The sequence below is a fragment of the [Lactobacillus] timonensis genome (genome assembly GCF_900240275.1).
Lineage (GTDB): Bacteria > Bacillota > Bacilli > Lactobacillales > Lactobacillaceae > Limosilactobacillus > Limosilactobacillus timonensis.
In genome coordinates this window covers 872,405-1,103,090 of sequence record NZ_LT964761.1, presented here as the reverse complement: position 1 = coordinate 1,103,090, position 230,686 = coordinate 872,405, and the positions used below count along the sequence as shown (strand labels likewise).

Genomic DNA, 230,686 nt, shown 5'->3' with positions numbered 1-230,686 from the left:
CGGATTTTGAGCCACCAACTACAACAATTTTCCCGGGAAATGGCACAGTCAGATGAAGATCGCCGTTAGCAGTGATAACCACCTCGACGTCAACCGGATTGACGTTGAAAAGGCGTTAAACTTCCAGTCGGACTGGCTTCTTGGCCACGATATCAGCTACTATTTCTTTGGTGGCGATCTCTTTAACGACTTCCAGCAGACCCGCAATTACTTTTCCCGCATGCGTCAGTTGCTCGGTCCCCGCGCCGCTGCTTATTTTATTGCGGGCAACCATGATATGCTGAAGAACGCTCCCCATCAGCTAGTGGAACATTGCCCAGACCCCGGTTACCTCCACCAGCAATTTGTTGACTTGCCCGGAACAAGGTGGCGGGTAATTGGCAACAACGGCTGGTATGATTATTCTTTCTCCGCTTATGCCAATCAACCACGGCGTGTCGCCCAGTGGAAGAATGCCTACTGGTTGGATAGTGCGATCGATCAGCCATTTGACGATCAACAACAAATGGCTAACGTCCTGCAGCAGGTGAAAAAGCAACTTGATGACGCGCGACAAGCTGGTAAGCAGGTTATCTTCCTGACCCATTTTGCCCCTCGCGCCGAACTGCTCTCTCCCCAACCATCCTTTGTCAGCTCGCCCCGGCAGCAGTATTTCTACCAGATGTTTCGCGCAATGATGGGCAGCAGCAAGCTTGGTGACTTACTAGAACAGTCAGGAATTGTTAAGCTAGTCTTTTCTGGTCACCTCCACGGTCAGCACCCCGTTATTACTCGTCATGGAGTAAGCTACTATAATCAGGCTGTTGGTGTCCGTAATAAGCGCTCCAATGAATGGCAAGCCAACAACTTTTTTGACCAGTGGCGGCAGACTTTAAAAATCATCGAACTTTAAAAGGGACAACCAATTGAGGTTGCCCCTTTGTTTTTATAACTCTAATCGCGGTATCGGCTGACGAAATCCTCTGGTCTTTACCAGTAGGATTAAGAACCCAACTAGTAACCACAAACCGCCCACAATTTTGGCTGAAGTGGCTAAACTCAGGAAGATCCACAAGCTAACCGCAAAACCAATTAGCGGTGATAACAGGTACTTCAACGTCGTCAACAAGTTCTTCTCTCCCCGCAGATAGAAACGGTAAATAACACTAAGGTTGAGGAGGAGGAAGCCAAAGAGTGCCCCAAAGCTTACCAGGTTAGAAACAGTATTTTGCGTCAGGGTTAGTGACAAGATTAATGACAAAGCACCAACCAGGATAATCGCTACCCAGGGAGTGCGGCGAGTTTTGTGAAGGTAAGCAAACTGCCGTGGCAAGATCCCATCACGACCCATGGCGAACAGAATGCGGGACACTGCCGTCTGTCCTTCCTGACCACCAGCTAGGCCAAATGACAAGACAACTACTATGTCTGTCAATCGCGTCAGTACCGGTCCCCCAACCCGGTTAATGATTTGTGAAAAAGCCGTCGCCGGATTTAATGAGAGGTAATTCGGTGCTACCCAGCCGGCCAGCCAGGTGGTGATCACAAATAGCGACCCAATGCCCACAATCGCACCGATGATTGCTCGACCGACTGAACGACGTGGCTCAGTTGCCTCTTCTGCCAACGTGCTGATGGCATCAAAGCCCAGGTAGGAAACAATCACAATGCCCGTCGCCTGCAACACCCCCGAAAAGTTAAAGTGGGTCGGGTTATAAAAGGCGATGCTCGTCGGATGGACCTGACCAAGGAGAGTCAAACGGAGTGTTAAGAAAATAAAGACTGCTAAGACCAGTGCTTGAAGGCCGAATAGCAACCAGCTCAACCGAGATACAAAGTCGACCCCCCAACAGGTTAATAATGGTGTTGAACACAGCAATAAAAGTAATCCACGCCCAAACCGGCACCGCCGGAAGCAGTTCATGCCCAAATGAAGCACTGATTAAGTAAGTAATGGTAGGAATCAGTAGGTAATCCAGGCAAATTCCCCAGCCACCAAGAAATCCCAGTGCCGGGGTGGTTCCCTGTTGAACATAGGTGTAAACCGAGCCGGAATACGGATAACGATGGCTCATCGTTGCGTAGCTGAAGCCGGTAAAAAGCATTGCAATCATCCCGACTAAGTAAGCCAGTGCGACCATCCCATTCGCCGGCTTCAAAAATGAACCGTAGAAGGCGACCGGCGCTACCGGAATCATAAAAATCACTCCGTAAATAATCAGATCGCGGGTAGAAAGGGACCGTTTGAGTGTTCCTGTTTCAACTTCTTCCATTTTATTCCTTCTCTCTAGCAGCTTGACGTATTTTCTTATTTCTTAATCAAAAATGGCGTATGCGCGGACCGGAAAACCGGGTGCCTTTTCCGGCTTGGCAACGGAAATGTTAATAACGGCCCCGGTTGCCGGCACCTGATCAAGATTATCCAACAATTCCACCTGGTAGTGCCCGTGTGACAAAACGTAGTATTCACCAACCAGCCCGTCACCTTGTTCCGTCGCGGTATCAGTATCGAATGTTTCATGCCCATTAGCGGTGGCATGGCGGGTTTCATAAATGTACTTCAGGGCGTCGAGTGACCAGCCAGGGTAATGGTTCTGACCGTTAGCATCCTTGTTTTCAAACTTTTCCTGGGACGGCCAGCGCTTGCTCCAATCGGTTCGCAAGGCGACAAACGATCCGGCTGGAATAGCCCCGTGTTTTTTCTCCCAGACTTTAATGTCCTTGACCGTCAGGCTTGCATCAGGATTAGCAGTTGCCGCTTCATGGTGGTCAATAACGACTAACGGGAGCACCAGGTCTTTAAGGGGTAAATCCTCCACGTAGCGGTCATCATCCTTGTAAAAGTGAACTGGTGGGTCGATGTGAGTTCCATATTGCCCGGGAAAAGTATATTCCTTAACAAAGAAACCATCGGCATGGGTAAAAATTGTGTCAAACTTTGCGGGTTTAAATGACGGAAAACGGGGGCTATCCGGACCAAAGGTATGGGTCAGGTCGACCCAGTGCTTATTCTTCAATGACGCTACTAGTTGTTGAGTTTGTGAGGTTGTCTTTTCTGTCATCTTAATCACCTTTTCCTTAATTAGCCCCAGACTTCATTAGCGATGTCTTTAATGAGGGCGATCTTCTTCCACTGCTGTTCTTCAGTCAGAACGTTTCCTTCCTCCGTTGACGCAAAACCACACTGGGGACTTAAGCAAAGCTTATCGAGCGGATGAAACTTGGCCGCTTCGTGGATCCGTTTAATGATTGCTTGCTGGTCTTCCAACTGGCCGCTCTTTGAAGTTACCAGGCCGAGGACCACGTACTTGTCATCTGGAACCGCCGCGAGGGGTTCAAAACCACCTGCCCGGTCCGAATCGTATTCCAAGTAGAAAGCAGTAACGTTTTCTTTTGTGAAAAGCGGATCGGCTACCGGACCATACCCACCGGTAGCGGCCCAGGTTGAATGGTAGTTTCCACGGCAATCGTGCGTGTTAATTACCAGGTCAGCCGGCTGGTCATCAATAACAGCGTTATTAAGATCGACGGATTGTTCTTCTAGCTTTTCTAGCTGCTGGACATCAAACCCGGCCGTCTGGATGTGTTCTGGGTGCTGGGCAAAGTCGGCATAAGTAGACCAGGTACAGTCATCCAGCTGGAGGGTCCGGCAACCAGCAGCGTACAAGTCAGCCACAACCTGCCGGTAAGCTGTTACCAGGTCAGAAGCAAAGGCGTCAAATGACGAATAGTGTTCCTTCACGGTCGGAATGTTTTCTGGACGAAGGAATTCGAAGTAAGCCTGAGCTGGTGATGGGATTGTCTGCTTTACCTCCGTTCCCGCCGAGACGTGGTCGCGGGTAAACTTGAAGTGATCAACGAAGGGGTGGTGCTCCCCGCTAACCTTCCCACTAACCTTGGCAGTTTCAGCGCGGGTCGTTTCGTCGTGAAAACCATAACCTTCCTGCGCAGTCGCTTTTTCGATCCCGTGAAGGCCCCAAATGAAGTCGAGGTGCCACCAGCTGCGACGGAATTCGCCGTCAGTCACGGCGTGAAGGCCGGCAGCTTCCTCTTTCTTGATTAAGTCGATAATTGCAGCGTCTTCCACGGCAGTAAGTTCTTGACGGCTTAACTGACCAGCCTGGTACTTAGCCCGCGCCTCCTTTAACTGCCGTGGACGTAGGAAGCTGCCAACAATGTCAAAGCGAAATGGTGATACGGTTCTCCTAGTAAATTCAGTCATAATAGTGACTCCTTTCATGAACAAAAAAAGTCCCTAGAGCCAACCTTCCGATTAGCTCTAGGGACGGATACTGACAGACGTCAATAGCGTGTTACCACCCTATTTTGGTTCAGCCTCACGACTAAACCCTCTACAGGTACTCCAGAGAATACCCAGGTACGATAACGTGCACCAACCCGGCAGCCGCTTGCCAACGCTCACGGCTTTCATCGCTCCAAGACCATCTTCGTCACCGGCGCCAACACTGCCTCTCACCTCTCGCAGTTCTCTGGAGAAGGCTCCTGATGATTACTCATCTCTTCATCGCGGTTATTAAATTGCTTGCCAGTATATTATAATCATTTTCTAATGTTGTCAACAGTAAATCCTAATTTTTTTCTACTGGTTCATTTCTTTGAGCGCCAGGGCAAAGTTGCCAATCGTTGCTGAGCCGTTGTTCTTAGCTAGTGGCATCGTCAGATAATCGTCAACCTCTCCCACGTCCACGTAGCCGTTCAGCAGCTTTTGAAATTCCCGGCGAACTTTCTTCAAGAAATTTTCACTAACAACGCCGCCACCAAAAACAAGTTTGTCTGGTCGAAACATCAGCGTCGAATCGAGCGCCGCCTGGGCAACGTAATAGGCCATAATGTCCCAAACGTGGTCAGTCAGTGGTATTTGCCGGCCACTAATTCCTAACCGCGCCGGAAAAGTCGGCCCACTGACCAGTCCTTCCAGGCAGTCACCGTGATAAGGGCAAATACCGGCAAAATCCAGGTCATCAGGGTGACGCTTGACGCGGATATGGCCAACTTCAGGGTGTCCCAGTTCACCGACAAAGTGGCCGTCGACCACTTCACCAGCCCCAACACCAGTGCCGATGGTGTAGTAAATCAGCGAGCTGACCTGCTGGTTAAATAAGGTAGCTAAAACGTATTCCCCATAAGCCGAGCCATTCACGTCGGTCGTCCAGGCAATGGGCAGATTAAAGTGCTTCTTCAGTGGCCCCACGAAGTCTGTGTTTGCCCAGTGCTTCTTGGGAGTGTTAGTGATAAAGCCGTATTGCGGTGAGTTTTGCCGGATCTCAATTGGCCCGAAAGACGCCACTCCCAGCGCCTTCAGCTGGTCACGATACTGGTCAAACCAGTTAATGCACTGACCGATAGTTTCTTCTGGTGTCGTCGTCTTGATAATCTTTGAATCCTTAATCCGGTAATCCTCATTACCAACGGCACAAACAAACTTGGTACCGCCTGCTTCAATACTTCCCAATAACATGACTGTATCCTCCCTCAATCACTTTCGTGCCGCAGCAACAATCGCCATCGCCAGCATACCCATTGCCATCAAATCCATTGACAACATCATCTTGTTCATCACGGTAAGTACCAGGACGACCGCCCAGTAGACCACCATCAGGTAATTCCACGCCTTTTTCCAGTTCAATATCCTATCCTCCCTGTCGCACGTAATTCTTTACCCCTATTTTACCCTTTTTGGGGTCGTCTTAAGCATTTTTTCAATTTGGCTAGCAGTCCCGTGATAAAATAACGCCAGAACTAGTTTGCAAGATATAATAAAGGAGTGGATGCTGATGGGTAAACACCAATTAGAAACCGCCATTTTTGCTGGCGGCTGTTTCTGGTGCATGGTCCAACCGTTTGATACCCTGCCAGGAATCAAGAAAGTCGTCAGTGGCTATACCGGTGGGCACGTCCCGCACCCGACTTATGAACAGGTTTGCACTGGGAAAACTGGTCATACGGAAGCCGTCGAGATCACTTTTGATCCGCAAGTCTTTCCCTACAAAAAGCTCGTGGAAACCTACTGGACAGTCGCCGACCCGACTGACGCGATGGGGCAATTCCAGGATCGTGGCGACCAGTACCGGCCGGTCATCTACTACAACTCACCAGAACAAAAGCGGGTGGCCGAACAGTCCCGCCACGAATTAGCCGCTTCCGGGCGATTTAGTGAACCAATTGTCACCCGGATCGAACCAGCCCAGCCATTTTATCCGGCCGAAGACTACCACCAGGACTTCTACAAAAAGAATCCCCAGCGTTGCCAGCTGGAAGAAGCGGGCGGACGGGCAAAGTACCAAGCCCAGTTCAAGAAGAAGTAGTTAATATTTTATTGCATTTGCAACAAAGCTGACGTAGAATACAAGGAGAACGATCATGGTTGATATCTTACGAGAAATTGGAATGATTGACCGGGCACTGGATTCCATCTCCAACATTGAATTTAAGGAGATCGAGCTCGCACGTGGTCAATACCTCTATGTAGTACGGATTTACGAACACCCCGGCATCATCTCCGAGCAGTTATCAAACATGATCAAGGTTGACCGCTCAACCATTGCGCGTGCCGTTAAAAAGCTGGAAAATCACGGCTTTATTGAGCGTAAGCGTGACCCGCACAACAAGAAGATCAAGCACTTGTACGTCACCGAAAAGGGAAAGGCCATCTACCCGTTTATCATCCGGGAAAATGAACACTCTAACTCGGTCGGCCTTCGCGGTTTTTCGGAAGAAGAAGCCCAGCAGTTACATGATTATCTGGTCCGGGTCCGTCACAACATCGACGGTGATTGGAACTTTGTCAAGCGCGGTGGCAAGCGGAAGTATTAATCATCTGGAGGATTGGATAATGAAGCAAGTAGTAATCGACGACAGTTTTTGGCAACTCTTTCCTGATGCCCAGGTTAATATCCTTTACGTCAACGGAATTGACAACCACAGTAGTGATGCCAACCTGCAAGAACGACAAGAATTGTTGCAGCAGGCAACAAAAGCCGCCGGTGAATTTCTCACTAACGACACTTTCCGTCTAAACCCGGTCGTTGACCAGTGGCGAAAGGCTTTCCAGCAATTCAAGAAGAAGAAGGGTGCCCGCTCATCCATTGAGGCACTGCTCAAACGTGTTAACCAGGGACGAGAGTTGGCTCCAATTGACCCGCTGGTCGACGTTTATAACAGTATCTCGCTGACCTACGGCGTACCAGTCGGAATCGAAGACCGGGAGAAGATCGCCGGCGACATGCACCTGGGGCAAGTTGAAGCTGGTCTGCCCTTCCAACCCGTGGGTGTGGACAAGGATGAACCAACGCTCGACGGCGAAGTCGCCTACTACGACGATCAGGGTGCTGTTTGCCGTTGCTTAAACTGGCGTGATGCTCAGCGGACAATGCTGACGGAAGATTCCAAAAACATTGTCGCCGTCATGGAAGCCATTGATCCAAAACAAATTGACCGGGCCAACAAAGCGATGGAAGAACTGAGTAAGTTAATCAACCACTACTTTGGTGTTCAACCAAGTCAGGTCTGCCACCTGACGAAGGATCATCCGGAAGCTGTTGCCCCAGACAATTTTTAATAATGAACTACTAAGACGGTCTCACGACGAGGCCGTGTTTTTGTTTACCTTGTTTTCACCGTGCGGTCATCCCCGCCGCCGAGAGTCTGTTATAATAGATAAACTTGGTTTGTACGAAGGAGGTTCAACAATGCAACCATTGGATGACGAGACGACTTGTCCAGATTTGGCACAATTGTTTGGTCACATTACCACGGCCACAATTTGGTTTGGTAACCCCTACATGCCCTGGCACGACCCACAAGTGCCCGGTGGCAAGTGGGGCCAACAATTAATCATTAACGAAAACGGGCACTGTCTCAGTCAGGCGTTCGTGTTTAACCAACACCTCCGCCGGCCGATTGCCGGGCAAGCCGCTGAACAACTGCAAATACCTGCTGAACAGGCAACGCAAATCCTGCACGACCTGGTAACGACACTCAATTACTGTGGCCGCCTGGCAGATGACGATGAAGACTCGCCCAATCGTTACGTTGCCGTTCAAAATGACGTGGGAAAACAGTTTGTTTTCGTCGACTTTTCCGATACCGAACCGCTGGCAATCGGTCGACTGTCGATGGAGATTCGCGACCAACTCAACCGCGCCGATTTACTGGTAATGGATGGTCGCGGCCGTGATGACTTCATTGAAAAGCTGACGATGACCTTCGTTGACGATGACGACTACGGAGAACAATTATGTATGTCGAGAGCTGACGAAACCATCACCTACAAACGATGGGAACCCACGGGAACCGACATTACCACCACCTACCACCTGCCGGATAACGTTTCTGCCATTCTTGATAACCTCAACCAAGCGGACTTTACGGAAACCATTCCGGGCTTGCCCGATGACGCCATGGATGACGACGGCCAGTTTGGCCACTTCACGTGTACGCTAACCCAGCGCAACCTGGACCCCATTCGTTTTGGCGGCGATTACGAAAAGTACAGTTTGCCGGACAACTGGCCGGGATTGATGGAAGTCTTGCACAACATGATGGACATCCCCGTCCTTGGCGTCCTTCTCTCAGCCGACTTCTTTGGCAAACGCCGCCGTCGCGCTTCGGACGTCATCTACCTGAGTGTTAACTTTGGCAACAGCAGCCGTGAGTACAATTACCTCACCGATGACGATTCTATCGAGGTTGGCGACGACGTGGTAGTCCCTGTTGGGGAAGACAATGTCCAACAAGTGGTCGAAGTCACCGCCAAGAATTACTACCAGCCGGATGAGGTGCCCTACCCGCTCGACCGGATCAAAAGAGTCATTGGAAAGGCCGACGATGATGATGAGAGCGATGAAGACCTGTAAATCAACTAACATCAAAGGGCGTCACAATCGGCAGCAATTGTCGATTATGACGCCCTTTTAATTTGTAAGGACCGCCCTGGTTACCAGTTGGCTCCCGGCTCCAGCTGCTCCACGATTTCCTCAATCACTGCTGCCCGCGAAACAGCCGCCAGCTGTTTTTCCCAGGCACGCAATTGCTGAACAATCCGCTGCTCAGCAGGGGTCCACTCGTCAGTTTTCGGAAGTAACTGCTGGTCCTCGACCGGGGTTAGCGGGTGGTCCTCATCGATCAGGTGCTGGTAAGCCGCCGGCAATTCTTCTTGTTGAAAGCCAAAGAAAGTCAATTCGTGCATGATATCGACTAGCAACTCAGTCAAGTAGTGCGTGGTCAGCTGATTTTCTGCGACGAAAAAGCCCATCACGTTACCCTGCAACGTGTAGGTAAAGCTAAACATCTGGGCTTCTGGGCCCTCTTCAACCAGGTCATTGACCGTTGAAAGGCCAAATGATGGTTCGGGAATGCCATCTTCAACGTGGTGGTAAGCGTAAAAAATCAGCCCGTCGGTGTTTTCCCGCGCTTCCATCGTTTTTAATTGTTTTAAGTAATTGAGAAGCTGTTGGCGGGTTTCTTCTTCAGCCTCGCCAACTGTCTTCGTGGGTTCAAAGTCTTCCAGCTCTAACGGATACTTTAGTAAGTAATTATCAATCAGCAACTGGGGATCTGTCTGTTGGAGAAAGGATTGTACTGTCTTCATCTCTTTACCTCATGTCAATGGATTTTCTCACTGCAATCAACAAGCATCTCCGGCTGGTTAATTAATAAGTAAGACGTTGATATTATACCGGTAGCGTTTTCAGATAGCAAGCTTTGACACATATTTGTAGTAAGGATTGCGAAAATCGCAACAAATATATAAAAAAGTAGTATTTTTGCCAACTTATTTACTACTTTTAGAGTAAAATTTGAATTACTTCGTTTCCCCACTGTCGGATCATTTCGAGGAGGTCGCTAATCTTAATAATCACCGTCTGGGTGTTAACGTTTGGGTGGCAGCCAATCAGTGGACTTTCGGCGAGCAAGCCCTTGTCGACGACAGCTTTCACCTGGTGCTGCTGGTCATTGAGCAAGTTAAAGGGCGAAACGGCTCCCGTTGTGACCCCCAGAATAGCGGTGAGTTGTTGTTCCTTGGCAAAGGACAACCGCCCGGATTCCAGTTGCTGACGCAGTTGTTTCATGTCAAGTCGTTGGTCATCTCTCATCATCACCAGATAGAGGTGTTGCTTGTCATGGAGGAAAAGGTTTTTGGCCCGCGCAAAGTCGTAGTCGGCGGTGTATTTATCAGCCTCTTCGGCCGTGTAGACCGCCGGGTGGTTAACGACTTGGTAGTCAATTTGCTGTTGGTCAAGCATTGATAAGATTTCTTCCGAATTCATTTCAGTACCCCCCTTTCATGTTTCTTTATACGGTCCGCAGTAAGAATAATTGTTCAATTAACTACACCTCAGGTGGTGTGACTAAAATACCCCCGAAAATTCTACTACGGGATTTTACTATGACTACACCCGACCTATTTGCTGTATAGGTCGGGTGTCATTTTTACTAAATTGGGATTTTATCTAAAGAGACAACTTAATCAAACTCAGTAGAATGCTGATCAGAAAAACAACAATAACTACCACCGAAAGCCAAAAACCGGCCTTGTTCTTTTGCCGGTCCCAATGAATATCCAGCTGAGATTCGATCATAGCAATGCTCCCGATAATGTTCAGCACTGAGGAAGCCACTTGGTTTTTAATCAAGCCGTCACTGGACAGCACGAGGGCGGCACCAATTAAGGCTAGCAGAATGGTTTTCACTTTTTGTTGGGTCATGTAAGGGCTCCTTTTGATGTGGTGATGTTATAACCGTATCAAACATTAAAAGATAGATCAAACTAGCAGACACAAGTAAATAAAACAACTAAACAAACTAAACCACTTTTGATTAATTACATCGTTATAATCTTTACAGGAAAGCTATTTATTTAAATGGGAGCAGCGTAAGTTNACCATTTCAGTGGACTTAAACAGTTACTACCAAGACATCGCTCGTCGCTTGTTTCCCCACGCCGAAATTATCATCGATCGTTTTCATATTATTGCCATGATGACTCGTGCTTTCAATCAGTATCGGGCCCAAGCCATGAAACAATTCCCGAAAACCAGTCGCCAGTACCGACTGTTAAAGTTTAGCTGGCAACTCTATCTCAAATCTGCGACGAATCTTTCTTACGAGCATGAATATTATGATCGTCACCTTCGTCAGAAGGTTACCAGTGGTGAACGCGTGGATTTAGGTTTGGCTATTAATGATCGCTTACGAGCCGACTATCAGTTTCTCCAAAATGTTATGCAAAACCTCAAGCAACGTAATCTCGATCAACTGACCGAAAGTCTCTATCCGGGCACCGAGCTTAGTCCGCAAATGACCGCTGTTTTACACACCCTCAGACATAATCTCATGTACGTCCTTAACGCCTCACGATTTGACTACAGTAACGGGACTATTGAGGGGATCAACCGGATGATTAAACAAATTCAACGCACCGCCTTTGGTTTCAGAAATTACAATCACTTGGTATATCGCATTCATTTCCGCCAAATGGCACAAAAAAAGAATCAAGCCGCTTAAGCTTGATTCTTACCTGTCAACAGGATTTGACAAAGAGCCGATTATTGTTGGTTGGTAATGGTTGGTTTGTTCTGACGCCGGTGCACGTCTTCGACAATCAGGCGGTAAATGGCGGCAAATAATGGTACTGTCATCATCATCCCCACCACGCCGGAGAAACCACCACCGATAATCACGGCGGCAAAGACCCACACACTTGGTAAGCCGATGCTGGAGCCAACCACCAGCGGGTAGGTAACCCGGTTATCAAACTGCTGGAGAACGACGATGAAAATTAAGAAGATCAGGGCCTTCATTGGCGACACAGCAAAGATTAGAACGACGCCAACGCTGGCTCCCAGGATCGCCCCGATAATCGGAATCAATGCCGTAAAGCAGGTCACCACCCCAATCATGGAAGCATACGGGAGACGCAGGATTTTCATTCCCACAAAACAAGCCGCACCCAGAATGGCCGCATCCTTACACTGACCAACGATATATGAGCTATAACTCTGGTCGAAGGTCTTAAGGATGTGCAGAAGAGGCCGTTCGATCCGCCCGCCATAAGTGCGCAGCAGCTGGCGGCACTGACGTCCTAGCTTTTCTTTAAAGATCAGCAAGTAAACGGAGAAGAAGATCGCCACGACCATCGTGGTCACACTGGAGACGATTGACGAGGCAGTCGACATCACCGTCTTGACTGTCCCACCAACACCGACAGTCAGGTATTTACCTGCCTTGTTCCAGTCAAAGTGCTTGAGGTCAATACTCTGCCAAAATTCTTTCAAACTGCCGTTTTCCTGGAAGTAAGTTAAAAAGCGGTTGACCGTTTTTCCGTGATTAGCCACCAGCATCTCAATACAGTTGACTAATTCTGGGATCACCATCCGCACCACGAAGGCCAGGATCAGAATAATCGTCAAGTAAGAGCAAACCAGGCCAAAAGCACGCTTAAAGCGCTGGGCTTTATCGCCCTTAAACAACCGTTGGTAAAGGCCCTCGTACTGGCGAAGCACAAGGTTGACGATGTAGGCCACAACGCAGCCAAGCAGCAAGGGAATAATTGCCGAATAAACCCGCCGCAGCAGCTTGTCTACCACTGGCCAGTAGCGAATGGCTAAGTACAGAATAAAGGCCACAATGGCCAACGAGATATGCCGACGATTAATTTTAATTTTCAACTTCCTCTTCCTAACTTCAGATGTCCAGGTAAGTAGTAACTCGCTGTAAATTATATCATAAGCAATCGTGAGGTCTTAGCAGGAATTAGCTAAGCTTCATTAGTACTCTCGTCAGTCTTCACCGTTAAATCCTGTAGCACTTCCGCCGCCTGCTTGTCCCGGTACTGATATTGGTTGGCCAGCGACTGATTACCATTTAGCTTCTTAATGATATTTTCTGCGTCCATATTATCAGCCACCGTGTCCACCAAAACAGCTAAATCCTTGACCTCTCGCCGAATTCGGCGCGTTTTTTGCAAGTATTGGACAAACTTTGCCGCATCAATAGAGGAAAAATCAACCAGTTCCACCAAATGCAACTGGTCTTGTAAAATCTTTCCATCGTACCAGCCCAACAGGCGGTTTAGCTCATCGCGATGGATGAGACACTCGAGCACGTATTTCAAACTAGCAAAGAAATCTTTCGCATTATAAGTCGCCAAATCAAAAGCTGGCTGCTCCTCTGTCTGGGCAGTCGCCGTTAACGATCCCCGATTCTCATCATCAAGATGGTCAGTCACCCGTTGGCTAAGTCGATCTAAGCGAACACTCAATGCTGATGCCTGGGCGGCCAGCTGGTCTAGTTGCAAATCATCAGTCGACCAGATGACCTTGCCATTTCGTAAGTCGAGAACCGTCAAATATTGGTTCTCAAAATCTGGGTACTTTGACCAGAAGTTTTGATTTGTCGTTAATGTCCGCGCCGTTGCAATCGCCTTGTCGTCCTCCTTCCAACGACGAACATCTGCATTTAGCGGATAACCAAAGCCACCATTCTTATACAAGGTGGTATCGAGAAAACGATAGGTATCTTGCTGCCTCGTGGCAACGGCATAGTATTTCTTATCCTTCTTAATTTTTCTAGTCATCTTATTGCTGACCCACGACGGCGATGGTTCGACTTCTTTAAGCGGAAGATTGTCAGTAGATGTAGCAATCATTGTCAGTTGCTCCAGCTTCTCCGTTCCCTGTTTGGCAACATAAAAACGCTCGTCATTTTTTGTGGCGAATATAGTCGGATAATCATCGCGAAGGCGGCCAAAGTCGTTAACCAAGTCATCGCGAGAATCCCAGGAACAATGATCGTCAGCCTTCTTGGAAAAATGATGCGACAGCGTCCAAAAAGAACGCTTTCCAGCCTGTGAAAGATATACCAACTCAAATGCCATTGTTTCCTAACCTCATTTCCAGTAGAGCCACTTATCTTGACGAATATTTGAGATAAACACAAACATATGTTCGATAAAATTATACCATACTGGAAAACTCTTTGTCGTCTTCCCAAACAAAAAAGCGTCAGCAATTGCCAACACTATCAATAATTAATTAGCGTTTAATTACCCTATCCGATGAAATGCATCCCGATCATCAAGCAGCCAAGCACGATAAAGACCAACGCGACGATACCATTGAGCTGCTTTTCGTTGACTGAATTTGCATACCGCGCACCGACAAGTCCTGAAATGACCGCCCCAACAGCGATAAGTGCTCCCATTTTCCAATCAACATTTCCCTGTCGGGCATAGCCAAGCATGGAGGAAATTGCGGTGATACACATAATCACCGTCGACGTCCCCACCGCCTGATGGATTGGGTAATGCAGAACGAAAACGATGGCTAACAGGATCATTACTCCACCGCCAGCACCAACAAGGCCACTAATGATGCCAATAGCAAAGCCGATTAGCGATAGTAAAAATGCTTGACCAACTGGGCTCATTAAATGCAACCCTTTTTGAGAGTCAAGTCGCTGAGACTTTTGCCCTTTTCTAAAGGTTGCTAGCCCGGAGATAATTAGCACAATCGCAAAGGTAAAACTAAGTGAGCCATCCGGAATCAAGCCTGCCCAATGACTCCCTAGTTGGGCACCAAGAATTGATCCAACGGTGATCCATAGACTAGCCCGCAAACGGACATTCTCATGCCTGAAATAACCAATAGCCACAACAATACTCGTGATCACATCCACCATCAGGCTAGTTCCAATCGCTAAGTGTGAGTTCATCCCCAGCCACATGGTCAAGACAGGCACCACCACACATACACCGCTGGCGCCAATCAAACTAGTGACCGTCCCGGTAACTAATCCCAAAACGATCACACCAATCATCGTTACCACACTCATTACACGATCCCCCATTTTCAGTCATATCAACTAGCAGTGGTGCTAAGGCAGCAGTTTCGCACTTTTTATCCAGAGTTGATGCAAAAGATAAACCGTTAAATAAGAGCACAGCCAGGTGAAAACCCAGGTGGCGAGGACACCAGGAAGCAACCAGCGACCGGCAATTTGACGAAACCACAGTGACCACAGAATACGTTCCCACAAAACGTTGGCCAGAAAGGCGCGATAAGCATAAAAGGCCAGGAAATGAATCACTTTGAGCGAGCGGTCCATTTGGTAAACCTTCTGAACAATGCAAATCAAGTAAATGAGGGCAATTACTGCTAAAGCATAAATGGCCATCGATGGTCGGTAGTATGTGTCATCAACTAACTTGGTTAAGTCATGAAACGCGAAAAATTGCTGACGGGTCCATAAGTAGGTTGCCACATATATGAAAAGAACATCCCACCAACCATAGTACAGCCACCGCTGAATCTGTGAATGGAAATTCCACGCAAGCCCACCATAAAAGCCGAAGATCAAGAAACTCAAAAAACAGCGGTTGAGCAAGTACCAGTGATTTGCTTCGGGTCCGTTGAAAACATACTGGTCATAAAAGATTAGCCATGCGGCATATATTCCAGTAACGATGATAAAGCTGATAAGCAATCGACCAATGTCATGGCCCACATAATTGGTGACCCATTTAATAACTGGCATAATCAACAGAAACTGAAGCATCATCACGCTGTACCACAGGTGCGGCGCGGCATTTCCGCTGACCACCTGCCAACAGAAGCTGGTCACGTTATGGTAGTGTTCACGTTGCTGCAAATTGGGCATAGCCAAAAGGTAGATTAAAGTCCACATCAGTGTCGGCCAGAAATTATCCGCCCACTGGTCGCGTGCATAATTCGGCATTGGCAGCCGACGATAATTTTCATTTTGTCGAATCACCGTAAAGACAATCCCGAAAATAAAGGTTGGCGACGTACACTTTACAAAATTATAAAGTGAAGCCAGGAGTCGTTGTTCGCCACCCGTTAATGGCAGTTTGATGGTCAGTGCGATAATTGGTTGGAGCATGACCATCCCGTTAGCGATCACTTTCAGGTAATCACCAATATCGGCAAGCCACCAGTTGTTCTGCTGATCATTTAACTGCCGCAACTTCGTTTCACCTCAGCTAACTCAACATCGACAAATTTATTACGCCAAGTCACGCCTGCCTCACTGGATGCCTAATGATTGTCTTCCGCTTTTCCGGAGCAACCCGTCGTAGATCTGACAGGTAAATCTCATGGTGATGGCGCTGATCATTAAGATCGTTGACATAGCCATTTTCTGCCAAGTATTGATCCATCAGCGCCACTGACTTCGGTTCGTCATCGTACGCGCCAATGTGCATTATCTGAGCACAAAGGCCCTCGTCAATCGTTAAAAAATCTGCGACAGAGCAATCTAGCTTTTTCTTCTTACTGGCCGTTTCAACAGCCCAATCAAAGTCTTTGCGGGTAATAAAGTCAGGCAGCCGAATGACAGAAAGCCAGTTAAAGGTCGCTTTGTTTGTATAATCCACGCCCTTAACACCATCCTGCCACCAAAAACCTTCTAATGGCGGGACAACATACTGAAAGAAACCATCAATCTGGTAGTCAGTTTTATAACTCATTTTGAGGGTATAGGCGAGAGCATACAAAATACCGAGCGCCTGCTTATAAGCACCACCTTCTTCATTTGGATCACCTTGACCCCTCACGGCAATGAAATTTACCTTGAGAACATTGACGATTGCTGGTTTCCTCTTGTGACGATACAGTTCTTTATATTCTCTCTTAAAGTCAAAAGTCATCTTTAATCTCTTTTCTTAAACCGCTGGTCAAGCCAGTTGACGATATCCTGTTTGACCTCGCTGGCATCCTTTTCAAAAAGGATTTCGTGGCGCATCTTTTGATAGATTTTGAGCGTGGCATCACGGTATCCGGCGTTCCTCAACATCTCAAAGGAACTTTTGACCTGCGATTTATTGCCGGCACAGGGGTCGTCAGCCCCGTTGAGAAATAAAATAGGAACTGGGTGTTTACTGGTAAAGTGACGCAGCTTTCCCAACTTACCCATCCCATCGTATAAGTCACTGTAACCCTGGTTGGTAAACGGGAAGCCACATGCCACGTCCCGAATGTAAGAACGCACGTCCACTTGGTTATGACACAACCAGTCAAACTTGGTTAGCGGGTGGCTGATCTTTTTGTTAAAGCCACCAGTTGTTAATTTTGTGAGTAAACGGCTAGTATTATGGCTTCCCTTAAAGGAAATGATCGCCTTGCTGAGCAACTTACCAACCCGCCACAAGGGATTGTAATAAGGCACACCAGATAAAATCATCCCGTCAAAGTCTTGGTAACATTGCAAGTAGCTGCGGATAATGATGGTCCCCATCGAGTGACCAAACAAAATTACTTTTTGGTTAGGAAAGCGTAAATGAGCCTGCTGGACTTGTTGATGAAGCTGTTGAATTAGTTGGTTCCAGCCATTTTTACCAAAGTAGCCCCGTTCTTTGGGTGGCAGCTTTTTTCCGTGGCCTAACAGATCATATCGAATGCAACTATAACCCTGAGACGTTAAATATTTGCAAAAGTTGGCATAGCGGTCGCTGTACTCTTGCATTCCATGTACTAAGACCACCACCACCTTTGAATGTGGTACTTTTGAAATCAATACGCTAACACCTTCCTGCCGCAAAGCATTGCCGGCTTGTTATTGTGATACTAGACTATTTTAATATTAGCTATTTATCATCAGAAAAGCAAAATCACCATCCAGCAACAAACAGAAATTGTCCGTTACAAGATGGTGAAACAGTTTTCCTATCCAGATAGTTTCATTAATCACTACCGTTTTTATCCACCCGGTTAACTGTTAGCGGGTATTTTGCATCTAGTTTCGGGTTGATCTTTTGAATAACAAGCCATTTTTTCAGTGGGCTCATGATAATCCAACCACCAACCCAGAGAAAAACAATCACCCACCGCAATGCACCGGCAACAGCAAAGTAAACTGCGCCTAACGCTAACATGCAGATAATATAAATGGCGTTAAAAAGTTTCTTAAACAGATGGTATTCATCGTGCCGTGCGTCTAACTGGTAGTGCAACTGGTCAGCAGCATTCTGAATCTTATCAGCTTGTTGCTCGGAATTACTAGTGGGAAAAAGATCGCCAACTTCCACACCGAGAGCACCCGCCACCAAGTTGAGAGTCGAGATACTAGCATCTTCACCCGCTTCAAGGCGTTGAATTGTCCGCACCGACACCTGTGCTTTTTCAGCCAACTGCTCCTGTGACATCCGCTTTGCCATCCGTAATTGCTTAATTTTGTTCTTTACCATTCGAATTACCTCCTTTGACTTCACTACCAAGGTAACCTTTTTAATTCACTGCTGCCACGACATCTAGCTGACAGTTACCCGTCAGTTGGCCGCCATAACCCGCCAGCGGTTATTTCCTGGGAAATTATCCTATATCAAATATACATCAAAAAATCACCATCTGCGAAGGGCATTCGCGAATGGTGAATAGTTAAACTGGTTGGTTGTTTGTCTTATTTAAACAGATCGTTGAATGATTCCGTCATCGTCGGGTGCGTGTAGATTTGTTCAGCTAACACCCTGGCAGGAATCTTGTTGTTCATTGCTAGTGAAATGGTATTGATCAGCTCGTAGCTTTCCGGTCCGTAGAGAGTGGCACCCAAAATCTGGTTAGTCTGCGAATCGATCAATGCCTTGAACAATCCTCGCGGGTCTTGCAATACACGGGCCTTTGGAATAGTAGCCACAGGCAATTTCTTGAGCTCATACTTGATCCCCTGACGCTGGGCTTCTTTTTCTGTCAGCCCGACCTGCGACAATGCTGGAGTGATAAAAACCGACGTTGGCACGTTGACCCGGTCACTAACCTTGCGCTGACCGTTACCGTAAAGCTGGTCGCGAATAATGCGAAAATCATCCAGCGAGATGTAAGTAAACTGCAGACCACCCTTCACGTCACCGATGGCCCAAACGTTATCAACGTTGGTCTTCAAATGGTCATCAACGATGATATTCCCGCGGGAGCCCAGTTGAACATCAGTGTTTTCCAGTCCCAGCCCGTCTGTATTGGCACGGCGACCAGTGGCAACGAGGATCCGATCAGCAGCGATTTGCTGGCTGGTGCCGTCCTTTTCGTAGGTTACCACTGTGTCATCAACCCTGGTGACTTGAACGCCAGTTTCAAAGGTTACCCCGCTGTCTTCCAGGTCTTTCTTCACAACCGCCCGAATATCATCATCTTCTCGTAAGAGGATATCCGAATGACTGTCAAGGACCGTCACCGCCGACCCGTATTCGGCAAACATCGACGCAAATTCCAGCCCGATGTAGCCGCCACCAATGATCGTCAATCGCTTTGGCAAGGCCATTTGGTCCATTGCCGCGGTGGAATCGAGTATTGCTGAGCTTTCCTTCAGTCCTGGAATATTAGGGATAATCGGCTGTGCACCAGTATTGATGAAGATGCGCTGTCCTTCAAAACGTTGCTCACCGTCCTTGGTAGTAACGGCAATCTGATGGTTGCCGGTAAACCTCGCCGTCCCATCAAGCACGGTAACGGTTGGCTCATCGGCGAGCATGTGGTAATTCTTATTGCGCAGCATCGCCGTCATCTCATTTTTACCGTTGACGGCGTCCACAAAGTCAACGCCGTTGGCCGCTTCGATAATTAACCGTTTGGATGGCAAGCAGGCAATATTGATGCACGTCCCCCCGTACATCTGGTTGGACTTTTCAATCACCAAAACCTCTTCACCCTTTTGCGCGAGGAACTTAGCGAGGGTCTTGCCACCCTTACCAAAACCGATAATAATATTCTGGACACGTTTCATAGTTATCCCCCTTTATCATTGCTAGGGATAACTTACCATGGATCAAGTCTTTCACCAAACTGATTGCTCAAGAACGATTCCTATCTGACATATGTGCAAGAACAATATTGTCAAAATGACAAGGTAACTATTATGGTCACTCAACCTTTTCTTGATCATGAATTATTATCATCTAGCCAATACCTAAAGCAGCTCTTCGTAGTTACATTATGATATTATGCACATACGAGGTGATGAGGATGTTAAAGCTAAAAGGAGAATCTAAATTCTTTAAAACCGGTAATTCATTTGGCTTACGGTTAACCAAAAATGATAAAGAAATTCTTCATGCTAAACCAGGCGATGAATTTGAAAAGACTATCTCCCCAGATGGTCAGACCATTACTTTTCGCAAAAAACAAGTTGTCAGCGATAAAACCAAGCAGATGATTCAGCAACTGTTTGATGAAAACAAGGAATTAATGGAGCGGCTGAAAAACAAATGATTTATTTAACCAAAGCTGACATCATTGCGGTCAACCATTATGTTCTTGAAGGCGTCGGTCAAACTTACCGAGGTATCCAGTATCCTGAAGGATTGTCCCTAGTAATTGAACAACCACAAATGGTCGTCTTCGGTCATCCTCTTTATCCAACAAATTGGTTAAAAGCAGCTTATATCATGCAAAAAATCACAAAAAACACATCTTCGCTGATGGCAATAAACGAACTTCTTTTTTAACAACTTTACTTTTTCTCAAGAAAAATAGCTACAATACGTCTTTGACGGTCGATGAAGGCGAAGCATTGATCATGCAAATAACCCTCGCGAACGATACGGAAGATGAGATGGTCAAAGTTTCAGAGATTCTTCAGCAGCACTGCACAAAAGATAATTGAGGGAGCGTGACAAACCGTGAAACAGAAATCAGAATGATTTCGTTTTTGAACGGCTCTAACGCGGAAGTCATAAATGACTTCGTAGTCACGACGCGCAGCTAGGCTATCTGCCGCCCCAGCGAGCAACAATAGGCCTCTAGCTTCGGCTTTACCAGAACGCTAGAGGCCATTGTTGTAGCGCCTGTTAACTTTTAGTGTGAATAAGAGGGATTATGTCACAGCCCTTTTTCTACTGGTTTATCTGATAATAGTATACACAGCGACCACACAAGCTTGTCTAATCATGAGGTTGGCTTTGCAATATTTCATTGATCTCCGTGCTCTTTGAGTTAACAACGATCTTCCGCTCATATTCTTCCATTTTGTGAAGATACTTTTCCTCTTGGGAGGTAAAGCGGTCAAGGTCTTCTAACCCTATTTCACGTTCGAAGTCTTCCATCGTCATTGTTTGGCCCTCTCCGTCATCAATTTCTTTAGTAGCCTGTTCCAACTTATCTAGTTCATCTTGGAGGTGTTCCTGCTTTAAGCCGAAAAAGCTTGCTTCATACATAATATATACTAGTAGATCTTCTAAATAATGCTTTGTAAGCTGGCTATCCGCAATGTAAATCCCATGACTTCAGCTTGTTCGGTGAACTCAAATCCGTAACTGGGAGTATCAATTCCTTTTTGCCTTAATTCGTTCAATGGCACTAAAGAAAAATACGGCTCAGTGATCCAATCTTTTGGGTAGTGGTAAGCATAAAATACCACGTTTGCCCATCGTGTGATGGTTTTGTTGCCAAATTTCTCAAACGATCAACGTATTCTGCAATTGTTTTTCTAGCAGTGGCCTTGGCCTCACCAATAGTTGTTTCATCATCAAAATCATTAATTTGAATCGGATAAGTAACCAAATATTGTTCCACCAAGTCGTCTTTTTTAGCTTTTCTAAATGCTTCTTGAACTGTCTGCATTACTGAACTCCCCCTTAACCATTAACCATCCAGTCATGAAAATCTGGGTGTTTTTTTGGATCATAATGACCATGCTCATCGAGCTCGATGGTTTCCACTGGGATTTTTTTGATTAGTTTTGCCCATTCTTCTTCGGTTGGCACCTTATCCATGGCGATTCTCCCCTAATACATTATTTATGCTTGTTACCACATAAGTATTGAACCAAAGTAGACCTGGAACTCAAGAAATAAAACATACTAACCTGTAGATGGATTGTAATTCGACGGAACTACAATTCATCTTTTTCATTTATTATGAGGAAGAGAACCAGATCAAAATGCCCTCGTGGCTTTTGGCGCTTTGACGTCGTAAATAAAACTGACGATCTAGTCACTAAACATAAGGCACTTCTAAGTATGTTGGCACATTGATGCAGAGTATAGAAAATTAGATTAGTTTGGTGATTTGGATCATGATCTCGTCCTCTAGGAGGTAGAAGGAATGGATAACGAAAATGTCATTGTTTTTGGGATTGATGTAAGCAGCCGTAAATCCAACGTTTGCGAAATGTCTGGGCAAGATCATGTCATTAAAAGCTACGAAATCAGTAATGACCAAGTGGGCTTTAACATCTTGCTCAATAACTTAAAAGTCTTTGCCAAGAAACCAGAAATCATTTTTGAAGCCACCGGCGTGTATTCGGAACGACTAGAGTCGTTCCTGGATGCATATCACTTTAGCTATTGTCGGCTTAATCCGCTCAAAGCTAAGCAACAGTTAATGAGATTTCGTGTGAATAAAACGGATAAACATGATGCTTATAGCCTGGCTAATTCGCAGTACATCTTTCATCGTTAGCCAGAATGGCGAACTACTCCGGTGTATAAGAAATTAAATTCTTTAAGCCATTACTATGATCACTTAACTCATGATTTGGTCATTTCGAAGAATCGACTTCATCGGGTTTTACAAGAAACTTTCCCAGAAATGGAACGGTTATTCGCAACTCCACAGAGCGAAAACTATTGGCGATGTGTCATCAAATTCACTCATCCTGAACTAGTCAAGACCGCCGGTCTTGATAACATTACCGAACAATTAATGGAACTAAAGGGAGTTGGCCATCACCGTGCAATTTATCTGACTCATCGATTATTGAATTTAGCTAATATCACTTACCCATCAGTACCAATGGACTTCCCTCAAGTTGTCCAAGCTCGTGATTATGCGCAACGACTCATTACTTTGACTAATAAACGTCAAGAAATCATTACTCAAATGGTTGATATGGCGGGTCAATTGAAACATGATGACTTATCAATCCTCACTAGTATTCCTGGAATATCAAATACAACCGCAGTACTGCTCTTAGGTACTTTAGGTGACATTCGTCGGTTTCGAAATCCGAATGCCTTAAATGCCTTTGTTGGGGTGGATTTACGCCATTATGAATCAGGACAATTTATTGCGGCCGACCATATTAGTAAACGCGGTAATGCAATGGCTCGTAAGATCTTGTATCGAACCATTGGGCAAATGGCTTCAGCTAGTCACTATCATCAGTGTCACATTGCGGACTACTACTTTCAAAAGAAAAAATCTTCTCAGAGCCGAAACTCTAAGAAGATTGCGATCGCAGCTGTTCATAAACAGAACCATCTACCACCTAATAATCTATGGCCAGAAATATGATTATCGACTTGCCAAGCATTGCTAATTGGCAAAGATAACCCTTTGATCAACCCCTATTATAGCCAGTTCAATAACAATTTTAAAATCAATTTTGGACTGGTTGTTTTAGTGTGCCCAAAATCAAAATCTGAAGCTGTAAATGGCATCAATCAACTAAAAAATCAAGCCAAAACAGTAAATAAATACTGATATGACTTGACTTTGAGTAGAAAAACCCATTGGTAAAATTGCTATCATTTCAGAATTATAGAAAATATCTCTGGAAACTCCTAGCCAAGCCCGCAGACGATAACCGCTTGGGTCGCCCCAAAATTTCATTTTTTTCTGAGCAATTCTTCCAGGTGCTTGACCAATTATGTTTATTCTGGCTGATGAAGAAGCATAATAAAGTGGTTCTATTCCTTGCTTTGTAAATGTTGCGTTATCAGGATCCGCCTGAATTTCTTGAAAGATTTTTCGAAATTCACTTCGCATATAATATAACCTACTTTCTTTTAAGCTAGTTTTGAAATAACTCAATTTGACGTACTTTACGCTTTAATTGACCTTGTTTTTCTAATAAAGCAAATTTACGAGATAAAGTTTCCGGTGTTGTTCCAAGATATAAGGCTAGGTCTTTCATTTTTAAAGGCAAGGCAAAACTATTTTTTTCAATTTCATCAGCGTATGCTTGTAAATATTCTAGTAGCCGGTCTTCAACTTTAGGTAAAGTCAATAAGTGAATCTGTGTTTGCATTTTCGAGACTTTATCCATATTTAGTTCCAGTAGCCTAATACTTAATTCTGGTTGTCTATGCATTAATTGCATCAAATCTCGCCGTTTTAATAAGCAGATTTCACTAAATTCCGTAGTCTCTACGTAATTATTAATATTCTCTTGGCCAAAAAGCCAATTCTCGCCAACATAATCGCCCGTATGTAGAATCTGTAAAATATTTTCATGGCCGTCTTCATCTAATGTATACTGTTTAGCACTCCCTTGAGCCACGATTACTAAATTTTTGCTCCCCATAGGCTCGATCGCCAACTCACCTTTTTGATAGTGTTTATGCTGAACTAATTTTTCGATTTGCATCTTCTCATCCTGAGGTAAAGCATTAAATAGTGGTACTACGTTAACACATAAATCAGCCATTAAACTCATCGTCCTTTAATTAAAAGTCATCATCGTCGTCTTCGACATACAATCCTTCCTTTAGTTCATGAACTAGGAAGTCTTGAGTTACCCGAATTTGCTCCTTAATCCAAGCCATTAAATTAGTTAAATTAGCAGATAATTCTGGCCAACTTTCATTGTTAGCTAAAGCAATTGCCTTAGTAATGAAGAGCGTTTGCGTATCAAAATCTTTTACCAAGGCAAATAATTGCTTATCACCTGCTAAATATTTACTACTGCCATCTTCTTCTAGCATAGTATATTCCTTAAATTGAGCTGTAATTGTTGGAATACTTTCACCATTATTAACCAATAAGCGATTCAATTGATCAAATTCCTGACGTTCATAAGCAATCCAACCAGTAGCTTTTTCGGCTAAAAAAAGACTAGCAGATCCTTTAGCAAATAAGTTAGCTTGGTTAATCTTTAAAGAATGGATTAACAAGTTAGAAATAATATGACCAGTCATGGCAGCTGCAGTTGGCTGGTGGTGATCAAGATTACTTTGCTTCAATTCCGCCTGATATTTTTCTTCTGCATTCATTGATTGAGCTCCTTTTCCTTAATTCCTTGTACTTCATAACCCATTTTTTCAATAGCCGTCTTGACATCAATAGTTTCAGTCTTATCAGGGTCCAACATGAATTTTAATTTTCCTGCATTGAATAAAACTTTGATTTGGTCAGTACCATCCAAATTATCAACCGCTTTTTCAATTTTACTTAAGCATGAAGGACAGGTCATGCCAGATAATTTCATCATTACTTTTTCCATGATTAAATTCCCCTTCCTTATTAATTTACATATCTAATGCTACTTTGTTTTGTTGATTATAAACTTGATGATCGTCAATTTTTTTGTTGAAATTTGATTAATCTCATCCCGTTCAAGATAACAATTAAGATACTAAATTCATGAATAAACATCCCACTTGCCATTTCAACATAACCCGCAAACAAACCGATGAACAACAGTAAGACTGTCAGTAAAGCCATCACGATATTTTCATTCATGTTTAAAATTGTCTTCTTGGATAAGCCAAGAGCATAAGCGATCTTCCGCAAGTCATTTTTAACTAAAACTATGTCTGAAACTTCAATGGCAACATCCGTTCCACTACCAACGGCAATTGCAACATTAGCATTAGCTAAGGCCGGACTATCATTGATCCCATCACCAATAAAAGCAATATGGTGTCCCTTAGCTCTTTCTTTTTTAACAAAAGTAGCCTTGTCTTGTGGCAACATTTGACCATGAACTTCATCGATTGGCAACTTCGCCGCAATTCGTTCAGCAGTTTCTTGATTGTCTCCAGAAAGCATCACTAGCTTCTTAACCCCTAATTCTTTTAAGTGGGTTAAAGCATCATTAGCTTCTGGGCGCAATTGATCTTTAATGCCAAAAACAGCTAATTGACTTTGGTCTTCATTAGCAAAAGCGACAATTGAATTACCTAATTGACTTAAATGATTAATTGTCTTATCCAATTTTGCATTGGTACGGGTATTTTCGATGATTAAGTCTTGGTTACCTAAATAATATTTTTGATTATTTAAAGTGGCGATGATTCCCTTACCCTTAACAGTTTCCACTTTAATTGAAGCTGGCTTTTGTTTATTTAATTTTGCAATTGCCTGAGCTAAGGGGTGGTTACTTTGACGCTCAATTTGAGCAGCTAATTTAATAATTTCATCTTTGGGCCCATTTAATACCTCAATTGCACTAACTTCTGGATGTCCAACAGTCAAAGTGCCGGTTTTATCAAAAGCAATTTCATCAATCCGATGAGTTTGGTCCATCACTTGCGACCCTTTAAACATAATGCCATTTTTAGCACCATTACCGATACCAGCAACTGTAGATACTGGCACACCAATAACTAAAGCACCTGGGCAACCCAGCACCATAACTGTAATAGCCAGCCTAAGGTCTTTAGTAATTAAACCTACAACAATTGCAATTATAAGTACGGCGGGAGTGTAATATTTGGAAAACCGGTTAATTAACTTTTCTGTATGTGACTTTGTATCTTGTGCTTCTTCAACCATTTCGATAATTTTACCGAAAGTCGTATCTTCACCGACTGCGGTAGTTTCGACAGTCAATGTACCGTTTTCAAGGATAGTTCCTGCATATACTTCATTACCGGCTTTTTTATTAACTAATTTAGATTCACCGTTAACACTGGCTTCATTAAGATAACCAGAACCTGAAATAACCTTGCCATCGACTGGAACCTGATCACCAGTTTTAACTAAAATCTTTTCACCAGGATCAATGAAATCGATGTCTTCTTTCTCAGTTGAGCCATCATCTTGAATAACTAACGCAGTTTGTGGTGCCATTTGAGTCAAATCAGCGACGGCTGACCGAGTTTTTCTTAAAGTTAATTCTTCCAACACATCTCCTAACATGAATAGCCAAGTAACAATGGCTGCTTCATTAAATTCACCAATAATGAAGGCACCGATCACCGCCAGCGATACTAAAACATCAATAGAAATTAATTTAACCTTTAAAGATGAAATAGCCGTCAAAGCAATTGGAAGCACTCCGACAATCCCCACGATAAGCATTAAGGCCTGGTATGGCAAATTCACGTGCAATAGCCATTTAGATCCTTCAGCAAGCAACAGCAGAATAGTAATAACAAGCAAAAGCTGCTTTTTGTACCTCATAAAAAATTGTTGTAACTTAATCATTTTTCACCTCTCCCTTTCTTGACACTACATATCATAGGTAAAAAACAATTTAGGTGACTTGACTGTTATCAAAATACTAGTGTCTTTTTATATTCATCTTTTAAGCAAAAAATCACAATTTTATCGTGTAAATTTCGTTTAATAAAAGAAAGAATATGGCAGATTGCAAGAAATAACTTGAACGAATTTAGTGACGTAGATTAAGCAAGAAGATCTCGATTGGTGTATGCCAATTAAGACATTTAAGTGGCCGTGAATTCAGATACCAATTGATTTGAACCAGTTGGTAATCACTTAGTTCTTCAATGGCTTGTCCCTTGGGAATAAACCGTCGCAAAACTCGGTTACGGTTCTCATTACTACCGCGTTCATGTGGTGAATAAGCATGGGCAAAATAAACCGGAGTACCAGTTTGCCGTTCAATTGCCTGGTAGTTAGCGAACTCTTTCCCATGATCTACGGTAAGCGTCTTGAGCTTGTCTTGAAGTTGACTAGCTAGTTCAAGTACGGCTTGAGTCATGGACTGACTGTCGCGACCATGGAGCCGTTTAACAATTGTCAGGCGACTCTTACGCTCCACAAAAGTAGCCACAGCTTGACCTTTACGCTTGCCAGAAAGTACGGTATCAGCTTCAAAGTGGCCGAATTCCTGGCGAGTTTCGACTTTATGAGAACGCTCCTCAATGGAGCGGCCGTGACTGAACGTACCACGCTTTTCTTTAGCACGATGACGACGAATTCCATGATCAGGCAAATCGGGTAACTGTACATCAAGCCATCCTTGATCAATCCAGTTATAGACCGTCTTGTAGGCAATCCCAACTACATGGGCAACTTGTTCAGGGGACCACTTCTGGACTTGAATCTTTTCCTCGATCAAGTGTTTAAGGCTTTTAGTAAGCGAAGACTTTCGCCCCCGTTGACTAACCTTTCGTTCAAAGTCAGTTTGCGCTAGTTCAGCTTGATACCCACTATTTAGCCGGTGAAGTTCGTTAAAGATGGTAGTCTTACTAAAGCCTAAGTAATTAGCGATGTATCGTAAGGAACGTCCTTCATTATGAAGCGTTTCAATGACAACGCGGTTCTGGAATGATAAAATAGTGGTGCCCATTAAGGCCCTTCTTTCTAATGGAATGTTGTGGTAACACCATTAAAGACCTTGATGGGTTTTTCTGTCCACTTAAATGTTCAACTTAAATTTTACAATCTGCCGTAGTTAAAACATTCTTAAATTTATTAAGTATCTTTGGTTTATCAATGGTACTGTACCCTGTCAAGTTGACACATTAAATAATAAAAACTAGTTGGCCTTGCCGAATCGATATTCTGCTGCGGTAAGGTCATTTCTTTTGCCTGAAATAAAGGAATGCGTAAAGTAATCGATACCTTCTGTCACCAGCTGTTCTAAGTCTTCAAACGTTTGTGGTTGTGGTGAGTGTGCTAACCAGATAGATTTAAAATCAGCCCACCAGTGCTCCATCACCGCATTATCAGCTGGTGTTCCTGGGGCTGAGTAACTATGTTGGCTGTTATTACTAGCCAAGTAGTGGTTGAATGCTTTGGAAGTATATGCTGCTCCGCGATCAGTGTGGATTAGCGGTGCCAGACCTCCGGCTTTCTGCTTGGCCATTTGAAATACTTTAATAGCCCCAGTACTCGTTTCTGTAGGCGTAATGATCCAGCTAAGTGGGTATTGACCGTATAGATCCAGGACAACGTGTAGACGGACTTTGTACTTACGAATGTTGTAGGCAATTTCCGTCGTGTCCGTCACCCACACCTGATTTGCGGCAGCTTGTTCAAACTGGCGGTTCAGGGTATTCTGTGCTTCATAATTTTCCTGCTCCTGCACACGTTTTCTCTTAGGCTGACGATAGTCCGCTTTAATACTGTGTTCCTTCATAATGCGCATGACGCGCTTCTTGTTAACTGTGTATGATAATCTTTCCCGCTTTATTAAACGGGTCATCTTGTCATAACCAACGCAGTGTTTATGTTGTGCTTCTAACTGTTTAACGAGCTTTAGAATTTCTTGATCTTGAATATCATGAACCGTCGGTTCATGGGTAAGCCACTTGTAGTAAGCCTGCCGACTTACCCCGGCTGCTTTAACTAGATCAGATACCTTATACCCACTTTGGCTCATTTCCTGAATCGCTTGATATCGTCCGGCCGTTCCACCTCCCGATTGTGTATTTCGACCAATTTTTTTGCGAAGGCAATCTGTACCTCCCGTTCCTTCGCTTTAGCTTTCAGCTGCCTTACTTCTTGTCGTAATCTTTCCACTTCATTGGTTGGTGTTTTGCCTTTATGGCGACCCCGGTTATCCTGAAGGGATTCCCAATCGTGAGTTCTTTGGTACTTTCGTACCCATGAATAGACCCGTTGATAGCTGACATTAAATTTTTCTGCCGCGGCTTGATAGTTATACTCGTGATCAATTGTCCATTGAGTAATTTGCCGTTTCTCCTCAAAAGTAACTTTTCGGCCCACTTTCCTAGCTCGCTTTCTTGTTGCGTAAGCAACACTTAATTGTCCACTATTGTACCGGACAATCCATTGATGTAGTTGGGAAAGACTACGAATTTGATATCTATTGAGAATTGCTTGGCCTGACAGGGTACCTGAAAGGTAAGCTTTAACGGCTAATCGCTTGGTTTGAAGTGTGTACCTGTGATTGTGTTCAGGGCGAATCAATCCAGCCAAACCAGCCGTTAAAAATTGTTTAATCCATCTGTTAAGGCTAGAGGTCCGCACCTGGTGATAATCCGCGTATACCCCGAGTGAGTAGTCTGAATCTTGGTAATTACTGAGTAACCTTAATTTTTCCGTCGTTGAATATGTTCCTATTCAAAACACCCCCTAGAGATGACACTTTTATTATTTAAAGTGTCAACCCTAAGGGGTATTGTACGAATGGTTATCCCTAATTTTTGTAAAATAAAGATTCTAACCATAAAGCCGAATATTTTTGTCATCTGCACTAACTTATAAGGATTAGATACCGCCATATTTTCTCTATCTCCGTGTGTTAGGAATACCCTTGTGCTTACAAGCTTTCCAATCCAATCATCTGTATTTCCAACGTGTTCAGATAATAGTTCTCTATAAGATTCAGGCAATTCCTCAATAAATTTGTTTATTTTATCCCTCAAAGTAAGACGTTCATTTCTAAAATACGATTCAATGCCTTGTGTATAATTGACAAGATCATTTTCAATTACCGACCTGTAGTTAACCGTTAACAAATAGTCATCCACCAGTAACTGTAACTCTTTTGAGGAACTTACCCAATTATTTATCACACTGAGCAACTTCGATTGGACATCATTATAGTCATATGAAAAACTGTGCGCTTGAATTATTTAGGGTTGCATACAGCGAATTAAAGTGTTAAAATTATCCAGATTAACACATCAGGAAGTTATAAGTATCATTCATTTTTGCTATCTATTATTTTCTTAGATGTTAATTCAATTTGGTTACTTTGGTTTGATTCCTAGGAGGATATATATATGCAAAATGGTACTGTAAAATGGTTTAATGCTGATAAGGGCTATGGGTTTATCTCTGGTTCAGATGGTAAAGATGTATTCGTACACTTTTCATCAATTAAAACTAACGGTTTTAAGAGTCTTGAGGAAGGGCAAAAAGTTAGTTACGATGTTGAACAAGCCGATCGAGGACCTCAAGCGACTAATGTTGTTCCACAATAATTTGTCTAATATTATGAAGAACTGCTTTTGATGGAGCAGTTCTTTTTTATGGCTCTTCGTCAAAAAGTACTGATAGAAAAATTTGGCTCTTTGTCAATCGGTACTGATAGCTAATTTTGACCAGTTCAAGCAACTAGTTTGCTTGGGCTGGTTTTTCTTGTGATTATGGGTGCCTGAACCATGATGTGCGAATTTTTTAATGCTATTAGTATGCGAATCCGGAACCGGAAAAAGTTGCGAAAACCATAAGCCGTCCGTTTGATTACTTTGATTTTGTTATTAGTACCCTCAATGGGACCATTAGTTAACTGGTATTGAAAGCTCCTGATGATTTCTTCCTGGTGTTGCCGTAAAGTCCGCTGGACTTTTTGTAATTGTTTAGGCAGATTAGTGAGTTTGCGTTGTAAGAGTGCCGTTAACTCTGCTGCTTGACCTTGATCCACTGCCTCTATCAAAGTTTGGTAGTAGTCATAAGCTATTTGCAATTCGGGTGACATGGACAAAAGCCGATCAATGACCTCACTATCAGACAACCAGGCGCCACGAAAGTTGCGCCGTGGATAGTGGTGAATATTATCTAAATGAGCGATTTTTTGTAAAAGTAACTTCCAGAAACGCTTTAAAACGCGATACTCGTGGGTGCCATGACCATAACGATTCATTACTTTAATCCGCACCGCTTGAAGTGCCCGATACGCCTGGGCAACGATATGAAAATGATCGGCAATAATTCGGGCATGAGGAAAGAGTTCCTTGATTAAGCTCCGGTAAGGTTGATAAAGGTCGACGACAATCAAACGGACAGCACATCGGGCCCGCCGGGTAAAGTGACGATAAAAGTATTGCTTTAAATAACGCGAGTTCCGGGATTTAATAATATCGATGGTGCGATGATTAGTCGGATTCATTAAGAGCATGCTCATCCCACTATCAGCGAATTGGCCTGACTTGAAGTCATCAAAAGCAATCGTTGCCGGCAGCCAATCTTTCTCAGGAACAAAGGTGTTTTCTAGCGTATCGATGGTTCTGGCAACGGTACTAGCAGACACGTAATAGTTATGGGCTAACTCTTTCTGTGAAATATTACGGTGAAGGTCTTTGATAATGAATTGCTTCACGTTATTAGCAATCCGACAGCCGCGGCTAATGCCTTTAATCGTGGCGATTTTCGTCACGGTTTGCGGACATTTAGTGGACGGCTTACAGATATACTGCTGTTTTTTAATCATGAGAATGGTCTTTACACCAGCGACCGACAGGGCGGTAATGACTACTGGGCGATGACGAAAACCATTCTTCAACATCGGGCGTCCACAAACAGGACAACGACATTCACCAGTCTTGACCAAATGAATGATTTTGGTTTGGTCATCAATAGTCTCAGCCCCTTCTTTATCCAGCTGAAGCCCTGGGTCTTGGATTCCGGTTAAAAAGTTGATATCATTAGTCATGAGGATTAATTTCCTTTCTGGAGGACAATCACCACGATTTAGGCTTTGGGGTGATTGTCCGTTTTTTTTATTGTCATCATAAACGAAAAACGGTACCGATGGAAAATTCCATCAGTACCGAATAGTGTAGAACCATAATTATACAGAACAGGACGTTGAACACTACCAAAAGCAGTTAAATCAACGTCCGCGCAAAGTGTTAAATTATGAAACCCCATATGAAGTATTTTTTGATAAACCGTTGCACTTAGTTTGACAATTCGCCACACAAAATCAGTGTCCAAAACTGTTATTGGTAATAATAAACTCAAAAAGTCAGGCCAAAACAGTAATTAAGCACTGATATAACTTGACTTTGAGTAGAAAAGATGTACTCAGCCATTTTAGCTGAGTGTCGCTTTCTAGTTATTCAGCCTATTGATGCTTACGCTTTAACCCGGCTAAGCCTAACATACCCAGCATCGTTGCTAAACCTAATGCCACAGCACCAGTTTCACTTTGGTTACCTGTCTTAGGCAATCGATTAGCCTGCTGTTTATTACTAGTTAGGCTATTCTTAGTCAAATTATCGGTCTCTTGGCTAGTAGTATTAGTTTTTGTATGCTGGTTTCCCTTAGTTCCCTGACTATCATCAGGAGTAGCAACTTGGTCCTTGATGTAAGTAACGGTCTGTTCGATGTCCGTACTATTACCATCAACGGTTTCAGCATCAATCTGGGCATAGTCTGGAGTGTAGCCAGCAATCGTTGGGCTAGTAACAGCATCAAAACTACCCGTCGACCAAGCACCCCAGGTAATTTCGCCTGTAACTGCATCCTTAGAACCCGTCCGGGTTAAGGTAATCGTTTGTACCTTATCTGGTTGGGCTTGACTACCATCACTGTACTTATAATGGATGGTTCTCGTAATGGTCTTTTGACCATTCTCAGTTGATTGTTGATGGCTGAGGACAATTGTAAAGGACTGTAACTGATTATCTTGCCACTGATTAGGATCGGAGCTGCTATAGTAATCGTTGTTAGTACTATCGTAATGGAAGCCATTTTGAAAATCAGACGAAGTAACTTCAAATCCTAAAGATTTCAATTTAGCTAATAAATCATCAACCTTAAATTGACTTTGGACCCCACTGTATCCCCACAAAACAACTTTTCCTAAGGAGCTATTAGTGGTTTGATCCAAAAAGTTAATCTCTACTCGTTGCCGATCAGGATGAAGCGTTATATAAGTATTTACAGCCGCTCCTGGTGCCATACTACTATAATGACTTTCACCCGGATAGGCACCAATTAAATGGCCATCTTTATCTAAGGCAATCCTTTCGCCACCTAAAATGTCGGCTTCAAAATCCGGAACTTGATAACCCTTGGAACGATCATTGGCATCCACCGGTGTCAAAGCATGGTAACCAGCCGTATGTTGTTTGTTTTGGTGATAGTAATAAACACCGGAAGACCAACCATTAGCACCCTTAATGAAGTCATAAACCCGATCGCCTGGCTTATGAACATTATCAAATATATGATCCTTCACATAGACTGATGGGTTCCCCTGAGCATCATTCGCAGGATAGATACTTACGGCATCATAGTTAACATACGTTATCGGCTTATAGTCTGGCAATGGATTAGCAGGCTTCTCATTTTCTACCACAGTAGTCTGATTATTAATCAGTTGTTTAGCCTGATCAATATTGCTTTTGCTTGTACTTTTATTTTGAGTATCAGCAGTCGTCGTAGCGATAACTGGGTTCTCTTGATTAGTATCAGCAGTCGTCGTAGCGATAACTGGGTTCTCTTGATTAGCATCAGTAACCGTGTCCGCCTGGACATTAGCTTCACCCATCAAGAAAATAGTTCCCAACAGGACAGAAGCTACCCCAATACTCAGCTTCCGTAAAGCAAATTTAGGCTTTTGGTGCGTACATTGACGATCAGTTAGCAAATGATTATTTTTTGAAAACATCGTTTCCTTCCCCCTCCAAAAATTAATTTCCCTTTTATTATAGCACTAATGTAAATATTATGACCCGAGATGTTTATAGGTCATTTATGATTGCCTTTTTTTTTGATTAGGGATATTCAAAAGTCTATCACAAATGGCTTTTTCATCTTTCTAACTTAATTTTACAAACGGCGTAACTTAATTTTACAAACGGCGTTTATTAGATGAGATGCAATACCACCACTAAAAAACATCTCTTTATTTTCAATCTCAATTTGACGATTGGCCATTTTATAATTTTCTACCCTTATAACTATCTTTTCTTAAATTACAGTTGAGTGTCCTACTCTGCTCGATAATGATAACTAAATTAAAGAAAGCCAACACTGTTACATTACCTTAATCAACTCAACTTAAAGACCCCAAAATCAGCCATTTTTACGCACGCTCTTATCCCCGTCATATTAACCATTACAGCTTTTCTCATCACCTTAACCAACTCAACTCTCCAAAATGGACACTGGTCTACACAACCCGAAAATCCAGCACACTATCCACTCGACCCTCTAGCTCAATAAGCAAAAAGTGTACTAATTCCAATTACCAATAGAGGAATTAGTACACTTTTTATCGATCAAGAATGCCGGCATACCGGCGTTTGCAGGCTATTTATCTGTACGTTCCAGGACCGTAACACTCTCAACATGCCACGAGCTGATGTTGTCAATTACACATTCTGGATTAACGGCTATGTTAACCAATTAGCTTTGATTAATCAAAAACATTGTGTTTGTTAACTCGCTTTCATAATACCAAATATTGCCATGCTTTTGAGATAAACATCAACGCTCAAATTATTACCGGTTTGCGGGAACACATAAATTCTAAAAAATAGTTTAAGGTGTTTGCGGAAAATTAAATGCCAAGTTTCATTTGAAGTATTAACCCCATAATTGTAATTGCAACATCTGCCCCTTTATCCAATACAAAAGAAATGATAGGTTTTACCTTTTCCCATTTTTTCTTTTTTGATATTTTCTCATTATTTATTTGTTCTAGCTCATTAATTTTTGTCTTCAGTTCTTCGGTCTCGGCCTCATTCAACCCTGGCATTTCCTCTATTTGCTTCCTAGCATCCTTAAATGAAAGATTTATATTAATGTCATTGGAATTTGAAACAGGTACACTCACACTAATATCCTGTGATATCTTTGAATTTTGAGGAGTTGGAAAACCGCAAAGGTACCCTTCTAGTCTTCCTTTCATGATACGTAAGTTGTGAAGATATGATTCCTTTCCCATATAGTTATAGGCGAAGCCGTCAGCACTACTGTACCCATACATACTTTTCCCAAATCCTGGTATATATGTTGAGTACTTGCCATCAATCTTTAAATGTATATTTTTCATTTTTTCTTCATCGCTAGACTTAATTGCTTCATCTATAGCTTTTATGTCGGGAGCAATTACTTCAACTAAATCTTCCCTATTCTTAATTGAAAGCACATCTTTCTTCACTACTGTTTCACTTCACTTTCACGCAATGATTTATAAATTTCCCCTGCAAAAGTTCCCAAAACCTCTTTCTTAATATCATCGTTGTTGAGTAGCAAAGTGAAAAAGTCTTTATTATGTTCAAGACCCTCAATCAACATATCGTCAATATGATCAAAGTATGATAGTTCAAAGTCATGCTCATTGTTATTTTTTGCACTGCTCCTTAAGTTATTTGACTTCATCATTAGGTCCCTAATTTGAAGCATCGATTTAACAGCTACATCCTTGTCAAAATTAGACCCAGTTGTTTGGTTAATTTCTTCGATAATTTTGGATAATTTTTCCTTCTTTGCTTCACTAAGTTCAACATCATCAGCCATTGGTAACTTTACTACTGGATTTGACCGTTTCGTACCTGATATATGTTGGCCCGTCTGTTTCTGGGTAAACTTGCTGGCTTTTATTTTTCCAGTCAGATCATAACCCTGTCCTGGACGGCTAATATTTACGTACTTCATCAAATAAGATACATAATTATATAGTTTCTGCAGTTCTTCGTCTTTAAGGCTAGATACTTGCAAAAGAAACTCATAGCAGCGCACAAAATGCTTTAACGTAGTCAAAACTTCTCGTTGGGTATTTTCGTCTAATTCTTTTATTTTCTTTTCTGTAGCGCCAAAGTAGAAATTAAGATTCTTCTTATCTCGACTTTGAATTTTTGCTTTATGAATAATGTTGTTTGCACCCTCCACATTTTGCGGATCAATTATATAGAACCCATCAATTTTTTCTACTAGGTTATAAACCAATTGTGGATTAACCGTATCTGCTAATAAAGTGGTCGTGTAATAAGGAGCAAAGGCGGCCTCAATATCCTTATAGTCATTAACAAAATCCAATACAAATGGAGTCTTTTCATATGGTGGGCAGATACGATTTAAGCGAGAAAGTGTTTGTACTGCATTGACTCCACGTAATTTTTTCATGACGTACATAGCAGATAACTTAGGTTGGTCAAATCCAACTTGATATTTATTAGCTACTAGTAAGAAACGATATCCAGGTTTATTAAACTCTTTAGCTGTACGGTCTTCTGGTAAACCATTCATTGAAGCCTCAGTATATTCCTTGTTATCATCATCTGAGTTAACGTTGCCAGAAAAGGCAACAAGCATCCCCATATCATCATAATGATGTTCGTTAATATAATTTTCAAATGCTTGTCGATACTTAACCGCTGCCTTACGAGATGACATAATAACCATTGCTTTTGCTTGATTACCTAATTCTGACATCACATGTTCTCTGAAATGGTCAATAATAATTTTTGTTCGTTGAGAAATATTCTGATCATCTAAATCTATTTGCTGAGCTATTTGTCGTTTTGCATCAGCCGTCTTTAATTCTGGATCATCAGCAATCTCTTTATTAAGTTCATAGTATGTTTGATAGGTCGTGTAATTAGCTAAAACATCAAGAATAAATCCTTCTTCAATAGCCTGTTTCATACTATACAAATGGAATGCTCGATAATTACCATGTTTATCTAAGCGTCCAAAGAGGCGTAAGGTAGTTGGCTTAGGTGTTGCTGTAAAAGCAAACATACTTACATTCTTTTGCTTTCCAGAGCTTTCAATTTCTTGTACTAATTGATCTTGAATGTCCTGTTCATAGAATTTATCCGATGATGATAAAGCTTCAGTCACAGCCATCATATCTTTACCAGCAGTTGACGAGTGTGCTTCATCAATAATCACGGCAAATTTCTTATTTTTAAGTGAAACATCAGACGAATTACTATCATCCTTAATCAAATCAACAACGTATGGAAATTTTTGGATCGTAGTAACCACAATTTTAGTGTTGCTTTCTAATGCCAGCTTAAGATCCTCAGACGTACATTTATCATCCATAACACGAATAAGGCCAGCTTTATGTTCAATACCCATTATTGCTTTTTGTAGCTGTCGATCCACGACCACCCTGTCCGTCATAATGATGACATTATTAAAAATAATTTGATTATCATCGTCATGAAGACTAGCTAGTCTATGTGCAAGCCATGCAATAGAGTTAGTTTTTCCTGATCCAGCAGAGTGCTGAATTAAATAATTTTGTGATGTCTTATTGATCTTCAAATCAGCTAAAGTTTTACGAATCACATCTAACTGATGATATCTTGGGAAAATTAATTGTTGCTTTACCCTTCTCTTCCCAGTCAGCGGATCTTTACTTTCCTTAGCCTCAATAAAGATAAATTTGGTAATCAATTCAACTAAAGTTTCTTTTCTTAGAATATCCTCCCACATATAAGAAACACTATATTTATCAGGAAAGTGTGGATTCCCTGCACCAGAATTTATACCTTCCCCTTTTCCCATGTTGAAAGGCATAAAGAACGTCTTCTCTTTTGCTAACTTGGTAGTCATATAAACTTCTTCAGTATCCATAGCAAAGTTTACTAAACATCCTGCTTTAAAAAGAAATAAACGATCTTTAGGATTACGCGATGTCCGATATTGTTTGATTGCATTCTCGTAATTTTGTCCTTGGCTATTGCTTTTAAGCTCGAAGCTAATTACAGCAAATCCATTTATAAAGATTACGAGATCAATTCGCTCTTTATTCTCTTTATCCGCATATACCTCTTGCATTACAGAAAAAATATTTTCTGAATACAACTTTGAGAGTTCAGGATTAAAGTCAGTAGCTGGTTTCCCATATAGCAAGGTTAAATGTTGATTGTTAACATCAACACCGTGTTTTAACGCAGAAAGTAGGCTTCCTTTCTTACTAATGATAAATTTATTAATGGTGTTAATGATTGTCTCTTCAGTATCTTCCTTAAATTGTTTAGTTAATTCTTCTAATTTTTTTGGTTGAGTATCCTTTAAAAACGGCAGATTGCAAGAAATAACTTGAACGAATTTAGTGACGTAGATTAAGCAAGAAGATCTCGATTGGTGTATGCCAATTAAGACATTTAAGTGGCCGTGAATTCAGATACCAATTGATTTGAACCAGTTGGTAATCACTTAGTTCTTCAATGGCTTGTCCCTTGGGAATAAACCGTCGCAAAACTCGGTTACGGTTCTCATTACTACCGCGTTCATGTGGTGAATAAGCATGGGCAAAATAAACCGGAGTACCAGTTTGCTGCTCAATTGTCTGATAGTTAGCGAACTCTTTCCCATGATCCACGGTCAGCGTCTTGAGCTTGTCTTGAAGTTGACTAGCTAGTTCAAGTACGGCTTGAGTCATGGACTGACTGTCGCGGCCATGGAGCCGTTTAACAATTGTCAGGCGACTCTTACGCTCCACAAAAGTAGCCACAGCTTGACCTTTACGTTTGCCATAAAGTACGGTATCAGCTTCAAAGTGGCCGAATTCCTGGCGAGTTTCGACTTTATGAGAACGCTCCTCAATGGAGCGGCCGTGACTGAACGTACCACGCTTTTCTTTAGCGCGATGGCGACGTATTCCATGATCAGGCAAATCAGATAACTGCACATCAAGCCATCCTTGATCAATCCAGTTATAGACCGTCTTGTAGGCAATCCCAACCACATGGGCAACTTGTTCAGGGGACCACTTCTGGACTTGAATCTTTTCCTCGACCAAGTGTTTAAGGTTTTTAGTGAGCGAAGACTTCCGCCCCCGTTGACTAACCTTTTGTTCAAAGTCAGTTTGCGCTAGTTCAGCCTGGTACTCACTATTTAGCCGGTGAAGTTCGTTAAAGATGGTGGTCTTACTAAAGCCTAAGTAGTTAGCGATGTATCGCAAGGAACGTCCTTCACTATGAAGCGTTTCAATGACAACACGGTTCTGGAATGATAAAATAGTGGTGCTCATCAAGGTCCTTCTTTCTAATGGATTGTGTGGTAACACCATTAAAGACCTTGATGGGTTTTTCTGTCCACTTAAATGTTCAACTTAAATTTTACAATTTGCCAAACTGAAAAAGTAATTCTGGATCCATAGCAAACTTTTTATCAAAGCTACTATGATCTCTTTCGACATATCCATCTTCTTCAACTAAGTGTTGAATTATTTCTTGTTGGTAATCATATCGTTCATTTATCTGTCCACGCATTTATATATTCATCCTACATCTTTGGTACTTGCTTCTTGCCCGTTACATATTCATAAATAAGTGAATTTTTGTATTCCTTTAAGAGATTTAGTTGCTGTTGTTTTTTTTCAACCAAGCTATCTAAAATTCTATTTTTTCGATTCAAATAATCAACAATATTACACATTTCTCTATCGCTAGGAACCAGAACTTTAAGTTTTGAAAACTCATTGTAATTAAGCCCCTGGCGTACTCCATTCCCCATATTATAAAACACTTTTTCAATATCATAAGAATGCAATAGGTAGTGATAATAAGCTGAATTCGTGTTTGGCAATGGAGCCAAATCAATATAAGCAGAAGTAATTATTCCATGCTCTTTAACAATCCCAGTTCTTAAGCTATGCTGATCGTTTTGTAAATCAGTCGGTCGAATGATAATATCACCATCTTCTACAATATTGTAAGTATTGAAGTTTGCTGGTAACAAACCTCCCTTAGCATTAATGTCCCTTCGTTTTATTTTCCCATAACTTAGAGATAACAGATTCTGTTCTCGTCCAGCAATATTTTTGCTTTTTCTTTCATTAAATAGTTTATATAGAGGTACAACTCCCCACGATTCAGGAATGCTTCCAACCCACTCTATACCGCTATCTTTCATGGAAATATTTAGATCTAATCCCTTAGTTACAGTCCTTATAATTAAGCTATTTTGATAAACTTTCAATCGTTCAATTTCATCATTGATTCGAACTAAGAGTTTGTCAATTTGACCACATTTCTTATCAAGGAAATCAGCAATTCTCTTTTGCTCCTTCATTGGTGGGAAAGGAATCTTTATCTTTGATAGTATATTAAAATTTAGTATTCTTCTTACCCCTCCTCCCATATTGTTGAACGCTTTTACTGAATCATAACTTTTTAGCAAATATAATAAATACTTCTCATTAATATTATTCTTCGCTCTAATAACAATATATGCTGAAGTAATAGCACCTGGGGAAGTTACAAAGCCTACTCGCTGAGTAACAAAGTCAAAATTTAAATTTAATCCATTGATAACTATATCTTTAGGTTTTACAACCTTATAATTTTCAATAGTTTTTCTTAAAGATGGATCTTCGTCAATACTAAAGTTTTTTTTCCTAACGATAGTCCCATACGTAAACTTCAGTGCTGCTTTTTGAAAAATATTGTTATTTTTCTTTCTTACTTCCTGGGATACATAATAAATAGGGACAGAATCCCAATTATCTGGGATTTCACCAACCCATTTTATCCCACTATCTTTATTTACTTGCATTTGCATCACCTGTTTTTATCAAACAAATTATTCATTTCCACAGAAATCGATTGTTCCAAACTATCAATCATATTTTGTAGTTTCTCTACCGACTGGGGCATCTGATACCTATAGAAGTATCTAGTAAATGGGATCGCTGCACCTGTTTTAATAACGGGTTTCTTTTTACCCAAATTTTCTTCAAAAAAAGCTTTGGCATCCGGTACAAAAGGCAATACTTCTTCCGCCATATATTGATTAATTGGTGTTTTTATATTAACTATTTCCGAATCGGCTGTATCTTTATCATAAATAATATTTCCCTTTTTATCGGTTTGAACTTCAGCTGATTTATCCATTTGTGATAATCCATCAACTATTTTTTTCATCAGTTTATCATCTGCAATATCTGAAAGTAGATCTTCAATAACTGGCTTAAATACTTCTGGTGATTTATAAACCTTTTCAGAAATGTTATCTCTGAGAGTGGAAAGCAGTTGATCATAGACCGGCTTATTTTTATTAAATTTAGTTAATTTCTTTACATCGCGAGCTGATAACTTTTCATTACTATTCTGAAGTTCATCAAATTTAACCGGATCAAAAAAGCTGCTCAAATTAGGGAGCATTTTTTCAATACGTTGTTCTGTAATAGCATAGCTACGTTGCAGTGGCTGCATAACTGTGTATTCACGATAAATGAATTCAGCATTGTCATGAATTTGTGAGATATTATTCTCTTCAAAGTCCGTATACAACTTAGTAATTTGTTCACGATTTTCTTTTGAAAACTCATTCTTTTTCTTTCCCAAAGGTTTCCTGAGTTTTTCATAGATATTCGTTGCATCAATAAATTGAACTTTACCTTTTCGCTTTTCATCTTTCTTTTTAGATAAAATCCAAATATACGTTACCAACTCCGTGTTGTAAAACAGATCAGTCGGCATTGCTACGATTGCATCCAGATAATCATTCTCTAACAACCAACGTCTAACCTGTGATTCTCCTGATGCTGTATTACCTGTAAAAAGTGGTGAACCATTTTCAATAATGGCGGCTCGCCCATTATCATCTAATTTATCCAAAGCAGATTGAACAAATAGTAATTGTGCATCATTTGTTTTAGGTAACCCCGCTGGCCATCGACTACTGTCGCCCTTTAAATAATCTTCTTTAACTGATTCTTCTTGACCTTGTTTTGCATCTTTACCACCCCATGGAGTACCAAATGGAGGATTTTCTAACACAAAACGCATCTTCTGATCGGGAAAGCAGTCTTCCTTTAGGGTATCTGCATGCTTAAAATTAGAAATATTTTGATTTTTGATTAACATTTCGGCTAATCCAACAGCATATGACTGGCCCATTAGTTCTTGACCAAAAAGGTGCACATCAGCTGTAGGATTCAAGTGCTTCAAATATGTATATGCTGTTGATAACATACCGCCAGTCCCACATGCTTGGTCCAAGACAGTGACAACCTTGTTATCTTCTAAAATATCTTCACTACCCTCTGCAAGTAATAAAGAGACACAAAGACGAATAATGTCACGACCGGTGTAAAATTGCCCAGCGTCAACGTTCTGGTAAAAACGGGCAATTAAATTTTCAAAGATGTATCCCATTTTGATGCTGTCAAATTTAGCAACACTTAAATCAAGCTCAGAGAATGCTTTAACAACGCTATATAAGCATCCGCCTTTATCCATTTTATTAATGTTGCTTTCAATATCTAAATTTCGGAGGATCTCTTGAACATCTGCCGAAAAACCAGCTAAATATGATTTGAAATTAGAATTAATATTATCAGGATCATTACATAATTCTTGCAGATCAAATTTACTAGTATTATAGAACTGAAATCCACTAATCTTATACATCGCTCTAGCTGGATATGTTGGCATTGCCTCATATTGCGTCAGCACCTTATCTTTTGTTGGCTCTAGGGCACATTCAAATCTCCTAATAATAGTCATCGGAATAATGACATCCCCATATTTATCAGGCATGTAGGTACCACGTAACTTATTGGCAATAGACCAGATAAAGTTAGCCTCACTAGTAATATCTACTGGCTGTTCATCCCAAGAAGTATCAATTTTTACCATTTGTTATTCTCCATCCTTTACTATGCTTCATCTACCATCATATTAAAATGTTGTTCTTGCCCCATACACTTGAAAATCAACTTAAAACTTTTTCTATACTGGTCTACATTTCCATCCAAATTATCGTCAATAAAAAGCAGGTCATCAGAAATTCCAAACCTAGCAGCCGACATATGAGCTAACATTGACGATACCAGTTGATATTGTCCTGTACTATCATCTTTGTCTGCAAATTCATCCCTATGGTCTATCAAAACTCTTCGTCGTATATCATCACCGGTATAGCCACATATTTGTAGAAAATAGTATTCTAAAATACGTCGAATAATATTCATTAATGAAAGACAACTTTTTGTTTCTTTATACTCCCGCCATAAAGCAGTATAGGAATTTGTGACAGGATTAAAATTTAATTTTTGAGTAGGACAATTTGGATTGATTTTTTCACATAACTTAATTTCCGAGCAATTATCATGCTTTGTAATCAAATAAAATGAAACATACTGATATTCCTTTGTTCGAAGAGAAGTTATATCTCTTTGAAAGAATGCATTATGTGTAAAAATAAAGATTTGTTTAATTAAATTGCCCGAAGCTAAGCTATCCCGATTATCAACATTATTTCGACAAATTTCGATTAATTTACGTATCTCGGCTCCGATAATGAACATAGTTCCACTATCCATACTGGTTACTGGATCATCAATGATTATTATCTTCTTTTTAACCTCTTCAGATGTACTATTATTACCATACACCTGCTGTAAAAAGTACAAAAAGGCTATAAAGTTTCGTTCACCCTCACTAAGATTTTCAGCAACATGCCCGGAGTCATTTCTTACAATTTCATAGTTGCGTATTAATGTCCCTGACATTTCCTGTTTAGGAATAAGATGGAATCCCTGTAATCCCGAACTTTTAAGCATTAAATTAATATTATTCATTGCTGTTTCAGTTTCAACTGTTTGCTTATTAAGTTGTCTGATTTTCTTTTTAAAGCCATTTATATTATCAGATGCTGCTTGCTTAACTTTATTTTTCCTTTGAATTTCTTCATTAATGTCTCTATTTGCTGAATCAAACTCTTCTATATCGATTTTTAACATGTTTGCCAAGTATTCGAAAATCTTTTGCTGGCATTCTTCACGCTTTTGATTGAGAGAAGTTACTATTTCATTATTCTCAATTATTGATTTATTGAATTTTGTTATTAAATGTGAAAGTTCATCCAGCAACGGCCCAATTTTTTCTAAAACGACAACTCTTGTGGGCTCATCGATTTTTGATTGTATTTTATCAATATTCGACGTAATTAATGACTTAATCAGTCGAAGCTTATCATCATATCCTTCCATATTAATATCTGGATATAGCGGATCAGGCTTTTGTGCCAAAGACAAAAATAGTTTATTTGCGGAATCCCGATATTTTTTCAAAAATTCATTTAGCTCATGTCTGTTACTTTCATACTGGTCGTCAAAACTTCTTACAAATTCTAATTCAAAATCTGGGTTTAGTAATTGAGAACAATATGGGCATCTACCATTTGTTCTTTCATGAAATTGATCATGCCCCTGTCGTGCCCATTCCGTAGCACCTATTTGCTTTAAAAAAACCGCCAAATCGGTGTCAGCAGAATTTACAATTTTCTTTGACAATATTCCGCTACCAGAAATATTATCTAAAACGGCAATTGACTGAATCTCGTTAAACAATGGATATTGCCTTGCAGATTTAGAATATGCGATCGAATACAAAGTATCCAATTGCTTAATATCATGTTCTTTGGCATCATGTCTTCTTACCTCATCAATAAATTTTTTCTTTGAACTGCGGTATCCGTTTTGTGTTTTAGCAAATTGCTTACGAATTGATTTTGTCTTTTCCCAGCATTTCGATTTAATTTGTTCTTCTAAAGTATTTTGACGATTTTCTAATGCTTCTATACTCGAAGTTGCTTCGTTAATTTTTTCCCAAGATTGTTCTTCGCTTTCTAATAATGAAGCAATTTCTTTTTCAATCTCTGCATTCTTTTTATTTACGGTGAAGACCCCTGGCAGCCCATCATGTTCTTTGATGTTTTCATCTATATAATTTTGGTCGTATAGTAAAATCTCATAATCATTTAGATTGTCGCCATTCTTAAACATTACCCCATCGCCAGACTTTATAGTTTTAGCAATAGTAGATTTCCCTGTACCATTGTTGCCAAAAAAATAATTAATAAACGTTGGGTGAATTATTGGTGAGTTTTTCTTAAAGGTAGCATCACTTATAACTACACTTGTGATTTCCGATTTTAGTTTTTCCATATTGCAGCTCCAAATAATTTAATTAGGGTTGTGGCATTCCAGATATGCCAGCTTTGTCGAAAGCGTTAAAAATATTTATCTTGTGCACATACCATCCAGGTAAATTTAAGTCTGTCAACATACAATCTATATTAATACCAAAGAAAGAAGCGTTTTGCTGGTAACCGAGTTTATTTTGTTCAAATGCCCCCAATGGATGAAAGAACACTCTTATTATACTTTTTTCTATCACTACGTCCGTTATACGGCAATACCATGCCGATTGCGATGGACTTGTTTTGCCATAAAATTCTGTATTCTTTTGACAAATAATTGCAGGAATAGTTTTTAGCTTTTCTATTCCACGGTCTGAAAGCTCCGAACATGAGCTAAATATTTCAATAGGGACCATATTAAGTAGTAGCGAACGATTAGCGGGAATTATTGCAGAGCCACCAACCAATACATTCGTCACTAATAATTGATAGTACACTTTACTAAACGTTTGGATAGCCATTAAATCTTCAGCTTCATGGCCTATAGAATGAGAATTATTAAAATTAAGGTTAACAGTTCCACCTTGATTATTTGTAATGTTGACGTTATGGTCACCATTTTGTTCTAACTGCTTTATCGATGGGCCGCTTATCTTGTTCGATGGCACATTTTCATTCCGATTTATATCATTATTCAATTTTTCCATTCCTTATAAATTGAGATTCATTGTTCCATTATTTGTTATGTTGACGTTATGGTCACCATTTTGGACTATGTTCGTTTGATGATTAATCATCGTCTGCTTCTTTTCGCCCTTAGAATTATCATTTTGTGAATCTTGAGCTTGCATTTTTATTACATTAGCTTCCATGGAATCCTCCGTGGAGGCTTTTTTATTTTGTCTAGTTTTTTCTTTAACTAAGTGTGCATCTCCATGCCATTCAGTAACAATAATGTTCTCAGCTCTAGATTGGCCAACCTTAGATTCAAAATTTCTCGGTTTTCTTGCTTTTTTCTCACCCAGCAGATTTAAAGTCGCCTTTCCATTCTGATTTTTTCCCCGCCTTTCCGTCAAAATAAAAAGAAGTATTCCAACTAAAAATGGTTCTAGCTCAAATTTGTTAGTTTCCAGCAGCTGACTCTTAGATAATTCGTTGCCGTCGCTTTTCACATAAAATGGGCAATTATTTGCAATAGTATCGTCACAGCTAATGATATCTAGTATTGCTCCCACGAGCCACTCACTAACATCACGATTTAAATGCTCGCTCACAAATTTTTTCATTCTAGACAAGGTCAATAAGTGGTTTTTACTAATAAGGGCTTTAAAAGCATTTATTATCGCCCCATCGTTGAAAGGAAGATTTACTGTCCCCTCAGTTTTTCCTTCCTTATATTGTGAAGTGTCCTTAACAGTTCCAAAGTCATTTCTACCTGTAAATGTGTAAATTAGGTCCTTCATAACGATAGAGTCCGAATGTTTATCATGACCTCCGGCCCTATGAGATCTAGCAGTTTCATTTGGTTTTACAGCTTGTAATAGCAAAAAGAAAAATACGCATCCGCACAAGTACATATGATCATAAGTCACTTTTTCCATTTATCTCTACCTTCGATTCCAAAAATAGTAACAAAAGTAAAGGAAGTAAAGCAATATTCCTGTTGACATCGACTAAAGAAACGACAGGTTAGAAGACGTAAAGAAATACAACTTCTTTACTACAGTTACATAGAGCAGTATCAAAAAATATTGAAACTCGTATATTACGCTTTTTTATTATATCAAGTTTTTAATTATTTATCCGTATGTACTCGTTACCCTATTGTAGCTGAACAGCATGTGTTGCTCGATCAACAACTTTTACTAGCATGCACCTAACTGAATAACATTCTGTAACAAGCCACTAGTAAGGCAAGTTGCAGTACCCAAGCGATTTATCGTTTAGGTCTGTTTCTTATTGCCTTGTTAGTGGCTTTTAGTATGCCTTCGATTCCTTCGCTTGGGAGATCCAAGAGGAGGAATTTTTTATGAAGAAATACTACGACGACCGTCACCAGCTCAACATGGAGATCTCAGATACTAAAGATGGCAGTATGCACATTAAGCTACATCAACCAACTGGGATCAAAGAAATCACGGTCACAGAAGCTAAAGGCAAAGAAATCATCGAACTTAATCGTATTGAATACAACGATAACCACCGTGAAACCCGTCGTCATGTTTCACTCGAAGCCTATGACCCATATGGCGCCCTGGTAAAAGATGATGCTGATCCGTTGCAAGAGGTAATTAATAAGGAAGAAATGGATCAACTCCAACAAAGTATCAGTCAACTTACACCAGGACAGCAAAAGTTGATCATGAAGAAGTTCTGGGATGGCATGAAACAGATCGACATTGCCAAAGACGACGGAGTGACCAAGATGGCGATCACTAAGCGTTTCCAAACTATCTATCGACGGCTCAAGAAAAATCTTCAAAAATAATCGTTTACTTTTTTCTTTCCCATGGCCTGTAAGTGTAAGGCAATTATTCCTTACTAAATTTAATAAGAAAGGATAACCATCATGGCTAATAAAATTGCAATTTCAGTAGCCAAGCATCCCCACCAAGATGGTGTCGTCAACATGCGTCAAATCACAGTCCGTGAAAAATTACTGCGTTTGTTGCTCGGCAACCCACACCACTTAATGGTGATTGCACCCGGCAAAGATGTTCAACAACTAGAAATTAACGAAGTAAAGGATGATTCCTATGAGCGTAATGAATGACCTTGATTTGAAACTCAAGGAGCTTGAAAAACAAATCGACCAAACCAAAGAAACCGTTCAGTCCATCCGTCAATTGTTATCAAGCAACGAAAATGAAGTTTCAAGTGATGATGAGCAACTAAAGTGTGACTCAATTGAAGACAAAGTAACGGTTCGCAAGATGCTGGCAAGGAAGAGTGCCGAAGGTTATACCGACCAAGTTAAAGAATTGCTCCATAAGTTTGGTGCCGAGAAGCTTTCTGACGTGGATCCCAAAGATTACGAAGATCTTTACTACAGTGCGGAGGGATTAGGACAATGAGTTCACCAACCCACCACGCATTATTATCAGCTTCCAGTGCTAATCGTTGGCTAAGTGCTCCACCACTCCCACGACTAGAGCAATACTTCCCCCACACTACTTCTAATGTAGCTGCTGAAGGAACGGCTGCCCACGCACTGGGAGAATATAAGATCCATCGATTACTCGGTGATGAGTTTAAACGCCCTACTTCTGATTACCAATCAGATGAGATGGAAGACCTAACCGATGATTACGCTAGCTATGTTCTGGAACAATATCACAAAGCTAAAGAATACGCACCCGACGCCACCATCCGTGTGGAACAGAAACTGGACTTTTCTAAATATGTGCCTGAAGGTTTTGGTACTGGCGACTGCGTAATTGTTTCTGATCACCTACTCCATATTATCGACTTTAAGTATGGCAAGGGTGTCCGGGTAGAAGCGCAGAACAATCCCCAGATGAAACTCTATGCCGTCGGTGCACTAGAAATGTTCGGCAGTCTGTACAACGTTGATGAAGTTGAAACGACAATCTTTCAACCTCGGATGGCCAATATTAGTACCTGGACCATTAATGCTAAAGAACTAATGCACTGGGCCAATTCCGAATTAAAAGAGAAAGCCGAACTCGCATTTGCTGGCAAAGGTACCGTCCATTATGGTCCTTGGTGCCAATTCTCCGCTTGTAATGCTGTACTGCGAGCTCGTTTTGACTATCATCACAAGCTCACCCGCTTTCAACTACGGTCACCGAACTTGCTAACAGATAGTGAGGTAACCGAGGTTCTCGAACACATCGATGATTTGAATCGTTGGGCTCACGAAATTAAAGACTATGCCGCTGACCTAGCCATTAACCATGGTAAGCAGTGGCCTGGTTACAAAATAGTCGAAGGTAGGTCTGTCCGCCATTACAAGGATGAAGCTGCCGTAGCAAAAATTGCTGAAGAACATGGCTACCATGATATTTACCAAAAGAAGCTATTATCGATTACAAAACTAGAAAAACAGGTCGGTAAGAAGAAATTCACCGAACTGTTTAGTCAAGAAATTGTTAAACCTGCGGGTAAGCCAACTCTGGTGCCAAATTCCGATCAACGTCAGAGTATTAGCAAATCTAACCCACAAGATGAATTTAAGGAGGAAAAATAATATGTCACAACAAACTAAGGTCGTTACCGGTATCAACACTCGTCTCTCTTATGCCAACATCTGGGAACCTAAGTCTATCAATGGTGGTAAGGAAAAGTATTCAGTTAGTCTAATCATCCCCAAGTCCGATCAAAAGACAGTCACTGCCATCGAAAAAGCTATCGATGCTGCCATCCAGGAAGGAATTGGAAAGTTTGGTGGTAAGAAGCCTAATAAGGCCACTCTCAAGCTACCTCTTCGAGATGGGGATGTGGAACGTGATGATGTTGCCTACCAAGATAGTTACTTTATCAATGCTAATTCGATCACGGCACCACAGATTGTGGACAAGCATGTCCAACCAATCCTTGATCGTGATGAAGTTTACAGTGGCTGCTATGCCCGAGTATCGATTAACTTCTATGCTTTTAACACCAACGGTAACCGTGGAATTGCCTGTGGCCTGGGTAACATCCAAAAGATCCGTGATGGAGAACCACTAGGTGGACATGCTAGTGCCAGCGATGACTTCACAGCGATTGATGATAGCAATGACGATGATTTCTTAGCTTAAACCAAAAGATGGGCAGTCGACTTTGACTACCCATTTTTTGTAGAAAGGATTCCTGATGAAGCAAATTTCAATTGATATTGAAACTTATTCCAGCACCAACCTAAATCAGACTGGCGTCTATCGATACGCTGATAGCGATGATTTTGAGCTTTTGCTCTTTGGTTATGCCACCAATTTTGGTCCCGTCAAGGTGGTGGACTTAACCCAGGGTGAAAAGATTCCGGTACAGATTATTAAAGCCCTAGATAATCCTAACATTATTAAGAGTGCTTTTAATGCTCAATTTGAACGAGTCTGTCTGTCTCGTTATGTCGGTCACCGTTTAAACCCGGCTGGTTGGCATTGTTCTCGCGTTTGGTCTGCCACTCTCGGCTTGCCATTATCACTACGAGATGTTGGAATCGTGCTAGGACTACCACGTCAAAAGATCACTGCTGGTAAAGAGCTTGTTCGCTACTTTTGCACCCCTTGCAAGCCCACGAAGGCCAATCAAAATCGCACTCGTAACTTTCCCTACCATGCTCCCAATAAATGGCAACAATTCAAACAGTACAACCAGCGCGATGTTGAAGTAGAAATGGAAATCACTCAAAAACTCAGTTGGTTCCCGGTCCCACAAAGCGAATGGCAGAATTACTGGATGGATCAAGACATCAATGACCGGGGCATCAAGATTGATCAACAGCTAGTTGATAATGCCATTAAATGCCAGTCCGAATTTCATGACCAATACTTGGAAAAAGCCAAAGAGTTAACGGGTCTCGCTAATCCAAATTCACCACTGCAATTAAAAGACTGGTTAACCCAACAAGGAGTTCAAGTCGATTCTTTGTCTAAGGCAGCTGTCGCCCAGCTTCTGCAAAATACAACTGGTAAAGTTCATCAAGTGTTGGCTTTAAGGAAACTTTTATCCAAATCCAGTGTCAAAAAATACCAGGCCATGCAAAAAGCTAAATGTAAAGATGACCGTGTGCATGGTTTATTGCAATTTTATGGTGCTAACCGTACCGGTCGTTGGGCAGGTCGTCTAGTGCAAGTACAAAATCTTCCCCGTAATTCAATGCCTGATCTGGAAGCAGCTCGCGCACTGGTTAAACAGGGTAACTTCTCCGCGTTGGCTATGCTCTACGATTCCGTTCCTGATGTCTTGTCACAACTGATTCGCACGGCCTTTATTCCTAAAGAAAACTGTCATTTCTATGTTGCTGACTTCTCTGCTGTGGAAGCACGAGTCATTGCTTGGCTTTCTGGTGAAGAATGGCGACAGGAAGCCTTTGCTCATAATAAGGATATTTACTGCGCGTCTGCCAGTCAGATGTTCGGCGTACCGGTAATTAAACACGGCATCAATGGCAACTTGCGACAAAAAGGCAAGATTGCTGAATTAGCGCTTGGCTATGGTGGTTCGATCGGCGCTCTAAAGGCCATGGGCGCTACCAAGTTAGGTTTGACAGAAGATGAACTGCCACCATTAGTTGAGATGTGGCGGCAGGCTAGCCCTCATATTGTCCACTTCTGGTGGGACATTGATAAAGCGGCTAAAGTATGTATTAAAACTCGCCTTCCTCAAGAATCTCACGATATGAAATTCACCTACCGTAGTGGTTGTATGTTTCTAAAATTACGTTCTGGTCGGTCTCTTTGTTATCCCCAACCTAAGATCGGCATTAACCGCTTTGGTAGTGAATCCATTACTTTCATGGGCATTAATACCATCAAGAAATGGTCACGAATTGAAACCTATGGCGCTAAGCTAGTCGAAAACATCGTCCAGGCCACTAGTCGTGATCTCTTAGCTGAAGCTATGCACCGTCTAGAAGCAGCCGGTAACCCAGTCGTAATGCACATTCATGACGAAGCCGTAATTGAAGCCCCAACTGGGCGTTCACTCGCTACCATGGTCAAGATTATGACTGAAGTGCCTGATTGGGCAAATGGTCTAATTTTGAATGCTGCTGGTTTTGTCGGTGATTTTTACAAAAAAGATTAATCTTCATGGTTTACTTTCAGTCCTCATCTGGCTTATCAGTGAGGACTTTTTTAGTTCTTAAATTTTATGAAAGGATCTGAATTAATGTCAGAAGTCATTCAAGCCCAAGCGGCAATCGACAAGCTGCGGATTGATAAGTCAAATTCTCACTACCGGCCCTTCATCTTTGTCATCGCTCCATTTACAGAGGTTGTGAAAGAACAAGATAAAGCAATTCAGACAGTCCAAAGCTACTGCCGCTTTGTCTACCAAGCCGGTGGTATTCCGGTATGTCCACAACTTTATCTACCGCAATTCATTAACATGCACCGTTCGCAAGAATTTCAAATCGCTGCCTTTATTAACATCGTGCTGCTTACCAAATGTACTGAAGCCTGGTCATTTGGCAAACCGACTCACGATATGCGGTATTTCCATCGCTTAGCTAAACGCAAAGGGAAGAATATTCGTCAATTTAATTTGAAAACGGAGGTCTACTAAAATGCACTTTACCTTATCTACTGCCACGGTGACTGGTCAGGCTAGCAACACCAGCTATCCTCAACAGATTAACATTACCAACCAAGATGAACTGGCCAAAGCAGTTAGTCACGACCACGTTTGTGGCATTTTCAAATCTAACCAAAGAAACATTGGGAACTTTATCAGCGCGGACTGTCTAGTCATGGATTGCGATAATGATCACTCCGAAGATCCGTCAGCCTGGATTCATCCGACTGATTTATCAAATTATTTCGATGATGTGTCATATGCGATCACTTTATCTCGCAACAATATGAAATCCAAGCATGGTAAAAAGCCACGACCGAAGTTTCATATCTACTTTCCCATTCAACCAATTAAGAAAGCAAAAATCTATGCTGAATTAAAGCACGAGATTCAAGCTTACTTTCCTTATTTTGATGACAATGCCTTGGATGCAGCCCGCTTCGTCTTTGGTGTTCCCACCACTAAAATTTTCTGGCATGAAGGAAGTCAAACAATCGACCAATTCATGATGGCCCAACGTTTCTTTGATCAGCAGAAAATTGGTGGCATCCCCGAAGGCAAACGCAATGCTACCCTTTCCCACTTTGCTGGCCGTTTAGTAATGCGCTTAGGTAATACCGCTGAAGCTCGACAAGTTTTTAAAGAAGAAGCAACAAAGTGTGATCCGCCGTTAGGAAATCAAGAACTAGCAAATATTTGGCACAGCGCCATGAAATTTGGTCAACGGATGGCCAGGCAAAAAGGTTATGTTCCACCCGAAGAGTACGACCAGCCAAATGATGATCTGCAACCTCAAGATTACTCCGACACTGGTGAAGCCTATGTTTTTGTCAAGAATTGCCATCAGCGAGTCTGTTACACCAACCAATCCGGCTTTATGTGGTTTGACGATAAAATCTGGCAAGAATCTGAGCCGCTCGCTTTAGGAGAAGTTCAGCGCTTTACTGACAAACAATTGGCTGATGCCCAATTGCGGGTAATGAACTGCCACAAAACCATCAAGCAAAATGGTGTCGCTCAAGCAATTCAAGCTATGGGAAAAACAAAAGCCCGGCGTACTTTTAGCGAAGTTCAGCAAGAATCATTTAAGGACTACGAAGCTGCCAAAAGCTATGAAGCCTTCATCCTCAAGGAACGCAGCACCCGTGGCATCAGTGGCATCTTAACAAACTCTCGACCCAAGCTGGTCAAAGAAATCAACCAATTTGATGCTGATCCATTTTTACTAAATACTCCTGCCGGCCCTTTTAACTTAAAAAAAGGAATGTATGGTCAACAGGAGATCAAAGCTAGTGAATTAATTACTAAGTCAACCTCCTGTATTCCAGGTAATAGAGGAACAGATCTTTGGCAAGAGGCGTTGAATACTTTCTTTTGTGACGACCAAGAATTAATCAACTATGTTCAAGAAATTGTGGGACTTGTCGCTATCGGTCAGGTTTATTTGGAAGCCTTAATTATCGCCTATGGGGATGGACGCAACGGAAAATCGACCTTCTGGAATACGATTGCCAATGTGCTCGGCACTTATACTGGCCACCTATCTGCTGATGCTTTGACTACTGGTGTGCGGCGCAATGTCAAACCGGAAATGGCCGAGGTTAAAGGCAAGCGACTGATCATCTCCGCGGAATTGGAAGAAGGTAAACGCCTGAACACTTCGATTATTAAGCAACTCTGTTCAACCGATGAAATCTATGCCGAAAAGAAATACATGAAGCCGTTCTCGTTTACCCCGAGCCACACGATGGTTCTTTATACCAACTATCTGCCCCATGTCGGTGGCAACGATGAAGGTATCTGGCGCCGCTTAATCGTAATTCCCTTTAAGGCCAAGATTAATAAACGACAAGACATTAAAAACTATACCCAGCACCTAACCGAAAATGCTGGTCCGGCTGTTTTGCAGTGGATTATCGAAGGTGCCCAGCGGATCATTCAGCAAAATTACCAGTTAAGCACTCCGCCTGCGGTAGCGAAAGCGGTAGAAGCCTACCACGCTGATAATGATTGGCTCGGTCACTTTCTCAATGAAAAGTGTGAACTGGATCCAAGCTATGAAGGGAAATCAGGAAGCCTTTATCAAAACTATCGCGAATATTGCCAAAGCATTGGCGAATACATCCGCAGCACGTCAGACTTTTACACTGCCCTTAAGAATGCTGGCTTTAAGCGAACTCGTAAAAGTTCAGGCAGCTTTGTTAGCGGTTTACGCATTAAAGCTGATGAATTTCTCGACTAGCACGCGACTTACACCAATTCATCATCAAGAATCCTTATTTGCCAGTATTTGAAGCTAGTTAGTGTAGGTCATGTAAGTCTATTTCATTACTTGTATATAGGAAATAAATAAGAAGAAAAAAGACATAGAGAAGAGTATGTAATCAAGTGTCACGACCTACACTTAATGATCGTTAAAGCTTGATGCATCAATGTTTAGAAAGGATAAAAGAATGTTAGAAAAACGAATCGAGTCAGCATTTGTTAAAGCAACTCAAAAACGGGGTGGATTATGCTTGAAGTTTGTTTCGCCATCGATGGCCGGAGTACCTGATCGCGTCGTACTTCTTCCTGATGGCCACATGGGCTTCGTTGAAATGAAAGCCCCCGGTAATCATCCCCGTCCCCTGCAAATCCAACGGATCAATCAAGTCAAAGAATTAGGCTTTCAGGTTTTTGTTTGCGACCAACTTAGTCAGATTGGAGGGATGCTCGATGCAATACAAGCCTCATAACTACCAACAGTACGCTACCCAGTTTATCCTCGATCATCCAGTGGCAGCGATTTTACTCGACATGGGACTCGGTAAAAGTGTCATTACCCTTACAGCTATTAAAAGACTCATCGATCGGGTTGAAATACAGCGAGTATTAGTAGTTGCACCACTACGGGTGGCTAAACAAACCTGGCCAGAAGAACTGAACAAATGGGATCACCTAAAGGGCTTGACTTACTCTGTGATCACAGGTAACAAGGATCAGCGTATCAGAGCTGCCCAGAAAGATGTGGATATCTACATCATTAATCGTGAGAACTTAAAATGGCTTATCGAATCAGCCATTCCATTTGATTACGACATGTTAGTCATTGATGAACTATCCAGCTTTAAGTCCTACCGCTCTCAACGCTTCCGAGCTTTGAAGAAAGTTCGACCTTTAATTAAGCGGGTGGTTGGTTTGACTGGTACTCCATCTTCGAATGGTTTGATGGATCTCTGGGCAGAGTTTCGCGTTCTTGATATGGGTAAACGACTCGGCCGCTTCATTTCTTACTACCGAGCTAATTACTTTGACCCTGACAGGCGAAACATGTACCGGGTCTTTACTTACAAGCCCAAGCCAGGTGCAGACCAAAGCATCTACCGCGCCATTGATGACATCACGATTTCCATGAAGTCAAAAGATTACCTGCAACTGCCACCACTTACGATGGACACAATGCCCGTTAAGATGAGTAATAGTGAACAAACAATCTATGACGAATTAAATGCCCAATTAGTAGTGTCGACCCAGGGCAAACAAATTGATGCTTTAAATGCTGCTAGTTTATCCAACAAGCTCTGCCAAATGGCCAACGGTTGTGTTTACGATGACCAACAGCAGGTAGTACAGATTCACCAACGTAAACTCGATGCTTTAGAAGATTTAGTTGAAGCAGCGAACGGTAAACCAGTCCTGGTTGCCTATTGGTTCAAACACGACTTGGCTCAGATTAAGCAGCGTTTTACCGCTCGTGAAATTAAAACCGTTAAAGATATTCAGGATTGGAATGCCAGTAAGATTCCCTTAGCACTAATCCATCCAGCTTCCGCTGGTCATGGGCTGAATTTACAAGCTGGTGGCTCTACCTTGATTTGGTACGGCTTGACCTGGAGCCTAGAACTTTACCAGCAAACCAACGCCCGACTCTGGCGACAAGGTCAACAACAGCCAGTAGTGATCTATCATTTAATCACCCAAGGAACAATCGATGAAAACATCCTAGCGGCCTTGAAACGAAAGGACAAAACTCAGTTAGCCTTGATCAACGCAGTCAAAGCTAACCTACGAGGAGGCGTAACAGTATGAGCATCATGTGGAACTACTTAGATAAACGGCGAGCAACCGTCGCGGCTTTGAAAGACTACGATGGAATGCGATTCATCATTGATTCCTACCAGGACGACTTGAAGTTAGCTAAGCAACAGATGATTGGAGTCAATTCACCGCGGTATGGTTTCTCCCCGAGTAGCAACAACAAGGATAATCCCACCGAACATCGTCTGATCCATGGAATCAATCAAGTTACTAAACTGAACGAGCGCTATCAGCAAGCCCGTCTTTACTTCAAATGGTTTGAACCTGCATGGCAAGAGCTGACTGAGGACGAGCGGTTTGTTCTTGATACTTGTTACCGAACTCCCGACCAGTCAATAAACCAAGGACTAGCGCTGTTGATGGATAAATACTTCATTGCTAAAACTACTGCCTACAATAAGAAAAACAAGGCACTTGACCATCTCACTCTCCTGCTTTACGGTGCCCATCATTAGAAAGGTAAAACGGAGAACAAATAAGAGGCTTATCCATGTTACGATGATAGTGTAGAAAATTAGGACAAAGGCATTTGCTTTATAACGATTGGAGCCTGGCGGCTTTAAACTGCTGGGCTTTTCTTATGCCTACAGGAAGGAGGAGTGTCATGCCCTACTCACCTAAGAAGCCATGTCGTTATCCTGGCTGCCCACGACTGACCCACAACACTTATTGTGACGCGCACGCCAAGCAAGTCAGCTCTCACTATAATCGTTACCAACGACCAAAGCGTAGTCGTCCGCGCTATCATCACGGCTGGCCAAAGATCCGTCAACGCTACTTGCTCCACCATCCCTTCTGTGAGATGTGCCTGAGCCAAGGAAGGTATACCCAAGCCACCGAGGTCCATCACGTTCTGCCTCTGGAACACGGCGGCACCAACGAGTTCAAGAACCTGATGGCATTATGTAAGCCATGCCACTCCCGCATCACCGCCCAGATGAATGATCGCTGGCATAAAAAGCCACGTCGATATCATTACTAAACCACGGAGGGGGCCATCAAATCCTTAAAAATTTTTCGCGCGGGAGCGGGCCTGGGCCTTCGTGTACAAAAAATCGAAATCAAACGGGGTATTAACCCTTGCCGGAAGGAGGGAGAGATTTGGCTAAAGATGGTACGAATCGTGGCGGATTCCGGGTCGGCGCTGGGCGAAGATCTAAATCACTGCACGATAAGCTCGAAGCTGGCCAAGAAGCAACCGTCATTGATTTGCCAGAGCCAGCTAATCTGGAAGGCCACGTGATGCCGCCAGTCAAAAAGTACCTCAAAGCCAAGCAGAAAAATGGCTTAGAGTTTGACGCTGCTGATATTTTTAAAGAAACCTGGGAATGGCTGGTCGAACGAGGCTGCGATAAATTAGTCAATACCCAGTTAATCGAACAATACGCCGTTAGCGTCAGCCGATGGATTCAGTGTGAAGAATGTATCTCTAAGTTTGGTTTTCTGGCTCGTCACCCAACCACTGGTAATGCGATTGCCTCACCATACGTTTCGATGAGTCGTGACTATATGAAACAGTCCAGTCAGTTGTGGTTTCAAATTTTTCAGGTGGTTAAGGAAAATAATGCTGCTACTTACCAAGGATCTACACCACAAGATGATGTGATGGAGCGGCTCTTAAGAAGCCGGAAAGGAATGAACTAATGAAATTTATCAAGAAAAAAATTGCGGATCTAATTCCTGCCGATTACAATCCGCGTAAAGATCTCAAGCCTGGCGATCCTGATTACGAAAAGTTAAAACGTTCAATGAAAGAATTCGGTTATGTCGATCCAATCATCTGGAACCAACAAACTGGTCGCATAGTTGGAGGACACCAGCGGTTAAAAATCCTCCAAGATGAAGGAACCCAGGAAGCCGAATGTGTTGTCGTTAGTCTGGATGATGAGAAAGAAAAGGCACTGAACATTGCACTTAACAAAATCAGCGGTGATTGGGATAAGGATAAGTTGGCTCTGCTCATGACCGACTTACAGGCCAGCGATTTGGATGTTTCATTAACTGGTTTTGACGAGAATGAGATCTCTGATCTTCTCGGTACCGAAGATGACACCCATGATGATAATTTTGACGTGGATGGTGAATTGGATAAACCGACTTTTTCGAAGTCTGGCGACTTATGGCACTTAGGTAAACATACTTTATTATGTGGTGACGCTACTAAAACAGAAAGCTACCAGAAATTACTGGGTGATCATAAGGTCAACCTAGTGTTAACTGATCCACCATACAATGTCGATTACTCCAGCAAGGCTGGCAAGATCAAGAATGATCATCAAGCCGATGACAAGTTCTACCAGTTTCTGCTCGCTGCTTTTCAAAATATGAATCAAGCGATGGCTAACGATGCCAGCATCTATGTTTTCCATGCCGATACGGAAGGCCTTAACTTCCGCCGTGCTTTCCAAGATGCTGGTTTTTATTTATCCGGTTGCTGTATCTGGAAGAAGCAATCATTAGTACTTGGTCGTTCACCCTACCAGTGGCAGCATGAACCCGTACTCTATGGATGGAAGAAAGATGGCAAACACGAATGGTACACCGGGCGAAAGGAATCCACTATCTGGGAATTTGACCGTCCTAAGCAAAGTAAGGAACACCCAACAATGAAACCTATCCCCTTACTTGCCTATCCAATCATGAATTCGACAATGTCTAACTGTACAGTTCTTGATCCCTTTGGCGGTTCTGGATCCACTCTCATTGCTTGTGAACAGACTAATCGGATTTGCTACATGATGGAGCTGGATCCTAAATATTGCGATGTCATCGTCAACCGCTATATTGAACAAGTCGATTCGGATCAGAAAGTCAGTGTGGAAAGGGATGGGAAATCGATTCCTTACAGTAAGGTTAAAAAGCCGGCCTAAAGTACTGAAAAGCCTTGCTATCTGTGCCTTTTAGAGTGATGTATACAGTAACCCAATAAGGAGATACAGAAGATGGAAATCAAATTTAATGTACACGGTCGGCAGCGAAAAGAACTGGTGACAAAGCTAGCTGTCTATACTCATCAAAAGGCAGAATATCAGTACACACCTACCTACGCTTATCAGATTGGCAAGTACACTGTTAACAAAGATGGAATCCTAACATCCTCGGATGAAATTCCAACCAATTTACTTGAATACCTTGAACAGCAAGGCTTCCACCCTACTGAAATAATTAAACTGAATCTGACCTACCGGCGAGATAAATTTACAGATCAAGCTCTCGATAACCTGTGTCACCTAATCTGGGCCAAGGGACAGCTAATTAAGGATGCTTGCCAGCTGGAAACGCTCCCCTTAGACGTTGACGACCAACAAGTAACATTTAATTGGTTTGATCAAGTTGATGCTAGTGATGCGCTGGCTTATCAACAATTTGTCGACAAGTTAGTGCAATACGCCATCAGCCACAAACGAATCATATCAGAACCACACGAAGAGATTAATGAGAAATATGTCTTCCGTTGCTTCTTGCTACGCCTAGGATTTATCGGTCCCGAATACAAAGCACAAAGAAAAGTACTGCTACGAAATCTAACCGGATCAGCTGCTTTTAAGAACCAGGAGGCTTAGTCATGAACAGAATCAAAGAAGAATTAGCCAAACGTGATCGTATTCGCCAACAGGTTTTACAAATTCGCAATACCGGTGAAATAAATATGTTTGATGTCGAAAACGTAAAGCGTCTGGCTTACTACTATAATTGTTACGATCTAATCGACTATTTGACCACTGACCGTGCCGGGTACGTAAATTTGATATTAACTGGCAAGTTTAATTAATCATCAGCCAAGCATTGAGTTAATTCTCAGTGCTTTTTTAGTACAACTGAAAGGATGTGATGCCCTCTTGCGAAAACTAAAAGATTATAAACCCACTCAGTTCATGGCTAAGAATTCGGCCTACAACAAAGACGCTGCCGATTTTGCAGTTTCATTTATCGAATGCCTATGCCATACCAAGGGAACCTGGGCCGGTAAACCTTTTGACCTCATCGACTGGCAAGAAAAAATTATTCGTGATGTCTTTGGAATCCTAAAACCAGATGGCTATCGTCAATTCAATACTGCCTATGTAGAAATCCCAAAGAAGCAAGGTAAATCAGAACTAGCTGCCGCCATCGCTTTGTTACTCTGCTGTGCCGATGGTGAAGAACGAGCAGAGGTTTATGGTTGTGCTGCTGACCGTCAACAGGCCGCGATTGTCTTTGACGTGGCTGCCGACATGGTGCGAATGAACCCAGCCTTAAAGAAACGTTGTAAAATTCTTGCTTCACAGAAGCGGTTGATCTACGAACCAACTAATAGCTTTTATCAAGTTCTATCTGCTGACGCCTATTCTAAACATGGGTTTAATGTGTCCGGAGTTATCTTTGACGAACTGCATACCCAACCGAACCGGAAACTCTATGACGTTATGACGAAGGGATCGGGGGATGCCAGAACTCAGCCCCTTTACTTCTTAATCACAACCGCTGGCAATGATGAGCATTCCATTTGTTATCAAGTCCATCAAAAAGCAATTGATATCATGAAAGGTCGAAAACATGACCCCCGCTTTTACCCGGTAATTTATGGTGCTGATCGGGATGAGGATTGGTCGAGCCCCGAAGTCTGGAAAAAAGCTAATCCTTCTTTAGGAATTACAGTCAAAATGGAGAAAGTCAAGGACGCCTACAACTCTGCCAAGGAAAATCCAGCAGAGGAAAATACCTTCCGACAGCTTCGTTTGAATCAATGGGTAAAACAGGACGTTCGTTGGATGCCCATGGATAAATGGGATGCTTGTGCTTTTCCAGTTGATCCTAATGAACTACGGGGACGAGATTGTTACGGTGGACTCGACCTGTCGTCGACTACCGATATAACTGCTTTTGTTCTAGTGTTTCCACCAAGGGATGATTCTGAAGGTTATACCCTTCTACCCTATTTCTGGATTCCTGAAGATAATGTTGACTTACGAGTTCGACGTGATCATGTTCCTTACGATATTTGGAAGCAGCAAGGTTATCTGCAAACAACAGAAGGAAATGTGGTTCACTACGGATTCATCGAACACTTTATTGATGATCTGGGAAAGAAATATCACATCCGTGAAATTGCTTTCGACCGGTGGGGAGCTGTCGAAATGGTTCAAAATCTTGAAGGTATGGGATTCACCGTGGTCCCATTTGGCCAGGGATTTAAGGACATGACGCCTCCAACTAAAGAACTAATGCGATTAACTCTGGAAAAGAAGATCGCTCATGGTGGTCATCCGGTCTTACGCTGGATGATGGATAACATCTACATCCGCACTGACCCAGCCGGAAATATCAAACCGGATAAGGCTAAGTCAACCGAAAAAATTGATGGCGTAGTGGCCACCATTATGGGACTGGATCGTGCTATCCGAAATGAGGATAATGGTGATTCTGTTTATGATGGTCGAGGCCTATTGATGTTGTAATTGCGTAGGACTGAAAGGAGTTGATGCCATGGGTTTATTTAATAAATTATTCCATACCAATAAAGCTTCACCTAAAAACACCTTGTCTAGCACCATGTCATTTTTCTTCGGCAGTTCGATGGCTGGCCAAAATGTGACCGAACGTACTGCAATGCAAAATACTGCAGTTTATGCTTGTGTTCGAGTCTTGGCTGAAGGATTAGCTGAACTACCACTTCATATTTATCAATACACCAGCGATGGTGGTAAACAGCGGGCAATTAACCACCCGCTTTATTTTTTGCTTCATGATGCGCCAAATCCAGAAATGACCAGTTTTATCTTTCGTGAAACCATGATGAACCATTTATTACTGTGGGGTAATGCCTATGCACAAATCATTCGAAACGGTCAAGGCAAGATCACCGGACTCTATCCTTTGATGCCTGATCGAATGGACGTTAACAGAGCTGCCAACGGTGAAATCTACTATACCTATACTCGCAACTACGATGATTACCAGGCAAAAAATAAATTGAAACAAGTAATTCTCTTGTCCGATGAAGTCCTTCATATCGCCGGATTGGGTTTTGATGGTTTGATTGGTTACAGTCCCATTGCTATGGCTAAGAATGCGATTGGATTATCCATGGCTGCCGAACAATACGGAGCCACTTTCTTCAAAAATGATGCCACTCCTGGTGGTGTTCTAGAGCACCCTAATGTAGTCAAAGACCCTGAACGGCTTCGGAAAAGTTGGCAGTCACAATTTTCGGGATCTAATAATCACAGCATTGCTGTCTTGGAAGAAGGAATGACTTTTCACCAGCTTTCCATTCCACCCGACCAAGCGCAATTTCTTGATACTCGAAAATTCCAACTCGACGAAATTGCCAGAATTTTTCGTGTACCACCGCATATGGTTGGTGACCTAGATCGTTCGACTTTCTCAAATATCGAGCAACAATCACTCGAATTTGTAAAGTACACCCTGAACCCTTGGTGTATTCGCTGGGAACAAGCTATGAATCAACAGCTACTTTCCGCTGATGATCAACGAAAGTTTTTCGTTAAATTCAATGTTGATGGACTACTACGTGGTGATTACGAAAGCCGGATGAATGGGTATGCCATTGGTCGACAAAATGGCTGGTTATCTGCTAATGACATTCGTGAGTTAGAGGATCTCAACCGTATCCCTGCTGATGAAGGTGGTGATCAGTACTTGGTTAACGGTAACATGCTGCCACTTAACCAAGCCGGTAATTTCTATAACACGCAAACAACCAAAGAAAGTGAGGAACCAAAAGAATGAAACGTTTCTGGAACTGGAAACAAAATGGTGATCAGCGGCAACTAGCTATCTCTGGGGTAATTGCTCCTGATAGCTGGGTGCATGACGATGTTTCACCACAGGTATTCCAAGACGAACTTAATGAAAGTCAGGATCCAATCGATCTCTGGCTGAACTCCCCTGGTGGTGATTGTACCGCTGCCAGTCAAATTTATACCATGCTGATGAATTACCCGAATGAAGTCAATGTCAAAATCTCAGGTATTGCGGCATCTGCTGCTTCGGTAATTGCGATGGCTGGAACTACTGTTTCAATGGCTCCTGCGGCTATGCTAATGATCCACAATCCACTGACTATTGTCGGCGGTCAAGAAAGAGATCTCGACCACGCTGCGCAAATGCTAGCTGAAACCAAGGAGTCGATCATCAATGCCTATGAGCTGAAAACCAACCTGCCCCGTGAAAAGATTTCAACAATGATGGATAACGAAACTTGGATGAACGTCAATAAAGCTATCGAATTAGGCTTTGCTGATGCCATGCTGGGTGACAATAAGAATGTCACAGATTGTTACTCGTATTCCGATAAGCAATCTGACCTGGTGTTATTGAATAAACTCAAGCCTAAAGCAAAATCTACTATTTCTGTAAAGTCGCTGCAAAAGCGGCTTTCTTTGTTATCACACTAATTTAGGAGGAACTTATCAATGAACAAGATTACTGAATTACAAGAAAAGCGTGCCCGTATTTGGAAGCAAGCAAAGGATTTCCTGGACACTAAACAAAAAGAAGCTGATGTACTTTCTGCTGAGGACAACGCTACCTACGAAAAGATGGAACAAGACGTCGTCAACTTGGGTAAGGAAATCGATCGGCTCCATAAACAAGATGAAATTGAAGCAGAACTCAATCAGCCCACAACTAAAGCCCTTACTAATACCCCGACTGCTGGAGAATTACCAAAGGGTCAGGATGCTTATGCGCAGAACTTTTGGCAAATGATGCGTGGTCATGCGGTCGTTGATGCACTAAAAGAAGGTACGGATCCAGATGGTGGCTTCCTAGTGCCAAATGAGTTTGAAAATCAACTGATTCAAAAGCTTCAAGAAGCCAACGTCCTGCGAACCATCAGCCATGTCATTCAAACCAATAGCGGTGAACATAAGATTCCGGTTGTCGCGAGCGAAGGAACAGCTGCTTGGCTCGAGGAAGAAGCAGCCTACACAGAATCTAATACTCAATTTAGTCAAGTATCCCTCAGTGCTCACAAATTGGGGACTCTGATCAAGGTATCGGAAGAACTACTGAATGACTCCGCCTTCGACTTGATGTCCTATTTATCTGATGAATTTGGTCGTCGACTTGGTAATGCTGAAGAACAAGCCTTCCTAACGGGTACCGGCACTGGCCAACCAACTGGTATCTTAACCGACACTAATGGTGCGTCTGCGGGATCCACAGCTGCTAAGGCCGATACATTGACTTTTGATGATTTGATCGAACTTTTCTATTCCTTAAGAGCACCATACCGTCAAAATGCTGTTTTCTTAATGAATGATGATACCGTGAAAGCCATTCGCAAAATGAAGGATAACAATGGTCAATATATCTGGCAGCCTTCTGTTCAAGCTGGCCAACCAGATCGAATCCTCAATTGCCCAGTTTATACTAGTCCGTTCATGCCATCCATGGCCGCATCTAATAAACCAGTGCTCTTTGGTGATTTCAATTACTATTGGATTGCTGATCGTCAAGGTCGAACCTTTAAACGACTTAATGAACTTTATGCTGTAACTGGTCAAGTCGGTTTCTTGGGCTCGCAACGAGTAGATGGCAAAGTCATCCTCCCAGAAGCCATTAAAACTCTTGCCATGGCTGCTAAGTAGAAAGGACTGATGAAATGTGGCTGCTATTACTTTGGCCGAAGCAAAAGCCTACCTAAGAGTTGATAACACTGTTGAAGATGACCTCATCACAAAGTTGATTGGATCGGCGACTGCTACCGTCGAAAATGTCCTTCGTCAGCCTCTATCAGCATTTGATCCTCTCCCTGATGATATTCATACCGCGATTCTCTATACCGTAGCTTACCTTTACGAATATCGGGAAACGGCTGATTTTGATGCCATGATCAAGTTTCTTCGGGCTATCTTGTCCCCTTACCGGAAGGAGGAATTTTAATGCAACAGCAAAATAAACGGGTCAGTAAGATTGCTGATATTGGTGAACTAGATCGCCGCATTACGCTGATGAAAAAGAAATATGTCGGCGAAAATCCTAATACCGGAATGTCGATGTACAAGGATGTTCGCTTAGGCGATGTGTGGGCAAAAGTTTCTGCCCTACACGGTCAGGAATACTACACAGCGGTCACGGTGAAATTGGAAAAACAACTGTCATTCATCATCCGATACCGTGATGATGTTGACGAAGAAACCAACATTTGGTTTGAAGGTCGTGGCTACAATATTGGCTTTATTGATGACGTTAAGTACAACCATGAGTATCTGGAAATTAAGGCTGAATATTCGAGAGGAGTTGATGATCCGAATGAAGACAACTAGTTTAACAGTAATTAATTCATGCTTTGGTGCAATTGGGGCTTTCCTCGGCTGGTTCTTAGGCGGACTGGATGGTTTTCTATATGTTCTACTCATTTTCATGGTAGTGGACTATATCACCGGAGTGCTTTGTGCCATTAACGAACATAAACTCTCCAGTGAAATTGGCTTTCGTGGGCTTACGCGCAAAGTGTTAATTCTATTATTGGTCGGTATTGCACATTGCCTTGATATTTACCTATTAAAGAATGGTTCAGCGATCCGTACTGCTACGATTTTCTTCTATATCTCTAATGAGGGCATTTCATTACTAGAAAATACCAGTCGCTTAGGTCTACCTGTGCCCGATAAGTTAAAGAGTGTCCTCCAACAATTACATGATAAGGATGGTGATCATCAATGATTTCTGGAATTGATGTTTCTGAATGGCAAGGCCATGTGGATTTCAATGCAGTCAAAGCAAGTGGTGTTAAATTCGTTCTAATCCGAGCTGGTTATGGTCGGTCAGCAAGCCAAGAAGACCGTTACTTTGCAGAACATTATACCCAAGCCAAAGCAGCTGGTTTACAAGTGGGTGCCTACTGGTATTCCTATGCCGTTTCTCCCGCTGATGCAGCCAATGAAGCCCGGGCCTGTTTAACCGTCCTTGGTAATCGTCATTTTGATTTTCCAATCTACTTTGACTTAGAAGAAAAGTGGCAGTTTGCCAATGGTCGTAACTTCTGTGATAGCTTAGTGAAAAGCTTTTGTAGTGTTTTGGAACAAAACGGTTGCTATGCCGGACTGTATATTTCGCGATCACCACTGCAAAATTACATTTCACCTTCCGTCGCTCAACGCTATGCTGTCTGGGTGGCTGAATATGGTCCGTGTTGTAACTACAGTGGTAATTACGGAATCTGGCAACATTCCTCTACTGGTTCTGTTCCAGGTGTCAATGGCAACTGTGATCTAGATTATGCCTACATTGACTACGCAGCTGTCATTAACAAAAAGCAGCCAGTTACCAGGAAGAACCCTGATGAGCTAGCTGTTGAAGTCTTAAATGGTCAATGGGGTAATGGTACCGATCGTCAACAGCTCTTAACCGCTGCTGGTTATGACTATGCGGTGGTCCAAGAAAAGGTTAACCGTCTCTTGAACCGTAAGTCAGTTGACCAAATTGCACGCGAAGTTATCCGAGGATCCTGGGGAAATGGTAATGAACGAATCAACCGCTTGAAGCAAGCCGGCTATGACCCCACCCAAATTCAAAAACGAGTTAATCAATTATTGTAACTTTTGCCTGTGGACTCCGGTCTGCAGGCTTTTTTCTTTTACCATAACAAAAAGCCAACCATATAAGATGGTTAGCTCTTCCTAAACTGTGGTTGGAGTCAAACAAGACTTCTTCTCAAATAAAACACGTATCTCAGATCACGCTTGAGGGTCAGAGTAGCGACCTCGCCCTCTTACTATATATTAAAGAATCTGTTTCAATTAGCAAGTTGATTTGAGGGTTTACTTTTCTACTTCCGCTGGCTTATTAGTGGAGGTAATTAAAAATGATAAAGAAAGTTCAAGCGGTAACTCATCAACCACTGCAATCAATAAAGAATAATATTAGTTCAGAACAATTATTGAATGATTTGCATTATCAACAATCAAAACAAATCATTCAAGTTCTACTCAACAAGGGTCTAATCTCAACCACTGAATTTAAGGAAATTGATGACTTAAATAAACAATCATTTCCGCCCTTATTAGGACCAGGAAGTGTTGATACATCAAGGTTCTAGAGCTAACATACCACACTGACGAAAGGAGGTTTGTCATGTCAACCATTACCAAAATTCAAGGTTACCAACATGATGTCAAGCAACTCCGTGTCGCAGCCTACTGTCGAGTTTCAACCGATAATTTTGAACAACTAGAAAGTCTTGAAAATCAACGTGCCCATTATCAAAAGTACATTAACAACCACCCTAATTGGGAGCTGGCTAAGATCTACTATGATGAAGGAATCTCAGGCACCAAGATGACCAAGCGGAACGCCTTAAAAGAATTACTAACTGATTGTCATAATCACCGGATTGACCTCGTGGTGACCAAATCAATTAGCCGTTTGTCACGAAATACAACTGATTGTTTGCAGATTGTCCGGGAATTACAGCAATTGAATATTCCAATTATCTTTGAGAAAGAGCATATCAATACTGGAGCAATGGCCAGTGAGTTATTTCTATCGATTCTTAGCAGTATTGCCCAGGATGAATCCCACTCAACTGCCGGAAATCTACGCTGGGCAATCAGGAAACGTTTTGCTAGTGGCAAATTCCATGTATCCTCAGCACCCTATGGATATTCAATTGAGGATGGCAACTTAGTTATCAACCATACTGAAGCAAAGACTGTACGACAAATCTTTCAACGATTTCTAAGTGGAACATCAGCCAGTCAAATTGCTAAAGAATTAAATCAAAAGCAGGTATCAACAAAACGTGGTGGCCAATGGCGTAGTAACACTGTAATTAATATCTTGCGAAACAGTAATTACACCGGTGATATGCTCTGCCAGAAAACCTACCGTGACGATCAATATCATCGTCATTTTAACCAAGGTGAACTCGCTCAATATCTAATTGAAGATCATCACCCTAGTTTGATTAACCATGAAAACTTTAACAGAGTGCAAGTTCTGCTTAAAGAAGCCGTCAAAAAACGCCATATCAAAACTGGCAGCCATAAGTATCAACAGCACTACCTATTTTCTGGCAAAATCATCTGTGGTCAATGTGGGACGATTTTCAAACGACAAACGCGGCCACATAAAATCTACTGGGCCTGCCAGCAACATTTAAGATCTGCTCAGCAATGTCCAACTAAGGCAGTGTCTGAAGCCAGTCTGAAAGCTGCCTTCTGCAATATGATAAATAAGCTAGTTTACAGTAAGAAGTTCTTACTTCAGCCATTGTTAGAAGGCCTGAAAGAAGAAGCTAATGTCAACAGCGATGGTCAACTGATTTCTTTAACTAAGCAAATCAAAGCAAATGACCACAAAGCTGAAACGCTCACCGAATTGATGCATGCCGGTTTATTAGATAAAGCGATCTACGTCAACCAAACCGCTAGACTCGAGCAAGACACTTACCAATGTCAGGAAAAGATTAAACAGCTTAATGGCCAAAATACTGATTCAGCAAATGACTTTGAGGATGTTCGTACCTTATTACGTTGGTGCCATCAAGGGAAACAGCTTACTGAGTTTGATGAAGGTGTATTTCAAGAATTTGTTCAACAGATTGTGGTTAACAGTTCAAACAAAGCAACGTTCATCTTGAAATGTGGATTAAAGCTACCTGAAAAGCTAAACAAAAATGCCACTATCGATGGACACTTTTATCGTGACATCATCAAACAACGTTACAACGATCCAATCAAACAAACAGAATATTTGTACAGTATTATCGAAAGTGAAGGTGATTTAATTGGGTAAAGTGAGAATCATTCCCGCTCATCAGCAAAAGGGCAATAGTGTTCAACCGCAACAAAGCAGGCAACCATTTGAACAACTCCGCGTGGCTGCCTACTGTCGAGTTTCAACGGATTACGATGAACAAGCCAGTTCTTATGAAACTCAAGTGGTCCATTACAAAGAATTAATTCAAAAAGAGCCAACCTGGGAGTTTGCAGGCATCTACGCCGATGATGGGATTTCAGGGACTAACACTAAGAAGCGGGAACAATTTAATCAGATGATTGCAGCCTGCAAAGCCGGTAAGATTGACTTGATTGTTACTAAATCAATTAGTCGGTTTGCCCGAAATACTATCGATTGCCTGAAGTATATCCGGGACTTAAAAGCTATCAACGTGGCAATCTTCTTTGAAAAGGAGAACATTAACACCATGGACGCTAAAGGTGAAGTGCTGATTACCATCATGGCTTCCCTCGCCCAGCAAGAAAGTGAGTCCCTATCGCAAAACGTTAAAATGGGAATTCAGTACCGCTACCAACAAGGTAAGGTCTTCGTCAATCACAACCACTTTCTCGGTTATACCAAGGATGCTCAGGGTAATCTGGTAATTGAACCGGCAGAAGCTAAAGTCATCAAACGGATCTTCTATAGCTATCTAAACGGGATGAGTATGAAACAAATCGCGGATTCACTCAAAGCTGATGGTATTTTAACCGGTGGTAAAACAAAGAACTGGCAATCCAGCGGTGTTTCAAGAATCCTAAAGAATGAGAAGTACATGGGTGATGCTCTATTACAAAAGACTTACACTGTTGATTTTCTAAGCAAGAAACGCGTAAAGAATAATGGGATTATGCCCCAATACTATGTGGAAAACGACCATCCAGCGATTATTCCCAAGCCGGTATTCATGCAAGTCCAGCAGCTCATCAAACAACGGCAAAACGGGATCACTACTAAGAATGGTAAGCACCGTCGACTTAACGGCAAATATTGTTTCTCTCAAAGAGTATTCTGTGGAAAATGCGGCGATATTTTTCAACGGAATATGTGGTATTGGCCAGAAAAGGTAGCAGTCTGGCGCTGTGCTAGCCGAATAAAGCGAAGTAAATCTGGACGGCGATGCATGATTAGAAATGTCAAAGAGCCTCTTCTCAAAGAAGCAACTGTACAAGCTTTTAATCAGCTCATTGAAGGACATAAGTTAGCTGACAAGCAGATCAAGGCTAACATCATGAAGGTCATCAAAAACTCTAAAGGTCCAACCCTTGATCAACTCGATAAGCAACTGGAAGAAGTGCAAATACAGCTCATCCAGGCTGCCAACCAACATCAAAATTGCGATGCCCTGACCCAACAAATTATGGACCTGCGGAAACAAAAAGAAAAAGTACAGAGTCGTGAAACTGACAAGCAAACAAAACTACACAGCATTGATGAAATCAATAAGCTGGTCGAATTTCACAAATATGGTTTAGTAGACTTTGATGAACAACTAGTTCGTCGCTTAGTAGAAAAAATCACCATTTTCAAACGCTACATGGAATTCACGTTCAAAGATGGTGAAGTTATTAAAGTTAATAAATGAATATTTGATCTATGCGGCACTCAGCTATTTTGGCTGGGTGTCGTTTTTGGTAGTATTTGTAAAATTATCCTTGCTATAAACTATATATCCACATGCCGGACACTCAAAAGCATATTCATTTATTCCGTCAAATTCTTTTATGCCGTGATTTGGCATTATAGATAGTTTTCTATCCTTATTCCAACACTTCGGACAGTATTTTTTATTATCTTTTTCTTTCCTAATAAAGCCGTTATCATCCATCTTAACTGTTTTATTACTACAAACTTCAGACTTCAGCGTAGTTAGTTCTTCTTTTAATTTAAGATTATCGTTACCAAGTGAAATTATTTTTTGCTGAAGTGCAATGATTTCATTATTTAACTCTTTATCCTTATACTTTTTAGCAATTTCTTGTACTTTTTCAGCAACGCTTATTGAATCCGATACTATAGACAATAGAATATCCCCCTACTTTTAATCCTTATCCAAATAAAAATCCTTCAAGCGATAAGTCGTCACTGGTTCAACATAGTAGTTATACTTAGCTACTAAATCACAGATCTGGTCGCCATTAATCAAAGTAATGATTCGAGTACCTTCACGAGCAGTCTTAACTGCTTCTCTAGTAAAATCTGAATTAGTGATAAAAATACCGAATTCAGCGTTAAATTTGTCCATTGCTCCACGGAACTTATCAATTTCGGGTGCTGACACCTTACCTTGCCAACGCTTAGCCTGAAGAGCTACCCGTGTAGTCCTGTAATCATCAGAACGAACATAGCCAAAGCCATCTACGCCACCGTCGGCAACATACTGAACACCAATTTCATCATCAACGTCAATACCCATTTTGGTGAGTAATCCACGACAAAAGAGCTCAAACTTCTTAGGGTTCATTTTGATCAACGCATCCAGCAACTGCTGACGCCATGGTTCATCTACCTCTTCCGAATCATCCTGATCGTCTGCAGAGACTTTCTCAGCTTTATTATGAGTCTTATGATGAGGCATCTTACCCTCTGAAATGGTTCTAACATCCCTATCAGCATCAAAGTTGTCAATATCTACATTGCGACCCTTTTTGGAAAGTTCTAAATCACGGCCATTTTCTGTATCAATAAATCTGGCAAGAATCAAATGCTTAACTGCAAAATTAAACTTCCATTGGAACGGGTGGTAGACTTTACCACTCTTTTTTGAGGTTCGGGTTTCATCGATCTCTTTTTCACTGAATACTTCTGAGTTATCATGAAGTTCTTGCAACACTTGTTTTCTGGTTACTTGCCCACCAAGATTATGCATTGCAATAAGAATCTCTTTCATCGCTTTATTTTCTATTTCAATTTGTCGATTTGCCATCTTGCTACCCGCCTTAAAAATTTTCTTTTATTAATATTATACGTCGAGTGCACTACCGTCCTGCAAATTTTCAACCTTTTCAGTAAAATCGCTAAAATTTAATATTGAACTCGTTAACTCAATCCTTAACCCCAAATTAGCACATTTTCGCACCAGCGACAAATACCGCCATACCAACTATTCCAGCACTTTCCACTATCCTAATTAACACGACCTGCCAAAATGGACATTCGTACACACCACTATCGAAATAGGACATTGAACACTCGACCCGCCAGCTTCAAATAGAAAAAATGTACTAATTCCAATCGTTAAAATCAGAATTAGTACACTTTCAATCATCCACAAACACTGTCACACCGGCGTTTATCGACTATTTTTCTGTACGTTCCAGGACAGTAACAGACTCAACATGCGTCGTCTGTGGGAACATATCCACCGGCTGGATCGGCTTGACCACGTGGTAACCTTGCTCGCCCCACCGTTGGATATCGCGAACCAGGGTGGCTGGGTTGCAGGAAACGTAAACAACCTTCTTCGGCCCCATCTGGCCGGTTGCTTCGATTAGCTGTTCGTCCAGACCCTTACGAGGCGGGTCTACGATCAGCACGTCTGGTTGCATCCCCTGCTCTTGCCACTTAGCCATCTGGTCTTCGGCCTTGGCCGCCACAAAGTGGACATTGCGAATCCCATTGGCCTTGGCGTTGTGCTTGGCGTCATTAACCGCTTCCGCAACCACTTCAACCCCGTAGACTTCCTTGGCATGCTGAGCCACCGCCAAACTAATCGTCCCGATACCGCAATAAGCATCGATTACCGTCTGACTGCCGTCTAGTTCAGCCGCCTTAATCGCCGTCGAATACAGCCGTTCGGTCTGTTGCGGGTTAACCTGGTAGAACGAACGTGGCGAGATCGTAAAGTCGATCCCCAGCAGCGTGTCGTGGATCGCTGATTCTCCCCACAGGACGTGGTCTTCGTTGCCCAGCAGGCGGTTCGTGCGTTGTGAATTGACGTTTTGCACCAAGCTCTTCAGCTCCGGAACCCCCGCGACGATGCCCTTAACCAACTCTTCTTTCATCGGTAACTTGCGTTTCTTCGTCACGAGAACGACCATCATTTCATGCGAGTAGTATCCCCGCCGCACCATGATCGTCCGAATAACACCTTCACCTGTTTGCTCATTATATGGTGCAATGTGGAACTTTCGCAGCAAGTCGCGGACGACCACGATTGCCTTATCTAGTTGTGGGTCTTGAATCACAAAGTCTTCCGTTGGTACCAACTTATGACTGCCACGACGGTAAAAACCAGTCTCGACTTGACCGCGGACTAGTTTTACCGGTACCTGGGCCTTGTTACGATAATGGTAAGGATCAGCCATCCCCATCGTCGGTAAGACCTCAATGTCATTAAGGTGGGCCTTGGCTAACAATTCCTGAATCTGGCGTTGCTTAAACTTGAGTTGAGCATCATACTTCAGGTTGGCTAGCGGCGCAATTCCTGATTGCAAAAGCTTCTGGTCGGCTGTTTCTACCCGGTCGGCACTCTTGATCTGCCATTCCATCACCCGACCCCAAGCAAAGTGACTAGTAACCTTGGTGACTTTGACGGTCACTTGTTCACCTGGCAGGGCATTGGGAACGAAAATCGGGAAGTCGTCAACTTTCACCACTCCGTTGCCCTGGTAAGTAAGATCAGCTACCGTCCCTTGGTAGTCGTTATTTTTATGAACTGGTACTTGAACCTTCATTTTTTCCTCCGTTCTAAACTATGCAAGTGCTTGTTTCATTGTATGGTTTTGCTCCGCCCTTTGCAAACCAATTCGTCCACAGAAAAAGGAGATCACCCGACGATGATCTCCTTTTACTCTACACTAACAGCTATTTAATCTTGTTCACTATCTTTAATCTTGCTGACCCCGTCAACAAAGTCCTTTTCCGCTCGCATAAAGTCAGCGGATTCCGTAATCGCATCGTCCGGAATTTCATCCAGGTTGGCGACCACTTCCAGGTGCTGCTTGAGGTCACGGAACTTCATTGGCGCGTCACCGCCGTATTCACCGTCGAGGTTAATCATCAAGCGGTCCTCGTTATCCAAGGGAGTGATTTGAACTTCAGCCGCCTTGGCGTAGAGAATGCGCGGGTCGTCGAGGTGCTTGCCCTGCAGGGCCTTGGCCATCAGTTGCATAATCCCCGCCAGCTTGCTTTCCTTAACGATGATCATCGTAAACTTACCATCGTCTAACGCCGCATCCGGTACTAACTGTTCAAAGCCACCAACCGAGTTGGTCAGCGCCAAGAGGATCGTCGATGCCGTTCCCTTAAAGACGTGGTCGTCGTACTTGATCTCCATCGGTACCGGTTTGATCCGCGGTAACAATTCTGCGCCACGAACCAGATAGGCCAGGTATCCAAAGAGCGACTTCATGTCTGATGGGACGTCATAGGTCAACTCAGTGAGCGTTCCGCCAGCCGCAATGTTCATAAAATATTTCTGGCCGGCTTGCCCAATATCGATCTTGAACTTCTTGTTCTTGCGCAAGATCAACCGTGCCGCTGCAATCGGATCATCACGCGGAATTTTCAGCGCCCGCGCGTAATCATTGGTCGTCCCAGCCGGGATAATTGCCATGGTTGGCCGGTGTTTCAGCGGTGCCAGGCCGTTCACCACTTCGTTGAGCGTCCCGTCACCACCGGCGGCAACTACCAAGTCAAAACCGTCCTTTGCTGCCCGTTCCGCCTCATTCTTGGCCGAATTAGGTGCCGGGGTTGTCGCAAAAGCACTTGTTTCATAACCAGCCTGCTCGTAGATATTTAAAATATCCACCAGGTGACTGCGTAACGCTTCCCGTCCCGCAGTCGGGTTATAAATAATTCGCGCTCGTTTCCGCATTGAAACTCCCTCCAATGACTAGCGTGCGTTCAGTGACTTCATCAGCAGCTTATTGGCAACACCCGGGTTAGCCTTACCGTGAGTGGCCTTCATCACTTGACCCATCAGGAAGCCGACAGCCCGCTTTTTTCCGTTCTTGAAGTCTTCGATGGACTGCTGGTTGTTGTCTAAGACGTCATCAACAATTGGCTGAATCTGGGCTGGGTCAGACAACTGGATCAGGCCCTTTTCCTTAGCATAAGCCGCTGGCTCCTGACCATCGAGGATTCCGACAAAGACCTTCTTAGCCATCTTGGTGGAAATCGTTCCGTCTTCGATCAGCTTCAGCATCCCCGCCAGGTTAGCTGGTGTCAGCTTAGTGTCCGGCAGGTCTACGTGGTTGTCATTCAGGTAGGAGTTAACATCGTTCATCAGGTAGTTAGCAACCCGCTTAGCGTCAGCCCCGTCCTTGACCGTTTCTTCGAAGAAGTCTGACATTTCCTTGGTCTGGGTCAGTACCTTGGCATCGTAGTCAGTTAAGCCGAGGTCATCAACGTAGTGCTTGCGGCGTTCACCAGGCATTTCTGGCATCTGGCCGTTAATTTCGTCAATCCAGTCCTGGCTGACGTCCATCGGTGGGATGTCCGGTTCTGGGAAGTAACGGTAATCGTCTGCCCCTTCCTTGGAACGCATTGAAGCCGTCTCCCCGGTAGCCTCGACGAACCGCCGCGTTTCCTGGGCAATCTGGCCACCACTCATCAATACCTGTTGGTGACGCTTGATTTCGTATTCCAGTGTCCGCTTAACGAAGTTGAAGGAGTTCAGGTTCTTGATTTCAGAACGAATTCCCAGCTGGTCAAAGCCGTACGGGCGAACGGAAATGTTGACGTCGCACCGCATTGACCCTTCTTCCATCTTTACGTCAGAAATCCCGGTAAACTGGATCCGCTGACGGAGTGCTTCCAGGTAGGCCACCGCTTCTTCGGGCGATGACATTTCGGGCTTGGAGACAATTTCGATCAACGGCGTCCCCTGACGGTTCAAGTCAACGTAGGAAAAACCGTTTGGACTGTGGGTGTTCTTCCCGGCATCTTCTTCGATATGGAGCTCTTCGATGCCGACCTTCTTCTTTTTGCCGTCAACTTCGATTTCAATCCAGCCATCGTGGCCGATTGGCGTGTCCTTCTGGGTAATTTGGTATGACTTCGGGTTGTCCGGGTAGAAGTAGTTCTTCCGGTCGAAGTGCATGTGCTTGCGAACCTGACCGTGCAGGGCCAGTGTGGCCATGATCCCGTCGCGGACGACACCCTTGTTCAGAATCGGCAGCGTCCCCGGGTAGGCCCAGTCAATGACGTTGGTATTGCTGTTTGGTTCGTCACCATATTCAACGGCCGACGGACTGTAGATTTTGGTGTTGGTCTTAAGTTCCACGTGGACTTCCAGACCAATGGTCGTTTCAAAATTCATTAGTTCTGGCCTCCTAACTGTGGGTGCTGCTTGTGGTAATCAGTGTTTTGTTCAAAGACGTAACCGGCGTTAAACATCGTCTGTTCGTCAAATGGCTTCCCGATCAGCTGCATCCCAAATGGCAGTCCCTTGCTGAAGCCTGCCGGAACGGACATTGATGGCAGCCCAGCCATGTTGGCCGGAACAGACAGGATGTCGTTCATGTACATCTGGGTTGGGTCCTGCGTTTCTGACCCCAGCTTGAAGGCCACGTCAGTTCCCATCGGTGCCATGATCAAGTCGTAATTCTGGAAGACGTCCACAAAGTCGTTGGCCATCATCCGCCGAACCTTGGCTGCCTGCATAAAGTAGGCATCGTAAGATCCGGCTGATAGAGCGAACGTCCCCAGCATAATCCGCCGCTTAACTTCTGGCCCGAAACCTTCAGAACGCGACTTGACGTAAACGTCGTCGATATTCTTAGCATCAGCTGCCCGGAAGCCGTAGCGAATCCCGTCATAACGGCCGAGGTTGGAAGATGCTTCGGCAGTAGCCAGGATGTAGTAAACCGGAATCCCGTCTTCAGTGTGTGGCAGGGAAACTTCGTCTACCGTTGCGCCCAGCGATTCGTAGAGCTTAGCAGCATCTTCGATCCCCTTACGGACTGCCGGTGAAATAGCATCGGTCATGTATTCCTTAGGTAGCCCGATCCGCAGACCCTTGACACTGGTGCTGTCGTTCAATCCAGCAGCAAAGTCGGGTACTTCCCGGTCTGAAGAGGTCATGTCATGTTCGTCGTGACCACTAATTACTGACGTCAGGTAGGCGTTGTCCTTGACGTTTTGGGTCAACCAGCCAACCTGGTCAAAACTTGAGCCAAAGGCCACAATCCCGTAACGGGAAACCCGGCCATAAGTTGGCTTGGAACCAACTACCCCGTTCAAGCTCCCCGGCATCCGGACGGAACCACCGGTATCAGTCCCCAGGGCACCGAGGACTTCCCCGGCACCAACAGCGGCACCAGAACCACCAGAAGAACCACCAGGAACGTAGTCGGTGTTCCACGGGTTGTGTGTTGGCCCAAAGGCAGAGTTTTCTGTTGACGAACCCATCGCAAATTCATCCAGGTTGGTCTTACCAACGTTGATGAAGCGCTGTTCTTTCAGCTTGCTAATAACGGTGGCGTCATAAACCGGCTTAAAGTGTTCCAGCATCTTGGAAGCAGCCGTCGTGGTGATGCCGTCGGTGAGGATGTTATCCTTCACTGCCAGTGGAATCCCGGCTAGCAACTGGTCGTCCTTAATTCCTTCTTCATCCACCTTTTCGGCAGCAGCAAGTGCTTCTGCTTCGTTAACCCGCAGAAAAGCGTGGAGCTGTTCTTCGTGGTTCTTAATGTTATCGATGACAGCCTGGGTTATTTCCTTGGCGCTCACCTTTTTGTTCACCAGGTCTTCGTGAACCTGCTGAAGGTCTTTATCAAAAAAGTTCATTATTCACCGTCCCCGCTTTCATCGATAATTGCTGGTACCTTAATGAGGCCGGCTGCGGCATCCGGTGCGTTATCCAGCATCCGGCGAATCTGCCGAGCTGATGCGTGTTCAGCCTTGTCCTCTCGCATTACGTTTACCAAGTCAGTTGGTGAAACCATCGGTTCAACACCAGTGGTATCGACATTCGCCAACTGGGCGAATAAGTCCATAACGTCATCGAGCTTCTTGGTAAACTCTGGTAATTCCTGATCGCTGAATTCAAGTTTAGCAAGTGCTGCAACGTGCTTAACCTCTTCTTCATTGATTTGGTCTGCCATTGATTCATCCCTCTTCCGTTAAAAATTCATACGCTTCATATTTTAGCACATAACACCGTATCGGTCTGGTTTACAAGCCTGCTTTCACGAAAAATGGCCCGGCATTTGGCCGAGCCATGATTTTTTGATGCTAGTAAGATGTCAAAACGTGGGTCTGGAACTTGTCGGAACCAGCGTTTCTAAACACAATTGCCTGCATTTCGGAGTCTGACTGGATCCGGATATCAATTGGAATCCCGTTTGGCAGGTACTTCTTTGCTGCTTGAGCAATGTAGTCGGTGAAACTTTGAATTTCCGTTTCACTGTAGAATTGCGTCGTCACGGTGATGTGCATCCCCGCAAGACTGTCATTCTTGTACTGTGCCTGGGCCGTTACCCCGCTGATGTTCGGGAAGAAACTCTGAATTTGGCTCTTGAAGTTAGAGAAGTTGTTATCATCACTCTCGTTATCCTTATTCGTCGAGTTAGCGCCGCTTGCTTTTGGCATGACGGTCGTCTTGTAATTCAATTCCTTCCAGTCCCCAAGTGAGGTCCCACTGCTCTTTTCGTAGGCAAAGAAGCTACCGCCAACTAGGCTGTCGTCGGGCGCCTGCTTATAAAGAGCAATCACAATCGGAATGTTCTGACAGCCTTTTTTCTGTCGAATCTGCTTCAGCACTTTGGCAGCGGCAATTTCACCCTGCCGTTTGACTTCCGCATCACTAATCTTCTTTGTGTACTGGGGACCATCGGTCTTCTTCTGGTAGTTGTATTCGGAGTTGATCCCGATCCCGATAGTCATCCCCTTTAATTTCAGGGAACCACCACTTTGCTGAACAAAGTCCTGTTCTTCCAGTTGCTGGATAAATTCCGGGTTCGGATCACTCGACTTCCCCTTTTTCGGGTTCAGTCCTTCCGGATTCTTCGCCGACTTCCGGCCCAGCAAGTGCTGTACTTCAGTGGTGTCTAAGTACTGACCTTCCTGGAAGATATAACTCTTCGGCGAAAATACCTTTTGGGATACTTCCGTCAGCCCGGTTTCAAAACTCTTCAAGTTGTACTGGTTAGAGTTTTGCGTCACATTCACTCCCCGAGACTTGCTGACCTTGTAGTGACCATGCTCGATCACGCCCTGATAATTTTTGCCAGCTGACCCGGTTGTCGTGTAGTTGCTATTGCTAGTACTCTTCTTGTGAAACCCACAAGCTGATAATGACAGCGCGCAGGCCATCGTAATGACTGCAACTGCTGCTTTCTTCCACTTCACGATTATTGTTCCTCCTTCATTGCCTGGGCGAAACGCGCTTCGTCCCACACGGTGATACCAAGGTCATTGGCCCGTGCCAACTTGCTCCCCGCCTTATCACCGGCAATGACTATATCTGTTTTCTTTGAAACGCTACTGGTAACGTTAGCCCCGTGAGCTTCCAACCACTGCTTAGCTTCGCCACGGGTCATTTCCACCAGTTTACCAGTCAGTACCACCCGACGCCCATTCCACGGGCTCTCAGCGGTCTCAGTGCCGGCTTCCGGTTGGTCGTAGGTCATGTTAACACCCACGTTTTTCAGCTCATCCACCAGGCGTCTAACTTGGTCATTAGCAAAGTAGGTGGCAACACTCTCACCGATTGTTGGTCCGATATTGGCAACGCTGGCAATTTCTTCCTGACTAGCGGCCATCAAGTTATCCATCGACTTAAAACGGGCTGCCAGTAATTGACCAGCCTTAGCACCAACATGACGGATTCCCAGACCGAATAATAAACGTTCCAATGAATTATGGCGACTATTATCAATCGCTGTCAACAGGTTGGCTGCCGATTTTTCACCAAATTTATCTAAAGTTAATAATTGGTCGTCAGTTAACTGGTACAAGTCAGCATAGTCATGGACGAGCTTCTTTTCCCACAGCTGGTTGATAATCTTCGGCCCCAGGCCATCAATATTCATCGCGTTTCGGGAGGCAAAGTGCGCCAAACCTTCCTTTAGTTGGGCTGGGCACATCGGGTTGATGCACCGTAAGGCCACTTCGTCGTCTAAGTGGACCAGGTCTGAACCACAGACTGGACACTGGGTCGGGATTTGGTAAGGCTGGCTATCTGCCGGACGCTTCTTCAGATCAACACGGGAAATTTCGGGAATGATGTCCCCCGCCTTGTGAAGATAGACGGTGTCACCCAGACGAATATCCTTTGCCTTCAGGTAGTCCGGATTATGCAACGAGGCCCGGCTGACCGTTGTCCCGGCTAGCTGAACGGGATCCATCACAGCCGTCGGGGTAACGTTGCCGGTTCGGCCGACCGTCCAAACGATATCGCGAACAATTGTTGCCTCTTCTTCTGGTGGAAACTTATAGGCAATTTCCCAACGCGGCACCTTGACCGTTGCCCCCAGTTCGTCCTGGGTAGCCAGGTCGTTGACCTTTTCGACGATTCCGTCGATACCGTATGCCAGCTGGTCACGCTGTGCCGTGTATTCGTCAATGTAATCACGGATTTCTGCGGCCGAGTGAACTACCCGGTTAGTCTGGTTGACGACAAACCCAAGCTCCCGCATCCGGTCCAGCGCCTCTGCCTGGGTAGTCACGCCCAACTTCCGCCATTCCGGGACATAGTACATGAAAGCTGCTAATTGCCGGTGCCCGGTCACTCGCGGGTCTAACTGGCGGAGGCTGCCGGCTGCCGCGTTCCGCGGGTTGGCAAAGATCGGTTGGCCAGCCTCTTCTCGTTGCTCATTAAGCTGGGCAAAGGCCTTCTTCGGCATGTAGCATTCTCCCCGGAACTCCAACGAAAGTGGTTCGTTCAGCTGCTGGGGAATTTCCTTGATTGTCTTTACGTTGGCAGTGACGTCTTCGCCGATGACCCCGTTTCCCCGGGTCGAAGCCTGCACAAGTTTACCATTTTCATACACCACGGAAAGTGATAACCCGTCAATCTTCAATTCGAGGTTGTATTCAAAGGGGTGGTCGCTTCCGCCATCAGCCTGCTGACGAGTATTGAAGTCCAGCAGTTCTTCGAGTGAGAAAACGTCACCCATCGATAGCATTGGAATCTCGTGCGGGACCTTCGGCAGGTCAGTCGTTACTCGTCCACCAACCCGTTGTGTCGGTGAATCAGCCGTCTTGAGCTGCGGAAAACGGGCTTCTAGTTCAACCAGACGCTCATACTCGCGATCATAGACGTAATCCGGGACCGTCGGCTTATCTTGCTCGTAGTATTCTTTTCCCCACTGGGTCAACTGGTCCCGCAGCGGTCCAATGGTTTCTTTGGCTTCTTCTAGCGTTAACTGGTCGACTGCTTTTTCTTCTACCATCTTCAGCCTCCTTATTTTTCAACCTTCTGAATCGGTGCAAAGGCAGCCAGCAACCGCTTCTTGCCACTAGTGCCGAGTCCTGGGAAGAAAATATCCAGTTCCATGTCCTTGCCAGTACCATGAACTGCCAGGACGCTCCCCGCGCCCCACTTACGGTGAGTTACCTTATCACCAACCTGCCAGCCCACCTTATCGGCGCCGCTGCCAGTGTTTTCGTGCTTAACAGAATGGTGAACACCGTGTTTCTGGTGTAATTCACGCCAAGTCTGCTTGGTAGCTAGCCGCTGGCTGAACGGGACGTTCTTCAGTGCTGCCGCCGGTGAATCGGAATGAATCAAACTGTCATTAATTTCATCAACGAACATCGACGGGGCGTTGTGTTGCGGCCGCCCGTACAACATCCGTGATAAGGCGTTAGTGAGGTAGAGTTTGCGCTTAGCCCGGGTAATACCAACGTAGGCCAGTCGCCGCTCTTCTTCCAACTGCTCTGGGTCATCCATTGACCGAGAAAGTGGGAAAAGACCGCTTTCCATCCCCACCATGAAGACTACTGGAAATTCCAGTCCCTTGGCGGCATGGATTGTCATCATGGTAACTGCCGGTTCACTTTCGTCAACGTCATCCTGATCGGATACGAGGGCCAGGTCAGCCAGGAAGTTGGTTAACAACTCGCTGTGGTCAGCATCATCATCCTCGTGATCCTGATCAAATTGCTTGGTAACCGTCAGGAATTCGTCCAAGTTATCAATCCGCGACTGAGCTTCTAGCGACTTACTCTTTTTGAGCGCCTGCAGGTAGCCGCTGTCTTCCAGGAGCTGGTTAGTCAATTCGGTGACACTCAGTTCATTCATTTGCCGGCGAGCATTACTAATCACTGCCGCAAACTCGCTCAAATGACGCTTTGCGCTGGTATTGATTTCGTTAGCCAGGTCCAGGTGGTCCAACGCCTTAAGCAGTGACCAGTGGTGGTCAGCCGCAAAGGTGCGCAGACGGTCAACTGTCTTTAAACCAATCCCCCGCTTGGGAGTGTTGACCACTCGCTGAAAACTGAGTGAGTCATCTGGGTTGGCAATCAAGGTCAGATAGGCCAGCACATCACGAATTTCCATCCGGTCGTAGAACTTGTGACCACCCACCATCAGGTAAGGGACGTTGCTCTTCACGAAGGTTTCTTCAATTGTCCGGGACTGCGCGTTGGTCCGGTACAAAACGGCAAAGTCGTTGTAGTGCAACCCGTGTTCTGCCATCTGCTTGCGAATTTGTTCCACCACGTATTGGGCTTCATCATTACCGCTTTGCGCCCGGTAATAGGAAATTAATTCACCCTTACCGTTGTCGGTCCACAAATTCTTTTTCTTGCGGTCAGTATTATTGACAATCACTTCATTGGCAGCATCGAGGATTGTTTGAGTCGACCGGTAATTTTGTTCCAGCAAGACGACATTCGCGTTTGGATAATCGCGCTCAAAGTTACGGATATTTTCGATATTGGCACCCCGCCAGCCATAAATTGATTGATCCGCATCCCCGACCACACACAGGTTATGTTCCGGGGTGTCCGCCAACATGTGAACTAACTGATATTGGGCATCGTTAGTGTCTTGGTATTCGTCAACGTGGATGTAACGAAACTTTCGCTGGTAAAATTCCAGGGTATCGGCATCCTTCTCAAATAATTCGATCGTCTTCATGATCAGATCATCGAAGTCGAGTGCTTGGTTAGCCGTCAGCTGTTGCTGATATTGGGTATACACCTTGGCCACGACCTTGTCGAAAAAGCCCTGGGCCTGTTTCGCGTACTCGCTTGGTGTCTGCATCGCATTCTTGGCATTGGAGATGGCAGAGAGAATGCTTCGTGGGTCGAACTGCTTGGTGTCCAAGTTCAAGTCACCACAAATCTGCTTGACCAGTGTCCGTTGTTCCCCGCTGTCAGCGATGGTAAAGGCCCGGTTGAAGCCCAGCTTGTCAATGTCGCGACGCAAAATACGAACACAAAGGGCATGGAAGGTGGATACCCAAATATCACGGGCACTTTCGCCCAGCAGCTTGCCGACCCGTTCACGCATTTCAGCGGCCGCCTTGTTAGTAAAAGTAATTGCCAAGATATTCCACGGGTTAACTCCTTTTTCTTCGATCAGGTAGGCCACCCGGTGAGTTAGTACCCGGGTCTTGCCAGAACCGGCCCCAGCCAAAACCAGAAGTGGCCCCTCGGTGGTTTGAACGGCCTCGGCCTGCTTATCATTAAGTCCCTTAATCAACGCATCGCTACTCACGTTCTTCAACCCCTCTTAAAATTCAGTCGATCTCAATTATAACAAATATTAACTCCATGAGTGCGGACGACGGACCTGCTTTTATCAATAAAAAAGGCCGTGACACGTGGCCACGGTGTTTGGTAGTTAATTATCTTGAGGTTCAGCTTGATCATCATCGTGATCAGTTGCCAAATCTAATAGTGGGTCCCCGGTAAGGGTGTCGCCGCCGGCTTCGCTTGGCAACTCGTTAGTCCATACTTCGGTGTCATCAACCTGGTTTTGGAGCTTATCTTGCGAGTCCAACCCCGTAACCCAGACAAATCCGGCTAAGGATAACGGATCATCGTCATGTTTGTCGTTCAAGAAGAACTGGAATTGCCAGTTATCCTTGAGCAGCCACTGGCGGTAAACTGCCTCCCGCTGTGCCTGACGAACCACCATCATCAGCCCCGGCTGAGTAATGACCGGCTGACGCAGTGGCCGCCCGGTAACTGATCTGAGGAATTGCTCCTCCTGACTGATCGTGGCGGTATTATCAAAGACGTTGCCAATAACCGACAGCGCTGGCTGAATTCCCTTGACATAGAGGTTTCCATTGCTTGTCACGTAGAAATTAACGGTGAAGACGCCATGATACTGTAGGTTTTTAGCCACGTTATTCGTAATGCGTTTCATTTCACCCAGCATATCGTCAGGAACAGCAGCCGGTGTTTTCACTTCCACCAGCTTCCGGTGGTCATCCAAGACCAATTCCGTCAGCGGAAACATTTTGGTGTCCTGGCCGTTAGTAACGGCCACCATCGTGTACTCGTTGGTGTGGTCAATCCACGATTCCAGCAGGTAAGTCCCGGTGTCAATAAAGTCAGCAGCACGTGAAATATCAGTCTGCCGTTCGATCCGCATCGATTTCTCACCTAAGCCCCGCTGAATTGGCTTTAGCAAGGCCGGGTAACCAATCGCATCAATTGACTGGTAAACGTCGTCTAGGCTAATAACCGTTACGTATGGTGCAACGTTGACATTCAACTGGTCAAGGAATGCCCGTTCCATCAAGCGGTCTTGGCAAATTTCCAGGGCGTTGGCACCCTGGGGAACGCTCGTAAACTTGACCAGGTACTCTAAAACAACCGCATCGACGGTCGCCGTTGGGTAGAGGATAGCGTCGCAAGACATTGCAAATTCTTTGAGGGTATCCTTAGCCCGGTAGTTGGCTACCATCGTCAGGTCCGCCGCACGGGTGGTTTCTGGCATGGAGTGGTCAACATAGACAGCCACCCGGTATCCGGCGCGTTTGACAGCAGCGATCAATGCCCCGCCATTGTGTCCCAAGCCAATCAGGCCAACTGTTTTTCCCGGATAAAGCGGTTCGTTTGCCATTGTTATCATTCCTCCACAAAACTAACTTTTCCGTCCGCCAGCGACTTGATTTTTGCCAGCGATTCCACACGCAGTCCTTGTTCCCGCAGTTTCTTGCCACCAGGCTGGAAACTCTTTTCGATCACGATACCAATCCCGACAACGTGAACTCCGGCCTGTTTGGCAATTTCCAACATCCCGTTAACCGCCTGGCCGTTAGCCATAAAGTCATCAATCAACAAAACATGTTCGCCAGGAGTGACGTATTTTTTGGAAATAGAAATGTTATTGGTCGTCTGCTTAGTGTATGAATAAGCCTTGGCAGTATACATATCGTGTTTAAGAGTCAGGCTCTGGTGCTTACGAGCAAAAATCATCGGAACATCAAGTGCCAAGGACGTCATTAGTGCCGGCGCGATCCCTGACGATTCGACCGTCCAAACGTGGTCAATCGAATTACCTGCAAACCGCTTTGCAAACTCTTCACCAACGTGTTTCATCAGTTGAGGATCCACCTGGTGATTCAAAAAGGCATCTACTTTTAAGACGTCATGCGGTAGTACCATTCCGTATTGCTTAATTTTGTCAATTAATTCTTGCATGGTTTGCTCCTTTACTTGTCATACTGGTCAAGGTGGTAGGTCTGAATAACACTAATTAACTTCTTCGCGTAGTCGGGATCCGTCGCGTAACCAGCCTGCTGGAGCCCCTTCGCGGCTTGCTTGTAATTGGTCGCCTGGGTCACCTGGGAATAGTTCTGCTTATTAGTATCTGTCCCGGTAATCATCAGGTGGGTGTGATCCTTAATTGACGCATCCCAGGAGTCATATACCTTGAAGCGGCCCTTAATCACGATCCACTTGCCATCGACGTACTCCTTAGTCGACATTTCCTTGGAGTTAGCGCCAGTACCCTTGATGCCGAAGAGGTTGTGATATTGTGAAGCTAGCTGACTACTGCCCCAGTCGGATTCCAAAATAGCCTGGGCAATGGTAATCGAAGCCAACACATGGTAACGGTTCTGCATTGCCTGCGCTTCCGGTGCTACCTGCTTGATAAACAGCTTGCGGGCGTTATTCCGCTTTTCAATAATCTGCTGCTGTTGGTAACGCTGGTAGAGATGATGCCCAACGTAGACACCCACAAAGACAAGCAAAACTACTACCACCACGGCTGCCAAGCGGCTACCCATATTTTTCTTTTTGCGACTGCTGCGTTTGCGTTTTCTTGCCACGCGCCAGTGCCTCCTTCAATTCATGCTTATTAAGAATATTCTACCGCAATTATTAAGGACGAAACAAGCGCCGCCACCCTGTTGACAATAAAAAGGCCGTGGCATAATCGCCCATATCTATACTAAAAGTTAACAAGCGGTACAACAAGGGCCTCTAACGTTCTGGTAAAACCGAACGCTAGAGGCCTATTGTTGCTCGCTGGGGCGGCAGACAGCCTAGCTGCGCGTCGTGACGACGAAGGCATAAATGACTTCCGCGTTAGCACCGTTCAAAAACGAAATCATTCTGATTTCTGTTTCACGGTTGGTCACGCTCAAATTATTCTGTCTACTTATTTTCCAGATCGCTGACCAGTTCGCCACCCTTTGCCAACCGGTTATGAGCTAATTCGGTCAAGACAATGTTGACCCGTTCTTCAGGAACGTTGGCGTCTTTCGCAACATCTCTAGTAACGTCTTCGACAATTTTCTTTAGTTGTTCTTCAGTCCGTCCTGCCAGCAGTTCAATGTGGATTAATGGCATCACAATCACTCCTTAAAAATCGTTAACAATGGTTGCAGTGATTATAGCATACTCACCGCGATGAACAAGGAACGCTTGATGATTTTGTCCTTCCCTAATTGGTAGCCTTTTCATTCTGTTGTACAATAAGAATAAGATAAGAAACTTGGAGGTAAAACCATGAAACTATCGACAGAAAATTTTGGGAAACTTGATGGTCGTAAAGTCACCAAGTACACCCTCACCAACAAACACGACGTCAGCATCAGCGTCCTTGACTATGGTGGTATTTGGCAGGCCTTCACGGTTCCCAGTACTCACGGTCCACTAAATCTTTTGTACGCTACCAACGATGTCCACACGTACGACAAAACGGCCTCGTTATGTGCTAGTCGAATTATTGGTCGGACGGCGGGACGTCTTGCCAATGGGCAATTTACAATTGATGGTCGGCAATACCAGGTTGATACCAACGAAAACGGCAATACTATTCACGGTGGTCCGAATGGCATTGGTGGTGTCATTTGGCACGTGGAACCACTCGTTGGCGAACACCGTAGCCAGTTAGTCCTTACCTACACGGCAAACCACGACCTTGATAGCTACCCTGGTGACCTGGCGATGACGACAATTTATACCCTCGATGATAACGATGCCGTCACCCTTGATTTCACCGCTCAAAGCAGCGCCCCAACCCTCTTTAACCCTACCTGCCATACCTACTGGAACCTCTCGGATCACGATAACACGATTGAAAACCACCTCTTGCAAATTAATGGTGACCACCACTTGGAATGTGATGACGCTAAGTTGCCAACGGGGCGTCTCTTGCCGGTTGATTCCACCAGTTTTGACTTCACTCGCTTAAGTTGTTTAGGCAACCACCTCCACACCATGGAAAAAACAACCGAGGGTGGCTTTGACGACATTTGGAAAGTGACCCCTAGCCGTGCCCGGATGGACTCACCAATTGCCACCCTGGAAGATGGAACGAGTCACCGCCGTGTTGACATTTATTCCGACCGTAACGGCCTGGTAATGTACACGGCCAACAACCTTCATATTCAAGGTTACAATCGTCCCGCAAACCAGTGGATGGCGATCGCCTTAGAACCGCAAACCCTACCGGACACCCCGAACCATCCGGAATTCGGTGATATCGTCGTCCGGCCAAACCAGCCACGCCACTACCAGATTCGTTACGAATACCACGCTTAAAACGGTTATAAGAACGCAAAAAACCACCCGGCATTTTGCCGAGTGGTTTTTGTATTTGATGGAATTGGCAAAGTTGTCAATGTCCGCCTTAATCTGGCAACCAGATTAACGCTTACTGAATTGACGAGCCTTCCGGGCCTTCCGCAGACCTGGCTTCTTCCGTTCCTTCATCCGAGGGTCACGGGTAAGCAGACCAGCCTTCTTCAGGGCATCACGGAAGTCAGGGTCAACCGCTAGCAGGGCACGGGCAATCCCGTGACGAGCTGCGCCGGCTTGGCCTGAGAAACCGCCGCCGTGAACGTTAACCAGAACGTCGTATTGACCATCAGTCTGAGTAACGTTGAATGGTTGGTTAACGATCGCACGCAGACTAGCAAATGGAATGTAGTCTTCGATGGCCTTGCCGTTCATCGTGATCTTACCAGAACCTGGTACCAGACGTACCCGGGCAGTAGAATCCTTCCGACGACCAGTGCCGGTGTATTGTACTTGTTGAGCCATATTTTCCCCTCCTCTTAGATTAAGTTAGTAATGTCAAGCTTTTCAGGCTTTTGAGCTGCGTGGCTGTGGTCCTCCCCAGCGTATACGTGCAGCTTCATGCCCATCTTGCGACCCAGCGGGGTGTGCGGCAGCATACCCTTAACTGAAGTTTCAATCAACTTAACAGGATCGTTAGCCTTCAGGTCACCAGCAGTCCGGGTGTGCATCCCACCTGGGTTGTTGCTGATGTGACGGTAGTACAGCTTTTGGCTTGACTTCTTACCAGTTAACTTAACTTCGGCAGCGTTGATAACAATAACAAAGTCACCAGTATCAACGTGAGGGGTGTAAGTTGGCTTGTTCTTGCCGCGTAAAATAGCAGCGACAGTGGAAGATAACCGACCCAGGGAAACATCCTTGGCGTCGACAACGTACCACTTGCGATCAACTTCACCTGGTTTTGCCATGTATGTCGTTCTCACGATTAGTTCCTCCAATTTTTGTGTTCTTTAACAACGTAATAAGATTCCGGGGCTTATCAGTGGTCAAAGAATACCGCCTATTAGTTTACCTGTTTTCAGCCTGGTCGTCAATACTTTACTCCCCATAATCAACACTAACCAAATATAGTCCGGACGCAGGCGCCGTCATCCGTGCTTGTTCCCGGTCTTTGGCCGCCAGAACACGCGGAACATCATCAACCGGGCGCTGATTACTGCCAATCTCAAGTAGAAAGGCAACCATAATCCTTACTTGGTTGTACAGGAAGCCGTTACCGGTGAATTCGAAGATCACTTCTTGGTCGTGCTGGTCATAAAAAACACGCGCCCGCTCCACTGTCCGAACGTTACTCTTCGCCTGGCTTCCCGAAGCAACAAAACTCGTAAAATCATGCTCACCTACGAAATCCTGTGCGGCCCGATTCATCTTCTCGACATCCAGCGGATACTTGTAATGAGCCGTGTAATTTCGTTTAAAAGGATCAACGAAGTCCCCCTGAACAACCCGGTAACGGTAAGTTTTGCGGTGTGCCGAAAAGCGAGCATGGAAGCTCGATGACACTTCCTCGGCACGCTTAACTAAAATATCCCGCGGCAAAAGGCTGTTGAGTGCCTTTCTCATTGCCTCACCACTAAGGTGAAACGGGCAGTCAAAGTGGGCCACCTGGTTTAAGGCATGGACGCCGGCGTCAGTCCGTCCCGACCCCACCACGTTCAACGGTGGTTGTGGATTTTTGGCAATCTTATTCACAACGTCTTTCAAGGTCTGCTCTACCGTTCTTTGGTGGGGTTGAATCTGAAACCCGGAAAAGTTAGTGCCATCATAAGCAAAGGTGATTTTATAACGATACATTTTTTCTCCCATGATAAAACGACGACCACCGCAGACCGTCGTTCCTACTTGTTAAATTATTGCTATATTGAACCAATGGCAGACCAAAAAGCCAACGGTCACGAATGCCATTAGACCAACTGCCACCCAATCACGTTTTTGCCAGCGTAACAACCGGTACTTGGTCCGCTTGCCGTTCGGATAATAATCTCGCGCGTCCATGGCAGTCGCTAGTTCTTCCGCCCGTTGAAACGAAGTCACAAAGAGCGGGATTAGGACGGAGACAAACCTTTTCGCCCGCTTAAATAGGCTCCCTTCATCAAATTTGGCACCACGAGCCCGTTGGGCGTTCATAATGGTCTCAACCTCGTCAAAGATCGTCGGAATAAAACGCATGGCGATAGACAACATCAGTGAAACCTGACCCACTGGAACGTGAATGACCTTCAGCGGTTTCATAATTGACTCCACGGCATCAGCGAGCTGCAGTGGCGGAGTAGCGACTGTTAACACCGTCGATGCTAAAATAACCAGGGTAAAGCGCGCAAAGACCAAGCCAGCATCACTAATACCGCCACTCGTTAAGTGAAACGGTCCCCAATACCAATACGTAATCCCGCCAGAACTGAAGAGCAACTGGACAACGACCGTAAAGGCGATTACCCAGGCCATTGGCTTTAAGCCGTGCCAGTACATGCGAAAAGGCACTTTCGTGATGACCATCATCATGCCAAGGATCAGCGCTAACCACAAGTTTTCCACCAGGCTTGTCGCCAGGAAAACCAGCACCACGTACCAGCAGACCACCAGCAACTTGGCCCGCGGGTCTAGACTATGAAACCGTGAATTGGTAGGGACGTACATCCCAAGCACTACCCGGTTATTCATCCTGATCGCGTCCTTTCAGCTGAGTTGCCAGTTTGTCAGCAAGTTCGTCCAAGCTTAATGATACTGGTCCAGGCAAATGAACTCCACCATCACGCAAGGCATGATCGAAAGAAACTGCTGCCGGCCAGCGAAGGGAGTTCTCGGCAAGAAGTTTCCTATCCGCAAACAGCTTCCGGGGCGTTCCCTGGAATGCCAACCGACCGTGGTTGATGACCACTACCTGGTCAGCATAAGTAGCAACTTGCTCCATGTGGTGGGTCACCAACAGGATTGTCGTCCCCTGCTGGTGCAGACGGTCGACCAGTTCAAGAATTTGACGTGCCCCCTGTGAATCAAGACCAGCTGTCGGTTCATCGAGAATCAGTAGAGTGGGCTTCATCGCTAACACCCCAGCGATGGCCACCCGCCTCATCTGACCGCCAGATAAGTCGAATGGAGACTGCTGTTCAAACTCTTTACCAAGACCGACTTGCTGCAATGCCTGACACGCATTTTCTCGCGCTGCTGATGCGGACTGCCCATTATTGAGCGGCCCGAACATGACGTCTTCAATTACCGTTTCAGCGAATAGCTGTTTTTCTGGCAATTGGAAAACAAAGCCGGTCGTTGCCCTCAACGCCGCCAGTTGGCGAAGACTACTCGATGGCGACACGGTTACACCGTTAACGGAAACCGTCCCTTTCGTCGGTCTCAGAAGGCCATCAATCAGTTGCATGATGGTCGACTTGCCACTCCCCGTAGGGCCAACAACAGCAGTGTATGAGCCGTGCTCGATCTTTAACGATAAGTCGAAAAGTGCCTGGTGGGCAAATGGGGTGCCAAACTGGTAAGTGAAATCCACTTGATTCAACTTAACTGTGCACAAAGCCATTCCACCATCCTTTGACCATCCGTCACCTTTGCAGGCACCTTAATTCCCCGTTTTTCTAATGCCAACCTTAATCGCCCAACAAATGGCGCAGCAAGTCCTAGTTGCAGCAAACCGACAGCATCACTGAGGACCTCATCTGCTGGTCCTTGTTTAACCAGGTGCCCATCATTGATGATTATTATCGAATCAGCTGCGAGGGTTTCCACTACATCGTGCGTGATCGAAATAATTGTCATTTGACGCTCCCGCTGTAACTTCAGCAACAAACGATCTATCTGTTCACGTCCCGCCGGATCCAGCATACTGGTTGCCTCATCCAGGATAAGGATATCTGGTTCCATGGCAAGCACCCCAGCCAGAGCCACCCGTTGTTTTTGGCCGCCTGACAAACTAGCTGGCTGTTCATCAATCATCTGTGACATCCCAACTAAGTCGAGACTTTGTTCAACAATCTCCTGCATCTTTTCTCGCGGGACCTGATGGTTTTCCAGCCCAAAGGCCACGTCTTCACCCACTGTGGTACCAATAAACTGGTTGTCCGGATTCTGAAAAACGTAACCAATTCGGTGACGGATAGCCACCACGTGTTCATCATCCATCGGCATTCCAGCTACAGTCAACGACCCGGTCGTCGGCGCCAACAGTCCGTCTATCAACCGGGCCAGTGTACTCTTGCCACTACCGTTATGACCAATAATAGCGGTCCACTGTCCGGCTGGGATCGTCAAACTCACCTTATCAAGTGCAGCCTTACCATCTGTAGTATAGCGGTAAGTCAAATCTTTTGTTGTGACAATCGCCGCCATACAATCCCGCCTTCCTCATTAATCACTGTTAACTATTATACCGAAAAAAAGGGTATAAAAAAACCACTTACAATCAGGGTGCGCGGAAAATCCGCCTTCGAGCTAGACTAAGGCGATGCCCATCATCGTAACGCTCTATACCACAGATTGCAGTGATTCTTTATTACGCGTTATTCAGTTGTAGAATAACTAGTCGACCAATGATACTAATGCCATCTGTGCGGCATCACCACGGCGTGGCATCATCTTAACCACGCGAGTGTAGCCACCCTGACGGTCCTTGTACTTCGGGCCAATTTCGTCAAACAGCTTTTGCAGTGCAGTTTGTACCTTGATGTCGTCGCCGTTTTCCTTAACGTCAGCAACAGCATCACGAACAAAGGCAGCAGCACGACGACGTGAACTCAAATCGCCCTTCTTAGCGAGCGTAACCATTTGGTCCATCGTACGACGAACTTCCTTAGCACGTGCAACAGTCGTCTTAATTTGGCCATTGATGATCAGTTCAGTAGTCAGACCACGTAATAAAGCTTTACGTTGTGAACTGGTCCGTCCTAATTTACGATAACTCATGAAGTGGTTCCCTCCTTTGATCGGTAATGATTAGTCTTCCTGGCGGAATGTTACGCCAAGGTCAGCTAACTTTTCTTTGATTTCTTCAAGAGACTTTTGACCTAAGTTCCGAACCTTCATCATATCGTTTTCGGTCCGTTCAGTTAGGTCCTTAACGGTTTCAATGCCGGCACGCTTGAGACAGTTGTAAGAACGAACAGAAAGGTCCAGTTCTTCAATCGTCTTGTCGAGCATCTTTTCCTTGTGCGTCTCTTCTTTTTCAACCATAACTTGAGTGTTTTGTGCTTCTTCAGTCAGGTTGACAAACATTGCCAAGTGTTCAGTCAAGATCTTTGCGGCTAAGCTAACAGCCTCGGATGACGTCAGTGAACCATCGGTCCAGACATCTAACGTCAGCTTGTCAAAGTCGCTCCGTTGACCAACACGAGCATTTTCGACAGTGTAGTTGACCCGTTCAATCGGGGTGTAGATGGAGTCAATTGGTAACACACCAATTGCCAGGCCATCCATGCGGGCCTTGTTGTCAGTTGCTGAGACGTAACCGCGACCCTTGTCAGCAGTCATTTGAATATGTAATTCAGCGCCATCAGCGACGGTTGCCAGATGAAGGTCTGGATTTAAGATGGTAACGTCACCGTCACCCTGGATGTCACCTGCAGTAACGTTTGCAGGACCCTTAACATCCAACTCCAGATTCTTTTCCTCATCAGAATCAATCTTCATTGCGACCTTCTTCAGGTTCAAGATGATCTGAGTCACGTCTTCAGTTACACCTTCAACAGTGCTGAATTCGTGAAGAACACCATCAATTTGAATACTTGTAATGGCGGCACCTGGCATTGAGGCGAGCATCACCCGACGCAGGGAATTCCCCAGGGTCGTCCCATAACCGCGTTCGAGTGGTTCAACAACAAACTTGCCGTAGTTGTCGTTCTCCTCAACTTTTTGAATGTTTGGTTTTTCAAATTCGATCATTCTACCGTTTTACCCCTTTCAAAACGTGGTCCGCATTTTAACAAAACAACAGTGGGCAGAAAACGTCCGTTGCCGTTGCAAATTAAACACGACGACGCTTTGGCGGGCGAGAACCGTTGTGCGGAACTGGGGTAACATCACGAATAGCAGTTACTTCCAGACCAGTTGCTTGAAGTGCACGGATTGCTGATTCACGACCAGAACCTGGGCCCTTAACTTCAACTTCAACAGTCTTCATACCGTGTTCCATTGCCGTCTTTGCAGCGGCTTCTGAAGTCATTTGAGCAGCAAATGGAGTAGACTTCCGGGAACCCTTGAAACCAAGGACACCAGCTGAAGACCAAGCAACAGCGTTACCCTGGACGTCGGTAATCATTACCATCGTGTTGTTAAATGTTGAGTGAATGTGTGCAACACCAGTTTCAACATTCTTCTTTGCACGACGCTTGCGCGTTCCTTTTTTGGTAGCCATAAAACTAACTGACCTCCTTTTTCTTTAGATTACTTCTTAGCGTTTGACGTCTTCTTACCAGCAATGGCAACTGCCTTACCCTTACGAGTACGAGCGTTGTTCTTCGTGTGTTGACCACGAACTGGCAGACCACGACGGTGACGCATGCCACGGTAAGAACCGATTTCTTGCAGACGCTTGATGTTCATCGTTACTTCACGACGAAGGTCCCCTTCAACCTGAAGTTGGTCCACTTGTGCACGGATCTTGTCTTCCTGGTCTGGTGTTAAGTCACGAACACGAATATCTTCTGAAACACCTGCAGCTGCCAGAATCTTCTGAGCAGTAGTGTTACCAATACCATAAATGTAAGTTAAGCCGATTACGATTCGCTTGTCACGAGGTAAGTCGACACCTGCGATACGAGCCATTATTACACCTCCGTTTCTAAATTAAATTACTTGCCCTGACGTTGCTTGTGCTTTGGGTTGGCTGGGCAAATTACCATAACAGTGCCGTGACGCTTAACGATCCGGCAGTGTTCGCACATACGCTTGACTGATGGTCTTACTTTCATGTCAATAATCCTCCACTATTAATACTTACGATTTACTTGAAGCGGAAAGTAATCCGACCCTTAGTCAGATCATACGGAGACATTTCCATCCGTACCCGGTCTCCGGGCAGGATTTTAATGTAGTGCATCCGAATCTTGCCAGAAACATGGGCAAGGACTTCTACACCATTTTCCAGTTCCACTTTAAACATTGCGTTTGGCAGGGTTTCTTTAACCGTACCTTCAATTTCGATTACGTCAGCTTTGGCCACGAAATGGTTCCTCCTTACCGTTCAAATTACGTAAAAGCGGTGGAAAGCCAGGGACTTTCCACTGCGAACTAGACAAAACCTCACAAATAATAGCACAAGACGGCTATTTACGCAAGTTTGGACTAGTTACAGGTTAACCAGAACTTCACGAACATCCTTGTAAACATCTTCGATCGATTGTTCACCATTGATGTTGTGCAAAATGCCCTGATTCTTGTAGAAGTCAACCAGCGGTGTATTCAGCTTGATGTTAACGTCTAGCCGGTTCTTAACAGTTGCCGGTTTGTCATCATCCCGCTGGAAGAATTCGTGACCACCGCAAACGTCACAAGTACCTTCAACCTTCGGCTTGTGGTAGAGCCGGTTGTATGAAGCACCACAATTCTTACACATAAAACGGGCACTTAACCGATCGACAAGCACGTCAGGTGCAACATGGATGTTAATGACGGCGTCAAGTTGACGACCATCATCTTCAAGCATCTTGTTCAGTGCTTTAGCTTGAACAAGGTTTCGTGGAAAGCCATCAAGCATAAAACCCTTTGTCGTATCATCTTGTGCTAGCCGTTCAGCAACGATTCCGTTAACAACTTCGTCAGGAACTAAGTTGCCAGCGTCGATGTAGGACTTGGCCTTCTTACCCATTTCAGTCTGATTCTTAATTGCGGCACGGAAAATGTCACCAGTTGAAATGTGTGGAATGTTGAAATCCTTGATGATTAGGTCCGCTTGGGTTCCCTTGCCGGCACCCGGCAGACCCATTAAAACGAGGTTCATTGTACTCATTTACCAATTCCTCCTTAAGCTTCTGCATCTGGCTTTTGTCCATCACGGATAAAGCCGATATACTCACGCTTCATCGTTAATCCATTAATCTGCCGGTTAAGGTCGAGAGCGATTTGAACGATGATCAACAAGCTCGTCCCACCAAGACCAATAGACTGGCTGAGGTTCCAAACGATGCTGGCAACCAGTGGAATAAGTGAGATCAACCCTAAGAAGAGCGAGCCGACAGTGCTCAGACGCATCAACAGTCCGGAAACGTACTGTTGTGTTCCCCGGCCTGGCCAAATACCAGTAATGTAACTACCCTGCTTTTGTAGATTTTCAGCTAGTTTTTCGGGGTTAACCTGAACAAACGCGTAGAAGAAGGTAAAGACAACAATCAAGAAAGTATATAACGCGATTCCTGGACCAGATTGCATATTGAAAATTGTCGTCATGATCTGGTACCAAGTGTCGCCACCGTGTGATTGTTGGAATGCCATCAAAATGGTTTGTGGCGTTGAGATAAACGAACCCGCAAAGATGACCGGAATAACTCCGGACACATTGATTTTCAGTGGTAAGTAGGAGCTTGATGGTGCCGTCGTTGTCCGACGGGTATATTGAATTGGCAGCCGCCGCTCCGCCTGCTGAACCCAAGTAACAAAAGCCACAATGATCAGCAGCGCAATTACAACACAGGCAATAAAGCCAATTCCCATCCAAAGCTGACTACCATTTTCACCGGTAATCTGGTCATTCCATAGTTGAGTAATACCGCTTGGCATCTGGGCAATAATCCCAGCAAAAATCAACATAGATACACCATTACCGACCCCGCGCTCAGTGATCATGTCACCAAGCCAGGTGGCAAACATGGTCCCCGCTGTCAAGATCAAACCAATGGTCAAATAAGTCGTAATCGTCGGATGTTCGACCAACTTGATCGAACTTAACGTATTAAATCCGGCCGTGATTCCGATGGACTGAACAAACCCAAGAACAATCGTTAACCACCTGGTGGCTTGATTTAACTTCTGACGCCCAACTTCACCCTGCTTGCTCCATTCGACAAACTTGGGAACAATGTCCATCTGCAACAGTTGGACAACAATTTGCGCAGTGATATAAGGGGAAACCCCCATTGCAAATAATGAATAGTTTGATAATCCCCCACCACTGAAAGTGTTCAAAATTGACGCCAGCCCAGTCGACGAAATCTGTGTCAAGGCTGCAGCGTTCACACCAGGAACGGTGATCCACGCACCGATCCGGTAGACAATCAACACAAACAGGGTAAAGAGGATCTTTTTACGGATTTCCTTCACCCTGAAAGCATTTGTGATGGCAGTGAACAATTAAATCACCTCAGTTTTACCACCGGCAGCTTCGATAGCAGAAACTGCTGCGGCAGAAAACTTGTTGGCCTTAACAGTCAGCTTCTTGTTCAGCTTCCCGTTGCCAAGGATCTTCACACCATTCTTCAGATTTTTAACGATTCCGTTGTCAACCAGCGCCTTTGGCGTTACTTCAGCGCCATCGTCAAAGCTACGGTCGAGTGTAGCCAGGTTAACAATTGCGTATTCTTTACGGCTAATGTTAACAAAGCCACGCTTTGGCATTTGCCGGTAAAGTGGCATCTGGCCACCTTCAAAGCCCAGACGTGTCTTACCATGAGCCTTTTGCCCCTTGGTACCACGGCCAGAAGTGAAACCGTGACCTGATGAAAGACCACGACCACGACGCAGATGCTTGAAACGTGAGCCGGCAGCTGGCTTTAATTCGTTTAACTTCATTGTGTTCGGCACCTCCTTAATTCAAAGTGATTACTTAACTTCTTCGATTGAAAGCAAGTGGGCAATCTTAAAAATAGCGCCCCGGATAGCTGCGTTATCTGGCTTGATAACTGAACTACCAACGCGGCCAAGCCCCAGTGCCTTAACAATGGCACGTTGACGTGGTTCACGGTGGGCAACACTATGAACTAAAGTAATTTTAACTTGAGCCATAATTTATGTCCTCCTTATTCAGCCAGGTGTTCAGCGGAAACGCCACGCAGCGAAGCAACTTCATCAGCGCTCTTCAGCTGGCGCAAACCGTCAAATGTTGCACGAACAACGTTAACAGGAGTGTTTGAGCCAAGACGCTTTGCAGTCATATCGTCAATACCAGCTAATTCCATGACGTTACGAACCGCACCACCGGCGGTAACCCCAGAACCTTCAACGGCTGGCTTCAGCAGAATCTTGCCACCGCCCCAGTGACCAATTACTTCGTGTGGAATAGTAGTTCCAACAGTTGGGACAGTAATCAGGTTCTTTTGTGCAACTGCAGAAGCCTTCCGAATAGCTTCAGGAACTTCCTGAGCCTTACCAGTACCAAAACCAACGTGACCGTTCTTGTCGCCGACAACAACTAGTGCGGCGAAACGAAGACGACGACCACCCTTAACAACCTTGGTGATCCGGTTGATGGAAACAACTTGGTCTTCCAAGTCCAGTTTGGACGGGTCAATGTATGATGATGCCATTACGGGTTATTCCTCCTTCTTTTAGAATTGCAGTCCGTTTTCACGAGCGGCAGTTGCCAGTGCAGCAACCCGACCATGGTACAGGTAACCACCACGGTCAAAGACCACGTTCTTGATGTTCTTAGCAGCACCACGCTTGGCGATCAGTTCACCAACGCTAGCTGCTTGATCAGTCTTGGTCTTGCCACTAACTTCACTGTCGAGAGTTGAGGCACTTGCGAGCGTCACACCCTTTACGTCATCAATTAATTGAGCGTAAATGTTATTGTTTGAACGGTAAACACTTAAGCGCGGGCGCTCCGCAGTACCAGAGATCTTCCCACGAACGCGCATGTGACGGCGTTGGCGGAGTTTGTTCTTGTCTGGTTTAATAATCACAACAGTCACCTCTTGTTTCGATTTTATTATTTAATGTGATTTTTAAAATGAGAACTGGTAGTCCGAACAGATTACTTACCAGTCTTACCTTCCTTACGGATAATGTGTTCGTTCTCGTAACGAATACCCTTACCCTTGTATGGTTCTGGCTTACGAACGGCACGAACGTCAGCAGCAAAGTCACCAACGTGTTGCTTGCTCATCCCACTGATGACGATCGTAGTGTTCTTTTCAACCTTAACTTCAAGGTCTTCCGGAATAGCCATTTCAACCGGGTTGGAGTAACCAACAGTCAGTACAAGGGTCTTGCCCTTAACTTGTGAACGGTACCCAACACCGACCAGCTTCAAAGTCTTGGAGAAGCCCTTGACAACACCTTCAACCATGTTGTTGACGTTGGCACGGGTAGTACCGTGAACCATCTTTAGCTTCTTGTCGTCACTTGCTTCACGGTCAAACTTAACTTCACCGTCAGCAACCGTCATTGAAATGAGCGGTGAAATTTCGCGACTCAATGAACCCTTAGGGCCCTTAACAGTCACAACGTTGCCCTTTTGGGAAACTTCAACGCCTTCTGGCAGCTGGATTGCTTTGTAACCAATACGACTCATCGTTGCACCTCCTATCTTCGTTTATTAATTACCAAACGTAGGCGAGAACTTCGCCACCAATGTGCTTTTCGCGGGCAACCTTGTCAGATACAACCCCTTCAGAAGTTGAAATGACAGCAATACCCAAACCATTAAGCACCTTTGGGACATCGCCAGCCTTTACGTATGAACGAAGACCTGGCTTGGAGATACGCTTCAAACCGGAGATGACACGTTCGCCGTTCTTACCGTACTTCAAGAATACGCGAATGATGCCTTGCTTGTTATCGTCAACGTATTCAACGTCGCTGATAAACCCTTCAGCCTTCAGGGTTTCGGCGATGTCGCGCTTCATCTTAGATGCAGGTGCTTCGACAGATACGTGACGAGCCATGTTGGCGTTACGAATCCGAGTCAGGAAATCTGCAATTGGATCACTCATTGACATCGATCTTTTTCCTCCTTTTGTCGGTGATTGATTTACCAGCTAGCCTTCTTCATGCCAGGGATTTCTCCCTTGTGGGCAAGCTCGCGTAAGCAAAGCCGGCATAAGTGGAACTTACGGTAAACAGAGTGCGGACGTCCACAACGTTCACAACGAGTGTATTCTTGAGTTGAGAACTTAGCAGGGCGCTTGCTCTTAGCAATCAATGATTTTTTAGCCACTTTTGTGGAACCTCCTTTATTACTTAGCGAAAGGCATACCTAACTGAGCCAGCATTTCATGTGACTCTTCGTCAGTGTTAGCCGTAGTGACGATGACAACATCAAGACCACGAACGCGCTTAACGTTGTCGAAGTTAATTTCTGGGAAGATCAATTGTTCCTTGATACCCAGTGTGTAGTTACCGCGGCCGTCAAAGGCTTTGTTGCTGACACCGTGGAAGTCACGAACACGTGGGAGAGAAACGTTGATCAGCTTGTCTAAGAATTCATACATCCGAGTGCCACGAAGAGTAACCTTGGCACCGATAGCCATTCCTTCACGAAGACGGAAACCGGCAATCGACTTGTGAGCCTTAGTAATCAGTGGCTTTTGCCCAGCAATCAATCCGAGTTCTTCAACGGCTTCGTCAAGGTTCTTGGAGTTCGTGGTTGCGTCACCGACACCCATGTTCAGCACGATCTTTTCGAGCTTTGGTGCCTGCATGATTGATGAACAGTTGAACTTTTCAATCAGAGCGGGACGAACTTCATTTTCGTATTTCGCTTTCAAACGGTTTTCCATGATAAATAATTTCCTCCTTCCCTGATTGATTAGTCAACCGTCTTGCCAGACTTCTTGGCAAAACGAACCTTTTTACCATCTTCAACCTTAACGCCCAAACGAGTTGGTTCGTTAGTAGATGGGTCAATAAACATTACGTTGGAAGCATCGATGGCACCTTCAGTGTCAACGATCCCACCATTTGGGTTAGCACTAGTAGCTTTCTGGTGCTTCTTAATCTTGTTAACATCCGAAACAACAACGCGGTTAGACTTGGCAATAATCTGCTTGATAGTGCCTTCCTTGCCCTTGTCCTTACCAGCGATGACGCGGACCTTGTCACCTGTCTTTAGCAACATGAACGTTGCACCTCCTTATTTTTGTTGATCGATTACAGAACTTCTGGAGCCAGTGAGATGATCTTCATGAAGTCATCGTCACGCAGCTCACGCGCAATTGGTCCAAAAATACGGGTGCCCTTTGGGCTCTTGTCGTTGTTGATGATAACCGCAGCGTTTTCGTCAAACTTGATGTATGAACCATCTTGACGGTGCAGACCTTGTACAGTCCGAACAACAACTGCCTTTACAACATCACCCTTTTTGACAACGCCACCTGGTGTTGCCTGTTTAACAGTTGCAACGATGATGTCACCAATGTTACCAGTCTTAACACGGGAGCCGCCGAGGATCTTGATAACCAAGAGTTCACGGGCACCCGAGTTGTCAGCGACCTTCAGCCGACTTTCTTGTTGAATCACGGAAATTGTCCTCCTTCCATGGGAAATAAACTAAGAATACGATATCAGGATTGCCCTCTTACAGGACAACGGCCTTCTTAACGATCTTTACGAGACGGAAACGCTTCTTAGCTGACAGCGGGCGAGTTTCCATGATTTGAACAGTGTCGCCAACCTTAGCTTCGTTCTTTTCGTCGTGTGCGTAGTACTTTTTAGTGTACTTGATCTGCTTGCCGTAAACAGGAGCACTCTTGCTAGTGTTGATGGCTACAGTGATCGTCTTGTCCATCTTGTCAGATACGACACGGCCTTGGTAAACCTTGCGTGAATTACGTTCTTCACTCATGCGCTAATCCTCCTTTTCGTATTCTTATTTGTTTAATTCTTGTTGACGAAGAACAGTCTTCACCCGAGCGATATTCTTACGTACCGTCTTCAAGTTGGCGGTGTTCTCCAACTGGCCAGTTGCTAATTGGAAACGCAGGTTAAACAGTTGTTCTTTTAAATCCTTTTCACGGTCCAGCAGTTGGTCAGTGGTTAACCCATTCAGTTCCTTAACGTAGTCTTTAGTCTTCATGAGAATCTCCACCTACTTCCTCGCGTTTTACGATCTTGCAGCGAACTGGCATCTTGCTGCCGGCGAGCCGGAGTGCTTCGCGGGCAGTTTCTTCTGAGACGCCACCTACTTCGTATAAAATCTTGCCGCGCTTAACTGGTGCAACCCATCCTTCGGGAGCACCCTTACCGTTACCCATACGGGTACCAACACCCTTGCTAGTCCATGAAAGGTGAGGGAAGATCTTAATCCAAACCTTACCGCCACGCTTCAGGTAACGAGTGATGGCCACACGACCAGCTTCAATTTGATGGTTGCTGATCCAGTGAGAATCTAAGGCTTGCAAACCGTATTCACCGAAGGCAACGGTCTTGCCACCCTTAGCTTCCCCACGCATCTTACCGCGGAAAACCTTACGGTGCTTTACACGCTTTGGAATTAACATGTGTTATTTCCCTCCCTTGGATTCAGTGTGATGTGCCTTTTCTGGCAGGATTTCACCACGGTAAATCCAGGTCTTAATACCCAGAGCACCGTAAGTGGTCCGTGCTTCGTCCCAGGAGTAGTCAATATCAGCACGAAGGGTGTGCAGCGGCACAGTACCATCGGCATAAGTTTCAACCCGTGACATGTCGGCACCATTCAGACGACCGGCAACTTGGATCTTAACACCCTTAGCACCTGCACGCATTGCACGTTGCATTGCACCACGCATTGCCCGACGGAAAGCAATCCGTGCTTCCAGTTGTTCGGCAACGCTTTGACCAACCAGGTGTGCATCCAAGTCTGGCTTCTTGATTTCAACGACGTTGATGTGAACGCGCTTGCCAGTCATTTGGTTCAATTCTTTACGCAGTGCTTCAACTTCTGCACCGCCCTTGCCAATTACCATCCCAGGCTTGGCAGTGTGAATTGAAACGTTGACGCGGTTAGCGGCCCGTTCAATTTCGATGGTCGATACAGAGGCATCAGCAAGTCGCTTTTCAATGTACTTACGGATCCGCAGGTCTTCGTTCAGGTATGCGGCGTAGTTCTTATCTGCGTACCACTTAGCAGTCCAGTCGCGAATGACCCCAACACGGAAACCATTAGGATTAATCTTTTGACCCACTATTCATTCCTCCTACTTTTCTGTAACAACCACTGTGATGTGACTAGTCCGCTTGTTGATCGGGGAAGAAGATCCCTTCGCACGTGGACGGAACCGCTTCAGGGTTGGGCCTTCGTCAGCGAATGCTTCGGAAACGACCAGTGATGCACGGTCCAAGTCAAAGTTGTTTTCAGCGTTTGCAACAGCAGATTTTAAAACTTTTTCTACATCTGAAGCAGCACCATTAGGAGTGAACTTCAGAATTGCGAATGCTTCAGCAACCGTCTTGTTACGAATCAGGTCCAGGACAAGGCGAACCTTGCGTGGAGAGACCCGCACCATTTTGGCAGTTGCCTTAGCTGAAGTAATTGTTTCAGCCATGGTTAATTCATCCTCCTAATTATTGTGCGCCAGCAGCAGTTTTCTTGTCGACAGATCCATGACCATGGAACGTCCGGGTTGGAACGAATTCACCCAGCTTGTGGCCAACCATGTCTTCTTGAACGTAAACCGGGACGTGCTTACGACCGTTGTAAACGGCGAAAGTGTAACCGATGAAGCTCGGGAAGATAGTTGAACGACGTGACCAGGTCTTGATTACCGTCTTCTTGTCGTTGTCCTTTTGTGCTTCAACCTTCTTCAGCAGTGAAGCGTCGGCAAAAGGACCCTTTTTTAAACTCCGACTCATTAATGTTCCTCCTCTCGGGTAAGTTTAATTAAGATAGTTAATTTAGATATTACCGTGTGAGCCACGCTTGCGACCACGAACAATGAACTTGTTGGAACGAGCCTTGTGTGAACGAGTCTTCTTACCAACAGTCTTCTTGCCCCATGGTGACAATGGTGATGGCAGACCAACTGGTTGCTTACCTTCACCACCACCATGTGGGTGGTCGTTAGGGTTCATAACAGAACCACGAACGTGTGGACGCTGACCCTTGTAACGAGTCCGGCCGGCCTTACCAACCTGGATCAGGGTGTGTTCTTCATTGCCGACAGAACCAATCGTTGCACGGCAAGTGGAGAGAATCATCCGAACTTCACTGGATGAAAGACGTACCAAGCAGTACTTGTCTTCCTTACCCAGCAGCTGTGCTGAGGTACCAGCTGAACGTGCCAGCTGGCCACCCTTTCCTGGCTTCAGTTCGATATTGTGAATAACAGTCCCTACTGGAATGTCCTTCAACGGAGCGGCGTTACCAACCTTGATGTCAACGCCTGAACCTGATTCAACAACCATTCCCGGCTTCAGACCCTTCGGTGCCAAGATGTATGACTTAGTACCATCAGCGTAAACCAGTAAAGCAATGTTAGCAGTCCGGTTTGGATCGTATTCGATGGCCTTAACAGTTGCTGGGATACCGTCCTTAACACGCTTGAAGTCAATAATCCGGTATTGACGCTTGTTGCCACCACCACGGTGACGAACAGTGATAGTACCGTTGCTCCGGCCACCAGTGCTCTTCAGCGGTGAAAGCAGTGACTTTTCAGGCGCTTTCTTGGAAACGCCGGCAAAGTCATAGCCGTTCATGTTACGGCGACCGTTAGTGGTACCTTTGTACTTGCGAATTCCCACTGTCTTTTCCTCCTATCGTTAGATTTGATTATTCGTTATCGTCGCTGTCAGCGAATAACTTGATTTCATCAGAATCGGCCGACAGGGTTACAATGGCCTTCCGACGGCGCTTGGTGTAACCAACGTAACGGCCTTGGCGCTTTTGCTTGCCCTTGATGTTCATGATGTTAACCTTGACTACCTTAACGCCAAAGATTTCTTCAATAGCGTTCTTAACCTGAGTCTTGGTTGCGCTCAATGCAACATCAAAAGTGTAGCGCTTGTTGTCCATCATCGCAGTTGATGCTTCAGTCACAACCGGACGCAGAATAATTTCACGTGCTTCCATTATGCGAGCACCTCCTCAACTTGAGAGAGAGCTGACTTAGTGATGACCAGCTTGTCACTGTTTACCAGGTTCAAGATGTTCATTTGAGCCGGAGTAACAACAGTTGCGCTTGCCAGGTTGCGGCCAGACAAAACAGCATTCTTGTCGTCGTCAGTAACAACAACCAGAACCTTGTTGCCCGCCTTCAGGCTGTCCATTGCAGCTGCAAATTCCTTAGTCTTTGGAGCGTCAAAGCTAAGTGAATCAACAGCAACCAGTGCCTTGTTGGCAACCTTTTCGGACAGAGCTGACTTAACAGCCAGTTGACGAACCTTACGTGGCAGTGCGTAGTTGTATGACCGTGGCTGAGGACCAAAGACGATCCCACCACCACGCCATTGTGGTTCACGGATCGAACCAGCACGGGCACGGCCAGTACCCTTCTGGCGCCATGGCTTCTTACCGCCACCGCTAACTGCTGAACGGTTCTTAACAGCGTGAGTACCCTGACGCATTGAAGCGCGTTGACGAATAATTGCTTCGTACATTGCGTTTTCGTTTGGTTCAATACCGAAGATTGCAGCGTTCAGTTCAACTTCACCGTTTTGGCTACCATCTTGCTTAAATAATGCAACGCTTGTCATTGCTTGCTCCTCCTTTCTTACTTATTGTGTTTCTTGCTAAGGCTCTTCTTGGTATTAGCCTTAACTGAATTCATTACAGTAACGTATGACTTGTTAGCACCAGGAACGTTCCCCTTGATCAGCAGGGCGTTGTTTTCAACATCCACGCGGATAACTTCCAAGTGTTGCATAGTAACAGTGTTGTTACCCATGCGGCTTGGCAACTTCATACCCTTGACAACGTGGTTGATGATTGGGCCCAGCGAACCTGGACGACGGTGGTAACGTGAACCGTGTGATTCAGGACCACGACGTTGGCCATCCTTGTGGATAACACCTTGGTAACCATGACCCTTAGTGACACCCGTTACATCGACGGTTTCACCTTCAGTAAAGATATCAGCCTTTACTTCGTCACCGACTTTGACGTCTCCCAGTTCAGCGTCACGGATTTCACCGATGAAGCGCTTAGGAGTCGTATTTGCTTTTGCTACATGACCTTGTTCAGGCTTGTTGCTCAGGTGTTCGCGCTTGTCATCAAAACCAAGCTGTACCGCGTTGTAACCATCGTTTTCAGTGGTCTTAACTTGCAGAACAACGTTTGGCGTTACTTCAATGACAGTAACTGGGACCAGCTCACCATTATCAGTGAAAACCTGAGTCATCCCGATCTTCTTTCCTAAGATTCCTTTGGCCATGAGTACACCTCCAATATATTGTTTTTATTCTTAATTACTTAAATTACAGTTTGATTTCGATGTCGACACCACTTGGCAGGTCAAGCTTCATCAATGCGTCAACCGTCTTTGGGGTTGGGTCAATGATGTCGATCAACCGCTTGTGAGTCCGCATTTCGAATTGTTCCCGTGACTTCTTGAACTTGTGTGGTGAACGAAGCACCGTGTAAATAGTCCGTTCAGTTGGTAACGGGATTGGGCCTGAAATCTGTGCACCAGTCCGCTTGGCGGTTTCAACAATCTTGTCTGCTGATTCGTCAAGGATCCGGTGTTCATAAGCCTTTAAACGAATACGAATCTTTTGATTTGCCATTGTATTCCCTCCTTCGTCAGATTTGGAATTTGACTAGCTCCGCGAAAATTACCGCCACACCCTGTGGCAAAGCGGCCGGGTGTGTCGCAACCTTCCGCATCATCGCGTAACAGCTTCAGCCAAACGAGGGCCGTACTCGCCCCTTATTTAACTCAAGCACCTAACTATCTTACTAAACAAACGCCGGTAATACAAGTTTTTTCTTGCCTTTTTTGATTTGTAAACAAAGTGTAACATTATTGAACTAAAAAACACCCCGCATGAAGTGCAACAAAAAAGTTAGACAAAGTTGAGAAAATTAGACTGATAAGGTATGCGTCCGGTATTCAACCGGGCTCATACCTTTTGTTTTTAAAGAGATTCGGTGGTAGTTGTAGAAGTGAAGGTAGTCTTGGGAGATGGCCTTCAGTTCTTCCAATGAATGGCATGGTGGATAACCATGCAATAATTCTGTCTTGTAAATATGAAAGAAGCTCTCGATTGGCGCATTATCCAAGCAGTTTCCCTTACGGGACATGCTTTGGATAAACTGGTGGCCCTTGAGCTTTTCAACGTAGTAAGGGAGCTGGTAATGCCAGCCTTGATCAGAGTGGATAACAGGCTTCGCATTGGCTGGTAGTTTAGTTAATAATTCGTTGAGCGTGGCGGTAATCAAGCCCCGGTCCGGATGATAACTCATTTGGAAGGCCAGGTTCTCTTTGGTAGCTTCATCGGTAATCGCGGAAATATAGGCCCAGTGTTGGTCTGCTAAGCGAACTTGCGTCACGTCAGTGTGGAGGACTTGGTAAGGTTTTTTCGCGTCAAAACTTTGGTTGAGATAATTTGGGGCAATCTTACCAACAGTACCAGCATACGAGGAATAACCGCCGTTGCGGTGTCGGTTATATAGTTTCACCTGGACTTTAAGCTCCTTCATCAGCTTAATGATGGTTGCATCAGCGAGGTGAATTCCTTCATCTTCCAGCAAGGCGCTTATGCGCCGATAGCCATAGGTAAACTGATCACGGACCTTTCCTTGATTGGCGAGCTTTTGGATTAATTGCTTAACGTATTCGTACTTATCCTGGTGATTAGCAATCCGTTTACGCTCGTCATAGTAAGTAGCACGCGGAAGATTCAATACTTGAAGGAGCTCACTGACAGCATAACGGTCCCATTTGGGAATTGCCTTTTGATCAGCCCTAATTTGATCGATTATTTCCGTTTTTTGACGGGCTTTAAGCGACCAAACAGGGCGATAGATTTTTTTGTGACGTCACGCTCCAGCTTGAGATCATGGTTCTCTTTCTTGAGTTGACTGACCTCCTCACGGAGCCGTTCAAGTTCACTTTGATCTTTAAGATGACGTAAATGTTTTTTAGATGATTTAATGCCCATTTTGGGTGGCCGTCCTTTCCGTCGTGGTTGGAGGCCAGCCAACCCCTCCTGGTCAAAAGCCTTGCCCCAGGCGGAGATCTGACACGCGTTAACGTCAAACTTAGCCGCAACCTCGATCATCGACATTTCATGAGTATGATAATAGTCTATCACGGTCAGTTTGAATTTAGCGGTAAAGGAACGTCTAGTCCGCCGCGGTTTAAGGGTATTAACTCCAGATAACTTAAATCTTTGAACCCACTTTCTAATCTCACTAGCAGAAAGACCATACTGGCGACTTAATTCCACGGAAGATTGGCCATCAAGATATTTTTGGACAATCTCAGCTTTCAGTGTTGGTGAATATTTAGTCAAAAAAAGTACCTCACAATCGTTAGATGATTTTGTCTAACAATTATGGGGCACTTCAGCAGGATGCGAGGTGTTTTCGTTTTGTTAGTAAAACTAGTTGTTACCGTTCTTCTTGATGATGTCTTCTTGCACTGACTTCGGCACAGCTGAGTAGTGGTCAAAGGTCATCGTGAAAGTCCCACGACCCTGGGTTGCAGAACGAAGAGCGGTTGCGTAACCAAACATTTCTGACAGCGGAACGAATGAGTGAAGCACTTGTGCATTCCCACGTTCTTCCATCCCGTCGATGTTACCACGACGAGCGGTTACTTGACCCATAACGTCACCCATGTTGTCAGAAGGAACAACGATGTCAACCTTCATGATTGGTTCCAGGATAACCGGGTCAGCCTTCTTAGCAGCATTCTTCAGCGCCAGTGATGCGGCAACCTTGAAGGCTGCTTCACTAGAGTCGACTTCGTGGTAGCTACCATCGTAAAGCTTAGCGTGCATGTCAACCAGCGGGTAGCCAGCCAGCACACCATTAGCCATGGCTTCCTTCAGCCCCTGTTCAACGGCTGGAATAAATTCACGTGGAACAACACCACCAACAATGGCGTCTTCGAATTCGAAGCCCTTGCCTTCTTCAAGTGGAGTGAATTCAATCCAAACATCACCGTATTGACCCTTACCACCAGACTGACGAACGAACTTACCTTGTGCAGAAACCTTCTTAGTAAATGCTTCACGGTAAGATACCTGTGGCTTACCAACAGTAACTTCGGCGTTAAATTCACGACGAAGACGTTCAACAATGATGTCAAGGTGAAGTTCACCCATCCCGGCGATCAGAGTTTCACCAGTTTCTGGGTTTGTTTCAGCCTTGAAGGTTGGATCTTCTTCAGCGAGCTTTTGCAGACCCTTGTCCATCTTATCCTGGTCAGCCTTTGACTTTGGTTCAACAGAAACCTGGATAACTGGGTCAGGGAAGTCCATTGATTCAAGCTGCAGTGGGTGGTCAGGATCAGTCAGCGAGTCACCAGTAGTCGTGTTCTTCAGACCGATACATGCAGCAATGTCACCAGAGAAGACTTCCGGAATTTCGTGTTGCTGGTTAGAGTGCATTTGCAGCAGACGACCAATCCGTTCACGCTTGTCCTTGGTTGCGTTCAGCACGTAAGTACCAGATTGCAGCGAACCAGTGTAAACCCGGATGAAAGTCAGCCGACCAACGAATGGGTCAGTAGCGATCTTGAAGGCCAAAGCAGCAAATGGCTTGTTATCACCGGCAGTCAGTTCTACTTCGTTGCCATCAGCGTCGTGAGCAACGAACGGCTTAACATCAAGTGGGGATGGCAGGTAGTCGATAACGGCGTCCAACAGCATCTGAATACCCTTATCCTTGTAAGCTGAACCAGCCATTACAGGGAAGATCTGTTCACTCAGCGTTCCCTTACGGATAGCAGCCTTGATGTCATCAACGGAGATTTCTTCTTCACCAAGGTACTTTTCCATAATGTTGTCATCGATGTCTGCCAGAGTTTCCAGCATTGCATCATGACGCTTTTCAGCTTCATCCTTCATGTCGGCCGGGATGTCAACAGTATCCCAGTTAGTACCCAGCTTGTCTTCGTCGTAAACGTAAGCACACATCTTAACCAGGTCAACAACCCCAACGAAGCTGTCTTCAGCACCAATCGTCATTTGGATTGGCAACGGTGTAACGTTCAGACGGTCCTTGATTGTTTGAACAGAGTAATCAAAGTTCGCACCAATCTTGTCCATCTTGTTAGCGAAGACGATCCGCGGAACGTTAAAGTCGTCAGCCTGACGCCAAACAGTTTCAGTCTGTGGTTCAACCCCAGCCTGGGCGTCCAGAACCGTTACGGCACCGTCAAGAACACGGAGAGCACGTTCAACTTCGACAGTAAAGTCCACGTGGCCAGGGGTGTCAATGATATTGATCCGGTTATCCTTCCAAACGGCAGTCGTTGCGGCAGACGTGATAGTAATACCACGTTCCTTTTCTTCATCCATCCAGTCCATTTGTGAAGCACCGTCGTGGGTTTCACCGATCTTGTGGATCTTACCAGTGTAGTAAAGAATCCGTTCAGTTGCGGTCGTTTTACCGGCGTCGATGTGGGCCATGATCCCGATGTTACGTGTTTTTTCCAGCGGGTATTCACGTTTGTTAGCCATCTTAAATGTTTCTCCTTCCAAAAAAGGTAATTTTACTTATATCTGCAAAAAGGGGTGACAGTTATCGCTGTACGCCCCCCCTTGAATACTGATCAGGCGCAGAGGCACCCGTCAATGTTAATTACCAACGGTAGTGTGCAAAAGCACGGTTAGCGTCGGCCATGCGGTGAGTGTCTTCCTTCTTCTTAACAGCTGCACCGGTGTTGTTTGATGCGTCAATAATTTCACCAGCCAGGCGTTGAACCATCGTGTGTTCACCGCGCAGGCGTGCGTATTGAACAATCCAACGCATCCCCAGAGTTACACGACGTTCTGGGCGAACTTCGATCGGCACTTGGTAGTTAGAACCACCAACACGGCGGGCCTTAACTTCCAGCACTGGTTCAACATTTTCCATTGCTTGTTCAAATACTTCTACCGGATCATTGCCAGTTTGTTCCTTAACCTGGTCAAAGGCAGCGTAGAGAATCTTAGAAGCAGTTCCGCGCTTACCGTCGATCATCAGGTGGTTGATCAGGCTAGTAACCAGCTTTGAGTTGTAAATTGGATCTGGTAGTACTTCTGGCTTTACAACATGTCCTTTACGTGGCATTACTTAACCCTCCTCTTACTTCTTGCTCTTCGGCTTCTTAGCACCGTACTTGGAACGGCTCTGCATCCGGCCTTCAACACCGGCAGTATCGAGCGTCCCACGAATGATGTGGTAACGAACCCCAGGAAGGTCCTTTACACGGCCACCACGGATCAGAACAACTGAGTGTTCCTGCAGGTTGTGACCAATACCTGGGATGTAAGCCGTAACTTCAATCAGGTTTGACAGACGTACACGGGCGTACTTCCGCAGAGCTGAGTTAGGCTTCTTTGGCGTCATCGTCGCAACACGGGTAGCAACGCCCCGCTTTTGCGGTGATGGGTTCTTAACTAATTCCTTCTTGTAACTGTTGTAGCCGAAGCCCAATGCCGGTGACTTTGACTTGCCACGGTGAGACTTACGACCCTTGCGAACCAATTGGTTAATTGTTGGCATGAGTTTTTCCCCTTCCATTTTTAAAGTCCACACATCCAGGTGGTTCTTTTTTTGCCAATAAAAAAGTGCCGGATGTTATGCAATTTCGTGCTTCGCCAGCAGTTAATCTGCCGAACGACAGACACGCTTCGCTTAAAAAAAGCACCTTTAATACATTATCACGCTGGCTAGACGATGTCAACGTTACTCCCCAAGAAGTTTTCCAAAACCACGAACAGTGTTCTTTAACGTACTTACTTGTTGAGGAGGATCCGGCGATTGCTATTACTTTACCACTCATTCTTATTTGCAGCTGGCAGCTGCTACGCTTCGTTTCTGATTACCATAGGCCAACGCTGGGCAGGACTGCCGTGTACTGGGCACCGTTCACAATGTCCGGTTTGTAAAAAAATTCTTCGGTGGTGGCAACTAATTCCGATATTGGGTTGGCTTTTCCAACTTGGGCGATGCCGCAACTGTAATTCGCCGATTGGTATCTTGTCAACGGCCAGTGAATTATTGTGCGGCACCTGTTTTGTGACTGCTGCCAGCCTTTCACTAACATCTTTGATTCTAATGCTAATTACGAGTTCCTGTCTGTTAATCATGACTGCAACGGACTGGCAAGCTAGGTGGATTCACCCCGCCTTAATTACTGGACTTTTTCCTCTTGCCTACTTCTTTTGCCCCACTGCTGACCAGCTATCACTGATAGTTACTGGCGGAATAGCTTTTCCCCTCGTATTAGCGGTGATTACCCGCTATCTAGGAGCTGGCGATGCTGAATTTATTATCGTCCTTTTTGCTGTAGCTGGGCCATTCAATGGATCTGCAGTGTTATTAGTCGCCTGCTTGGCACTCCTCTTGTCCACGCTGGTGTATCATCAACGAAAAGTTCCCTTCATCCCCTGGCTTTCCTTGGGAATTGCCGTGGTGTGGTTAGCGAACTGGGGCCTTTTCAACTAAAAAGCCACTATCCAAGAACGGATAGCAGCTTAATGATTAGTCATTGTTTTTCTGTTTTTCAGTCGTCTGGACTTCGATCTCAACTGGAAAGATCTGTTCACCCAGTTCCGTCAACGCTTCGATGTTTTGCAAAAGCAGGAGGATCCAGGAAAAGGCCAGGGCAAACGATGATAGTTCAAAAGCAGTCAATGACAAGTAGTTAGTAATCTTAAAGATCAGGTAATCTGCTGCCAAGATTGCTCCGATAATGTAGGATAAGTGACGAAATGACCGTGAGCATTCTGGCAATAGTCGGCCAATAAAAACAATCATGATTAGCATGAAATAAACCAACCACATTGCAATCCGGTCATGAAGAACGTGAAATTGGGGGTTGTTAGGGAAAAGCCCAATTCCGCCCAACGTTAGTGACAAGGCGTAAAGCAACAACTTTAAAAACAGCACACCGACCTGTTGATACTTTCGCTGTAGGTCAACAAACAAGTAATCAATCAACGCCATCATCAGCAACGCCGAGAAAATTAACGTGACGTTAAACTCCATATTGGCAGCGCTTTTTTGCGTTCCCAGAAAGCTAAAATTGTACTTCCACCAGTCCTTGTGGTCATTGGTCATCATAGACCCAACTACCCCACCGATGACCATAATCGTCATTAAATTGGTAACAATCACTGGCGAGATTGTCATTGCCAAGTTAATCATCAGGTAGTTAACCGCGGCGTTAATCAAGAACACAAAGACGGTGGACGTGTAGATATCAAAAGCCGCCCCGTTAAACATCCGGTCCAATAGCCAAAAACTCATCACAAACCAAATTGCCAGGATCATTCCGATGGCAATTACCAATGGAATTAACGCCCGCCAGCGAAAGTCCTTAGCGGCTCCGTGGTTATGAATTTTCTGCCTAATGAAATCCCACCCAAAGGTAAGGACTCCCGAGGTGATGCTGAGGACACTTGCGTAAGTGGCAATCGACCACTGCCCGTTGAGGGGGATCAGCAGCTGCCCACGGTCATAGCAGTAGGCAAAAAAGAGGAGAGCACACAATGCGGCCGGAATCAAAAACCAGTGTAGTTTAATTTCTGGCAAGACATCAATTAACCGGCTAGGGCGCACATCGATCACGTTGTGGCGAATAGTCATTGATAGCGGTGTTTGCTCATCAAAATCTAAGTGCTTGCGCGCTTCCAGGGGAATAACGATTTTTGTTTTTTTCATACTGATACTCCAAATTGCAAAAATAAAAAGCAGGTTGCCTGGTTAGACCAAGCACCTGCTTTTATTTTAGTTCCCAATCGATAACAAAACAAAACCTTATCGAAAATTAGTTGTTATCGGCGTTTTCCGCTTCTATCTTGGCTTCGATATCCTTCAGTGTTTCCGGAGCCTTGCCGTCAGTAACCGCAGCTGGCTGGCCAACGATCTTTGGCTTGATGTTGCGGTAAGTGCCCATTCCCGTTCCGGCAGGAATGATCTTCCCGATAATAACGTTTTCCTTCAAACCAACTAGTGGATCGTTCTTGCCGTGGATAGCGGCATCGGTGAGGACCCGCGTAGTTTCCTGGAAGGAAGCAGCGGATAAGAAACTGTTTGTTTCCAGAGCCGCCTTGGTAATCCCCAGGATAACCGGCCGAGCCGTTGCCGGGATCCCACCAGAAATAAGCGTCTTGTAGTTAGCTTCACGGAATTGATCGATATCCATCAGTTCCCCTGGCAGCACGTCAGTATCACCTGGTTCCATGATCCGGACCTTCCGCATCATTTGACGAATCATGATTTCGATGTGCTTGTCCAGCAGGTCAATCCCCTGCAGACGGTAAACCTTTTGCACTTCAGATAACATGTATGTTTCCGTTGACAATACATCGGTTACCTGCAGAAGTTCCTTCGGATCAGTCGACCCGACGTTGATTTCGGCACCACGGTGAATCTGGTCGCCTTCCGCCACGTTCAGCCGTGCAGTAATTGGCAACGTGTAAGTCCGCGTATCTGTGTCACCCTTAACCGTAACGTCCTTCGTCCGTTCTGCTGGGTTTTCTTCAATTGATTCAACAACCCCAGTAACTTCACTGATGATTGCACGCCCCTTCGGGTTCCGCGCTTCAACAATTTCTTGAACACGAGGAAGCCCCTGAGTAATATCTTCGTTTCCGGCAACCCCACCGGTGTGGAAGTTCCGCAACGTCAGCTGGGTACCAGGTTCACCAATTGACTGGGCAGCAACCGTCCCGACTGCTTCACCGGCTTCAACCCGGTCGCCAGTAGCGGCATTTCGTCCGTAACAACGTTCGCAGACACCGTGATCAGTGTTGCAAGTGAAGACAGAACGAATTTCGACAGTCTTGACACCAGCATCGACGATCTTCTTCGCCATTGCCTCGTCCACCAGAACGTTCTTGCCGACAATCTTTTCGCCAGTTTCAGGGTCAAAGACCGACTTCATCGTGTAACGGCCAAGAATCCGGTCATACAAGCTTTCAACAAGTTCACGACCGTTGTAGATAGCACTAACCTTCAGTCCACGGTCAGTCCCACAGTCCTTTTCACGAACAACCACGTCCTGGGCAACATCGACCAGCCGCCGCGTCAGGTAACCTGAGTTGGCAGTCTTCAGGGCCGTATCAGTCATCCCCTTACGAGCACCGTGAGATGACAAGAACATTTCCAAGACAGACAGACCTTCACGGAAGTTTGACAGAACAGGCAGTTCCATGATCTTGCCGTTAGGCGCAGCCATCAGACCACGCATCCCGGCCAGCTGGGTAAAGTTAGAGATGTTACCACGAGCACCGGAGTCCGACATCATGTTGATCGGGTTATGAATGTCCATGTGCTCTTCCAGCTTATCTTGAACTTCATCCTTAGCATCATTCCAGATCTGGATAACACGCGAGTAACGTTCGTCATCAGTAATCAAACCTCGACGGAACTGCTTAGTTACTACCGCAACCTTCTTCCGGGCATCAGCAATGATTTCCGGCTTTTCTTGCAGGTTGGTAATATCAGAAATAGCCACCGTCAGACCAGAAATCGTTGATTCATAGTAACCAAGGTCCTTCATCCGGTCAAGGAATTGGGAAGTCTTCGTTACCTTGTAAATCTTGTAGACTTCAGCAATGATGTCAGACAAGAAGCCCTTCTTGAATGGCGGAACCAGTGGAGCATTTTCCAGGTAGTCGTGAATATCTTCCCCCGGCTTGAGGAAGTACTTCCCCGGTACCCCATTATGCAGGTTGTCGTCAGTCGGTTCGTTAATGTAAGCATAGTCAGCCGGCATAATCCGGTTAAACAATAGCTTACCAACGCTCGTTACCATGATTTCGTTCCGCTGTTCATCAGTAAACGGCTTGTCAGGGAATGACGAAACTTGAACCCCCACACGTGTCTGCAGTGAAACGTAACCGTTCTTGTAAGCCATGAATGCTTCATTGGTATCCTTGAAGACCATGCCTTCGCCTTCACGGCCCTTGTCTTCAATGGTCATGTAATAGTTACCGATAACCATATCCTGTGATGGTGAAACGATTGGCTCACCGTCACGAGGACTCAGAATGTGGTGGGCAGCCAGCATCAGCAGACGTGCTTCTGCTTGCGCTTCATCTGACAGTGGAACGTGAATAGCCATCTGGTCACCGTCGAAGTCGGCGTTGTACGCCGTACATACCAACGGGTGTAGACGCATGGACTTACCAGAAACCAGCACCGGTTCAAAGGCCTGGATTCCCAAACGGTGAAGCGTAGGGGCCCGGTTCAACAGAACAGGGTGTTCCTTAATAACATCTTCCAGAACATCAAAGACTGCATCATCACGACGGTCGATCATCCGCCGAGCAGCCTTCACGTTATTAGCCAGTTCACGGTTAACGAGTTCACGCATAATAAACGGCTTGAACAGTTCCAGCGCCATCGGTACTGGCAGCCCCATTTGGTTCATCTTCAGTGATGGACCAACGTCGATAACTGAACGTCCAGAGTAGTCAACACGCTTTCCCAGCAAGTTTTGACGGAAACGACCCTGCTTACCCTTCAACAGGTGTGACAGGGACTTCAGTGGCCGGTTGCCCGGACCAGAAACCGGACGTCCGCGCCGACCGTTATCAATCAATGCATCGACGGCTTCCTGAAGCATCCGCTTTTCGTTTTGTACGATAATTCCCGGAGCGTTCAACTCTAACAGGCGCTTCAACCGGTTGTTTCGGTTAATACCCCGCCGGTAAAGGTCGTTCAGGTCGGAAGTGGCAAAGCGGCCACCTTCCAATTGAACCATTGGCCGTAAGTCAGGTGGCATAACCGGAATAACGTTCATAACCATCCATTCCGGTTTGTTGCCAGACTTGATAAATGCTTCCAGGATATCCAACCGCCGGATTGCCCGAGTCCGTTTTTGGCCCGTTGCATCCTTCAGTAGTTCCTTGAGTTCATTAGCTTCCTTTTGCAGGTCAACCTGCTTCAGCAGCTTTTGAACGGCTTCGGCACCCATTTCGGCAGTAAACTTGTTACCAAATTCAGCCTTCTTGTCACGATAATCTGCTTCAGTCAGTAACTGCTTGTATTCCAGTGGCGTGTCGCCAGGATCCAGAACAACGTAAGCTGCGAAGTAGATTACCTGCTCCAGCGAACGAGGACTCATATCCAGGACAAGTCCCATCCGACTAGGGATGCCCTTGAAGTACCAAATATGAGAAACCGGGGCAGCCAGTTCAATGTGACCCATACGTTCACGACGAACCTTAGAGCTGGTTACTTCCACACCACAACGTTCGCAGACTTTACCCTTGTAACGGGTCCGCTTGTACTTACCACACTGACATTCGTAGTCCTTGGTTGGTCCGAAAATCCGTTCATCAAACAAACCATCACGTTCCGGTTTCAGTGTCCGGTAGTTAATGGTTTCCGGCTTCTTGACCTCACCATACGACCACTGGCGGATCTTCTCTGGCGATGCCAGCCCGATCTGCATGCTTTCAAATTTATTGACGTCAATCAAAGGGTGATCCTCCTTCTTTGATAAATCTTCCCGTTACGCATTAGTCCTGCTTAGTTTCATCAGTGGTTGGCATCGAAGTAGCTTTTTCTGCCTTAGCAGCCGCAGCTTCTTCGCGTTTCTTTGCCTGTTCCTCTGAATCACGTTCAACCTTGTGGGCAATTGCGTGAACGTTCATTACGTCTTCGTCCATGTTCTTTAATTCGACTTCCTTGTGGTCGTCGTCAAGAACCTTCATATCGAGGCCAAGTGCCTGCAATTCCTTAACCAATACCCGGAATGATTCAGGAACACCAGGCTTTGGAATTGGTGAGCCGTTAATAATGGCTTCATAGGTGTTAACCCGTCCCTGAACGTCATCTGACTTGTAAGTCAAGATTTCTTGCAGGGTGTAAGCAGCACCGTAAGCTTCAAGGGCCCAAACTTCCATTTCACCGAAACGCTGGCCCCCGAATTGAGCCTTCCCACCAAGTGGTTGTTGAGTAACCAGTGAGTATGGTCCAATTGAACGAGCGTGGATCTTGTCATCAACCATGTGAGCCAGCTTCAGGTAGTGCATGACCCCGACAGCGATCCGCTGTTCGAATGGTTCACCAGTCCGACCATCATAAAGAACAGTCTTCCCATCTGCCGGCAGACCCGCTTCTTTAACAGCGCTCCAAACGTCGTCATCAGTTGCCCCATCAAAGACTGGCGTCGCAATATGGATACCAAGTTGTCGGGCAGCCATTCCCAGGTGAAGTTCAATAACCTGACCGATGTTCATCCGGCTTGGCACACCCATTGGACTCAGCATGATGTCGATCGGGGTCCCGTCTGGCATGTACGGCATATCTTCTTCAGGGAGGACGATTGAAACCGTCCCCTTGTTACCGTGACGACCAGACATCTTGTCACCAACCTGGATCTTACGCTTCTGGGCGATGTAAACCCGGACCATCTTGTTAACGCCCGGTGATAATTCATCACCATTTTCACGGGTGAAGACTTGAACATTCTGGACAATTCCGCCACCGCCGTGTGGTACACGGAGAGAAGTATCACGAACTTCACGTGACTTTTCACCAAAGATAGCGTGCAGTAGTCGTTCTTCGGCAGAAAGATCCGTCACACCCTTTGGCGTTACCTTACCGACCAGGATGTCACCATCGTGAACTTCGGCACCAACCCGAACAACCCCGTTTTCATCGAGGTCCTTCAGGGCATCTTCACCAGTGTTTGGCAGTTCACGAGTCATTTCTTCAGGCCCTAACTTAGTTTCACGGGCTTCTGATTCATATGACTCAATGTGGATGGACGTGTAAACATCATCCTTAACAAGGCGTTCGGAGATAGCGATGGCATCTTCGAAGTTGTACCCTTGCCAGGTCATGAAGGCGATCAGTGGGTTCTGGCCAAGGGCTAATTCCCCTTGTTCCATTGATGGACCATCAGCTAGTACATCGTCAGCATCGACGTGTTCACCGACCTTCACAATCGGCGTTTGGTTGTAGTTCTTGCCACCGTTAGAACGACGGAACTTCATCAGTTTGTAGGTATCCAAACTGCCGTCTTCTTGACGAACCCGAATTTCGCGGGCATCAACGTATTCTACGGTTCCGTCATGCTTAGCAATCAGCGCAACACCAGAGTCATGAGCCGCCTTGTATTCAATCCCTGTTCCGATCAGCGGAGCGTGTGGACGAATCAACGGAACAGCCTGACGCTGCATGTTGGCACCCATCAAAGCACGGTTGGAGTCGTCGTTTTCCAAGAAAGGAATACATGCGGAAGCGACAGAAACAACCTGCTTTGGTGAAACGTCCATGTAGTCGACGTTTTCCTTGCTAGTAGTAATGTAGTCATCCTTGTCACGACACATAATTTCGTCTTCAGCAAAGGAACCATCATCGTTAAGCTTCGTGTTGGCCTGGGCAATGATGTAGTTATCTTCTTCGTCGGCAGTCAGATAGTCGATCCGGTCAGTTACCTTGTGAGTCTTCCAAGAAACACGGCGGTACGGCGTTTCAATGAAACCGTACTTGTTAACCCGAGCATATGAAGACAGACTGTTGATCAACCCGATGTTAGGACCTTCAGGTGTTTCAATTGGACACATCCGGCCATAGTGCGTGTAGTGCACGTCCCGGACTTCATAACCGGCACGGTCACGAGTCAAACCACCTGGCCCAAGGGCCGACAGACGACGCTTGTGAGTCAATTCGCCAAGCGGGTTAGTCTGATCCATGAACTGGGATAGTTGGGATGAACCAAAGAATTCCTTAATAGAAGCCACAACGGGACGGATGTTGATCAGCTGTTGCGGTGTCACGGTGTTAATGTCCTGGATAGACATCCGTTCACGGACAACCCGTTCCATCCGGGCTAAACCAATCCGGAACTGGTTTTGCAACAGTTCACCGACGGAACGGATCCGACGGTTACCTAAGTGGTCAATATCGTCAGTTGCACCAATGCCTTCTTGCAGGTTAAAGAAGTAGTTAATGGATGCCAGGATATCAGCTGGCTGAATGTGCTTCAGTTCCAGCGGAATGTGACCATTACCCATGATTGGAACAACCCGGTCAGGGTTATTCTTTGAGTAAACGTTAATCCGTTGCATCTTTACTGGAGCAGTAACAACAGCCTCATCAGATGGGGTGTAGGTGATCATCTTGAAGTCGTCCCGGTCCAGGTATGGTTCGAGCTTCTTCAAAACTTCCTTTGTTACCACGTCACCATCAGCAGCCAACACTTCACCTGTATCAGGGTCGGCAAGTGTTTCAGCTAGTCGTTGACCAAGCAGCCGGTACTTCAGCATCAGCTTCTTATTGGTCTTGTAACGACCAACTGGTGCCATGTCGTAACGCTGTGGATCAAAGAAACGGGCCGTCAGCAAACTACGGGCGGAATCAGCCGTCTTTGGTTCACCTGGACGAAGACGTTCATAGATGTCCTTGAGAGCTTCTTCAACCCGTGAGTCTTCAGCATCCTTGTGGACGTCCTTGTCGATGGTCAGTGACAGACTATCACTGTTGCCACCCAGCATATCGATAATTTCATCATCTGAACCGAAGCCCAATGCCCGAACCAGTTCAGTAATTGGCAGTTTCCGGGTCCGGTCAATACGAACGTAGGACACGTTCTTGGCGTCGGTTTCGTATTCCAACCATGCACCACGGTTAGGAATAAAGGTTGCACCAAAGCTTGGCCGGCCATTCTTACCAGTTTCTTCGTTGTAGTAAACACCTGGTGAACGAACCAGTTGGGAAACGATGACCCGCTCTGCCCCGTTGATAATGAAAGTCCCTTGGTCAGTCATCAATGGGAAGTCCCCAAAGAAAACATCCTGCGACTTAATTTCACCAGTTTCATGGTTGGTTAACCGCAAAGTAACGTGCAGCGGTGCCGAGTAGTTGGCATCGTGAGCCCGCGCCTCGTCAACCGTGTACTTTGGTTCCAGCAGCTGATAGTCAACGAAATCCAGGGATAGTTTCCCCTGAAAATCGTTAATTGGCATAATGTCTTCAAACATTTCACGAAGACCGTGATCCATAAACCAGTTGTAAGAATTAGTCTGAATCTCGATCAAGTTCGGCAGATCAAGAACTTCCTTGATCCGTGAATAACTACGACGGGTACGGTGCTTACCGTACTTTACCAAATGTCCAGCCAAACTATTCACCTCTCTAATTTGTTGGGCCAGTCCAGTTCCAAAATAAATGTTACATTTTGTTTACAAATGGATAAAATGCATCATTTTGGGCAAAAAAAATCCAAAAACGGCAAATGCCATTCTTGGTTTCTTATATAGAAGCTACTGGACAATAGATCAGCAGCTTCACTGAACTCGCAATTTCATACCTAAATATGATACGACGTTCGTTTTCAATTGTCAATGGTTATGTTTAGTGTGCTGCCAGTCCCGAAACAATGCAGTCAACCAGTAATTTAACACGATCTTCACTGGTCAGGCTGTAACCGCCAATATGCTGAACCGTCCCAAAAATCGGTGCCAGTTCATCAATAAACAACTCAGCTGCTTCGTTAGGTAAAATATCAGCCCGTAAATTGATGCCGGGCAACTTGAAGAATTCCGCAACTGGTTCGATGTAATCCATCCGAAATAGGATTTCCAACTTCCGCTGGGAACTCTTGGACAAGAGTGCTGGAGCATCGTTGAACTGGTCATAAACACTGCGTGGGTGATATTTCAGTAACACCTTGGCAATCCTAATCAACCGGGCTTCCGGGTCAAGGTCCTTGACGCGAATAACACTGTTGATGTCCTGGCGAACGTTTCCCGCCAAGGACGTGATCGAGTCCATGTAAAGAACTTCTTTATCACTAAAGTGGTGATAAAGTGCAGGTTGCGTAATTTTGCAAACCTTAGCAATGTCACGCGTCGAAGTGTTCCCATACCCCCGTTCCAGGAACTGCTTAGTTGCGGCATTGATAATTCTTTGTCGTGTTTTGTCATGTCCGCCCGATCTTCTCATTTTAAAAACTCCCCCTTGTGAAATTTCAAACTTTCAAATGTTTATTATCGCACGATTATCCCCGTTCCGCAATAATTTGAGGCGCGGTTCAGGGTACTGTACCCTGTCAAGTTGACACATTAAATAATAAAAACTAGTTGGCCTTGCCGAAGCGATATTCTGCTGCGGTAAGGTCATTTCTTTTGCCTGAAATAAAGGAATGCGTAAAGTAATCGATACCTTCTGTCACCAGCTGTTCTAAGTCTTCAAACGTTTGTGGTTGTGGTGAGTGTGCTAACCAGATAGATTTAAAATCAGCCCACCAGTGCTCCATCACCGCATTATCAGCTGGTGTTCCTGGGGCTGAGTAACTATGTTGGCTGTTATTACTAGCCAAGTAGTGGTTGAATGCTTTGGAAGTATATGCTGCTCCGCGATCAGTGTGGATTAGCGGTGCCAGACCTCCGGCTTTCTGCTTGGCCATTTGAAATACTTTAATAGCCCCAGTACTCGTTTCTGTAGGCGTAATGATCCAGCTAAGTGGGTATTGACCGTATAGATCCAGGACAACGTGTAGACGGACTTTGTACTTACGAATGTTGTAGGCAATTTCCGTCGTGTCCGTCACCCACACCTGATTTGCGGCAGCTTGTTCAAACTGGCGGTTCAGGGTATTCTGTGCTTCATAAGTTTCCTGCTCCTGCACACGTTTTCTCTTAGGCTGACGATAGTCCGCTTTAATACTGTGTTCCTTCATAATGCGCATGACGCGCTTCTTGTTAACTGTGTATGATAATCTTTCCCGCTTTATTAAACGGGTCATCTTGTCATAACCAACGCAGTGTTTATGTTGTGCTTCTAACTGTTTAACGAGCTTTAGAATTTCTTGATCTTGAATATCATGAACCGTCGGTTCATGGGTAAGCCACTTGTAGTAAGCCTGCCGACTTACCCCGGCTGCTTTAACTAGATCAGATACCTTATACCCACTTTGCCTCATTTCCTGAATCGCTTGATATCGTCCGGCCGTTCCACCTCCCGATTGTGTATTTCGACCAATTTTTTTGCGAAGGCAATCTGTACCTCCCGTTCCTTCGCTTTAGCTTTCAGCTGCCTTACTTCTTGTCGTAATCTTTCCACTTCATTGGTTGGTGTTTTGCCTTTATGGCGACCCCGGTTATCCTGAAGGGATTCCCAATCGTGAGTTCTTTGGTACTTTCGTACCCATGAATAGACCCGTTGATAGCTGACATTAAATTTTTCTGCCGCGGCTTGATAGTTATACTCGTGATCAATTGTCCATTGAGTAATTTGCCGTTTCTCCTCAAAAGTAACTTTTCGGCCCACTTTCCTAGCTCGCTTTCTTGTTGCGTAAGCAACACTTAATTGTCCACTATTGTACCGGACAATCCATTGATGTAGTTGGGAAAGACTACGAATTTGATATCTATTGAGAATTGCTTGGCCTGACAGGGTACCTGAAAGGTAAGCTTTAACGGCTAATCGCTTGGTTTGAAGTGTGTACCTGTGATTGTGTTCAGGGCGAATCAATCCAGCCAAACCAGCCGTTAAAAATTGTTTAATCCATCTGTTAAGGCTAGAGGTCCGCACCTGGTGATAATCCGCGTATACCCCGAGTGAGTAGTCTGAATCTTGGTAATTACTGAGTAACCTTAATTTTTCCGTCGTTGAATATGTTCCTATTCAAAACACCCCCTAGAGATGACACTTTTATTATTTAAAGTGTCAACCCTAAGGGGTATTGTACGCAGGCCTTTATTCCGGGGCTTTTTTCAAAAAAAAAAAAAAAATAGGCCCTTTTATGTTTTTAAATTTCATGAGTTAAGGATTGAACATAATATTGACGATAAATGAATAAGCAAGATCATTAATTACTTTGATAATCACCTTTAACCTAACAACAAATAACCGCTACCACTCGTTTTTAGCGAACGGTAACGGTCATTAATCGGTTTTTAGTTAACAATCGAATTGCGCTTTAGCAATCCCTATTAATACTTCACAAACTTGCTACAATCACAATCAATTACACCTTTACTAAAGTTGCAGACTGACCATCGTGCGCAACTTTCAAGGTAATTTTCCCCCGACTGCTGCCAACAGTCGCAGTATCACCACTTGCCAGTTGCCCCGTTAGCAAGGCTTCGCTCAGTGGGTCTTCCACCAGGTCTTGGAGTGCCCGACGAAGCGGGCGTGCGCCGTATTCAGGATTGTAGCCCTTTGCGGCAACCAAGTTAATGGCCCCAGCAGTAAGCTTCAACTTAATCTTTTGAGCAGCGACCCGCTTTTGTACCCGCTTTGCCATCAGTCGAACAATCTGGTGTAATTGCTGCTTATTTAACGGGTGGAAGATAATGGTTTCATCAATCCGGTTAAGGAATTCAGGCCGGAAATGGAGGCGTAATTGCTGACGAATAGCGCCGGCCATCGCATTGTAGTCATCGCTCAGATCACGGGCCCCAAAGCCAACTTCCTTTGCGTCCCGCAGTTGGGTAGCGCCCAAGTTAGAGGTCATAATTAGGATAGTGTTGCGGAAGTCAACCTTCCGCCCCTTCGAATCCGTCAGGTAGCCATCATCGAGAACCTGCAACAGGAGGTTAAAAACATCCGGGTGGGCTTTTTCGGCTTCATCCAGCAAGACGACCGAGTACGGGTGTTGGCGAACCTTTTCGGTTAACTGGCCCCCCTCGTCGTAACCAACATAACCAGGCGCAGCCCCAATCAGCCGACTCGTACTGTAGGCTTCCCGGTATTCAGACATATCAACCCTGATAATATTATTTTCGTCACCAAACATGGCTGCCGCCAGTGCCTTGGCCAATTCTGTCTTCCCTACCCCGGTTGGGCCGAGAAACATAAAGGAGCCAATTGGTCGCTGAGGGTCCTTTAAACCGCTCCGCGCTCGGCGAATAGAGCGAGCAATCGCTGAAACAGCTTCGTCCTGGCCGATTACCCGTTCGTGCAATTCCTTTTCCAGGTTAACCAAGCGCTGACTTTCCGACTTCTTCAACTGGGTGAGCGGAACACCAGTCCATTCAGCCACGACTTTAGCCACGTCATCCGCTCCGACAGTCAGCGGATGTTTTTCCTGGCTTGTCGCGCGGCGTTTGCGGGCAGTCCGTAGCTGCTTAGCTAGTGCCAGCTCTTCTTGGCGAAGCTTGGCTGCCTGATCAAACTGCTGGTTCATAATGGCATCTTCTTTTTTCGAACGAAGCAGTGCCAACTTATCCTCGTTTTCCTGCTGGGACTTTGGTACTTGTTCACCCGCGATGCGGACCATGGCTGCCGACTCATCCATCAAGTCGATTGCCTTATCTGGTAAGAAACGGTTGGTAATGTAACGATTAGACAGTTTAACCGCCGTTTCTACAGACTCATCACTAATCTTCAGGTGGTGGTGGGCCTCATACTTTGGCCGCAGCCCCTTTAAAATTTGAACGCTTTCTTTTTGACTCGGTTCTTCCACCTGAACCCGGGCAAAGCGCCGCTCTAAGGCAGCATCTGCTTCAATATACTTCTGGTACTCATCAAGCGTCGTGGCCCCAATCAACTGAACATCGCCACGTGACAATGCCGGCTTCAAAATATTGGCAGCATCGATGGCCCCTTCTGCCCCACCAGCGCCAACCAGGGTATGCAGCTCATCGATAAACAACAGAACGTGGCCATCATCATAGATTTCGTCGAGGATCTTTTTAAGCCGATCTTCAAATTCACCACGGAACTTAGTGCCGGCGACAACTGAACCCATATCCAGCGCCATCACTCGCATCTTGGCCAATTCTGGCGTAACCGTGTGATTGGCAATCCGCTGGGCTAATCCTTCGACAATTGCGGTTTTGCCGACACCGGGCTCCCCAACCAAAACTGGATTATTTTTCGTTCTCCGACTCAAAACCTGGATCACACGCTGAATTTCGCGGTCACGACCAACGACCGGGTCAATCCCGCCTTCTCTAGCAACCTTCGTTAAGTCACGACCCAGTTTATCCAGCGTTGGCGTCAGACTATCCGCTTTCTGGTCAGACGACTTTTGGTTACTTTGCCCCCGCTGTGGACGCACGCCGGACTGCTTTGTTGAGCGTCGCTCGCTAACTCCCATATGGTGAAGCAGTGTTTGCTGAGCTCGCCGCGGGTTTATGTCGAAATTTTGCAAAATCCGTCCAGCCAAGATCGTCTGGTTGCTTAATAACGCCATCAGTAAGTGCTCTGTTCCTACCTTGGTGTTCCCTAGTTGCCGGGCTTGTGACCGAGCAGTCTGGAGAACATCCCGCATTTTCGGCGAATATGGCAAGTAGTCGCCATTAGCAATCGTCATTGTCCCATAACCCGTCAGCCGCTCGATTTCCTCTCTGACACTGTTGGCGGTCAGGCTAAACTGAGCAAGAACCTTACCAGCAATACTAGCGCTTTCCATTGTCAATGCTAGTAGCAGGTGCTCAGTTCCCACCGCTTGGTGTTTAAAGTAGCGCGCCTGTTCCTGGGCCATCAGTAAAACTTCTTTTGCACTTGGTGTTAAGTAGTTATTCATGAAGTGAACTTACCCCCTGGGTTAGTTTTCAAAACGCAGCCGGTTCAGCATCGCCGATAAAATATTAGCTCGCAGCGCTTCTTCTACTTGACGGTTGTCAACGGCCAGTGTTTGCCGAGAAATGGCCACCATCATAATATTGCCTTCACGGCGCGTAATTAAGTCAGCATTATACAACGTGGCAATAATATTGCTAGCTTCCCGCTCAGTTAACGAATCGCCAATTGATGAAAGCAGCATCTCAATTAAGTCAACGTTATCAAGCGCATTAATCTGCTCAATGCGAATGTAGCCACCGCCACCGCGTTTACTTCGCACTAGGTAGCCATTTTGGATTGTAAACCGGGTTTTAATGACATAGTTAATCTGTGACGGAACGACATCAAACTGATGGGCGATGTCGGACCGCTTAATTTCGATTTCTGGAGTTTGACCAAGGATTTCTTTCAGATAATCTTCGATCATATCTGATAAACTTTTCTCTTCAGCCACAATACCACCTCGTTCTCTGACTAACTTTGACCATTATTTTATCATAACTATCGCCTTTTCGCCCGTTTGCAACCTTAAAGCTCAGCGAAACAAAACTCGCCACCCTAACCAAGACAAAAAACGCCCCTGCCGTTTAGGCAGGAGCGCGATAGATTTTTGGTGAAAATTACTTGTTGTGAACAAAGTCAACAACGTTCCGGCCAACAACCTTGTTGTCCTTCAGTTCTTGAATCATGTCGTTGATTTCACTCAGCTTGCGAGTGTGAACGATTGGGTGAACCTTGCCTTCTGCACCAAACTGGAAGCATTCAGCGAGGTCTTGACGAGTACCAACCAGAGAACCGGCAACGATAATCCCATCAAGGACAGTCTTAGCAATGTTAAGCTTCATGTCACCTTGTGGCAGAGCAACAGCAACCAGGCGACCGTCTGGGCGAAGAGAGTTAACGGCTTGGTCAAAGGCAGCAGTAGTAACAGCAGTAACTACGGCAGCGTGAACCCCGCCAACCTTTTCCTGGATTTGTTCGTCAACGTTGTTATCGTGACGGTTGATCAGAATTTCAGCACCGTTTTCCTTAGCAGCCTGCAGCTTATCTTCGTTACCATCAACAGCGATAACGTGAGCACCAAAGACGTTGTGAGCAAACTGGATACCAAGGTTACCAAGACCACCAGCACCAACAATGGATACCCATTGGCCAGGCTTGATGTCAGCGACCTTCAGTGCCTTGTACATCGTTACCCCGGCACAAGTCAGTGAAGTTGCTTCAACTGGGTCCAAACCTTCTGGAACCTTAACAGCGTAGTCAGCTGGAACGATACATTGTTCAGCCATTGCACCGTCAGCCGTGTAACCGGCGTTCAGAACGTTGCGGCAAAGAGTTTCACGGCCAGTGAGGCAGTATTCACAGTGGCCACAACCCTTGAAGAACCAAGCAATTGATACCCGGTCGCCTACCTTAAGGCTAGTAACACCTGGGGCAACCTTGGATACACGGCCGACACCTTCGTGACCAATAATCCGGCCTGGCTTCTTGCCAAAGTCACCGGCAGCACAGTGCAAGTCAGTGTGGCAAAGCCCACAGTATTCCATGTCAACCAGGGCTTCACCTGGCTTCAGATCACGCAGCTTAACATCCTTAACAGTAACGTACCCATCAACTGGGTCATTGATAACAGCAGCCTTCATCAGTTAAAATCTCCTTTTCAAGTTAAGACTTTATCTCTACGCCCCATATATTAGCAGAGTGAAAACCCTTTTTAAAGTGAAATTTTGAACAAAGACAAAATATTTTTAAACCAGTCTCTTTGACAACTACTAAGTGCTGATTATGATGGCGTTTGAGCGCATAGACCACTTTGTTAACTTTTTCACTTACTTCTGATAAGTAGTTATTTCGTCAATGCTTAATGCAAAAGTGCACAAGATTGGTCAACCAATTATGTTAACCGGTTAACATACTGATATAACACAAAATATTGACTTTAAAAATAGTTAGTAGTATTTTTTAGGTGAAGCGTTTTCCAAAACTAAAGGAGGTTCATGATGGTGTTTAATTCTAATAGTTTTTCTTTGAAAGGAAAGGTCGCCCTGGTTACTGGTGGTGCTCGGGGGTTAGGAAAGTTTTACTCTTCTGCCTTATCATTGTATGGTGCCAACATTTTTGTTGTCAGCCGGACTGAAGCCGGTTGGGACGAGGTTAAGCGGGTGGTGGAAGAACACGGCCAACAGGTATTCTTTTTCAAGAAAGACCTGACCGAACCAGGGGCGGCTACCGACATTATCAAGGCAGTTGTCAATCATTACGGTCAACTCGATATTCTGGTTAATAACGCCGGCATGCAGATTCGCAACAAAGTCCTCGAATTCAAAGATGAAGACTGGCGGAAAGTCATCGACCTGAACCTCAACGCACTATATTACTTGTCGCATGAGGCTGCTAAACAAATGGTTAAACAGGGGCATGGTAAGATCATCAATATCGGTTCAATGCAGTCTTTCCGGGCAGGCAAGTATATCTTCCCGTATGCCGCTAGCAAGCATGCCGTTCTCGGACTAACCCGTGCCTATGCCGATGCATTGGCGCCTTATCATATCCAGGTAAACGGCCTGGCGCCAGGCTACATTCTGACCGACATGACCCGTAGTTTGCAGCAGGACCCCGTGCGGGGACCAGAAATTGCTGCTCACATTCCGTCAGGTGATTGGGGAATTCCAGAAAACCTGATGGGACCGCTGGTCTTCTTAGCCAGTGAGGCTTCCGATTACGTCACCGGAGTGATGTTGCCAGTTGATGGCGGCTACCTCCTCCGTTAAATTTAGTTATTCTAACCAAGTTAAAAGGGACGGCCCTTAAAAGGTCGTCCCTTTGTTTTACCACTTTGTCTTCAGTGAGTGGCGAACCTGAAATCTACAATCGACGTTAGTCAGTGGTGGTACCGGCTGATCAGACAATAGCGCCATAATTTTGTTGGCCGCCACCGTCCCCAATTGGCGAGGATCTTGCTGGATGGTGGTAATCTGCGGTTGGGTCAAGGTGGCCCAATCCCAGTCATCAAAAGCTGTCACACCGAGGTCCTCAGGAATATGGACATTATACTGGGCCAGTACTTTCATTACCCGCATCAGGTCGGTTCCCTTTAGCATGTAAAGGACCGTGCGTGGATTCAGCCATCCCGGGAGCTGGCTGAAATTAGCATACAACTGGCTGTTGTTCTCTCCCGGGTCAAAAGCCGGCAGTTCCACCTGGCAGCCGGTTCCCTTGACTGCATCCAGAGCCGCCTGATAACGCTGCCGACGAGCGTTATTCGCTTCCACATCCTGGTTAATAACAACAATCTTTTGGTAGCCCTGGTGGACTAGGTAATCGCACAACATCCTGGAATAACGGTAGTTGTCTGACCGCACCACCGGCCAGCCGGCAGGATTTTCATCAAGTTCCCGGTCCACCAGCACCACCGGAATGCCGCTTTCTTCCAGGTACTGATAATCAGCAGCGTGTCTGCTAATCGCCTGGAGAATAATCCCGTCAACCTGCAACTGGAGCAACCGCTGTAACTGCTCCCTTTCCCTGTCAGCCGAGTTGTCTGAATTCATCAGCACAATCTGGTACCCGGCCCGGCTAAAAATTTCATCGGCTCCGCGAAAGAGGATGGACGAGAAAATATTCTCGACATCGGCAACAACCATCCCCACCAGATGACTGCGCTGATTGGTAAGGCTGCGGGCTTGAAAACTGGCCTGGTAGTGTGCCTGCTTGATAACCCTAGCAATTCGCTGGCGGGTAGCTGACGACATCCGATCAAAGTGGCCATTCAAGTAACGAGAGACGGTGGTTTTTGATACATCCGCCTGCTGTGCAATATCGTTGATTGTTACCCGTTTTTTAGCCATCTTTGCCTCGCTCCTTCACGAATCTTCTTATCCTTACATTATTAAAAACCACCCGCCAAAAAGCAAGTCGGGTGGTTTAATTTGACGTTAGGTGATAGTTAATTCAGCTGGTTAACCGGCCATTGTGGTTTTTCACCATTCAGAACACGAACACATTCGCTGGCAGCATCCACTGCCATCCGCGCCATACATTCCCTGGTGTTCGAAGCAATGTGTGGTGTCAGAAGCACGTTCTTAGTCGTTCGCCACGGGTCATCAGCTGGCAATGGCTCCTGGTCATAAACGTCAACCGCTGCTCCGGCAATCTCGCCATGATTTAATGCTGACTGCTCAGCTTCTTGGTCAACCAGTGCAGCCCGTCCAAAGTTAATTAGGTAAGCACTCTTTTTCATTAAACTGAACTCGCGAGCACCAAAGCCGTGGGTCGTTTCTGGCGTAACCAGCATATGAAGAGTAATGAAGTCACTGGTCTTCAACAGTTCATCACGGTCCACCAGTTGAACATCGCCAGTATCCTTAGCGAACGGATCGTAGGCAATAATCTTCATATCAAGGGCACTGGCCTTCTGAGCAACCATCCGGCCAATTCGACCAAATCCCATGATACCGAGGGTCTTTCCCGCCAAGTCGACCCCCTTGTGGGCACCAGCGTAGTTCCAGTCGCCTGCCGCCATCTTGTTGACAACAGTCGTGTAGTTCTTTGAGAGGTCAAGCATCGCTGCCAAGGTGGTTTCTGCGACCGTCGAGGCATTGGCGTGCGGGGTAATAGTCACCCAGATTCCTTGCCGGCCGAAGTAATCTTGGTCAACATTATCGTAACCAACCCCATGGCGGGCGATGATTTTCAGATTCGGCATTTTATCAGCCATCGTATTAGGGAATGGGTCAACCATTTCAACAATCCCATCCACATCAGCTGCCTGACTGGCAATCGTTTCTGCCCTCATATCCGGAATTTCGACTAGCTCCATTCCGTGCGACGTAATGTAGTCCTTCCCCTCCTGTGACAAGAAGACTGGTACAGCGATTTTTTTACCCATAATCAAGACTCCTTTACTTTAGTGAAAACTTGCCCACTTGTTGGCAACCGGTTTCCATCATTTACTAGTTTTATCATAATCTTCTCCCCAGGAAAAAGCAAGCAGCAAATGAATTCGCTTTCTTGAGAAAGTTTTTGCTCATCTATGGCTGTTTATATTGATGTTTTTTCATTCAAAAGTGGTTGACAAGTCCTCGATAACCACCTTATACTGAAACCGATTTCTTAGGCAACCGGTTTCCAAAGCAGCCGGTTAGCTCGCACTTTTGAGTTTTCTTTTGGGGTGATGTTATGCTCAACGCACTTATTGGCATTCTTTTATTCGTCACCTTCATCGGCCTTGTCGTATACGTCATGAAGGGTGGCAACATCATGATCGGTTTTCTGGTCATGAGTATTCTCTGGACAGTGATTGGTGGAATCCCCATCAATACCGTCGTTAACGACATCTTTTCGAAAGCCGCTGAAGGTTATGGAGCGACAATTGTCGTCATCGTCTTTGGCTCCTGGTTTGGCCGGGTCCTCGTCGATACCGGCATCGCTAGCGATATTAGTCAGCAAACGTTAAAGGTCTCATATAAGCACCCGATTATCGCGCTGATATTGATTTGTCTGGTAACAGCTTTTATCTTTACTAGTTCCTACGGGGTTGGTGCCGTCATCGCCATCGCCGTGATCCTCCTGCCAATCATGGAGTCATTAGGGGTCAAAACGAACATTGCCGTCACCCTCTTTGTCATGTCAATCGGGGCACCAATGTACGTCAACATTGTTATTATTAAGCAGATTCAGCTCTTTTTCCCGAAAGTTGCTTATGGTCCCCACTATCTTACCTGGGCCTTTGCCGCAATGGCAGCACAGTTGTTTGTTGTCCTGTTGGTCATCTTGCTCAATGCCCGCAGTATTCACCGCAACGAAAATCAGGCATTAGCAGAGGGTAAGACGGAAGCTGGTAGCCAGCACCCACACATCAACACTACCTACCTCCTCCCGGTCCTGCCCGTTCTGATGAACATCATCTTTAAGTGGCAACCAATCCCCGGCTTAATGTTGTCGATTTTTCTGGCACTACTACTAACTGGTCACCTCAAGAGCTACAAGTCAGCATTAGCTTTTGTCAATGAGACAATCACAACGTCAGTGAAGGACATTGCTGGACTAATCATCATGCTGCTGTTCCTAGCAATGTTCTCGGCCACGGCCGTTAAAGTCACTGCCCGCTTCAGTAAAACTTTTGCGACAATTATTCCGCGAGACCCAATTATGATGGCCCTGGCCTTTGCTATCTTAGCACCACTAGCATTATTCCGCGGCCCGCTAATGGTTTGGGGGGGCTGGTTCAGCCACCGCCGCCGTTCTTGCCGGCACCGGCTTTTTCAACCAGTACTTCGCCTTCGCACTAATTATCGTCCCTGCCGTTTCGATGGCTGTTTCCTGCTGTATTACTCAGTCATGGAACTTATGGGTGGTTAACCATCTCCACCTTGACGTCAAGACCTTCCTGAAAACGGGGATTCCCTTCGGTTGGCTGGCCTGCGCCCTCAACCTGGCACTCGCCGTCGTCATGTTGTCATAAGCAGCATGGCGAACACCTTATTTCTCGGTTCTACACTATTTGGTACTGATGGAGTTTTCATCGGTACCGTTTTTGTTTATGATGACAATAAGAAACGGACAACTACCGCACCCTCTAAAACGTGGTAGTTGTCCTTCAGAAAGGAATTTAATCCTCATGGCTAATGATATCAGCTTTTTGACCGGAATCAATGATCCAAACTTAAAAATGGACAAAAGTGGCGTCGAAAACACCGGTAATTACAAAGTAATCCACCTGGTTAAGACCGGCACCTGTTATTGTCCTGTTTGTGGCCGTCCTATGCTTAAGAATGGCTATCGCCGTCAACCGGTAAAGATATTAGCTTTACCGATCGCTAACGTCCCAACTATCTTGTTAATTCGGAAACAGAAGTATATCTGTAAACCATCATCACAATGCCCGGAAACCGTCACGAAAATCGCAGAAATCAATGGGATTAACCATGGTTGCAGGATTGCCAATAACGTTAAACAGGCCATCACACTGGATCTACGGCGAAATGAATCACAAAAGGATATTGGTGAACAGTACTATGTTTCACCTAGTACGGTTGGCCGCATCATTGATAGCTTGGAAGATAACTTTACTCCGGAAAAAAGTTGGCTACCAAATACCATTGCTTTTGATGACTTTAAATCGGGACGCTTCGCGCCTAGTGGGATGAGTATGATCCTCATGAATCCTGTTAATCATCGCACCATTGATATTATTCCCTCGAGAACTTCACGTGCTTTTAGACAGTATTTCTATCGCCATTTCACACGCAGAGCGCGATTATCAGTTAGCTTGGTAGTAATTGACCTATACGGCCCATACCGGCGGCTCATCCGCGAACTATTCCCCAATGCACGAATCATCGCCGACCACTTCCATGTCGTTGTGCAAGCCTACCGGGCATTACAGTCTATCCGCATCAAAACCATGAATCATTATGGGCCGGGAACTCATGAATATCGGGCACTTAAACGTTTTTGGTAGTTATTACTGCAGAAGCTATCACTCCTAGATAATATTCATTACCAACCACGGCGCAACTTTCGTGGCGCCTGGTTAACGAACAGTGAAGTCATTGACCGACTACTTGCCATGTCAGAAGAACTAAGGATAGCTTATAACTACTATCAAACTCTCGTCGATGCGGTGGATCACGAAAATCAGGGAGAACTCCAATCCCTGTTACAACGTAAACTGACCAGCTTACCGTTTAAATTACAAAAGGTTCAGCGTACTCTCCGTCAGCACCAGAACGAGATTATCCGGAGCTTTAGGCATCACTTGAGTAATGGCCCGATTGAAGGCACCAATAACAAAATCAAAGTGATTAAACGCACTGCTTATGGTTTTAGAAACTTCTTTCATTTTCGGGTAAGAATTCTCATGGCTTTAAAGAATCCACACATCATGGTAGGAGATCCCCAGAAAACAAAAATCAGCTCAAGCAGTCTAGCTGCTTGAACTGATCAAATTTAACTATCAGTACCGATTGACAAAGAGCCTATTTCTCAAAAAAGCGACGGATCGCACGGTCCGCCGCTTTTCTGTTACGTTCTTACGCTTGTAAAACCTTATTGAGGAAGTTCTTCGTATCCTCGTGCTGGGGGTGGGCAAAGACGTCTTCCGGTTCGCCCTGTTCACGAATTACTCCTTCGTGGAAGAAAACCAGCCAATCTGCTACCTGTTTAGCAAAGCCCATCTCGTGGGTCACAACAATCATCGTCATCCCCTGCTGAGCCAAGTTGCGCATTACTTCCAGCACGTCACCAACCATTTCAGGGTCGAGTGCGCTAGTTGGCTCGTCAAAGAGCATCACGTCCGGATGCATCGCGAGGGCGCGGGCGATCGCTACCCGCTGTTGCTGGCCGCCAGACAATTGGGTCGGGTTGGCATGCGCTTTTTCCTTCAGCCCCACCTGGTCGAGCAACTTCAGTGCCGTTGCTTCCGCCTCTTCTTTACTTTCGCCCTTCACTTCCACTGGTGCGAGCATGACATTTTCAATAACGTTCATGTTAGGGAAGAGGTTGAAGTGTTGAAAGACCATTCCGATATTCTCTCGCACCTTATCGACATTAACTTTCGGGTCCAGGAGGTCATAACCGTCAACGTACACGTGGCCCGATTGCGGCTCTTCCAGCTTATTAATACAGCGCAAGAAGGTTGACTTACCCGATCCAGAAGGGCCAATCATGCAGACCACCTCTGACGGTTCGACATCGAGGTTAATTCCCTTCAACACTTCGTTACTGCCAAAACTCTTGTGCAGGTCTTTAACTTGAACCTTGTACCTTGAATCCATCTGACAACCTCCTTAGTTGCTCATCTTTTTCTGAACGTAGTTGGATAACCAGGTCAACAGGGTCACGATGATGATGTACATAACCCCAATAATCAGCCACATCTTAAACCCTTCCATGTTGCGGGCAATGATTACCGTCCCCGTTTCCGTCAATTCCATTACCCCAATAGCCGACAGGATCGAGGTGTCCTTTAAAGTAATAATGAATTGGTTAACCAACGACGGAACCATTAACTTGAACCCTTGGGGCGCAATTACCTTCCGCAAGGCCTTGTAGTACGGCATTCCGAGAGAACGGGCCGCTTCCCATTGCCCCTTGTCAACGGAGTTAAAACCTCCCTTAACGATGGCGCCGACGTAGGCCCCTTCATCTAACATCAGTGTCAAAATACCAGCAGTAAAGAGCGGAATCTTATGGCCAATTACCGATGGCATCCCGATGTAGATAAAGAATGCCAGAACCATCATTGGTAAACCACGGAAGATGTAAATAATGACTGTTGATAGTCCATTAAGGAACTTATTCTGGGCGATACCGAGAACACCAAGGATCGTTCCGAAGATCAAAGCGGCAAAGATCCCAACGACCGCCAGGATGATCGTCTCCTGCAGCCCCTTCAGCAAGGCATGGGAATTGCTCTTGATTAAGCCCCAAATTGTCCGCTTTGAAGCGTCATCGACATGGGTCGCGTTGGATTTGGTGTACTTGTCAATGATCTTTTGCATCCGTCCAGTCTTCTTCAACCAGGCAATCCCATTATTCATCTTCCGTTGTAATTCCTGGTTTTGCCCCTTTTTAAAGCCAATGGCAACCGGCGTCGTGTACTCCGCCTTCTTGCTGACCACCTTTAGCGGTACCCCGTTTTTAATTGAGTACCGTAACACCGGTTCATCATCGAAAACGGCGGCTGCCTGGCCAATTTTGACGTCGTTGTACATCGTGTTGCTTGATTCGAAGTACTTAATTTTGTAACCGTATTTTTTCTGGTATTTCTGAGCCATGATCGCGGCGGAGGTTCCTGACTTAGCGTCAACCTGTTTCCCCCGCAGCTGTTTCATCGAAGTGATATTGCTATCCTTGGCGACTGCCATTACCACCCCGTCGTTATAGTACGGCGTTGAAAAATCAAATTTCTGTTTTCGCTCATCAGTAACACTCATCCCGGCCATTACGGCATCAACCTGCCCGTTTGATAGTGCCTGCAGGTCGCCGTTGAAGCTCATAATTTTAAAACGGTACTTAAAATGCTCGTGCTTGGCAATTTCCCGGAGGATTTCAATTTCCATTCCCGGATTTTTTCCAGAGTAACCACCATTTTTGTCCTGAATCGAAAAAGGAGCAAAAGTGGTATTAGTACCAATTGTGTAGGTCGGTTCGGCATGGACCGTCCCCGTTTTGAACCACAGACCAGCAACTAACGCGAAAGCAAATGTCATCATAGCTGTTAACACACGGTGTTTTCCGCGAACTCCCATCTTCATGTCTCCTTTTCATTAGATTTTTCTAAGATAATAATGATAATTTATCATTATCGAAACATGAAAAACAATAGCTAACGGTTAATCGTTGGTATATCCAAGATGATAGCGCTTTCAAGCAGTGCTTTGACAATTAACCTACCACCATAAACTTAAGATAATTAAGCTGTCTTTTTTACTCAAATAAAAAAGCCACGGTCTAAAACCGCGGCTTTACCTAAATCGGGATTACACGATTCGAACGTGCGACCTCTTCGTCCCGAACGAAGCGCTCTACCAAGCTGAGCTAAATCCCGATGAATGCACCCAGAAGGAGTCGAACCTTCAACCTTCTGATTCGTAGTCAGACACTCTATCCAATTGCGCTATGGGTGCAAAATAAAAAGCGGAAGACGGGATTCGAACCCGCGACCCCCACCATGGCAAGGTGATGTTCTACCACTGAACTACTTCCGCAATTTGTTACTTTCAACAGTGTTAAATAATACACGACTGTTCACAAAAAGTCAACGCAAAATTAAGCTTTTTCAAAGCAAATACTTGCCATCCTCGACAAGTAATGCGGATAAGAGGATTCGAACCTCCACGCCATAAAGACACAAGAACCTAAATCTTGCGCGTCTGCCAGTTCCGCCATATCCGCGTAAGCGGGACAGTAAAACTGCCCCAGTAGTTAGTTAATTAAACAGTAATATAAAAATAGCATTGACTCGGCTAATTGTCAATTTCTTCCGGTTCAAAAGATTCTGACTTTGTTCGCCGCGACAAGTCAACTTTCTCCAACGGGATCATGTGGGTGTGGTAACGTACCTTGTAGTAGATAAACAGGATCAGGAACAGTGGTACCGCCATGTAGGTAATAGCGATGTTTGACCAGTCCATGTGAATAAAGGCATCAATATTTTGTCCACCCATTACAATCACACAGAGAATGAAAGAGAAAATCGGTCCAAACGGGAACATTAATGCCCGGTATTTCAGTTCCTTCACACTGTGTCCTTGAGCGATGAAAGCCCGCCGGAAACGCCAATGAGAGATCGCAATCCCCAGCCAGGCAATAAAACCACACAGTCCAGAAGCCCCAATTAAGTAGTTGTAAGCATCTTTACCAACAAACTGGGTTAAGAAAGCCAGCAGGGCAATGACGGTCGTTCCCAGCAAGGCGTTAATTGGAATTCCCCGCTTGTTAACATGGCTAAATAATTTCGGTGCATACCCTTCCTGAGCCTGAGAAAAGAGCATCCGGGTAGAGGCATACATTCCTGAATTAGCCGCGGATAAGACAGCGGTCAGAATAACCGCGTTCATAACACTTGCTGCTGCTGCTAAACCAGCACGGTGAAAGACAATAGTAAACGGACTCATGGTGACGTGACGAACGTCCTGACTCAGCAAGTTCTTGTCCGTGTATGGCAAGATGCAGGCAATGACAAAGATGGACAGTAAATAAAACAGCAAGATCCGCCAGAAGGTTGACTTAATGGCTTTCGGGACACTAACTTCTGGAGTTGCTGATTCACCGGCAGTGATCCCGATCAGCTCGGTTCCCTGGAAACTAAAACCCGCAACTAGGAAAACGCTAACGATCCCCTGAATACCGCCAACAAATGGTGCATCTTTGTAGTGGAAGTAACGGAAGCCGATTGGTCCTTGACCACCAATAATCCCGACGATCATCAGCAAACCAACGATGACAAAAACACCGACGGTAATGACCTTCACGAGGGCCAGCCAGTACTCTGTTTCCCCATAGGAGCGAACTGAGAGGTAGTTGATCAAAAAGATTAACACCATCACAATGGCACTAAAGATCCAACTTGGCACTTTCGGCAGCCAGAAGTTCATCACAATCCCGGCCGTCGTCGTATCCACCGTAATGGTAATCGCCCAGTTAAACCAGTAGTTCCAACCCATCGCAAAACCGAGCGCCGGGTCAACAAACTTCGTCGAGTAAGCGGCAAACGACCCAGTAACCGGAATGTAAGTCGCCATTTCCCCTAAACTAGTCATCAAGAAATAAACCATGATTCCCATGATAAAGTAGGCAACCAGCGAACCACCAGGCCCGGCAGTCGAAATTGCCGAACCACTTGCGATAAAGAGCCCGGTTCCGATTGACCCCCCCAGGGCAATCATCGTCAGGTGTCGAGTTTCGAGCGATCGCTTGATTTGTCCCTCACCTTGAGAAGCGGCCGCCGCTTGTTTGTGTTCAGTCATCTAAATCCCTCCGTTTCATCTCCGGCCAGGATCTGACCGGTCAGCTGATTAAGTAGACGCTTTATTATACTCAATTTTGACAATGAATAAAGAGTAATCTGTTTGACTGAATGGCTGACAGGAGCTCTCAGGACCGTTATAACGGTCTTTACTTTTTCTCAATTTTTTTGTGTCAACCATTGCCAGCAATGTTCTTGTTCGTTGTTTCTTACCGGCAGGCACTGGAACCCAGCTCGCTGAAGTACGCGTTGTGAAGCAAGATTATTGGGACTTGTCGATGCGGTAACCAAGACTGCTTCCGTCCGCTGGCCAAGGTGTTCTAGCAGGAGCTTAACTGCAGACGTCATCAACCCCCGGCCGCGAAACGCTGGTCCTAATAAGTATCCCAGCTCGAGTCCCTTGTCTGTTGGAACTAGTGACATAATTCCTGCTGGACACTTGCTCGACCGTTCTGTGATCAACCCGAGGCCGTTGCCCTTTTTCACTAGCGTATCCAGTGCCCATTGAAAGGCAGCTTTGTTATCTGGATCTGGCAGCTGTATCCCACTGTCTTTGATCGTTTGACGATCACTTAATAACTCTGCCAATATTGTCTGGTCGCCGCTTTTCACTGGGCGAATGATTACCAGTTGATTAGTTATCACCCTTATTCACCTCCAAAAAGGGGTTGTGACATAATCCCTCTTATTCATACTAAAAGGTAACAGGCGGTACAACAATGGCCTCTAACGTTCCGGTAAAACCGAACGCTAGAGGCCTATTGTTGCTCGCTGGGGCGGCGGATAGCCTAGCTGCGCGTCGTGACGACGAAGGCATAAATGACTTCCGCGTTAGCACCGTTCAAAAACGAAATCATTCTGATTTCTGTTTCACGGTTGGTCACGCTCCCTGATCGTTTAATATAACGAGTTATGAACAAGCCGGAAATTCTGCTTCAACCATGGTGCAATCACCACGTACAGCCATTCTGCCACCTGCAACCAGGTGTAGCCCAACAGCATAGCCCCAATCGTGTCGACCGGGTAGTGTGCCCATAGGTAAACACGGGAAATGGCTAGTAGTAGGACCGCAAACACCAGCAGGATCTGGCAAATTATCCGTGTTGATTGCCGGCGAATTAGCGGCACAACGATAAGCATTAAGACTCCCGCTACCAGGAAGAAGCCAAGAACGTGACCACTTGGAAAACTGTAACCATCGTCCTTTGCCATGTGCTGAACTGGCCGTGCACGCTTTACAATGTGTTTAACAATCCAGCCGAGGGCGTCACCACCGACTACCGTGCAAATGGTCCACAGTGCCGGAATTTTAAGCTTGAACCCCCAAAGTAAAAAGGCAATGATCAACATCCAGAGCAAGTCCATCTTTGGGCTGCCCAGGAATGAAATCAACGACATCAAGAAATGAACAAAATGGTTATTTCCGTTCGGGTTGGTAAATAACGATTGAAAAACAGAATCGACCAACTGCAGAATCATTGACTGCCCCTTAAGCATGGCAGCAAGCAAGACAAATAAAATGCCACTAATGGCAAAACGTTTCCAGCGGTCATTTTCTGGTTGAATGAGCATAATTAATTCTCCTATATTTCGTCAAAGTACCCAGTTAGTATACCACATTCAGTTATGACGATTCGGCAGTTTTTTAGGGCCGTACAAGAGGCGGTTAATCATCTCGCCAATCCCTAGCCCCAGCGTAATTGCTCCGGCAATCACCATTACCTGGTATAAAAAGATCAATGACTGTCCATTGTTACCAACAACAAAGTTACGCACCATTTTATACGCCTGCCCGCCGGGAACAAAGGTCACCAGTGACGGAACAGTATAGATAATTGTCGGACATTTCTGGTGACGCGCCGCCACCATGGCAAAAATCCCGATCAAAATAGCCGCAATCATGTTGCTTACCGCCAACCCCCAGTGAAGGTGGTAGTAAATCTCCCAGTAAACCAGCCAGGAGAATCCGCCGATCATCCCAGCTACGTGGTAAGCGCGCGGTGGGATGTTAAGTAAAACACCAAAACAAATTGTCGCCACATAGGCAAAAACCGCCTGCAGAATTGCTTTTGTAATCATCATCGGGCCCCCTAAACGTAACGCAGTACGATCACGATGGCACAGCCAATCGCTGCCGCAGTTAGCACTGCCTCGATGGCCCGTGTGGGTCCGCTAATCAGGTTGCCAGATACCAAGTCTCTCATCGCGTTTGTCAACGGCACTCCCGGCACCAGTGGCATCACGGCCCCCACAATCAAGGTGTCAATGTTAGTGGCCCAGTGAAGGCTCACTGCCAAGCAAGCGAGTAAGCCAATCACTAACGATGCAGCAAATTCCCCCAGGTACTTAATACGAAAAATTTGGTTCAGAAAGAGAAAAATCGCGTAACTAACCCCGCCAATCACAAAATCAACGGGTGCATCCAGATAGTCCCCAGTAAAGACAATCATCAGCACCGCACTCAAAACCGCTGCTGCCAACCATTGCCAAACCACCGGCGTCATGTCAGACTTCCGCTTAACCTCGCGCAACCGGTGATAAAACTGCTTGAGAGTTAGCCGGCCGGCACTAAATTTTCGTGACAAACCGTTGACCAGCGCCACCTTATTTAAATCGTTAGCCCGATTATGGATGGCAACTACCTGAGCGTTAGGCAATCCCTCAGCTGAGGCCACCACCCCGGTGAGGGTGGTAAAGCCCTGAAAGGATGTCAAACCCGCTGTGGCCGCAATCCTATCCATCGTGTCATTAACCCTTTCCATGTTTGAGCCATTTTCAATTAGGAGCTCGCCAGCCAGGAGAGCCGTTCTGATTGCCAGCTGCGTGTCCACCGACTTGACCATTTTTCCCTCCAAAAAAGAGCGTCCAGTTTCCCAGACGCTCCAGCATTTCAATTTTTAACGATTATTCAGCGTCGTCTTTAACAACGTTAGTAGCTTGTGGGCCACGGTCGCTGTCTTCAACGTCGAATGTAACGTGTTGCCCTTCCTTCAGGGTCTTGAAGCCTTCACCCTGGATAGCTGAGAAGTGAACAAACACATCTGAACCATTTTCACGAGTAATGAAGCCGTAACCCTTGTCATCGTTAAACCATTTAACAGTACCTTGTTCCATTTGTATATCCTCCTACTGCGCCTTGCGCATGATACTTTTGTAATTCTTATTGAGGTGCAGATTGGAGATATTCCAAGGGTTGAAACGATCGAACCAAAATTACCCTTTCAAAACTACAGCTTTCATTCTACCATAAGGGCGCAAACAAACCTAGCATTAATCCTCAGATTGACCAACTTCGTTAATAAAAACGTTATGAGCGGCCTTATAAGAAACGCTAATCGTATCATCCTGACCATCCGGCTTAATAACCACCGGACCATCAAACGGCTCGTGCTTGATCACCGTCACATTCTGGTGCGGTGTCAGCCCACACTCATTGAGATACGTGAGCAGGTCGTGGTTGTCCAAGAAACGTAGCAATTCTACGTGTTCGCCGTCTTTGCCATCCGCTAACACACGGTGACTGGCATCAGCAAACTCGCCACTTGCCGACGGGATGACCCCGCCGTGTGGACAGTAGCGTGGGTGACCAAGAAAGCTATCAAGGGCCGTTGCCAACCGGTCGCTAGTGTTATGCTCCAGCACTTCAGCTTCAGGATGAACATCTGCCAGGTTGTACTGTAATTTATCCACCAGGAACGTTTCCCACAAGCGGTGCTTTCTGACCAATTCGGCTGCATACTTGAGCCCCTTCGGCGTCAATGAAATTCCTGCATAGGGCTCATGATTAACTAACCCCTCGCTTGCCATCTTACTAATCATTTCAGTAACGGAGCCAGCGGCGATGCCTAACCCTAGTGAAATGTCCTTATTGGTAACCTTCTTACGGTTGCCACCGAGTTCAAAGATGATCTTTAAATAGTCTTCTTTCATCGGTGTCATTATATCGATCAGTCCCCCTTAAACACCAAAGGATTCTTTTATTAACTTATATATGATGATATTATATCATAAGAAAGAATATTAAGTTAGGATAACCTAAGAAAAAAGTTATCTTGTTGGGAGGAGAAAAGATGCACGAAAATAATGTTACCGGCAAGCGTTTTTTGGCGGTAACCCTACTAAACGCAGGAATTACAGTTGTCGAACTACTGGGTGGCCTAGCTGCTGGTAGTTTGGCCCTGTTATCAGATGCTTTTCACAACCTGGGGGACTCGGTTTCAATTGTCTTAAGCTACATTGCGCAGGTCATTTCAAAGAAACCAGAAACTCATCGGCAAACATATGGCTACCGACGAGCGGAGATCTTGTCAGCCCTGGTCAACGCCGCCTTCCTCTTAGTAATTGCCGTCTTCTTAACAATTGAGGCCATTCGCCGGCTCCAGCATCCCCAACCAGTCAATGGTAAATTAATGACCATTGTCGCGGTTGTTGGTCTGGCCGCCAACTTCTTATCAGCTTACCTGCTCCATGCTGGCAGTCACGAGAGTCTAAATATTAAGGCAACCTACCTTCACGTCCTCAGTGACGCACTGGCTTCAGTGGCTGTCATCATTGCCGGGGTCATTTTAATCTTTTACCCCGTTAACTGGCTAGACCCGGTTTTGACCGTTGCTGTTGCCATCTACATTGCCTACGAAGCCTGGCCAATAGTTAAACAGACCGTTAATATCCTAATGGAATCAGCACCTGCCCTTGATTATGATGCCATCAAGCAGGACTTGCTTAAGATTGACGGTATTAAGTCCATCCACCACGTTCATGCATGGTCTGTTGACGAACACCGAATCATGTTCTCCATGCATATCGTTTGCGCAGATGCCAAACTGAGTGAGATTGATAAGCTTTATGATAAAATTGACCAATTAATGCTGAATAAGTATGGCATTTGTCACGTCACCATTCAGGCAGAGTGTCACCGCGACGATGGCGAGAAAATGTTTGATACTCATGAAGACGAACAAAATGGTATGTAAAAAATGGCCCGCAACGCGGGTCATTTTTAATATCTAAAATATCCTTAGAATAATTTACCAACACCGTAGTGGATACAAATGGTAATCAGACCAATAACAATGTTTCTGATAACCGCTACTTTAACTAACCCGTTCCCGAGTTTAGAACTAATAAACCCGGTTAAGGCACTGGCTAAAACAACTGCCAGGATAGTTGCGTACCACTTAAAGTCAACCGGACTAAAAGTCATCGCAAAGAGTGGGAAAATCCCGCCCGCAGCTGCTGAAAAGAGCGAAGCAAAGGCGGCCTCCCAGGGGTTCATATAGTGTCCTAACTGGATACCATACTTAACACGGACAACCGTCTCGAGTGGCTTTTTATTCAATAGGTCGATCGCAATTTGACGAGCCGTTTGGTCAGTAATCCCTTTTTGGGCATAATAGTCGGCTACTGCAGATACCTCGGCCTCTCGATCGGTCTGCAATAGTTTTTCCTCGCGCTCGACCGCAGCTTTTTCGGTATCCTTCTGGGTACTGACCGATGCGTACTCTCCTGAAGCCATCGAAAAGGCACAGGCCAACAGGTCAGACAAACCAGCAATAAAAATTGTAAAGTTATCAGTTGTTGCGGCAGCCACAGACACAAGGACCCCGACAACCGTTAACACTCCGTCGTTAGAGCCGAGCACTCCCGCCCGCAGAGCGTTAAGCTTTTCATTCATCGTTTGCTTTTGGCGTTTCTTTTTTGCCATCATAACGCCTCCTACCTAGCAAATAACTGACCGATGAGGAAGGTGACCCCCATCGTCAGCATTCCGGAAACTACGTTACGAATTGCCGATTTAACCCTGTTAGAATCACCGAGCACCGCAGCCACGTAGCCGGTAATTGTCAGGGCAATCAGCACAGCAACAATTGTCGCCACAATTCGCATCTTGACTGGCGACAACGTCACTGCCAGCATTGGCAAAATCGAGCCAGTTGGAAAAGCAATAAAGGATGCAATCGCCGCTTCATACGGACTCGTAAATTTCTTCGGATTGAAACCGTACTTTTCCTGAACAACGTTGTCCAACGCGTCATCCCCAAGGAGTTCATCCGCCGCCTTATTAGCTAGCTGCGGGTCAATTTCCTGAGCTAAGTAGCGGTTCACCATATCCTGACGAACCCCATCCAGGTCATCCTCAAGGTGCTGTTTTTCGGCGATGATCGCCATTTTTTCAGAGTCCTTCTGGGTACTAACTGATACGTACTCACCCATACACATTGAAATCGTCCCGGCCAGTGATCCTGAAAGACCGGAAATTAAAATTGAAAAGCTGTTGCTGGTCGCAGCGGCCACCCCGACAACAATCCCGGCAACAGAAAGGATCCCATCATTGGCACCCATTACTCCTGCCCGCAGAACATTAATCTTCTGGGCCAAAGACATTTTACGCTTTGCCATTCGTTATTCCCTTTCTAAAATCAAATTAGATTCATTATAACATAGAATTTAAAAGCGGCACTGTCATTTTCGTAATTATAAATTTCTACCATATAATGATTAAAAACTCACTTAAATGCACGAAAAGCGGCTCCGCCTTTTTGGCGTGCCACTTTTCATTTTTTTAATTACTAATCGCTAGTCTTCTTGATCCTGGCCAACCATTTCATTGCTACGGATAACAAAGACTGACGTCCCGGCGTGCTTTGTCATGTAGCTAGCCTGGGAACCAACCGTCTTCCGGTTTCCCCACTTGCCAATGGAACCGATGATCAATAGGTCTGGCTGAAATTCAGGAATAACGTGGTTGCAAATCCGTTCTGCCGGCCGCTCACCCTGGTCGACCAATGCCGTTATCTTGCTGGCCTCAACACCATAATCAATCGCTGCCTGAACGTATTCGTTAATCCGCTTTTGCAGCTCATCGCGGGTACTGTGAACGTAATCCTTATCGAGGATCTGGTACACGTTAGTCTTGTTGGTTTCGTAAACAGAAACGATTCCTAGTTCGGAACCATCGCGCTTGGCCTTATCAACAGCATAACAAAACGCTGCCCGGGCATCCGGAGCGTCGTCAACCCCCACCAAAATCTTGTGGAAACGTTTCGGTTTAATTTCAAACATAGTGGAACCCCTCTCTGGTGACATCATAGATTGTGTTAAAACGTCACTTAATCTATGACCATCTTACTACATATTTCACCAATGTAAATGATTTTTTCAGGGTATCCTAAACTTATTTTCTACTGATGCAAACTCGTCATTAGTGAAATTCATACTTTGGCAAGACATAGTCAAAACGCTGCCGCCGGCCAGTAAAGCGATTAGCGTGACGTTCCATTGCATGGCGACGGTCGCCAAAGAGCATCCAAATAAAGATTGCCACGTCAATCACCAACTGGAAAGTCACTGCAGCCCAGTCTAAGCTAGTCGCATGGCCCACCATCAAGGGCACCCCCAGGGTCATAAAGGCGGTCCAGTCGACCAAAAAGTGCATCAGCATCGTCATCCATAGCTGACCGGTGTAAAGGTAAACACAACTGAAAAAGAGTCCCGTCCCAAAAGCACTTAGTACCTGAATGGTTGTGGTGTCCCATTGCTGAGCCGACACATTAGTGAAGTGAATTAATCCAAAAAGGGTGGCAGAGATAAGGATCGATGCCGGTACGCGGTGGTCACTATGACGCAAGCCAGCCAGCAGGACTCCTAAGATCCCAAACCGAAAAAGCGTCTCTTCAGCAATTCCGGCCGCTGCCGCCTGCATGGTTAATAACCGATCGACCCGGATGCCACTAAAGTTATACTGGGTCAGCAGTCCCCACCACTTGCTAGGATTATTGAAAGCATTCCAAAAAGTAAATACCAAGTCAAAGGCAACTAAAAAGATAATCACCCAGACACTGATATCAGAATGCCAGTGTGGCTTCAATCCCGGCCATGACAAGTGCCAGCCGCGCATCAAAGTAGTCACCAAGACAAAAAACGACACGCTACCAAAAAGTCCAGCATGCAATCCCTGCATCAGAAAGCGGGACCCCGTTAGGCTTTCCGGATAAACCAACGGGATTGTCTGAATAACGGCTACCGACCAGTACAACAGGCAAACCACCCGTGGTACTGTCCATTCAATAGCGGTCCCGATAACACTAGCAAAAGGGGCAAACATGACCATGTAGTATAGCAGGGTCAGTGTAAGAATCCCCCGTGCTGGCAAGTACAGTAGGACAATAATCTGGCGAGTAACTACTCCCCAGACAACCACTAATAACAACGGCTGGAAAATAGCCTGCAACCAACGGTTAGTGAGAGCTAACCATTCGGGTCGTCGTCTTTTCGGATAAAAATCGGTCACCACCCCAATGACGCTAATCACCAGCAGGAAGGCCATCAGCCACATAATAGGTCGCTGTAACATGGCCTCCCGCAAAAAAATCACGAACGCAAAAAGTGTTGCCACACATAGTTGCGCTTGGTACCAAATATGTAGGTAGTCTCTGCCTGACATTGTTTTCCCCCTCTAATTACCTCTTTGATCGTCAACGCTTACGGTCGCCGATCCACAAATTCTGTTCTGCCATCATTGTAGATAAACAAGGCCCCGTACAGGTCTGGGCGTCCAACACCCCATCCTGGAAGTGGTCGACCAGCAAAAAAGAGTCGCTTGGCTTCCACTTCCCCGGTGATTGAATGCTTACTAAAGATAGTGACTGAGGCCACGTTAGTCTTTCGTGGCATCCCTGTTTGCGAGTCAAGCAAGTGGTGGTAGTGATGACCGTTTCTTACCAACTGTCGTTCGTAGGTGCCGGACGTTACTGCCGAGCATTCAGGCATTAAAACCTGTTGGCAGTCAGCTCCCCGTTGTTTGCGCGGGTCTTGAACACCAATGACCCATTGCCCGTCATGCCGCCGTGGGGACGGACCGACAAACAATAAGTTGCCACCCAGGTTAATCATCCCGTTGGTAATGCCAAAAGACCGCCAGTAGTCACGCACCCGGTCGGCAATGTAACCCTTAGCAATTCCGCCAAGATCTATTTCCATCCCCGGCTGTTTCAAAAAAACCGTCTGCTGCTTAGCATCTAATTCAACTTGGAAGGGATCGATTAGCCGTAAACGCTGGTGGATTTCGTCAACTGTGGGAACCCTGGCGTCCTTAAACCCAATTTTCCATAATTTGACTAACGGTCCAATCAGCGCGTTGAAGCCAAATTGCTCCCGGCTCGCTGCCACCGCCGCTTTGACAAGTTCAAAAACCATCGGCGTTACCTGAACCGGTTGACGACCCGCCTGGTGATTTACCGTCATCAATAGCGATGGCTCGCGGTTAACGGTTAAGAGGTCCTCATAACTCTTGATGAGCTTTAAGGCCCCGTCGGTGAAGGTCCTATCCGTCGTCCCGAAAACGGTCAAAGTGATTTTTGTCCCGAGGGCATGGCCGGTTGTCGTCACCGTTCGTAAGGCAAGATTGTCAATTATGTGGTCCGCCATTACGACTCCTCCTTTGCTATCTCTTCTCAGTATAAACTTAAATTAATAAAAAAGGGAGAACGATTGGCACTTTCGGCCAGTTCGTCCTCCACTTTAACAGTTATTGCTTATTTCTCCGCCGCTGCAGCTGGTTGTTGATGCTTTTGTTCGTGATAACGGTTACGGCGGTGGTGCTGGTGGTTGTTTGTTGACCGGCGTTCACCATCTTGTCCCTGGTGGGCATTGTTGCGATTATGGTGGCGCTTGGCAACGTAACGGTCATTTGGCTGCCGGTTCTTGGCATCGCCATTGAGGATGGTAACCATTGGGATAATCACCGGCAGCCGTCCTGTCCGCTCAAAGAGCAACTTTTGCAAACGACTGACAATCGTGCGGTTAATTGTCCGCGCATCAACGTGCTTATGGTTCTTAAAGGTGTTCAAAATCGCCCAGAAGACCTCGTGGTTAGCAGCCTTAATTAATTCTTGCGATTCGTGCATGTAGACAAAGCCCCGCGAAACAATATCTGGGCCAGCCACGATTTGGTAATCCTTGAGGTCAACTACCGCCACAGCAGTAACGACCCCTTCCTCTGATAGGAGACGCCGTTCACGGATTTCAGGATTACCAACTGAATCGCCAACATCCCGGCCGTCAATATAGACGTCACCGGCAGTTTCGATGTGGTCAGCAATCCGGGCACTATCCTTTGTCAGTGCCAAGACATCACCATTAGCCAGAATGAAACAATGATCTTTTGGCACCCCTGTCATCTGGGCCAATTTCGTGTGAATCTTCTGCATCCGGAATTCACCGTGAACCGGTGCAAAGAACTTCGGCTTCATCAAGCGCAGCATTAGTTCTTCGTCAATCTGGCCACCGTGACCGGAAGTGTGGATGTTGTTGACATAACCGTGAATAACCGTTGCGCCGCTTTCCTCCAACTTATTGATCAGTGCATTTACACTCGTCGTGTTACCCGGAATCGGGTTGCTAGAGAAGACAACCGTATCACCAGGTTGAATAGTAATCTGGCGGTGAGTACCATTAGCAATCCGGCTAAGTGCGGCCATTGGTTCCCCTTGCGACCCGGTACACATGATCATCACTTTTTCTGGTGGATAAGAATTAATATCATTTTGGTCGATCAAGTAGTCCTCGGGGATATTTAGGTAGCCAAGGTCTTGACCCGCCGCAATGGCATTTTCCATACTACGACCAAAAACAGCAATCTTCCGCCCCTGCTTAATCGCAGCATCACAGGCCTCTCGCAACCGGTAAACGTTAGAAGCAAAGGAGGCAAAAATAATCCGCCCCTTAATTCGTTCAAAAATCCGCCGAATATGGATATCAACCCAGCGTTCCGACTTAGTGAATTGCGGACGTTCGGCGTTAGTACTGTCTGATGTCAGCAGGAGGACTCCCTCATCACCCAGCTTAGCCATCTGCTGGAAGTTAGGTGCTGGCAACTGCCCCACTGGTGTCAGGTCAAACTTAAAGTCACCGGTTTGGATAATTGTCCCCTGCGGCGTATGTACTGCCACTCCCAGTGTGTCGGGGATGGAGTGCGTGGTCCGGAAAAAGCTGACCCAGGTCTTCTTGAAGTGAACAGTATCAAATTCGTTGATTTCGTGCAATTCAGCCGTCTTAAGCAGGTGTTTTTCATCCAGCTTGCCCCGAATTAAAGACATCGCAAACGGGCCAGCGTAAATTGGGACGTTGACCTTTTGCAAGAAGAACGGCAACCCACCAATGTGGTCTTCGTGACCGTGGGTAATAAAGATCCCCTTGATCTTTTCCTTATTTTCTACTAAGTAGTCGTAGTTTTGAATGACGTAGTCGACCCCGAGTAATTCATCTTCTGGGAAGAGGACCCCACAGTCAATAATAATAATTTCGTCTTGGAATTGAACACAGTACATGTTCTTCCCAATTTCACCAAGGCCGCCCATTGCAAAAAAGGCCACCTCATCGTTATGAATCTTGAGTTTACGCATAGTTACCTTTCCTTTATTTAGTTTTCTTCTGGTACACGTTAAAAAACCGTCACGTGAGAATGATGGCCAACGCGCTTATTAAAATGTTGTTGACTGTCCCGGCGGGCAGCATTACACATTTAATTCTTCGACATAAAACTATGTTAAATTTTATCACAAGAAACGATTGCAAGCAAAAAGCCCACCTACTAGTCCACTTCACTGCGTAAATAATAAAGGTTCTACACTATTCGGTACTGATGGACTTTTCCATCGGTACCGTTTTTCGTTTATGATGACAATAAAAAAAACGGACAATCACCCCAAAGCCTAAATCGTGGTGATTGTCCTCCAGAAAGGAAATTAATCCTCATGACTAATGATATCAACTTTTTAACCGGAATCCAAGACCCAGGGCTTCAGCTGGATAANGATGACAATAAAAAAAACGGACAATCACCCCAAAGCCTAAATCGTGGTGATTGTCCTCCAGAAAGGAAATTAATCCTCATGACTAATGATATCAACTTTTTAACCGGAATCCAAGACCCAGGGCTTCAGCTGGATAAAGAAGGGGCTGAGACTATTGATGACCAAACCAAAATCATTCATTTGGTCAAGACTGGTGAATGTCGTTGTCCTGTTTGTGGACGCCCGATGTTGAAGAATGGTTTTCGTCATCGCCCAGTAGTCATTACCGCCCTGTCGGTCGCTGGTGTAAAGACCATTCTCATGATTAAAAAACAGCAGTATATCTGTAAGCCGTCCACTAAATGTCCGCAAACCGTGACGAAAATCGCCACGATTAAAGGCATTAGCCGCGGCTGTCGGATTGCTAATAACGTGAAGCAATTCATTATCAAAGACCTTCACCGTAATATTTCACAGAAAGAGTTAGCCCATAACTATTACGTGTCTGCTAGTACCGTTGCCAGAACCATCGATACGCTAGAAAACACCTTTGTTCCTGAGAAAGATTGGCTGCCGGCAACGATTGCTTTTGATGACTTCAAGTCAGGCCAATTCGCTGATAGTGGGATGAGCATGCTCTTAATGAATCCGACTAATCATCGCACCATCGATATTATTAAATCCCGGAACTCGCGTTATTTAAAGCAATACTTTTATCGTCACTTTACCCGGCGGGCCCGATGTGCTGTCCGTTTGATTGTCGTCGACCTTTATCAACCTTACCGGAGCTTAATCAAGGAACTCTTTCCTCATGCCCGAATTATTGCCGATCATTTTCATATCGTTGCCCAGGCGTATCGGGCACTTCAAGCGGTGCGGATTAAAGTAATGAATCGTTATGGTCATGGCACCCACGAGTATCGCGTTTTAAAGCGTTTCTGGAAGTTACTTTTACAAAAAATCGCTCATTTAGATAATATTCACCACTATCCACGGCGCAACTTTCGTGGCGCCTGGTTGTCTGATAGTGAGGTCATTGATCGGCTTTTGTCCATGTCACCCGAATTGCAAATAGCTTATGACTACTACCAAACTTTGATAGAGGCAGTGGATCAAGGTCAAGCAGCAGAGTTAACGGCACTCTTACAACGCAAACTCACTAATCTGCCTAAACAATTACAAAAAGTCCAGCGGACTTTACGGCAACACCAGGAAGAAATCATCAGGAGCTTTCAATACCAGTTAACTAATGGTCCCATTGAGGGTACTAATAACAAAATCAAAGTAATCAAACGGACGGCTTATGGTTTTCGCAACTTTTTCCGGTTCCGGATTCGCATACTAATAGCATTAAAAAATTCGCACATCATGGTTCAGGCACCCATAATCACAAGAAAAACCAGCCCAAGCAAACTAGTTGCTTGAACTGGTCAAAATTAGCTATCAGTACCGATTGACAAAGAGCCCCATAATAAAAGTCCTGCCAACAGACTACTTATTAAGCAATCCGTAAACAGGACTGAGGAACGATCTTTAATTCTTTAAATTGAATCTGCCAATGCCACCATGATCATTGCTGCCAGCTGTTCGTCAATCAATTGGTCATTAAAGACTGACACGAAATTATCACGATACTGATGGTCTTTTTTCATCGCAAAGACTTTTTGGTCTTGGTCATACAGAGAAAAATAATTTCCTCGCTGCACCCGATAAATGGAATAATCATGGTCATCGATTATGACCCGACTAGGCCTTTTTTTGCCGCCACGACTGAGGGAAGGGTTGTTGATAATTGCCGAAAAGTGGTGACGATCCGTCTTCCCACCAAAAATAATCTTCATCGAAGAGAAGCGGCGCTTCATCTCCAACCCATTATTAAAACAGTACGTATTCGGTAGCGAAACAATCCACCCCAAAAAAGTGTTCCAGAAATCGGGAAAGGACCTATCATTCCCCCGCCACAGTTCCTGGTGGTGCTGGTTGAGCAATAAGAACTTGACCTTTAATGACGGATTTAGTTTTAGAATTAATGATTTCATTATTTAACCGAAAATATGGAACATGTAGCCGACGATTCCTAGTGCGAAAAGGATAAAAATAATCCAAACTGCATTGACTTTCTTCCGAAGGAGCCAAATGCAGAAGAACGTCAGCAATAGTGGTGCCAAACCAGGCATTAACTGGTCAAAAATATCTTGTAAAGTGGTGACAGTTGTGTGCCCATTTGCCGTGACTTTAGAGATGACCAACGGCATGTTGACCTTTGTCCATCGTGGAACCAGCGCACCAAGGATGAACATTCCGAGAATTGACGCCCCCAGGGTGAATTTCTGAAGAAGGTTTCCACTAAGGTCATGCATCACGTTCAAACCTTGTTCATAGCCTAACTTTTGGAAATACCAACGAGAAGCTAACCGGATAGCATTCCAAACCACGAAGAAGACCAGTGGCCCAACGACACCCATTCCGGAAAGGGCCAGAGAAGCGGCAAAGGCTCCCAGTACTGGCCGAATCGTGGCCCAATAAATTGGGTCACCAACACCCGCCAGCGGCCCCATCATGGCCACCTTTAAGGACTGAATCATCGTGTCTTCAACGTCTTCCCCATTGGCCCGTTGCTGCTCCATCGCCATCATGACACCGCCGATTAGCGATGACATCACTGGCGTTGTTTGCATAAAGGTCAGGTGACGCTTCATTGCCTTAGCAGTTTCTTTTTTATCGCCACCATAGAGACGCTTAATAGTTGGTTCCATCTGAAAGCAGAACCCAATGTTTTGCACACGTTCATAGTTCCATGATCCTTGTAAGAAACCAGACCGCCAAAATGACGCAGTCAAGTCATGGCGGGTTAACTGGAGCTGCCCGTCATTTGGCTTATTTGTTTGTTCTTGTTCACTCATTGTTAAGCCTCCATTTTACAAGTCATCAAGCGCTGCATCGATGTCGTCTTCGGCCGATGGCGCACCCTTGCTGTCTGCTGGTGCCACAGTAGTATTAAATTGCGGTGATAATTGCAAGTAAATCAGTGCGAAGCAGACACCAAGAATCCCAAAGCCAATCAGGTTGAGTGACTTGATCCCAGCGAGGACGAACCCAATGAAGAAAAATGGCCAAACCGTATTATTAGCCATCATATTGATAACCATCGCAAAACCAACGGCCACAATGAAGCCCCCAGCAATTGATAACCCCTGGGTAATTACCTTTGGGATTGAATTAATAGCAGCCTGAATAGCGTGAGTCGAAATAATCGTTACCAGGTAGGCCGGAATGGCAATCCGCAGTCCTTGAACCACCATGTCAAGGTAGTGGATCGCATCCAGTTTTCTCAAATTGCCTTCAGCAGCCACGTTATCAGCGACGTGCGACATGAAGACAACGAACGTCCGCACAAAAATATTCAAGAGCTGGCCAGCAATGGCTAGTGGAATTGCTAAGGCAATCCCCTCCTTAACACTAACTTCGGCAGGACCACAAACTAGAATCGCAGAAACAATTGATGCCATCGCAGCGTCCGGTGGAATGGCCGAACCAATATTCATCCAGCCTAAGGCAATCAACTGTAATGAAGCACCCAAAGCCACTCCTTCACCGATATGGCCAAGCGCCATCCCGACTAAGGTACAAGCAACAATTGGCTGTGCCAATTCCCACTCGTCCAAAATAACGTCGACACCGGCGAGGAATGCAACAATGAGTAACACAATCAATGACAGCACACTCATACAAAGCGCTTCCTTTCTCGCTTATCTTTTTAAATCAAGTCTGCCTTCTTCAACAGACTCATAACATCAACGGCATTGTCAGCTGGGACCATCTGACGGCTCAAATGAACACCTTTTTTATTCAAAGCGACAAAAGCGTTCACATCAGTATCATTAACCGCCAAATTGGAAGCAATCGTTGTGTCGCCTTCGTCAAACGTCATATTCCCAACGTTGATTTCAGGAATTTCGACACCGCCCTCAACTAAGCGCAACATCGTTTCTGGATCTTCAGTCAATAGCAACAACTGTAACTTGTCAAAACGTGAGTCGCCCCACACCTTAATCATCTTGTCAACATCGATAATATTCACCTTGACGCCAGCCGGTGCCGCCTGCTTTAGCAGGTTCTTTCGCAAAGTATCCTTAGCAACGGCATCAGAGACAATAAAAATCCGGTTAGGGTGAACTAAGTTGGTCCATCCTGTCGTTACTTGCCCATGCAACAGCCGACTATCAATCCGTGCTAATTTAATTGTTAAACTCATAGTAAATCATCATCCTCATCATCACTTAATAATGCTTCAACATCTAATTGCTTGATTTGATCTTTTACCGTCGCTACGAGGTGCTGAGCCAGCTCCGCCAGTTCCATATTTGGCCGAGCCGTATAGCACTCAATCAGCATTGGCAAATTTAAGCCGGTTACTAAGGCCATCCGGTCAGGGTTAGCAGCCACCAGCTGACTAGCTTGGTTGAATGGTGTACCGCCCCAGATGTCACACATAAACAATACCTGGGCGTCATCCCCAAAACTGGCAATACTTTCTTCATAGTGGTTTCGCAGATCTTCTGGTCTTGTTCCATCAGGGAAAATATCAGCAACTACATTGTCTTGATGACCAAAGATCATGGTTGCCGATTGCAACACCCCTTTAGCCATGTCACCATGACTAGTCAAAATTACTGCAATCTTTTTACTCATACACCATCCACCTTCCATTTCAATTAACAGGAAAACGTTTTCCTAAATCGCTTTGATAATAGCACCTGCAAGCAAGAATGTAAACGGTTTTTTCTAAAAAATAAGAACGTTTTGTCTGAGATTATGAAAAGTAATTCAAGGCGGGCGCGCCGACAATTTGTTCGTGATCATGACTTGTTATCAAAAGAAAGGATAATAATTGAGATGGGTCGTGAACGACTGCACTTGGGACTGTTCGGTTAAACATTTGGTTTATAAAGATCCAGCAAAGCTGCCTTAAATCACTGAAATCGTTTCAAAAAAAAGCGAGATGAACCGTCATTTCTGACTTGTCATCTCGCTTGCATAGGTTATTTATTATTTAGTCTTCCACTGGTTCCTTCAACCGAAGTGCTTCAACCCAGTCATGCCACTTTTGGCTTGGCTCGCCATCCTGAGTATAGGTCATTTTTAACGCTGATAAAATGTGATCATAATTGGCCTGGTTATCCTTGAGACTTAACTCTTTTACCTGGTCATGAGTCATGTACTTATTTTCAATCAGCAACCGGTTAATGGTAATCATGTCAGTATCTTTTTGTGATTGCCCGCTAATAATTTCCAGATCGTCAGCCAAAAAGGCGCCAATATAGTAATCAGCAAAACTTTCCCGTGCCTTTTGACGGGCATCCGCATCCAATTTACTGTATTCAATTGTACTCAAGATAAGTCCCCCTTAGAAAATCCTCATTTCCAGACTATCACACAATTAGTCTTTCCGACCGTTTTTTCCTGATTTTCTTTCCTGGTGCTCTACCAGCCGTAATTCAACTTTTTCCTGGGGGGCCGCTACCACCACCTCGACATCATATTCCGGGTGGTCAGCCAACTGACCAATGTTGACACGTAACGCGTCTTCACTTTCCTGAACCTTCAGAATGTTATTCCGGATAAAGCGACGGACAGTCTGCCGTACCCGACGGTGCCGCTTTTCAATTTCGACAGCTTTGGCAAGGGTATAACCTTGGTCCAGGAAGTTCTTGATGGTAATTACCGCGTACATTGTCTGCAGAGTATACTTGTGCGCTTTACCTACCTCACTTTGCTCAGATTTAATGTAGCCCTTTTGCTCCCAATAACGCAGCTGGCGGCCGGAAACCCCCGAAGCAATCGACAATTCTTTTAAGCTGATTCGCAGGCGATTTTGCTCAATCATTTTCTTAAATAACGCGCCTTGTTGCTTAGCCATTAGTCTTCCTCGTTTCTCCACTTCTACTTTTAATTTACCATTTCAGTATACAGATCTATCGTTGATTGTCAAAAAACTTGACAATCATGTCTAAAATTTGTATATTGGTTGGCGTTAATTTTTTTGAAAGAAAAGAGGTTGTATCTTGGCAAAAGAACAAGTGGTCGACATCCATGGACGTCCTTATAAGCGCTCCATTGTTGTCGCGGTCCTATTGATTGGATCATTTTGTACTATCTTGAACCAGACGATTCTGGCAACCGCCTTCCCTGCACTGATGAAGGCCTTTGACGTCAGCACTTCCACTGTCCAATGGCTGACAACCGGTTTCTTGATGGTCAACGGGGTTATGATCCCGGTTAGTGCCTTCCTGAACCGTCGTTTCTCAACTAAATGGCTTTACTTTACCGCCATGTGTATCTTTGAAGTAGGAACAATTACTGCTTGGCTGGCTCCCAGCTTTGGCGTCCTACTGGCAGCACGGCTAATTCAGGCAACGGCGGTGGGGATTACCATGCCATTAATGCAAAACATCATGTTAACCATCTATCCACCTAACGAACGGGGAGCAGCCATGGGGATTAACGGTTTAGTTATCGGACTAGCTCCGGCGATTGGCCCGACACTCTCCGGGTGGGTCATCGATAACTTCAGTTGGCGAGACCTCTTTGGAATGATCGTTCCGATTGTGGCTGTCGTCATCATCTTGTCATTTTTCCTCTTACGGGACGTGCTGCCTAACTCCAAGCCAGAGATGGACTGGTGGTCACTAATCTTCTCCAGCATTGGCTTTGGTAGTATGCTGTATGGCTTCTCTGAAGTCGGTAACAGTGGTTGGGGTAGCCCGGTCGTAATCGGTGGCGTCATTATCGGTGCAATTTTCGTCGCCATCTTAGTAATGCGGCAAGGTCGCTTGAATAATCCGTTCCTGGATTTTCGGGTCTTTAAAACACCCGCTTTCCTCCTTTCAACTGTTCTTAGTTCCATCGTCATGATGGCAATGGTTTCTGTCGAAATGGTTGTGCCATTGTACCTTCAGATTGTTCACGGGATGTCTGCCTTTCATTCTGGACTGACCCTCCTTTGTGGGGCCGTAATGATGGGGATTATGAGTCCAATCACTGGTAGTCTTTTTGACCGCCACGGTGCCCGTCGTCTGGCAATGATGGGGATGTTTATCCTGACCTGTGGGACGGTTCCGTTTGCCTTCCTGAACCGGGAAACGCCAACTATCTACATCGTAGTTCTTTACGCCGTCCGGATGTTTGGGATTTCGATGGTGATGATGCCGGTGACAACCTCCGGAATGAATGCCCTGCCGTTGAAGATGATTCCTCACGGCACCGGGGTTAACAACACCATCCGTCAGGTGGCCACCTCCGTTGGGACCGCCATTATGGTCTCCGTACTGACCAACGTGACCAACGCGCACAAGCCAGCACATGCCTTACTAGGTCGTGACCCATTGTCCTACAAGACACAAATGATTAACGCCACCTTATCCGGATACCACGCCGCTTTCTGGTTTGCAGTTGGTTTTGCTGTCTTGGGATTAGTACTAACAGCGCTCCTTAGTACAACTAACAATGCTGAAAAGGGAGGTGCTAACTAATGGTTATTATTTTACTGATTATTGGTTGTCTATCTCTCTTTGTCTCAGCCATGTTCCTTAATTCCGCTAGTAAGCGAATTCCAGCCATCATCGTCAGTGCCGTGATCATGGTTGGTGCAACAACGATGATGGTCTTAAACTACCACTCTCATTTGGGGATGAAACAGGTTACCACCACAACAACTAGAACCGTCGAACCAGTCTCTGATAAGTTGCCAATCGCTCTTTATCAGCCACTGGGCACTGCCAGCAATGAGGAAGTCTTGATGTACCGGTCAAGCGCCAACGGAAAAGTCAAGCACACTCCTGCTGACGAAAACATTAGTAGCAAGATGAAGTTTGCTAATGTCCAATCATTGACGATGACCACCAAGAAGACCACTTGGCAGTTTAAAAATGGTTTCTATCATTCCCTTTTCTTGTGGTCAGGAATGAACGGCACGCTAGTGAAAAAACAAGTCACCATTACCTACCCACAGGAATTCGTGAAAGTTACTCCTGCGCAAATGAAGAAATTGCAGGCTGCTCTCAAGTCAGCTAACCCTGCTAGTCAGGCTGCGCAAAAGCAAGCCCTTGATATGGCTGTCCATGCCCAGCTAGCTCAGCACCCACAGGCAACGGCTCAACAAAAGCAGGCCATTGCTCTGCAAGTGCAACGCCAGGCAACAGCACAAATGATCAAACAAGCCCTAGCTAACTAAAATAACGGGACCCTACTTGACTGTAGGATCCCGTTATTAGTATATCTGCCTATTTTACCCGTACTGTTCCGGTGGCAAAAGTTCGCCGTCCACTAATCGTTTGAATACTCAGGCGGCCATCATCTTCTATCCGCTCAAAACGACCAGCCACCATTTCATTACCATATTGTACCGTTAGACTCTTGCCCGTCAGGTACTGGTGGTCACGGTAGACTGTCATCACCTCTGCCCAAGGGGCCTCCAACAAGTTTAAGAAGCGGTCCACAACAGCATCAACCAAGTGATAGCGTTCTTCAGGCATGAGTGGATGGTCAGCAATTGCTCCCGCTACTCCTTGCAGTTGTGGGGGCCAATTAGCTGGCAAACTGAGGTTAATTCCCCAACCAACGACTGCCCCTTGCAGCCGGTTATTATGATCAAGGGCTGTCTCCGCTAACATCCCCGCCACTTTCTTGTTACCACGGTACAGGTCGTTGACCCACTTAATCGTTAGCTCGTCATGAGTCAACGGACTAACGGCCTGAAAAGCCGCAACTGCCGCACAAATCGTCAACCGTTGTGGTTGCCAGGCGGCATCAAGAGCCGATAACGGTAGCCCTACCGTCAAATAAAGACCGCTCGTCGCCGGAGAGAAAAAGGGCCGCTGCAATTTGCCGTGACCCGCCGTTTGCTGGTTAGCCACTAGCACAATTGGCGTTGGTGACTGGTAATTAGCCATTTCCTGTTGAACGACCGTGTTCGTCGACGTCACCGTCTTTCGCAATTCAACAGGTATTCCGCGTTTGTTTAACCGGGCAAACCGAACCATCAAACATCCCTCCTCAAAATTCGAATGAAGAAGCGGGCCCTTGACTGGACCCGCTTCTTATTTCTATTTTGGCTCAATCGTCAATAAGAGATCATGGTCATCCAACTGGTCACCGACCTTGGCGGTAACCGACTTAATCGTTCCGCTAAATGGTGCTTTGACGTTGGTCTCCATCTTCATTGCTTCCGTAACCACCATGACCTCACCAGTCTTGATGGTATCACCAGGTTGGACGTTTATTTTGACGACGTTACCACTCAACGGCATCCCAATCTGGTTAGGATCATCCGGGTCCGCCTTTGGGACCACCTTAACCTTGTTCTTCAGACTGTTATCCATGATCTTCATCAGGAACTGCTTGCCATTGTAAGCAAAGTGAAGGGTTCGCACACCCTTTGCATCAGGAGCTGAGTCGAACAGGTAGGTCAAAATCATCTGCTTCCCTTTGCCCAGGGTGATGTGAATTGTCTCACCCGGCCGCATTCCCTGATAGAAGGTGGTCGTATCCAGCAAACCGACTCTCCCATAAACATCGCTGTTGTGGACATAGTCAGTAAAGACCTTTGGGTACATTACATAACCCAGGACGTCATCTTCTGTTGGCTGACGGTGGATTTTGTCCGCTAATTCCGCTTTCACCGCGTCAAAATCAATTGGCTTGGCCAGCGAACCGGGCCGAACCGTAATTGCTTGCCGGTCCTTTAAAACGACTTTTTGCAGTTCCCGTGGAAAACCACCATACGGCTGCCCTAAGTCACCAGCAAAGAAGTTGACGACTGAGTCAGGGAAGTCCATCGTCTTCCCCTTTTCGAGGACATTATCCTTATCGAGGTGGTTTTGGATCATGAAGATTGCCATGTCCCCAACTACCTTGGAACTAGGCGTAACCTTGATAATATTGCCCAGTAAGTCGTTGACTTCCTGATACTTTTCTTCTACTTCGGTAAAGTCGTCAATACCGATCGACTTCGCTTGCTGCTTGAGGTTAGAGTACTGACCACCTGGCATTTCGGTGGCATAAAGTTCTGGCTTTGGCGAGTCGACCCCATTACTAAAATCCTTGTAGAGGGGCCGAACTTCTGACCAGTACTTATCAAGGACCTGCGAGTTTGCCAGGTTCAATTCTGGCTGCCGCTTGTCGCCTTCCAATGCCTGGTAGAAAGTCTGCATTGAAGGCTGACTAGTGGTCCCGGCCATTGAACTCATTGCCACATCCACGACGTCAACACCCGCTTTCGTAGCGGCAACATAGGTCGCGATCCCGTTGCCAGTGGTATCGTGAGTGTGGAGGTGAATTGGTACATTCAGCTTGGCCTTTAACTCACCGACTAATTCAAAGGCCGCCTGTGGCTTCAGCAAGCCTGCCATATCCTTAATCGCAATAATTTGCGAGCCAGCATCCACTAGCTGACTAGCCAATTGAAGGTAGTAATCCAAGGTGTACTTAGTTTCGTGCAGATCAAGCAGGTCGCCGGTGTAGCACATCGTCCCTTCAGCAATCTTTCCCGTTTCGCGGGCGTAAGCAATTGGCCGTTGCATCTGTTCAATCCAGTTAAGTGAGTCGAAGATCCGAAAAACATCAATCCCCGACTGTGCACTGTGGTTAATGAACTGTTTGAGGGCGTTGTCCGGATAGTTTTGGTAACCAACCGCGTTGGAAGCCCGCAAAAGCATCTGCTGCATCGTGTGCGGCATGTAGTGAGTTAAGGCTGCCAAACGTTTCCACGGGTCTTCGCCTAAGAAACGGTAACAAACGTCGAAGGTCGCCCCGCCCCAAGTTTCGGTAGAAAAGAGGTGTGGCATTGCCTTATCGTATACCTTCATGGCTGGCAGCATATCAAAGGTCCGCATCCGTGTGGCAAACAGACTCTGGTGGGCGTCACGCATCGTCGTATCAGTCATCATGACCCGTGGTTTGTCCAACACGGCCTTCATGGCAGCGGCCGCTCCTTGTTGGTCAAGGACATCCTTAATCGTTGGCGCTGCCTGTTGGTCAGCCTTAATTGTGGACGCGTCTGGCACATCCATCCGCGGCACCTTCACCTTTTCATGGCGTGTCACGCCAGCAAAACCGTTGATGGTCACGTCACCAATGTAGCGAATCAACTGTGTTGGTACGTCCGGATTATGCTTGAAGTGGAACAACTCCGGCGTGGTATCAATAAAGGTTGTCTTAGCGTTACCGTCTTCAAAGGTCGGGTGCCGGAGAACGTTCAGCATGAACGGGATGTTTGTTTTCACCCCGCGAATATTAAATTCGTTGAGTGCCCGCTGCATCTTCTTATTAGCATCGGCAAAGTTGCGCGCCTTGACAATACACTTGACCAGTAACGAGTCAAAGTACGGTGTTACAACATAACCGGCATAAGCGTTCCCGTCTAGTCGGACACCGTTACCACCAGGAGAGTTGTAGTTGGTAATTTGGCCTGTATCCGGCATGAAGTTATTTTCAGGATCTTCCGTCGTCACCCGGCACTGGATCGCACAACCGTGGAACTCCAGCTCGTCCTGCTTTGGCAAGTGAATATCACGGTAGAGGTCTTCCCCAGCAGCTACCCGGATCTGCGTTTTCACGATGTCGACCCCGGTGATCATTTCGGTAATCGTGTGTTCCACTTGGACCCGCGGGTTCACTTCGATGAAGTAAAAGTCATCTGGCGTTTCCAAAAATTCAACCGTCGCCGCATTTTGATAGCCCACGCTCTTCATGAGTTGGACCGCCATATCGCACACCTGCTTACGACGTGCTGGTGACAAAACGACACTGGGAGCAAACTCAATGACCTTTTGGTTGCGCCGCTGGACAGAACAATCCCGTTCAAAGAGGTGCATGACGTGACCATGTTCGTCGGCGATTACCTGGACTTCAATGTGCTTAGGGTTGACGATGTCTTTTTCGACGTACATTTCGTCCGAACCAAAGGCCTTTTTAGCTTCGTCCTTTGCCTGTTCAAACTCATCGTCCAACTGCTGGTCATCCTTGATAATCCGCATGCCACGGCCGCCGCCGCCCATGGCCGCCTTAACCATAATTGGGTAGCCATACTGGTGAGCAAAATCACGTACTTGTTCGACGGTTTTGACATCACCATGCATCCCCGGAATGGTGTGCAGACCCGCTTTTTGGGCAATGTGCTTGGCTGTTAGCTTGTCGCCAAACATCTTCAGGTGTTCCACCTTCGGACCGATAAACTTAATCCCGTTATCAGCACAAGCCTGGGCAAGTCCGGCATTTTCCGACAAAAAGCCGTAACCGGGGTGAATGGCCTGGGCCCCGCTCTGCTTTGCGACCCGGATAATTTCATCAATGTCCAGATAGGCATCAATTGGTTGTTCGTCCTTACCAATCAGGTAGGCCTCATCAGCAGCAAACCGGTGAGTGCTGTACTCATCTTCCTGAGCGTAAACAGCAACCGCCTTAATTCCCAGTTCGTGGCAGGCACGGATAATCCGGTTGGCAATTTCCCCCCGGTTAGCAACTAAAATCTTTTGAAACACTTCTGTAGCACCGCCTTTGACAATAAACATGGTTACTTAGCAACTTTAATAGGGCGATTATACCATTTTTGCTGTTAAAAAATGACAGATTTCTCATTTTTCTCTTTTTTTGTCTTAAAAAGCGAACAATAAAGAAAAAAGGCCATCAACTGTTAGGAGTTCAACAGTGATGGTCTCTTTTTAGTCAATGATGTTCTTTATATCTGCTGGCAGTGGTGCCGTAAATGTTTTTCCTGCGCCGCTGAACGGGTCAACAAAGGATAAACTCGCGGCATGCAGTGCCTGACGGTCAATGAGTGTCTCGGCACCACCATAAAGTTTGTCTCCAAGCAGGGGATGGCCAATGGAGCTAAAGTGCACCCTGATCTGGTGTGTCCGCCCTGTCTTTAGTGTGGCCCGAACCAGCGTCCAGTCGTCACCGCGCTGCTCTACTTTGTATTCGGTAAGTGCTGGATCACCATCAGGATCAACCACCCGCCGTGCCTGTCCTGGAACCCGGGCAAGTGGCGAATTAATTGTCCCCTTATCGTTATTAATGATCCCCGACACTAAGGCCAGATACTGCTTATTCAATTCGTGGTTTTCCACCTGCCGGCTAATCATGCTCTGGGCAACGTGGTGCTTAGCGACTAGCAAGAGACCCGACGTTCCATAATCAAGCCTGGTAATGAGGTGGGGCCGCTGGTCCACTGCTCCTTGTTTCACCAGGTAACCTTTGACCCGGTTTAAGATGGTGTTCTGCGCCGTCGTCGGCCCGGGAATGGATGGTACTCCGGCGGGCTTATTGACTAACAGCCAGTTATCATCTTCGTAAATTACCACTAAGGGATCGTTGCTAATAGCGACTGTAGGGTCAGCTGGCTCTGGATCAACCTTAATGGTCAGTGGCTGGTTAGGCAAAATTTTCGTGGTGGGCCGTACTGGCCGGTGATCAACTTCAAAACTACCACCACCACGCTTAATTTCGTTGAACAACCGGTGCCCCATCCCCAGTGACTGGAGAAACTTTTTTATTTTAACCGGTTCGCTGCCCCGGTAAACCCAGGTATTTTCCATCTTATCTGTCCTCCCTCAAGAATATAATATACAGAAAAGGCGTTGCGGCAACACCGCAACGCCGGGAACGGTCCGTACGAGACTCGAACTCGTGATCTCATCCGTGACAGGGATGCGTCCTAAACCAACTAGACCAACGGACCATTTGACAACGCTTAGCATTATACGGGAGTTTTTAACCAACGTCAACCTCTTTAGCAATTTTGTTTCTGCCCCGAATCGCTTATACTAATAATAGTATGTTTTGTTCGAAATGGAGGATTCTCAATCATGCAAGCAGTTCTTCGCTGGTGGCAGCGTAATGGCCGAATCGTCAAAGTTATTTTTGTCCTTTCGGTCGTACTCTTCGTTGTTGTCGCTCTTACCAGTTTTTTGCGGCAGGTGGACTGGCACAAAGTTGGTACCGGCCTGGCCAGTCTCTCGCCGTTAAGTATTTTGATCATGTTAGTGTGTGGCTGTTTAGCAATCACCCCCATGCTTGGCTATGACTTTGCCGTTGTCAAGCTACTGAAGGTTGATTTTTCGCCACTATACATTATTCGCAGCGGCTGGGTTACCAACACGATTAATAATATTGCCGGCTTCGGCGGGCTCATCGGTGGTACCTTGCGGGCTTATTTTTATGGCCGAAAAAACGAGAAAAAGGGCGACGTCCTGATTGCTATCTCGAAAATCACTGTCTTCTTAATGTCGGGTTTGTCGGTCCTTTGTTGGCTAGCCCTCCTCCTAATTTTGACTTCCAAAACGGGTGTCCACTTACACCGCTACATTCTATGGTTGATCCTCGGTGGCTGCTACTCACCATTACTGATTATCATTACCCAGGCACGGGAAACGCAATTATTTGCTGACTTGACAGTTAAGCTGGAATCCTTTGTTATTATTTCATCAACCCTGGAATGGTTACTGGTAGCACTCTTTTTCATCCTGGTCGGCTTCATGATGGGAATCCACGTTCCGGTTGCCGCAGTCTTGCCACTGTACGTGATTGCTCAAATTGTCGGGATTCTCTCCATGATTCCCGGAGCACTGGGTTCCTTTGACATCATCATGATGATGGAGCTCTCCATGCTCGGCGTCCACAAGTCCACGGCCGTCATTTGGTTACTCTTGTTCCGGGTCTTCTACTACTTAGTCCCACTGGCCATCTCCCTCATCATGAGCCTGGCCCAGTTAAGTCAAAAGGTGAATAATTACTTTGACGACTTGCCACGTCAAGCTCTCCACCAGCTAGCCTATTACCTGCTGACAACTTTTATGTACCTTTCGGGAATTCTGATGCTGCTGGCCGCCTGCTTGCCAGACCTCACCACTGGTAACAAATTCTTAATGAAGTTTTACCCCTTCACGTTCTTCTTTCTCCACCAGTTGACGACGATGCTGTTTGCGATTGCGCTACTAGCCTGCGCCCGTGGCTTACAGGCCAAACTGACCAAGGCCTACTGGCCAACACTAGTCATTCTTGGCATCGGTATTGTCAACACGATTTGGAACCTGGGCACCATCAGTTTAACCGTCTTTTTGGTCTTCGTCTTCATTCTCGTGCTGATGTCACGACGGACGCTGTACCGGAAAAAATTTGTTTACTCCCTGGGCAAACTAATATTTGACATCACCATCTTCTTTGGTTCACTCGCGATTTACTTTGTTATCGGGGTCATTAACCGTCCACGCTACCTCGCTGCCCACCACATTCCTGACTTCCTTCTCTTCCCAGGAGAAAAAATCTGGCTGTCTGGCTTTGTGGGGTTGCTGTTGGGACTGGTCGTCATGTTTATCATGATGGGCTATTTTACGACCGCGAACGATCCATTTCTGGCAGTTGATTCCTTCAGGGCCGACCGAATCCGCAAAGTTATCGACCAATTTGGTGGTAATGAAACCAGTCACCTGGCTTTCCTTCGCGATAAGTTCTTATACTTCTATCAGCAGGATGGTCAAGACCAATTGTACCTAATGTACCAGCTTAAGTACGATAAAATCATCGTCATGGGCGAACCAGTCGGTAACCAGGCAGTTCTTCGCAACGCCTTTATCGACTTCATTAACAAGGCCGACTTATACGGTTACCAGCCGTTGTTTTACGAAGTCGGTGAAAAAACAACGATGATGCTGCACGAATTTGGGTTTGACTTCATCAAAACCGGTGAAGATGGCAGGGTTAACTTGGCCAACTTTACCCTCGCCGGCAAACGTCAACGCTCACAACGGGCCCTGATGCACAAGTTTGACCGAAAAGGCTACCAGTTTTCCATCGAACAACCACCGTTTTCTGACCCCCTGCTCAATGAAATGCGGACCGTTTCCAACGACTGGCTTGGCGATCAAGTAGAAAAAGGGTTCTCGCTCGGCTTCTTTGAAGACTACTATGTCAACCAGGCACCTGTCGGAATAGTCCGCAACAAAGATGGCCGGATGGTTGCCTTTGCTACCTTCATGCCAACTGGCTCCAAGAAGTTGCTGACGATCGATCTGATGCGCCATAGTAAGGACGCCCCATCCGGCATCATGGACAAAGTATTCATCTCGATGTTCCTCTATGGTCAAGAACACGGCTACCAAGAATTTGACCTGGGGATGGCACCACTGAGCAACGTTGGTCAGTCCCGTTTCAGTTTCCTGGAAGAAAAAATTGCCCACTTCATCTACGAATACGGTTACCGTTTTTACGGTTTCCAAGGACTGCGTCGCTACAAGGCCAAGTATGCGGACCGTTGGGAAGGCCGCTACACGGTCTACCGGAAAAAGAACTCAATTATTAGCAACATTCTTGCACTGGTAATCGTCATTAACCAGCCGGTTCACCGTTTGCAGCGGATTAACTAAAACAAAGGAAGTAGCAAAAATGAACTTGCGACTTCCTTGATCAATATTATTGATGTTTTCGTGGCTGATGAGTCAAATAACCATCACAGTTTTTTAACCCCGCTTGTTGGAGGGCCCTGATTAATTCAGGGTCCTTTTTGTTTACCAGGTCGTCAAGCTTTGTCTGGTTGAGCTGCTCAATCAGTTGCAACTGGTTCCAGGCACCCGCCAGGACCATGTCTGGACGTTCTGGGAAAAGATATTGCGGATATGCCTTTTCACACTGTTGAGCATGGGTCAGCGCTTCTGCTACCTGCTCCACTACTTCTGGGCGTAAGTTGCCCTCCGCCGCGCTCACGGCTTGGACTAACTCATCGAGACCCATAAAATAATATCCCGGTTGTTGCTTAGGTGCCGGGCGTTGTTTCGTTGACGGGTTCGCTGACACATAAAGCACGTGGATGTTCTTGGTTAAGTAACGGAGATGCTTGGCAGTCAACGCATCCTTTTCTAGCGCTAATTTAACAGCTGCCCGGTGATTTTCCCCCTGCGTCACAATATTCATCTTCTCGTAGCGTTTAAAGCTTTCGCCCCACTTACCATAAATGGTCCCGTCAGCATTGATTCCCAACTCGCTAGCGCTGAAGTTCTTGACCTCCAGAATAAAGATGCCGTGACGATTAACAACGATGCAATCAACCTGATTACTATTGGCATGCTTGCCATCATAGGAATACGGCAAATTAAGGGACGTTAAAAGTTGGTTATGGCGTTCGCCAACCACGTTGCGAATCCGCTGTTCTCCCACCATTCCGCGCAAAAAGCCCGTTAGCCGTCGCTGAAAATCATCCATCTCTTTTTGCCACTGATCGCGGTCCTTAATACCGCCATCAATCTCGCCCAGTCGAAGCCGACCACTATTGGAGAGGAAAGATGGCTTCAGGTTGCGAACCTGCATTGCCTGCTCCTTATCTTCTTTGATCGCAAACTTAAAGTTGTTGCGCATCTGCTGGTCTTTTTTGAGCAGGTCTTCCAACTGTTGACGATAATAGGCAACAAAACGCTGCCAGTACTTAATGCCCCGTTGTTCATCATCCCGTTGCCAGGTCTTACCGTTATTAACCAACCGCACTTGCTGGGGATGACTATCCACGTAATTAACCAGCTGTTCGTTACTCTTATTGATTTGTTGGCGGTATTCACCAGCCGTCTTGTTGGCTTTCACAATCTGTAGAAAGCCAGTGTGACCATCGTGGCTCAATGAATCATCAAGACGTTGCTGAAGTTGTTCAATCTCGGCCCGGTATTCATTCATTGAATTCATGACAAGCATGTAGTAGCGACCAATTAACTCCTTAGTCGACATCACTCCGCTAAGCTCGGGCCGGGTATAAATCGTCGTATCAACAACCGGGGTCACATCGGCAGCGGTCTTCTCACCAGCGCCCGCAAAGGGTTGATTAGCAACCACTTGCTGGTCCAACTGCTTACTCAGCTTCTCATTCTGGCGCTTTAATTCTTCATATTGGTCATGTAATTGGTTGTAGTCTTTCACAACTTCAAAATACTTTTCCGCCAGTTCGGTGATGGTGTATTCCTGGCCGCCAAAGTTAACAGTCGGTTCGTGTTTGCCAAACATTTCAATCCCTCCCATAACAAAAAGATTATAGCACACCAGACAAAAAATCCCGGCGTCAATGACGTCGGGAATAAATTCAGTAACATTGATGACTAGAGGTTTTCATCCATCTTAAAGGTTAACTTAGAAAGCCCCATTCCGTTCATCAGCAACTTGCTAAGCAGGTCCTTGGTTCGCTTACCCATCTCTCGGTTCATCTTAGCCATTTCATCACTCAGGAACAGGTCCGCTTGGTCACGATCCATCTTCTCGTCGGCAACCTTTTGTGCCGTGGTCTTAACCCAGCGGTACAGATATTCGCGAGCCGCCTTCAGGTAATCAAGGTCATCCTGCAAGAATTCAGAGTAGTAAGATTCGACTGTTTCGGACAGTACCCGGTACATCCAATAAGCACTGCGCAGGTTCATATTCAGTGATGTCGGTGTTACAGCGTAAGTTTGGGAAATCGAGGTAGCTTCACTGAAGAACGGGACATACGGAGTGAAGGTTGGAACACCCAAACAGAGCCACATAATGTGGTTAGCGTACGTTGGCATCTCCGGATTGACCTGCAGGACGTGTGAGTTCTGGGTCCGGTTCAAGCCAATCGGGCGGAAACGAACACGGTCTTCTTCACTGCCCTTGCCCAGTGGATCATACGGGGTGTTCTCATAGTGGCTGCCCAGGTAGGTCTGCATATCTTCAAGGGTAATCTTGTGGTTAGTTCGGGCAATAAATGGGAGGTCAAAGTCCGTTGGCTCCATCTTTTCCGCCGGATTCATCAGCAAATGGCCGAACCACTGCCGCGGCGTATTGTAGTGAGTATCAAAGGTAGTTGCTGTCCCAAAAATGTGACGGAAATTCCAGCCATGTTTGTCGGGGTTCAAGTTATTGTCACTGACAAACTCTTGAATTCCCTCTGACCACATAAAGTTCTTCGGGTCGTCGAAGTTAACCTGCTGGATCGCTATCCGGTTACCAGTAACCGCATAGGCGTCATCCGGGATCCGCTGAGCAACCCAGTGGTGGCCAGTGACGATTTCCATGTACCAAATATCATTTTCGTCAACGAAAGCAACGCCATTGCCTTCTGCAGAGCCGTACTTAGCAATCACTTGACCCAGACGAACAACAGCATCGCGTGCACTGTCCGAGTACGGCAGCGTCATTGCAACAATCACGTCTTCGTTAACCCCGCGATCGGTATCGAGGGGGTCAATTGCCAAGACCCGTTCGTTCGCATAAACACTTTCCGTTGCACTCATGCCGACGCCCTTTTCGTTAAAGCCGCTTTCGTCAAAGACCCCTTCCTTGCGGAAATTGCTGTCCAGGTTAGGAACACCCTGGTAGCGGTAACCGCTTGTTGGACACTCACCCTCAAACTTATTGAGGTACGACTTCACAATTCGTTGTTCATTACGGTATGCTGGATAAATTTTGACCTTCTGTGGATCAATTGGGCCAAAAGTGTCGACATTACGACCCACCATCAACGAACCGTCAATTGTGGCATCTTTGCCGGCTAAAAAAGAAGTACAAGTTGCGATATGCTTTGCCATTAACCAATTCTCCTTTGCGAATGTGTTACGTGAAAATATTTTACCGTGATTAGTGTTGCGATTCAATTAATATGCTAAATTAGCCCGTGAAAACGGCCCCAATAAGCAAAATGACGCGAATCAGGACCTGATCCCATCGCGTCATTTTACACTTGATTTAAATATTTTCCTTCAGGAAATCATAGAGCATTGCGTGTTGGAGATCATTGGTGTCAATCCCCAAGACAGCAGCTATCTGGAAGGCATAGGCCATTGCTGTGGCTGGTCCACGACTAGTAACCAGGTGGTGCTTCTCGTCGACAACCGTAATATCTTCATGGAAGCGGCTGTTCTTAGCTTCCTTTGCAACGTCCTCTTCCATCCCAGGATAAACGGTGTAATCAGCATCATTCAACAAGCCATAATGAGCAAAGGCAGTCGGTGCTGCACACATTGCACAGTTCCACTTACCATCCTGTTGACGCTTAACCATCAATTTTTCCAGCGGCTCGCAGTCACGGAGATGTTGTGCACCGCCCATTCCGCCTGGAAAGATTACGGCATCGTAACCCAGTAAGGAGTCATCCAGCACTTTATCGGCGGTCAGCTTAATGTCATGAGCCCCAGTTACAGTGGTCGAGCTCAATCCCACCATGTCTGCTTGAATTCCTAGTCGACGAAAAACGTCTACTGGTGTCAATGCCTCAACTTCTTCACATCCATCTGCACACATAATCGCAACTTTTGTCATTGAAGTCCTCCTATTCTACCGGCAATTCATCCTGCCGGATTGTCTGATCAATTGTTTTAAGCGCCTCAGACGCCTCAGGAATATCGTAAAGCGGGTAAATATGAAAAAGCCCCCGCCCGATATGGTAATCAACCTGAACACCCTGCTGACGTAGTTTACGAACAAAGTCATTGGTTTGCGGGTACATCACCTCGTGAGTTCCGGTAAAGACCATCACCCGGCGCAAGGAGTGAACATCACCGTATAAGGGACTTACTCGGTAATCGTGAGGATCAGCCTTCCCAGCCCACAGACGACCAATGTGGCGGAGGCCATCTGGGTCCAGTGTGACGTCCTTTTCCACGTAGCGGTCAATCAGCGGGCTGTTCAGCGTTGCATCGACCCATGGTGAAATCAGCACCAGGTTGCCAGGCTGGGGCAAACCACGTTGCCCAAGATACTCACAAAAGCCCGCCGCTAAGCCAGCACCAGCAGAGTCACCCATCAAGGTGATGTTGCTAACCGCGACCTGGTTATAAGTCTCAGTATACAGCTGCAACAGGAATTGGTACGCAACGGTAAAGTCATATTGTGGTAACAAGGGATACAGCGGCACGATAATCTGACAGCCAGTAGTAATAGCTAAGCGGTTCAAAAACTGCCAGTGCTGCTTGTCTGACCGGACGAGATAAGCCCCACCGATCAAATAGATAATCTGGGCCTGGTTGTCGCTACCGTTACGGTTTAGCACTACTACTTCACTACCACCAATGGTTTTCTTGTTAACAGCAACATCAAAACTAACGCCACGGGGAAAGTCATACGGCCGGGCGTTATCTTCCCGACCTTGGGCCATCAACGATGCCAATGACTCCGGGTTGCCAAGGGCCCGTTTAAAACCTGACAACTGAATTCCTAGTGATGCCACCGTCGCTCGCGGCGAAACGTGGTCACCACACCGGCGACGATCTTTAAGATTATCACTAAGACTGGCTGCTAACTCGGCAACAAGAGATTGAGATTTTTGGCCATTGTTAACCATCCTGTGTACTCCTTCTTGTTTGTTATGGATAAATCGTAACACGAAACAGCCATCACCAGTTAATTATTTTGCTGATAAAAAACGGGCTTGCCCGCAAGCAAACCCATCTATAATAATTTTACTCAGTCGTTTTTGGTAAACGTGACTGTTTAATAGCAACCGTTACCGCAATTAGGAGACATCCTGCTCCGAGGACAAAAGCCACAATCATGGTGTTACGGTAGCCATGAAAAAGGATGTTTCGCATCGTCGGGATAAGACCAACTGACAGGTTTTTCGCCGTTGCCGCATTGGTTAACTGGTTCATCATTTTCATCGTAATACCGTGATGCTTAGCCAGTTCACTCTCCAGAGTAACGTTGAGGACTACCCCGTAGAGTGCAGACATCATCGTCTGACTGAGGATCCGTAACAAGTAAGCCACGGACGTTGCCACTGGCAAGTCATCAACTGACACGTCTGTTTGGACACTCACCTGCAAAATGTTGAAGTTGAAACCAACGCCAAAACCCTCAAAAGCCCCAGCAAGCAATAACAACCAGAATGGTGTGTGCTGCCCACCGATTAAGACGATACCAAAAGCGATCATTAACGTTAACACACCGCCAGTGACTAACCAGTACTTTGGATGGCGTTCCTGAGCCGTCGCAGCGACTTCCGCGCCGGCAAAGTTAGTCAACGCCCCCGGAATTTGTGTCACACCACCAATAAGGGCACTCATCCCCAGCAGACCTTGCGCCCACATTGGGATATAAGTAATGAACGCGATGAAGGCTCCCCACATTACCACAAATAAGGAAAAATCTACAACCAGCTGCTTGTTGGTAAACAAACGACCGGGGATAATTGGATCCTGGACATGGCGCTCCGTATGAGCCATTAAGACCATCAACGCAACTCCTAATACTAGCATTGCCGCAACTAACCAACCAGCACTCGTCCCAAGCATTTCAATACCTGCCAAAATGGAAGTAAGTCCTAACACCATTAAGGTTGCTCCACGGTAGTCAATGTCCTTTCCGGCTGCTCCGTGGTGGGTCGGTTTAAAGTAAAGACCAACAATCGTAATCGATACCAGGGCAATCGGCACGTTAATGTAGAAAATCCACCGCCAGTTCCAGGTGTCGACAATCCAGCCGCCAAGGAGTGGACCGATAATGGAGGCAGTGTTAAAAAACGCACTGGAGAGGCCGACTACCTGAGCTCGTTGGTGCAGGTCATCATATAAGAAGCCATAGGCAATCATTGGGATCGTGTTCATCCCACCAGCACCAATCCCCATTATTGCCCGGGAAAGGATAAAGAACTGGATGTTTTGTGCTGATCCCTGAAAAATTGACCCGCCGATAAACAGCATTGTTGCAGCCAAAAAGGCTACCTTATTGCCGACGTGTTCACCAAACTTACTCCACAGCGGGGTGGAGACCGACATTCCTAACAGGAAAACAGCAACAATCCAGCCAATATACGACAAAGCATGAAGGTCGCTGGTGATTGCCGGCATGGCAGTGTTAACGATCGTTCCGTCTAATCCCGCCATAATATTGGACATCAACAGGGCGACCGTTACCAGCTTTAAGTGTGGTTGTCCCTCCTCAGTCTTGTGTTCCACAAATCATCCCTCTTTCTGAAAATCAGCCATTGTGTCGCCACTTCGGGTCCGTCAAGATCCGCGCGGTTGTCAAGCCTAGTGGCAAAGCAATTACGATTAGTGCCGCTTGCACTAGCCAAAAAGCACCAACACTAACCGACGTTAGCCCCATATTGTACATTGAACGATACATATACAAACCAGGAACCATGATCACAATCGACGGCACAGTAATTGCAATCCGTGGGTACCCGACCTGGTGGCGGACCACTGAGGCCAAAAGACCTGCAGTTAGAGCCCCCAGGAATGCTGCCGCACCACCAGGCATCTGTAACAGGTCAACTAATTCCAACCGCAGGGTATTTGCTACCGCCCCAATACAACCCGCCAAGGCGGCTAAACGAACTGTACTGTTAAACATGATAGAGAAACCAAACACTCCGCAAAAGCTCATCGCCATTCTTAAAAGAGCTAACGCCATTGGTGTCAACCCAAGGGGCAAGAAGTTTTGGGGATGCAGGTGCAAACACATAGCTACCAGCCAACCAGACATCGTCGCCACAATGATAATCATCAGAGCATAAGTCAGTCGTTCTAATCCTGAAGCCATGTCAAGCTTAGACATGTCCAGTCCACTAGTAATGAACGGGAATCCCGGAATAATAAACAGCATTGCCCCGATATAACCGGCCTCATGTCGTGCCCCAACATGCCAAGTGACTTCCAGTGCATTAAGAACAAAAAAGTAGGTAACACAAGCAAAGATCACTGCCACCGCGATGCAGGCCAGCAGTGTAATGTGATGATCAATCAACTTACGACGAACAAAGTTACCGACTGTTGCACCAAAGAAACAACAAAACATCTCAACCGGTCCACCACCCAGCAGGAAAATGAAGGCTGCACAAGCCAAACCAGCAGCTAAACCAACTTTCAGTGGCGTGTAATAGCCCTTCGTCTTGGCAATTTTGCTGAGGGTGTTGTGGATCTCGCCGATCGTCATTTCACCACCACGTTCTTCAAACATCTTCATAAATCTTTCCAGCTTTGCCAGTTTACTGGTATTAACCCCCATACTGGCCAGTGACAGCGATTGTGAATAAGACTGGTGTTCATCCATACAGGTATACTCAATACTGGTAAGGCCAATTTCGGCTGAACAAGTCATTTTCAATTGACGCGCCGCAATGTTCATTGAATCGCGAACCCGCCAGGCTCCTGTTCCACAACTCAGCAGCATCAAACCGATCCGCCCAACAATAAGTGACCGGTCAACCAGGGTGGACTTAGCCGCCGGGGTATAGTTATCACTAGTCATAATATCGTGCCAGGGAATTTGCATATGGTGATGCTCAAATTGTTTGATTTGCTGGTCGATTTGTGAATCAGTTGACTTGATAGTCATCGTTCTTCTTTCTCTCCTCTTTTTAAACAATCGCTAACTACTATACGCAGTTTTACCGTGGTTGTCCACCGCCCTTCCATTTTCCGTCGTAATTCACTCATAAACTATCTCTGATATTTGTCACATTTTCTTCACATTCTGGTGATAACATAATAAGTGTAGTAAGGAAGAACCTACTACAACTTCAAACCGATTATTTTTCATTACTCCTCCCAATAGTAACCGAAAAATAGCAATTACGAAATCTCCCCCAAGATTACCGTAATGAAAACGACCGCTACCCCAAAGCGGTCGTTTTTTTGTACAATTATTTGGTGGTGATTGCCTGCTCTAGCAAAAAATGAGGGGTTGTGACATAATCCCTCTTATTCACACTAAAAGTTAACCGGCGGTACAACAATGGCCTCTAACGTTCTGGTAAAACCGAACGCTAGAGGCCTGTTGTTGCTCGCTGGGACGGCGGATAGCCTAGCTGCGTGTCGTGACGACGAAGGCATAAATGACTTCCGCGTTAGCACCGTTCAAAAACGAAATCATTCTGATTTCTGTTTCACGGTTTGTCACGCTCCCATTACTGAATTAAACTAATTAATAAGTTGATGCCCTAATTACTTGATTTCAGCAATCATTTGGTCAAGGTGCTTCAAAGTTGTCTCTTGACCAAATAATTCGATACTTTCTGGCAATTCTGGGCCTTCCATTTCGTGAGTCACAGCAATTCGGATTGGCATCCATAATTTGCGGCCGCGGATTCCCGTATCCTTTTGAATGCCCTTAATGATGGCTAAAACATTAGTGGCATCCATGAAGTCTAAGGCAGCGATCCGCTTGCGGAATTCCTGCAGAACCGTCAGTGCATCGTCATCTTGCATTTCCTTCTTGGCGTCATCACTAATTTCGTCTGGACCATTCACAAATGGCTTGACATAGTCAATGATTTCGTGAGCGTAACTGATTTCACGCTTGAATAGTTCAACGCAACGACGCATCCATTCCATCTTCTGGGCATTAGCGTGTTTCTCCATTAAGCCGGCTTCGATCAGCTGCGGCATTGCAACGTCAAAGACACGGTCAGCAGAGACGGCCTTCATGTACTGGTTGTTAATCCAAATTAACTTCTTGCGGTCAAAGGCGGCTGGTGACTTGCTGAGCCGCTTTTCATCGTACATCTTAATGAATTGCTTCAGCGAGAAGATTTCGTCTTCACCAACTGGTGACCAGCCCAGTAAGACGATAAAGTTAACCATTGCTTCTGGCAGGTAGCCAAGGTCCCGGTACTGTTCGATAAATTGCAGAATTGATTCATCACGTTTACTGAGCTTCTTCCCAGTTTCGCTGTTGATAATCAATGCCATGTGACCAAACTTTGGTGCTTCCCAGCCGAGTGCTTCGTAGATCATCAGCTGCTTTGGCGTGTTGGAAACGTGGTCATCCCCACGGAAAACGTGACTAATCTTCATCAGGTGGTCGTCAATGACCACAGCGAAGTTATAAGTTGGCATCCCGTCACGCTTCTGGATAACAAAGTCGCCACCGACCGTCTTCGATTCAAATGAGAGGTGGCCCTTAACAATGTCATCCCATTCGTACGTCTTGCCTTCAGGAACGCGGAACCGAACAACGGGCTTCAGACCCTTTGCTTCGGCGTCTGCCTGTGACTGCTTGATTTCCTCATCAGTCATCCCAGCATATTCGTAAACGTAGTGTGGTGCCTGGTGGGCTGCCCGCTGTGCTTCACGGGTAGCCTGCAACTGTTCTTCAGTGACGTATGACTTGAAGGCCAGGCCCTTTTCCAGGAGCTCGTCGATGTACTTTTGGTAAATGTCTTTCCGTTCGGATTGACGGTACGGACCGTAGTCGCCGCCAACGTCTGGACCTTCATCCCAGTCCAGTCCCATCCACTTCAGGTTATCCAGCTGTGAGCGTTCACCATCAGCGATGTTCCGCTTGGTATCGGTATCCTCAATCCGGATAATAAATTTACCCTTGTAATGACGGGCAAACAGGTAGTTAAACAGTGCCGTCCGGGCGTTACCAATGTGCAGGTGCCCCGTTGGACTTGGAGCATAACGAACACGAATTTCGTTCTTTGACAATCTATTCAGCCTCTTTCATTTGTCGAGTTTCCTAAACCATTATATTGTACTATTTTCCAGACGCAACCGTTAACGAAACTTTTTATTTCTTCTGCTGGTTTCGTTTGTCTTGTTTTTTCATTTGTTGATGGTCTGACTGATTCTTTTCACCATGCTTTTCGCCTAACCCCTTGGCAGAGTGGAGCAAACGAGCAAAAATCATCCGTCCCGCGTCAGTTTGCAGGGCACTGGTGACTTCGACCATCACTTCCTTATTCATAAAGAAGCGACCATCTTCAATGACCACCATCGTGCCGTCATCCAGATAAGCCACACCTTGCTGACGTTCGGTCCCCTTCTTAACGACCTTGACCTCCATCCGTTCGCCAGGAATAACCCGCGGACGTAGTGACTTCGCCAGGCTGTTAATGTTAAGAACCTGCACGTTTTGGAACTGGATAACCTTATTAAGGTTGTAATCGTTAGTAACGATAACCCCGTCAACCTTCTTGGCCAACGCGATCAGCTTGCTATCGACTTCCTTAATGTCTGGGAAATCCTCGTTGGACATCTCAATTGGCACAATTTTTTCTGTTCGCAGCTTATTCAAGATGTCTAGTCCGCGGCGACCGCGCACCCGCTTAATACTTTCGCCGGCATCAGCAATGTACTGCAGTTCGTAAAGAACAAAATTGGGTACTAACAGCGTCCCCTCGAGAAAGCCAGTTTTAACCAGGTCATAAATTCGACCATCAATTAGGATATTAGTGTCAAGGATCTTGTAGTGGTGGTAGTTTTCATCCTGCTTGGACATCACCTTGCCGGTTGATGGCTTTTCAATTTCAGCCTTGCCGAAGAAGGTCTTCCAGTCATCAATCCTGGTTGTTCCCAACTGAAAACCAAAATAGGAAAATGCAATCATCAGTAGGATTGGTAAAATGTTGTCCACCACTGGAATATTAGTCCGCCACAGCGGAATCGAAATCAAAATTGCCAGGACCAAGCCAATAATCATTGCCAGCGAGCCAATAATGATATAGACCGGGCTTTTCGACGACAGTTGTTTTTCAACCCGCTTGATCAACCTGACAATCCAGTCTGTCATCGCAAAAGATAATAACCAAAAAATAAGTGCACCGATGATGACGTCAACAAATACCAAGAATACCTGTGGCATCTTGAAATGAATCGCTAGCCAGAACAGTGGCAGGTAGTAAAAGCCCATCGCTGCTCCCACTAGCAAAAAGAGCAGCCGAATTAGTCTTTTTCGCATCGTGTTCACCTCCCTTCAAAAATGATTATCAATATTCTTATTCGGGCAGCGCCAACCGTAAGGCCTCACCAATCGTTGACACCCCAATGACCTCGATTGGGCTCTGCGGCTGCCACCCCTTTAAGTTATTCTTCGGAATAAAGATCCGCCGAAATCCCAACTTGGCCGCCTCAGCGACCCGCTGTTCAATCCGGTTAACCCGTCTGATTTCGCCGGTCAACCCGACTTCACCCACAAAGGCATCCGTTGGCCGTGTGCCATGGTCGCGATAACTAGAAGCAATTGCCACGGCTAGTGCTAAGTCGATCGCTGGTTCGTCGAGCTTAACACCACCAGCCGCCTTCAGGTAAGCGTCCTGGTTTTGCAGCATCAGGTTAGCCCGTTTTTCAAGGACCGCCATAATCAGCGAAACCCGGTTGCGATTTAACCCGGTAGCCGTTCGCTGGGCGTTACCAAAAACAGTCGGCGTGACCAAGGCCTGGATTTCTACGAGGATCGGTCGAGTGCCCTCTAGTGAAACCACCACCGCGGAACCAGTAGCGTCTTTTAATCTTTCTTCCAGGAAAATCTCTGACGGGTTACGCACTTCCCGGAGACCATCCTGGCGCATTTCAAAAATCCCCAGTTCATTAGTCGAACCAAAACGGTTTTTGACTGCCCGCAAGATCCGGTAAGTATGGTGAAGGTCTCCTTCAAAGTAAAGGACCGTGTCCACCATGTGCTCCAAAATCTTCGGACCCGCAATCGCCCCGCCCTTGGTAACGTGACCAACAACGAAGACCGTGATGTTCATCCCTTTCGCAATCTGCATTAACTGGGCAGTTACTTCCCGGATTTGCGACACTGAACCGATTGCTGAAGTGACGTTCGTTGACTGCATCGTCTGGACTGAGTCAATGACGACGTACTGCGGTTTCATGGAATCAATAGTTGCCCGGATGGAGTCCATATTTGTCTCAGGATAGATGAAGAAACTGTCACCAGAAACATGGAGTCGTTCGGACCGCATCTTCACCTGACTGGCGCTTTCTTCACCGGACACATATAGAACGCTGTGCCCCTCGGCACTCAGTTGGCCTGACACCTGCAGGAGTAATGTGGACTTCCCAATGCCGGGGTCACCACCAATTAAGACCAGTGATCCTGGCACGATGCCACCACCGAGGACACGGTTTAGTTCGTTGAGCTTAGTCTTGACCCGTGGCGTCTTTTTGGCATCAATTTCGTTCAGTCGCTGCGGTTTGGTAACGATTCCCGTCAAAGTGGCCGCGTGAGCCGTTGCCTTCTTCGCTGAAGCCGTCTGAACAACTTCTTCCACCAGCGTATTCCACTGACCGCAATTAGGGCAGCGGCCCAGGTAACGCGGTGAATTATAACCACAGTTCTGGCAAACATACTGCGTACGTACTTTAGCCATCAGACTCTCCTACTTCTTCGTTGAACCGAAGCCACCGGTACGGTCGGCCCGCGGTGCTTCTTCGTTATCAGCGGTCAGGTACGGCAAAAAGATTGCCTGACCGATGCGTTCACCCTTTTTAATCGTGTAATCGCGCAAACCGTAGTTAATCAACTGGACAAAGAGTTCACCCTCATTAGATGGGTTGTTATAATAATCGGCGTCAACAATCCCTACCCCGTTAGGTAAGATCAATCGGCGCTTCAGGGGGGCGCTAGACCGGTTGGCTAATAAGACAAACTCGTTGGGCTGCATGTAACACTTAATCCCTGTTGGCACCAAAAATGGCTTCAGCAGGTGGTCACCAGCCAGTAAGTCCTCCTCAGTGACTTGGTCAGGCTGACGATGTAAAGCCCAGAGTGTTTTTAAAAAGTTGCCCCGCCAAATCGATGGCAAAACAAAGTCTTCACTCGCTGCCAAGTCGTAGCCCGCTGCACTCTTGGTCTGCCGCTGAGGGAGCTTGATTACCTGATTTTGTTTTGCCGACACAATTTCAAAACCGCGTAACATTTTTTCACCTCGTTAGTTCTTTCAAAACATACTATTACAATTATACGTGAAATCCGACTTAATGACACTTTTTTGTCTCTTGACTTTTCCCCTTAACCATCAGAAAATCGACATGTAAAGCGATTTATCAAGGGCGGTGAGTTTGTGAAATTTGTTACTGAAAATAACCGGCTGACTGTGACTAACAATGGTTCCTGGGTGGGCGAACTATCTTTTCCCGCGTTAAGCGACCAACGAGTGGTGTTAGAGCGAACCTTTGTTGCTCCCATATACCAGGGACAGGGCATCGGCAGTCAGTTAGTAGCAAAGTTTGTTGAATATGCTAAGCATCATCATTTAACAGTCAAGCTCATGTGTCCCTTTGCCAAGCAGGAGTTTAGTCGGCACCCCGCTTACCAGGAGGTCTTGCCTGTAAGCGACCGGTGGCAGTAATAGTTAGGAGAGAGATTATGGATCAAACTGAACAAAACAAACTGAAGGCCCTTGTGGGTCAAGAGGCTGTCAAGTACGTCCAAGACGGGATGATCGTCGGCCTCGGCACCGGTAGTACCGTTCGCTACATGGTTGACGCCCTCGGCAAACGTGTCAATGAAGAGCACTTGAACATCGTCGGGGTTACTACTTCAACACGCACCACTAAGCAAGCTGAATCACTTGGCATTACTATCAAGGACCTTGACGAAGTTGACCACATCGACCTGGTGATCGATGGTGCTGATGAAATCAGCGACGACTTTCAGGGGATCAAGGGCGGCGGCGGCGCCCTGCTCTGGGAAAAGATTGTTGCTGATGCTTCTGACAAGTGCATGTGGATCGTAGACCAGTCCAAGATGGTCCACCAACTGGGAGCCTTCCCACTACCAGTTGAAGTGATTCCGTTCGGCAGCTCTCACGTCTTTGCGAAGATGGAGAAGTTTGGCTTTAAGCCAAGCTGGCGGATGGATGGGGACGAACAGTACCTTACCGACCAGAAGAACTACATCATCGACCTTCACCTCGGTCAAATTAATGACCCGGCTAAGCTCTACGAAAAACTAATTCACATTGTGGGCGTGGTCGAAGTCGGTCTCTTCCTTAACCGGGTTAATGATGTGATCATTGGGACTAACAATGGCCCCGTTGTTAAGCACGCCCGTTAAAGTTAATTACTCAACCGGTGTCATGGGGCGCCGGTTTTTTTGGAGGCTTTTATGAATCAAAACACCAAAAATATGCTCGCGGGTAAGCCATATTGTCCTAATGACCCGGAATTGGAAGCTTGGCAGCAATCAGCACATCAATTAAACCGTCAATACAATCAAACAGCCGAAACAAACACTCAGACTCGCCAGCAAATCATCGACCAACTCGTCCCTCATCATGGCAAAAACGTGACTTTTGTTGGTCCAATCTTCTTTGACTACGGTCGATTCACTACTATTGGTGACGACACCTACGCTAACTTTAACCTGACTGTCCTTGACACCTGCCCGGTCCTTATTGGCAGCCACTGTATGTTCGGCCCTAACGTGACCCTGGTTACTGCTACCCATCCGTTATTGGCCGACCAGCGTAACCCGCACGTTGCTAGTGACGGTTCCGTTAAAGCGGCAGAGCTAGGTGCGCCAATCACCATCGGCGACAACGTCTGGTGTGGCGCCAACGTTACTGTTCTCCCCGGTGTCATCATTGGCAATAACGCCGTCATTGGTGCCGGATCGGTCGTTACCCACGATATTCCCGCTAACTCTGTGGTGGTTGGCGTTCCTGCACGGGTTCTCCGTCAGCTGAGTGAAGCAGACCGCCGGGATGATTGGCCTTACTAGTCAGTTCTTAACCGTTAGCTTATAATGTGGTTATTACCAATTAAGGAGGAATTCTTTTGTCTTTTGAAATTACACCTGCTAATTTGAAACAATTTATCAAAGATTACCAATCTCGGCAAGACAGTGCCGTTTTAGAAAGTGCAGTCACCAAAAATGGTGTTCGCGCGGCTAGCTTTAACTGGCATTCCATTGCCGACAACGACCCGCACTTCTCAATCGACCTGGATACCGGGAATGTTACCGATCAGAAGCGTTCTGGCCGTTGCTGGATGTTTGCAGCATTAAACACCATGCGTCACCAGATGCACGAAAAATTCAACTTGCCGGACAACTTTGAGTTATCCCAGTCCTACATGTTCTTCTGGGATAAGTTTGAAAAGGCTAACTGGTTCTACGAAAACGTCATCAAGACAGCTAACCTGGACCATGACGACCGTAAAGTTGCCTGGCTAATGGCCACCCCGCAACAAGACGGTGGCCAGTGGGATATGCTCTGCGCACTGGTTGCTAAGTACGGGGTTATGCCACAATCGGCAATGCCAGAGTCATTTAACTCTAATTCTTCAGATGGCATCAACAGTGTCTTAAACAGCCAGTTACGTCATGATGCCGTCGAACTGCGAAAGCTGGTTAATAATGGTGCCAGCGATGATGAATTAAACAGTACCCGGCAAAAAATGTTAAACAATGTTTACCGGATGTTGTGCTACGCCTTTGGTGAACCGGTCACTACCTTTGATTGGGAATACCGGACCAAGAAAGATAAGGAATTCCACCGCGACGCCAACCTCACCCCACAGGAATTCTTCAAGAAGTACGTCGGCTGGAACCTCGATGACTATATTTCAATCATCCAGGCCCCGACGGACGATAAGCAATACGGTAAGACCTACACAATCGACATGCTGGGTAATGTTGTCGGCGGTCGCCAGGTTAAGCACCTCAACCTGAACATGGCTGACGTTAAACAGTTAGCGATTAAGCAGCTGCAAGCTGGCGAAAGCGTTTGGTTCGGTTCCGACGTTATTAAGTATTCTGAAACCAAGCACGGGATTATGGCCCTCAACACTTACAACTATGAACAGCTCTTTGACACTGACCTATCAATGTCAAAGGCCGACGCCCTCGACTACGGTGAATCAATGATGGACCACGCAATGGTCCTCACCGGAGTTGACCTCGTTGACGGTCAGCCAACCAAGTGGAAGGTGGAAAACTCCTGGGGACCAAAGGTTGGGACCAAGGGTTACTTTGTAATGAGTGACGCCTGGATGGACAAGTATGTCTACCAGGTAGTCATCAACCGTCACTACCTCAGTGACCAGCTGCAAAAGCAGGCTGCCCAGCAACCAATCGTCCTCAAGCCATGGGACCCGATGGGAACACTGGCTTAGTTAATCCAACTATGGTCTGACACTCTCTAATTAATATTAATAGCTTGATTAAAAAGCAAACGGCTTGCACAGTTTATCTGCCTAAGTTAAGCCGTTTGCTTTTGTTTACAATTTAGTACTTATTTATCGTTAGATAATATTCCGCTGATACATATACAAGTCTATAAGTCAAACTAGCTATTCATACATATTATGAGGTTCAGCCTGATGGAAATTGCTCGTCATAATAGCTAAAAACGGCGACATGACGTAATTAAATCGTCACCCATATATTAACCTTTGATAACATGTATTCTATCATAATGATTATGGTATTATTATAAGGAAGGAAAGACAATAATGGTTTCTAAAAATAATCGGTTATTAAGAGAATTTAGTAAAACTAATTTCCATCAACACTTTGCTCTCCGTAAATTAAACATCGGAGTTGCTTCGGTCCTCATTGGTTTGGGGTTAACTTGCGGCATTGCCACAACAGACGTTCACGCTGCAGCTAACACTGAACCAGCCGACCAAACGGCGAATGTTCAGCAGCATGAGCAGGCAACACCAGCATCAACTCAAGACCCTGAGCTCACACCAGCCGTTAATCCAGAAAATGAGTCCTCCACAGCTGATAATCGGGAATCAGCTGACCATCAAGATACTGTTTACCATGCCCAACCAGTTACCCTCACGATAGGCCAAGATAATCTGACGACGCCATCCGTCGATAAAGTTTTCCAACCGAACGAGCTGCGCGATCTTGGTATCAATGACCCTAACAATGCATGGTTTTACTGGTCAGATAACAGCAACATTCCTTCAGCTCCGGGAACTTATCATAATGTCTCCGGTATACTGACCACTGATACCAAAGAATGGAATATTGTTTTCCCATTAGTCAGTGTCGAAATCAAAGCCCTGCCGATACAGACAACTGTTGGTGAAGTTCCCGAATTAACAATTAACTCTATCCTGCCGGCTTCGGTTTACCAAACAGCCATCTCGGAATTGTCTGATCCCAGCACGAAAGTTGAATGGGTAGATAAACCAGATGTCAGCCAAGCATCCGTTACACCAGTCAAGGGGCAAGTCAAGATTACTTACCCTAATCCTGATGGTCAGGAGCCAAATGTTCTCATCGTACCTGTCGAAATAACTGTTCGTGCGGGACAAAAGAAGGGTGTCAATCAGGTTCGTAACCGAATCAACTACATTGACGAAACAACTAACCAAATCGTTTACAGTTTTTCAATGCTCGGAGATAAAAACACTTCCGCATACGACCAGGGTGATCCAACCCGTCAACACCCAGAAAGCTATCAAATTCAAAACGCGCTCCAGTTGCTAGGTTACCAACTAGATAGTACTAACCCGAATAATAATGGCAGTGCTAACTTGAATTACTTTACTGACCATGACCAAACCTTCAATTTCTTTGTCAAAGGGGACTCCACAACAGCACAACTCCTTGGTCCTGAGTTTTCTATCCCAGAAATGACCCGTTCCTTTGACTTTGAAGATGGTGTTCCTTCTGCCCAAACATTCGTGGCTAACTTCCCTCTACTGCCAGCGGGGACAACGGCAAAGTGGCTGGTAAAGCCAGAATACGATTTTACCAAGCAAGACGGTTCCTATGTCAACACTGAGATCACCAACTCACCGGATAAATTACCAGAAATAGAAGTCGACATTCCTGGCCAGCAACCACAGATTTTAAAGTTTACGAGTGAAAATAGTTATGTCCTCTCTTTACCGGAAGAAAACGAGGGCGAACCAGTATTTAAACGAGTCGAGCTAACCGTCGGTGACCAGGCTCCAGCTTCCCCTCAAGCTTACTTAGCTAACTACAATGATATGCTAAGCCGCGCCCAAGCAACTGGTACGACCAAGGAAGACTTTGATAATAGTTTGTACTGGGTAATTGAACCAAACACCAACCAGTCCGGCTATACCATCGCTGCGGCGGCATATGATGGCGAAGTATTACCCCTAATAGTTAAAGTTAACTCTAAAGTAAAACAACAAGACATTACCGAAACTATTAAGTACGTCGATAACCACGGTAATACACTGAAACCTGATAAAGTTGTCACGACCAAACAAACAGGTGAAGAAACAATTGCTGGTGCTCCAATCGATTATGGCAATGGTTATTTTGCAGCGATTAAATCGCCAAACATCAATGGTTATCATCCTGATAAGGATTGGATTCCGGCTCAGGAAGCCAACCATAATCTTTACCTTACAGTTACTTACACGCCAACATCAGCTCCAACACCACAGCCGAAACCACAACAAAATCTGCAACCAGGCAACCATCCTCAATCGCAAACGTCCACGGTGTCAGCAACTAAACAAACCTCGACAATGATTCCACAGGTGAATGACCAACATAAAAACGTTGCTAAAATTACGCAAGCACAACAGTTGCCACAGACTGGTAACCATGACTCTCAAGCAGCATTGGCCCTCGGTTTCAGTGCACTACTTGGGATGATGGGACTGCTCGGCAGTCAGCACAAACGAGAAAAAGACTAAGATAAGAGTATAAAACTAGTTCCTGTATGCAGGAACTCATAAAAAATACCCTCTGGGAAAATGAATGAAACAACTAGTTCATCTCTCCCCGGAGGGTATTTTCGCTATCTTAATCTACTCGCTGAAACAACAAGTGGACACCACCATCTGACAGTTTCTCAACGTTTTGAATGCTAAACTGCTGGTCAACAAACTGGCCAAAGGTATTGAATGCCCGTTTCTTTTTTGGGTCACCACTGACGTACGGTGCCATTACCAGGGAAATCTGGTCAACTAGCCCCGCCTTGAGGAAGGCCCCGTTGATGATCCCGCCCCCCCACAGACAGCCAGGGTTGCAATCCCAAAGTAACGTTTGAGCTTGACTAACGCCTGCTCTAAATCAATGTCCTGGTCACCACAGACTATATACGGAATTTTCATCGACTGCAGAAAAGCCAGGTAAGCAAGTGGTGCTTGGCGTGTTACCACTTCAATTGCGTGGCTCTTGTGTCCGCCATAATCAAAGTAATTTCGTGTCCACCCACAACGACCATGACGGTCAAAACTGACATCCCAAGTATCTGACTTCAACCCATCTGGCACCCAATCCTGATAGTCCAGATCACTGCTATCGTACTGGCTCAGGTCCGGATGCCCAGTTGCCGCATACATGGCGACTGTGGTTGCTCCATTGGCATTAGCGTCACTCATCTAAAAAATTTGCCGATCATAAAAATCGCCCGATACTTTCGTTGTTTCCAGCCCATCATAAGGTCCGTCAATGGTTCCATCAATCGATACATACATATGAATAATGACCTTGGCACGTTCCATCATCAACACCCCTTTTATCATTATTCTAGGCGTTTCTCATCCGACTTGAAAATACTCATTGTTGATGGATAACAATAACAAAAAGGCATTACCCACCGGTGCAGGTAATACCTTGAAAACAATGATCATCGACTAGTGTTCCTCACTCCGCGCCTTTTCTGGCAGGATCAGGTTTAAAATCACTCCCAGAATGGCCGCCACCGCCAATCCAGAAAATTGGTACTTACCTAATTGCAGGTAGGCGTTCCCGATCCCGATAACCAGAATTACTGACGAAATCATCAGGTTACGCTTGACGTTGAAATCAATCTTGTGTTCAATTAGCACCCGTAACCCGCTTGAAGCAATCACCCCGAAGAGGAGGAAAGAAATCCCACCGATAACCGGGGAAGGAATCGTTTCGATTAAGGCACTCAGCTTCCCCACAAAACTGAAGAAGACCGCAAAGATGGCTGCCCCACCAACTACATAAACGGAGTGCACCTTTGTGATGGCTAATACCCCAATGTTTTCTCCATAGCTGGTCACTGGCGGCCCACCGACAAACCCGGCGATAATGGAGGCCGTCCCGTCACCGGCCAGTGTCCGGTTCAGTCCCGGATCCTTAAAGAAGTCTCGTTCCGTTAACTCGTTAAGCACCATGATGTGACCAAGGTGTTCAGTCATCGTCACAAAGGCAATCGGTGCCATGCTAAGAATCGCGCCCCAGTAAAGGTGCGGATGATAGTTCACAAACGGTACCTGAAAGTGTGGCAAACTAAACCAGTGGGCGTGCATTACCGGGGTGAAGTCCACAATCCCGAAAAGGCAAGCCACGATATAGCCGGCCACAATCCCCATAAGGATCGGAATCAAACCCAAGAAACCCTTGCAGTACATGTTAAAGATAATCGTAATCACCATCGTCAGCATGGCGACCGCAAAGAAACGGAGGTCATAGTGTCCCGTTGCCGCATTAATAGTGGCGTCTTTGGCAGCGGTGCTAGCTAGTGACAACCCGATAACAATAACAATCGGCCCCACAATGATTGGCGGTAAGACCTTATCAATCCACGCTGAGCCAATCTGGCTGACAATCAGCGAGACGATCAAGTACACGCACCCCACCGCAATTGTCCCCTGGGCAATTCCCGGGTAACCAGTACTCTTCATCAGGGCCATCATTGGAACAACGAACGAGAAACTGGATCCCATGTATGCTGGGATCTTATGACGGGTAATTAAGAGGTACATCAACGTTCCAACACCCGAACTAAAGAGGGCGATCCCGGGGTTTAACCCTACTAAGATCGGAACGAGGACTGTCGACCCAAACATGGAAAACATGTGTTGGAGCGACAGACCAAACCACTGGCCCGTATTTGGTCGCTCATCAACATCAAGTACAACATCACGACGGTGTGTCATATTACTCCTCCCAAAACAAAAACAGCTCTGCGGTCTCCTACTACCCCAAAGCTGCTTTTTGATCGGCCACACCGGTCGGTTAATTTCAACGCACCTTGGGAGCCTCGCGGGACCCCTTTAAAGGTTATAAGTTACCTAACAGCATAGGTGGATTTCCCTCTTCTGTCAAGTGGTTTCGTGAAAAGGAAAAGTGACAACCCGTTAGTCTGGTCACCACTTTCCCAGAAAATGGTTGAATACTTCACCACCAACACCGCCGTCTTTATTCAATTTTAGCATCAGCAGCTGGTGCCGCCGGCTTGTCATCCAGGCTCAGACTGGTTAATTTTTTTTCTAGCTGGCTAAACCGTTTATCGTCCAGCGAGTGGATCTTCAATAATTCCCGGTATACCTGGTCCAGAACTGCCTGCCGATCGGCCAGGTTACTCATAAAGTCATACTTTGCACCATCAATAATCAGCAACGGTGAGGCATCGTATTCGTGCTTCCACTTCGCATAATACTTCAGCAGACGCTTGTAGTATTCGACCAGTGACGGGTCGCTTTCTACCTGTTCATACTTACGGCCACGCTTCTTAATCCGCTTGATTACCGTCGGATAGTCAACGTCAATCATCACCATCAGGTCTGGCGCCTTCTTATGAGCAGCGTATGGAAGTTCTTCCATCATGTTCTTCAGCAGTGACTCATAAATATCCCATTCGACCTGCGTGGCGTTCCCCATGTCGGCATTCATCTTCATAAAGATAGCATCTTCATAAATTGAACGGTCGAGGACATTATTGTCATCGCGCATTGCCCGCTTGATCATCTTGAAACGCCGGTTCAAGAAAAACGTTTGTAATAAGTAAGCATAGGGATTTGTAGCTTCCTTATCGCCCGCTTTGCGTTTCGCGGCGGCAATTTCATTCCCCTTGTAAAAAAGAGGCAGTACCGGGTTGTCGTTAACTGGTTCGTAGTATGCTTTAGTTCCTAGTTGACGCGCCAAAATTCCAGTCATGCTTGACTTACCCGCGCCGATCATCCCTGCCATCGTAATCAAGATAACACTTCAATCCTTCCCAAACTAGACAAAGAAAAGCGGCAGTGAAAAGGTCGATTCACTGCGGCTTTTTTGTCATTCATTCCATTGACACAACTAGACCATTATTTCACATTTGGCTGTTCAATGCCATCCAAAAACTGATGAATAACATTATAAACTGCCGGACTCCAGAAGTCTGACTCGTGGTTAGCGCCGTGAACCCGGTAGGCTTCAACGCTAGCCCCGTGTTCTTCTAAGGCCTGATACATTTCTTCCATTTCGTGGTACGGCACCGTCTTATCGGCATCGCCATGCAGCAAGAGAAACGGTGGGTATTCCTTGGCGTTAGCCACCTGCTTAACGGGACTCATGGCTGCTTTTTTTGCTGCCCATTGCTTTTTATTTAGCCCAAAAAGACAGTACTGCAACAAGTCCGCACCCGGTTTATCACCAGTAAAGTCGAAGGTGTCAGCAACATCCGTCGGTCCAAAGCAGCTGACCACCGCATTCACTCGGTCGCTTTCGTTAACGAAGTCGTCAGTCCGGTAACGAGGGGCATCGGGAGTCAGGCCTGCCAGCATTGCTGCATTGGCTCCCGAAGAAGTTCCCCACAGTGCTACCCGTTGCGGGTCGATGTCGTACTTTTCTGCGTTAGCCCGCAGATAACGGATCGCGGTCTTCACATCCATTAAGAAGGCTGGAAACTGGTGACCATTAATCGCGTTGCGGTGCTGGACAGTAGCTACAATGTAGCCGGCACGGGCAAAGTCTACCAGCTGGGGTAGCTGCTTTCCCAAGCGGGGAAGTTGCCACGAACTTCCTTGAACAAAGACGATCAGTGGCCGCCGTTCCGTCTTGATTGCCGTCGTTGTCGCCCATGGCAGCAAGATCGACATTTTCTGTGGCTCGCCATCCGCGGCAGCGTAGGTAATGTTGTTCAGTAATTGAATTTGCCCTTTCAATTGAGGATTATTTTGCAGTTCGTGAATTGTCATTAGTGTTCCTCCTTAGCTAGCACTTGCTTGTCAATGACATTGAGATGCGCATCAAAGCGGTAAATAATCGGCTCGCCATTCGGCACTTCCACCTGATCAATCTGATCATCATCAATTTGATCAAGGTATTTGATCAACGCGCGCAGCGAACTACCATGAGCGACCACCAACTGATTTTTGCCATCCAACAACCGTGGTGCAATCGCATCTTCCCAGTAAGGAAGCAACCGCCGCTGGGTCATCTGCAAGCTCTCACTTAATGGCACCTTGACACCTAAATGGTCATAACGCCGGTCGTGCTGGCGAGTAGTGAGTGCTGGCGGAACATCAGTGAAACCACGTCGCCACTTTTTCCACTGTGCCGTCCCGTAACGTTGACGGACAGCTTCCTTATTCTGGCCACTCAATGCACCATAGTGTCGCTCATTAAGTCGCCAGGTCTTGTGAATGGGTAAATAATCCTGCTTAATTTGTTCCAGGATCACGTTAGCGGTAATGATGGCCCGCTTCATCAATGAAGTATGCACGTCAGCAAAGTTAATCTGCTTATTAGCAAGAAGGTGGCCAACTGCAACCCCTTGTTTTAGGCCATGAGCAGTCAATGGGACATCGGTCCATCCGGTAAAAATATTATCCAAGTTGGCTTGACTCTGGCCGTGCCGCACAATTACTAATGTCGCCACGATTAGTCTGCTCCCTTCATCTCATGCTGTAAATAATAATAACGCATCTCCCAGTCAGAAAACAATTAGTAAACAAAAAAGCAGCGAACGTTCAAAACGCTCGCTGCTTATCATTATGCGGCAAAGAGGACTCGAACCTCCATGGTCAATAATGACCACAAGATCCTTAATCTTGCGCGTCTGCCAATTCCGCCACTGCCGCATCAACGAAGAATATTTTACCAAACATTCTTCTTTCAAGCAAGCACAATTTGGCGATGACAGAAAATTACTTAAGGACTTCACGCCGGCCCAACAACTTAAAACGGCGACCGCAACGGGCACAGCGAAAACGCCAGGTGTTGAACCGCCGTTGCCGCAGTACCTCGACACCACAACCCTGACAACGGTATAACCAGCCGCGCTGTGGTTGAACTGCTGGTGCAAAACGCGACCCACCGACCCTCTTTAGCAAGGCTTTAAAGGCGCGGCTACGGTGGTGGTAATCTTGTCCCGTGAGGTGCAGGTGGTAGTGACACAGTTCATGTAAAATCACCCCGCGTAAGACAGCCGGACCGGCCGCCGCCATTTTGGGATTGATATCAATATGGTGGTCACGGAGATGATAGCGCCCACCAGTTGTCCGCAAGCGTCTGTTAAAAAAGACCCGGTGCTTAAAGGGCCGGCCAAATTGCTGCTGTGACAGTCTCCTAGTCAACGCTAATAGCTCTTCGTTGGTCACTTCGTTGCCGCCTGCTTAGTCGGGTCAACCATTGTTAGCTGAATGCGTTGGCGATCAAGGTCCACGGACTCAACCCATACGGTCACGATATCGCCAACAGCAACAACCTTTCGCGGATCACGGATAAACTGCTTGCTCATCTTTGAAACGTGAACCAGTCCGTCGTGCTTGACACCAATATCCACGAAGACACCAAAATCAACAACGTTCCGCACTGTCCCTTCCAGCTTCATTCCTGGTTTCAGGTCGTCGATTGTCAGGACGTCTTGGCGGAGCAGTGGTGCAGGCATCGTATCCCGCAAGTCACGCCCCGGTGTCAGCAAGGAGTGATAGACATCCGCAACAGTTTCTTTCCCCGCATCCGGGGTGACAAACTGATGCCAGTTAATTTTTTTCAGTTTACTGTTGGCTTCAGTACTCCCCAACGTCTGTGGGTCAACTCCAGCAGCAGCCAATATCTTCTCAGCTACCGGGTAACTTTCCGGGTGAACATCAGTGTTATCCAGGGGGTTCTTACCGCCAATAATTCGCAGGAAGCCCACTGCCTGCTGATAGGCCTTTGGTCCCAGCCGCGACACTTTTTTCAATTCTGGCCTGCTTTGGTAAGCACCGTGTTCATCACGATAGTTAACAATGTTATGAGCAATCGTTTCGTTGAGACCAGCAATCCGCGTCAACAATTGGTAAGAAGCAGTATTGAGGTTGACACCCACCTGGTTGACTGCCCGCTCAACAACCGCATCTAGTTCCGTCGAGAGCTCTTTTTCCGGCAAGTCGTGTTGGTATTGACCAACGCCAATTGCTTGCGGGTTGATTTTGACCAGTTCTGCCAGCGGATCCTGGAGACGCCGACCAATACTAATAGCACTCCGTTTTTCAACGTGAAGGTCGGGAAACTCTTCACGAGCTTGTTCACTTGCTGAATAAACTGACGCCCCTGCTTCGTTAACAATGACGTAGTAGACAGGCCGACTCAACTTCTTCAATGTTGCCGCTACAAAAGCCGCCGATTCACGACTCGCCGTTCCATTTCCAATGGCAATCATCTCCACCTGGTATTTATTGATCAGGTCGATTAACTGCCCCTCTGCCTGGGCACGTTGTTTTTCCGGTGCTGGTTTATGCGGGTAAATAACTGCGACGTGTAATAGTTTACCGTGCTGGTCAATTACCGCCAGCTTACATCCCGTTCGGTAAGCCGGGTCAAAACCTAATACCACTTTGCCCTTAATTGGCGCCTGCATCAGCAGGTGGTAGAGATTTTCACCAAAGACTTTAATGGCCTGCTCATCCGCTCGTTCGGTCAGTTCTTTACGAATTTCCCGGGAAATTGATGGCGCCATGAACCGCTTGTAAGCATCACGATAAGCCTCGGTAATGAAGTCAGTTGCCGGTCCATCCCCGTGGCTGCCAATCAGGCGAAAACGAAGATATCCATCTACCCGTTGGTCATCCACTTGCACCTTGACCGAGAGAACCTTTTCCTTTTCTCCCCGATTAATGGCCAGTACCTGGTAGGAACTGAGGTCGGCAATTGGCGAGCTGAAATCATAATACTGTTGGTAGACACCCCGCTCATCAGCCTCTTCGCCGCTCCGCCGGGTCGTGGTTACTAATTCTCCCTTGTCACGGGTAAATCCCCGTAGCCAGCCGCGAACCGTTGCCATTTCAGCAATTGCCTCGGCTAGAAGTTCGTGAGCACCGGCGAGTGCCGCCTTAACATCTGGAACATCATCGTTAACAAAATCAGCGGCCTTTTCTTCCAGTGAATCCTGGGGAAAAGTCAGAATCCAGTTAGCTAGTGGCGTCAGCCCCGCAGCCTTTGCCTTTTGCGCCTTAGTTTGACGTTTCTTCTTGTAAGGCAGGTAAAGGTCTTCCACTGTCGTCAGATCTTCAGCTGCTAAGATTTGGGCCTTTAGTTTATCCGACAGTTTTCCCTCTTCACTAATGGCTTTAATGACAGTTTGTTGCCGTTTCTCCAGCTCACTAACTTTGTTATAGCTGGTAGCAATTTCCTGAAGTTGAACTTCATCTAAGGCCCCGGTCATTTCTTTCCGGTACCGAGCAATAAAGGGAATGGTGTTCCCATCGTCCAACAGTTCGAGCGCCGCCTTTACTTGGTGCTCACGAACACCATCAACGCCCTTCGTCACTAGTTTAATCGTTTTTTCTTCCACAATATTCCTCACTTATTGGCAAAAATCAGGGGGGCTGTGTCTTTCAGCCCCCATCGTTAACTTTACTTACTTTTCAGGTGCTACTTCCACCATTCATCGAGCGGGCTAACCGGCAAGTGCCGCTTATGACGAGTCTTGATAAACCAACTCTCAATTTTTTCGGCCGCGGATGAATCAATATCCTGCCCTTCAAGGTAGTCATCGATCTGCCGGTAGGTCACTCCCAGTGCAGCTTCATCTGGCAGAGCGGGCCGGTCATCTTCCAGGTCCGCCGTCGGGGTCTTTTCATAGAGCCGAGCAGGGGCACCCAATCGTTCCAGCAGCGCCCGTCCTTGACGCTTATCTAAACCGGACAGGGGCGTCAGGTCAGCTCCACCGTCACCAAACTTGGTGTAAAACCCAGTCACTGCTTCAGCAGCGTGGTCAGTACCAACGACTGCACCACCGCGAGCCCCGGCAATGGCATACTGAGCGATCATTCGTTGACGGGCCTTAATATTTCCCTTATTAAAGTCAGAAATCGTCAGCCCATTATCTTCAGCAGCACCAACCATCGCGTCGGTGGCGTCTTTGATATTTACCCGCATTACCACGTCCGGGTGGATAAAGTCCTCAATAGCAAACATCGCGTCGTCTTCATCAGCTTGTTCACCGTAGGGGAGGCGAACAGCAATAAACTGATAGGCGCCGTCCCCTGTTGACTGGCGAAGACCAGCCACCGCTAATTGAGCAAGCCTTCCCGCTAACGATGAATCCTGGCCGCCAGAAATACCGAGCACCAGTGTCTTCATTCCCGTACTTTTGAGGTAGTCCTGAAGAAATCTCACCCGCTGATCAATCTCGGCCTGTGGATCAATCCGTGGCTGAACACCTAGTTGGTTAATAATGACTTGCTGTAAGTTTCTCATTTCTTCTTCGCGTCCTTACTCATCTGGGCAACGTAATTATGAACGTAGTTAATCATCTTCATCTTATTGTCGTAACACTTTTGCGACAGGTCGACTGGGTAGACTTCTGGGTTGAGATCCCGCTTATATTCTTCCCACAATCGGTCAAGGTGGAGGCGACGTGACTGGTGAATTTCTTCCAGACTTGGTTCATCATACACTAATTTGCCATCAACAAAGATGTCACGTAAAAGCGGCCGAGCAATAAAGTCGTTAACTGTCTTGTGAAGGTAAGTATGGTTGGGGTCAAACATGTACAACGAATCCAGCTTACGCGGGTCCTCGCCCCACAAGGTGACGTAATCCCCTTCATTCTTTCCGTCAACGCTATCGGTGATCCGCCAAACCTGGTGCTTGCCAGGCGTTGACATTTTGGCAGCGTTGTTAGATAGCTTAATCGTGTCGACCATCTCACCATCCGCCTTTTCAAAGGCCACCATCTTGTAGACGGCATCAAGGGTCGGTTGATCATATGCGGTAATCAGTTTAGTCCCAACGCCCCACACATCGATCTTTGCTCCCTGAATCATCAGGTTCATAATCGTCTTCTCGTCAAGACCATTGGAGGCATAAATCTTTGCATCCGGATATCCCGCAGCATCCAGCATCTGCCGAACCCGTTTGGAGAGGTAGGCCATGTCCCCACTATCGATCCGCACACCCTGGAAGTTAATCTTGTCGCCAAACTCGTCAGCAACCTTAATGGCGCTCGGCACCCCGCTCTTAAGGGTATCGAAGGTATCCACCAGGAAAACACAGTTATGGTGTGTCTCTGCGTAGGCCTTGAAAGCAGCGTAGTCGTTCATGTAGGCCTGCACCAGGGCATGAGCATGGGTCCCAGAAATTGGAATTCCAAATAGCTTTCCCGCACGGACGTTACTGGTAGCATCAAAGCCGCCGATATAAGCTGCCCGGGTTCCCCACAAGGCAGCATCAAATTCCTGTGCCCGCCGTGAACCAAACTCCATCACCGGCTGGTTGCCAACGATGTGCTTAATTCGGGACGCCTTGGTGGCAACCACTACCTGGTAATTAATGATGTTCAGGATGGCCGTTTCAATCAACTGCGCATCCATCATTGATGCTTCGACCTGAACCAGCGGTTCGTGGTTAAAGACCAGTTCGCCTTCCACCATACTGCGGATAGTCCCGGTAAATTTCCAGTTCTGCAGGTAATCCAAAAAACTGTCATCAAACTGCCCCGTTGTCCGCAGGTAGTCGATGTCTGACTTGGTGAAATGCAACTGCTGAACGTAGCGAATGATGTGGTCAAGGCCAGCAAAAACAGCGTACCCGTTATTAAACGGCATTTTGCGGAAAAAGGCCTCAAAAATTGCCTGCCGGTCAGCCATTCCCTCTTGCCAGTAAGTCTGCATCATTGACAACTCGTATGCGTCAGTATGTAATGCATAACTGTCGTCTGGATACTTAAAATCCATGTGAGAAAATTATCCTCCTATTATTTTTCCAGGACAAATTCAAATCGCTTGCCAACGTAACGAGCATGAACGTACTCAAACGGCCGGCCATCGGTAAGATATGAAACCTGGGTTGTTCGCAAAAGGGCATCCCCACGCCGAATGTCTAAGTACTCAGCAATTTTTTCGTTAGCATTGGATGCCGACACGTGCTGAGTAGTATGACCCGGAGTGAGGTGAGCTTTTGTTTCAAGAGTATTATAAAACGAACTTGTAACTTCTGCCTTAGAAAAATCTTGGACCATTGAAGCAGGAACCGTCGCAATTTCGTAGCAGATCGGTACATTGTTGGCGTAGCGGACCCGCTCCATCCGTAATACCTGCTCACCAGGCTTGAGATCCAACTTATCAATTTCAGTCTCTGACGGGGTCGTCAGGTGGTACGAAATTGTCCGTGACGATGGTGTTTTACCAGCTTTTTGCATTAGTTCGGTAAAACTAGTTACCCCGGCCATCTTTTCTTGGACCTTCCGGTTAGCAACGAAAGTCCCGGCGCCAACCCGGCGCTCCAGCACCCCTTCATCAACTAGCGTCTGGATTGCCTGTCGCAACGTCATCCGACTAACGCCAAACTCTGAAGCCAGCTCCCGTTCAGCCGGGATCTTTTCACCAACGCCCCACTTACCATCCTCGATACTCTTTCGGAGGTCATTATGAATTTGAATATATACAGGTGATGCCATGCTAATTCCCCATTTCTTTCAAATTATGAACTAGACCATTTGTTAACGTTACCATTGTAACACAATATCATCTTTCGCTTGCAAAACCCTGACCATTTGTTGCCATCAGTTTATGGTAAGCGCTGTCAAAAAGAAGGCTAGGCTACCTCGCCGTAGCCTAGCCTTCTCGTTAATGTTGAAAGTGTTTATCTTGTTTCTGCTGCTGGGGTGTCCCCTGACGGTAGTAAATCCGGGTTTGCCCCGCCGTGGTCAGCCGAATTGTTGTCCCAACGTGACGGTAGTGGTCCGCTGGCGTTCCAGGATAACCGACAGCAGTCATTGTCTGACGGCGCCGATTAATTTTCAGGCGGTTCATTTTCTCAACGTGGGTGCTTTCACCGGTGGTACTGTCAACAATTTTGAGCGTCGCTACCTGCCGGTCGGCAGGAATTGTCAGCTTCACCTTATGCGTTTGACCATTATCATGGACGTAGGCATAATAAGTCCCCGCAAACCGGTGCCACTCTTTCTGCTGACGGTAGTTCTTGCCACCCAGTGCCACGCCAACACATAGCAAAACGCAGATGATCACCCAGCAAACCTGCCACACGGGACGTATTTGTCTATTCATGAGGCAGCTGCTTACCCTTTTGTTGTTTCATTCCCAATTCCAATGACTTATCAACAATCACTGACTGGGAACTAATAACTGGATATTCCGTTTCTGGTGACTCTGCTTCCGCAAACGAAAGTTCAGTACAACCCAGAATGACAATGTCGCAGTTCATTTCCTCGGTCATCTTTTTAACGAGGTGGTGGTACTTATTACTGTCGGAATGACCTTTTTGCTTAATATCGTGATAGATCAAGTCTTCGGTCATGTCCATAATTTCCTTGTTTGGTTTCAGCAAAGTGTACCCGGCGTCGGTGATGTAATCATCATAAATTCCAGACTCGAGGGTACCATATGTTCCGAGCAACCCAACCCGCTTAGCGGTCGGTTTTACCTTAGCGATGGCTTTGACGGTCTCTTCCAACATATTCAAAATTGGGATATCCGTCGCTGACTGAAGTTTCTGGTAAAAATAATGTGCGGTGTTGCAAATTAATACAAGGAACTCTGGTTTAAGGAGGCTCTGTTGTTTAACATCCTCCAACAATACTGGTAGTGGATCTGGTTTGCTGTGGTCGAGAATCCAGCCAGTCCGGTCAGGAACGGTCGCATGGTTAACGATAATGTAATTCAAATAGTCCTGGTCCCGTTTAGCAGGGGTCCGTTGATTAAGTAAGTGAACGTAGCTCTCCGTTGCCAACGTCCCCATACCGCCTAAAACGGTAAAAAATTTTTTCATCTTAATCATCCCTTCTTCTGCACTAGAATGGTGCTTTAACAACGTCAACCGTTGTTTATCTGCTACATTTCTAAAATCACGAAAGGCCCGTGACAGCCAATTGTGTCACGGGCAGGTAGGAGCTAGTTACTTCTTATCCTTTTCACCAAATGGATCCCATTCGTACTTAGCACGGGCGCCACCAATCAGCTTTGGCCGCGTCCGCAGGTAAGTCGTGTGAGCCAAGCCGATTTCCTTCACTGAAGTACGAACCGGTACCTGGACAAACTTGACGTGCATACCGACGCAAGTGTCACCAATATCCATCCCGGCTTCGGCCGTAATGTGTTCCACTTCAATTGGGTCATGGAAGTTTTCAAACGCCGCAATTTGTCCCGAACCGCCGGCGTGCAGTGCTGGAAAGACCGTGACTTGTTCAAAACCGCGTTCTTTAGCAACACTCCGTTCGACAACCAGTGCCCGGTTCAGGTGTTCACACCCCTGGACAGCTAGGTGCAGCTTGTGCTGACGGATGATGTCCACAATCGTCTTGACGATATCACGGGCAATGTCAACATTTGACGCCTTACCAATTCGCCCACCGTGGACTTCACTGGTGCTAAGGCCAAGCACTACCAGGTCACCTTCATTAAGGTGCGCCTGCTCCAGCAACTCGTTTAACCCAGTTGCCACTTGCTTTTTAACTTGATCCATATCAATTTGGTCAATTACTTCTGCCATTGTTGTCGACATCCTTTCTTATTCACACAATTTCATTATAACTGAGGAATTAGTTCGACGCAATTAAGCGCAACCACAACCTAATCAGCCATTCTTGTCTGCTGATCCAACCGTTGCAGTGTAAAGTTTGTTGCTGTGGCAACCAGGACAGCCACTGCCAAAGCAAATAACAACCAAAAGTCTAGTTGCCCACCAATAAATGTTCGGGCCGCCATCGTTCCCTTACCATTATTTTGGAACAAAGCCATTAAGGCGGTCAACAAGACCACCCCGAGAGAGCCCGCAAACTGCTGAACCATGTTAAAGAGCGAATTAACGTCAGCTGCTTGACGCGAAGTGACGAGCGTCGTTGCGTTAGCCATGGTTGTTGAAAAGGCAGAATTAAAACCGATCCGGGTAAAAACAAAGAACCACATCATCATCATGGGGGTTAACCGTGGCTGGAAAACAGCATATAAGCCCGTACCAATCACCAGGAGAATGCTGCCGCCCACAACTGGTTTGCTATAGCCATACTGGTCGGCCACCCGACCCATCAGTGGTGAAGTGACAGCTCCCGCAATTGACCCTGGTAAAAGGACTAATCCCGCAACCAGTGCGCTACTGTGGAGGACGTACTGACAATAAACGGGAATCACCAGTGAGATCCCGATGTTGATAAATTGCAGAAGGAAGTAGGTTATCGTGGACAGTCGAACTGTAGTCAGCTTGAGGATTTCCAACCCCAACAGCTGCGACTCCCCGTGAACGTTAGTGTAAATAAAGAGGCCAAAGAATACTAAACCTGCTAATAAGTAGAGCCAGAACCACATGTGAAAACCGTTACCAACCGTGGAAACAGCGTAGACAATTCCGACTAATGCTAGTGCCAAAAGCATCAAGCTGGCAAAACTAAATGGCTTTGTATTCCCGACTGGTTGGTTGCTGATGCTCCATTGCCCAGCCACCAGGCTAATAAGGGCGATGGGAAGCAGGATCCAAAAAATCATCCGCCACGACCAGGCACCGGCAACGGCACCACCATAAGTTGGCCCCAGCGCTGGCGCTAGGGAAATCACCATCGCTCCGATCCCGGTCATTGTTGCCAATTGACGTCGCGGAATTGCCGTAAAAATAAGGAAAAACATTGTTGGTGTCGCCAGTCCGGTCGCTACCGCTTGAATCAGTCGTCCGCCTAACAGCAGGCTAAAGTTGGTTGCCGTTGCTGAAATCACGTCACCGACGATGAAGGCACTAACACAAAACAAGTGGATTCGCTTAGCTGGATATTGACGCAGCAGGTAAGCTGTCGTCCCCATTACGATCGTCACCATCAAGAGGTAGCCGGCGGTTATCCACTGTGTAATGTCCAGCGAAATACCAAAAGTCCGCGATAATTCCGGATAAGTAACGTTCATTGACGTCTCATTGAGAACCCCCAGAAAGGTCATCAACGCCACCGAAAAAATGGCAGTGTATGTCTTTACCATTGACTTTTGAGTCGTCATTTAATCACTCCTTGGATAGTTAGCATAAAAAACGGGCGTGGTGATTACTCCACCACAGCCCGGTCCGATACTTTTAACGTATTCTCTTACTGCATTTCCTAATATACTCTTATTCGGCCAACAATGCCAGTAGCCATTGCCGAGTTTTTTCATCGGGTGCCGAATCAACATCAAAGGAAAATGGTTGCCATAAGGCCCGGACCTTTCCCCAGTCAATTGATGTTCCGTCAAAAATGGTACTCCTCATTTTGACCATCAACGCTTGTTTCATTTTATTAGGTAATTTCGTCTGCAAAGTAGTCAAAGAAACCAGCTGCTCAGCTAAGGAGGAGGCCAGGCGCATACTAAAGTCATGCGGTGTTAGCTGGTCAATAACTAACAAATGCTCTTTGAGGGGAACGGCCGGGATTTCGCGCTTCAAAAAATGCTGAAAAACATCCCACTGCTCGCTGACTTGGCGAAAGAACTGCCAGGGGACGCGTGTCCGCATAGCTGGCAACAAGTCGTCAACACTCTCTGCCACACTGCCGTGATTATCAACTAACCGTGGGATCATTTCCTGTAAAAACCGCTGCAAACTTTCCCGACTACTTGCTGGCAGCCGCTTTTTAGTTGTCAGGGCAAAACGCACCAGCAAAAAATCAGCTAACTGGTCATCATCAATGGCCCGTGATTCATGGTACTGATGTTTTTGGTGAAAGTTATTTAACTGCTTGACACGCTTTGCCGCCGCGAAGTGTCCCTGTTTTGACATGACCCTTCCTCCTTACAAATTAATCGCAACAAAAAAACAGCTGTCAACGACAGCTGCTTAGTCAGTTGGGCTAGCTGGGTTCGAACCAGCGCATGACGGTACCAAAAACCGTTGCCTTACCACTTGGCTATAGCCCAATAATAGAATGGAGGGGAGTGGATTCGAACCACCGAACCCGAAGGAGCGGATTTACAGTCCGCCGCGTTTAGCCAGACTTCGCTACCCCTCCAAAAGGTGTCTATCTGACAACCAACGAGTGTTATTCTAACTAATTTATTTTACGAATGCAATACTTTTTCGCAATTTTTTTATTTTTCTTGGAGAATACAAAAAAGGAGCCGACATTCCGACTCCTTATTAAATATCTGCGTTAAGAACGGTCTTAGTTGACCCCCTCCATCTGGGAACTGATGTGCTTCGACAAGAAGAGCAGGATAATCCCGAAGACAACTGAAACCGTACCGATTGCCAAGAAATATTGGATTTCCGTGTGTGGCGTGTACAAACGAACAATCTGGGCGTTGACCGCTTGCCCAGCAGCGTCGGCCAGGAACCACATACTCAGCATCTGTGACTTAAAGGCCTTTGGTGCCAGCTTGGTAGTTACTGACAAACCAATTGGCGAAATCAGCATTTCACCAATTTCACACAGGAACCAGGAACCAACCAGCCATAGCGGGCTAACCCGGCCGCTGGTCGTGCCGTGGATAATCCCTGGCAAAGCCATCCAAGCGTATGAAATGCCGGCAAATACCAGCCCGTAAGCAAACTTCGTTGGTGACGTCGGTTGATTCTTCCAGTGATCCCACAGCCAGACGAAGACTGGCGTTAAGATCATGATGAATAGTGGGTTAAGAGTCTGGAAGTTAGCAGCAGCAAAGTGCCAGCTACCAATGTGCAAGATCGTCCGGTCCTGGGCAAAGAGTGCCAGCACAACAGACCCTGATTCTTCAATCCCCCAGAAGATAGCGGCAGCAATGAACAGCGGGATGTAAGCCAGTACCCGGTGGTGTTCAACCTTCGTTACCTTCTTAGAGTTAAGCATCATAACAAAGTAGATGATTGGCAATGCAATGGCCACGATCGTAATGATCATGATCACACTGTTAACGTTCAGTTGACCCATCACAGCCATCAATGCCAGGATAATTGCCACAGCAACTACCCCCACGATAGTCCAGACCGTAATCCGGTGAAGTGATTCCTTATCAATCGGGTCTTGTGGGTAAAGGCTGTTTTTGCTTAAGTAACGGCGACCGTCAATCGTGTATTGGAGCAATCCGAAAAACATCCCGACAGCAGCCAGCGAGAAACCGGCGTGGAAGTTCATCGTCGAACCAAACATGTGGACGCCAAAGCCGTTAGCAGCCCACGGCACTGCCCACGGTGCAACTGCGGCCCCCAGGTTGACACCGAAGACGAACATACTGAACCCGGAATCCCGGCGAGGGTCTTCCTCACTATAAAGGTCACCAACCATCGACGAAACGTTTGGCTTCAGTAAACCAGTCCCGCAGACGATTAGGGCAATCGAGACGTAAAGAGCTGGGATACCAAACGGCAGCGACAGGGCAATATGCCCAAACATAATTAGGACACCACCGTAGAAGACCGTCTTACGACTACCCCACACACGGTCGGAAAGCCAACCACCGACGACCCCTGATAAGAAGACCATCGATCCGTAGATGGACATTACCGAAGCAGCGGTAGCCTGGTCCATACCCAAACCACCCTTGGTGACGGCGTAGTACATATAGAACAGCAGAATGGCACGCATCCCGTAGTAGCTGAACCGTTCCCACATTTCGGTGAAGAACAGCGTCGATAACCCACGGGGTTGACCGAAGAATGCTGTATCCAAATTCTTCTGTTTATTAGCCAAAATAAATCCTCCAAATCAATAGCGGGGTGAGCTACCACCCTCTCGATGGAAGATGATCACTAGGCCGCTAAATCTTACTCAGTAAAAATTCATACATATAAGTATACTAGTATTCTAACACTTTGGTCAATGAAAAATGAGCAAATGATGAGAAATGGTTCATTCTTGACTGTTTTACAGCAGGTGAATGTGGTGCGCTTCACACTCTTGGACCATCTCTGCTGGCCAAATACTTGCCTGGACTTCACCTACGTGGGCCTTGCCAAGCAGTAGCATACACAACCGTGATTGGCCGATCCCGCCACCAATTGTGTACGGCAGCTTACCAGCCAACAACTCGTGGTGGAATGGCAGCTTGGCCCGGTCTTCACAACCAGCATCCTTTAATTGACGGCGCATGGCATCTTCATCCACCCGGATCCCCATACTGGAAATTTCCAGCCTTGTCTTTAGCGGCTCATACCAGAAGACAATGTCACCGTTGAGTGACCAGTCATCGTAGTCAGGTGCCCGGCCGTCATGTGGCTTACCGCTTAAGTTCAGAGGACCACCAATCTTTTCCACAAAGATACATCCCCACTTTTGACAAGCCTTTTCTTCCCGTTCCATTGGTGTCAAATCAGGGTATTCATCTTCCAATTCCTGGGTGGTAACAAAGTGGATATCGTCTGGCAGGTGGTAAACCGCCTGGGGGTACTTGTACCATACCTCGTCTTCCAGGTGCTTGATGACCTTAAAGATCTGACGAACGACCTTACGCAGTGTTTCTTCAGTCCGTTCTTCTTTGGCAATCACCTTTTCCCAGTCCCACTGGTCAACATAGATGGAGTGGAAATTGTCAACGTCTTCATCGCGGCGAATTGCGTTCATGTTAGTGTAGAGGCCCTCGTGCATCTTAAAGCCGTACTTTTTCAGGGCGAATCGTTTCCACTTTGCCAGGGAATGAACAATTTCGATTGTCTCGCCTGGCAACGACTTGGCATCGAAGGATACCGGCCGTTCAACACCGTTCAAGTTATCGTTGAGTCCCGTTCCCTTTTCGACAAACATTGGTGCTGACATCCGTTGCAGGTTAAGTTCTTTGCCAATTTCATCCTGGAAGGTCTCCCGGATGAAGCGAATGGCGTGTTCCGTGTCACGAACGGATAATTTTGGATCATAATCAGTTGGCAAAATTAGACTCATAATAAGATCTCCTTTACTCAAACCACCGCACTTGCGGCTTATTCAGCAACGGGGCGGAAAACAAAAAAGTCTTCCGCCCGACAAGGGACGAAAGACTTCGCGGTACCACCCTAGTTGCCTGCCAATAAGACAAGCCACTTCATTCAGCACAAACATGCTTTCCGGTGGTAACGTTCCGGTCACGGCTAGCCCTACTGTTGTTCAGGTCAGCGGCAAGAAAGTGTTAGTCCGATGCCGGTGACCTCGCGGTTTCTCACTACCACCGCTTCACTGCAGGTTCAGCATCCTCGTTTGTCTTTCTAATCGTCTTTTAATGTTACCTAATATTCTACACAGTTTTTGTCAAAAGGCAACTATTTTCTCAAATTACCATGGACAATTATCCAAAGCCAACCACAGGTAGGCAACCAGCAACACCACCACCAGTAAATATTGCCACCACGGCAAGTGTTCGCTTACCAATTCTGTCCGGTCCGCACCCTCGGTAAAGCCCTGAGAAGTCATCGCCATCGCCAGGTCACCAGACCAGTTAAGGGCAATGATAATCAACCGCAGGTAAAAGCGTGGCTGCCATAAATGATAAGCTTGTCCCCGTAGCATGGCTGAATAACGTACTTGCCGAAAGGCACTTTTTAAGCGGTGAAACATATTCAATGCAGCCAGGACACCATAAACAAAGGTATTGGGAAGTTTGAGGTGCTGGTGCAGGCTGAGAAGAATCATCTTAGCCGACGTGGTCAGCGTCAAAGTCAATGCCAGCGTGAGGTACGCGTAAACCCGGGAACCATAAATCCAGGCAACGTGCCAGCGGTCCTCAGTTCCAAAAAAGTAAAACGAGAGCCAACTCCCGAGGGCTAGCGGCAGGGCAACCAACAGGATAATAATGGTTTTCTTGAACGGTACCCTCAAGAACAAAAGATACATTAGTGATCCAATAATCACTGCCACGTTCAAAGCTACCGAACGAATAAAACTAGTACAAAGACCAATACTGACAATGATTAGGACAAGGGTGGTCGGATTCAATCCGCGCGTCTTAGTCATTGTGATCATCACCTTCCAACAAAGTTAAGTGGTGGTTAGCTAACCGTACCTCGTAGTCCAGCCAGTCCACGACCCCGACCCGTTGGTGGGAGATAATTAGCATCCCTACTTGCAGTTCCCCTGCCACTTGTTTGAGCAATCGAATAACTACCCGCAGCGAGTCTGCGTCCAAGCCGGCAAACGGCTCATCTAACAGCATTACTGGCTGAGCCATCACCAACATGCTTAAAATTTGCAGCTTTTTCTGCTGGCCGCCGGACAACTGGTAACTAACCTGATCGAGACAATCAGCAATCCCGAGCTGTTGGGCTGCTTGCTTGCAGCGTTGTTCGGTCCAGTATTCTGGACGCAGACTGTGAGCCCGCGATGCCGCCAGTTCATCTGCTGCCTTGATGGCAATTAATTGATCAGTACTATTTTGAAAGACCCAGCCAATGGTTAATGCCCACTTTTTCAGTGGAAAACGCCTCGCTGGCTGCTGGTCAAATAACAGCTGGCCATCATAGTTATGCTGCCGGCTTAATGTCGCAAAAAGAGTCGACTTCCCTGCACCATTATCTCCAGACAAAAGGCCGAGTTGACCTTGCGGAATTACCAGTTGTCCATCGTCAATCAACACCCGACTGCCAACCGTCACCCGTAAGTGGCTTGCGGACAATCGGCCAGTCTGCAACTGTTGTCGTTTTACCGGAGCGATTGGTGTCGTGGTTGGTAAGTCATTAACAGAGCTAACACTTAACCGGTGCTGTTTTGACAGTTGGTACCAGCGATCTGCAACTCCGCGATAACCATTTAAGTCATGGTCTGCTAGTAAAATTGTTTTTCCCCGTTCGGCTTGCAGGCGTTTCAGGTCAGCCAGTAACTGTTGTCGCCCTGGAGCATCTACGTTAGCAAAGGGTTCATCCAGTAAGATGACCCCACTGTCCATTGCTAATACACAGGCAAGTGCGGCCCGTTGCTGTTCGCCTCCCGATAAGGTGTGAACTTGCCGGTCGGCCAAGTGAGAAATCCCCAGCCATTCCAGCGTTTGGCTCACCCGCTTTTCAAGTGCTGCTTTCTCCATTTGGAGGTTGGCCAGCGCAAAACTAACCTGCTCACGCACAGTTGCCAGCGCAAATTGGCGGCTCGGGTGCTGAAAAAGCATTGCCACCTTGGAAGCTCGTTGAAAAGGAACTATTTTCCCCAACGGCAAACCATTTAATGTCGCTTGCCCACTAGTGATTGTTCCGCCATACTGCGGCAAGAGTCCCGCTAATAATTTCAACATGGTCGATTTGCCACAACCGGACGGCCCCGTTAACAAACCAAAGGTTCCCGGCTGAAGTTGAAAATTTAGTCCTTCAAAGAGCTGGTGATCGTCGTATTCAAATGTCAGTTGTTCTAGCTTTAAATCAATCATTTATTTTTCATTAACCCCGTTTGTCCAACCAGCTTGGCAATCCAATCAACCAGGATGCCGGCAAAAAAGCCGATAGAAAGAAAGCGGATGATCAAGAGAATAACCAGGAGCGAGACGCGGTAATCCTGGTAGCCGCTTTGAAACCAGTCCCAGGCAAAGGTAATAATGGTCGACCAGAGAGTGGAGAAAAATAGGCCCAGCGCTCCCCAGTGACGGTAACCAGTCGTGGCAAAACCTAGTTCGGCTCCCGTACCCTCAGTCACACCAGTAATCAGGTTGGCCGCTCCCCAACTCGAAAAGAGCAACATTTCGACCGTGGCGGCTAAGAATTCACCCATAAACCCTGCACCAGGTTTTCTCAAGAGAACCCCTGCCAGTGGTCCAGCCATAATCCATACCCCTAACGTCAGGTCGTTGGCAAACGGCTTCAACGGCGTTGCCGCCAGAGCATAGTAAGCATAACTCCACACCTGGTAGATGATCCCGAAGAAGATAGCGATGATCGCCAAAAAAATAATGTCACGCAGTGTCCAGCGTCGCTTTGAGTCGATAGTTTGCATCAGTAAATAACTCCCTTTCTCAAGCTGGAAAGAAAAAGACCGGTGCGTCAAAAAGAACGCACCGGTCCATATTTGTCCCGTCGAAGACTCCCTCCGCTGGCGTTAACCAGATCAGGTTCCATGGGTTCAGTCTCAGCCACAATTGGCTCCCCAGCTTCCTTTTGATGGCTTAACCCTAGCAGAATAAGTCCTAGCTGTCAAACATCCATCATTACTTCTGCCCCATTTAGGTCTATAATAACGGCAGTTTATTTTCAAGGAGGCCTTGTTTTGACTGAAAAATCAGCTCAAACCATTTGGCAACGTAACCTACGGGTATTATCCATCGCCGTCTTTTTTGCCGGTATTGCTTTTTCCGAGATCATGCCCTTCCTTTCACTCTTCCTGGCAACACTTGGTGACTTCACCCATCGTCAGTTAACCAACTGGTCAGGGATTGTCTTTTCTGCGACCTATCTTGTTTCAACGCTGGTCACGCCATGGTGGGGCCGACTGGCTGACGCTAAGGGACGCAAGCCGATGATTTTAAGAGCAGCCCTCGGGATGGCCCTGGTCATTGGGGCAACCGGGTTAGTAACCAACGTTTGGCAGCTCCTCGCTTTGCGGATGGCACAGGGGGCCTTTGCCGGTTTTGTTTCTAACTCTAACGCCCTTATTGCCACCGAAGTGCCTAAGGAACACAGTGGTAGTGCGTTAGGAACAATGATGGCCAGCTTTACCGGCGGCAACCTGCTTGGCCCCTTTATTGGTGGGACCATCGCTACTTTCTTTGGCTACCGCTTTACCTTCTTTTTGACTGGCTTCATCCTCTTAATGATCTTCTTTGCCTGCTGGCGCTTTGTTGACGAAAGTAACTTCCAGCCCGTAGCAGCCAAGGATGTCGGGTCGACTAAGGGCGTGCTCAAGTCGCTTGCCTCTGTCCGGATGATCTTCGGCCTAGTTATCACTACGCTGATTATTCAGTCAGCTAACAATTCGATTAACCCGATTATTTCTCTTTTCGTTAAGCAGTTGCTTCATGGCAATTCGCACACCACCTTTGTGAGTGGGGTGATAGCCGCTTTGCCGGGAATTGCCACCATTCTGATTGCCAGTCGGGTGGGAAACCTTGGCGACCGGATCGGCACCGAACGGATCCTGATTTTCGGCTTTATCCTCAACACGCTGGCCTTTATCCCGACGGCCTTCGTCACTAATTGCTGGCAGCTAGGAATCTGCCGCTTCATTGTTGGCCTTGGCGATGCCTGCCTGTTTCCGCAGGTGCAAACCATGTTAACTAAAAACAGCCCGGCAGCAGTAACCGGACGTGTTTTCTCTTGGAACCAAAGTGCAATGTATATCGGCAATATTGTTGGCTCGTTACTTTGTGGGTGGGTAGCCGGACAATTTAGCTTTAACGCCGTCTTCCTCTGGACTGCCAGCCTGGTCTTCATCAACCTGGTCCTCTTTTTAATCAACGTTGTTTGGCCACTTCACCACGTTTCTGGCACTCGCAGCTAAACTACTCCAGCATCGTTTTTCCACGGTCCAGTGTCCTGATTAGTTTCATTTCGTCGGCGGTCAGTTCAAAGTCAAAGATATTGATATTATCCCTGATCCGCTGTGGACGAACACTCTTTGGAATGGTAATAATGTTGCGCTGGAATAAGAAACGCAGCATAACCTGGGCGGTCGTCTTGTGGTGAGCCCGGGCAATGGTCTTCAGCAACGGCCGCTGGAAAACCTGGTGTGAGCCGGCAGCAAGCGGCGACCATGCTTCCAGTTTAGTCCCATGACTTTCCAGGACTGGCTGGAAGGCCACCTGTTGGCAGAAAACGTGGGTTTCGTTTTGGTCGACCACCGGAACAACATCACACTGGTCAATAATTTCCTGATAGTCTTTGCCATAGAAACTGCTCAGACCAATGGACCTAACCTTGCCAGCCTTCTGGGCATCTTCTAGTGCCCGGTAATTTTCCACGTTAGCATTACCCGGCCAGTGAATTAGCATCAGGTCGAGATAGTCATTGCCGATTGCCGCACACGTTTCGTCAATCCGTTTCATTGCTTCCTCGTAACTCGGCTGCGGAGGCATCTTGCTAGTAATAAAGACCTGGTCGCGCGGAATGCCACTTTCGGCAACCGCCTCACCCACTTCACGTTCGTTATGGTAGTATTCAGCAGTATCAATCAGTCGGTAGCCGTCCTTGAGGGCCGTGCTAACGGCTGTTTTTGTTTCTGAAGCCGGAATTAAGTAAACCCCAAAACCAACCATCGGAATCTTAACCCCATCATTTAACGTTGTGTATTCCATCTGATTTCCTCCTTTGGTGACGAAAACGGTTCATTTACTCCATCATACTCCCTTTTTCTTCAATGGAGCCAGCTAACAGCTAATTATTAGCCAAACTTAGTCGTCACCATTTATAATGGAATTAACAACATAAGGAGGTCATTTCATGTCAAAATACCTTATCAATTCAGAAATGCGTCCCGCGGGCTACCAAGTAATGAACCACGCCGGTAATCATCAATTTATGGCTGATGAGCCTGTCATTGCCAAGGGGACTGATGCTGGTCCCAACCCTGTCCAGTACCTGATTGCTGCACTCAACAGCTGCCTGGCCATTTCAGCCCGGGCGGTGGCGAATAACCGCCACATTGACCTGCACAACCTCAAGGTCAGTTCAAGTGGTGAAACGGTCAGTCTGGGCAAGGGGCGTTCGAAGGTCTCGCGGATTGACACGACCGTCAGCTTTGACTGCGACTTAACAGCCGCTGAAAAGCAAAAGCTCTTTGAGCGGATTCTCCAAGTCTGCACCGTCCACGAGTCACTCGAAGGCGGCATCGAAATGAATATTCATCTTGCCTAACGAAAAACCAGCGCCCTTCATCACGACGCTGGTTTTGTTTTACTTAAAATAGGCTTGCCAAAAGAAGTAGGCTGCCTGAACCACCGCCAGGAAAGCGATGAACTGCTCCATCCCCTTCTGCGGGACATGCCGAACAATTTTCGGCCCCAGATAACCGCCAATAAACATCCCCACCGCCATCGGAATGGCGGCGTTCCAGTAAATTTTGGAAGCAAACATGTAAATGATCAGTGCCGTCAGGTTGGCCACCCCACCAACGACGTTTTTAATCGCATTGACGACCACGAAATCCTTATTCGTCAGGTAGGTTAAAATCACCAGGGTAATGATCCCTGACGCCGCCCCAAAGTAACCACCGTACACGCCGTTGACCAGCAACAGTACCACGTAAAGCAATTTCCGACCACCGGTAACGGCCTGGGGCTTATCGACAACTTTCCGCTTGCTGGTCTGGTAAACCATGATTCCCGCCAGGAGGATGAAAAAGGGCACGACCTTTTCAAAAACACCACTAGGAAACTTCAGCAGGAGGTAACAGCCGATGGCCGCGCCCGCCATCGTGAAGAGGGAGTAAAAGCGCACCAACCGCCAGTGGCCGTGCAACTCCCGGATAGATGACAATACCGCTCCCGGCATATTCCAGATCAGCGCCGCGTCGTTGGTGACGTTCGCAAAAACGGGCGGGATCCCCACGCTCAGCAGCAAGGGATACGACGCTAGCGAGGCAAAGGAAGCGGCCGACGAGAGAACGCCGGAAACCACGCCGCCGAGAACCAGGTAAATAAATTTCCACAACAATGGCCAATGCAACAAAATAAAGTCCTCCTCAATTACCGATGCGATTACCATCGCATGCTTGCGGGAAATCGTCAAGACTATTTTGGTCGAATTTAGCCGCTGGGATATAATATGAACTAGCTCAATGATCATGGAGGAATGACAAGATGGAATTAACGATTGAACGCGAGCAGCTCAAGCTCCACACCCTCCTCGAAAGGACCACGAGCTTAGAAAACGACTCACTTGCGATTCTCATGCACGGTTTTAAGGGCGACCTCGGCTATGACGAGCACAAAATCCTGCCCACCGTTGCCAAAGTGCTCAACCAGGCCGGGTTGCCGACCCTGCGGTTTGACTTTGCCGGCTGTGGCAAGAGTGACGGCCGCTTTGTCGACATGACCGTTCTCGGTGAAATCCTCGACGGGATGCGGGTGATCGACTTTGTCCGCCAGCAGATCAAGCCCCGCCACATTTATTTAGTGGGTCACTCCCAGGGAGGCGTCGTTGCCTCGATACTCGCTGCCTACTACCGGGACGTGATTGATAAAGTCGTCTTGCTAGCGCCAGCTGCTACCCTGAAGGACGATGCTCTCGCTGGTGTTTGTCAGGGGGCCACTTATGACCCGCAGCACATTCCCGCTGAAGTGGACGTGAGTGGCTGGCCAGTTGGCGGCGACTACTTCCGGACAGCCCAGCTGCTTCCCATTTATGAGACGGCCCAGCACTTCGCCAATCCCGTCCTCCTCATCCACGGGACGACTGACCAGGTCGTTGCTCCGGCGACCTCGCAAAAGTACAACGTAATTCTGCCGGACAGCCAGCTGCACCTGATTGAGGGAGAAGGCCACCTGTTTGATGGTTCCCGGCGCCCAGCAGTAGTCTCACTCGTCACCAAGTTTTTAACCGACTAAAGCAAAACAGCATAAAATGACCGCCAGCGTCTCAAGGACACTCGCGGTCATTATTTTTGTCTGACTAATTAAACAACCGTTGCCAGAAGCCCAGCCGTTTGCCGTTTTGCTGACTCGACAGGGTAAAGGTCAATGGCTGGTGGTCACCCGTTTGGAGCGCTTTCCCGTTGATGGTCCCCGATCCCAGTCGCTGACCTTTTTTAATGGGTGCCACTCCCCGGCCCCGCCGATCAAGCAGTGACGCGCGATAATGCGTGTGCAGTGTGGGTGTCTGGTGTTCTTTGACCGGCTGCCACACCGCCAAGGGCGCGGTCTTGACCGTGACCTGCCGTTTATTCCCCTTTGCCACTTGCTTAACTGCTTGTCCGTGGCTTAGCGTTAACGTCTTCAGCCGCACCCCGGTTTGCAGGTACTGGTAGAGGCGCTGGGTTTGCACAAAGCGGTCGCCCGGATCGTTCCGGTTAGCCCCCAGTACCACGGTAATTAGCCGCCGTCCCTGGTAGGTCCCGGTGCTGACAAAACAAGCACCCGCCTGGTCGGAGGTCCCGGTCTTCAACCCATCAATGACCACGTTGGGGACTACATACGGTTTGCCTGGCAGCATCTGGTTGGAATTGTCAGCCGTCACTACTTGTCCCGACGCAATCGTAAAGTTTTGCTGTGGGCGGCTGGTGACATGGAGAATCGACGGGTAATGTTTCAGCAAATAGCGGGTCAAGATTACCACGTCGCGAGCACTCATGGCGTTTTCCGCATTTTTGCCTATTTTAGGCTGCCGGAGTTGCTTCAAATCACCATTCCGCAGCCCGACCGCGTTAACCACTTTCACGTCTTTCAGTCCGATTTGGCGCGCTTTTTTCGCCATCTTGGCATTAAACTGCTTGATGGTGCCACCGTTAGCCGTCGACAAGGCTAGTGCCGCCCCATCCGCAGACTTAACCAGCATCGCATCAAACAGGTCGCGCACCGTGTACGACTGCCCCGCTTGCAGCCCAATGGCCGAGTAGTTGGGGTCACACGATACGGCTGCCACCGCCTTATTAATCTTCACTTTTTGCTGCCAGTGAAGCTGGTGGGAAGCAATTTCGTCTTCAATTACGCAGGCCGCCAGCAACTTGCTGACTGACGCCACCGGCAACTGCTGATCGGCGTTTTGCTGGTAGATAACCTGCCCCGTCTCAGCATCGACGAGCATCGCCGCCCGACTATTAATCATCGCGGCGGCTGCCTGGTGCAAATTAACGACCATTGCTATCAGGCACGTTGTCAGGACCAGGCCAATTATCTTCTTCCACTTCATTAACGTTTTCATTCCTTTGCGTCCAAAATCTGCTTGGCGGCCTTATTTTCTGGTCAACAATGGCTGGTGAACCATTTTAATGTGTTGCCGCTGGGCCTCGAGGAAGACCTTCCCCACTGCTTGAAACCCGTATTGCTCGTACAACGCTTGCACATAAAGCTGGGCGTGAATCACAATCGGCAAGCGACCGTAGTGTTGTTTAATGCCAGCCAACACGTGAGTCATCAAGTCCTTGGCTAGTCCCTGGTGACGGAACTGGGGCACAACCAGCACCCGGCCGAGGGTGGCATGGCCATCAACTTCAAAGTAACGAGCGTAAGCCACCAGGTGCCCATTAGCCACCGCCCACACGTGGTGAGCTCGTGGGTCATTATCATCCGGATCAAGCCAGTAACTCTTTTGTTCATCGTTAAAGACCGCCGCCCGTACTTTCAAAATGTCAAACAAGTCATCACGGGTCAGTTCGTCAAAAGACTGGTCAAACCATTCCATGGCTTTCCCCCCTCTCCAATAAAAAACACCCGCTGCTTACCCAGCGAGTGCTTGCTCATTAGTGCATTTCTTCATCAAAAGTCCATTCGTAGAACTTGCGAGCCATCAGCTCTGGCGTAGCCGCTAGGTAGGTTTCCAGGTTACCACTGTTAGCGGTCATAATGGCATCAACTTTTTCCTGTGGTACACCGTAGATTCGGTAATAATCCAACAGTGCCTTAGTGAAATCTTCTTTACTAGTCATCTTTCTCATTGTCCTACTACCTCCATTGGATAATTCTATCATTCATTGGCCAAATGAAGTAATTTTTTGCCAAATATTATCACAACTTTTTTCAATTTTTCAGGACGACGCGTTTGCTGGCAACGGCGTCAATAAAGAGGCGGTCGTGTTCGACAAAGAGCAGCGGTAGTTTAAACTCCTGTACTAGCTGGATTAGTTGGGCCTGGTTGTAGGTATCAAGGTAATTCAGTGGCTCGTCCCACAAGTAAAGCTGGGCTGGTATTAGCAGTGACCGGGCTAATTCCACCTTCTTTTGCTGACCCATACTCATTTCCTGGATGGGAACCACGAAGGTGTCGCGATCCATCCCCAACTTGCGCAACACGTTGAGCAGCATTGACAACTGCAGGTGGTGTTGGCGGGCAAACTCTGGCAATGTCCCCTGGTTAACCGCGTAATTCTGACGCACCAGATTAACCGTGGTCTGATCAGCCAAGCGAATCGTCCCTGTCACCTGTCCGGCAAAGGTCCCCATAATGGCCCGCAGCAAGCTGGACTTTCCCCGCCCATTTTCGCCGAGCAAGGCAACCTGGTCGTGCCGCCCCACCTGAAAGCTGACGGGGGCAAACAGCTGGCGGCCAGCAATCGTCAACGCAGCATCCCGGGCCACTAGCAATTGATGGTGGTGACTAGCCACCAGGTTTAACGGTAAGCGGTCAGCCACCTCGACTTCTTGCAACAAACCTTTTCGCTGGTCAATGGCGGCCGTGAGTCGGGCACCAGTGTGAGTGGCCTTTTTCATCAACCGGGCCGTCTTTGCTCCCAGAAAGCCCATGTCGCCGTGGGCATTGTTTTGTTTCTCGCCCTCAGCGCGCTGCGCCCACTGCTGTTGTTTTTGGCGCCGGTGCTGAAGCGTGGCGATCTCACTTTTTAACTGGCGGTTCTTCGCCAGCGCTTCCTGGTCGCGGCGTTTTTTCTGCTGAAAATAGGCAGAATAATTCCCGTGGGTCAGCACCAACTGGTGACAATCGATGACCAGGCAATGGTCAACCACCTGGTCCAAAAAGTTCTGGTCATGGCTAGTAATAATGAAACCCTGCCGCTTGTGGCATAAATAATCCGCCAGTTGTCGGCGCCCGGCGTAATCCAAATGGTTGGTCGGCTCGTCCAGCAATAAGAAAACACGCGGCTGGGCAAAAAGGACTGCCAACTGGAGCTTGGTCTGCTCCCCATCACTCAGCGTTGCGTACGGCTGCCAGCACAGAACCTGATCAACACCCATCATCCCCAGCTCCCGCTCCACCTGCCATTCGGCGAGTGACGGATCCTGGGCGGCATATACCAGTGCCTGACCAGCCAGCTGGTCAGTGTCAACGACCTTCAGTGGAAAGTAACGGAAGGGTAGTTAGCTCACCACTTGCCCCTGGTACGGCAACTGGTTGAGCAAAATTTTCATTAAGGTGGTCTTACCCCGGCCGTTGCGCCCTAAGAGGCCTAGTTTCCACCTGCTATCGATGTCTAACTGGCAGTTGGTAAATAGTGGCGATTGGCCCGGATAAGCAAAGTTTAAGTGACGAATAGTAATTGGTTGGGTCATGTTCACACGTCCTTTCTTGCGGGACGAAAAAAGGCCGACCCCTGCCAGGATCGGCCAAAAAGACGCTACTGCGCCACTTGAGGTATCTCAGCCATTTGAATTTAATCCTGTCCAAGGGCAGCCAATCCACGTCCAATCGTAAATTAGCGGCATTAACTTGTACAGAATTAAAACTTCAATGGTTGATCCCTCCCGATATTCGATATTGTCAGCTTAACAAAATCCCTTAATCCTTGTCAACCTGCCGCAGTTGCTGGCTCACTGCCACCGCGAGAAGAACCAACAAGAAGAGCAGGCAGCCAACCCGTGACAGCCACAAGGGGTCATTAAGCCCGGTCACTGCCCGGTGTTGGTAATACGCCGCCAGCAGCTGGTTAGTGTGGCGGTTAAAAAGATAATTGCAGACGACCAGCAGGCTGATTAATGTCACTTGGGAAATAATCGACCCGAGGATGTTGTAATACTGGCGCGTAAAGCGGGCGTGCCCCGCGAGTTGAATATCTCGCGCGTAGGTCGGCCAAATAGCGGTGTTGATCACGCTGCAACAACAGCTGGCGACCAGCATCCCGACCAAGTAAGACCAGGAATTGGGAATCATCATCGTCAACAGGCTGGCCGCCAAAATCATCACGGTCACGAGCCAACTATACTTCCGCAGGGGACGCAAGACGATGAAGCCGCCCACCATTCCAAGAATGAAGAGCCCGTAGGAAGCGTACAGCAGTCCGTATTCACCGCGCACGGAAAAATAAAAGAGTCCGTAGATCAGCAAGAAGTTAACTACCGCCCCGGTCAAAAACGTCCAGAGGCGGGAAGCATTGACCCGCCGCTGCAGCCAGGGAAAACCACCGAGCATGATCAGCCACATGGCGAGGGTTAACCAGATCAGCTGCTGGTCCCCAGTTTGTTTTAATCCCCGGGCACCCAGCGTCATCAACAAAATCAGCAGGGTGGCAATTGCTGGACGTAACCGCCAGGGGCCGGTGAAGATCGGCTGATCGTTCCAGGACGGCAGCCACCAGGCAAAGACGGCTGCTAAGGCTAACAGCACCGCTAGTTCAAGGGCAAACCAGCTGAAACTGACCGTGCTTAAGACAAAGCCGACAACGAGTGCCACCAGCAACCACCCGATGGCTGCCAGTCCCGCCCGGAAAGCCGGCCAGGCACCCGTTTGCTTAAAGTGGTCCTTCGTTTGCTGGTAGGCGGGCTGAACACTCGCCAGTCCCATTCCAACCATGATGGCGCCTTCAGCCACCAGTGGTGTCCCCGCCGCTAACAAGGCACCCAGCAAGGCTACCACCAAACTGCACCGTAGTAAGCGCAATGGGTTTTGCACCTTGCCAAAGGAACGGAGGGCATACGGGACGGTTTTGACCATCACGTAGAACATGATCACTGGCAGCGCGGCAACTGCCTGCCGCGAATGCTGCATAAAATACGTCATAAAGAGGACGTTGGGCAGCGCCACGGCCCCTAAAGAGACCGTCTCCATCTCAATTTCCAACCACTTCATTTTGTCATGCTCCCTTGTCAGTCCTAATGATGGGACCCCGCTTTTTTACTATTCGTGTTTTTTCTTCAGCCCGGCTAAGCCCAAAAGTGACAAGACTGCCAACCCGCTAGCGGCCACCAGCGTGCCATGACCATTGCCAGTCTGCGGCAACCGAGCAGTTTGCTGGGCGTCGACAGATGCCGGCTGACTGGTTGCCGGTTGATAGTTGACCGTCCCCATGACCTGCCCATTGCCAGGTGTTGCCGGTTTAACGACTGGTGTTGATGGTTTTTCAGCCGGCTCTTCTGGCGTCGTGACGATTTCTTGAACCGTCATCAGGACGTCCTGGTCACCACTGGCCGTTGCCGTGTATTCCTGCGGGTAGTCACCAACCAGTTCCCAGCCTGCTGGAGCGACGGGATTGATTGCGACGGTCTCGCCAATGGTTACCGGTTGGTCACCGTTGACCGGTTCAGTCGCCACTACCTGACCATCAGCGTCGACATAAACGATCCGCCCGTATTGCTGGTTGGCCACCGCGTATGTGCCGGCTAGTTTACCATAAACGCCAGAATAAGAATTCCCGTTGACCCAGGTAGCATCCTGGTCATGGACCACCTGCGTGAGTTGGTCAGGAATGACACTGGCAACATTCGCGTATTGGGAAATCGCCGTCAACCGGTCGTTCAACGCCTGTTCATCGCGGTAAACAAAGGGCTGCTGTTGCCGGCCAAGCTGCTGGTGGTCGCTAGTACGAACAAAGGTGACCGTATTGGCGGGGTGCCCATCATCCTGCTGGTTCAGCGCCAACAAATGATCCATATTGGACATGACTACCAGCGGCTGGTCACCAGCAAAGTCACGCGCCCGCAGTTTATTACCGTCATTAAAATTATTCATGATAATGGTCGCCGGGTGGACCAACTGGGCAAACATTTCATAGGTTCAGCCGTGGCCGTTATCTAAATGCCAATTAGACACATTGACCCGCCGAACCCCCGAACGGAAAAACATCCGATCGCAGTCAAAGAGGTTCTCCGTCTGCCACCGGCTCAGATCGAGTTCGCCCTTTGACGAGCCGATTAAATTAGTGTCGTTGGCAAAAAAGTTATATGCGTAGCGCAGGTTGGTCACGTCCCAATTTTCCAGCCCATCAACGGTTTTTAGGACGGGGTCATAGGCAAAGAGGTAGCTCATGTACCTTACTTGTGAAACATTGAGTCCCGCCAGGTCGACCCGCTGTAGTTGTCGACTGTCCGCAAACGTGTCCATCCAAGGTGAATCAGTTGCGACTAACTGGTCGGAGACGGTTGTGGTGTGTTCAATCATGATGCTCGTTGCTGGGCCATTACCGCCATTGTCTCTGACTAAGTCACGAATAAAATAGGGCGTGATAAAGACCCGCTGATCGTCCCGAATCTTGCCAGCGCGCCGGAAAGAGGCCGCGTTGGGCAGGTAATAGTCAGTTCCTTGCCCGCGATAACTGTTCAGGGTAATTTCCTCACTACTACTGGTGTACCCCCAGTCAGCAACGTTAAATTGTACCCGTTCTGCCTGTTGTTGATTTGCGGGTGTCACTGGCTGCTCACTGGTCGTTGCCGGCGTTGAGGCGGGAGTCGTCGTTTGATGCGCCGCCGGTTGTGGGGAAGTCGTTGGTTGAGAAACCGGGACATTGTTTTCCGTTTGATCCGCGGTGTCCGCATGGGCTTGTCCGGCCGTACCGCCCAATAACAAGGCGCCGACAAAAAATGATACCACGCCCACAGTATATTTGCAGAGCGCGTAACGCTGCCGTTGTTCGACCATCTTTTGCTGATTATTACCCATTATTAGATTCTCGCTTTCTTAACGTTATTAGTAATTATCAAAGGAAGCTTTTGGCTTATTTCCCCAGCCACTTCAGGTTCTGGTGGTTGTGCTTCCGCCAGATAAACTCAACGATGAAACTGGCAGCTAGTAAGACTACCACCGACGCCCAGGTTAACCAGTCGCCGCGGACAATCGTTTGGCCAAACAGTAAGGCGAAGAGAGCCAGGTTCAACACAATTGAACAGACTAGGATCCAGCGCTTGGCTCCCGTCTTATCAGCCAGTCGCAGGTGGCCAACGTTGACCATCGCGTAAACCAGCAAAAAGGCCAGGCTGGCCATCTGACCAACGTCGGCTAGGGGAAAGACAATCACAAAGAGGCAAACGATCAACGAGGTAATGAACAGCCCCCAGGTACCGCCAACCCGGGTCATCGCGCCAAACTGTGACGGAATTTCGCCGGCCTTGGAAATACGGATGGCCAAATTGTCGTCACCAAACATCGTCGAGTTAACGGCGGAGGCGGTTGCCACCAGGGCGGCCACTACAATTAACACCATCCCGACTGTGCCAAAGATAGCCTTCCCAGCCACTGCCAGAACGTGCCCCTGATTATTGATCGCCTGCTGGACGCCGATTGTCGTGATCACCACGATACTGGCCAGAATATAGACCACCATCACGATGACCAAGGAAAGCGTCAACGCCAGCGGCAGCTGCTTTTGCGGATTCTTCATACTCCCGGCCGCGTTGGTAACCACCCCGAAGCCTTCATAGGTCACGTATAGTAAGCCGGCCGCCGATAAGACGCCTACTGGTCCGCCAGTGACGCTGGCAGTCAAGGTCGGAACATGGGCTTGACTGAGGCCGAACCCGATGAAGCCGACCAGGATAATCAATTCAAAGGCAATAATCGTCGTTTGTGCCCGGGCAACCTGGCTAGATCCGAGGATATTCACCAAGACCACCAGGATGATAATTCCAATGCTAATCACTTTATCATGCCAGCCGCCGCTCTTAATGCCGATCAACTGACAAGCATACTCGGCAAAACCGGTGGCATAAAGGGCCATCGCGATAATCCAGCCAAAGTATTGAAAGACGTTGATCCCGCCGGCTAGCAGGCCATCACCAAAGCCACGTAGGAGGAACTTCGCCGCCCCACCACGATCCGGGTAGGTCATCCCCAACCGCGAATAAGAATAAACGGAAAAAGCCGCCACTATTCCCCCAATCAAAAATGATAGTGGCAGCCACTTTCCGGCACTTTTGGCGGCTAATCCCAGCAGGGTGTAAAGGCCTGCGCCCATCATTCCGCCGACACCAATCGCTGTCGCGCCAACGACACCAATTGAACCGTTCTTTTGTTTTTTCAAAATTACGCCTTTTTCATTCCAAACCGACTTGTTGACATCAAAGATTATTATAACCCTTTTTCCTGGATGGGTCGGCCCACCAAGCATCTTCCTATTGTTTTATAAACCCTTCCGGTATAATTATTATCATAAGGAAGACTTTCAGAAGGCAGGAGAAGTTGCCCGGTTTCACCTGCTCGAAAGCAAGCAGTTGTCAGATCCCCACCTGCTGGTCGTTTTTGACTTCAACTTTGATTACCAGCACATTGAGGAGCAATTAACACCGGCCATCTTAATCTTTGACCAGGACCACCTGATCATCTGCACGCAAAATTCCGCCGTTTCCTTCGAGGAATTACAGCAAGCAGTTGCCGAACATGATCCCGTCAACCAGCTGGTTTTCCACCTGGTGGATGCCTGGCAGCAACACCTCAACTCCGCCCTGCAAAACTTTGAGGACGAGATTGACCGGCTGGACCAGGCCTCGCGGGATACAACGATTAAAAATACTGAGCTCCGCGCGCTGACGGAACTAATGCGGCAACTGGTTTACTTTGAACATACTGTCAACGACCAAACGACCACCCTTAAGGCGCTCGTCGACAGTCCCGTCGCCCATAGCATCAGTAACTCCCTCAAGTTAAAAATTGAAACTAGTCAGCGCCGGTTATCAAAGGCCATCCACATCTACCGTGACGCGGTCGAATCCCTCAGCAGCCTCTACACGGCAATGATGGATAACCACCTGAACCACCTGATGAAGTTCCTTGATTCCACCGGCCTCGTGATCGGAATCGCCGCTTTACTCAGCGGTCTCATGGGGATGAACGTCGGCGGGCTCCCCCTGGGAAGGTTCCAAGTACGGTTTCTGGATCATTATTGGCCTGGCGGCGTTACTTTCCATCATTGCGTCACTCTACCTCCGGCGCCGGTCATACGACGACTAGTATATAAAATTAGGCACCAGCCGCTTCACGACGGTTGGTGCCCTTTTTACTGACGTTTTTCGCAGTAAGCAGCGATGCCCTGGTTAACCTGGTGGCCAGCCCGCAAGTCAGCAAGAAAGTCGTTGTAGACTACCTGCCGTTGGTCCTCGGGAATTGCTTGCCAGCAGCACACATCCTTGTCGCCACCTTTTTTCACCACTTCCGCAAAGAAACCACCGCGGTTGTAGTCATGCGGGTAGCGCCAGTAGTTCTTGGCCTGCCGACGAATTTGACTGTTCGCTGGTTGTTGGATATCCAGGTAACGGTGCGTCTTGCGGTAAGTGGTTGGTACCTGGTAAACACCCTTGGGCAGCCCGTAATTAAACGATTCGGTATTCGCCACCTGGTATAATTCGTCAACTGAATAGTGGTGAGGGTCGGCATCCACTACGCCGTCCGCACTCACTCGGTACACGTTCCACTGACTGACAAAGTGGCCGCTGGCAAGATCGATAATCAACTCGATCATCCGGGCGTCGTTATACCGTTGTTGGTGAGAATCGCGCATCAGCTGGACCTTCATGTTGCGCGGGTAGTCAAACCGGCCGTGGTAGCGGTTGTGGTAATTAGCCCCCGTTTGGTAATCCAAGCTTAAGTGGTGGTCCGCGCAATATTTCAGTAACCGTTGGTAGTCACTAGCCCCCGCGTGGGCCGGGTAGTGACGCAGGAAGTTGATGTTTTGCCGGTCCAAATAGCTCCGGAATAAGTGGACCCGCAAGCCCAGTTCATCCTGACTGAGTCCCAGTGGCGTTGTGTAGGCGTCCACGACTAACTGTCGAAAGTAAGGATAAAAGAAACTCTGTGGTGACAAGGACGCGGCAAGCCGGAAGCGACTGCTGCCCAGCTGCAAAAAGCTGGTTTCGTCTACCCAGGCTTGCAGGTGCTGGTCTAAAATCAGCGCCAGCTGTTGGTGGGCGGTCAGGTCACTATTTTGCAGCATCGCCACATAAAGGGGCGTTCCCACCTGATAGGTAGCGGCTAACTGGCCCTGGTGGCACAGAAAGTAGTAAATCGCACTTACCGACCAGCCATTGGCCCGTAATTGGCGGTTAACTGGGACCCACGTGGGTTCTTGCCGTAACAGTCGACGAACTTGTCGTCGACACCACCAGCGGTGGAACCATTGTAATAAAGTCACATCAATCCCCTCCTTTTCACCAATCAGACCTGCCTGCGCAACCATTCCGTTTGCTGACTATTTTACAATGGTGAAATTACCAGATAAAGCAGTTCACTTTAGTGAGTTTGTCTTTGTTATTTGACATTCTTCCAACAATGGCCACTGGATGCACAAAACCGCTAACCTTTTTTCCAGGCTAGTGGCTTTTTTCATTAGTTCAAACTTTGCGCTGGTTGCTGGTTAGCGACCCGTCGTTTCAACGGAGCCGCCACTACTAACATCAGCGCGTAGGCAACGCCGGCAAACAGCAATAGAATAATCACGTTCTGGACCAAGTAAGCTTGATCAAACCCGCCAGTTAAGGCCTGGCGGAAACCGTTAATCCCGTAAGTCATCGGCAACCACGGGTGAATAAAGTTAAAGAAGCGGTTGGTCAATTCCATCGGGAACATCCCGCCGGCACCACCGAGTTGGGCAACAAATAATACCAGCCCCAGGACCGTCCCAAAGCGGCCCATCATAATGGTAAGTGCCTGCATAATGGCTAACTGGGCGAGGGTGTAGACCAGTCCCACTACTAGTAACTGCATGGGGTGTTGGACCTGCAAGCCCGCCATAACCAGTCCCGCACTTTGGATGACCACCATCAACAATGCCGCAATTAATGCTAGTAATAATTCATGAATAATCATTGCCAGGCGGCGACGATTGGTGGCTAAAATCCGGCTGGATGGTAAGGCGAGGGTAAAAATCAGCACCCCAATAAACAAGCCGGTGGCCATCATAAACGGTGCCATGGCGTGACCATAGTTAGGAACCCGGCTGTAGTGGTTGTGTTGCAGCCGTGTCGGTGCGGCAAACATCGCAGCACTTTGCCGGTGCGGCTGTTGCTGGTGCAATTGTCGTTGACCACTTGCCAACCCGACAGACAGGCGGCTCGCCCCCTGGTTCAAGAGGTTCATTCCCTGTAATAATGGCATGGAATTAGCAGCTAGTTGCTGTGTCCCATCAGCTAACCGGTTGACCCCAGCAACTAACTGGGGCGACTGCTGGGCTAACTGGTTGAGACCAGCGGCCAGTTTTAAGCTCCCGGCTGTTAGTGGTGTCGAGGCACCTGCTAACCGGGTAGCTCCGACATTCGCCTGCTGAACCCCCGCTGCGTAGCCGTTCAGTCCCTGATGAAGCTGAGTAGCACCTGCCGATGCCTGATCAACCCCTTGGCTGTAGCGGGTCAAACCGCCATCTAACGCTGATGCCCCTGCTGAAATTTTGCTGGTAGCCTGAGCTAGTTGCTGAGCGTTCCCGGACATCGTCTTAAGTTGTCCTTGGTAGCCGTTCAGCGCTGTCAACAGTTGGTCCGCCTGCCCCATCGTTGCCTGTGCTGATGACAGAACAGTCTGCAGGGACGAGAGCTGGTTTAACTGCTCTTGCATTGCTGTCAATGATCCTTGCAACCGCGTCAAATTATTCAGCATCGGGGAAAGTTGTTGAACTGTCCGCGCATTCTCCGCTGCTTGTTGGGCGCTCTGCCCCGTCGTCGCAGCCACCTGTGCTAGTCCCGCTTTAACTGCCGGGTCCGTCGTCTTCTGTGCTAGCTGGGCAGCCGTTTTGGCAGTCTGGCTATCACGAGCAGCGATCCCCGCATCATTTTGGGCGACCGTTTTTAGCTGGCCAAGCTGCTCGGCCGCCCCGTTTAACTGGCTGACTGCACCCTGAACTTGCCGGGCGCTGGTGGCAGTTGTTCCTAATGCTGCCTGTGCCTGGTCGAGACCCGCCTTTAAGTATGCGAGCCTGCCCTTGAGCTGTTGCGCCTGGTTCATGGTGGCCATCATCGGCTGGAAGTTCAGCTGACGTAGCGAGTTAGCGGTAGCACCATTCAGCTGGGCTGCCCCGATCTTGAGCTGCTGAGCACCCTGACGTAGTGAACCAGAGTGGTCACTCAATGTGGCCAACCAGGTTGCTAATAGACCGGCACCCCCCGTTAGCTGTCCTGAATAGTTGGCTAGTGTCTGTAATCCCCGTGATAACTGACCAACACCACCAGCATATTGTTGCAGTCCGCCGGCGAGTTGCTGTCCGCCAGTTGACAATTGCTGGGTGGCGCCCGGCAGTGGTGCCACTTTAGCCCGCAGAGTTTGCACACCCGCGTTGACCTGCGAAACACCGACAACATAGCGTTTCGTTCCGTCGGCCATCGTGACCAACCCATTACTGAGCTGGTGGGCGCCGCTCGCCGCAGTAGTCATTCCGTGGTCCAAGCGACTTAAATTATGAAAAAGTGCTGTTGCGTAAGCCTTGGTGACCGCCGCACGAACCTTGGTATTCAGGTTACTCATCCCGGTTTCACTGATTGTGGCTGCCAGGTAGTTTTGCGAATCATTCGTTTGGTAACGCAGCATCATTGGTCGCGGGTGTTTTTGCAAAACCGTCGCCGCGTTCCGTGAGAAATTGTGGGGAATTGTAATCACCGTATAGTACTGGTGGTTGGCCATCCCTTCTTTAGCCTCATGCTGGTTAACAAATTGCCAGTCTAGCTGGTGATTATGTTTCAGCTGCTGGACCGTTTGACGACCAACCTGCAATGTTTGTCCCTGGTAACGGACTGGCCGGTCATTGTTAACCACCGCCACTGGCAAGTGACCACTGTAAGCAGTCGGGTTCCAAACCGATTTCACAAAGGACAAACTGTACATCAGCGGCGCGGCTACCGCCACTATCACCATGACTAGCACTGCCCATGACGGGTGGCGTAAAGAATTTATTAGTTTTTTCATTCGCGTTTTCCTCCCAACGATGGCTGATCAGCCAGCCAGTTCACAAATTCATTGGCGTTCTGCAGAATTGTCTTCTGGTCAACCGCGTAGTCCTGACTGCGCCACCAGTAAAAAGCCCCAACAATGCTGGCGCTCAACATGTAGGCCGCCGTTTCCTGGTTGGGGAACTTAGCAATGGATTGCACCAGGCGGTCATCAACTTTGCGCTCGTAGCGGTCCAAAATAATGTCGGCCAGTAAGTTAACCAGCGTCGCGTACAAGGAGCTGTTATTCTTCCCCGTCGCTAAATTACGTAAAAGCGGCTTATGTTGCTCTAGCCAGGACACCACGTTGGTAATTTCATCATCCCCCTGGTCAATCAGGACCATTATCTGGTAATTCACCGTGTGTTTCAACAAGTCGTACTTGTCATTAAAGTAGCGGTAAAAGCTACTCCGGTGCATCATTGCCTCACGACAAATCTGTTCCACCGACAACGATAAGAATGACTGGTTAGCCAGTAACTTTAACAGCGCGGCTTGGAAGTCGCGCTCAGTTCGTGTAATTCCCATCACAAACTCCCTTCTTAATGCGACACATTTTTAATTCGTCTTATCTTAGCACAAATTAACGATGCTGTCTTAACCTTTTTGAATAAAAGGCTCTTTGTCAATCGGTACTGATAGTTAAATTTGATCAGTTCAAGCAGCTAGACTGCTTGAGCTGATTTTTGTTTTCTGGGGATCTCCTACCATGATGTGTGGATTCTTTAAAGCCATGAGAATTCTTACCCGAAAATGAAAGAAGTTTCTAAAACCATAAGCAGTGCGTTTAATCACTTTGATTTTGTTATTGGTGCCTTCAATCGGGCCATTACTCAAGTGATGCCTAAAGCTCCGGATAATCTCGTTCTGGTGCTGACGGAGAGTACGCTGAACCTTTTGTAATTTAAACGGTAAGCTGGTCAGTTTACGTTGTAACAGGGATTGGAGTTCTCCCTGATTTTCGTGATCCACCGCATCGACGAGAGTTTGATAGTAGTTATAAGCTATCCTTAGTTCTTCTGACATGGCAAGTAGTCGGTCAATGACTTCACTGTTCGTTAACCAGGCGCCACGAAAGTTGCGCCGTGGTTGGTAATGAATATTATCTAGGAGTGATAGCTTCTGCAGTAATAACTTCCAAAAACGTTTAAGTGCCCGATATTCATGAGTTCCCGGCCCATAATGATTCATGGTTTTGATGCGGATAGACTGTAATGCCCGGTAGGCTTGCACAACGACATGGAAGTGGTCGGCGATGATTCGTGCATTGGGGAATAGTTCGCGGATGAGCCGCCGGTATGGGCCGTATAGGTCAATTACTACCAAGCTAACTGATAATCGCGATCTGCGTGTGAAATGGCGATAGAAATACTGTCTAAAAGCACGTGAAGTTCTCGAGGGAATAATATCAATGGTGCGATGATTAACAGGATTCATGAGGATCATACTCATCCCACTAGGCGCGAAGCGTCCCGATTTAAAGTCATCAAAAGCAATGGTATTTGGTAGCCAACTTTTTTCCGGAGTAAAGTTATCTTCCAAGCTATCAATGATGCGGCCAACCGTACTAGGTGAAACATAGTACTGTTCACCAATATCCTTTTGTGATTCATTTCGCCGTAGATCCAGTGTGATGGCCTGTTTAACGTTATTGGCAATCCTGCAACCATGGTTAATCCCATTGATGATTTCTGCGATTTTCGTGACGGTTTCCGGGCATTGTGATGATGGTTTACAGATATACTTCTGTTTCCGAATTAACAAGATAGTTGGGACGTTAGCGATCGGTAAAGCTAATATCTTTACCGGTTGACGGCGATAGCCATTCTTAAGCATAGGACGGCCACAAACAGGACAATAACAGGTGCCGGTCTTAACCAGGTGGATTACTTTGTAATTACCGGTGTTTTCGACGCCACTTTTGTCCATTTTTAAGTTTGGATCATTGATTCCGGTCAAAAAGCTGATATCATTAGCCATGAGGATTAAATTCCTTTCTGAAGGACAACTACCACGTTTTAGAGGGTGCGGTAGTTGTCCGTTTTTTATTGTCATCATAAACAAAAACGGTACCGATGAAAACCGTACAATACCCCTTAGGGTTGACACTTTAAATAATAAAAGTGTCATCTCTAGGGGGTGTTTTGAATAGGAACATATTCAACGACGGAAAAATTAAGGTTACTCAGTAATTACCAAGATTCAGACTACTCGCTCGGGNCGTACAATACCCCTTAGGGTTGACACTTTAAATAATAAAAGTGTCATCTCTAGGGGGTGTTTTGAATAGGAACATATTCAACGACGGAAAAATTAAGGTTACTCAGTAATTACCAAGATTCAGACTACTCACTCGGGGTATACGCGGATTATCACCAGGTGCGGACCTCTAGCCTTAACAGATGGATTAAACAATTTTTAACGGCTGGTTTGGCTGGATTGATTCGCCCTGAACACAATCACAGGTACACACTTCAAACCAAGCGATTAGCCGTTAAAGCTTACCTTTCAGGTACCCTGTCAGGCCAAGCAATTCTCAATAGATATCAAATTCGTAGTCTTTCCCAACTACATCAATGGATTGTCCGGTACAATAGTGGACAATTAAGTGTTGCTTACGCAACAAGAAAGCGAGCTAGGAAAGTGGGCCGAAAAGTTACTTTTGAGGAGAAACGGCAAATTACTCAATGGACAATTGATCACGAGTATAACTATCAAGCCGCGGCAGAAAAATTTAATGTCAGCTATCAACGGGTCTATTCATGGGTACGAAAGTACCAAAGAACTCACGATTGGGAATCCCTTCAGGATAACCGGGGTCGCCATAAAGGCAAAACACCAACCAATGAAGTGGAAAGATTACGACAAGAAGTAAGGCAGCTGAAAGCTAAAGCGAAGGAACGGGAGGTACAGATTGCCTTCGCAAAAAAATTGGTCGAAATACACAATCGGGAGGTGGAACGGCCGGACGATATCAAGCGATTCAGGAAATGAGCCAAAGTGGGTATAAGGTATCTGATCTAGTTAAAGCAGCCGGGGTAAGTCGGCAGGCTTACTACAAGTGGCTTACCCATGAACCGACGGTTCATGATATTCAAGATCAAGAAATTCTAAAGCTCGTTAAACAGTTAGAAGCACAACATAAACACTGCGTTGGTTATGACAAGATGACCCGTTTAATAAAGCGGGAAAGATTATCATACACAGTTAACAAGAAGCGCGTCATGCGCATTATGAAGGAACACAGTATTAAAGCGGACTATCGTCAGCCTAAGAGAAAACGTGTGCAGGAGCAGGAAACTTATGAAGCACAGAATACCCTGAACCGCCAGTTTGAACAAGCTGCCGCAAATCAGGTGTGGGTGACGGACACGACGGAAATTGCCTACAACATTCGTAAGTACAAAGTCCGTCTACACGTTGTTCTGGATCTATACGGTCAATACCCACTTAGTTGGATTATTACGCCTACAGAAACGAGTACTGGGGCTATTAAAGTATTTCAAATGGCCAAGCAGAAAGCCGGAGGTCTGGCACCGCTAATCCACACTGATCGCGGAGCAGCATATACTTCCAAAGCATTCAACCACTACTTGGCTAGTAATAACAGCCAACATAGTTACTCAGCCCCAGGAACACCAGCTGATAATGCGGTGATGGAGCACTGGTGGGCTGATTTTAAATCTATCTGGTTAGCACACTCACCACAACCACAAACGTTTGAAGACTTAGAACAGCTGGTGACAGAAGGTATCGATTACTTTACGCATTCCTTTATTTCAGGCAAAAGAAATGACCTTACCGCAGCAGAATATCGCTTCGGCAAGGCCAACTAGTTTTTATTATTTAATGTGTCAACTTGACAGGGTACAGTACCAACTCCATCAGTACCAAATAGTGTAGAACCGAATAAAAAGACCGTGATGGCGGTCATCACTGGCTGAAGTGCCCTAGAATTGTTAGACACGAATCTAACAATTCTGGGGTATTTTTATGTCTAAATATTCATATCAATTTAAAGTTAGAGCAGTTCAAGACTACTTGAACAAAAGTCATGACTATTCATTAGTTTGTCAGAAATATGGCATTTCTTCCAACCATAGCTTAATGGCATGGGTACAGGATGTTCAAGCATGTGGTTATGAGAGTTTGGATCCCAAGAGGAGCCATCGTATTTATTCACTTGATTATAAACTTCAGGTAATCACTTACTACCGTACTCACGAGTTAAGCATAGATAAAGTAGCTGCGAAATTTAATTTGAATCGCACACAAGTTTATTCATGGTATCGTAAATATAAAAATGAAGGGATCGTCGGCCTTCGGTCAAAGCCTAAGGGTCGACCAGCTAAAACTATGAACAAACATAAAACGATTAACAAATATAAAATCAAGCCTACTAAAGAAGAACAATATAGGCAAAAAATTGCCGATCTGGAAGCTAAGATCGCCGATCAAGAAATGGAGATCGACATCTTAAAAAAATTACAAGCCCTAAGACAGCAGCGCGGAAAGAACAAGCACTAGCGATCCAAGATCTTAGGGCTAAGTACCCATTATCTAAGTTGTTAACATATTTTGGTATTCCACGATCCACCTTCTATGAACGTCTTAAAGCCGCAAAGCGTATCGATAAGTATCATCAGGTAAAGCAGGAAATTGCGAAGCAATTTAAACGTAGTCAGGAAACCTACGGTTATCGCCGAATTTGGTATTGTCTCATCAAGAAAGGCTTCACATATTGTCAAGAAACAGTGCGTCGATTAATGACTAGCATGGGATTAAAGGTAACTGTGTACTCAGCCAAGAGTCACTATCATTCATATCGTGGTCATGTGGGCAAGGTTGCCCCTAATTACTTACATCAGCAATTTAATGCACAAAAAGCATATCAAGTTCTACATACAGATATCACACAAATTTCTATTAATGAACAGGTCAAAGGCTATTTATCACCAGTCATTGATGAGGCCAGTGGTGCCGTGGTCGCTTACGCGACCTCAACTCATCCTAATATGAAATTAGTTAGCACTATGTTGGCAAGTTTATTTAATAAACTGCCACAACGTAGTAACTCCATCATGCATTCAGATCAAGGATGGCAGTATCAACACCAC

At 46.5% G+C, this 230,686-nt stretch carries 237 protein-coding genes, 8 tRNA genes, 4 pseudogenes and 1 riboswitch (2 of these 250 cut by a window edge); of the genes and pseudogenes, 64 read left to right on the top strand and 185 right to left on the bottom strand.

All coding sequences use genetic code 11. The annotated features are described in order from the left end of the window. Together C1710_RS05340 and C1710_RS05335 are read left to right on the top strand one after the other, a co-directional pair. Positions 1 to 69, top strand: partial view of a nucleoside 2-deoxyribosyltransferase gene (locus C1710_RS05340; RefSeq protein ID WP_102280827.1) — the 3' portion only. Its footprint begins 390 nt before the window's first position; 69 of the gene's 459 nt are visible here — the last part of the coding sequence; the start codon falls outside the window, past its left edge; the stop codon is at positions 67 to 69. Next, positions 53 to 892, top strand: coding sequence for a metallophosphoesterase (locus tag C1710_RS05335; protein ID WP_102280824.1), 840 nt, complete (start codon positions 53 to 55; stop codon positions 890 to 892). The genes C1710_RS05340 and C1710_RS05335 overlap by 17 nt, the downstream gene beginning before the upstream one ends. A 33-nt stretch (positions 893 to 925) precedes the next feature. On the opposite strand, the gene C1710_RS05330 is transcribed toward C1710_RS05335, so the two are convergent. From C1710_RS05330 to C1710_RS08260, 6 genes are all read right to left on the bottom strand, one after another. Next, the gene (locus C1710_RS05330; RefSeq protein WP_408065696.1) at positions 926 to 1,804 is read right to left on the bottom strand and encodes an APC family permease; all 879 of its coding nucleotides are present in this window, start codon (positions 1,802 to 1,804) and stop codon (positions 926 to 928) included. Beyond that, entirely contained in the window at positions 1,692 to 2,252 is a 561-nt protein-coding gene (locus tag C1710_RS08530) for an APC family permease (RefSeq protein ID WP_408065695.1), read from the bottom strand. Before C1710_RS08530 ends, C1710_RS05330 begins: the two co-directional genes overlap by 113 nt. A gap of 42 nt (positions 2,253 to 2,294) precedes the next feature. Continuing rightward, entirely contained in the window at positions 2,295 to 3,041 is a 747-nt protein-coding gene (locus C1710_RS05325) for a cyclase family protein (RefSeq protein ID WP_102280821.1), read from the bottom strand. 20 nt (positions 3,042 to 3,061) lie between these two features. After that, positions 3,062 to 4,201 carry a 5-methyltetrahydropteroyltriglutamate--homocysteine S-methyltransferase gene (locus tag C1710_RS05320; RefSeq protein ID WP_102280818.1) on the bottom strand — a complete coding sequence of 380 codons (1,140 nt, stop codon included), beginning with the start codon at positions 4,199 to 4,201 and terminating at the stop codon, positions 3,062 to 3,064. Positions 4,202 to 4,579: 378 nt separating this feature from the next. Next, on the bottom strand, positions 4,580 to 5,458 hold the full coding sequence (gene scrK / locus C1710_RS05315; RefSeq protein WP_102280816.1) for a fructokinase ScrK: 879 nt from the start codon (positions 5,456 to 5,458) through the stop codon (positions 4,580 to 4,582). An 18-nt stretch (positions 5,459 to 5,476) separates the two neighbouring features. Next, positions 5,477 to 5,626: a hypothetical protein gene (locus C1710_RS08260; protein ID WP_180961311.1), complete on the bottom strand. Its 150-nt coding sequence runs from the start codon at positions 5,624 to 5,626 to the stop codon at positions 5,477 to 5,479. 148 nt (positions 5,627 to 5,774) lie between these two features. Here C1710_RS08260 and msrA point away from each other — a divergent pair, with 148 nt between their 5' ends. The 4 genes from msrA to C1710_RS05295 all read left to right on the top strand — a co-directional run bounded on the left by msrA (position 5,775) and on the right by C1710_RS05295 (position 8,855). After that, positions 5,775 to 6,305 carry a peptide-methionine (S)-S-oxide reductase MsrA gene (msrA, locus tag C1710_RS05310; RefSeq protein WP_102280813.1) on the top strand — a complete coding sequence of 177 codons (531 nt, stop codon included), beginning with the start codon at positions 5,775 to 5,777 and terminating at the stop codon, positions 6,303 to 6,305. A 55-nt stretch (positions 6,306 to 6,360) separates the two neighbouring features. After that, positions 6,361 to 6,813 (top strand): MarR family winged helix-turn-helix transcriptional regulator, encoded by a 453-nt coding sequence (locus C1710_RS05305; RefSeq protein WP_102280811.1) that lies wholly within the window; start codon positions 6,361 to 6,363, stop codon positions 6,811 to 6,813. 19 nt (positions 6,814 to 6,832) lie between these two features. Next, positions 6,833 to 7,558, top strand: a complete 726-nt coding sequence (locus C1710_RS05300) for a B3/B4 domain-containing protein (RefSeq protein WP_102280809.1) — start codon at positions 6,833 to 6,835, stop codon at positions 7,556 to 7,558. Between the two features lie 130 nt (positions 7,559 to 7,688). Then, positions 7,689 to 8,855 (top strand): hypothetical protein, encoded by a 1,167-nt coding sequence (locus C1710_RS05295; protein WP_102280807.1) that lies wholly within the window; start codon positions 7,689 to 7,691, stop codon positions 8,853 to 8,855. A gap of 80 nt (positions 8,856 to 8,935) precedes the next feature. Here the strand turns inward: C1710_RS05295 and C1710_RS05290 are convergent, their stop codons facing one another. The 3 genes from C1710_RS05290 to C1710_RS05280 form a co-directional block, all read right to left on the bottom strand. After that, on the bottom strand, positions 8,936 to 9,589 hold the full coding sequence (locus tag C1710_RS05290) for a DUF6557 family protein (RefSeq protein ID WP_102280805.1): 654 nt from the start codon (positions 9,587 to 9,589) through the stop codon (positions 8,936 to 8,938). Between the two features lie 196 nt (positions 9,590 to 9,785). After that, on the bottom strand, positions 9,786 to 10,268 hold the full coding sequence (locus C1710_RS05285; protein WP_102280802.1) for a prolyl-tRNA synthetase associated domain-containing protein: 483 nt from the start codon (positions 10,266 to 10,268) through the stop codon (positions 9,786 to 9,788). A 183-nt stretch (positions 10,269 to 10,451) separates the two neighbouring features. Further along, positions 10,452 to 10,706 carry a hypothetical protein gene (locus tag C1710_RS05280; RefSeq protein WP_102280799.1) on the bottom strand — a complete coding sequence of 85 codons (255 nt, stop codon included), beginning with the start codon at positions 10,704 to 10,706 and terminating at the stop codon, positions 10,452 to 10,454. A 184-nt stretch (positions 10,707 to 10,890) separates the two neighbouring features. Between C1710_RS05280 and C1710_RS05275 the strand changes: the two genes are divergently transcribed. Continuing rightward, positions 10,891 to 11,505, top strand: coding sequence for a transposase (locus tag C1710_RS05275; RefSeq protein WP_180961310.1), 615 nt, complete (start codon positions 10,891 to 10,893; stop codon positions 11,503 to 11,505). A gap of 41 nt (positions 11,506 to 11,546) precedes the next feature. Here the strand turns inward: C1710_RS05275 and C1710_RS05270 are convergent, their stop codons facing one another. The 8 genes from C1710_RS05270 to C1710_RS05235 all read right to left on the bottom strand — a co-directional run bounded on the left by C1710_RS05270 (position 11,547) and on the right by C1710_RS05235 (position 19,731). After that, positions 11,547 to 12,668 carry an AI-2E family transporter gene (locus C1710_RS05270; RefSeq protein ID WP_102280793.1) on the bottom strand — a complete coding sequence of 374 codons (1,122 nt, stop codon included), beginning with the start codon at positions 12,666 to 12,668 and terminating at the stop codon, positions 11,547 to 11,549. Between the two features lie 89 nt (positions 12,669 to 12,757). After that, positions 12,758 to 13,876 (bottom strand): hypothetical protein, encoded by a 1,119-nt coding sequence (locus C1710_RS05265; protein ID WP_102280790.1) that lies wholly within the window; start codon positions 13,874 to 13,876, stop codon positions 12,758 to 12,760. A 173-nt stretch (positions 13,877 to 14,049) separates the two neighbouring features. Next, complete coding sequence (locus C1710_RS05260; RefSeq protein ID WP_180961309.1) at positions 14,050 to 14,832, bottom strand: sulfite exporter TauE/SafE family protein; 783 nt, start codon at positions 14,830 to 14,832, stop codon at positions 14,050 to 14,052. A 42-nt stretch (positions 14,833 to 14,874) separates the two neighbouring features. Next, entirely contained in the window at positions 14,875 to 15,984 is a 1,110-nt protein-coding gene (locus C1710_RS05255) for a hypothetical protein (protein ID WP_235857975.1), read from the bottom strand. Between the two features lie 49 nt (positions 15,985 to 16,033). Next, on the bottom strand, positions 16,034 to 16,666 hold the full coding sequence (locus C1710_RS05250) for a GyrI-like domain-containing protein (protein WP_102280784.1): 633 nt from the start codon (positions 16,664 to 16,666) through the stop codon (positions 16,034 to 16,036). Between the two features lie 2 nt (positions 16,667 to 16,668). Beyond that, a complete protein-coding gene (locus tag C1710_RS05245) occupies positions 16,669 to 17,532 on the bottom strand; it encodes an alpha/beta fold hydrolase (protein WP_102280781.1) in 864 nt (287 codons plus the stop codon). A 166-nt stretch (positions 17,533 to 17,698) separates the two neighbouring features. After that, positions 17,699 to 18,202 carry a helix-turn-helix transcriptional regulator gene (locus C1710_RS05240; RefSeq protein WP_102280778.1) on the bottom strand — a complete coding sequence of 168 codons (504 nt, stop codon included), beginning with the start codon at positions 18,200 to 18,202 and terminating at the stop codon, positions 17,699 to 17,701. 212 nt (positions 18,203 to 18,414) lie between these two features. Further along, positions 18,415 to 19,731, bottom strand: a complete 1,317-nt coding sequence (locus tag C1710_RS05235; protein WP_102280776.1) for an FAD-dependent oxidoreductase — start codon at positions 19,729 to 19,731, stop codon at positions 18,415 to 18,417. Between the two features lie 239 nt (positions 19,732 to 19,970). On the opposite strand from C1710_RS05235, the gene C1710_RS05230 reads away from it, so the two are divergent. From C1710_RS05230 to C1710_RS08525, 3 genes are read left to right on the top strand one after another with little or no spacing between them, the layout of a single operon-like run. Continuing rightward, positions 19,971 to 20,216: an AbrB/MazE/SpoVT family DNA-binding domain-containing protein gene (locus tag C1710_RS05230; protein WP_102280773.1), complete on the top strand. Its 246-nt coding sequence runs from the start codon at positions 19,971 to 19,973 to the stop codon at positions 20,214 to 20,216. Further along, positions 20,213 to 20,452, top strand: coding sequence for a hypothetical protein (locus C1710_RS08480; RefSeq protein WP_328587350.1), 240 nt, complete (start codon positions 20,213 to 20,215; stop codon positions 20,450 to 20,452). Before C1710_RS05230 ends, C1710_RS08480 begins: the two co-directional genes overlap by 4 nt. Then, complete coding sequence (locus C1710_RS08525; protein ID WP_408065694.1) at positions 20,371 to 20,610, top strand: Fic family protein; 240 nt, start codon at positions 20,371 to 20,373, stop codon at positions 20,608 to 20,610. The genes C1710_RS08480 and C1710_RS08525 overlap by 82 nt, the downstream gene beginning before the upstream one ends. 277 nt (positions 20,611 to 20,887) lie before the next feature. Here C1710_RS08525 and C1710_RS05220 read toward each other — a convergent pair whose 3' ends face one another. The 3 genes from C1710_RS05220 to C1710_RS05210 all read right to left on the bottom strand — a co-directional run bounded on the left by C1710_RS05220 (position 20,888) and on the right by C1710_RS05210 (position 21,718). Continuing rightward, positions 20,888 to 21,160 (bottom strand): hypothetical protein, encoded by a 273-nt coding sequence (locus tag C1710_RS05220; protein ID WP_102280770.1) that lies wholly within the window; start codon positions 21,158 to 21,160, stop codon positions 20,888 to 20,890. Positions 21,161 to 21,302: 142 nt separating this feature from the next. Beyond that, positions 21,303 to 21,566 (bottom strand): hypothetical protein, encoded by a 264-nt coding sequence (locus C1710_RS05215; RefSeq protein ID WP_102280767.1) that lies wholly within the window; start codon positions 21,564 to 21,566, stop codon positions 21,303 to 21,305. Positions 21,567 to 21,580: 14 nt separating this feature from the next. Next, positions 21,581 to 21,718 (bottom strand): AbrB family transcriptional regulator, encoded by a 138-nt coding sequence (locus C1710_RS05210; RefSeq protein WP_102280765.1) that lies wholly within the window; start codon positions 21,716 to 21,718, stop codon positions 21,581 to 21,583. Between the two features lie 331 nt (positions 21,719 to 22,049). Between C1710_RS05210 and C1710_RS08345 the strand changes: the two genes are divergently transcribed. Both C1710_RS08345 and C1710_RS05205 read left to right on the top strand, forming a co-directional pair. Beyond that, entirely contained in the window at positions 22,050 to 22,406 is a 357-nt protein-coding gene (locus tag C1710_RS08345; protein WP_235857974.1) for an IS110 family transposase, read from the top strand. Between the two features lie 21 nt (positions 22,407 to 22,427). Next, entirely contained in the window at positions 22,428 to 23,240 is an 813-nt protein-coding gene (locus C1710_RS05205) for a transposase (RefSeq protein WP_235857973.1), read from the top strand. 153 nt (positions 23,241 to 23,393) lie between these two features. Here the strand turns inward: C1710_RS05205 and C1710_RS05200 are convergent, their stop codons facing one another. The 9 genes from C1710_RS05200 to C1710_RS05160 all read right to left on the bottom strand — a co-directional run bounded on the left by C1710_RS05200 (position 23,394) and on the right by C1710_RS05160 (position 30,358). Beyond that, the gene (locus tag C1710_RS05200) at positions 23,394 to 23,714 is read right to left on the bottom strand and encodes a uracil-DNA glycosylase family protein (protein ID WP_180961308.1); all 321 of its coding nucleotides are present in this window, start codon (positions 23,712 to 23,714) and stop codon (positions 23,394 to 23,396) included. 25 nt (positions 23,715 to 23,739) lie between these two features. Then, positions 23,740 to 24,375: a Crp/Fnr family transcriptional regulator gene (locus C1710_RS05195; RefSeq protein ID WP_102280763.1), complete on the bottom strand. Its 636-nt coding sequence runs from the start codon at positions 24,373 to 24,375 to the stop codon at positions 23,740 to 23,742. 19 nt (positions 24,376 to 24,394) lie between these two features. Then, entirely contained in the window at positions 24,395 to 24,940 is a 546-nt protein-coding gene (locus C1710_RS05190; RefSeq protein ID WP_102280761.1) for a DNA-binding protein, read from the bottom strand. Further along, positions 24,937 to 25,170: a heavy-metal-associated domain-containing protein gene (locus tag C1710_RS05185; protein ID WP_102280759.1), complete on the bottom strand. Its 234-nt coding sequence runs from the start codon at positions 25,168 to 25,170 to the stop codon at positions 24,937 to 24,939. Before C1710_RS05185 ends, C1710_RS05190 begins: the two co-directional genes overlap by 4 nt. 74 nt (positions 25,171 to 25,244) lie before the next feature. After that, on the bottom strand, positions 25,245 to 27,098 hold the full coding sequence (locus C1710_RS05180) for a heavy metal translocating P-type ATPase (protein WP_102280757.1): 1,854 nt from the start codon (positions 27,096 to 27,098) through the stop codon (positions 25,245 to 25,247). A gap of 187 nt (positions 27,099 to 27,285) precedes the next feature. Continuing rightward, positions 27,286 to 28,209, bottom strand: coding sequence for an IS30 family transposase (locus C1710_RS05175; protein WP_102280755.1), 924 nt, complete (start codon positions 28,207 to 28,209; stop codon positions 27,286 to 27,288). Positions 28,210 to 28,398: 189 nt separating this feature from the next. Further along, complete coding sequence (locus C1710_RS05170) at positions 28,399 to 29,244, bottom strand: IS3 family transposase (RefSeq protein WP_102280753.1); 846 nt, start codon at positions 29,242 to 29,244, stop codon at positions 28,399 to 28,401. After that, positions 29,241 to 29,855 (bottom strand): helix-turn-helix domain-containing protein, encoded by a 615-nt coding sequence (locus tag C1710_RS05165; protein WP_102279073.1) that lies wholly within the window; start codon positions 29,853 to 29,855, stop codon positions 29,241 to 29,243. The genes C1710_RS05170 and C1710_RS05165 overlap by 4 nt, the downstream gene beginning before the upstream one ends. An 89-nt stretch (positions 29,856 to 29,944) precedes the next feature. After that, positions 29,945 to 30,358, bottom strand: a complete 414-nt coding sequence (locus C1710_RS05160) for a HEPN domain-containing protein (protein WP_328587349.1) — start codon at positions 30,356 to 30,358, stop codon at positions 29,945 to 29,947. 255 nt (positions 30,359 to 30,613) lie between these two features. Between C1710_RS05160 and C1710_RS05155 the strand changes: the two genes are divergently transcribed. Further along, entirely contained in the window at positions 30,614 to 30,814 is a 201-nt protein-coding gene (locus C1710_RS05155; RefSeq protein ID WP_047767872.1) for a cold-shock protein, read from the top strand. Between the two features lie 125 nt (positions 30,815 to 30,939). Here the strand turns inward: C1710_RS05155 and C1710_RS05150 are convergent, their stop codons facing one another. Continuing rightward, complete coding sequence (locus C1710_RS05150) at positions 30,940 to 32,265, bottom strand: ISL3 family transposase (protein WP_102279250.1); 1,326 nt, start codon at positions 32,263 to 32,265, stop codon at positions 30,940 to 30,942. Positions 32,266 to 32,401: 136 nt separating this feature from the next. On the opposite strand from C1710_RS05150, the pseudogene C1710_RS05145 reads away from it, so the two are divergent. Continuing rightward, positions 32,402 to 32,521 (top strand): annotated as a pseudogene (locus C1710_RS05145) (IS30 family transposase); the annotation flags it as partial. A gap of 158 nt (positions 32,522 to 32,679) precedes the next feature. Here C1710_RS05145 and C1710_RS05140 read toward each other — a convergent pair. The 10 genes from C1710_RS05140 to C1710_RS05100 all read right to left on the bottom strand — a co-directional run bounded on the left by C1710_RS05140 (position 32,680) and on the right by C1710_RS05100 (position 47,059). Next, a complete protein-coding gene (locus C1710_RS05140; RefSeq protein ID WP_102280751.1) occupies positions 32,680 to 34,230 on the bottom strand; it encodes a mucin-binding protein in 1,551 nt (516 codons plus the stop codon). 894 nt (positions 34,231 to 35,124) lie between these two features. Next, positions 35,125 to 35,727 (bottom strand): hypothetical protein, encoded by a 603-nt coding sequence (locus C1710_RS05135; RefSeq protein ID WP_102280749.1) that lies wholly within the window; start codon positions 35,725 to 35,727, stop codon positions 35,125 to 35,127. Then, positions 35,727 to 38,387: a type I restriction endonuclease subunit R gene (locus C1710_RS05130; protein ID WP_235857971.1), complete on the bottom strand. Its 2,661-nt coding sequence runs from the start codon at positions 38,385 to 38,387 to the stop codon at positions 35,727 to 35,729. The genes C1710_RS05135 and C1710_RS05130 overlap by 1 nt, the downstream gene beginning before the upstream one ends. Positions 38,388 to 38,634: 247 nt before the next feature. Further along, on the bottom strand, positions 38,635 to 39,558 hold the full coding sequence (locus tag C1710_RS05125) for an IS30 family transposase (RefSeq protein ID WP_102280748.1): 924 nt from the start codon (positions 39,556 to 39,558) through the stop codon (positions 38,635 to 38,637). 88 nt (positions 39,559 to 39,646) lie between these two features. Continuing rightward, on the bottom strand, positions 39,647 to 39,799 hold the full coding sequence (locus tag C1710_RS08255; RefSeq protein WP_180961307.1) for a hypothetical protein: 153 nt from the start codon (positions 39,797 to 39,799) through the stop codon (positions 39,647 to 39,649). Between the two features lie 13 nt (positions 39,800 to 39,812). Then, complete coding sequence (locus C1710_RS05120) at positions 39,813 to 41,084, bottom strand: restriction endonuclease subunit S (RefSeq protein ID WP_235857970.1); 1,272 nt, start codon at positions 41,082 to 41,084, stop codon at positions 39,813 to 39,815. Between the two features lie 5 nt (positions 41,085 to 41,089). After that, a complete protein-coding gene (locus C1710_RS05115) occupies positions 41,090 to 43,171 on the bottom strand; it encodes a type I restriction-modification system subunit M (RefSeq protein WP_102280744.1) in 2,082 nt (693 codons plus the stop codon). A gap of 20 nt (positions 43,172 to 43,191) precedes the next feature. Further along, positions 43,192 to 45,483, bottom strand: coding sequence for an AAA family ATPase (locus C1710_RS05110; RefSeq protein ID WP_102280742.1), 2,292 nt, complete (start codon positions 45,481 to 45,483; stop codon positions 43,192 to 43,194). A 22-nt stretch (positions 45,484 to 45,505) separates the two neighbouring features. Next, positions 45,506 to 46,156, bottom strand: a complete 651-nt coding sequence (locus C1710_RS05105; RefSeq protein WP_102280741.1) for a hypothetical protein — start codon at positions 46,154 to 46,156, stop codon at positions 45,506 to 45,508. A gap of 12 nt (positions 46,157 to 46,168) precedes the next feature. Continuing rightward, entirely contained in the window at positions 46,169 to 47,059 is an 891-nt protein-coding gene (locus C1710_RS05100) for a hypothetical protein (RefSeq protein WP_102280739.1), read from the bottom strand. 428 nt (positions 47,060 to 47,487) lie between these two features. Between C1710_RS05100 and C1710_RS05095 the strand changes: the two genes are divergently transcribed. From C1710_RS05095 to C1710_RS04965, 27 genes are all read left to right on the top strand, one after another. Continuing rightward, positions 47,488 to 47,946 (top strand): sigma-70 family RNA polymerase sigma factor, encoded by a 459-nt coding sequence (locus C1710_RS05095; protein WP_102280737.1) that lies wholly within the window; start codon positions 47,488 to 47,490, stop codon positions 47,944 to 47,946. 81 nt (positions 47,947 to 48,027) lie between these two features. Then, positions 48,028 to 48,231 carry a hypothetical protein gene (locus C1710_RS05090; protein ID WP_102280736.1) on the top strand — a complete coding sequence of 68 codons (204 nt, stop codon included), beginning with the start codon at positions 48,028 to 48,030 and terminating at the stop codon, positions 48,229 to 48,231. Then, the gene (locus tag C1710_RS05085; RefSeq protein WP_040458874.1) at positions 48,215 to 48,532 is read left to right on the top strand and encodes a hypothetical protein; all 318 of its coding nucleotides are present in this window, start codon (positions 48,215 to 48,217) and stop codon (positions 48,530 to 48,532) included. The genes C1710_RS05090 and C1710_RS05085 overlap by 17 nt, the downstream gene beginning before the upstream one ends. Next, the gene (locus tag C1710_RS05080) at positions 48,529 to 49,668 is read left to right on the top strand and encodes a DUF2800 domain-containing protein (RefSeq protein ID WP_102280733.1); all 1,140 of its coding nucleotides are present in this window, start codon (positions 48,529 to 48,531) and stop codon (positions 49,666 to 49,668) included. Before C1710_RS05085 ends, C1710_RS05080 begins: the two co-directional genes overlap by 4 nt. Before the next feature lies 1 nt (position 49,669). After that, complete coding sequence (locus C1710_RS05075) at positions 49,670 to 50,221, top strand: DUF2815 family protein (RefSeq protein WP_425280934.1); 552 nt, start codon at positions 49,670 to 49,672, stop codon at positions 50,219 to 50,221. 55 nt (positions 50,222 to 50,276) lie between these two features. Then, positions 50,277 to 52,211, top strand: coding sequence for a DNA polymerase (locus tag C1710_RS05070; protein ID WP_102280727.1), 1,935 nt, complete (start codon positions 50,277 to 50,279; stop codon positions 52,209 to 52,211). A gap of 84 nt (positions 52,212 to 52,295) precedes the next feature. Next, on the top strand, positions 52,296 to 52,691 hold the full coding sequence (locus tag C1710_RS05065; protein ID WP_235857969.1) for a DUF7768 domain-containing protein: 396 nt from the start codon (positions 52,296 to 52,298) through the stop codon (positions 52,689 to 52,691). 1 nt (position 52,692) lies between these two features. Next, a complete protein-coding gene (locus tag C1710_RS05060) occupies positions 52,693 to 54,942 on the top strand; it encodes a phage/plasmid primase, P4 family (protein ID WP_102280721.1) in 2,250 nt (749 codons plus the stop codon). A gap of 211 nt (positions 54,943 to 55,153) precedes the next feature. After that, entirely contained in the window at positions 55,154 to 55,435 is a 282-nt protein-coding gene (locus C1710_RS05055; RefSeq protein WP_102280718.1) for a VRR-NUC domain-containing protein, read from the top strand. Beyond that, positions 55,416 to 56,768: a DEAD/DEAH box helicase gene (locus C1710_RS05050; protein WP_102280716.1), complete on the top strand. Its 1,353-nt coding sequence runs from the start codon at positions 55,416 to 55,418 to the stop codon at positions 56,766 to 56,768. Before C1710_RS05055 ends, C1710_RS05050 begins: the two co-directional genes overlap by 20 nt. Beyond that, positions 56,765 to 57,232: a restriction endonuclease gene (locus C1710_RS05045; RefSeq protein WP_102280714.1), complete on the top strand. Its 468-nt coding sequence runs from the start codon at positions 56,765 to 56,767 to the stop codon at positions 57,230 to 57,232. Before C1710_RS05050 ends, C1710_RS05045 begins: the two co-directional genes overlap by 4 nt. 149 nt (positions 57,233 to 57,381) lie before the next feature. Beyond that, positions 57,382 to 57,759, top strand: coding sequence for an HNH endonuclease (locus C1710_RS05040; protein ID WP_102280713.1), 378 nt, complete (start codon positions 57,382 to 57,384; stop codon positions 57,757 to 57,759). Between the two features lie 119 nt (positions 57,760 to 57,878). After that, positions 57,879 to 58,421, top strand: a complete 543-nt coding sequence (locus tag C1710_RS05035) for a P27 family phage terminase small subunit (RefSeq protein WP_102280712.1) — start codon at positions 57,879 to 57,881, stop codon at positions 58,419 to 58,421. Next, the gene (locus C1710_RS05030) at positions 58,421 to 59,647 is read left to right on the top strand and encodes a site-specific DNA-methyltransferase (protein ID WP_102280710.1); all 1,227 of its coding nucleotides are present in this window, start codon (positions 58,421 to 58,423) and stop codon (positions 59,645 to 59,647) included. The genes C1710_RS05035 and C1710_RS05030 overlap by 1 nt, the downstream gene beginning before the upstream one ends. A 72-nt stretch (positions 59,648 to 59,719) precedes the next feature. Beyond that, positions 59,720 to 60,340: a hypothetical protein gene (locus tag C1710_RS05025; protein ID WP_102280707.1), complete on the top strand. Its 621-nt coding sequence runs from the start codon at positions 59,720 to 59,722 to the stop codon at positions 60,338 to 60,340. A 2-nt stretch (positions 60,341 to 60,342) separates the two neighbouring features. After that, on the top strand, positions 60,343 to 60,549 hold the full coding sequence (locus tag C1710_RS05020) for a DUF5049 domain-containing protein (RefSeq protein ID WP_102280705.1): 207 nt from the start codon (positions 60,343 to 60,345) through the stop codon (positions 60,547 to 60,549). 67 nt (positions 60,550 to 60,616) lie between these two features. After that, entirely contained in the window at positions 60,617 to 62,215 is a 1,599-nt protein-coding gene (locus C1710_RS05015; RefSeq protein WP_102280703.1) for a terminase large subunit, read from the top strand. A 28-nt stretch (positions 62,216 to 62,243) separates the two neighbouring features. Beyond that, complete coding sequence (locus C1710_RS05010; protein ID WP_180961306.1) at positions 62,244 to 63,509, top strand: phage portal protein; 1,266 nt, start codon at positions 62,244 to 62,246, stop codon at positions 63,507 to 63,509. Then, positions 63,506 to 64,177, top strand: coding sequence for a head maturation protease, ClpP-related (locus tag C1710_RS05005; RefSeq protein WP_003671987.1), 672 nt, complete (start codon positions 63,506 to 63,508; stop codon positions 64,175 to 64,177). The genes C1710_RS05010 and C1710_RS05005 overlap by 4 nt, the downstream gene beginning before the upstream one ends. Before the next feature lie 18 nt (positions 64,178 to 64,195). Next, positions 64,196 to 65,374, top strand: coding sequence for a phage major capsid protein (locus tag C1710_RS05000; protein WP_102280700.1), 1,179 nt, complete (start codon positions 64,196 to 64,198; stop codon positions 65,372 to 65,374). 16 nt (positions 65,375 to 65,390) lie between these two features. Next, a complete protein-coding gene (locus C1710_RS04995; RefSeq protein ID WP_003671991.1) occupies positions 65,391 to 65,669 on the top strand; it encodes a head-tail connector protein in 279 nt (92 codons plus the stop codon). Next, positions 65,669 to 66,052, top strand: a complete 384-nt coding sequence (locus C1710_RS04990; protein ID WP_003671993.1) for a phage head closure protein — start codon at positions 65,669 to 65,671, stop codon at positions 66,050 to 66,052. The genes C1710_RS04995 and C1710_RS04990 overlap by 1 nt, the downstream gene beginning before the upstream one ends. Then, entirely contained in the window at positions 66,039 to 66,452 is a 414-nt protein-coding gene (locus tag C1710_RS04985; protein ID WP_003671994.1) for a phage holin family protein, read from the top strand. The genes C1710_RS04990 and C1710_RS04985 overlap by 14 nt, the downstream gene beginning before the upstream one ends. Further along, positions 66,449 to 67,327, top strand: coding sequence for a GH25 family lysozyme (locus C1710_RS04980; RefSeq protein ID WP_102280698.1), 879 nt, complete (start codon positions 66,449 to 66,451; stop codon positions 67,325 to 67,327). The genes C1710_RS04985 and C1710_RS04980 overlap by 4 nt, the downstream gene beginning before the upstream one ends. A gap of 266 nt (positions 67,328 to 67,593) precedes the next feature. Beyond that, positions 67,594 to 67,827 carry an SHOCT domain-containing protein gene (locus C1710_RS04975; protein ID WP_047767200.1) on the top strand — a complete coding sequence of 78 codons (234 nt, stop codon included), beginning with the start codon at positions 67,594 to 67,596 and terminating at the stop codon, positions 67,825 to 67,827. Positions 67,828 to 67,862: 35 nt separating this feature from the next. Continuing rightward, positions 67,863 to 69,524, top strand: a complete 1,662-nt coding sequence (locus C1710_RS04970) for a recombinase family protein (protein WP_102280696.1) — start codon at positions 67,863 to 67,865, stop codon at positions 69,522 to 69,524. After that, on the top strand, positions 69,517 to 71,094 hold the full coding sequence (locus C1710_RS04965; RefSeq protein ID WP_102280694.1) for a recombinase family protein: 1,578 nt from the start codon (positions 69,517 to 69,519) through the stop codon (positions 71,092 to 71,094). Before C1710_RS04970 ends, C1710_RS04965 begins: the two co-directional genes overlap by 8 nt. Positions 71,095 to 71,118: 24 nt before the next feature. Here the strand turns inward: C1710_RS04965 and C1710_RS04960 are convergent, their stop codons facing one another. From C1710_RS04960 to C1710_RS04895, 14 genes are all read right to left on the bottom strand, one after another. Further along, positions 71,119 to 71,532, bottom strand: coding sequence for a hypothetical protein (locus tag C1710_RS04960; RefSeq protein WP_078009218.1), 414 nt, complete (start codon positions 71,530 to 71,532; stop codon positions 71,119 to 71,121). A gap of 18 nt (positions 71,533 to 71,550) precedes the next feature. Continuing rightward, positions 71,551 to 72,435, bottom strand: a complete 885-nt coding sequence (locus tag C1710_RS04955; RefSeq protein WP_086118549.1) for a restriction endonuclease — start codon at positions 72,433 to 72,435, stop codon at positions 71,551 to 71,553. Between the two features lie 373 nt (positions 72,436 to 72,808). Next, complete coding sequence (rlmD, locus tag C1710_RS04950; protein WP_102280691.1) at positions 72,809 to 74,185, bottom strand: 23S rRNA (uracil(1939)-C(5))-methyltransferase RlmD; 1,377 nt, start codon at positions 74,183 to 74,185, stop codon at positions 72,809 to 72,811. Between the two features lie 134 nt (positions 74,186 to 74,319). Next, positions 74,320 to 75,327 carry a diacylglycerol kinase gene (locus tag C1710_RS04945; RefSeq protein ID WP_102280688.1) on the bottom strand — a complete coding sequence of 336 codons (1,008 nt, stop codon included), beginning with the start codon at positions 75,325 to 75,327 and terminating at the stop codon, positions 74,320 to 74,322. A gap of 18 nt (positions 75,328 to 75,345) precedes the next feature. After that, a complete protein-coding gene (gene gatB / locus C1710_RS04940; protein ID WP_102280685.1) occupies positions 75,346 to 76,773 on the bottom strand; it encodes an Asp-tRNA(Asn)/Glu-tRNA(Gln) amidotransferase subunit GatB in 1,428 nt (475 codons plus the stop codon). Then, positions 76,773 to 78,242 (bottom strand): Asp-tRNA(Asn)/Glu-tRNA(Gln) amidotransferase subunit GatA, encoded by a 1,470-nt coding sequence (gatA, locus tag C1710_RS04935; RefSeq protein WP_102280683.1) that lies wholly within the window; start codon positions 78,240 to 78,242, stop codon positions 76,773 to 76,775. Before gatA ends, gatB begins: the two co-directional genes overlap by 1 nt. Further along, positions 78,242 to 78,559 (bottom strand): Asp-tRNA(Asn)/Glu-tRNA(Gln) amidotransferase subunit GatC, encoded by a 318-nt coding sequence (gene gatC, locus C1710_RS04930; RefSeq protein WP_102280681.1) that lies wholly within the window; start codon positions 78,557 to 78,559, stop codon positions 78,242 to 78,244. Before gatC ends, gatA begins: the two co-directional genes overlap by 1 nt. Before the next feature lie 130 nt (positions 78,560 to 78,689). Next, positions 78,690 to 79,769, bottom strand: coding sequence for a CamS family sex pheromone protein (locus C1710_RS04925; RefSeq protein WP_102281761.1), 1,080 nt, complete (start codon positions 79,767 to 79,769; stop codon positions 78,690 to 78,692). A gap of 38 nt (positions 79,770 to 79,807) precedes the next feature. Next, complete coding sequence (gene ligA, locus C1710_RS04920; protein ID WP_102280679.1) at positions 79,808 to 81,850, bottom strand: NAD-dependent DNA ligase LigA; 2,043 nt, start codon at positions 81,848 to 81,850, stop codon at positions 79,808 to 79,810. An 11-nt stretch (positions 81,851 to 81,861) separates the two neighbouring features. Beyond that, complete coding sequence (gene pcrA, locus C1710_RS04915) at positions 81,862 to 84,123, bottom strand: DNA helicase PcrA (protein WP_102280677.1); 2,262 nt, start codon at positions 84,121 to 84,123, stop codon at positions 81,862 to 81,864. A gap of 126 nt (positions 84,124 to 84,249) precedes the next feature. Next, positions 84,250 to 85,482, bottom strand: coding sequence for an ATP-grasp domain-containing protein (locus C1710_RS04910; protein WP_102280675.1), 1,233 nt, complete (start codon positions 85,480 to 85,482; stop codon positions 84,250 to 84,252). A gap of 5 nt (positions 85,483 to 85,487) precedes the next feature. Further along, the gene (locus C1710_RS04905) at positions 85,488 to 86,063 is read right to left on the bottom strand and encodes a xanthine phosphoribosyltransferase (protein ID WP_102280673.1); all 576 of its coding nucleotides are present in this window, start codon (positions 86,061 to 86,063) and stop codon (positions 85,488 to 85,490) included. 11 nt (positions 86,064 to 86,074) lie between these two features. After that, positions 86,075 to 86,653: a glycoside hydrolase family 73 protein gene (locus C1710_RS04900; protein ID WP_102281759.1), complete on the bottom strand. Its 579-nt coding sequence runs from the start codon at positions 86,651 to 86,653 to the stop codon at positions 86,075 to 86,077. A gap of 370 nt (positions 86,654 to 87,023) precedes the next feature. Further along, entirely contained in the window at positions 87,024 to 87,218 is a 195-nt protein-coding gene (locus C1710_RS04895; protein ID WP_102280671.1) for a 2-hydroxymuconate tautomerase, read from the bottom strand. 159 nt (positions 87,219 to 87,377) lie between these two features. On the opposite strand from C1710_RS04895, the gene C1710_RS04890 reads away from it, so the two are divergent. After that, complete coding sequence (locus tag C1710_RS04890; protein ID WP_102280668.1) at positions 87,378 to 88,415, top strand: aldose epimerase family protein; 1,038 nt, start codon at positions 87,378 to 87,380, stop codon at positions 88,413 to 88,415. A gap of 105 nt (positions 88,416 to 88,520) precedes the next feature. On the opposite strand, the gene rpsI is transcribed toward C1710_RS04890, so the two are convergent. The 40 genes from rpsI to rpsL form a co-directional block, all read right to left on the bottom strand. Beyond that, complete coding sequence (rpsI, locus tag C1710_RS04885; RefSeq protein WP_102280666.1) at positions 88,521 to 88,916, bottom strand: 30S ribosomal protein S9; 396 nt, start codon at positions 88,914 to 88,916, stop codon at positions 88,521 to 88,523. A gap of 14 nt (positions 88,917 to 88,930) precedes the next feature. Further along, positions 88,931 to 89,377: a 50S ribosomal protein L13 gene (gene rplM / locus C1710_RS04880; protein WP_102280664.1), complete on the bottom strand. Its 447-nt coding sequence runs from the start codon at positions 89,375 to 89,377 to the stop codon at positions 88,931 to 88,933. 115 nt (positions 89,378 to 89,492) lie between these two features. Continuing rightward, complete coding sequence (gene truA / locus C1710_RS04875; protein WP_102280662.1) at positions 89,493 to 90,248, bottom strand: tRNA pseudouridine(38-40) synthase TruA; 756 nt, start codon at positions 90,246 to 90,248, stop codon at positions 89,493 to 89,495. 51 nt (positions 90,249 to 90,299) lie between these two features. Continuing rightward, on the bottom strand, positions 90,300 to 91,115 hold the full coding sequence (locus C1710_RS04870; RefSeq protein WP_102280659.1) for an energy-coupling factor transporter transmembrane component T family protein: 816 nt from the start codon (positions 91,113 to 91,115) through the stop codon (positions 90,300 to 90,302). Continuing rightward, positions 91,108 to 91,986, bottom strand: coding sequence for an energy-coupling factor transporter ATPase (locus C1710_RS04865; RefSeq protein WP_102280657.1), 879 nt, complete (start codon positions 91,984 to 91,986; stop codon positions 91,108 to 91,110). The genes C1710_RS04870 and C1710_RS04865 overlap by 8 nt, the downstream gene beginning before the upstream one ends. Next, on the bottom strand, positions 91,962 to 92,792 hold the full coding sequence (locus C1710_RS04860) for an energy-coupling factor transporter ATPase (protein ID WP_102280654.1): 831 nt from the start codon (positions 92,790 to 92,792) through the stop codon (positions 91,962 to 91,964). Before C1710_RS04860 ends, C1710_RS04865 begins: the two co-directional genes overlap by 25 nt. Positions 92,793 to 92,981: 189 nt before the next feature. Then, complete coding sequence (rplQ, locus tag C1710_RS04855) at positions 92,982 to 93,365, bottom strand: 50S ribosomal protein L17 (protein WP_102280652.1); 384 nt, start codon at positions 93,363 to 93,365, stop codon at positions 92,982 to 92,984. Between the two features lie 30 nt (positions 93,366 to 93,395). Further along, entirely contained in the window at positions 93,396 to 94,340 is a 945-nt protein-coding gene (locus C1710_RS04850) for a DNA-directed RNA polymerase subunit alpha (protein WP_102280650.1), read from the bottom strand. Positions 94,341 to 94,422: 82 nt separating this feature from the next. Beyond that, on the bottom strand, positions 94,423 to 94,812 hold the full coding sequence (gene rpsK, locus C1710_RS04845) for a 30S ribosomal protein S11 (RefSeq protein WP_102280647.1): 390 nt from the start codon (positions 94,810 to 94,812) through the stop codon (positions 94,423 to 94,425). Positions 94,813 to 94,841: 29 nt separating this feature from the next. Further along, positions 94,842 to 95,222 (bottom strand): 30S ribosomal protein S13, encoded by a 381-nt coding sequence (rpsM, locus tag C1710_RS04840; protein ID WP_102280645.1) that lies wholly within the window; start codon positions 95,220 to 95,222, stop codon positions 94,842 to 94,844. A gap of 26 nt (positions 95,223 to 95,248) precedes the next feature. After that, positions 95,249 to 95,368 carry a 50S ribosomal protein L36 gene (gene rpmJ, locus C1710_RS04835; RefSeq protein ID WP_102280643.1) on the bottom strand — a complete coding sequence of 40 codons (120 nt, stop codon included), beginning with the start codon at positions 95,366 to 95,368 and terminating at the stop codon, positions 95,249 to 95,251. Between the two features lie 32 nt (positions 95,369 to 95,400). Beyond that, on the bottom strand, positions 95,401 to 95,619 hold the full coding sequence (gene infA / locus C1710_RS04830; RefSeq protein ID WP_102280640.1) for a translation initiation factor IF-1: 219 nt from the start codon (positions 95,617 to 95,619) through the stop codon (positions 95,401 to 95,403). A gap of 126 nt (positions 95,620 to 95,745) precedes the next feature. Further along, positions 95,746 to 96,396 carry an adenylate kinase gene (locus C1710_RS04825; protein WP_328587352.1) on the bottom strand — a complete coding sequence of 217 codons (651 nt, stop codon included), beginning with the start codon at positions 96,394 to 96,396 and terminating at the stop codon, positions 95,746 to 95,748. Between the two features lie 23 nt (positions 96,397 to 96,419). Further along, positions 96,420 to 97,742: a preprotein translocase subunit SecY gene (secY, locus tag C1710_RS04820; RefSeq protein WP_102280634.1), complete on the bottom strand. Its 1,323-nt coding sequence runs from the start codon at positions 97,740 to 97,742 to the stop codon at positions 96,420 to 96,422. Continuing rightward, positions 97,743 to 98,180: a 50S ribosomal protein L15 gene (gene rplO, locus C1710_RS04815; protein ID WP_102280632.1), complete on the bottom strand. Its 438-nt coding sequence runs from the start codon at positions 98,178 to 98,180 to the stop codon at positions 97,743 to 97,745. Between the two features lie 30 nt (positions 98,181 to 98,210). Beyond that, entirely contained in the window at positions 98,211 to 98,393 is a 183-nt protein-coding gene (gene rpmD / locus C1710_RS04810; protein ID WP_102280630.1) for a 50S ribosomal protein L30, read from the bottom strand. Between the two features lie 14 nt (positions 98,394 to 98,407). Beyond that, the gene (gene rpsE, locus C1710_RS04805) at positions 98,408 to 98,914 is read right to left on the bottom strand and encodes a 30S ribosomal protein S5 (protein WP_102280628.1); all 507 of its coding nucleotides are present in this window, start codon (positions 98,912 to 98,914) and stop codon (positions 98,408 to 98,410) included. 21 nt (positions 98,915 to 98,935) lie between these two features. Continuing rightward, complete coding sequence (gene rplR, locus C1710_RS04800; protein ID WP_102280626.1) at positions 98,936 to 99,292, bottom strand: 50S ribosomal protein L18; 357 nt, start codon at positions 99,290 to 99,292, stop codon at positions 98,936 to 98,938. A gap of 71 nt (positions 99,293 to 99,363) precedes the next feature. Beyond that, the gene (gene rplF, locus C1710_RS04795; protein ID WP_102280624.1) at positions 99,364 to 99,903 is read right to left on the bottom strand and encodes a 50S ribosomal protein L6; all 540 of its coding nucleotides are present in this window, start codon (positions 99,901 to 99,903) and stop codon (positions 99,364 to 99,366) included. 28 nt (positions 99,904 to 99,931) lie between these two features. Next, complete coding sequence (gene rpsH / locus C1710_RS04790; protein WP_102280621.1) at positions 99,932 to 100,330, bottom strand: 30S ribosomal protein S8; 399 nt, start codon at positions 100,328 to 100,330, stop codon at positions 99,932 to 99,934. 32 nt (positions 100,331 to 100,362) lie between these two features. Next, on the bottom strand, positions 100,363 to 100,548 hold the full coding sequence (locus C1710_RS04785; protein WP_102280618.1) for a type Z 30S ribosomal protein S14: 186 nt from the start codon (positions 100,546 to 100,548) through the stop codon (positions 100,363 to 100,365). A gap of 19 nt (positions 100,549 to 100,567) precedes the next feature. Continuing rightward, the gene (gene rplE / locus C1710_RS04780; RefSeq protein WP_102280615.1) at positions 100,568 to 101,110 is read right to left on the bottom strand and encodes a 50S ribosomal protein L5; all 543 of its coding nucleotides are present in this window, start codon (positions 101,108 to 101,110) and stop codon (positions 100,568 to 100,570) included. Positions 101,111 to 101,139: 29 nt separating this feature from the next. Continuing rightward, positions 101,140 to 101,448 carry a 50S ribosomal protein L24 gene (gene rplX, locus C1710_RS04775; RefSeq protein WP_102280614.1) on the bottom strand — a complete coding sequence of 103 codons (309 nt, stop codon included), beginning with the start codon at positions 101,446 to 101,448 and terminating at the stop codon, positions 101,140 to 101,142. Between the two features lie 32 nt (positions 101,449 to 101,480). Next, positions 101,481 to 101,849 carry a 50S ribosomal protein L14 gene (gene rplN / locus C1710_RS04770; protein WP_102280612.1) on the bottom strand — a complete coding sequence of 123 codons (369 nt, stop codon included), beginning with the start codon at positions 101,847 to 101,849 and terminating at the stop codon, positions 101,481 to 101,483. 58 nt (positions 101,850 to 101,907) lie between these two features. Beyond that, on the bottom strand, positions 101,908 to 102,174 hold the full coding sequence (gene rpsQ / locus C1710_RS04765; protein ID WP_102280610.1) for a 30S ribosomal protein S17: 267 nt from the start codon (positions 102,172 to 102,174) through the stop codon (positions 101,908 to 101,910). A gap of 24 nt (positions 102,175 to 102,198) precedes the next feature. Beyond that, positions 102,199 to 102,405 carry a 50S ribosomal protein L29 gene (gene rpmC / locus C1710_RS04760; protein ID WP_102280608.1) on the bottom strand — a complete coding sequence of 69 codons (207 nt, stop codon included), beginning with the start codon at positions 102,403 to 102,405 and terminating at the stop codon, positions 102,199 to 102,201. Continuing rightward, entirely contained in the window at positions 102,395 to 102,829 is a 435-nt protein-coding gene (gene rplP, locus C1710_RS04755; protein ID WP_102280606.1) for a 50S ribosomal protein L16, read from the bottom strand. The genes rpmC and rplP overlap by 11 nt, the downstream gene beginning before the upstream one ends. A 3-nt stretch (positions 102,830 to 102,832) precedes the next feature. Further along, entirely contained in the window at positions 102,833 to 103,495 is a 663-nt protein-coding gene (gene rpsC, locus C1710_RS04750) for a 30S ribosomal protein S3 (RefSeq protein WP_102280604.1), read from the bottom strand. A 12-nt stretch (positions 103,496 to 103,507) separates the two neighbouring features. After that, the gene (rplV, locus tag C1710_RS04745; protein WP_102280601.1) at positions 103,508 to 103,855 is read right to left on the bottom strand and encodes a 50S ribosomal protein L22; all 348 of its coding nucleotides are present in this window, start codon (positions 103,853 to 103,855) and stop codon (positions 103,508 to 103,510) included. Positions 103,856 to 103,874: 19 nt separating this feature from the next. Beyond that, positions 103,875 to 104,162 (bottom strand): 30S ribosomal protein S19, encoded by a 288-nt coding sequence (gene rpsS, locus C1710_RS04740; protein ID WP_102280598.1) that lies wholly within the window; start codon positions 104,160 to 104,162, stop codon positions 103,875 to 103,877. A 42-nt stretch (positions 104,163 to 104,204) separates the two neighbouring features. Next, entirely contained in the window at positions 104,205 to 105,050 is an 846-nt protein-coding gene (gene rplB / locus C1710_RS04735) for a 50S ribosomal protein L2 (RefSeq protein ID WP_102280595.1), read from the bottom strand. 28 nt (positions 105,051 to 105,078) lie between these two features. Next, positions 105,079 to 105,378: a 50S ribosomal protein L23 gene (rplW, locus tag C1710_RS04730; protein ID WP_102280593.1), complete on the bottom strand. Its 300-nt coding sequence runs from the start codon at positions 105,376 to 105,378 to the stop codon at positions 105,079 to 105,081. Continuing rightward, on the bottom strand, positions 105,378 to 106,001 hold the full coding sequence (gene rplD / locus C1710_RS04725) for a 50S ribosomal protein L4 (RefSeq protein ID WP_102280591.1): 624 nt from the start codon (positions 105,999 to 106,001) through the stop codon (positions 105,378 to 105,380). The genes rplW and rplD overlap by 1 nt, the downstream gene beginning before the upstream one ends. Positions 106,002 to 106,018: 17 nt before the next feature. After that, positions 106,019 to 106,678: a 50S ribosomal protein L3 gene (gene rplC / locus C1710_RS04720; protein ID WP_102280588.1), complete on the bottom strand. Its 660-nt coding sequence runs from the start codon at positions 106,676 to 106,678 to the stop codon at positions 106,019 to 106,021. Positions 106,679 to 106,721: 43 nt separating this feature from the next. Beyond that, positions 106,722 to 107,030, bottom strand: coding sequence for a 30S ribosomal protein S10 (gene rpsJ / locus C1710_RS04715; protein WP_102280586.1), 309 nt, complete (start codon positions 107,028 to 107,030; stop codon positions 106,722 to 106,724). 298 nt (positions 107,031 to 107,328) lie between these two features. After that, entirely contained in the window at positions 107,329 to 108,195 is an 867-nt protein-coding gene (locus C1710_RS04710) for an IS3 family transposase (protein ID WP_235858006.1), read from the bottom strand. Positions 108,196 to 108,224: 29 nt separating this feature from the next. After that, positions 108,225 to 108,761 carry a helix-turn-helix domain-containing protein gene (locus C1710_RS04705; RefSeq protein ID WP_102280582.1) on the bottom strand — a complete coding sequence of 179 codons (537 nt, stop codon included), beginning with the start codon at positions 108,759 to 108,761 and terminating at the stop codon, positions 108,225 to 108,227. A 90-nt stretch (positions 108,762 to 108,851) separates the two neighbouring features. After that, complete coding sequence (gene fusA, locus C1710_RS04700; RefSeq protein ID WP_102280580.1) at positions 108,852 to 110,936, bottom strand: elongation factor G; 2,085 nt, start codon at positions 110,934 to 110,936, stop codon at positions 108,852 to 108,854. Positions 110,937 to 111,057: 121 nt separating this feature from the next. Beyond that, positions 111,058 to 111,528: a 30S ribosomal protein S7 gene (gene rpsG, locus C1710_RS04695; RefSeq protein WP_102280578.1), complete on the bottom strand. Its 471-nt coding sequence runs from the start codon at positions 111,526 to 111,528 to the stop codon at positions 111,058 to 111,060. Between the two features lie 15 nt (positions 111,529 to 111,543). Then, complete coding sequence (rpsL, locus tag C1710_RS04690; protein WP_102280575.1) at positions 111,544 to 111,963, bottom strand: 30S ribosomal protein S12; 420 nt, start codon at positions 111,961 to 111,963, stop codon at positions 111,544 to 111,546. A gap of 258 nt (positions 111,964 to 112,221) precedes the next feature. Between rpsL and C1710_RS04685 the strand changes: the two genes are divergently transcribed. Continuing rightward, entirely contained in the window at positions 112,222 to 112,908 is a 687-nt protein-coding gene (locus C1710_RS04685) for a prepilin peptidase (protein WP_180961305.1), read from the top strand. 36 nt (positions 112,909 to 112,944) lie between these two features. On the opposite strand, the gene C1710_RS04680 is transcribed toward C1710_RS04685, so the two are convergent. The 9 genes from C1710_RS04680 to adhP all read right to left on the bottom strand — a co-directional run bounded on the left by C1710_RS04680 (position 112,945) and on the right by adhP (position 128,582). Further along, complete coding sequence (locus C1710_RS04680) at positions 112,945 to 114,126, bottom strand: DUF998 domain-containing protein (RefSeq protein WP_102280571.1); 1,182 nt, start codon at positions 114,124 to 114,126, stop codon at positions 112,945 to 112,947. A 106-nt stretch (positions 114,127 to 114,232) separates the two neighbouring features. Beyond that, on the bottom strand, positions 114,233 to 117,895 hold the full coding sequence (rpoC, locus tag C1710_RS04675) for a DNA-directed RNA polymerase subunit beta' (RefSeq protein WP_180961304.1): 3,663 nt from the start codon (positions 117,893 to 117,895) through the stop codon (positions 114,233 to 114,235). Positions 117,896 to 117,935: 40 nt separating this feature from the next. Next, a complete protein-coding gene (gene rpoB / locus C1710_RS04670) occupies positions 117,936 to 121,556 on the bottom strand; it encodes a DNA-directed RNA polymerase subunit beta (protein ID WP_102280569.1) in 3,621 nt (1,206 codons plus the stop codon). A 223-nt stretch (positions 121,557 to 121,779) separates the two neighbouring features. Beyond that, positions 121,780 to 122,370 carry a TetR/AcrR family transcriptional regulator gene (locus tag C1710_RS04665; protein WP_102280566.1) on the bottom strand — a complete coding sequence of 197 codons (591 nt, stop codon included), beginning with the start codon at positions 122,368 to 122,370 and terminating at the stop codon, positions 121,780 to 121,782. A gap of 133 nt (positions 122,371 to 122,503) precedes the next feature. After that, entirely contained in the window at positions 122,504 to 123,349 is an 846-nt protein-coding gene (locus C1710_RS04660) for an IS3 family transposase (protein ID WP_102280564.1), read from the bottom strand. After that, a complete protein-coding gene (locus C1710_RS04655; protein WP_102279073.1) occupies positions 123,346 to 123,960 on the bottom strand; it encodes a helix-turn-helix domain-containing protein in 615 nt (204 codons plus the stop codon). The genes C1710_RS04660 and C1710_RS04655 overlap by 4 nt, the downstream gene beginning before the upstream one ends. A gap of 436 nt (positions 123,961 to 124,396) precedes the next feature. After that, on the bottom strand, positions 124,397 to 126,901 hold the full coding sequence (locus C1710_RS04650; RefSeq protein ID WP_102280562.1) for an ATP-dependent Clp protease ATP-binding subunit: 2,505 nt from the start codon (positions 126,899 to 126,901) through the stop codon (positions 124,397 to 124,399). A 21-nt stretch (positions 126,902 to 126,922) separates the two neighbouring features. After that, complete coding sequence (locus C1710_RS04645; RefSeq protein WP_102281755.1) at positions 126,923 to 127,366, bottom strand: CtsR family transcriptional regulator; 444 nt, start codon at positions 127,364 to 127,366, stop codon at positions 126,923 to 126,925. A gap of 193 nt (positions 127,367 to 127,559) precedes the next feature. Further along, on the bottom strand, positions 127,560 to 128,582 hold the full coding sequence (adhP, locus tag C1710_RS04640) for an alcohol dehydrogenase AdhP (RefSeq protein ID WP_102280560.1): 1,023 nt from the start codon (positions 128,580 to 128,582) through the stop codon (positions 127,560 to 127,562). A gap of 354 nt (positions 128,583 to 128,936) precedes the next feature. Here adhP and C1710_RS04635 point away from each other — a divergent pair, with 354 nt between their 5' ends. Continuing rightward, positions 128,937 to 129,710 (top strand): SDR family NAD(P)-dependent oxidoreductase, encoded by a 774-nt coding sequence (locus C1710_RS04635; RefSeq protein ID WP_102280557.1) that lies wholly within the window; start codon positions 128,937 to 128,939, stop codon positions 129,708 to 129,710. Positions 129,711 to 129,767: 57 nt separating this feature from the next. On the opposite strand, the gene C1710_RS04630 is transcribed toward C1710_RS04635, so the two are convergent. Beyond that, positions 129,768 to 130,787, bottom strand: coding sequence for a LacI family DNA-binding transcriptional regulator (locus C1710_RS04630; protein WP_102280554.1), 1,020 nt, complete (start codon positions 130,785 to 130,787; stop codon positions 129,768 to 129,770). Between the two features lie 98 nt (positions 130,788 to 130,885). After that, complete coding sequence (locus C1710_RS04625; protein WP_102280552.1) at positions 130,886 to 131,827, bottom strand: phosphoglycerate dehydrogenase; 942 nt, start codon at positions 131,825 to 131,827, stop codon at positions 130,886 to 130,888. A 290-nt stretch (positions 131,828 to 132,117) separates the two neighbouring features. Here C1710_RS04625 and C1710_RS04620 point away from each other — a divergent pair. Continuing rightward, positions 132,118 to 133,402 (top strand): annotated as a pseudogene (locus C1710_RS04620) (gluconate:proton symporter). A 156-nt stretch (positions 133,403 to 133,558) separates the two neighbouring features. Continuing rightward, positions 133,559 to 134,883: pseudogene (locus C1710_RS04615) on the top strand (ISL3 family transposase). 89 nt (positions 134,884 to 134,972) lie between these two features. Here C1710_RS04615 and C1710_RS04610 read toward each other — a convergent pair. From C1710_RS04610 to C1710_RS04550, 13 genes are all read right to left on the bottom strand, one after another. Beyond that, positions 134,973 to 135,716, bottom strand: coding sequence for an amino acid ABC transporter ATP-binding protein (locus C1710_RS04610; RefSeq protein ID WP_102280549.1), 744 nt, complete (start codon positions 135,714 to 135,716; stop codon positions 134,973 to 134,975). A 12-nt stretch (positions 135,717 to 135,728) separates the two neighbouring features. Continuing rightward, positions 135,729 to 137,153: an ABC transporter substrate-binding protein/permease gene (locus C1710_RS04605; RefSeq protein WP_235858005.1), complete on the bottom strand. Its 1,425-nt coding sequence runs from the start codon at positions 137,151 to 137,153 to the stop codon at positions 135,729 to 135,731. A 264-nt stretch (positions 137,154 to 137,417) separates the two neighbouring features. Then, positions 137,418 to 137,491: transfer RNA gene (locus C1710_RS04600), tRNA-Pro, on the bottom strand. 5 nt (positions 137,492 to 137,496) lie between these two features. After that, positions 137,497 to 137,570 (bottom strand) — tRNA-Arg (locus C1710_RS04595). 9 nt (positions 137,571 to 137,579) lie between these two features. Next, positions 137,580 to 137,651: transfer RNA gene (locus C1710_RS04590), tRNA-Gly, on the bottom strand. Between the two features lie 104 nt (positions 137,652 to 137,755). Continuing rightward, positions 137,756 to 137,838: transfer RNA gene (locus C1710_RS04585), tRNA-Leu, on the bottom strand. A 71-nt stretch (positions 137,839 to 137,909) separates the two neighbouring features. Then, on the bottom strand, positions 137,910 to 139,412 hold the full coding sequence (locus tag C1710_RS04580) for an amino acid permease (protein ID WP_102280545.1): 1,503 nt from the start codon (positions 139,410 to 139,412) through the stop codon (positions 137,910 to 137,912). A gap of 158 nt (positions 139,413 to 139,570) precedes the next feature. Then, on the bottom strand, positions 139,571 to 140,056 hold the full coding sequence (locus C1710_RS04575) for a GNAT family N-acetyltransferase (protein WP_180961303.1): 486 nt from the start codon (positions 140,054 to 140,056) through the stop codon (positions 139,571 to 139,573). A 252-nt stretch (positions 140,057 to 140,308) separates the two neighbouring features. Continuing rightward, a complete protein-coding gene (locus C1710_RS04570) occupies positions 140,309 to 140,983 on the bottom strand; it encodes a phosphatase PAP2 family protein (protein WP_102280540.1) in 675 nt (224 codons plus the stop codon). Positions 140,984 to 141,031: 48 nt separating this feature from the next. Further along, complete coding sequence (locus tag C1710_RS04565) at positions 141,032 to 141,490, bottom strand: threonine/serine exporter family protein (RefSeq protein ID WP_102280537.1); 459 nt, start codon at positions 141,488 to 141,490, stop codon at positions 141,032 to 141,034. Positions 141,491 to 141,501: 11 nt separating this feature from the next. Then, the gene (locus tag C1710_RS04560) at positions 141,502 to 142,254 is read right to left on the bottom strand and encodes a threonine/serine exporter family protein (protein ID WP_102280534.1); all 753 of its coding nucleotides are present in this window, start codon (positions 142,252 to 142,254) and stop codon (positions 141,502 to 141,504) included. A gap of 61 nt (positions 142,255 to 142,315) precedes the next feature. Then, the gene (locus C1710_RS04555; protein WP_102280531.1) at positions 142,316 to 142,525 is read right to left on the bottom strand and encodes a cold-shock protein; all 210 of its coding nucleotides are present in this window, start codon (positions 142,523 to 142,525) and stop codon (positions 142,316 to 142,318) included. A 156-nt stretch (positions 142,526 to 142,681) separates the two neighbouring features. Then, a complete protein-coding gene (locus tag C1710_RS04550; protein ID WP_102280528.1) occupies positions 142,682 to 143,350 on the bottom strand; it encodes a metal-dependent transcriptional regulator in 669 nt (222 codons plus the stop codon). 131 nt (positions 143,351 to 143,481) lie between these two features. On the opposite strand from C1710_RS04550, the gene C1710_RS04545 reads away from it, so the two are divergent. Beyond that, the gene (locus C1710_RS04545) at positions 143,482 to 144,384 is read left to right on the top strand and encodes a cation diffusion facilitator family transporter (protein WP_102280525.1); all 903 of its coding nucleotides are present in this window, start codon (positions 143,482 to 143,484) and stop codon (positions 144,382 to 144,384) included. A 44-nt stretch (positions 144,385 to 144,428) separates the two neighbouring features. Here the strand turns inward: C1710_RS04545 and C1710_RS04540 are convergent, their stop codons facing one another. The 6 genes from C1710_RS04540 to rnjA form a co-directional block, all read right to left on the bottom strand. Continuing rightward, positions 144,429 to 145,115, bottom strand: a complete 687-nt coding sequence (locus tag C1710_RS04540; protein WP_102280522.1) for a VIT1/CCC1 transporter family protein — start codon at positions 145,113 to 145,115, stop codon at positions 144,429 to 144,431. Positions 145,116 to 145,126: 11 nt separating this feature from the next. Beyond that, positions 145,127 to 145,810: a VIT1/CCC1 transporter family protein gene (locus C1710_RS04535; RefSeq protein WP_102280520.1), complete on the bottom strand. Its 684-nt coding sequence runs from the start codon at positions 145,808 to 145,810 to the stop codon at positions 145,127 to 145,129. Between the two features lie 177 nt (positions 145,811 to 145,987). Further along, positions 145,988 to 146,473: a universal stress protein gene (locus tag C1710_RS04530; protein WP_102280517.1), complete on the bottom strand. Its 486-nt coding sequence runs from the start codon at positions 146,471 to 146,473 to the stop codon at positions 145,988 to 145,990. A gap of 139 nt (positions 146,474 to 146,612) precedes the next feature. Then, entirely contained in the window at positions 146,613 to 147,764 is a 1,152-nt protein-coding gene (locus C1710_RS04525; protein ID WP_180961301.1) for a CPBP family intramembrane glutamic endopeptidase, read from the bottom strand. A 128-nt stretch (positions 147,765 to 147,892) separates the two neighbouring features. Continuing rightward, positions 147,893 to 148,825, bottom strand: a complete 933-nt coding sequence (locus C1710_RS04520) for an FAD:protein FMN transferase (protein ID WP_102281753.1) — start codon at positions 148,823 to 148,825, stop codon at positions 147,893 to 147,895. 119 nt (positions 148,826 to 148,944) lie between these two features. Continuing rightward, the gene (gene rnjA / locus C1710_RS04515; protein WP_102280511.1) at positions 148,945 to 150,813 is read right to left on the bottom strand and encodes a ribonuclease J1; all 1,869 of its coding nucleotides are present in this window, start codon (positions 150,811 to 150,813) and stop codon (positions 148,945 to 148,947) included. Positions 150,814 to 151,302: 489 nt separating this feature from the next. On the opposite strand from rnjA, the gene C1710_RS04510 reads away from it, so the two are divergent. Next, the gene (locus tag C1710_RS04510; RefSeq protein WP_102279250.1) at positions 151,303 to 152,628 is read left to right on the top strand and encodes an ISL3 family transposase; all 1,326 of its coding nucleotides are present in this window, start codon (positions 151,303 to 151,305) and stop codon (positions 152,626 to 152,628) included. Between the two features lie 116 nt (positions 152,629 to 152,744). Here the strand turns inward: C1710_RS04510 and C1710_RS04505 are convergent, their stop codons facing one another. From C1710_RS04505 to C1710_RS04475, 7 genes are all read right to left on the bottom strand, one after another. Next, positions 152,745 to 153,242 (bottom strand): hypothetical protein, encoded by a 498-nt coding sequence (locus C1710_RS04505; RefSeq protein WP_146002369.1) that lies wholly within the window; start codon positions 153,240 to 153,242, stop codon positions 152,745 to 152,747. A 3-nt stretch (positions 153,243 to 153,245) separates the two neighbouring features. After that, positions 153,246 to 154,106 (bottom strand): PTS system mannose/fructose/sorbose family transporter subunit IID, encoded by an 861-nt coding sequence (locus C1710_RS04500; protein WP_102280505.1) that lies wholly within the window; start codon positions 154,104 to 154,106, stop codon positions 153,246 to 153,248. Between the two features lie 15 nt (positions 154,107 to 154,121). Beyond that, positions 154,122 to 154,931 (bottom strand): PTS mannose/fructose/sorbose transporter subunit IIC, encoded by an 810-nt coding sequence (locus C1710_RS04495; RefSeq protein ID WP_102280502.1) that lies wholly within the window; start codon positions 154,929 to 154,931, stop codon positions 154,122 to 154,124. Positions 154,932 to 154,960: 29 nt separating this feature from the next. After that, positions 154,961 to 155,458, bottom strand: coding sequence for a PTS system mannose/fructose/N-acetylgalactosamine-transporter subunit IIB (locus C1710_RS04490; RefSeq protein WP_102280500.1), 498 nt, complete (start codon positions 155,456 to 155,458; stop codon positions 154,961 to 154,963). Continuing rightward, on the bottom strand, positions 155,455 to 155,895 hold the full coding sequence (locus C1710_RS04485; protein WP_102280498.1) for a PTS sugar transporter subunit IIA: 441 nt from the start codon (positions 155,893 to 155,895) through the stop codon (positions 155,455 to 155,457). The genes C1710_RS04490 and C1710_RS04485 overlap by 4 nt, the downstream gene beginning before the upstream one ends. 361 nt (positions 155,896 to 156,256) lie before the next feature. Continuing rightward, on the bottom strand, positions 156,257 to 156,598 hold the full coding sequence (locus C1710_RS04480; protein ID WP_102280496.1) for a hypothetical protein: 342 nt from the start codon (positions 156,596 to 156,598) through the stop codon (positions 156,257 to 156,259). 45 nt (positions 156,599 to 156,643) lie between these two features. Continuing rightward, complete coding sequence (locus tag C1710_RS04475; RefSeq protein WP_102280493.1) at positions 156,644 to 157,123, bottom strand: MerR family transcriptional regulator; 480 nt, start codon at positions 157,121 to 157,123, stop codon at positions 156,644 to 156,646. 145 nt (positions 157,124 to 157,268) lie between these two features. Here C1710_RS04475 and C1710_RS04470 point away from each other — a divergent pair, with 145 nt between their 5' ends. Together C1710_RS04470 and C1710_RS04465 are read left to right on the top strand one after the other, a co-directional pair. Next, positions 157,269 to 158,735, top strand: coding sequence for an MDR family MFS transporter (locus tag C1710_RS04470; RefSeq protein ID WP_408065693.1), 1,467 nt, complete (start codon positions 157,269 to 157,271; stop codon positions 158,733 to 158,735). Continuing rightward, positions 158,735 to 159,436, top strand: coding sequence for a DUF4811 domain-containing protein (locus C1710_RS04465; RefSeq protein ID WP_102280488.1), 702 nt, complete (start codon positions 158,735 to 158,737; stop codon positions 159,434 to 159,436). Before C1710_RS04470 ends, C1710_RS04465 begins: the two co-directional genes overlap by 1 nt. Positions 159,437 to 159,485: 49 nt before the next feature. On the opposite strand, the gene C1710_RS04460 is transcribed toward C1710_RS04465, so the two are convergent. From C1710_RS04460 to C1710_RS04445, 4 genes are all read right to left on the bottom strand, one after another. Beyond that, positions 159,486 to 160,244 (bottom strand): biotin--[acetyl-CoA-carboxylase] ligase, encoded by a 759-nt coding sequence (locus tag C1710_RS04460; RefSeq protein ID WP_102280485.1) that lies wholly within the window; start codon positions 160,242 to 160,244, stop codon positions 159,486 to 159,488. 63 nt (positions 160,245 to 160,307) lie between these two features. Beyond that, on the bottom strand, positions 160,308 to 163,742 hold the full coding sequence (locus tag C1710_RS04455; protein WP_235857968.1) for a pyruvate carboxylase: 3,435 nt from the start codon (positions 163,740 to 163,742) through the stop codon (positions 160,308 to 160,310). Positions 163,743 to 163,922: 180 nt separating this feature from the next. Beyond that, positions 163,923 to 164,798, bottom strand: a complete 876-nt coding sequence (locus tag C1710_RS04450) for an RluA family pseudouridine synthase (RefSeq protein ID WP_102280479.1) — start codon at positions 164,796 to 164,798, stop codon at positions 163,923 to 163,925. Between the two features lie 68 nt (positions 164,799 to 164,866). After that, positions 164,867 to 164,941: transfer RNA gene (locus C1710_RS04445), tRNA-Asp, on the bottom strand. Between the two features lie 127 nt (positions 164,942 to 165,068). Between C1710_RS04445 and mprF the strand changes: the two genes are divergently transcribed. After that, a complete protein-coding gene (gene mprF, locus C1710_RS04440; protein WP_102280477.1) occupies positions 165,069 to 167,624 on the top strand; it encodes a bifunctional lysylphosphatidylglycerol flippase/synthetase MprF in 2,556 nt (851 codons plus the stop codon). Between the two features lie 46 nt (positions 167,625 to 167,670). Here the strand turns inward: mprF and C1710_RS04435 are convergent, their stop codons facing one another. From C1710_RS04435 to C1710_RS04390, 10 genes are all read right to left on the bottom strand, one after another. Further along, complete coding sequence (locus C1710_RS04435) at positions 167,671 to 169,242, bottom strand: NERD domain-containing protein (RefSeq protein ID WP_180961300.1); 1,572 nt, start codon at positions 169,240 to 169,242, stop codon at positions 167,671 to 167,673. A 92-nt stretch (positions 169,243 to 169,334) separates the two neighbouring features. After that, positions 169,335 to 170,780 carry a C69 family dipeptidase gene (locus tag C1710_RS04430; protein WP_102280473.1) on the bottom strand — a complete coding sequence of 482 codons (1,446 nt, stop codon included), beginning with the start codon at positions 170,778 to 170,780 and terminating at the stop codon, positions 169,335 to 169,337. 157 nt (positions 170,781 to 170,937) lie between these two features. Beyond that, complete coding sequence (locus C1710_RS04425; RefSeq protein WP_102280471.1) at positions 170,938 to 171,510, bottom strand: DJ-1 family glyoxalase III; 573 nt, start codon at positions 171,508 to 171,510, stop codon at positions 170,938 to 170,940. Between the two features lie 10 nt (positions 171,511 to 171,520). Then, positions 171,521 to 172,531: an alpha/beta hydrolase fold domain-containing protein gene (locus tag C1710_RS04420; protein WP_102280468.1), complete on the bottom strand. Its 1,011-nt coding sequence runs from the start codon at positions 172,529 to 172,531 to the stop codon at positions 171,521 to 171,523. A gap of 118 nt (positions 172,532 to 172,649) precedes the next feature. Next, on the bottom strand, positions 172,650 to 174,083 hold the full coding sequence (locus tag C1710_RS04415) for an MFS transporter (RefSeq protein WP_235858004.1): 1,434 nt from the start codon (positions 174,081 to 174,083) through the stop codon (positions 172,650 to 172,652). 82 nt (positions 174,084 to 174,165) lie between these two features. Next, complete coding sequence (locus C1710_RS04410; protein WP_102280466.1) at positions 174,166 to 175,527, bottom strand: threonine/serine exporter family protein; 1,362 nt, start codon at positions 175,525 to 175,527, stop codon at positions 174,166 to 174,168. A gap of 608 nt (positions 175,528 to 176,135) precedes the next feature. Beyond that, complete coding sequence (gltX, locus tag C1710_RS04405) at positions 176,136 to 177,623, bottom strand: glutamate--tRNA ligase (RefSeq protein WP_102280463.1); 1,488 nt, start codon at positions 177,621 to 177,623, stop codon at positions 176,136 to 176,138. Positions 177,624 to 177,705: 82 nt separating this feature from the next. Continuing rightward, the gene (locus C1710_RS04400; RefSeq protein ID WP_102280461.1) at positions 177,706 to 178,875 is read right to left on the bottom strand and encodes a PIN/TRAM domain-containing protein; all 1,170 of its coding nucleotides are present in this window, start codon (positions 178,873 to 178,875) and stop codon (positions 177,706 to 177,708) included. Between the two features lie 37 nt (positions 178,876 to 178,912). Then, positions 178,913 to 180,292 (bottom strand): DNA repair protein RadA, encoded by a 1,380-nt coding sequence (radA, locus tag C1710_RS04395; protein ID WP_102280459.1) that lies wholly within the window; start codon positions 180,290 to 180,292, stop codon positions 178,913 to 178,915. A 9-nt stretch (positions 180,293 to 180,301) separates the two neighbouring features. After that, positions 180,302 to 180,841 (bottom strand): dCTP deaminase/dUTPase family protein, encoded by a 540-nt coding sequence (locus C1710_RS04390; protein ID WP_102280457.1) that lies wholly within the window; start codon positions 180,839 to 180,841, stop codon positions 180,302 to 180,304. A 126-nt stretch (positions 180,842 to 180,967) separates the two neighbouring features. Between C1710_RS04390 and C1710_RS04385 the strand changes: the two genes are divergently transcribed. The 5 genes from C1710_RS04385 (at position 180,968) to C1710_RS04365 (ending at position 186,563) form a co-directional block, all read left to right on the top strand. Further along, a complete protein-coding gene (locus C1710_RS04385; RefSeq protein WP_408065706.1) occupies positions 180,968 to 181,273 on the top strand; it encodes a GNAT family N-acetyltransferase in 306 nt (101 codons plus the stop codon). 17 nt (positions 181,274 to 181,290) lie between these two features. Further along, positions 181,291 to 181,980 carry a ribose-5-phosphate isomerase RpiA gene (rpiA, locus tag C1710_RS04380; protein WP_102280452.1) on the top strand — a complete coding sequence of 230 codons (690 nt, stop codon included), beginning with the start codon at positions 181,291 to 181,293 and terminating at the stop codon, positions 181,978 to 181,980. Positions 181,981 to 182,031: 51 nt separating this feature from the next. Beyond that, positions 182,032 to 182,646 carry a sugar O-acetyltransferase gene (locus C1710_RS04375; protein WP_102280450.1) on the top strand — a complete coding sequence of 205 codons (615 nt, stop codon included), beginning with the start codon at positions 182,032 to 182,034 and terminating at the stop codon, positions 182,644 to 182,646. 56 nt (positions 182,647 to 182,702) lie between these two features. Beyond that, entirely contained in the window at positions 182,703 to 184,040 is a 1,338-nt protein-coding gene (locus tag C1710_RS04370; RefSeq protein WP_102280448.1) for a C1 family peptidase, read from the top strand. A gap of 339 nt (positions 184,041 to 184,379) precedes the next feature. Further along, positions 184,380 to 186,563 carry a mucin-binding protein gene (locus tag C1710_RS04365; RefSeq protein ID WP_102280446.1) on the top strand — a complete coding sequence of 728 codons (2,184 nt, stop codon included), beginning with the start codon at positions 184,380 to 184,382 and terminating at the stop codon, positions 186,561 to 186,563. Between the two features lie 109 nt (positions 186,564 to 186,672). Here C1710_RS04365 and C1710_RS08340 read toward each other — a convergent pair whose 3' ends face one another. The 25 genes from C1710_RS08340 to C1710_RS04250 form a co-directional block, all read right to left on the bottom strand. After that, positions 186,673 to 186,822 carry a hypothetical protein gene (locus tag C1710_RS08340; RefSeq protein ID WP_235858003.1) on the bottom strand — a complete coding sequence of 50 codons (150 nt, stop codon included), beginning with the start codon at positions 186,820 to 186,822 and terminating at the stop codon, positions 186,673 to 186,675. A gap of 14 nt (positions 186,823 to 186,836) precedes the next feature. Continuing rightward, the gene (locus C1710_RS08335) at positions 186,837 to 187,253 is read right to left on the bottom strand and encodes a hypothetical protein (protein WP_235857967.1); all 417 of its coding nucleotides are present in this window, start codon (positions 187,251 to 187,253) and stop codon (positions 186,837 to 186,839) included. After that, on the bottom strand, positions 187,254 to 187,376 hold the full coding sequence (locus C1710_RS08440) for a hypothetical protein (RefSeq protein ID WP_268874813.1): 123 nt from the start codon (positions 187,374 to 187,376) through the stop codon (positions 187,254 to 187,256). It lies immediately after the preceding gene. 132 nt (positions 187,377 to 187,508) lie between these two features. Further along, positions 187,509 to 188,783, bottom strand: coding sequence for a uracil permease (gene uraA, locus C1710_RS04355; protein WP_102280444.1), 1,275 nt, complete (start codon positions 188,781 to 188,783; stop codon positions 187,509 to 187,511). A 262-nt stretch (positions 188,784 to 189,045) separates the two neighbouring features. Next, on the bottom strand, positions 189,046 to 189,825 hold the full coding sequence (locus tag C1710_RS04350; RefSeq protein ID WP_102280442.1) for a deoxynucleoside kinase: 780 nt from the start codon (positions 189,823 to 189,825) through the stop codon (positions 189,046 to 189,048). Between the two features lie 104 nt (positions 189,826 to 189,929). Then, entirely contained in the window at positions 189,930 to 190,802 is an 873-nt protein-coding gene (locus C1710_RS04345; protein ID WP_102280440.1) for an alpha/beta hydrolase, read from the bottom strand. Beyond that, positions 190,802 to 191,485: a 2,3-bisphosphoglycerate-dependent phosphoglycerate mutase gene (locus C1710_RS04340; protein WP_102280438.1), complete on the bottom strand. Its 684-nt coding sequence runs from the start codon at positions 191,483 to 191,485 to the stop codon at positions 190,802 to 190,804. Before C1710_RS04340 ends, C1710_RS04345 begins: the two co-directional genes overlap by 1 nt. A 116-nt stretch (positions 191,486 to 191,601) precedes the next feature. Further along, positions 191,602 to 191,687 (bottom strand) — tRNA-Leu (locus tag C1710_RS04335). A 66-nt stretch (positions 191,688 to 191,753) separates the two neighbouring features. Continuing rightward, positions 191,754 to 192,206, bottom strand: a complete 453-nt coding sequence (locus C1710_RS04330) for a SprT family protein (RefSeq protein ID WP_102280435.1) — start codon at positions 192,204 to 192,206, stop codon at positions 191,754 to 191,756. After that, a complete protein-coding gene (locus C1710_RS04325) occupies positions 192,203 to 194,383 on the bottom strand; it encodes a Tex family protein (protein WP_102280433.1) in 2,181 nt (726 codons plus the stop codon). The genes C1710_RS04330 and C1710_RS04325 overlap by 4 nt, the downstream gene beginning before the upstream one ends. Positions 194,384 to 194,463: 80 nt before the next feature. Further along, positions 194,464 to 195,291 carry an ammonia-dependent NAD(+) synthetase gene (gene nadE / locus C1710_RS04320; RefSeq protein WP_102280430.1) on the bottom strand — a complete coding sequence of 276 codons (828 nt, stop codon included), beginning with the start codon at positions 195,289 to 195,291 and terminating at the stop codon, positions 194,464 to 194,466. After that, positions 195,288 to 196,769, bottom strand: coding sequence for a nicotinate phosphoribosyltransferase (locus C1710_RS04315; protein WP_102280427.1), 1,482 nt, complete (start codon positions 196,767 to 196,769; stop codon positions 195,288 to 195,290). Before C1710_RS04315 ends, nadE begins: the two co-directional genes overlap by 4 nt. Before the next feature lie 20 nt (positions 196,770 to 196,789). Then, a complete protein-coding gene (locus C1710_RS04310) occupies positions 196,790 to 197,491 on the bottom strand; it encodes a GntR family transcriptional regulator (RefSeq protein ID WP_102280425.1) in 702 nt (233 codons plus the stop codon). A gap of 169 nt (positions 197,492 to 197,660) precedes the next feature. After that, positions 197,661 to 198,101, bottom strand: coding sequence for a hypothetical protein (locus tag C1710_RS04305; RefSeq protein WP_146002367.1), 441 nt, complete (start codon positions 198,099 to 198,101; stop codon positions 197,661 to 197,663). Next, positions 198,094 to 198,822, bottom strand: coding sequence for an aspartate/glutamate racemase family protein (locus C1710_RS04300; RefSeq protein WP_102280421.1), 729 nt, complete (start codon positions 198,820 to 198,822; stop codon positions 198,094 to 198,096). The genes C1710_RS04305 and C1710_RS04300 overlap by 8 nt, the downstream gene beginning before the upstream one ends. A 126-nt stretch (positions 198,823 to 198,948) precedes the next feature. Further along, positions 198,949 to 199,542 carry a TIGR01440 family protein gene (locus C1710_RS04295; RefSeq protein WP_328587348.1) on the bottom strand — a complete coding sequence of 198 codons (594 nt, stop codon included), beginning with the start codon at positions 199,540 to 199,542 and terminating at the stop codon, positions 198,949 to 198,951. 80 nt (positions 199,543 to 199,622) lie between these two features. Further along, positions 199,623 to 201,029 (bottom strand): MFS transporter, encoded by a 1,407-nt coding sequence (locus C1710_RS04290; protein ID WP_102280419.1) that lies wholly within the window; start codon positions 201,027 to 201,029, stop codon positions 199,623 to 199,625. 109 nt (positions 201,030 to 201,138) lie between these two features. Then, the gene (locus tag C1710_RS04285) at positions 201,139 to 201,783 is read right to left on the bottom strand and encodes a hypothetical protein (RefSeq protein WP_102280416.1); all 645 of its coding nucleotides are present in this window, start codon (positions 201,781 to 201,783) and stop codon (positions 201,139 to 201,141) included. Positions 201,784 to 201,848: 65 nt separating this feature from the next. Next, positions 201,849 to 201,920: transfer RNA gene (locus tag C1710_RS04280), tRNA-Gln, on the bottom strand. 9 nt (positions 201,921 to 201,929) lie between these two features. Beyond that, positions 201,930 to 202,012 (bottom strand) — tRNA-Tyr (locus C1710_RS04275). Between the two features lie 153 nt (positions 202,013 to 202,165). Beyond that, positions 202,166 to 203,668, bottom strand: a complete 1,503-nt coding sequence (locus tag C1710_RS04270) for a peptide MFS transporter (protein ID WP_102280413.1) — start codon at positions 203,666 to 203,668, stop codon at positions 202,166 to 202,168. Positions 203,669 to 203,842: 174 nt separating this feature from the next. Next, positions 203,843 to 204,853 (bottom strand): aspartate--ammonia ligase, encoded by a 1,011-nt coding sequence (asnA, locus tag C1710_RS04265; protein WP_102280411.1) that lies wholly within the window; start codon positions 204,851 to 204,853, stop codon positions 203,843 to 203,845. A gap of 366 nt (positions 204,854 to 205,219) precedes the next feature. Next, on the bottom strand, positions 205,220 to 205,897 hold the full coding sequence (locus C1710_RS04260; RefSeq protein ID WP_102280409.1) for an energy-coupling factor transporter transmembrane component T family protein: 678 nt from the start codon (positions 205,895 to 205,897) through the stop codon (positions 205,220 to 205,222). After that, on the bottom strand, positions 205,890 to 207,296 hold the full coding sequence (locus C1710_RS04255; protein WP_102280408.1) for an ABC transporter ATP-binding protein: 1,407 nt from the start codon (positions 207,294 to 207,296) through the stop codon (positions 205,890 to 205,892). The genes C1710_RS04260 and C1710_RS04255 overlap by 8 nt, the downstream gene beginning before the upstream one ends. Beyond that, positions 207,293 to 207,856, bottom strand: coding sequence for an ECF transporter S component (locus tag C1710_RS04250; RefSeq protein ID WP_102280406.1), 564 nt, complete (start codon positions 207,854 to 207,856; stop codon positions 207,293 to 207,295). Before C1710_RS04250 ends, C1710_RS04255 begins: the two co-directional genes overlap by 4 nt. A 70-nt stretch (positions 207,857 to 207,926) precedes the next feature. Then, positions 207,927 to 208,019: riboswitch (TPP riboswitch) on the bottom strand. Between the two features lie 107 nt (positions 208,020 to 208,126). Between C1710_RS04250 and C1710_RS04245 the strand changes: the two genes are divergently transcribed. Continuing rightward, positions 208,127 to 209,356, top strand: coding sequence for an MFS transporter (locus C1710_RS04245; RefSeq protein WP_102280403.1), 1,230 nt, complete (start codon positions 208,127 to 208,129; stop codon positions 209,354 to 209,356). Position 209,357: 1 nt separating this feature from the next. Here the strand turns inward: C1710_RS04245 and C1710_RS04240 are convergent, their stop codons facing one another. Next, the gene (locus tag C1710_RS04240) at positions 209,358 to 210,149 is read right to left on the bottom strand and encodes an aldo/keto reductase (protein ID WP_102280401.1); all 792 of its coding nucleotides are present in this window, start codon (positions 210,147 to 210,149) and stop codon (positions 209,358 to 209,360) included. A 145-nt stretch (positions 210,150 to 210,294) separates the two neighbouring features. On the opposite strand from C1710_RS04240, the gene C1710_RS04235 reads away from it, so the two are divergent. Further along, a complete protein-coding gene (locus tag C1710_RS04235; protein ID WP_102280399.1) occupies positions 210,295 to 210,708 on the top strand; it encodes an OsmC family protein in 414 nt (137 codons plus the stop codon). A 39-nt stretch (positions 210,709 to 210,747) separates the two neighbouring features. Here C1710_RS04235 and C1710_RS04230 read toward each other — a convergent pair whose 3' ends face one another. Then, complete coding sequence (locus C1710_RS04230; RefSeq protein ID WP_102280397.1) at positions 210,748 to 211,557, bottom strand: sulfite exporter TauE/SafE family protein; 810 nt, start codon at positions 211,555 to 211,557, stop codon at positions 210,748 to 210,750. 95 nt (positions 211,558 to 211,652) lie between these two features. On the opposite strand from C1710_RS04230, the gene C1710_RS04225 reads away from it, so the two are divergent. Next, positions 211,653 to 212,399, top strand: coding sequence for an alpha/beta hydrolase (locus tag C1710_RS04225; RefSeq protein WP_102280394.1), 747 nt, complete (start codon positions 211,653 to 211,655; stop codon positions 212,397 to 212,399). A gap of 64 nt (positions 212,400 to 212,463) precedes the next feature. Here the strand turns inward: C1710_RS04225 and C1710_RS04220 are convergent, their stop codons facing one another. The 9 genes and pseudogenes from C1710_RS04220 to C1710_RS04185 form a co-directional block, all read right to left on the bottom strand. Further along, entirely contained in the window at positions 212,464 to 213,711 is a 1,248-nt protein-coding gene (locus C1710_RS04220) for a D-alanyl-D-alanine carboxypeptidase family protein (RefSeq protein ID WP_102280391.1), read from the bottom strand. 30 nt (positions 213,712 to 213,741) lie between these two features. Continuing rightward, positions 213,742 to 214,191, bottom strand: coding sequence for a GNAT family N-acetyltransferase (locus C1710_RS04215; protein ID WP_102280389.1), 450 nt, complete (start codon positions 214,189 to 214,191; stop codon positions 213,742 to 213,744). Positions 214,192 to 214,249: 58 nt separating this feature from the next. After that, the gene (locus C1710_RS04210; RefSeq protein ID WP_102280387.1) at positions 214,250 to 214,444 is read right to left on the bottom strand and encodes a hypothetical protein; all 195 of its coding nucleotides are present in this window, start codon (positions 214,442 to 214,444) and stop codon (positions 214,250 to 214,252) included. An 82-nt stretch (positions 214,445 to 214,526) separates the two neighbouring features. Beyond that, the gene (locus C1710_RS04205) at positions 214,527 to 215,429 is read right to left on the bottom strand and encodes an ATP-binding cassette domain-containing protein (protein WP_408065705.1); all 903 of its coding nucleotides are present in this window, start codon (positions 215,427 to 215,429) and stop codon (positions 214,527 to 214,529) included. A 102-nt stretch (positions 215,430 to 215,531) separates the two neighbouring features. Continuing rightward, positions 215,532 to 216,011: pseudogene (locus C1710_RS08520) on the bottom strand (ATP-binding cassette domain-containing protein); the annotation flags it as partial. Between the two features lie 226 nt (positions 216,012 to 216,237). Next, the gene (locus C1710_RS04200; RefSeq protein WP_102280385.1) at positions 216,238 to 217,524 is read right to left on the bottom strand and encodes a hypothetical protein; all 1,287 of its coding nucleotides are present in this window, start codon (positions 217,522 to 217,524) and stop codon (positions 216,238 to 216,240) included. 48 nt (positions 217,525 to 217,572) lie between these two features. Continuing rightward, positions 217,573 to 218,403 carry an LPXTG cell wall anchor domain-containing protein gene (locus C1710_RS04195; protein ID WP_235857964.1) on the bottom strand — a complete coding sequence of 277 codons (831 nt, stop codon included), beginning with the start codon at positions 218,401 to 218,403 and terminating at the stop codon, positions 217,573 to 217,575. 45 nt (positions 218,404 to 218,448) lie between these two features. Continuing rightward, the gene (locus C1710_RS04190; RefSeq protein WP_102280381.1) at positions 218,449 to 219,330 is read right to left on the bottom strand and encodes a BspA family leucine-rich repeat surface protein; all 882 of its coding nucleotides are present in this window, start codon (positions 219,328 to 219,330) and stop codon (positions 218,449 to 218,451) included. A gap of 55 nt (positions 219,331 to 219,385) precedes the next feature. After that, positions 219,386 to 220,687, bottom strand: a complete 1,302-nt coding sequence (locus C1710_RS04185) for an APC family permease (RefSeq protein ID WP_102280379.1) — start codon at positions 220,685 to 220,687, stop codon at positions 219,386 to 219,388. Positions 220,688 to 220,781: 94 nt separating this feature from the next. On the opposite strand from C1710_RS04185, the gene C1710_RS04180 reads away from it, so the two are divergent. Then, positions 220,782 to 221,666 (top strand): CorA family divalent cation transporter, encoded by an 885-nt coding sequence (locus C1710_RS04180; RefSeq protein ID WP_180961299.1) that lies wholly within the window; start codon positions 220,782 to 220,784, stop codon positions 221,664 to 221,666. Here C1710_RS04180 and C1710_RS04175 read toward each other — a convergent pair. The 4 genes from C1710_RS04175 to C1710_RS04160 all read right to left on the bottom strand — a co-directional run bounded on the left by C1710_RS04175 (position 221,660) and on the right by C1710_RS04160 (position 227,549). After that, positions 221,660 to 222,790: a DUF3114 domain-containing protein gene (locus C1710_RS04175; RefSeq protein WP_235857963.1), complete on the bottom strand. Its 1,131-nt coding sequence runs from the start codon at positions 222,788 to 222,790 to the stop codon at positions 221,660 to 221,662. The two genes, C1710_RS04180 and C1710_RS04175, sit on opposite strands and share 7 nt — an antisense overlap. Before the next feature lie 194 nt (positions 222,791 to 222,984). Next, entirely contained in the window at positions 222,985 to 225,546 is a 2,562-nt protein-coding gene (locus tag C1710_RS04170) for a YhgE/Pip domain-containing protein (RefSeq protein WP_102280375.1), read from the bottom strand. Continuing rightward, a complete protein-coding gene (locus C1710_RS04165) occupies positions 225,543 to 226,097 on the bottom strand; it encodes a TetR/AcrR family transcriptional regulator (protein ID WP_102280373.1) in 555 nt (184 codons plus the stop codon). Before C1710_RS04165 ends, C1710_RS04170 begins: the two co-directional genes overlap by 4 nt. A gap of 129 nt (positions 226,098 to 226,226) precedes the next feature. Beyond that, a complete protein-coding gene (locus C1710_RS04160) occupies positions 226,227 to 227,549 on the bottom strand; it encodes an ISL3 family transposase (RefSeq protein ID WP_102280371.1) in 1,323 nt (440 codons plus the stop codon). A 399-nt stretch (positions 227,550 to 227,948) separates the two neighbouring features. Here C1710_RS04160 and C1710_RS04150 point away from each other — a divergent pair, with 399 nt between their 5' ends. The 4 genes from C1710_RS04150 to C1710_RS04135 all read left to right on the top strand — a co-directional run. Beyond that, entirely contained in the window at positions 227,949 to 228,563 is a 615-nt protein-coding gene (locus C1710_RS04150) for a helix-turn-helix domain-containing protein (RefSeq protein ID WP_102279073.1), read from the top strand. Further along, on the top strand, positions 228,560 to 229,405 hold the full coding sequence (locus C1710_RS04145) for an IS3 family transposase (RefSeq protein ID WP_102279070.1): 846 nt from the start codon (positions 228,560 to 228,562) through the stop codon (positions 229,403 to 229,405). Before C1710_RS04150 ends, C1710_RS04145 begins: the two co-directional genes overlap by 4 nt. A gap of 157 nt (positions 229,406 to 229,562) precedes the next feature. Further along, positions 229,563 to 230,096: a helix-turn-helix domain-containing protein gene (locus C1710_RS04140; RefSeq protein ID WP_102280368.1), complete on the top strand. Its 534-nt coding sequence runs from the start codon at positions 229,563 to 229,565 to the stop codon at positions 230,094 to 230,096. Then, positions 230,054 to 230,686, top strand: partial view of an IS3 family transposase gene (locus tag C1710_RS04135; protein WP_146002366.1) — the 5' portion only. The gene runs 96 nt beyond the window's last position; the window shows 633 of its 729 coding nt (coding positions 1–633); its start codon is at positions 230,054 to 230,056; the stop codon falls past the right edge of the window. Before C1710_RS04140 ends, C1710_RS04135 begins: the two co-directional genes overlap by 43 nt.

Coding starts and splice junctions, on each gene's coding strand:
- C1710_RS05335 (WP_102280824.1), top strand. CDS start 53: ATGAAGATCGCCGTTAGCAGTGATAACCACCTCGACGTCAACCGGATT.
- C1710_RS08530 (WP_408065695.1), bottom strand. CDS start 2,252: ATGGAAGAAGTTGAAACAGGAACACTCAAACGGTCCCTTTCTACCCGC.
- C1710_RS05325 (WP_102280821.1), bottom strand. CDS start 3,041: ATGACAGAAAAGACAACCTCACAAACTCAACAACTAGTAGCGTCATTG.
- C1710_RS05320 (WP_102280818.1), bottom strand. CDS start 4,201: ATGACTGAATTTACTAGGAGAACCGTATCACCATTTCGCTTTGACATT.
- scrK (WP_102280816.1), bottom strand. CDS start 5,458: ATGTTATTGGGAAGTATTGAAGCAGGCGGTACCAAGTTTGTTTGTGCC.
- msrA (WP_102280813.1), top strand. CDS start 5,775: ATGGGTAAACACCAATTAGAAACCGCCATTTTTGCTGGCGGCTGTTTC.
- C1710_RS05305 (WP_102280811.1), top strand. CDS start 6,361: ATGGTTGATATCTTACGAGAAATTGGAATGATTGACCGGGCACTGGAT.
- C1710_RS05300 (WP_102280809.1), top strand. CDS start 6,833: ATGAAGCAAGTAGTAATCGACGACAGTTTTTGGCAACTCTTTCCTGAT.
- C1710_RS05295 (WP_102280807.1), top strand. CDS start 7,689: ATGCAACCATTGGATGACGAGACGACTTGTCCAGATTTGGCACAATTG.
- C1710_RS05290 (WP_102280805.1), bottom strand. CDS start 9,589: ATGAAGACAGTACAATCCTTTCTCCAACAGACAGATCCCCAGTTGCTG.
- C1710_RS05285 (WP_102280802.1), bottom strand. CDS start 10,268: ATGAATTCGGAAGAAATCTTATCAATGCTTGACCAACAGCAAATTGAC.
- C1710_RS05280 (WP_102280799.1), bottom strand. CDS start 10,706: ATGACCCAACAAAAAGTGAAAACCATTCTGCTAGCCTTAATTGGTGCC.
- C1710_RS05265 (WP_102280790.1), bottom strand. CDS start 13,876: ATGGCATTTGAGTTGGTATATCTTTCACAGGCTGGAAAGCGTTCTTTT.
- C1710_RS05260 (WP_180961309.1), bottom strand. CDS start 14,832: ATGAGTGTGGTAACGATGATTGGTGTGATCGTTTTGGGATTAGTTACC.
- C1710_RS05250 (WP_102280784.1), bottom strand. CDS start 16,666: ATGACTTTTGACTTTAAGAGAGAATATAAAGAACTGTATCGTCACAAG.
- C1710_RS05240 (WP_102280778.1), bottom strand. CDS start 18,202: ATGGTAAAGAACAAAATTAAGCAATTACGGATGGCAAAGCGGATGTCA.
- C1710_RS05235 (WP_102280776.1), bottom strand. CDS start 19,731: ATGAAACGTGTCCAGAATATTATTATCGGTTTTGGTAAGGGTGGCAAG.
- C1710_RS05230 (WP_102280773.1), top strand. CDS start 19,971: ATGTTAAAGCTAAAAGGAGAATCTAAATTCTTTAAAACCGGTAATTCA.
- C1710_RS08480 (WP_328587350.1), top strand. CDS start 20,213: ATGATTTATTTAACCAAAGCTGACATCATTGCGGTCAACCATTATGTT.
- C1710_RS05220 (WP_102280770.1), bottom strand. CDS start 21,160: ATGTATGAAGCAAGCTTTTTCGGCTTAAAGCAGGAACACCTCCAAGAT.
- C1710_RS05215 (WP_102280767.1), bottom strand. CDS start 21,566: ATGCAGACAGTTCAAGAAGCATTTAGAAAAGCTAAAAAAGACGACTTG.
- C1710_RS05210 (WP_102280765.1), bottom strand. CDS start 21,718: ATGGATAAGGTGCCAACCGAAGAAGAATGGGCAAAACTAATCAAAAAA.
- C1710_RS08345 (WP_235857974.1), top strand. CDS start 22,050: ATGGATAACGAAAATGTCATTGTTTTTGGGATTGATGTAAGCAGCCGT.
- C1710_RS05200 (WP_180961308.1), bottom strand. CDS start 23,714: ATGCGAAGTGAATTTCGAAAAATCTTTCAAGAAATTCAGGCGGATCCT.
- C1710_RS05195 (WP_102280763.1), bottom strand. CDS start 24,375: ATGGCTGATTTATGTGTTAACGTAGTACCACTATTTAATGCTTTACCT.
- C1710_RS05190 (WP_102280761.1), bottom strand. CDS start 24,940: ATGAATGCAGAAGAAAAATATCAGGCGGAATTGAAGCAAAGTAATCTT.
- C1710_RS05185 (WP_102280759.1), bottom strand. CDS start 25,170: ATGGAAAAAGTAATGATGAAATTATCTGGCATGACCTGTCCTTCATGC.
- C1710_RS05180 (WP_102280757.1), bottom strand. CDS start 27,098: ATGATTAAGTTACAACAATTTTTTATGAGGTACAAAAAGCAGCTTTTG.
- C1710_RS05175 (WP_102280755.1), bottom strand. CDS start 28,209: ATGGGCACCACTATTTTATCATTCCAGAACCGCGTTGTCATTGAAACG.
- C1710_RS05170 (WP_102280753.1), bottom strand. CDS start 29,244: ATGAGCCAAAGTGGGTATAAGGTATCTGATCTAGTTAAAGCAGCCGGG.
- C1710_RS05155 (WP_047767872.1), top strand. CDS start 30,614: ATGCAAAATGGTACTGTAAAATGGTTTAATGCTGATAAGGGCTATGGG.
- C1710_RS05150 (WP_102279250.1), bottom strand. CDS start 32,265: ATGACTAATGATATCAACTTTTTAACCGGAATCCAAGACCCAGGGCTT.
- C1710_RS05140 (WP_102280751.1), bottom strand. CDS start 34,230: ATGTTTTCAAAAAATAATCATTTGCTAACTGATCGTCAATGTACGCAC.
- C1710_RS05125 (WP_102280748.1), bottom strand. CDS start 39,558: ATGAGCACCACTATTTTATCATTCCAGAACCGTGTTGTCATTGAAACG.
- C1710_RS08255 (WP_180961307.1), bottom strand. CDS start 39,799: ATGCGTGGACAGATAAATGAACGATATGATTACCAACAAGAAATAATT.
- C1710_RS05120 (WP_235857970.1), bottom strand. CDS start 41,084: ATGCAAGTAAATAAAGATAGTGGGATAAAATGGGTTGGTGAAATCCCA.
- C1710_RS05115 (WP_102280744.1), bottom strand. CDS start 43,171: ATGGTAAAAATTGATACTTCTTGGGATGAACAGCCAGTAGATATTACT.
- C1710_RS05110 (WP_102280742.1), bottom strand. CDS start 45,483: ATGGAAAAACTAAAATCGGAAATCACAAGTGTAGTTATAAGTGATGCT.
- C1710_RS05100 (WP_102280739.1), bottom strand. CDS start 47,059: ATGGAAAAAGTGACTTATGATCATATGTACTTGTGCGGATGCGTATTT.
- C1710_RS05095 (WP_102280737.1), top strand. CDS start 47,488: ATGAAGAAATACTACGACGACCGTCACCAGCTCAACATGGAGATCTCA.
- C1710_RS05090 (WP_102280736.1), top strand. CDS start 48,028: ATGGCTAATAAAATTGCAATTTCAGTAGCCAAGCATCCCCACCAAGAT.
- C1710_RS05085 (WP_040458874.1), top strand. CDS start 48,215: ATGAGCGTAATGAATGACCTTGATTTGAAACTCAAGGAGCTTGAAAAA.
- C1710_RS05080 (WP_102280733.1), top strand. CDS start 48,529: ATGAGTTCACCAACCCACCACGCATTATTATCAGCTTCCAGTGCTAAT.
- C1710_RS05075 (WP_425280934.1), top strand. CDS start 49,670: ATGTCACAACAAACTAAGGTCGTTACCGGTATCAACACTCGTCTCTCT.
- C1710_RS05070 (WP_102280727.1), top strand. CDS start 50,277: ATGAAGCAAATTTCAATTGATATTGAAACTTATTCCAGCACCAACCTA.
- C1710_RS05065 (WP_235857969.1), top strand. CDS start 52,296: ATGTCAGAAGTCATTCAAGCCCAAGCGGCAATCGACAAGCTGCGGATT.
- C1710_RS05060 (WP_102280721.1), top strand. CDS start 52,693: ATGCACTTTACCTTATCTACTGCCACGGTGACTGGTCAGGCTAGCAAC.
- C1710_RS05055 (WP_102280718.1), top strand. CDS start 55,154: ATGTTAGAAAAACGAATCGAGTCAGCATTTGTTAAAGCAACTCAAAAA.
- C1710_RS05050 (WP_102280716.1), top strand. CDS start 55,416: ATGCAATACAAGCCTCATAACTACCAACAGTACGCTACCCAGTTTATC.
- C1710_RS05045 (WP_102280714.1), top strand. CDS start 56,765: ATGAGCATCATGTGGAACTACTTAGATAAACGGCGAGCAACCGTCGCG.
- C1710_RS05040 (WP_102280713.1), top strand. CDS start 57,382: ATGCCCTACTCACCTAAGAAGCCATGTCGTTATCCTGGCTGCCCACGA.
- C1710_RS05030 (WP_102280710.1), top strand. CDS start 58,421: ATGAAATTTATCAAGAAAAAAATTGCGGATCTAATTCCTGCCGATTAC.
- C1710_RS05025 (WP_102280707.1), top strand. CDS start 59,720: ATGGAAATCAAATTTAATGTACACGGTCGGCAGCGAAAAGAACTGGTG.
- C1710_RS05020 (WP_102280705.1), top strand. CDS start 60,343: ATGAACAGAATCAAAGAAGAATTAGCCAAACGTGATCGTATTCGCCAA.
- C1710_RS05010 (WP_180961306.1), top strand. CDS start 62,244: ATGGGTTTATTTAATAAATTATTCCATACCAATAAAGCTTCACCTAAA.
- C1710_RS05005 (WP_003671987.1), top strand. CDS start 63,506: ATGAAACGTTTCTGGAACTGGAAACAAAATGGTGATCAGCGGCAACTA.
- C1710_RS05000 (WP_102280700.1), top strand. CDS start 64,196: ATGAACAAGATTACTGAATTACAAGAAAAGCGTGCCCGTATTTGGAAG.
- C1710_RS04990 (WP_003671993.1), top strand. CDS start 65,669: ATGCAACAGCAAAATAAACGGGTCAGTAAGATTGCTGATATTGGTGAA.
- C1710_RS04985 (WP_003671994.1), top strand. CDS start 66,039: ATGAAGACAACTAGTTTAACAGTAATTAATTCATGCTTTGGTGCAATT.
- C1710_RS04980 (WP_102280698.1), top strand. CDS start 66,449: ATGATTTCTGGAATTGATGTTTCTGAATGGCAAGGCCATGTGGATTTC.
- C1710_RS04975 (WP_047767200.1), top strand. CDS start 67,594: ATGATAAAGAAAGTTCAAGCGGTAACTCATCAACCACTGCAATCAATA.
- C1710_RS04970 (WP_102280696.1), top strand. CDS start 67,863: ATGTCAACCATTACCAAAATTCAAGGTTACCAACATGATGTCAAGCAA.
- C1710_RS04955 (WP_086118549.1), bottom strand. CDS start 72,435: ATGGCAAATCGACAAATTGAAATAGAAAATAAAGCGATGAAAGAGATT.
- rlmD (WP_102280691.1), bottom strand. CDS start 74,185: ATGAAGGTTCAAGTACCAGTTCATAAAAATAACGACTACCAAGGGACG.
- C1710_RS04945 (WP_102280688.1), bottom strand. CDS start 75,327: ATGCGGAAACGAGCGCGAATTATTTATAACCCGACTGCGGGACGGGAA.
- gatB (WP_102280685.1), bottom strand. CDS start 76,773: ATGAATTTTGAAACGACCATTGGTCTGGAAGTCCACGTGGAACTTAAG.
- gatA (WP_102280683.1), bottom strand. CDS start 78,242: ATGAACTTTTTTGATAAAGACCTTCAGCAGGTTCACGAAGACCTGGTG.
- gatC (WP_102280681.1), bottom strand. CDS start 78,559: ATGGCAGACCAAATCAATGAAGAAGAGGTTAAGCACGTTGCAGCACTT.
- C1710_RS04925 (WP_102281761.1), bottom strand. CDS start 79,769: ATGGCCTGCGCGCTGTCATTATCAGCTTGTGGGTTTCACAAGAAGAGT.
- ligA (WP_102280679.1), bottom strand. CDS start 81,850: ATGGTAGAAGAAAAAGCAGTCGACCAGTTAACGCTAGAAGAAGCCAAA.
- C1710_RS04910 (WP_102280675.1), bottom strand. CDS start 85,482: ATGGCAAACGAACCGCTTTATCCGGGAAAAACAGTTGGCCTGATTGGC.
- C1710_RS04905 (WP_102280673.1), bottom strand. CDS start 86,063: ATGCAAGAATTAATTGACAAAATTAAGCAATACGGAATGGTACTACCG.
- C1710_RS04900 (WP_102281759.1), bottom strand. CDS start 86,653: ATGGGTAGCCGCTTGGCAGCCGTGGTGGTAGTAGTTTTGCTTGTCTTT.
- C1710_RS04895 (WP_102280671.1), bottom strand. CDS start 87,218: ATGCCATTAATCCACATTGAACTGCTGGCAGGACGGACTGAAGAACAA.
- C1710_RS04890 (WP_102280668.1), top strand. CDS start 87,378: ATGAAACTATCGACAGAAAATTTTGGGAAACTTGATGGTCGTAAAGTC.
- rpsI (WP_102280666.1), bottom strand. CDS start 88,916: ATGGCTCAACAAGTACAATACACCGGCACTGGTCGTCGGAAGGATTCT.
- truA (WP_102280662.1), bottom strand. CDS start 90,248: ATGTATCGTTATAAAATCACCTTTGCTTATGATGGCACTAACTTTTCC.
- C1710_RS04870 (WP_102280659.1), bottom strand. CDS start 91,115: ATGAATAACCGGGTAGTGCTTGGGATGTACGTCCCTACCAATTCACGG.
- C1710_RS04865 (WP_102280657.1), bottom strand. CDS start 91,986: ATGGCTTTGTGCACAGTTAAGTTGAATCAAGTGGATTTCACTTACCAG.
- C1710_RS04860 (WP_102280654.1), bottom strand. CDS start 92,792: ATGGCGGCGATTGTCACAACAAAAGATTTGACTTACCGCTATACTACA.
- rplQ (WP_102280652.1), bottom strand. CDS start 93,365: ATGAGTTATCGTAAATTAGGACGGACCAGTTCACAACGTAAAGCTTTA.
- C1710_RS04850 (WP_102280650.1), bottom strand. CDS start 94,340: ATGATCGAATTTGAAAAACCAAACATTCAAAAAGTTGAGGAGAACGAC.
- rpsK (WP_102280647.1), bottom strand. CDS start 94,812: ATGGCTACCAAAAAAGGAACGCGCAAGCGTCGTGCAAAGAAGAATGTT.
- rpsM (WP_102280645.1), bottom strand. CDS start 95,222: ATGGCTCGTATCGCAGGTGTCGACTTACCTCGTGACAAGCGAATCGTA.
- rpmJ (WP_102280643.1), bottom strand. CDS start 95,368: ATGAAAGTAAGACCATCAGTCAAGCGTATGTGCGAACACTGCCGGATC.
- C1710_RS04825 (WP_328587352.1), bottom strand. CDS start 96,396: ATGAACCTCGTTTTAATGGGTCTGCCGGGTGCCGGCAAGGGAACCCAA.
- rplO (WP_102280632.1), bottom strand. CDS start 98,180: ATGAAGTTAAACGAATTAAAGCCAGCTGCCGGCTCACGTTTCAAGCAT.
- rpmD (WP_102280630.1), bottom strand. CDS start 98,393: ATGGCTCAAGTTAAAATTACTTTAGTTCATAGTGTTGCCCACCGTGAA.
- rpsE (WP_102280628.1), bottom strand. CDS start 98,914: ATGGCATCATCATACATTGACCCGTCCAAACTGGACTTGGAAGACCAA.
- rplF (WP_102280624.1), bottom strand. CDS start 99,903: ATGAGTCGTATTGGTTACAAAGCAATCCAGCTGCCAGAAGGCGTTGAA.
- rpsH (WP_102280621.1), bottom strand. CDS start 100,330: ATGTCAATGAGTGATCCAATTGCAGATTTCCTGACTCGGATTCGTAAC.
- rplE (WP_102280615.1), bottom strand. CDS start 101,110: ATGGAAAACCGTTTGAAAGCGAAATACGAAAATGAAGTTCGTCCCGCT.
- rplX (WP_102280614.1), bottom strand. CDS start 101,448: ATGTTGCTAAAGACAGGTGACAAGGTCCGCGTCATCGCTGGTAAGGAC.
- rpsQ (WP_102280610.1), bottom strand. CDS start 102,174: ATGAGTGAAGAACGTAATTCACGCAAGGTTTACCAAGGCCGTGTCGTA.
- rpmC (WP_102280608.1), bottom strand. CDS start 102,405: ATGAAGACTAAAGACTACGTTAAGGAACTGAATGGGTTAACCACTGAC.
- rplP (WP_102280606.1), bottom strand. CDS start 102,829: ATGTTAATTCCAAAGCGTGTAAAGCACCGTAAGGTTTTCCGCGGTAAG.
- rplV (WP_102280601.1), bottom strand. CDS start 103,855: ATGGCTGAAACAATTACTTCAGCTAAGGCAACTGCCAAAATGGTGCGG.
- rpsS (WP_102280598.1), bottom strand. CDS start 104,162: ATGAGTCGGAGTTTAAAAAAGGGTCCTTTTGCCGACGCTTCACTGCTG.
- rplW (WP_102280593.1), bottom strand. CDS start 105,378: ATGGAAGCACGTGAAATTATTCTGCGTCCGGTTGTGACTGAAGCATCA.
- rplD (WP_102280591.1), bottom strand. CDS start 106,001: ATGACAAGCGTTGCATTATTTAAGCAAGATGGTAGCCAAAACGGTGAA.
- rplC (WP_102280588.1), bottom strand. CDS start 106,678: ATGGCCAAAGGAATCTTAGGAAAGAAGATCGGGATGACTCAGGTTTTC.
- rpsJ (WP_102280586.1), bottom strand. CDS start 107,030: ATGGCAAATCAAAAGATTCGTATTCGTTTAAAGGCTTATGAACACCGG.
- fusA (WP_102280580.1), bottom strand. CDS start 110,936: ATGGCTAACAAACGTGAATACCCGCTGGAAAAAACACGTAACATCGGG.
- rpsG (WP_102280578.1), bottom strand. CDS start 111,528: ATGCCACGTAAAGGACATGTTGTAAAGCCAGAAGTACTACCAGATCCA.
- rpsL (WP_102280575.1), bottom strand. CDS start 111,963: ATGCCAACAATTAACCAATTGGTTCGCAAGGGTCGTAAGTCTCACCGT.
- C1710_RS04680 (WP_102280571.1), bottom strand. CDS start 114,126: ATGAAAAAAACAAAAATCGTTATTCCCCTGGAAGCGCGCAAGCACTTA.
- C1710_RS04665 (WP_102280566.1), bottom strand. CDS start 122,370: ATGAGAAGATCGGGCGGACATGACAAAACACGACAAAGAATTATCAAT.
- C1710_RS04660 (WP_102280564.1), bottom strand. CDS start 123,349: ATGAGGCAAAGTGGGTATAAGGTATCTGATCTAGTTAAAGCAGCCGGG.
- C1710_RS04650 (WP_102280562.1), bottom strand. CDS start 126,901: ATGAATAACTACTTAACACCAAGTGCAAAAGAAGTTTTACTGATGGCC.
- C1710_RS04645 (WP_102281755.1), bottom strand. CDS start 127,366: ATGATCGAAGATTATCTGAAAGAAATCCTTGGTCAAACTCCAGAAATC.
- adhP (WP_102280560.1), bottom strand. CDS start 128,582: ATGAAGGCTGCTGTTATCAATGACCCAGTTGATGGGTACGTTACTGTT.
- C1710_RS04635 (WP_102280557.1), top strand. CDS start 128,937: ATGATGGTGTTTAATTCTAATAGTTTTTCTTTGAAAGGAAAGGTCGCC.
- C1710_RS04630 (WP_102280554.1), bottom strand. CDS start 130,787: ATGGCTAAAAAACGGGTAACAATCAACGATATTGCACAGCAGGCGGAT.
- C1710_RS04625 (WP_102280552.1), bottom strand. CDS start 131,827: ATGGGTAAAAAAATCGCTGTACCAGTCTTCTTGTCACAGGAGGGGAAG.
- C1710_RS04610 (WP_102280549.1), bottom strand. CDS start 135,716: ATGGATTCAAGGTACAAGGTTCAAGTTAAAGACCTGCACAAGAGTTTT.
- C1710_RS04605 (WP_235858005.1), bottom strand. CDS start 137,153: ATGACATTTGCTTTCGCGTTAGTTGCTGGTCTGTGGTTCAAAACGGGG.
- C1710_RS04580 (WP_102280545.1), bottom strand. CDS start 139,412: ATGACTGAACACAAACAAGCGGCGGCCGCTTCTCAAGGTGAGGGACAA.
- C1710_RS04570 (WP_102280540.1), bottom strand. CDS start 140,983: ATGCTCATTCAACCAGAAAATGACCGCTGGAAACGTTTTGCCATTAGT.
- C1710_RS04565 (WP_102280537.1), bottom strand. CDS start 141,490: ATGATTACAAAAGCAATTCTGCAGGCGGTTTTTGCCTATGTGGCGACA.
- C1710_RS04560 (WP_102280534.1), bottom strand. CDS start 142,254: ATGGTCAAGTCGGTGGACACGCAGCTGGCAATCAGAACGGCTCTCCTG.
- C1710_RS04555 (WP_102280531.1), bottom strand. CDS start 142,525: ATGGAACAAGGTACTGTTAAATGGTTTAACGATGACAAGGGTTACGGC.
- C1710_RS04550 (WP_102280528.1), bottom strand. CDS start 143,350: ATGACACCGATGAAAGAAGACTATTTAAAGATCATCTTTGAACTCGGT.
- C1710_RS04545 (WP_102280525.1), top strand. CDS start 143,482: ATGCACGAAAATAATGTTACCGGCAAGCGTTTTTTGGCGGTAACCCTA.
- C1710_RS04540 (WP_102280522.1), bottom strand. CDS start 145,115: ATGGCAAAAAAGAAACGCCAAAAGCAAACGATGAATGAAAAGCTTAAC.
- C1710_RS04535 (WP_102280520.1), bottom strand. CDS start 145,810: ATGGCAAAGCGTAAAATGTCTTTGGCCCAGAAGATTAATGTTCTGCGG.
- C1710_RS04530 (WP_102280517.1), bottom strand. CDS start 146,473: ATGTTTGAAATTAAACCGAAACGTTTCCACAAGATTTTGGTGGGGGTT.
- C1710_RS04525 (WP_180961301.1), bottom strand. CDS start 147,764: ATGTTACAGCGACCTATTATGTGGCTGATGGCCTTCCTGCTGGTGATT.
- rnjA (WP_102280511.1), bottom strand. CDS start 150,813: ATGCGTAAACTCAAGATTCATAACGATGAGGTGGCCTTTTTTGCAATG.
- C1710_RS04510 (WP_102279250.1), top strand. CDS start 151,303: ATGACTAATGATATCAACTTTTTAACCGGAATCCAAGACCCAGGGCTT.
- C1710_RS04505 (WP_146002369.1), bottom strand. CDS start 153,242: ATGAAATCATTAATTCTAAAACTAAATCCGTCATTAAAGGTCAAGTTC.
- C1710_RS04500 (WP_102280505.1), bottom strand. CDS start 154,106: ATGAGTGAACAAGAACAAACAAATAAGCCAAATGACGGGCAGCTCCAG.
- C1710_RS04495 (WP_102280502.1), bottom strand. CDS start 154,931: ATGAGTGTGCTGTCATTGATTGTGTTACTCATTGTTGCATTCCTCGCC.
- C1710_RS04490 (WP_102280500.1), bottom strand. CDS start 155,458: ATGAGTTTAACAATTAAATTAGCACGGATTGATAGTCGGCTGTTGCAT.
- C1710_RS04485 (WP_102280498.1), bottom strand. CDS start 155,895: ATGAGTAAAAAGATTGCAGTAATTTTGACTAGTCATGGTGACATGGCT.
- C1710_RS04475 (WP_102280493.1), bottom strand. CDS start 157,123: ATGGCTAAGCAACAAGGCGCGTTATTTAAGAAAATGATTGAGCAAAAT.
- C1710_RS04465 (WP_102280488.1), top strand. CDS start 158,735: ATGGTTATTATTTTACTGATTATTGGTTGTCTATCTCTCTTTGTCTCA.
- C1710_RS04460 (WP_102280485.1), bottom strand. CDS start 160,244: ATGGTTCGGTTTGCCCGGTTAAACAAACGCGGAATACCTGTTGAATTG.
- C1710_RS04450 (WP_102280479.1), bottom strand. CDS start 164,798: ATGGAAAATACCTGGGTTTACCGGGGCAGCGAACCGGTTAAAATAAAA.
- mprF (WP_102280477.1), top strand. CDS start 165,069: ATGCAAGCAGTTCTTCGCTGGTGGCAGCGTAATGGCCGAATCGTCAAA.
- C1710_RS04435 (WP_180961300.1), bottom strand. CDS start 169,242: ATGTTTGGCAAACACGAACCGACTGTTAACTTTGGCGGCCAGGAATAC.
- C1710_RS04430 (WP_102280473.1), bottom strand. CDS start 170,780: ATGGCAAAGCATATCGCAACTTGTACTTCTTTTTTAGCCGGCAAAGAT.
- C1710_RS04425 (WP_102280471.1), bottom strand. CDS start 171,510: ATGACAAAAGTTGCGATTATGTGTGCAGATGGATGTGAAGAAGTTGAG.
- C1710_RS04420 (WP_102280468.1), bottom strand. CDS start 172,531: ATGGTTAACAATGGCCAAAAATCTCAATCTCTTGTTGCCGAGTTAGCA.
- C1710_RS04415 (WP_235858004.1), bottom strand. CDS start 174,083: ATGTCCAATATTATGGCGGGATTAGACGGAACGATCGTTAACACTGCC.
- C1710_RS04410 (WP_102280466.1), bottom strand. CDS start 175,527: ATGACTATCAAGTCAACTGATTCACAAATCGACCAGCAAATCAAACAA.
- C1710_RS04400 (WP_102280461.1), bottom strand. CDS start 178,875: ATGCGAAAAAGACTAATTCGGCTGCTCTTTTTGCTAGTGGGAGCAGCG.
- radA (WP_102280459.1), bottom strand. CDS start 180,292: ATGGCTAAAGTACGTACGCAGTATGTTTGCCAGAACTGTGGTTATAAT.
- C1710_RS04390 (WP_102280457.1), bottom strand. CDS start 180,841: ATGTTACGCGGTTTTGAAATTGTGTCGGCAAAACAAAATCAGGTAATC.
- rpiA (WP_102280452.1), top strand. CDS start 181,291: ATGGATCAAACTGAACAAAACAAACTGAAGGCCCTTGTGGGTCAAGAG.
- C1710_RS04375 (WP_102280450.1), top strand. CDS start 182,032: ATGAATCAAAACACCAAAAATATGCTCGCGGGTAAGCCATATTGTCCT.
- C1710_RS04365 (WP_102280446.1), top strand. CDS start 184,380: ATGGTTTCTAAAAATAATCGGTTATTAAGAGAATTTAGTAAAACTAAT.
- C1710_RS08335 (WP_235857967.1), bottom strand. CDS start 187,253: ATGAGTGACGCTAATGCCAATGGAGCAACCACAGTCGCCATGTATGCG.
- C1710_RS08440 (WP_268874813.1), bottom strand. CDS start 187,376: ATGGAACGTGCCAAGGTCATTATTCATATGTATGTATCGATTGATGGA.
- uraA (WP_102280444.1), bottom strand. CDS start 188,783: ATGACACACCGTCGTGATGTTGTACTTGATGTTGATGAGCGACCAAAT.
- C1710_RS04345 (WP_102280440.1), bottom strand. CDS start 190,802: ATGACAATTCACGAACTGCAAAATAATCCTCAATTGAAAGGGCAAATT.
- nadE (WP_102280430.1), bottom strand. CDS start 195,291: ATGAGAAACTTACAGCAAGTCATTATTAACCAACTAGGTGTTCAGCCA.
- C1710_RS04315 (WP_102280427.1), bottom strand. CDS start 196,769: ATGGATTTTAAGTATCCAGACGACAGTTATGCATTACATACTGACGCA.
- C1710_RS04310 (WP_102280425.1), bottom strand. CDS start 197,491: ATGGCATCACCTGTATATATTCAAATTCATAATGACCTCCGAAAGAGT.
- C1710_RS04305 (WP_146002367.1), bottom strand. CDS start 198,101: ATGAATAGACAAATACGTCCCGTGTGGCAGGTTTGCTGGGTGATCATC.
- C1710_RS04300 (WP_102280421.1), bottom strand. CDS start 198,822: ATGAAAAAATTTTTTACCGTTTTAGGCGGTATGGGGACGTTGGCAACG.
- C1710_RS04295 (WP_328587348.1), bottom strand. CDS start 199,542: ATGGCAGAAGTAATTGACCAAATTGATATGGATCAAGTTAAAAAGCAA.
- C1710_RS04290 (WP_102280419.1), bottom strand. CDS start 201,029: ATGACGACTCAAAAGTCAATGGTAAAGACATACACTGCCATTTTTTCG.
- C1710_RS04285 (WP_102280416.1), bottom strand. CDS start 201,783: ATGTCAAAACAGGGACACTTCGCGGCGGCAAAGCGTGTCAAGCAGTTA.
- asnA (WP_102280411.1), bottom strand. CDS start 204,853: ATGAGTCTAATTTTGCCAACTGATTATGATCCAAAATTATCCGTTCGT.
- C1710_RS04260 (WP_102280409.1), bottom strand. CDS start 205,897: ATGACTAAGACGCGCGGATTGAATCCGACCACCCTTGTCCTAATCATT.
- C1710_RS04255 (WP_102280408.1), bottom strand. CDS start 207,296: ATGATTGATTTAAAGCTAGAACAACTGACATTTGAATACGACGATCAC.
- C1710_RS04250 (WP_102280406.1), bottom strand. CDS start 207,856: ATGCAAACTATCGACTCAAAGCGACGCTGGACACTGCGTGACATTATT.
- C1710_RS04240 (WP_102280401.1), bottom strand. CDS start 210,149: ATGGAATACACAACGTTAAATGATGGGGTTAAGATTCCGATGGTTGGT.
- C1710_RS04235 (WP_102280399.1), top strand. CDS start 210,295: ATGTCAAAATACCTTATCAATTCAGAAATGCGTCCCGCGGGCTACCAA.
- C1710_RS04230 (WP_102280397.1), bottom strand. CDS start 211,557: ATGGTAATCGCATCGGTAATTGAGGAGGACTTTATTTTGTTGCATTGG.
- C1710_RS04225 (WP_102280394.1), top strand. CDS start 211,653: ATGGAATTAACGATTGAACGCGAGCAGCTCAAGCTCCACACCCTCCTC.
- C1710_RS04220 (WP_102280391.1), bottom strand. CDS start 213,711: ATGAAAACGTTAATGAAGTGGAAGAAGATAATTGGCCTGGTCCTGACA.
- C1710_RS04215 (WP_102280389.1), bottom strand. CDS start 214,191: ATGGAATGGTTTGACCAGTCTTTTGACGAACTGACCCGTGATGACTTG.
- C1710_RS04210 (WP_102280387.1), bottom strand. CDS start 214,444: ATGAGAAAGATGACTAGTAAAGAAGATTTCACTAAGGCACTGTTGGAT.
- C1710_RS04200 (WP_102280385.1), bottom strand. CDS start 217,524: ATGAAGTGGTTGGAAATTGAGATGGAGACGGTCTCTTTAGGGGCCGTG.
- C1710_RS04195 (WP_235857964.1), bottom strand. CDS start 218,403: ATGAATAATTTTAATGACGGTAATAAACTGCGGGCGCGTGACTTTGCT.
- C1710_RS04190 (WP_102280381.1), bottom strand. CDS start 219,330: ATGGGTAATAATCAGCAAAAGATGGTCGAACAACGGCAGCGTTACGCG.
- C1710_RS04170 (WP_102280375.1), bottom strand. CDS start 225,546: ATGAAAAAACTAATAAATTCTTTACGCCACCCGTCATGGGCAGTGCTA.
- C1710_RS04165 (WP_102280373.1), bottom strand. CDS start 226,097: ATGGGAATTACACGAACTGAGCGCGACTTCCAAGCCGCGCTGTTAAAG.
- C1710_RS04160 (WP_102280371.1), bottom strand. CDS start 227,549: ATGGCTAATGATATCAGCTTTTTGACCGGAATCAATGATCCAAACTTA.
- C1710_RS04145 (WP_102279070.1), top strand. CDS start 228,560: ATGAGCCAAAGTGGGTATAAGGTATCTGATCTAGTTAAAGCAGCCGGG.
- C1710_RS04140 (WP_102280368.1), top strand. CDS start 229,563: ATGTCTAAATATTCATATCAATTTAAAGTTAGAGCAGTTCAAGACTAC.